The following is a 228,860-nucleotide window of genomic DNA, read 5'->3' as shown; positions in this document are numbered from 1 at the left end:
AGTCCTCCGCATGCGCACCCCCGCCGCCGTCGCCGTGGCCGTCCTCGGCCTGCTCGCCGCCGCCTGCTCCGGCACGGCCGACACGACCGCCTCCGGCAGCGCCGGCACGCCGGGGAAGATCACCGTGGCGGCCAGCGACACCGAGTGCAAGGTCGGCGCGACGGAGTTGCCCGCGGGCACCTCGACCTTCTCGATCACCAACAACGGCAGCAAGGTGACCGAGTTCTACATCTACGCGGGCGGCGACCGCGTGATGGGCGAGGTGGAGAACATCGTGCCCGGCCTCACCCGCGAGGTCATGGTCGAGCTGCCCGCCGGCACGTACGAGGCGGCGTGCAAGCCGGGCATGGTGGGCAAGGGCATCAGGAACCCGCTCAAGGTGACCGGCGACCACAAGCCGCTGAGCGACGACGCCAAGCTCTCCGAGGCCACCGCCAGCTACAAGCGCTACATCAAGACCCAGAGCGAGACGCTGCTCGCCAAGACCCAGGAGTTCGTGGACGCCGTCAAGGCCGGCGACATCGACAAGGCGAAGCAGCTCTACCCCGTCGCGCGTACGTACTGGGAGCGCATCGAGCCGGTGGCCGAGATCTTCGGCGACCTCGACCCGGCGATCGACGCCCGCGAGAACGACGTCGAGAAGGGCGAGGAGTGGACCGGCTTCCACCGCCTCGAGAAGGACCTGTGGGTGAAGAAGGACGTCAGCAAGGACGGCCCGATCGCCGACAAGCTGATGGCCGACATCAAGACCATCGTCGAGAAGGCCAACGAGGCGACGATCTCTCCGCTCCTGCTCGGCAACGGCGCCAAGGGCCTGCTCGACGAGGTCGCCACCGGCAAGATCACCGGCGAGGAGAACCGCTACGCGCACACCGACCTGTGGGACTTCGACGCCAACCTCGAGGGGTCCAAGGCCGCGGTGCAGGCGCTGCGCCCGGTGCTGGAGGAGCGCGACCCCGCGCTGGTGAAGACCCTCGACGAGAAGTTCGCCGCAGCCGAGGCCGCCCTGGAGGCGCACCGCTCCGGCGACGGCTGGAAGCTGCACACCGACCTGTCCAAGGACGACCTGAAGAAGCTGTCCGACGTGATCAACGCGCTCTCCGAGCCGATCAGCCGGATCGCCTCCACGGTGAGCAAGTGACCGCGGCGGCCGTACCGGGACGGAGCAGGTAATGAGCATCAGCCGCAGGAGGCTCTTCGGGCTCGGCGCGGCGGGCGTCGCCGCCGTCGGCGCGGGCGCGGTCGCGAGCCGCGCCCTGGTCACCGACTCGCCCACGCCCGCGTACGCGGCGACGACGTCCGCGCCGGTGTCGTTCTACGGCGCCCACCAGGCCGGGATCGTCACCCCGGCCCAGGACCGGCTGCACTTCGTCGCCTTCGACGTGACGACGGACAAGCGCGCCGAGCTGGTCGAGCTGCTCCAGGACTGGACGTCCGCCGCCGCGCGGATGACGCAGGGCAAGGAGGCCGGGACGTTCGGCGCGGTCGGCGGCGACCGTGAAGCGCCACCGGACGACACCGGCGAGGCCCTCGGGCTGCCCGCCTCCGGGCTGACCCTGACGATCGGCTTCGGCGCGTCGCTGTTCGACAAGCGGTTCGGCCTGACCGACCGGAAGCCGGCCGCCCTGGCCGGCCTGCCCGCGTTCCGCGGCGACGACCTCGTGCCGGAGATCTCCGGCGGCGACATCTGCGTGCAGGCGTGCGCGCACGACCCGCAGGTGGCGGTGCACGCGATCCGCAACCTGGCCAGGATCGGGTTCGGCAAGGTGTCGGTGCGCTACTCCCAGCTCGGCTTCGGCCGTACGTCCTCGACCTCGCGGGCCCAGGCGACCCCGCGCAACCTGATGGGCTTCAAGGACGGCACCGCCAACCTCAAGCTGGAGGACACCCAGCTCCTGCGCGAGCAGCTCTGGGCGGCGGCGGGCGACGGCCAGGCGTGGATGGACTCCGGCAGCTACCTCGTCACGCGCAAGATCCGGATGCACATCGAGACCTGGGACCGCGCGCCGCTGTCGGAGCAGGAGGTCATCTTCGGCCGCGACAAGGGCGAGGGGGCCCCGCTGACCGGCGCGAAGGAGTTCGACGAGCCCGACCTCGCCAAGAACGGCCCCGACGGGGCGCCGGTGATCGCCGACAACGCCCACGTGCGGCTGGCCCACCCCTCCGTCCACGGCGGCGCCCACCTGCTGCGGCGCGGCTACAACTACGTGGACGGCTCCGACGGCCTGGGCCGTCTCGACGCCGGGCTGTTCTTCATGGCGTACCAGCGGGACCCGCACAAGCAGTTCGTCCCGATCCAGCGGGAGCTGGCCGCCAAGGACGCGCTGAACGAGTACATCAAGCACGTCTCCAGCGGGCTGTTCGCCTGCCCGCCCGGCGTGACGGACGCCGGTGACTACTGGGGGCGCGCCCTCTTCACCTAAAGCTGTCAGACGCGTTGCGGCCGCCGCCGGCAGGCGCTGAGATTGGGGCATGGCGAACGCGGCCTGCCGCCGGGCGTGGCGATGCCGGCCGAGCACGCTCGCCGTTCGGGCGCGACGATGTCCACCGCGCTCGTCCTGGACCCGAACCGGGTGGCGGCGACACGCCTGTCCTTCTTCCTCGGCATTCCCACGCTGACCGGCGCGGGCCTGTACGAGCTCAGGGACGCCCTCGGCTCCGAGGCCGGCGGCGCCGGTCCCATGCCGCCGATCGTGGGCACGGCCGTCTCCTTCGTCATCGCCTATGCCTCCATCGCCTGGCTGCTGAGGTGCGTCGCCAGGCGCTCCTTCAACGTCTTTGTCATCTACCGGATCACCGTCGGAGCGCTGCTCCTCGCACTGCTCGGCACTGGAGTTCTCGCCGCCTGACAAAGGGCGGTTGAGCTCGTTGCGTCCCCGCCTCCGCTGTCACCTTTGTCGCATCTACCCGCCTACCTGTTCACCGGCGCAATGTAACTCGGGTTACATTATTTGATGTGACAGCGGATTCAGGGGTTGGCTGGTTGATCCTGGTGATCAAACTGCCCACGCAGCCATCGCGGCACCGAGTGGCAGCCTGGCGGGAACTGCGCAAGATCGGCGCGCTGCCGCTCGGCCAGGGCGTATGGGCCGTACCGGACGTGCCCGTCTTCGCGCACGGCCTGGCACGCGCGCTGGAGCTGACCGAACAGGCCAAAGGCCAGGCCATCACCATGCGCGCATCCGGCCACGGGCCGGAAGACGCCACCCGCCTGCAGGCACTGTTCACCGCCGCACGGTCCGCAGATTGGGCCGAGTTCCTGGCCGACTGCGGCAAGTTCGACCAGGAACTGGCCAAGGAGATCCGCCACGCCAAGTTCACAATGGCCGAGCTCGAGGAAGAGGAGCAGAGCCTGGATCGGCTGCGGCGCTGGCACCGGGACCTGACGGCCCGGGACGTGTTCGGGGCACCCGAGGCGGCCGAGGCCGCCGAGCGGCTCAAGCAGTGCGCCGCGGCCTGCGAGGACTATGCCGAGAAGGTGTTCCGCGCCCTCCACCAGACATCGCCGGAGGGCCTGTGAGCTCACCCCCGGCGCCGCGCCGCCAGATGTGGCCGCTGTACGCAGCCGGGTTCACCACCGCTTTCGGCGCTCACGGCATCGCCGCCAACCTCGGCGGTTTCTCCGAGGACGCGGTTACCTCGCTGATGGTGCTGGGCGGCCTGCTGGCCCTGTACGACGGGGCCGAGGTCCTGCTCAAGCCAGCGTTCGGCACGCTCGCCGACCGCATCGGCGCCCGCCCGGTCCTGGTGGGCGGGCTCATCGCCTTCGCTGCCGCCTCGGTGGCCTACGCCATCGCCGACAGCCCCGGCTGGCTCTGGGCGGCCCGCCTGGGCCAGGGGGCCGCAGCCTCCGCCTTCTCCCCGTCGGCCTCCGCCCTGGTCGCGCGCCTCAACCCGGCGGCCAAGCACGGCCGCGCCTTCGGCTCCTACGGCTTTTACAAGTCCATCGGCTACACCCTGGGCCCGCTGCTCGGAGGCGTGCTGGTATGGGCCGCAGGCATGCGACTGCTGTTCGCGGTACTGGCGGTACTCGGCATGGCGGTCGCCGCCTGGGCCGCGCTCGCCGTCCCGGCCGTACCCCCGCTACCCAAGAACCGGCAGACGGTGCTCGATCTGGTAAGGCGCCTCGCTGAACCGGCCTTCCTCGGCCCGACCGCGGCGCTGGCCGCAGCGACCGCTGCTCTGTCGGTCGGCGTGGGCTTCCTGCCCGTCACCGGCGCCGCGGCCGGCCTTGGCACGATCGCCACCGGGGCCGCGGTGTCAGTGCTCGCCGCCTGCGCCGCCCTTGTCCAGCCCAAAGCCGGACGCGCTCTCGACGACGGACGCATCACCGCACGCGGTGGCATCATCGCAGGACTGCTGCTCACCGCCGCAGGCCTGGCCTGCCCCATGGTGGCGGGTCTGCCCGGCCTCCTGTCCGGCGCCGCCCTGATCGGCGCCGGAACCGGCCTGATCACTCCCCTCGGGTTCGCCGCCCTCGCAGCCTCCACCCCCACTGCACGCCTCGGCCAGACGATGGGCGCGGCCGAGCTGGGACGCGAACTTGGCGATGCGGGCGGCCCGCTCCTGGTCGCCGCCATCGCCACAATGACGAGCCTCACCTACGGTTACGCCGCCCTCGCCCTCCTGCTCGCCATCGGGCCAGTGCTCGTCATCACGGTGCTCCACCGCCGCAACACAGCGCTCAACAACGCCCCAGCCACGGCCGCCCCCTACCAGCCACCGCCCACCGACACGGAAACGACGACCTGAGCGGTACCGGCCGCGCCGAGCAACTCGCCCGACCGAAGCGGACCCCACGCTTCCGTGGATAGGCGGCCCGTTCCGGATCATCGGCCACGCTTTGCCGAGCGGATCCGCCATGCGCCGGAGCAGCACGTGCCGTTCATCAAGCGACCCGCACTGCCCCGAGCGACGAGTCACGTGAGGCCCTCCGGGTGTCCCGCGACCATGCCGAAGCGGGCTGACATTTGCGCTTCGACGGCGAGACCATCAGGCAGAGAGATCTTGATCTTCTTGGTCACACCTGGGCCCTCTCGGGCCATCGCCCGCGAGGGTCCCCGGCGGCGGGATGATGGCAGGACTCGCCGGTCCTGTGCTGCCCAGCAGTTCGCCTTGGGATCCGCCTAGGATTCACCGCCGTCCGCCGCCGTGCCCGTGGAAGCCGCCCCCATGGAAGGCGTGCCCGTGGAAGCCACCCCCGTGGAAGCCGTGCTCATGGAAGCCGTGCTCATGGAAGCCGTGCTCATGGAAGCGGAAGTGCCTGTGGAAGAAATGCTCGTGACGGAAGTGCCTGTGGAAGAAATGCCTGTGGTGGAAGTGCCTGTGGAAGAAGAAGTGCCTGTGGTGGTGGCGGCAGAAGACCGGCTCTCCCCTGCAGAACTTGCAACCGTGCTCCCACCAGCACGGGGCGGTGGTGTTAGTGACCTTAAAGGGGGCACTAACCGTATTCGTGATGTACGTGGAGGCGCTGACTGTGTAGGGCGCCACGGCACTCACGGGCTGGGTCGATATGGTCGCCGGGGCAACCAGGGCAGAAGTCACCAGTGCGCCGGTAGCGAAAACTTGTCTGAGCATGAGGATCACTCCGTGGCAATCCACACCCCATGCATGGGGCTGGATCTCATGTGGCACCGAACCCGTTGGGGCTGGTGCGGCCTGTTTTCAGGCGCTTACGAACTGACGGAGTGTCGAATCGGTCTCCCAAGAGGACGCCGAAACGGCTTATTGACCTAATTTTCACAGTAAGCGGCCCGCAGCGAGCGAGCACCCACACAAAGGGCTTGGTCTGGGCGAATTACCGTAAAGACCAGCGACGTCGTTCCTGCTCCGAGCGGTATCAGTGATCATCGACTGCCAGGGGCGGCACGCTGTTCACAGGCTGCTCACTTCCGCCTCCGACGGGCGGGCGAAGCGACCTGGCCGTAGGCATTGCGTCTGCGTGAGAAGTTCCCTAGTTGGCAGTGCTCCGCTCGAACAATGCGGTGACCGGGGCTAAGGGTCGGCTCTCCTCGCACGCCTTGTGCTTCTTCATCCGCAGCTGCCGCCAGGCTGCACCGCGGCGCGAAACGGTGAGGTCGGCATCCGGCCACACAGCCTGCGCGCTGGGGGCGCGACCGGCGCCTACCTCGGCGCCCAGCGGTCGATGTCGCGGATGTAGCCCAACACGGTGCGGGACCTGTCGCGCCAACGACCGTGACGGCCGATCAGCATCGGGTCTGCGCCCCACAACCCCATGAGCGGCACCGGCCTGTAGCACCTCCCTTTTGGGACGCAGGTTTCTGGACGGTGTCGGTGCTGGTCGCTGAGGCGGGGCTTGAGCAGCACCCGAACGGCCAGTGGCGTTAACGAGCCCGCGGGGGACGCGCTATCGCCGCTGGCCGTTCCGATGGAGGCGGCCTGATTACTGGTCCGGCTGGGCCTGGTGAGGTAGCAGGTCGGCGAGCGCGGTCCGTACGGCGGCGCGGCTGACTCCGTGGGTGCGTGCGAGGGCCGCGATCGACGTGCCCTGATCCTGGAACGAAGCCGGGTCCTCGAACAGCAGCACGCCCTCGGCGGGGCGGAATCCTTCGGCGACGCCTTCGGTCCGGACGAGGAGGCCGGCCTCGGTGAGGATGTGGCGCTGCCGCAGCAGTGACTGGGTCGCGGTGGACACGCGGGAGTAGACGATCCGCACCAGGTGCTCCTCGAGAAGGTCGGAGCCCCTTTTACCTGTCGGGAAATCCTGTCGTCAATTCGGACGCGAATTCGACCGCCTGGGGCGGTGTTTCGTCACCCGGTGTCCGGTCTTCCGGGTGGTCGCGGACCGGCTCGGTGGGGTGTCGGGAAACCTTCTAATCCCGACACCCATCACGCGAATCCAATGGCGCCGTCAGACCTACCTGGCGGCCGGGGACACGTTCGGGAGCGGAGGGCCGGCTCCGCGAGGCCGCCCCTGGGGCCACCAGGGTCAGCCGCCTTCCCTCGCCGCGAACCACCGTGATCGGATTAGGCTCTCCGGATGATCACTCCGATTGAACTCGTCATTTTCGACTGCGACGGCGTGCTCGTCGACAGCGAACGCATTGCCGCGCGCCTCCACGTCGCCGTGGGCGCCGAGCTGGGCTGGCCGCTGACCGAAGCCGAGGTAATCGAAAAGTTCATCGGCCGGTCGCCCCTCTCCAACGGAGAACAAATCACCGCCCGAGTTGGGCCGAGCCGGGCCGCACTCTGGCAGGAGAGATTCGAGCAACTGCACCGCACGGCCGTCGATGCCGAACTCACCCCGGTCGATGGCATCCTCGAAGTCCTCGACACCCTCACACTTCCCAGCTGCGTCGCCTCTGGCGGCAGCCACGACACGATGCGCCACACCCTGGGCCACACCGGGATCTACCCATACTTCGAAGGCCGCATCTTCAGCGCCAGCGAGGTCGCCCACGGCAAACCGGCCCCCGACCTGTTCCTGCACGCCGCCAAGCAGATGGGCGTCCACCCCTCGGTCTGCATCGTCGTCGAGGACAGCAAATACGGGATCCAGGCAGCCCGCACAGCCGGCATGCGCGCTCTTGGCTACGCCGGCGGACTCACACCCGCGAAATGGCTTGAAGGACCAAACACCACAGTCTTCGACGACATGCGCGAACTCCCGGCACTCCTCGTACAAACCGACCGACCATGACTCCGCTGCCCCGCTGGTAGGTGTGGGCCCAGTCGCCCACGGCGACGGCCAGCGCGGCGAGTAGGCCCGCGCGCCAGTCGAGCAGGACGCCGGGTGTGAGTAGTTGAGGTACAGGAAATCCCGGTGAGATTGATCTTGGTCGGCTAGCGCACCGGGTGCGGGCACGGCCGGGGTTCGCGGAAAGCTCGCCGGACGGGCGTCGGTGCTGGTTACGGCCCGCCTCGTGCCGGTGGAGTTTCTGACTGATGAGCAGGCCGAGGCGTACGGGACGTTCACCGAGGTGCCCACGCGCCCGGAGCTGGAGCGGTGCCGAGCTGGCGACGTTGCGCCGCCTCGTCGACGAAGGCGTCAGCGTCACGGAGGCCGCCCGCATCCTGAAGCTTTCCCGCAGCACGGCCTACGCCGCACTTGCCGCCAGCCAGTAACCAGGCAACTTGTGAAAAACGCGCCCCCCATTCTCGCAAGTGACCCTGTGCCCTTGTGAACCGCCTTCCGGGGATCTGCCGGGGACCGGGAACACGATCTGCCAACGGCTTCCCGATCTCCTTCTCGGCCACCGCACCAGCCCGGCATCGTGGCAGGCATGCCGCGCCTCCCCCGCCGACTTCCGCGTCTGAGCGGATATAGGCCTGAGCTGCGGTTATGAGTTCTCGCGGCGACGCCGGATACGCCGGTCGTACAACCAGTCCGCGATGGAGTACCACAGCCAGCTCGAAGCAACGGCCCCCAGGAAGAGACCGACCGGCACGAGCACAGCCAGCCACCACGAGGCGCCAGCGAGGAAGAGCACGATGGCGATCACCAGGCCGACCAAAACAACCACGAGGGGGCCGAAGGAGGCCGAGCGCGAGGCAGCCATCACTTCGGGGCTAGCGCTGATGGCATGAGTGCCACGGAAGACGTGAACGCCGGCAGTGGACACCGAGCAGTCGAGGAAGGCAGCGATATCGGTGTTGGGCCACCCCTGGACGCGGCTGAGGTAGGTGGCGATCTGCTGGTTGCCGGACAGGTCGGCGATCGCGTCGACAACGGTGCGGGCCGCGCGGATGTCTTCGATGTCGGCTTGGCGCGCCAAGGAGGACCAGCAGGCTGTTCCGGCCTCCAGGTGCAAGGCGGGGTCGCCCTCGGTGAAGGGACGGCGCCGCTGGGCGGCCTTGGCGATCTGGTTGCGGACCACCACGCACAACCACGCCCCGGGCTTGTGAATCGTCTCGATCCCGTCCTGGAGTATCAGCTGCACGAACGCGTCTTGGACGACGTCCTCAGGGTCCAGCTCGCTCATCGGGATCCCCCAGCCGGAGGCCAACCGGCGGGCGTAGCCCAAGAGCGGATCATGCTGCTCGCCGTAGACGGCCCCGGCCAGCGCACGCTTCCGGCACCTGTGGAGTTCGTATGCCTCCTCGGGGGTCATCGCCGGACCCGCCTGGCCCGCCAGCCGGCCCGCTCCTGCTCCACCTCGGTGCCGGGCGGGAGCGAGATCGCGCTGCGGATCAGCTCCCGGCGGGCCCGCAGCACGATCCGCTCGGCCAACGCGTCCACCAAGACGACCAGACCACGCGCACACACCGCGGCCATCGCTATCAGGACCGGATCGGTCACCGCCGCCTCCTTCGGGAGCCGATGCGGCCTCCCTCATGGTGACCGCCTCTACTCCCTTCGAGGGCAGAACCGCCGAATCTCTTTACAGCCGATTCCCAACGGAGAAGGCCCCGCTCGCGGAGTGCGCTTCTCGCAAGTGGCCCCGGACCCCTCAACCCCAACTCGCTCGGGCGTCGCGGCCGCCGCACCGTGGAGGTGCGACGGCCGCGGGCTCACACGCCGCTGCGAGAGGGGGTTCAGGTCCCCTGCACGGCCCTCCGCTCCCGAACGTGTCCCCAGCCGCCAGGTCTCGTGACGCATGACCCCTTTGAGTGGGGCCGAGGCTGTGGTGGAGGAGTTCGAGGTCGGCGAATGGGAACCGGCATAGCCGGCCGGGCTCTTCGCTCCTGCCTGCCACTCAGGCGAGGCAGAACTCGTTGCCCTCAACGTCCTGCATGACCACGACCGACTCGTTTACTTCATCGGCAGGCAGGAGCCGTACGCGTACCGCGCCGAGCTGGATCAGCCGCGAGCATTCGGCCTCAAGGGCCGCCAGGCGCTCCTCGCCCACCAGCCCGATCCCCACCCGCACGTCAAGGTGCAGCCGATTCTTGACGACCTTGCCTTCGGGAACACGCTGGAAGTACAACCGCGGGCCCGCGCCCGAGGGATCACTGCATGCGAACCATGAATCCCGCTGCTCAGGCGGCAGCGTGCGATTGAAATCGTCCCAACTGGCAAACCCCTCCGGTGGCCGCGGCGCGACGTACCCCAACACCTCACACCAGAAACGAGCAACGCGCTCAGGTTCTGCACAGTCGAAAGTGACTTGAATCTGCCTCACTGATGCTTCCACGAACCAATCCTCCCATAAGCGGCCATACGTCCCGCGATCACAACTCAGAACGTCGGACGGACCATCCGATCGCCGGAGCCGATCAGAGCGACTGTCCTTGATCGCGTGCAAATTTTCGCTACGACTTCAAGCCTGACGACCGAGGCAGCCTTACGCTTCGCCCTCACCCTGGCCACCCTGTACGCGGCGCACTCCGTCGCGGACCACTGGGTACAGACGCACGGCCAGGCGTGCGGCAAGGCCGCGCCCGGCCGGGCCGGGTGGACCGCCAACCTCGCCCACGTCACCACCTACACCGCGACCCTGGCCCTGGCCTGGCCGTGGTCGGATGGCGGTTCGGCCTCGGCTACGCGCCCGGTTGGGTCGTGGCCGGCCTCGCCGTCGAAGACGCCTGGATCGCCGGGCAGCAACGCGCCGCTCGGCGCTGGGAGGGCCTGAGCCGATGAAGTGGAACCTGCGAATGGCCGCCGCGCAGCGCGGTATCTGGAAGGCCAGCGAGATGCAACGCCTGCTCGCGGAACGCGGCCTGGTAATCAGCGCGGGCAAGATGTCGGGTCTGTGGTCCGGACATCCGGCCAGCATCAAGCTGGATGAGCTGGAAGTGATCTGTGCGACGCTCGGTTGCGAGGTCGGCGAACTGCTGATCCGCGAGCCCGAGTTGGTGCCGCAGCCCGTCCAGCACGACCAGGACCAGGCGGCCAACGCCGATGGTCGACTGGCCGCCGGCCCGCCTGCCGTTACTCCACGGTCGCGCGCTGGCCGCTCGCTGCCGCCTCGGTGAGCGTCGCCGACGCGCCGTGATATGCGGCTGGCCTGTCGCCTACACAGGCGTCGGCCGCCGCCCGGTCTATTGCGGCTCGGCATGCCGCAAGCGCGCCCACCGCGACCGCGTCTCCTCCGGGCAGAGCACGCCCCGGCAACCGACTGCTCAAAGGTCCCTGGCTCCCGACAATCCCATGCTCGTCCAGGCGCGTCAGCGAGCCGTTCAGATGCGCGAGGAACGCGGCTGGTCGCGCAACGTCTTCGCCGCCGTCGAACGGACCCTGGTCCTGCTGCTGGCCGAACATCCCGCCGACGAACCGGTCGCCTACGCCCAGCTTGACCGCCTGCGCGGCCGGGGTCGCAGCATCAAGCGGACCGCGGAGGTCCTCACCGAGCTCGGTTTACTCGACGAGCAGCGACCCAAAGCGATCCTGGCCTGGACCGACCGGCGCACCAGCACGCTGCCCGCAAACTTCAAGACCGACGTCCGCGACTGGCTGACCTGGCTGCACACCGGAGACGCCCGCACCCGCCCGCGCTCCGACACCACCTTGTACGTCTACCTGGGAACCGTCCAGCCGATCCTGGAGAGCTGGGCGACCACCCGCAAGCACCTACGCGAGGTTACGCGCGAGGAGGCCCACGCCGCCGTCGAGGCGCTGCGCGGGCGCCGCCTCAGCAACACCGTCACCGCGCTGAAGTCGTTGTTCCGTTTCGCCACCAAGCATCGGCGGATCTTCGCCAACCCCACCACTCAGCTTCACCCGGGAGCCCATCCCTACCCTGAGCGCCTGCCGCTCGACGAGTTTGCGCTCAAGAGCGCCGTCAGTGCCGCCGTCACGCCGGCGCTGCGTCTGGTTGTCGCCTTGGCCGCTATCCACGCCGCTCGCCCTCGGACGATCCGCCAGCTCGCCCTCGACGACATCGACCTTCCCGGCGGATCATCCTCGACGGCCTCGCCCGCCCTCTCGACGAGCTGACCCACGACGCCCTGCGCGACTACCTCGCCGAGCGCCGCCAATTCTGGCCGCACACCGGCAACCCGCACGTCCTAATCTCCCGGCTCACCGCCGCCGGAGTCGAGCCCGTCAGCACCTACTACCTCAAGCAACACCTACTCGTCCGACACCGGGTCCGGCTCGACGATCTACGTGTCGACCGCGTCCTGGAGGAGGCGCTCAATCGGGGCCCAGACGCGCTCCATCTCGCCGTGGTCTTCGGCATCGATGAGAGCACCGCTATCCGCTACGCCGACCAGGCACGCCGACTCATCAACGAAGATCAGGACGAGACCGACAACGAGATCAGCTAACTAATGACTGGGCGCGTCCTCACGTGCCCAGGCGAGGATCCGCACCGCCAACTCGTCGGCCCCGTCCCCGGCGAAGACCTTGGGAGCGAGGGCGCGGCCTTGCGCGGCATCGGCCATCGCCTCCTCGATCCACTCCTGCGGTACCCCGCGCTCCTTCAGCCGGTGAAGGCGCACCTCGTCCGGGCAGTCGAGCAGAGCCCAGCGAACCGGCGCGGCCCAGCGACCGCCTGGGGCGAACTCCTCGGGATCAGGCACCGGGCACAGCAGGAGCACCGGGTGACCCGCCCGGCGGACCATGGTCACGATGCGTTCCCACATGCGGTCGTAGGCAGGCCACACCGGGGCAGCCGCGGGATCGGCGATGGGGACGCCGAGCAGCGCGCCATCCTCCAGCAGCTCGTCCATGTCCATCACGACCAGGCCGTCCGCCGCTGCCAGCAGGTGTGGGAGCAACGTGGTCTTGCCTGCAGCCGGCGCGCCCGCAAGAAGGTGGAGGGATGCGTGCATCTACTTGATCGTAGTGGTTCGCTGCGAGCCCGACGGTCAGCTCGGTCAGCAGCAGACCTGAGCGCTGGCCGGCGCGGCCGAGATGTTTCCGCGCTCAACATCATCAATGAAGATCAGCACGAGACCGACAACGAGATCAGCTAAGCAAGAACTCAAGCTAGATACACGTCACGAACGAACGAACACCCGACAGTTCAATCTGAAAAGCCTTCAGAAGCAATGAACTTTCGAACCTGACAGTGCTAAGGTATCGCCACTTCGCGACGCTACGGGATCAATCGTGAGCGCTGCGTAGGCCAAACGAACGACCCCGGGCCACCACCACGGCACCGGGGTCTCCCCGTTCTAGGGCCGTGTTGCCGGCGAGAAAGCAACACGAGGCAACGCGGGACCTCTTGCCGAATTGCCCTCATAGGGATCAAGCCCGTTCTCGTACCACAGAGCCGTCGGCCGCTCATCAGGTACGGCGAGGGCTTAGCGCCAGTTTCCGTTCCGATGTTCCTCAACCCCCGTTTCTCGCTTGCCAGCCCCTGTCCAGACCTGGCGGGTGTCCGGTCGTTGTCCGCATGCGCTGTCCACGGGTGGTGGACACGGCACCGGCCTGCCGAAAGTGATCTCACGCCATCACGGCACACCATCTCGCCCCGACAGGAGTCATGCAGTGAGAACTTTTCAGCGCATCGCCGCCCGGGCCATCGCAGCAGCGGCCCTTGCCCTCCCCGCGCTCACCTTGATCGGCTCGCCCGCCGTCGCCGATCCTGCCGAGGAGACGTTCACCCCTCACGTCACCACACTGGAGAGCAACACCTCCGCATGCCCAGGCAACGACCAGTACTTCAGCGGCTGGGACACGCAGCAGCCCATCGAGTGGACCTACACCAACGGTGAGCACGTCTGCATCGAGGTCGAGTACAAGGTGGCGTTCACCACCGCGAACTGCGCCTACCAGTTCTACGTGCCCAACAGGCAGGCCACGGGCTACATCGACTTCTGGGTGTCGGGGCTCAGCGCAAATAGCAACATGCGCTGGGGTATCAACAGGGGGATCAACGAGTACGACAAGGAGGGCTGGTACACCATCCACAGCGGCACCGGCGTCACCTCCATCAAGTTCTGGGACAAGGGGCCCAAGGGATACACGCTCGGCTGGGGCAAGTACGCCAGCTTGAAGCGCGTCTGCTCCTAATCGCTGGGGTGCTCTGCGCCCCTGAGCAGTGACTTGCGGAGCCGGCGCCGGGATCAAAGGGACCTGCGCCCGCATCGGCTCCGCAACACACCTTCGGGTCGTGGTCAAGAAGGGCCCAGAACGCCTCTATAAGAGGATCGGTGCCGTGGGCCCGACGAAGGAGGGGCCGCGGCGTCGTCGGCGAGTCCGAGCCGCAGGTGCTCGACGTGGTAGAGGGCCTGATCCAGGAGCTCGGCGACGTGGTCGCCATACAGCGCGCGCTCGCCTGGGCGGGCACCGCCTCGTCGTGCTCAGCGGCCACCGCTGACCACGCATCGGAGATAACAGGATCCCTTCAGTCACTGCTACCCCAGCGTCCACGTAGGCTCGATCCACTATCCTCCCGATATGCCCGAGTCCTCTGGGGGACGACTCGCCTCTCGTTACCTCCTGCGCCGTCAACTTGGCAGTGGCGGGATGGGCACGGTCTGGCTGGCCTGGGACGAGATGCTCCAACGCGAGGTCGCGATCAAGGAGCTCCGCCTGCCGGACGGCCTCGATGAGGCGGAGCGCGCCCACACCGTCGAACGCGCCGTACGTGAGGCGCGGGCCGCCGCACGGGTCCGGCACCCCGGCATCGTCAGCCTGCACGACGTGCTGGTCGAAGACCGGCGGCCATGGATCATCATGGAGCTGCTGCGCGGCCGTACGCTCGCCGACGAGGTCAAGGAACGGGGACCGCTGCCCCCGGAGCGGGCCGCCCGCGTGGGCGCGGAGGTGCTCGGCGCCCTCCGGGAGGCGCACGCGCACGGCATCCAGCACCGGGACGTCAAACCGGCGAACGTCTTCCTCAACGAGGACGGGCGTACGATACTGACCGATTTCGGCATCGCCCGGCTGGAGGGTCAGGTCACGCTGACCGCGGCCGACACCACGATCGGGTCACCCGGCTTCATCTCTCCCGAGCGGCTCGACGGCGCCACCGGCGGGCCTGCCTCCGATCTGTGGTCCCTCGGCTCGACCCTGTATCTCGCGACCGAGGGCGTCCCCGCGTACGACGGCGGCCCCGTCGAGCGGATCCATGCCACGCTGGTCAGCAGGACTCCCCCGCCGCCGCGCCGCGCGGGCGCCCTGGGGCCGCTGCTGATGTGGATGATGGACCGCGACCCCGCGGCACGGCCAGACACCGCGACCGCGCTCCGGCTGCTCGTCGACATCTCCGAGGGCCGCTCCCCCACGCTGTCGCCCGTCCCGGCCGCTCCGGCGCCGATCCCGCCCGCGTCCTCCGGGCCTTACAACGAGCCGATCCCGCCGGGGCCGGTCGCCCCCGGGCCCGGCTATCCGGGGCCGCAGAGCGGCCAGGGCGGCGCGCCGTTCGCGGGCGTCACCGGCTACCCCGTCTGGCAGGGCGCGGGAGGGCCGGGCCATCCGGTGGGCGTCGCCGACCCCTCCAACCCGCACAACGTCGTCCACCAGCCCGGCCCGCACGACCCGTGGGCCGCCGCTCCGGGCATGCCGAACGCGCCGGGAACCGCCGATCCCCCGGCCACGAGACGGCGCATGCTCCTGGGGGGCGCGGTCGTGGCCCTGGTCGCGGCGGTGGCCGCGACCGTGGCGTTCGTCGTGCTTCCGGACGGCAGCGCGCAGAAGGCGCCGTCGTTCACGCGTCCCGTCGACTTCTGCGCGCTCCTCACCTCCGAGCAGGTCCACGAGGTCGTCCGTACGGCGCCGGCGCCGAAAGGCGCGGTCTCCGGGGCGGGCTGCGAGTGGGCGGTCAGGGGCGAGGGGATCAGCCTCATCCCGAAGAAGGACTCCGACACGCCCGACCCCTGGGCCATGACCGAGGAGTCCTCCGGCCTGCTGTACGAGAGCCTCGCCAAGAAGTACGCCAAGGGGCTCAAGGGCGACTGGACGTGGAAGGAGATCGGGCAGACCCGCCCGATCGCGTTCGTACAGACCGCTCCCCGGCCCGTCAAGGGCGTGGGAGACGAGGCGCTCGCCTACGAGTTCACGACGGCGCAGGGCCACACGTTCGGCGGCGTGGTGCTCTTCCGGCTGGGCGACCTCGTGGTCGAGGCCGCCTACTCGACGCTCTCGACCACCCCCACCGACGACGACATCCGCAGCGCGGCGCTCTCCGTCGCCCGCATGGGCGACGCCGCGCTGCGCACGAAGGGATGAGCGGCGTGCTGCTGGCCGGTCGATACCGCCTGCTCGAAACCCTCGGCGAAGGCGGTGCGGGCACCGTCTGGCGCGCCAGGGACGAGATGCTGCACCGCGACGTCGCGGTCAAGGACATCCGCGTGCCACCCGAGCTCACCGGCGAGGCCAGGCGCGCCTTCGGGGGGCGGGCGATCCAGGAGGCCCGTTCCGCCGCCAGGCTCAACCATCCGGCCATCGTGGTCATCCACGACGTCGTCGTCGACCGGGACCGGCCGTGGATCGTGATGGATCTGATCCGCGGCCGCTCGCTGGACCATGTGATCAAGAACGGCGGGCCGCTGCCCGCGCGCCGGGTCGCCGAGATCGGGCTCCGCCTCCTCGGCGCCCTTTCGGCTGCGCACGCCCAGGGGCTCCTGCACCAAGACGTCAAGCCCGCCAACGTCCTGCTCGACGAGCACGGCCAGGCCCTGCTCGCCGACTTCGGCATCGCCCTACCGGCCGCCACCGGCGACACGTCCGGATCCGCCCCCGACGCCGACCGGGAGACGGCCGCCTGGCTCACCACGGCGGGTTCTCCCGGGTACGCGGCGCCGGAGCGGCTTTCCGGCGGCGCCGCGACACCCGCGTCCGACCTGTGGTCGCTGGGCGCCACGCTCTATACGGCGGTCGAGGGGCGCGCTCCATTCGCGCGTGAACTGGCCGCCGCCGTGACCGCCGCGATCCTGCTGCGTCAGGCACCGGCGCCCGAGCGGGCGGGGCCCGTGCTCGGCCCGCTCCTGCTCGCCATGCTGGCCAAGGACCCGGCGGCCCGTCCCTCCCCGGACGCGATCCGGGAGGCCTTGCGCGCGGTCGCCGCGTACGACGCCGCCCCCGCACCTGCCGCGCATCCCACGGCCGGTGCGCTCGCCGCGCAGGCCGACCCGTCGTCACCGGTGTCGGGCACCCTGCCCACCGCGCCCTCGCGGCGCGGTAGGGCGCGTCCCGCCAAGCGGAGGCCGCTGCTGATCGCGTCCATTGTGCTCGTCGCCCTGGCCGCCACCGGCACGGCGGGCTGGCTCGCCCTGCGGCCGGACGCCTCTTCAGCAGGGAGCACGAGCGGCGCGGCTCCTTTCGCCACGGTGCCCGACCCGTGCGCTCTGCTCACGGACGCCCAGGCGACCGAGCTTCTCGGCGGCGCCACCGAGACCTCGGCGGCGGACGGCGAGTGCGCGTGGCGGTTCCGCCACGACGGGATCGTCTGGCGCAGCGTCACCCTGCTGCTCCGGGCCGAGCGCAGCGGGGAGGCCGCCCGGCTCTCCCTCGCCTCCCGCCGTTCCGTTCAGGCGTCCTTGAAGGGGACCGCGTCCCACGAGACGACGTACGGGGTCCGGGACGTGCCCGGCACCGGCGTCGAGGGCTTCGCGCAGGACGTGTCGAACTCCTTCCAGAAATCCACCACCAGCACGGTCTGGTTCCGCGTCGGCAACATGATCGGCGAAGTCCGGTACCACCAGCTGGACGGCCCCGCCGTCACCCCCGCCGCCCGGCGTACGGCGGAGCGCGCCGCGAAACTCACCGCGGAAGCGATCGGTCGCGCCTGAGCCCCCGAGGAGAGCACATGGACAGCCAGGAAAACGGCCCCCGCGATCCGAACGAGGCCGAGGACGGCCGTCCCATGACGCCCTGGCCCGGCCACCCGAGCCCGCCGCCGGACGGCCCGCCTCCGGGAGCCGTGCCGTCCTGGCCCAATGGCCCGGTCCCGGGCTCCGCGCCGCCCTGGCCGAACGGAGCGGCTCCGGGCCCCATGGCACCCGGCACGCCCGGCGGCCCCCTGTCCCCGCCTTCGTGGCCGTACGCGGCGAACGGGCAGAACGGCCAGAACGGCCAGAACGGACCGGGCGGACCGGCGGGCCCCGGCCTGCCCGGCGCGCCGACGGGGCCGACGGGGCTGGGCGCGCTGGTCGCGCCGATCCCCCCGCGCCGCCGTAGCAAGCTGGTCCCGGCGGTGGCCGCCGGGACCGCGCTGGCCGCCGCCGCTGCCGCGACCGCCTTCTTCGTGTTCCGTGAAAGGGACGACGACGCCGCCGCGCGCCCGGCGGGCTCCACGTCTTCGCCGCGTGCCACGCTCGCCGCGCCGGACGCGTGCGCCATGCCGCGCCACGCCACCGTGGAACGGCTGGTCCCCCAGGCGAAGAGCACCAAGGACACCCGCGACCACCGGGATGACACCGGCTACATCAGCTGGGTCTGCACCCTGCGCAACGACAACTTCTCCTTCGGCGAGTACGTCCGCTCCCGGAGCATCGAGATCGAGCTGACCCGCTACGAGGCGGACGGCGAGCTCACCGCCGTCCGCGTCGCCCGCAACTCCTACGACGCCGAACTGACGGGGGGCAAGTACGCCGAGACCCACTCGACCAAGGAGAACTACAGCTCCAAGGTGCGCACCCTGTCCGGCGTCGGCGAGGAGGCGTTCGCCCGCTACACGTGGGCGCGGGACGCCAAGAGCAGCAACAACATGTACTCCTACGGGCAGGCGATCGGCCGCGTCGGCGACGTGGTGATCGAGGTGAAATACCAGGCGAGCCAGCAGCGCAAGGACGCGCCGATCTTCTCCACGGACGGCGTTCAGGGGGTGACCGAGGAGAACGCGCTGCGCGAGGCCGCCACGCTCTTGGGCGAGGTCGCGGCGTCGGTGACGACGTGGCGAAACGGCCGCGGCCCGGTGAGCACGACAGGCGATCCGGGCGGGACGGACGCCGCCGGCTCGACCCCCGAGGCGTCGCCGTCGGCCACCGCCTCCCCGTCGCCCACCCCGATCGCGATGCCCGCCTTCTGTGAGCAGGTGTCGGCGGTCGCGCAGCGTTACGTGCCGCAGGCCACCCAGAAGGCGACCCAGATCCAGGACGCCTCGTCCACCAGCACCGACTGCGTCTGGATGAACCGCGAGTTCCCCGCGGGGGCGAAGACGCGGCTGCGCAGCGTGATGATCACCGTCCAGCGCTTCACGAACCGGGTCGGCACCGAGGACCCCGACGGCGCGAAGAACCGGTTCATCGACCAGCGGGCCGAGGGCCGGAGGATGGCCAAGAGCGGCTTCGGCGGCATGTTCTGGTACACGTCGACCGACATCAAGGGCCTGGGCGACGCGGCTTTCCGCCAATACCGGACCAACCGGACGCCCACCGTGCACGCTGGGATCGGCCAGGTGGCCGTGCGGTACGGCTCGGCGGTCGTCACGGTCGACTTCTTCGGCGCCGACCGGCCGGAGGGTACGCCGCTGAACTCTCCCAAGTCCACCCTGATGGGCGCCAAAGAGAGCCTGGCCGGCGCCCTCACCGTGGCGCGGGCGATAGCGCAGGCCCTCGCCGCGGGCTGACCTCACCGGGAAGGGCCCGCGGCGAGGGCGGTCAGAGGCGGGCCCGGTAGACCGCGCGTGCCTTCTCGATGAGGTCAAGGTGGTCGCGGAGCTGCCCCTCGCCCTCCAGCCGGGCCTGCCCGCGCACCAGTTCCTCCAGCAGGACCAGCCAGCGCAGGCACCAGCGGACGTCCTCGCCCCTGGCGACGTGCCGTCCGCCCACGTCCAGATAGATCGGGCTGGTGTGCGCGTACACCTGCCGGTGCAGGGAGCGGCGGTGGCCGCCGCCGGAGGCGACCGCGACGAGGTACGTCGGCTCGGTCACGGTGAGCACGGCGGTCAGCTCGCCTCCGCCGCCTTCGGCGAGCACGCCGTCCGCGGTGCGGATCTCGACCCGCTCCACCTCGGGTCCGATCGCCCCGGCCCGCACCGTCACCCGGTCCCCCGGGGACAGATTCAGGATGTCGCCGATCTGGTGGCCGTCCACCGACAGCTCCAGCCACGGCCCGGTGGTCGCGAAGGTACGGCCGCGCCGCACCGCCGTGGCGTACGCCTCCGCGGTGAGCGGGCCATCGAGCCGGGCGTAGACGCGCTCCCAGCCGGGCGGGCTGGACACGGTCTCCTGCCGGGTGAACGAGAGCATGGAGTCGGTGCCGGCCAGCGCGGTGAGCCGGTTGCCCGCACCGATCAGCCGCCGGTAGACCTCGACCGTGCCCTCGATGTCGGAGAAGTGCAGCAGCTCCATGCCGTCCACCAGGCCGAGCGCGGCGTCGACCACGACCGCCCTGGCCGAACAGTTCCTGCGGCCTTCGGCGATGATGTCCTCCGGCGTGGCGATGGAGCGGTGAAAGGGGTGGGCGTAGCCCAGCACCGCACCCGTCTCCCGCATCTCACCGCAGGCGGCGCCGTTCGGCGGCCAGTCGGCCTCGCTGCCGAAGCCGGTGTGGTACCGCATGGGCGGGGCGGTCACCCCGAACGCGTGCACGTGCCCGAACAGGTCGTTGCGGTACTCCACGCCCATCCGGGCGATGTGCCCGGCGTCCGACCAGGGCAGGTCGCGTCCGGCCCAGTGCTGGAGCGCCTCCCGGTCGTAGACGCGCTCGCCGGAGACGTTGCCCGCGACGAGGTTGAGCACGTGCAGGTCCTCGCCGTGCTGCATCAGCGCGGCCGCGGCGGGCGGGGCGACCAGGTCGCCGGCCCAGTTGAGGTGCACGTGCAGGTCGGCGCCGTACCAGCCGCGGGCGGCGGCGTCGTAGATCCGCTCGGGGGTCAGCTCGACGCGCGTCTCCCCCCACGGCTCGGGCAGGACGGTCGTCTCGGCCCAGTCGTACTCCATGCCCCGGGTGACCTGGACGGTGAGGGGCTCGGCCGGGACGTCGAGCACGAGGTCGTCGCCGTGGAAGAACGGCCGGCCGTGGTAGTCGAGACGGCGCGGCACGCCTTCGGGGTACCAGCCCTGGCCGCCCTTCGATGTCACGCTCCACCGGCAGGGGAAGCCGGCGCGCAGGCGCAGCCGCGACGGCACGGCATGGCGGCGGAGCGGGGACAGGTCCACCGGAACGCCGTCCACGGTCACGTGGGAGTCGCTGCGGACGTCCACCAGCAGCGCGCCGCGGGCCGCGATCTCATGCGGCCTGCCGTCCACGGTGACGGCGGTCGCGGCGTCGCGCGAGGAGTCGACGACGAGGGTGACCTCGACCGGGCGGGCGGCCACCACCGCGTGAACCGTCCCGGGGTCGAAGTGGTGGCCGTGCGGGGTGACCCGGAGGGCGACGAGCCCGTCCGGCAGGGTCTCGCCGAGCACATCCCGGAAGGCGGCGTCGAGGTCGGCTCCGGGGGCCACGGACATCCGCTCGGCCTCCTTCGGAAACCGAAGGAAGGTCATCATCCGGACGTAGTCGAGCGGCGGTTCACCCCAGGTGAGACCGTGCTCGGCCAGCAGCGCGCCGTACTCCTCGAGCGCGCGTGCCACCGCCGGCGGCAGCAGCGGGTCGTGATGCATGGTGCCTCCCCGTTCGTCGACAACGGGGCCATGGTGGCATCACAACCTGCGCGGAAATCCGCGCGCCGGCGGCGCTCCTCACCTGGGGGTAGCGGTCTATAACACCTGGGAGGAAATCATGCGTCCCGCTTGTCACAAATCCCCGGCCGGACCCGAAAATACGGCGAGGATCCGGTCCGCGGCCTGGCCGGGCGTGAGGCTCCCGTCGAGCACCTGCCGCTCGATCTCCGGGGCGATCGAGGCGGTCTTCTCGTGCAGCCGGGCGAGCAGCCGGTCACGCACCAGCGCCCACGTCCACTCGACCTGCTGGCGACGCCGTTTGCCCGCCAGGTCGATGCTCTCCTGGTGGCGTACGACGTGCTTCCACAGCTCCTCCAGCCCGGCGCCGGTCAGCCCGCTGCAGGTCAGGACCGGGGCCGTCTCCCCGGATCGCAGGAACCGCAGCGCCCCGGCGAGCTCGCGCGCGGCCTGGCGCGCGGCCACCTCGTGCTCGCCGTCGGCCTTGTTGACCGCGATCACGTCGGCCAGCTCCAGGACGCCCTTCTTGATGCCCTGGAGCTGGTCGCCCGTACGGGCGAGCGTGAGCAGGAGGAACGTGTCGACCATGTCGGCGACGGCGGTCTCGGACTGCCCGACGCCGACGGTCTCCACGAGCACGATGTCGTAGCCGGCCGCCTCGACGACGACCATCGCCTCCCGGGTGGCCGCGGCGACGCCGCCGAGGGTGCCCGCGGTGGGGGACGGCCGGATGAAGGCGTTCGGATCGGTGGCCAGCCGCGCCATCCGTGTCTTGTCGCCCAGGATGCTGCCCCCCGAGCGCCGCGACGACGGGTCGACGGCGAGCACCGCCACGCGGTGCCCGCGCCCGGTGAGGTGGGTGCCGAGAGCCTCGATGAACGTGGACTTCCCGGCCCCCGGCACCCCGCTGACGCCCACCCGCCGAGCCTTCCCCGCGTGCGGGGTCAGTTCGGCGAGCAGGCGTTGCGCGAGGTCGCGGTGGTCGGCGCGAGTGGACTCCACCAGCGTGATGGAGCGGGCGATCCACCGCCGGTCGCCCGCCAGCACTCCGGTGACGTAGTCGTTGAGCGCGTTCCCCATGGTCACGTGCGGGAGAGGGCGCGCAGCAGGTCGAGGGCGGCGTCCGCGATCACGGTGCCGGGCGGGAAGATCGCCGCCGCTCCGGCCTCGCGGAGCGCGTCGAAGTCGCCCGGCGGGATCACACCGCCGACCACGATCATGACGTCGTCCGCTCCGAGGTCGTGCAGCGCCCGCTTCAGCGACGGGACGAGGGTCAGGTGCCCGGCGGCGAGCGACGAGACGCCGACGATGTGCACGTCGGCCTCCACCGCCTGGCGCGCGACCTCCTCCGGCGTCTGGAACAGCGGGCCGACGTCGACGTCGAAGCCGAGGTCGGCGAAGCCGGTCGCGATCACCTTCTGGCCCCGGTCGTGCCCGTCCTGGCCCATCTTGGCGACCAGGATCCTCGGGCGGCGGCCCTCGGCCTTCTCGAACTCGGCGCAGGCGGCGCGGACCTCGTCCACTCCCTGGCCCACCTCCTCGCGGTACACGCCGGAGATGGTACGGATCTCCGCGGCGTGCCGTCCGAACACCTTCTCCAGCGCGGCCGAGATCTCACCTACGGTGGCCTTGGCGCGCGCCGCGTCCACGGCCAGCTCCAGCAGGTTCCCGCCCTCGGCCGCCGCCCTGGTGAGCGCGTCGAGCGCGGCGTCCACGTCGGCCTGGGAGCGCTCCTCGCGCAGTCTGCGGAGCTTCTCCAGCTGCTGCTCGCGCACCGCCGTGTTGTCGACCTTGAGCACCTCGATCGGCTCGTCGGCCTGCGGGCGGTACTTGTTGACCCCGATGACCGGCTGGTGGCCGGAGTCGATGCGCGCCTGGGTGCGGGCCGCCGCCTCCTCGATGCGGAGCTTGGGCAGCCCCTGGTCGATGGCGCGGGCCATGCCTCCGGCCCGCTCGACCTCCTGGATGTGCCCCCACGCCCGCGCGGCGAGATCGTTGGTGAGCCGCTCGACGTAGTACGAGCCGCCCCACGGGTCGATCACCCGGCAGGTGCCCGACTCCTGCTGGAGCAGGAGCTGCGTGTTGCGGGCGATCCGGGCGGAGAAGTCCGTCGGCAGGGCGAGCGCCTCGTCCAGCGCGTTGGTGTGCAGCGACTGCGTGTGCCCCTGGGTGGCGGCCATCGCCTCCACGCAGGTCCGTACGACGTTGTTGAACACGTCCTGGGCGGTCAGGGACCAGCCGGAGGTCTGGCTGTGCGTGCGCAGGGACAGCGACTTGGGGTTCTTCGCCCCGAAGCCGCGGACCAGCTCGGCCCAGAGCAGCCGGGCCGCGCGGAGCTTGGCGACCTCCATGAAGAAGTTCATGCCGATGCACCAGAAGAACGACAGGCGCGGCGCGAACGCGTCGATGTCCAGACCCGCGGCCACCCCGGCCCGCAGGTATTCGACGCCGTCGGCGAGGGTGTAGGCCAGCTCCAGGTCGCAGGTCGCCCCGGCTTCCTGGATGTGGTAGCCGGAGATCGAGATGGAGTTGAACTTCGGCATCCGCCGCGAAGTGTACGCGAAGATGTCGGAGATGATCCGCATCGACGGGCCCGGCGGGTAGATGTAGGTGTTCCGGACCATGAACTCCTTGAGGATGTCGTTCTGGATGGTCCCGGCGAGCTGCTCCGGGGCCACCCCCTGCTCCTCGGCCGCCACGATGTAGAGCGCGAGGATCGGCAGGACCGCGCCGTTCATGGTCATCGACACGCTCATCCGGTCGAGGGGGATCCCGTCGAAGAGCTGCCGCATGTCGTAGATCGAGTCGATCGCGACGCCGGCCATGCCGACGTCGCCCGCGACCCGGGGATGGTCGGAGTCGTAGCCCCGGTGCGTGGCCAGGTCGAACGCGACCGAGAGGCCCTTCTGCCCGGCGGCGAGGTTGCGCCGGTAGAACGCGTTCGACTCCTCGGCCGTGGAGAAGCCGGCGTACTGGCGGATCGTCCACGGCTGGTTGACGTACATGGTGGGGTACGGCCCGCGCAGGTACGGCGGCATGCCGGGGTAGGTCTCCAGGAAGTCGATCCCCTTGAGGTCCCCGGCCGTGTAGAACGGCTTGACCTCGATGCCCTCCGGCGTCTCCCAGACCACGCCGTCGACGTCCGGCACGGTCCCCGCCCCGGAGCCCAGGTCGATTCCCGAGAAGTCAGGGATGGTCATCGGGTCACTCCCAGATCGTCGAAGGTCGTGCGGAGCACGCCGAGCGCGTCACAGCCGGCGTACACACGGTCGTCCACTCCCTCATACTCGCCCTTCCCGGCCAGCCACACGCGCCGAGCCCCCGCCTCGCGGAGCGCCGCCGCCACCGCCTCGGCGTGCTCGCCGTACATGCGGTCGCTGGAGCACAGGCAGGCGACCGGCGTGCCGGCGTCGCGGAACGCGGCGGCGATGGCGGCGGCGTCGGTGCCCGGCCCGCTGGTCACGGTGGCGACGCCGCCGGCCGCGAAGAGGTTGGCCGCGAACGACGCGCGCGCCGTGTGCACGGCGACCGGCCCGATCGTGGCGAGGAACACGGTGGGCCGCTCGTCCTGGGCGTCGGCGAGGTCGCGCAGCGCCTCGAACTCCTCGGCGTACCGGACGCGGGGCAGCCCCGCGCCGGAGGGGGCGCCGGCGAGGCCGTGGCCCGGCTCGCGCTCCGGCAGCCGCTCCGTCAGGTTGGGGAACTCGCTGACCCCGGTGATCGGGTCGCGGCGGTGGGCGACGCAGTCCGCGCGCCTGGCGCGGGTGGCGGCCAGCCGCTCAGGGACGAGCCGCTCGAGAGCGACGGCCATCCCGCCCGCGCGCTCGATCTCCTGGAACCACGCCCAGGCGCTCTCGGCCAGGTCGGCGGTGAGCCGCTCCACGTACCAGGAGCCGCCCGCCGGGTCGAGGACGCGCGCCACGCCCGCCTCCTCAAGGAGAAGCGACTGCGTGTTGCGGGCGATGCGCCGGGCGAACGCGTCCGGCAGGCCGAGGACGGCGTCGAACGGCTGCACGGTCACCGCGTCCGCGCCGCCGACCCCCGCCCCGAAGCAGGCCAGCGTGGTGCGGAGCATGTTCACCCACGGGTCCCTCTCGGTCATCATCGCCGAGGAGGTCACCGCGTGCTGGAGCTGCTCGCCGGGGCCGCCGACGACCTCCGCCACCCGGGCCCACAGCCGCCGCGCGGCGCGGAGCTTGGCGATCGTGAGGAACTGGTCGGCGGTGGCCGCGTAGCGGAACTCGAGCTGCCCGAGCGCCTGCACGGCGGAGAGCCCCGCGGCGGTCATCGTCCGCAGGTAGGCGACGCCCGTGGCGATCGAGCAGCCCAGCTCCTCGGCGTCGCCCGCGCCCGCGTCGTGGTACGGCAGGGCGTCGACGACGAACGTCCGCAACGCCGGGAAGTCGCGCGCGCAACGCCGCAGAAGATCACTGGCCGCATCGGTCGCGCGGGGGAAGGCGTCCTCGCGTCCGAGGTCGAATCCGGGCGCGGCGCTCGCCCGGGCGCGGGCGCCGAGCGGGTCGAGGCCGAGGTTGCCGCCGGGAGGGGTCACGCCGCGCTCGGCGAGCAGGTCGAGGAACGCGGGCGCCGCCTCATGCGCCCGGTCGCCCGCCTCCAGAACCACCGGGGCGAGGTCGAGGTAGACCCCGTCGAGCACCCGCGGCAGCGCTTCGGGGCCGATGGAGGTCAGGTCCAGCCAGATGGAGGTGACGCCGTTCTCCAGGTCGGCCAGGACCGCCTCCCTGGTGACCGCCGGGTCCGGGTGCGCGTGGCGCTGCCGTACGTCCCAGGGACGGGCGGGCCGTACGACGCGCGGGGCGCCGGGCAGGTCCGAGGCGTCGTGGAGGGGGGCGATCGTCACGCCGTCGTACGTCGTGGAGGACAGCGCCTCCTCCGCGGCGGCGGGGACGGCGTCCTCGGGGAGGACGCCGGACTTCCTGAGGACTCCGAGCGCGAGCGTGCGCCACTGCTCCCGCGTGCCGGGCGGGAATCCTGCGGCGAATTCAAGAGGCGGCACCGTCATGCGAGGGATGCTAGGCGCATCGTCCCCAGAACATATATCCGGGTCCCGGTCTACGAGAAGGTGGGGGCGGGCCGGTCAGGCTCCGGGCGCGGCGGACTCGGAGTGCCCCGCCGGGTCGAAGGCGGCGTTCCAGGTCAGCGGACCGACGATGCCGTCGGGGTCGAGGTGCCGCCCCTTCTGGAAGGTGACGCACACGGCCGTGGACTTGGGACCGTAGGCGCCGTCGACCTCGATCACGTATCCGAGGCCGGCCATCTGCCGCTGCCAGGCGCGGACGTCCTCACCTCGCATGATGGGCGGATATTTCAGCAGCCGTCCGGGCCACTGCGGGGTGGATCCGGGGTCAGGCTGCTGCCCCCCGCCTCCCGGGCGTGGCGCGCCCTCGCGCACCCAGGCGTAGAGGGCGTCGCCGGGGCAGTCGGTGGGGTAGCCGTCGCGGTGCCCCTTGATCTCGTTGCCCGCGCCGCCCTTGGCACGGAGGTACTCGATCGCGTCGAGGATCGCGTTCAGGAGCCCGTCGGGTGGTGTGACCAGGCCGGAGTTCCCGACCAGGCCGAGCACGGCGTAGTGCCCGGAGTTGAGGCCGGCCCCGTTGGCCGCGGGCAGGTTGTGCGGCCCCCGCCCGACGAACACCTTCTGGTGCGGGCAAGCAATCATGGAGTAGCCGATGTCCATCCATCCGTTGCCGTCCATGTGGAAGTCCTGGATGGACTTCACCATGGCCACGCACTTGGCGTGGTCGGTCACGATGGCGGGATCGACCCTCCCTCCGGTGTAGTGGACCTTCACTCCCCTGGTGGAGGTCAGCCGCGAGTAGGAACCCCTGGGCGCGCGAGCGCCCCACGCGGCGCGAGAGACGAGATCGATGGCCACGGACGTACTCCCGAATGGGCAAGGCGGACGGGGGGCCGCCGGACGCCCCGGCATGGAAGGTCCGGAATCGGCGGTTCATCCACGCGCTCGACCAGGGAATCCAGCAAAACGACCCTAACCGCATTACCAATTAAATAGCACCCTTATCCGCAATTTTTGCTGGTACACCAGGTCACGCGACCGCCGGCCCCGAGACCCGGAGGCAGCGCGCCTTGCAGAGTCCTTACAAGGCGGCGCGCATGCCGCGCTCAAGGGACCTGTAACCGGGCGGGCTTTCACTCGGTACACGAGCCCGGAAGGCAAGGGGTCACGCCGGGAAGCACCCGCTCTCAGGAGATCACCATGAAGCGCACCGCACTTGGTCTCGCCACCGCCGCGATCACCGGCCTCGGCGTCCTGCCCGCCGTCGTCGCCGCCGCGCCCGCGTCGGCCGCCGACTACGGTTCCGACACCTGCGCCCAGGGCTACGTCTGGCGCGAGGCCCGCCCCTCCGACCACGTCTGCGTCACCCCCGCCGTACGCACGCAGACCGCCCAGGACAACGCCGTCAAGGCCTCCCGCTGGACCAACGGCGCGTACGGCCCGCACACCTGCGTCGCCGGCTACGTCTGGCGCGAGGCGTTCTCCGGCGACGACGTCTGCGTCACCCCCGCCGTACGCACCCAGGTGCGGGCCGACAACGCCGCCGCGGCCGGCCGCCTCGCCTCGTCGTCCAAGCTGCCCTCGCCGATCGCCGTCAACCGCAAGGTCACCTTCAGCGGAGGGGTCCCGGTGGGCGGCTGGACGTCGCTGACCGTGTACGACAACGGGACGTACCAGTGGTCCGGGCACATGCACGACTCCGGCGGCACCAGCTACAACTACACCGGCGTCTGCGTCGTCCGTATGTCGTCGGGCTCCGCCTTCGTGTTCGAGACCTTCGGACGGCTCCACGGAACGTTCGACTCCGGCTCCCGTGACCACAACTGGAGCAAGTCGGGCACCATCTCCTCCCTTCCCACGGCCTGGCGCGCGTCGTCGAGCTACCAGGTGAGCTGCAAGAACAGCGTCAAGCTCAACCTCGACGGCACGGTGAAGTCGGCGCTCGAGGCCGTCGGCTACGCCTCCGCGGTCATCGCGATCGTCGCCTGACGAGCCGCTCGCGGCCTCCGGGGCGGGAACGTGTCAGGACCGCCGGACCACGGTGACGTCGAACTCCAGCGTCACCTTCGGGCCGACCATGATCGTGGTCGCGGCGTTCCAGTTCACGCCCCAGTCGTTGCGGTTGATCGTGGTGCTGCCCGTGAGGCGGATCCGGAGATCGCCCCGCGAGTCGTTCTCGGCGCCGGTCAGCTCGAAGTCCACGGTCACCGGCCTGGTCACGCCGCGCATGGTCAGGTCACCGGTGACCGTGAAGCTGGTTGTCCCGGCCGGCCGCACCGTGGTGGAGATGAAGGTGAGAGCCGGGTGGGCGGCCACGTCCAGGAACGTGCCGCGCAGCTGGTCGTCGCGCTGCCGGTTGTGGGTCTGGATGCTTTCGGCCTGGATGGTGAGCCGGGCGCTGGACTTCGACGGGTCGTCGCCGTCCAGGTGCGCGCCGCCCTCGAACTCCTCGAACCGGCCGCGCACCCGGGTGGCCATCGTGTGCCGCGCGACGAAGCCGATCCGCGTACGGGCGGTGTCGAGGACGTAGTCGCCGGTCAGCTCGGTGAGTGTGGTCATGGTCGACATGCGTGGTCGCTCCTGAAGGGGGAGAACAGGTGGGTGATCGTTCAGGTCCGGGCCGGTCACGGTTCGCGCGCGTGAGCAGCACGCGTCAGCACGTCGTCCACGGCCGGAGCTTCTCGGGGTTGCGTACCGCCCAGATGTGCTTGATCCGGTCGCCGGCGATGTCGAACGCCATCACCACCACGGTGACGCCGTCCTGCTGGGCCACCAGACCGGGCTGGCCGTTGACCGTGCGCTCCAGAATCGCCAGGCCGGGTGCTTTGCCGGCGATGTCGACCAGGGCGCGCGCGATCTGCTCGTCGCCCTCGACCGGGCGGAGCACGGCGGCGACGAGGCCGCCGCCGTCGCCGACCCCCGTGGCGTCGGGGGCGAGGAGGCCGATGAGGGCCTCGATGTCCTTGGCCTCCCATGCCTCCTTGAAGTCCCTGACGATGCCGGCGCGCCGGGCCGCCGGGGTCGCGGGAGGCTGCGACTCGCGGACGCGACGGCGGGCCGAGGAGGCCAGCTGGCGGCAGGCCGCCGGAGTACGGCCGACGATCTCGGCCACTTCGGCGAAGGGGTAGCGGAAGACGTCGTGCAGGATGAACGCGACGCGTTCGGCCGGGGTCATCGATTCGAGCACGACGAGGAAGGCCATGTTGACCGACTCGTCGAGCGTGATCCGGTCGGCCGGGTCGGCCGTGGCGCCGTCCGGCCGCCCGCTGATCCACTCCGTACGGTCGGGCAGCGGCTCCGGGATCCATTCGCCCACGTAGCGTTCGCGCCGGGCCCGGGCCGAGCCGAGCACGTCGAGGCAGATGCGGCCGGCGACCTTCGTCAACCAGGCGCCGGGGGATTCGATGGCCTCCTGCCGCTCCCGGGACATGGCGTACCAGCGGGCGTAGGTCTCCTGGACGACGTCCTCGGCGTCGGCCAGGGAGCCGAGGAGCCGGTACGCGAGATTGATCAGCTGGCGCCGCTCGCTCATGATCGCGTTCAGGCCCGGATCGAGCCGGCTGTCTCCCGGCTCGGACGAAGTGGTCATGATGTCCCCGGCTTTCCTTTTTCCTTGTCACATCCGCTCTCACCAAGTAGGACGAGACACCACCTCGGAATGTGAGGCCGGCGAGCGGCGGTTCACGCCGGCGACGGCCGGCCAGGCTCCGCGCGCTCAGCGGAACAGGGCGGTCTCCCGCTCCATACGCGACAGCTTCCCGGGGTTGCGCACGGCGTATGGAGGCCGGAGCATTGGCCCGCATTTCGGTGGACGAACCCCGGCCCGGCCCGGGATCATTCGCCCCGGGCCGGGCCGGGCCCGCGCCCGTCCGAGCGCGTCAAGACCGGCCCTCCGGCGACGAGGAGAAGGAGAAGCGATGCCCGAAGAGACGATCTCCAGCAGGGGGTACGGCCCGGACCACGTGTCGGGTCTCGGCTACGGCCTGCACCATGTCCAGCTCGCGATCGGGCAGGGAGACGAGGAGGCCTGCCGCGCCTTCTACGTCGGGATCCTCGGCATGATCGAGATCCCCAAGCCGCCGGCGCTCGCCGCGCGTGGCGGCCTGTGGGTGCGGGCCGACTCCCTGGAGATCCATCTGGGTGTCGAGCAGGGCTTCCGCCCGGCCCGCAAGGCTCACCCCGGCATCCTCGTCGCCGACCTGGACGGCCTGGCCGCCCGGCTGGAGCGGCACGGCGTCGAGGTGACCTGGGACGGCGACTTCCCCGGCCACCGGCGTTTCTACGCCCACGACGCCGTCGGCAACCGGCTGGAGTTCCTCCAGCGGATCCCGTCCGCCTGACGCGGCACCCGTCGTCCCGCCGCCTCTCGCTCACCCTCCGAACGCGATTGACGACGAATCGGAGCGAAGTCGTGGGCCTGCCGTACGGGAAACGCGCATTTCATTGACGGACAGTGCTAAATCCGTCGACACGCCGACATGGCACCGGAATCATGGCAGGCATGTCCATCGTGAAGGAGGTCGACTTCCCCTCCCGACCAGAACCCCGCGAGCCACTTCCGATGAACGTGTGGCTCGACGACGGCGACAGCCCCGCCGACGTGATCGACGCGCTCGCCCTGTCGCCGTTCGCCACGGGGACGCAGCCGTGGTCGCGCAGCACCACCGTGGACCGGGTCCGGCTGGAGCCCCCGACGGTCCCCCAGGGCGGGCGGGTGCTCCGGGTCGCCCAGGACAGCGACGGCCATGAGTCACGCCTGATCTCCGGCGAGGGGTGGACCCTGCGCGTGGTCCGCTACATCAGCAGGTCGGCCACCTTCACTGTGACGGCCACGAGCGAGGAGCTGGCCCGCTCGGTCCTCGACGAGGCGACCAAGGGCGCGGAGGAGGAGGTCGCCAAGGACGAGGACCACGTCGCGATGGGCTTCGTGTGGCTGTCCGATCACGGCATGCGCCGCTCCGCCAAGCCGATCACCACCGCTCCCTGGGACGGGATCAGGCACAACTATCCGCGCGCGGCCAAGGACCGGCTCGACCGGCTCATGGCGATCCGGCCGCCGGACGTGAACGGCCGGCTGCTCCTGCTGCACGGCCCGCCGGGCACCGGCAAGACCACCCTGCTGCGCACACTCGCCCGCGAGTGGGCGAGCTGGTGCCAGGTGGACTGCGTCCTCGACCCGGAGCGGCTGTTCAACAGCCCGGGATACCTCATGGATGTGGCGGTCGGCTTCGACTGCCCCGACGACGACGAGGAGCCCCGCTGGCGGATGCTCGTCCTGGAGGACTGCGACGAGTTGATCCGCGCGGAGGCGAAGCAGTCCACCGGCCAGGGGCTGTCCCGGCTGCTGAACCTCACCGACGGCCTGCTGGGGCAGGGGCGGGACGTCCTCGTCGCGATCACCACGAACGAGGACCTCAACCAGCTTCACCCCGCCGTGGTGCGGCCCGGCCGCTGCCTGGCCCAGATCGAGATCGGACGGCTGGCCCCGGACGAGGCCGTGGCCTGGCTCAACACGTCGGCGGACCGCTCCCGCGGCTCGGCCGCGCCGAACGGCGGGGCCGCGGGCGTCGGCCCCGACGGCGCCACGCTCGCGGAGCTGTTCGCGCTGCGCGAGGGGCACGGGCTCACCGCGCCCGAGACGACCGCCTCGACCGGCCTGTATCTCTGAGGGCGGCCGAATCCGGGCCCCGGAGCCCCCGCCGCCACCCGCGGCGCGGGCTCGCGGGCTCGGGGGCCCGGGGCGGAGGCGGAGCGCCCGGTGGGTCAGTTCCAGAAGACGGCGACCGCGGTGGCGAGGGCGGCCAGGGCGCCGACGCCGTAGAACGCCCACGGTGGCCTGACGCGTGTGCCCGCGACCGCCACCAGGACGATGGCCAGGGCGAGGCCCGCTTTGACGGCCATCTTCGGGCCGGAGACGGACATGTCCATCGTCGTACGGATCCAGATGAGCAGGGCGCCCGTGACGAACTGGGCGACGGCGGCGATCACGACGGGGGCCCCGACAAGCATCGTCCGGAGCCGCATCTCACGGAGGAAGCCCCCGAGGAGGGCGGAGAAACCGACGAAGTGGAGAAAGACCAGGACGAGTCGCAACGTTTCCATGCAGACACCCCCCGTTGACGGCCTCACCTCAGGTGTCCGCATGAGCGGTGCCATACGCGTCCGCCTGTGAAAGGCCCTCGACGTACAGTGATGAGGGTACTACGCCCCGTTTTTGTGATGTTCGCCGGTTTTCGCCGCTCGGTGTCGTGCCGCACCGCAGAGCCGCTGTTACGTACTGGTAAACCAATACGTAAACCATCCGATGTGCCGCTTACGGTCGGAAACCACAATCGGCAAGGTGGTCACCCCGTCTCCGGCACACGTGAGCAGCGTCGTCCTCCATCGGTGGTCCTTCGAGGGCCAGGAGAGCGGCGTGGCCTCCTACCTTGATGTGTTCGGCCCCTCCGGGATCCCCAACGACGACGCCGACGGCGGCACGAGCTGGCCGTACATCCGGTGGACCTCCGAGGAGCGGGAGATCGGCTTCCCGGCGACCCAGCTGGTGCCGTCCTGGACGGCGAACACCCCGCCCGGCTCCTGGCTGCAGGTGGAGCTCCGGGCGCGCACCGCGACCGGCGCCCACACCAAGTGGTACTGCATGGGCCGCTGGGCCGAGGGCGACGCCGACATCCACCGCACCTCGCTCCCCGGGCAGGGCGACCAGGACGGGGACGTCGCGGTGGACACGTTCGTCGCGGCCCGGCCGGTCGTCGCGTACCAGGTCCGCGTCACCCTCTACGGCGCGGGCGGCCGGGTGCGGTCGGTCAACGTGATGGCCTCGGCGGTGCCGCGCGGAGGCCCGGCGAGCGCGGGCCGCGGCCCGGCCCCGGCTCCGGCGAACGGGGCGCACCCGGACACGGTCTCCCCGCCGAGGACGGCGAGCGTCGAGCTGAACGTGCCGCGCCACTCGCAGATGACGCACCCGGGGCACCACCCGGAGTGGGACGGCGGCGGCGAGTCGTGGTGCAGCCCCGCCTCCTTCACCATGGTGCTCGGCTACTGGGAGCGCGGCCCCGCGCCGGACGAGCTCGCCTGGGTCTCCTCCGACGACCCGTGCCCGTCCGTGGACCACGCCGCGCGCGACATGTACGACCACAGCTACCAGGGCACGGGCAACTGGCCCTTCGGGGTGGCCTACGCGGGCCGCTACGGTCTCGAGGGCTTCGTGACGCGGCTACGCTCGGTGTCAGAGCTGGAGCTGTTCGTCCGCGCGGGCATCCCCGTGATCACGTCACAGTCGTTCAAGGAGCACGAGCTGCCCGGTTCCGGGTACTCGACCAGCGGCCACATCATGGTCGTCGTCGGCGTCACGCCGACGGGCGACGTGATAGCCAACGATCCGGCGGCGCCCTCGGACGAGGCCGTACGCCGGGTCTATCCGCGCGAGGCGTTCGAGAACGTCTGGCTGCGCGGCTCCAGCAGCGGGGGGATCGTGCATGTGGTCCACCCGCCGGACGTCCCACTCCCTCTCTCCGAAGGAAACTGGTGAGCCGAACCGAACCGGTGAGCATCAGCGCCGTCGACGTGGCGCGGGTGGACGATCGACCGCTGTGGGTGGAGATCTGCGGCGATGAGGTCTGGTGGGACGAGCCGCGCCCGCAGGAGGGCGGGCGCCGCTGTGTCGTGCGCCGCCGCGCCGACGGGAGCGTGGAGGACGTGCTCCCGCCGGGATGGAACGCCCGCAACCGGGTGATCGAGTACGGCGGGCGGTCCTGGCGGTCCCACCAGGGGGCGCTGGTGTTCACGAACTGGGCCGACCAGCGGCTCTACCGCTGCGCTCCCGGCGGCGAACCCGTCCCGCTCACCCCCGAGGGCCCGGCGCGGTATGGCGACCTCGTGATCCACGGCGACGAGGTGCTGTGCGTACGGGAGATCGGCCGCGAGCGGGCGATCGTGGCGGTGCCCCTCGACGGCGGCCCCCTGCGCGTCCTCGTCGAGGCCCACCACTTCGTGATGAACCCGCGCGTCTCCCCGGACGGCCGGCACATCGCCTGGATCGGCTGGAACCATCCGGACATGCCGTGGGACGCCACCGAGCTGTGCGTCGCTCCGCTCGACGGGGCGGAGCCGTACCGGGTGGTCGCGGGCGGCGCGGTCGCCCAGGCCGAGTGGCGGGACGCCGGCAGCCTGTACGCCGTCACCGACACGACCGGCTGGTGGAACATCCACCTCGTCCCGCTCGACGGCGACCCGGCGACCGCACGGAACCTCACGCCGCTGCCCATGGAGTTCGGCGACGCCGTGTGGAAGCTCGGCCAGACGTTCTTCGCGGTCTCCGGCGACTCCATCGTCACCATGTACGGCACCGCCGACCTGCGGCGGCTGGGCGTGATCGACGAGAGCGGCGCCCCGCCGCGGGAGATCGGCGGCGACGCCACCTACTGGTCGCCGACCCTGGCCGCCGACGCCACCCACGTCGTCGGCGTCGCCGCCTCGCCGTACCGGCCGTACGAGGTGGTGCGGATCGAACTGGCCACCGGGAAGCGGGAGACGCTGTCCCCGCCCAAGCGACTCCCCCCGGCCGAGCTGCTGCCGACGCCCGAGCCGGTCATGATCGACGGCGTCCACGCCCACCTGTACGCGCCGCTGCGCCCGCCGTCGGCGGAGGGGGCGCCGCCGTACGTGGTGTTCGTGCACGGCGGGCCGACGAGCGCCGCCGCGCCGATCCTGGACCTGGAGGTCGCCTACTTCACCAGCCGGGGCATCGGCGTGGCCGAGGTCAACTACGGCGGCTCCACCGGGTACGGCCGGGCCTACCGCGAACGGCTGCGGCACAACTGGGGCGTCGTGGACGTCCAGGACAGCGAGACCGTGGCGCGCCGGCTGCTGGCCGACGGCACGGCGGGCAAGGTCGCGATCAGGGGCGGCAGCGCGGGCGGCTGGACCTCGCTCGCGGCGCTGGTCCACAGCGACGTCTTCTGCGGGGCGGCCGCCCACTACGCGATCGGCGACCCGGAGAGCTGGGCGGCGGAGACGCACGACTTCGAGTCGCGCTACCTCGACGGGCTGATCGGCCCCCTTCCCGAGACCCGGCAGCGCTACCTCGACCGCTCCCCCGCCCTGCACGCCGAGCGGGCGTCCGGCCCGGCGCTGCTCATGCACGGCCTGGAGGACGCCATCGTCGATCCGTCCCAGGCGGAGCGGTTCGCCGCCGAACTGGAGCGGCACGGCGGGACCTGGGCGTACCTCGCCTTCCCGGGGGAACAACACGGATGGCGACGCGAGGAGACGATCGTCGCGGTTCTGGAAGCCGAGCTCGCCTTCTACGGCCTGATCTTCGGCTTCCCGACGCCCGAGGTCCCGCCGCTCGTGCTGCGGGGCCCATCCGTGACGTTCACTCCAGGAGACTCCGCATGACCGTGACGACCGAGGTCGCCGACATCTGCTCCACCCTGATCAGGATCGACACCACCAACCCCGGCTCCGGCGAGCGCAAGGCCGCCGAATACGTCGCGGGCCTGCTGGACGAGGTCGGCATCGAGCCGACCGTGGTGGAGTCCGCGCCGCAACGCACCAACGTGCTGGCCCGCATCCCCGGCGACGGCACCGATCCGGACGCCCTGCTGATCCACGGCCATCTCGACGTCGTCCCGGCCGACCCGTCGGAGTGGCGGCTGCACCCGTTCTCGGGCGAGGTGGAGGACGGGTGCGTCCACGGCCGCGGCGCGGTCGACATGAAGGGCACCCTGTCCATGACCCTCACCGCGGTGCGCGAGTGGGCCCGGCGCGGGGTGCGGCCCCGGCGCGACATCGTGCTCGCGTTCGTCGCCGACGAGGAGGCCACCGGCGAGTACGGCGCGGGCTACGTCGTGGACAACCACCGGGACTGGTTCGCCGGCTGCACGGAGGCGATCAGCGAGTCGGGCGGCTTCAGCTGGCACGAGGGCGACACCCGGATCTACCCGGTGGCGGTGGGCGAGCGCGGCACCGCCTGGATGCGCCTCACCGCCAAGGGTGTCGCCGGGCACGGGTCCAAGCCCGCGGCCGACAACCCGGTCGTGGAGCTGTCCCGGGCGCTGGTGCGGATCGCCGACCACCGCTGGCCTGTACGGGTCACGCCCGCGGTGGCGGCGCTCGTCGAGGGGCTCTCCCGCGCGCTCGGCACGACGATCGACCTCGACCGGCTGGACGAGGAGATCGAGCGGCTGCCGCAGGCGTCCATGCTGTTCAAGGGCGTGCTGCGCAACTCGGCCAACCCGACCATGCTCGACGCGGGGTACAAGGTCAACGTCATCCCGGGCACGGCGCAGGCCCACGTGGACGGGCGCTTCCTCCCCGGGTACCGCGACGAGTTCCTGGAGACCATCGACCGGCTGCTCGGCCCGAAGGTCACCCGCGAGTTCGTCAGCATGGGCGAGGCGGTCTCCGCGCCGGCCGAGGGCCTGTTCGACCAGCTCCGCGGCGCCCTGCTGGCCGAGGACCCGACCGGCCACCCGGTGCCGTACGTGATGACCGGCGGCACGGACGCGAAGGCGTTCGCCCAGCTCGGGATCCGCGGGTACGGCTTCGCGCCGCTGCTCCTTCCCCCTGACCTGAACTACTTCGGCATGTTCCACGGGGTTGACGAGCGGGTCCCGGTGGAGGGGCTGGAGTTCGGCGTCCGCGTCCTTGACCGGCTGCTGCTCGCGGAGACGGAGCCCCCGGCGACCACCGAGCGCTGATCGAATACGAGCGCTCCGCGGGGGTGAAACATTCCTCCGCGGAAGTGGCCTGCTCCACGCGAACAGCTTCGTGGCATCTCGAGGCCTTCCAATCGAAGAGCCCTTGTCACTCGCTGCTTTCCTGTCCGGCCGCGGCGCTCTCCTGGATTCCCCTTCGAGCCACGGCCACCAATGGATGCTGATCCCCGGCTACCCGCTCGGCCAGGGCAAGGGACTCCTTGTACAGCTCAAGCGCGAACTCGCGGTCACCTTGGAGGCGCGCGACCCGGGCCAGATTGTTCATGGAGACGACAACATCCGGATGCTTTCCTCCCAGTACCTTGCGCCGCAGTCCCAGCGCCTTTTCATGCAATTGACGAGATTCTTCGATGTTCCCCTGAACCCGAAGAACCTCCGCCAGGTTGTTCATCCGTAGCAAGGTGCCCGGATCCTCCTCTCCTTCGACCTCGACACCGATGCGCAGTGCTCGACTCGATATTTCGTATGCCGCATCCAGGTCACCGAGACGGCGATAGACCTTTCCCAGGTTGTTCACCGCTATCATCGTTTCGGGGGCACGTTCGCCCACCGTCCGCGTTCGCACCGCTATCAAATATTCGTAGAGGCTCCGGGCGCGAACCAGTTGATCTTCCCTCTCCGCGAGAGCCCCGCCAAGATTGTTCATAATCATCAGAGTGTCGGAATGCTCCCTGCCAAGCTTTTCCTCGTACACTCCGAGAACCTTTTCAAATATCCTGACGGCCTCATCGACCTCGCCTTTTCGATGCTTCACCTGCGCCAGATAGTTCAGCCAGTAGAGTACGCCGAGGTCATCTTCCGGCAGTTTTGCTCGCGCGATGTCCAAGGCCCTGCGACACAACTCCTCCGCGATCTTGTAGTCTCCCCTTCGATACATTCTTACGCCGAGCTCGGCGAACAGCCGCGCAACCAGCGCAGTCTCTTTAGTGTTGAAGGAGACTCGATAATCTTCAGCGAACGACCAGAGAGCGTCCACGTGAGGGAGCAGGGTGGACGCACGATTCCAGCTCTCCGGGTTCCAATCATCGGTGGCCATGCCTTGCCCGAGCGACAGGAGCGTCGCGCGGATCCACCGAGAGGCCGGCCACCAGTCCGAAGGACTCCTCCCAGGCCGGCGAATGAAGGTGAGAATACGTCTGGTACGCGACCATGGACGGGATCCCGTACGCGGCCGCATCGTGTCGCGCAACATGGCGGAGATCAACGGGTGAACGCGCACGTGGTCAGCCGTGGCCGACGTGAGAAGCGACGTCTGAATGAGCGCTCCTACCGTCCGATCCATGCTGAGGACGTCCCCTGCCGAACGAGCGAGAGCCCGTGGCAGAAACTTCGCTCCAGATGAGAACAGGTCGCGCGGTATGTCTGTGGGTGCCATGAACGCCAGCACACGCAATAGTTGCGCGGCGGCGCGTTCTACCTGCGCCACGCGGGCAAGAGACAAATCCAGCGTCGCTTCCAGGCCGATCCGGCCGGATCCCGTCCCTTGACGCAGCAGCCGCGAGCAACTGACTTCGAAGCGCTTCAGGTAATCCGATAGCCCTATACCGGAGTCTCGGCAGTAGGCGGCCGCCTGCTCCAAGGCAAGGGGAAGTCCTCCGAGCTTCTCCGCCAACGCGGATGAGGGCGCCTGGTCCGTATCACCGACTCGCTGCCGCAAGAATCTCGCGGCCTCCTCCGCCGGAAATACCTGCAGCAGCATCGGCTCCGCGAGACGATCGAATCGCGGATTCCTGGACGTGATCAGAACCTGCCCTCCGGCGGTTACCGGGACCAGTCCGACCAAATCATCGACTCTCTTCGCATCGTCAAAAATGAGCAGCCACCCGGCACGCTCGCTCAGCTGTTGCACCACCTCTTCCGCCAGCGCCCGAGCATTGGGCGCCGAGATTCCCATCTCGCGTCCCAGCTTCGCAAGCGAAAACACGACGGAGGCGCGACTGGATGCCTGGACCCACCAGCCGATGCTCAACTGGTCCCGCTGTCGGGCCGCGTAGGCCAGGGCCAGTTGAGTCTTTCCTATTCCCCCCATCCCGCACAACAGGAGGGGCCGCCCCGAGGCGCGCATCAAGAACGAGCCGATGGCCCGGAATTCTGATTTTCTGTTACTGAACCCGATGACAAGGGGCGGAATGTTCCAGATGCGCGAATCGGCGTCACGCAGGGCGGCAGCCTTCAGAATCGACCCTTCGTGGGAAGAGTTTCGCCGTGCCCGAAATTCAACCACGAGAACCGGGATCGCCAGCAGCAGCGACAGGGGCCAAGCCAGCCACAATTTCGATTGCCATGCGTCCGGAAGGGCATTGGTCGCAATGTTCGTCACGGCAGGCAGAAGCACCACAGCGATAACGGAGGTGACAAGGATCCATGAGGTGCGACGAGCCAAGGCGACCTACCTCGAGCGTAACCCACGACGACTGTCTTCCATACTTATCACCCAAGGTTGGCACATGCGATACGTTGCGGACTTCCCATCCCCCCCACGGGGTTGACGAATCGATCCGGCCTTGACAGATCAAGACTTGAAGAAGATCGGTCGCGATGGGCCTCCGCGCCGCACACGAACACGCAATCCAACCAGCGCCCCTCGCCGTGTCGCTGTTTTCGACGGCGAGACGAGCGGAGCGACGCGCACCTGGAGACGCCACCCCACCTCGACAATACGGGCCTCATCGCAGCTAATTTTGACAAGACCGAAATATGACATTTTAGGCCACCGAGTCAGGTGTGCGCGCCTCTACTTCCCAAGAAGGCAGGGATGTAACTCTGCGGCCTGATACTCCGCTCAAATCCAGAAACTCAGAGACAAGATGATCCCAAGGGCCGCTTTAACTTAGGATGAATTGACTGGCGAATGCGGGAGAAAAAGGAGGTGGATATTCCCTCACCTGCTCCTGGCGTTCTCGGCACTGTTCCTTCCTGAGCCACGCCCACTCGCGCCCCGCCCCATAGGGCCCAAGACCCCGGGAAGCCTTGATGACCGAGAGGAGCCCGGCCCCCGAGGAAGGCGTTGGTGGACCCCTGGAGCGACGACGGGTGCCGACCGCCGCACCTTCTGAGGTGGCCGCGACCAAGAAAGCTCGTCTTTTGGAATCGGAGGAGCCCAGACGACCGACATCCAGCAGGACGAGGGCCGGATCGTCACGTTCTACTCCTACAGGTCCTACATGGCGGGACGGGGCGGACCATGGCCCTTGCGAACACGGCGTTTCTTCCCTCCCTTTCTCGACGGCAGCGCTATCAGCGCGACGCCCAGCGTGATCGACATCATTAGCAACTACATGTGGGCGGCGGTGCGCGACCAGCAGCGGGCCGCCGATTGGCATCTGGACTACGCCAGGGTGACGCCGCACGCCGTGTCGCTGGAGCGGGAGTTCCCCGGCCGCGGGACGCTGGACTTCATCTCGGCGGGTCAGCAGAACCGCGACTAGTCGCTGGAGCGGCGGGCGCTGGCGGAGCTGCGCGACACCCTGGGGGTCGAGCAACCGGACATGCTCGCCGGCCAGGCGAATCCGTCGATCGCACTCGCCGCGATGGGCAGGACCGCCCAGTCGGGCCAGATACGCGAGCCCACCCTGGCCTCCATAGCCGCGGTGCTTGGAGAGAGCCACCCCAACATCGTGGCGCTGCAGGCGTGGCGGCGAATCAACCGGGATCTGGAGCCGCAGCCGATCCGGAACAGGTGAGCCGCAGCAGGGCGGCCCGTCCAGGGTTCCGACGTGGGCCGAGCCACGCCGGAACCGACGCCCGTGGCCCCACTCCTTGTCAAGAAATCAGCTATCGCAACTTGGGGTCGAGGGCGTCTCGTACGACGTCGCCGAGCATCAGGAAGCTCAGCACGGTGGCGGTCAGGAACAGCGCCGGGAAGACCAGCAGGTGCGGATGGTCGGCGAAGAACGTCTGGGCGACGTTGAGCTGCAGGCCCCACGACACGTCGGGGTACTGCAGGCCGACACCGAGGTAGTCGAGCGTCGCCTCACCGGCGATCACGTTGCCGACGTTCAGCATGGCGACGACGAACACCGGCGCGATGGAGTTCGGGAGGATGTGCCGGAACATGATCCGCCGGTCACCGGCGCCGAGCATGCGGGCGGCGGCCACGAAGTCCGTGTCCTTCACCGCGATCACCTGGCCGCGCATCAGGCGGGTCATCGTCGTCCAGCCGAGCAGGACGAGGACCAGCGTCATGGCCCACATCCCGTGGCCGGGGAAGGCCACCAGGACGACGGTCGCGCCGAGGACGAACGGGATGCCGAAGAAGACGTCGGTGATCCGGGCGATCAGCGCGTCGAGCAGGCCTCCGTAGTAGCCGCCGACCAGCCCGAGGAGGATCGCGATGATCAGCGCGAACGCGGTCACGGCGACGCCGATCACGATGGACGCCCGCGTGCCGTGGACGATCTGCGACCAGTAGTCGCAGCCCTGCAGGTCGTAGCCGAAGACCGCGCCGCTGCCGGGTCCCTTCTTGGACATCCGGAGGTTGCAGTTCTCGTTCGGGCCCATCGCGGCGAACACGTCCGGGAAGGCGGCCATCACCCCGGCCAGCGCGAGGACGGCCGCCGAGAACCAGAAGACGACCCGCCCGCGCAGTTCCAGCCAGGCGTCGTGCCACAACGACCGCCCGGAAGGACCGGTCTCGGGTACGGCGTCCGCGAGAACGGCCGAGCCGGAAGAGGTCCCGGTGTCCGGCGACTCCGCCGGGAGGACGGGCTTCGGGCGGCCTTTCGGCTGCCCGGGATGCAGGTCAGGCACGGCGGATCCTCGGGTCGAGCACACCGTAGAGGAGGTCCACGACCAGGTTGGCGACGATGAAGATCATGACGAGGAGGGTGACGACGCCGACGACGACGGGCCCCTCCTGGAGCTGGATGGACTGGAACACCTGCTGGCCGATGCCGGGCAGGTTGAAGATGCCCTCGGTGACCACCGCGCCGGCCATCAGGTTGCCGAAGTCGATGCCGAGGTAGGTGACCACCGGGATCAGCGAGTTGCGCAGGGCGTGCAGCCCGACGATCCGGTGCCGCCGCAGGCCCTTGGCCGTGGCCGTGCGGACATAGTCGGCGCGCAGGTTCTCCACCAGCGAGGTCCGGGTGAGCCGGGCGACGTAGGCGAGCCCGAACGAGCCGAGGACCATGCCGGGCAGCAGGTAGCTGCCCGGCCACCCCTCGTCGGTGCCCGCCGTCGGGAACAGCCCGAGGTTGAGGCCGAGCAGGATCTGCGCGGTGTACCCGAACACGAAGACCGGGACCGCGATGATGAACGTGGTTCCGGCGAGGACGGCCGTGTCGGCGATGCCGCCGCGCCGCAGGCCCGCGACGATGCCGAGGCCGATGCCCACGACCAGTTCGAAGATCCAGGCGGTGACCGCGAGCTGCGCGGTCACCGCCCACCGGTCCCCGAGCAGCTCACTCACCGATTGCCCGGTGAAGGTCTCGCCGAGATTCCCCTGGAACACCCCGAGCATGTAGTAGCCGTACTGCACGAGCAGCGGGTCGTTCAGGTGGTAGTGCTCGCGCATGACGTTGAGCACCTGCTCGGGCACCGGCTTGTCGCCGGCCAGCGCGAGTATCGGGTCTCCTGGCAGCGCGAACACCATCGTGTAGATGAGGAAGGTGGTGATCACGAAGACCGGGATGGCCTGGATCAGGCGCTGGACGGCGTATCTCACTTGTTCTTGACCGTGATCGTCTGGAGGTTGTTGCTGTACGGCGTGAGCTGGACGTCACCGAGCCGGCTGGAGTAGCCCGACTGGTCCTGCCAGTTCCACAGCGGGATCAGCGGCATCTCGGCGAGCGCGATGTCCTCGGCCTTCTGGTAGAGCGGGAGGCTCGCCTCGATGCTCGGCGCCTCGTTCGCCTGCTTGATGAGGTCGTTGAACTCCTTGTTCTCCCAGCCCATCTTGTTGTTGTTGCCCCACATGAACTCGAGGTAGTTCTGCGGGCTCGGGTAGTCCATGACCCAGTTCTGCCGGTACGGCCCGTCTTCCTTGTGCTCCCGCAGGGTCGTCAGGTAGTCGGATGCCGGGATCTTGCGGAACTTGATGTCCTGGATGCCGAGGTTCTGCTTGAGCTGGTTGGCGACCGCGGTCATCCACTGCTCGTAGCTGGGGTCGGCGTTGGAGAAGTACAGGTTGAGCGTGCCGCTGAACCCGCCGGCCTGGTCGAAGAGCTGCTTGGCCTTCGCCGGGTCGTACGTGCAGGTCTCGCCGCAGGCGTTCTCCCGGTAGCCGGGCACGAGCGGAGCGACCAGCGACGCCATCGGCTTGAAGGTGCCGTTGTAGACGGCCTCGACGATCGCCTGCCGGTCGATCGCCATCGAGATCGCCTTGTGCAGGTCGGCGTTGGCGAACCGCTTGTCGAACATCGGGAAGCCGAGGTAGTCCATCGTGCCGCCGGCCGTCGCCACGTAGCGGTCGCCGAGCAGCCTCTGCGCCTCCGGCGCGCTGGCCGGGGGGATCGTCGTCAGCAGGTCCACCTTGCCGGCCCGCAGGTCGGTGTACGCGGTGTCCCGGCTGGCGTAGATCTTGAACTCGACGCCGTCCGACTGGGCCTTACGGTCGCCCGCGTATTCGGCCGACTTCTTGACCGCGATCTTCTGGTTGTGCTCCCAGGCCCCGTCGAGCATGAACGGGCCGTTGCCGATCGGCGCCTGGTCGTACGCCTTGAGGTCGTTGAACGCGGCCTTCGGCATCGGCACGAACGCGACGTAGGCCAGCGTGATCGGGAACTGGCTGAACGGGCCGGTGAGCGTGACCTCGAGAGTGTTCGGGTCGACGACCTTCAGCCCGGACATCTTGTCCGTGGTCGGCTCACCCTTCTCCGGGTTCAGCGCGTCGTAGCCCTCGACGTTCTCGAAGTAGTAGTTGTTGGTCCAGCCGTTCGGGCCGTAGGCGGTCGCGTTCCACGCGTCCGCGAAGCTCTCGGCGGTGACCGGCTCGCCGTTGCTGAACTTCTGGCCCTGCTTGATCTTGATGGTCCAGACCTTCTGGTCATCACTGGTCACCGACTCGGCGGCACGCATCTGCGGCTTGCCGTCGGCGTCGATATATACCGGGGTGTCGAAGATGGCGTCGAGCACCGCAATGGAATAGCTGCTCGACGTGTTGCCCGGCGTCAGGTGGTCGGGCTCGGTGAGCGCGACCGAGAACACGCTCGGTCCCTGCGCGTCCCCGCCCTGCTTGTCCTGCCCTCCGCCGGAGCCGCCGCATCCGCTGACCCCGCCGAGGATGACCGCCGCCACCGCGAGGGCGGCGGTTCGTCTTCTGCTGAGCGTCACGTGATCCTCCGCCTCTACTGTTGCGGTGAGGGTAAAGAGCGGTTCAAGTGCTTACATCGGATGGTTTACGTATTCCTTGCCAAAAGGATCTCGGGCAGGCTTACCCTGGAGGACCCCATGGATCTGATCAGCCTGAGCGCGCGCCACCTCCACGCGATCGCCGAACTGGGCTTTCGAGTGGCCCAGGACGGGGCGCACGGCGCGATGGCGGCGCTGCGTCAGGTGATCCCGGTGGAGGCCTACGAGTTCGTCGCCTTCGACCCGGCGACCGGACGACACCGGTCGCTGGTGTCCGCCGGGTACGCCCGCGTGGACGCCGACGCCGCCGAGGAGTACACCAGCCTCGCCCCCTATCGGCAGGCCATGTCGCTGAAGGAGCCGCTGGTCATGGGCTCCCCCGGCACCGAGCGGTACTTCCGCCGCCATCTGGAGCCGTACGGCTGGCGGGCCGGCATCACCACGCCGCTGTTCCTGTCCGAGGGCCGCTACACCGGGCTGCTGCACCTCCACTCGCGGGACGACTTCCCGCCGGAGGCGGCGCCGGTGATCTCCGCGGTCTCCCCCGCGCTGGCCCACGTCACCGACCTCACCCGCTGTGTCATCGACCCGCTCGGGCTGCCGTCCGGCTACCAGGCGCTGGCGTACGAGCGCGGCGGGCGGTGCCGTACGGTGGCGGGCTGGCCGCCGTCGGAGGCGCTGCGCGCCGAGCCCGCGATGGCCGGGCTCGCCCGCGAGTTCATCGACTCGCGCGAGCTGTCCCGGCGCGGACTGTGGCTGGACGGCGCCGGCCAGTGGCGCGAGATGCGCATCCACCGGGCCGGCGTCGGCTTCCACGGCTCCATCCAGGGGGCGGTGATCGCCGAGCGCCCCTGCACCCTGCCGTACGAGCTGACGGCGCGCGAGCTGGAGGTGCTCACCCGGGTGGCCCGGGGCGACTCCAACCCGCAGATCGCGGCCGCCCTCGTCCTCAGCGTCCGCACGGTCACCACCCACCTGGAGCACGTCTTCGCCAAGCTCGGGTGCGACAGCCGTACCCGCCTGACCACCAAGGCCCTCGCCGAGGGGCTCTGCCGCCTCGACCTCCCCTGACCGGGCGCCGGGGACGCCGGGGAGCCCGCGCGAAAACTCCGGCGAACTCCCCGGGTGCCTCCGACAGCGATTCTGAGATCCTGTGGGGGTGGCGATCAGAACGGACGACGGTGAACATTTGGGGCTGCTGTTCCCGGACGGCGGAGACGGGCGCGCGCTCCCGGACGACCTCCCTCCGGGGTCCCTGGTGTGGCCGGACCCCGAGTACGACCGGCTCCGGACCCACCGCCGCCCCTCGTTCTGGCTCAGCGACTCTCCCGTCCCCGCCTCGCTGTGGAGCCGGCTGCGGGCCGAGCATCCGCGATCCGGCCTCTGGCCGGTGCTCCTGGAGGACTCCGTACAGCCCTGGTCGGCCGGACAGATCGCGCCGGAGCCGGTGTCGGAGATCGACAACTACGGGGCGGGCGCCTTCATGGCGGAGGTGTGGCGGGACCTGCTGGCCGGAGGCGTGGCGGACCTCGCCCCTTATGGGGAGGAGTGTCCCGGCCTGGCGGAGCCCGGCGGCCTGGTCGCCGACCCCGACGTGGTGGCCGACTGGTACGCCCGGATCGTGGCGGGTCGCCGCACGCCGCTCGGGCTGGCCGCGGTCGACCGGGGCGCCGACGTCCTGGCGGTGATGGGCTGGCAGGGCGCCGTGCACCACAACGAGTGGAGCGTCCCCCTCGCCGCCGTGGTGCGGAGCTGGGAGGAGCGCTTCGGCGTACGGGTGATCGGCATGGGGTTCAACACGCTCGACCTCAGCGTCGCCGCGCCACCGGCCACGCCGGAGCACGCGCTCCACGTCGCGGCGGAGCACTGGACCTTCTGCCCGGACAGCATCCTGCAGGGGCCGGGCACGCTCGCCGACTACGCGGAGCAGATCCAGGGCAAGAACGCCTGGTCGTTCTGGTGGGACTGACCGCCGCCGCGCCCCCGGCGGGGGCGCGGCGCCGATCTCAGGTGATGTCGCGGCGTACGGTCGTCGCGTTGGCGACGACCGCGAAGACCACCGCGTAGCCGACCAGGACGGCGGCGCCGCCCCAGGCGGGCAGCAGGTCGCTGCTCCCCATGCCGGGGTTCACGTCGATGCTCATCAGCGACTGCGCCGCGCCGCCGGGGAACCACTTGCCCACGACCTGCAGGGCGGGAATGGCCAGGAAGAGGCTCTCGATGACGTACGCCCAGGCGACGGCTCCGACGATGCCGGCGATCTGGTTGCGCACGAGCGCACCCACGGCGATGCCCAGGATCGTGTAGAGGGCGAGCGAGGCCACGGTGCCGAGGGCGATCGCCGGGACGTGCGCCTCCGTCAGCGACAGCTCGCCCCCGGCGATCAGCACCGTGGGGATCACGACCAAGGCGGTGAAGAGCAGCACGGCCAGCGCGAACAGCACGCCCACGATCAGCCCGGCGATCAGCTTGGCGGTGATCACCCGCCCGCGCCGCGGCGTCGTGAGGAAGGTGCCGGTGATCGTCTGGTAGCGGTACTCGGACGTGAGCATCACAACGCCGAGGATCATGACGAAGATCCGGCCGCTCGCCCCGGACGACCAGGCGAGCTGCGCCCACTCCGGCGTGTCCAGCGCGGGCAGCCCGCCCTGGGCGTTCCCGGCGAAGCCGATGAAGAAGGCGAGGTTGACGCCGATCAGCAGGAGCGTGACGAGCAGCATGATCCACCACAGCCGCGTGGTGGACAGCTTCAGCAGCTCCGCGCGCACCAGGCCGATCATCGCTCCTCCGTCAGTTCCAGGAAGACCTTCTGCAGGTCGGACCGCTCGGCGATCATCTCGGTCAGCACGACGCGCTGGTCGAGCACGATCCGCCCGATCTCCTCGGGCTCCAGGCCGTGCACGCGCAGCGCGTCGTCGTCGAGCCGGTCGACCTTCGCGCCCGCCTTCTCCAGCGCGGGGGTCAGCTCGCCGTCCCCTACCGTCCGGAGCCGTACGGTCTTCTCGCCGTTGGTGGTGAGCTCGGCCAGGGTGCCCTGCCGTACGAGCCGGCCGCCGGCGATGATCACGATGTCGTCCACGGTCTGCTCGACCTCGGACAGCACGTGACTGGACACCAGGACGGCGGCGCCACGGTCGTGGGCCAGGTGCCGCAGGAAGCCGCGCAGCCACTGGATGCCGGCCGGGTCGAGGCCGTTGGCCGGCTCGTCCAGGATGTACACCTTGGGCTCGCCGAGCAGGGCGGAGGCGAGGGCGAGCCGCTGGCGCATGCCGAGCGAGAAGCCCCCGACGCGCTTGCCCGCCGCGTCGGCGAGGCCGACCTGGCCGAGGGCCTCGTCCGCCCGCGAGACCGGGAGTCCGGCGGCGACGCAGAGCAACCGCAGGTGGTTACGCGCGGTGCGGCCGGGATGGAAGTTGGTGGCTTCGAGCACGGCCCCGACCTCGTTGAGGGGCGTGGCCATGTCGCGGTAGCGCTTCCCGTTGACCAGCGCCTCGCCGGAGTCGGGCGTGACGAGGCCGAGCAGGGAGCGCAGTGTGGTGGTCTTACCGGCGCCGTTCGGTCCGAGATAACCGGTGACGGTGCCTGCCTTCACGGTGAAGGAGACGCCGTCGACCGCGCGGACCGCGCCGAAGGATTTCGACAGGTTTCGGATCTCGATCGCAGTCATCGCCCGCGATTATCGCGGCGAAATCGCGTAATTTCCTCATCCTTTGTGAGGATAAATCGAGTAAAGCGCGAGAAACGCGATCAACAACCGGGCACTGGGCCGGTCTCGCCGCCGCACGGACGGCGAGACCGGAGGGCGCCGCCGTCAGCGCGCGCAGCGGCGCAAAACGTTGGCGATGATCCGCGCCCCCGCGCCGCCCTGCGTGGTCAGGATCGACTCGGGGTGGAACTGCACGGCGAAACGCCGGTTCTCGGCGTCCTCGATCGCCATCGCCGCGCCGTCCGGCGTGGTGGCGGTGACGGCGAAGCCGCGCACACCCGGCTTCTTCGCGTGCAGCGAGTGGTAGCGGGCGGCCACGAACTCCTCGGGCAGGCCGTCGAGCAGCGCGCTCTCCCCCTCCCGGCGCACCTGGCCGCGCTTGCCGTGCTCGGGGTACGGCAGCAGCTCCAGGCTGCCGCCCGCCTGCTCGATCATGGCCTGCATGCCGAGGCAGACGCCGAACACCGGCAGCTCCCTGGCGTACAGCGCCTCGACGAGGGCGGAGCAGCCGAAGTCGGACGGCCAGCCGGGGCCGGGTGAGAGCACCACGAGCGTGGGCGCGATCTCGTCGAGCATCTCCAGCGGGAAGCCGTGCCGCAGCGTCACGACCGATGCGCCCTGCTGCCGGAAGTAGTCGGCCAGCGTGTTGACGAAGGAGTCCTCGTGGTCCACGAGCAGAACGGTGTGCCCGTCGCCGGGCAGCTCGGCGGCCGGGCGCCCCTCGTCCTCGGGCGTCTCCCGGCCGACGGCGGCGAGGGCGCCGAGCAGGGCGCTCGCCTTGAGCTCGGTCTCGCGCTCCTCGGCCTCCGGGTCGGAGTCGAACAGCAGCGTCGCCCCGGCCCTGACCGTGGCGACACCGCCCCGGATCTGCGCGGTGCGCAGGGTGAGCCCGGTGTTCATCGAGCCGTCGAAGCCGATGAAGCCGACGGCGCCGCCGTACCAGCGCCGGGTGGTGGCCTCGTTGTCCTCGATGAACTGCATGGCCCAGGTCTTGGGCGCCCCGGTGACGGTGACCGCCCACATGTGGGTGAGGAACGCGTCGAGGGCGTCGAACTCCGGACGGAGCCGCCCCTCGATGTGGTCCACGGTGTGGATCAGCCGCGAGTACATCTCGATCTGGCGGCGGCCGATGACCCGCACACTGCCGGGGACGCAGATCCGCGACTTGTCGTTGCGGTCGACGTCGGTGCACATGGTCAGCTCGGACTCCTCCTTCACGCTGGACAGGAGGGTGCGGATGGCCTCGGCGTCCTCGACCGGGTTGGCGCCGCGGGCGATGGTGCCGGAGATCGGGCAGGTCTCCACACGGTCGCCGCTGACCCGGACGTACATCTCGGGCGAGGCGCCGACCAGATGCTCGCCCTCGCCGAGGTTGAGCAGGAACTCGTACGGCGCCGGGTTGCTCGTGCGCAGGGAGCGGTAGAAGGCGGCGGGATCGGTGCAGGAGGAGTGGAAGACCTGGCCGGGGACGACCTCGAACAGGTCGCCGCGCTTGAACTTCTCCTTCGCCTTGGCGACGATCTCGGCGTACGCCCCCCTCTCGGGGTTCGGCGGGATCTCGGTGGGGGCGGCCATCGGGAACGTCTCACCCGTGCGGTCCAGGCCCCGGGTGGAGACGCCGTCCACGACGAAGTCGTACAGGTACTCCATGCTGGTCTCGCGTACGCGGTCGATCACGACCAGCCGGTCCGGCAGATGGAGCACCAGGTCGCGCTGGTCCGCCGGGCGGGGCAGCGAGTAGCGGATCGGCTCGAACTGGAAGGCCAGGTCGTATCCGAAGGCGCCGTACAGGCCGAGGTGCGGGTCGTCGCCGCGGAAGGCCGCCATCAGCTCGCGGATCGCGGTGAAGACGGTCGGACGGCGGCTGCGCATCTCCTCGGGGAGGATGTCCTCCGACTCGGCGATCGCCACCTCGACGTGCTCGGCGGTGGGGGCGGCGACCGGCTTGCCCGCGGCGAGCAGGCACGAGGTGACCGCGGGCAGGACGACGCGGCCGCGCTCGTTGAGCGCGCGGGCCGCGATCCGCCGTCCCCTGGCGACGATCTCCACGCAGGGATCGACGTAGCCGAAGGCCCACCGGCTGTACCGGCCGGGGTAGTCCATGCCGGAGGAGAACGCCCCACCGCGATGCTCGCCGAGCGAGGTCACGATCTCTTCGAGCGCGGCCTCGGGTACCTCGCGCACGATGCGCTCGACCTCGACGCCGCCGGCCGTGGTGTATCGGCTGGTATCCACCTGTCTCGCCCCTTGATTTTCGTAATGCCCCGGGGGCGGACACGAAAAAGGCCGCCTCTCGGGGCGGCCGTTTGCTCCTGCTCGCGTATGCGAAACCACGCCGCCTGCTAGCGGCGCCACCACTGATTTGGATTTCGCATGACGTACAGGTTAGTGGCCTCGCGCGTGATCATGCAACGACGTTGCTCCCCGGCCCCGGCCAATAATGTTACTAGTATGTAACAAACACGGCGAGGAGGGACGAATGGCACTCCAGCTCCCCCGGCACCGAGCTCACCGGGTGCTCGTCCACCGCGATGTGCCGGTGCCGATGCCGGACGGTGTCACGCTGCTCGCGGACCGGTACGTGCCGGTCGGCGCCGACCGGCCGCCGACCGTCCTCATCCGCTCCCCGTACGGCCGGGCCGGGGTGGTCGGCTGGATGTACGGCCGGATGTTCGCCCGGCACGGGTTCCACGTCGTGATCCAGAGCTGCCGCGGCGGATTCGGCTCGGGCGGGCTGCTCGACCCGCTCGGCGACGAGCGCGAGGACGGCCTGGCCACGGTCATGTGGATGCGGGCCCAGTCCTGGTACGGCGGGAGCTTCGCCATGCACGGCCCCTCCTATCTCGGCTACGCCCAGTGGGCCATCGCGGCGGAGGCGCCCGACCTCAGGGCGATGGCCACGCAGGTGACGGCGTCGTGCTTCCGCGACGCGGCCTACGTCGGCGGGTCGTTCGCCCTGGAGTCCACGCTCGTCTGGACGACGCTCACCGCCGGGATGGAGGGACGGCTGGGCGGCGCCGCCGCGACCTTCCTCGCCCCGCGCCGCACCCGCCGGGCCGTGCTGTCCGGCCTGTCCGGCCGTCCGCTGTCCGAGCTGGACCTCGTGTCGGCGGGCCGCCCGCTGCCGTTCTTCCGCGACCTGATCGCCCACCACGCCGACCCGTCGTCGGCGTATTGGCGCAAACGCGACTTCTCCGCGTCCGTCGGCGAGGTCACGGCCGAGGTGACCATGACCGGCGGCTGGTACGACGTGTTCCTGCCGTGGCAGCTCAAGGACTACAAGGCGATGCGGGCGGCCGGGCGGCAGCCGCACCTGACGATCGGGCCCTGGTACCACGCGGACCTGCGGCTCGGGCGGGTGGCGAGCGCGGACGCCCTGGCCTGGTTCCGCGCCCACCTGCTCGGCGACCCGTCCGGGCTGCGGACGTCGCCGGTGCGGCTCTACGTGACCGGCGCGGACGAGTGGCGGGACTACCCCGACTGGCCGGTGCCGGGGACGCGGACGGAGCGCTGGCACCTGCAGCCGGGTGGGGCGCTCTCCACGGACAACCCGGCCCCGTCCGGGCCGGACCGGTTCCGGTACGACCCGCGGCACCCCACCCCGGTGCTCGGCGGCCCGGTCCTCATCGGCAACTCGACGCCGCGGGACAACCGGCGGCTGGAGTCGCGGCGGGACGTGCTGGTGTATACCTCGCCCGTGCTGGCGGCGGACACGGACCTGATCGGGGAGGTGTCCGCCGATCTGTACATCCGGACGAGCACCGAGCACGCCGACGTCGTGGTCCGCGTCTGCGACGTTCATCCGAACGGAACCTCGATGAACGTGTGCGAGGGCGTCCGCAGGCTCACCCCGGCCGAACTGCCCGACCCGGACGGCGTGCGGCGGATCCGGGTGGACCTGTGGCCGATCGCGCACCGTTTCCGGCGCGGCCACCGGATCAGGGTCCACGTCGCGGGCGGGGCCTACCCCAGGATCTCCCGCAACCCCGGCACCGGCGATCCGCTCGGGCCGGGGGCGGCGCTGGTCTGCTGCGACCACGAGGTCCTGCACGACCCGGCCCGTCCCTCCGCGATCCTGCTCCCCGGAGCCGTCCGAAGCTGACCGCCCGAAGCTGACCGCGGGGCGTATCCCACGCGGCCCTTGACGCGGCGCGGATCGGACTCCCAGGTCACGCGGCTCCCGCCTTTGAGAGGCCGCGCGAGCCATGACGCTCGGCGCGCCAACCCGACCGTTCGGCGATCGGCGATCCGGATGTGATGTGCGTCACTTTACGCTGCGGAGCGACCCCCAGTCAGAAAGGAGGGCGCGTTGGCCGCCCCTCGCAGTGACCGAAGTCCCTGGAACTGGCTCCTTCTGATACCGATCGCGATCCCCCTCATCCCCGCCCTGTACAACGCCGTCGAGCCGCGGCTGTTCGGCATCCCGCTGTTCTACTGGCTGCAGCTCGCCTTCATCCTGCTCGGTGTCGCCACCACCACGGTGGTCTACCGGATGACCAGGAGCCGCCGGTGAGCACCGAGATCGTCGTCTTCGCGGTCCTTTTCCTGGTCGTGAGCGGCATGGGGTTCGTGGCGGCCCGCTGGCGGCGCGCGAACGACCTCGCCAGCCTGCACGAGTGGGGCCTCGGCGGCCGCAGCTTCGGGTCGTGGATCACCTGGTTCCTGGTCGGCGGGGACCTCTACACCGCCTACACCTTCGTGGCGGTGCCCGCGCTGCTCTTCGGCGCGGGGGCCACCGGGTTCTTCGCCCTGCCGTACACGGTGGTGACCTATCCGCTGGTCTTCCTCGTGATGATCCGGCTGTGGTCGGTCTCGCACGTGCACGGGCTGGTCACCCCGGCCGACTTCGTCCGGGCGAGGTTCGGCTCACCGACGCTGGCGCTGCTGGTCGCCATCACCGGCATCGTGGCGACCATGCCGTACATCGCGCTGCAGCTCGTCGGCATCGAGGCGGTGCTGAAGACGATGGGCGTGCGGGGCGACCTGCCGCTGATCATCGCGTTCGCGATCCTCGCGGCGTACACGTACCAGTCCGGGCTGCGCGCGCCGGCGCTGATCGCCTTCGTCAAGGACTCGCTGATCTACCTCGTGATCCTGGTCGCGGTGATCTACATCCCCTCCAAGCTCGGCGGCTGGGGAGCGATCTTCGACGCGGCGCAGGCGAAGTTCGACGCCACCCCGGCGCCGGGTGACGGCATCCTGCTCAACTCGAACAACCAGCTCCAGTACGTCACGCTGGCCCTCGGCTCGGCCATGGCGCTGTTCCTCTACCCGCACAGCGTCACGGGTGTGCTGGCGGCGAAGGGCCGCGACGTCATCAAGCGCAACATGTCCGCGCTGCCCGCCTACAGCCTGCTGCTCGGCCTGATCGCGCTGCTCGGCTACATGGCGATCGCGGCCGGGATCAAGCCCATCGGCACCGACGTGAACACCGTGGTGCCGCAGCTCTTCGACACCATGTTCCCCGACTGGTTCGCCGGCGTGGCGTTCGCCGCCATCGGCATCGGCGCGCTGGTGCCCGCGGCCATCATGTCGATCGCGGCGGCCAACCTGTTCACCCGCAACATCTACCGCGAGTACATCAGGCCCGACGCCACCGACGCCCAGGAAGCCTCGGTCAGCAAGATGGCCTCGCTGGTCGTGAAGGTCGGCGCGGTGCTGTGCATCCTGCTGATCGACCCCCAGTTCTCGATCGACCTGCAGCTCATCGGCGGCGTGATCATCTTGCAGACCCTGCCGTCCGTGGCCCTCGGGCTCTTCGGGCGCTGGTTCCACCGGGCCGGTCTCATCGCCGGGTGGATCGCCGGGATGGGCGCGGGACTGGTGATGCTGTACACCATCGCGAACCCGGCCACCAAGCACGCGCACTTCGGCGGCTCGGCGTTCCCGCTGGAGAAGCTGGGCCTGGACACCAAGATGACCGTCTACGCCGGGTTCCTCGCGCTCGCCGTCAACCTGATCGTCGCCGTGCTCGGCACGTTGCTGGCGCGGGCGGTCAAGATGGCGGAGGGCCCGGACGCGACCCGGCCCGAGGACTACGTGGCCGACCGGGAGGACCCCCGCGTCCACGATCTGGAGGTCGCCGGCTCCTCCTGATCCCGTACGGCTCCACGCGCCCGGTGCCTCCGCGACGGGGTCACCGGGCGTCGCCGTGTCCGGGGCCCTGCTCCGGCCCGTCTCCCACGTGATCCCGCTATGTCGATCGATGGCGTGATCTCTGCGGTAATGTTCCGGACGGTTGTCTGGAGGTGGCTGGGGTGGGCGAGACGGGCGCGCCGCTGGTGCCGGGATATGAGGTGCTGGGCGTCCTCGGGCAGGGCGGCTTCGGCGTCGTCTACCGGGCCAGGCAGCTCACGGTGGGCCGCGAGGTCGCGCTGAAGCTCGACAACCGCGTCCTGCTCTCCGACCGCGACCGCCGCCGGTTCCTGCGCGAGGTCACCGCGGCGGGCGCGCTGTCCGGCCACCCCCACGTGGCCGGCGTGTACGACGCGGGCGTGCTGCCGGACGGCCGGCCGTACATGGTCCTGGAGCTGTGCCCCGGCGGGTCGCTGGCGGACCGGCTCGCGGCGTACGGGCCGCTCGGCGCGGCCGAAGTCCGCGACATCGGGATCAAGATCGCGGATGCGCTGGCCGCCGCGCACGCGGCCGGGGTGCTGCACCGGGACGTCAAACCGGCGAACATCCTGGTCAACGCGTACGGGCTGGTCGTGCTGTCCGACTTCGGGCTCGCGACACGTCCGGGCGGCGTGGGAGGCGAGCACGCCTCGGTCACCCGCGAGTCGCTCACCCCGGCCTACGCGCCTCCCGAGGCGTTCGAGCTCACCGAGCCGACCGCCGCCGGGGACGTCTACGCGCTGTCCGCCACGCTGTACACGCTGCTGAACGGCAGGCCGCCCCGGTTCCCCGAAGGCGGCGTGGTGAACATCGCGGCGATCCTCGCGCTGCACCGGCTGCCCGTCCCCGGCATCCCCGGAGCGCCGCCCGCGCTGGTCGAGGTGCTGCGCCACGGCATGGCGAGCGACCCCCGGGAGCGGATCGCGAGCGTCGCCGAACTGCGCGACGCGCTCGCCGCGCTCGGCCCGGACGGCGCCGCCGATCGCGCCGCACCGGGTCGCGCCTCCCCCGGGTACGCCTCCGCAGGGCATATCTCCGCGACCCACGGCCCGTACGCGAGCGCGCACCCCGAGGCCGCCTCACCCGAGATGAGCGCGGCTCCCTCCGTTCCGCGCGCGATCTCGCATGCCCCGACCGGAGCGAGCGCGATCCCGAACCCGGCCGTCCCGGGGGCCGGGCCACCAGGCGCCCCCGGAGGCAACCCGGCCGCGGGCCCCTATGCGCGTACGGCGCCGCCGCGGGTGAGAGCGGGCGCGATGCCGGCCGCGCGGCCGCGGGCGGCCCGCCATCCGGCCGTCTTCGCCGCGACGGCCGCCGTGTTCGCCTGCCTGCTCGTCGTCGGGATCGTCCTGCTCACCCCCGGCGACGCGGACCAGGGCGGCACCGGCCCGAGCCCCGGAGCCGCGGCCTCCCACAGCCCGGAGGGGCCTCCCGCCGCGAGCGGGCAGGGCGGCTTCGACGTGGCGACCTACACGGCCGGCTGCCCCGCCGCCGAGGTGGCCTCCGCCGGGGCGGCGTGCGTCTCCACCGCCGAGTGCTGGGCCGGCCTGGTCGTGATGGGCGGCGACGCGACCGCGCGCTCCATCCCCTGCGCCAAGCCGCACGTGTGGGAGACGTTCGCGATCGCGCCGCTGCCGCCGGGGGTGGCCAGCGACCAGCCGACGGTGGAGAAGCATCCCACCGTCACGCGGGTCTGCTCGAAGTACGTCCTGCTGCTGTCCCGGCGCGGCGCCGCCACGACGATCAAGGCGGACCGGTGGGTCATTACCGTGCTGCCCCCGAGCGCCGCCACGTACGCGGCGGGCGCGCGCGGCTACCGGTGCCTGGCACGGGTGGACGGGTCCAACAGGTCGGGCAGCAGCTTCGGCCGCGCCACCTATCCGACCCCGTCCGGCAGCCCCGCCGCCGCCCCGGCCGCCGCTCCGGCACCTGTCACGGGTTCGTCCGGCTCAGCTCGTCCAGGGCGTCGCGCAGATAGTCGATGAAGTCCCACACGTCGGGCACCATGTCGCGATCGACGACGATGCCGACGTCCAGCGACCCGTCGTAGGAGAACACGGTGATGTTGATCCCGCCGCTGACGTCGGTGATCACCGAGACCGGATAGTGGGCGAGCAGCCGGGCCCCGCACATGTACAGCGGGAACTGCGGGCCGGGGACGTTCGACACCATGAGGTTCATGGCGGACGCGGTACGCGACGCGATCCGGAAGGCGGCGCGGTCGGCGAGGCCGCTCAGCGCGGCGGGCATGGCCTCGCTGAACTCCAGCAGCCAGGTGGCGGGCGCCGCCGCGTACCGGTCCTTGACGGTCTTCATGGAACGGCTCACGCCGCGCAGCCGCTCGCCGGGGTCGGCGACGTCCGTGGGGAGCGTCGCCATCGCGAGGACCACCTCGTTGGCGGGGATGTCGCCCTCCGTCAGGCCCCGACTGGAGATCGGGATGCCGGCGACCAGCGGCTCGCGGGGCAGCTCGTCCCGCTGGACCAGCCAGCGCCGCAGCGCGGTGGCGCACAGCGACAGGACCACGTCGTTGACGGTCACGCCGAAGGCGTTCTTGATCCGCTTGACGTCGGCGAGCGGCAGCGTCCCGAACGCGAACCGGCGATGGGGCGAGATCGGCCCGGAGAAGGGCGTGCGCGGCACGGTCATCCGCGGCAGCCCGGGCAGCGGCTCCGCGCCGATGCCGCGCACGACGCGCGAGACCAGGCCGGTGCCAGGGATCTGCGAGACGACCGGGATCTCGTCGAGCCGCGGCATCACGCCCGCGAGGAAGCGCACCGCCGCCCCCGGGTTCTCCAGGACGCGGCCGACCCCCCGGACGATCATCTCGACGGTCTCGGGCGGCGTGTCCGGCTCGGACTCGGGCGGCGGGGTCTCGCGCCGCGGCTCGGGGCCGAGGTCCATGAGCGCGGCGAGCACCTCCGCGCCGGTCACACCGTCGATGGCCGAGTGGTGCACCTTGGTGTAGACGGCGATCCGCCCGCCGGACAGCCCGTGGATGAGGTACAGCTCCCAGAGCGGACGGCGCCGGTCCAGGCGGCGGCTGTGGAGGCGGGCGACCTGCTCGCCGAGCTGGTGGTCGTCGCCGGGGCGCGGCAGGGCGATCTCGCGGACGTGGTAGTCGAAGTCGATCTCACGATCCTCCACCCAGTAGGGGTGGTCGAGCCGGAACGGCACCTGCACCAGCCGGCGCCGCAGCGGCGGGGCGAGGTGCGCCCGCTCCTTGATCAGTTCGATCAGCGCCGCGCGGGTGACCTCCCCGCCCGGCGCGGTGGACGGATCGAGGACGGCGAGCCCCGCGATGTGCGCGAGGTTGCTGCTCGTCTCGAAGTTGAGGAACTGCGCGTCGAGCGCGCTCAGTTGCCGCGCCATACCTGGTCACTGCCCCCGTCGTCCGGTGTCGTTGGTTCGGCTTCCACCAGTGATGGTGCACCGCGCGCGGGATGCCCGGATCGGCGGGGTGTCCCCAACGTCTCCACCCGGCCACTTTCCGACATAGCGGGAAAAGTAGGGATAGGCGGTTGACCATGGCTTGCATCCCGCTTGTCGGCGACTCAGAAACGCCGCACGCTCATGACCTGAAACCCCAGCGGGGCGGATCGTAAACGCGCGCACGTGCACGATCCGATCGCCGCCCGATGAGGGCCGCTGGGGGGATGGCCAGTGCGGCGATGCGCTGAAAAGATCTCACTGCATGACTCCTGTCGGGTCGAGACGGTGTGCCGTGATGGCGTGAGATCACTTTCGGAGGGCCGGTGCCGTGTCCACCACCCGTGGACAGCGCATGCGGACAACAACCGGACACCCGCCAGGTCTGTACAGAGGCTGACGAGCGAGAAATCGAGGGCGAAGGCGCATGTCTGATCGTGATGACCCGCTGTCCGAACAGGGACGTGGACACCAGCCGGGATCAGGGGAGGATCCGGTGGCCGCGTTCATCGCACAGTTACGGGCGCTGCATCAGCAGCAGGGGTCACCGTCGGTGCGGGAATTGGCGGACAGGACCCGGCGCGCCCAGGCGCCCTACTCGAAGTCGGTCATCGGCCAGGCCCTGCAGGGGCACCGTCTGCCGTCGGAGGGGGTGCTGCGAGCTCTGGTCAAAGCTCTCGGCGTCGACGACCCCCAACCCTGGGTGGACCGTCGCGCGCAGGCCCTCGCAGCCAGTAGAGCCACACCGGCGGCAGTGCGGGAAAGCCCTGCCGGGCAGACCACCGGCGAGGGCCGCGGCGCCACCGAACAGAGCACCGCAGTCGGGGAGAGCCCCGCCACGGGCCACGCCGCCCCTGGCCACAAGGCTCTGTCGCGGAAGGCCTCCCGGCGACGGACGATCACGATGGTGGCCGTGCCGGCGTTCGCCGTCCTCCTCGTGGCCGGGATACCGTCCCTTGGCGGCATGGACACATTCGCCGGGCCCCAGCCCACCGGGACACGGCCGTCGCCCTACACGCAGGCAGCTGTGCTCACCCAGACCACCAACCCCGCCACGCCCACTGCTCCCGCACGTATCCTCACCACGCCTGTCGGCAAGCGCACCGGCGCCTGGAGCGCGGTACACGGCCTCGGCTGCCAGGCGGCATGGTTCTACGCGGACCCCGGCTGGAGACCGACCGGCGGAGGCTGGGCGAAAGACGGCTGCACCGGTACCGCCCTGTTCCTGCAGGTGAGCTCCGAGCCGGGCCAGTTCACCCAAGAGGTGAACTGGTACTTCGACACCCGTCCCGAGGCCCGCTGCATCATCGAGGCCTTCATCGCCGACGACCGCCGTTCAGCCGGTACCGCTTCCTACTACCTCGACGACGACGACACCACCATGCCGCATCTGGCCGGGCCTATCACCATCGATCAGGCGGCCCACCGAGGTGCCTGGGTCACCCTGGGCACCTGGCCGGTGCCCGGGCCCGGACGGCTGACCCTCATCTTGGGCAACCAGCCTCATCAGGCCAACGACACCTACACCGTGACCGCATCCGCGGCCCGCGCCACATGCCGTTGGAGCGACGAATAGAACCGCTCGGCACCGCGCTGCTCACAGGCGGCAGGCTCCCCGTTTGGGTCACCGCCGCACCGGCGTCCTGGTGTCACGGCGTGCGCAGACCCTCGTTGTGCTTCATGGCGAGCCGCCAGACCATGAGGATCGCGACGACGCACAAGAGCGCGTCCAGGATGTAGGCGACGGACATCGCATTGGACACCGGGATGAAGTCCGTGCTGACCAGCTCGCGATCCCCGCCGGCCTCGCGGTCGGAGGCCATGTCGAGCATCTCCCAGTACCACCACCGTGAAGCCAGGGTGAGGAACAGTTCATCCAGGATGCCGACGACTCCCCACGCGATCACCAGCACGGAGGTGGGCCCCGGACGTAGGGGATGGCCCAGCCGCCAGATCTCGTTGACCACGATGATCAGCGCGATGCCTGACGCCAAGCTGACCAGCATGGCCGGCAGGAACAGGGCGGGCAGCACGGCACTGGCGAGTCCGAACACGACGGGCACGACGAACAACGCGACCAGCGTCTCCTTCTTCCACTGGATCATGCCGGGCGTGCGCAGCTCGATGTTGCCCCGCATCCTCAGCAACATGACGATCCAGATGACGGTGGTGCCCCAGACAAGCAGGGTGTCGACCCATCCCAGCGCGCTGAGCTGTGCCAGCCGGTCGGTCGCCTCGCCGATGGTGAGCTCCCGCACGTCACCGCGCAGAGCCTGCCACTGCGTGATGTTCACCATGTCCAGCAGGATCCCGACCGCAAGGGCGAGGATGATCGCAACGGCCAGGCCGCCGGCCGGCCTGGGTCGCGGCTGCGGCGCCGGCGGCTGCAGCTGGGGCGGTGGTCCGTACGGTTGCTGACTCATCACGTGGCTCCAGAGGTGTGGTGGGTGGAAGTGCCTTCCTGGGAGGCGCTCGATCCGTCAGAACAGCCGTATGCGGCGGCAGCGGTCGATCGGCCTCGGGGCGTGCGGGCGGCACTGATCAACAGCCCTTCGATGCCGCCCGCACGAGGTCGCGTACGAAAGATCAACGAGGTCGCACGACTAGGTCGTGTCAGACACTCCCTAGCGCCGATGCCCTCTACTGCCCGTCAATTTCCGGCCTTTCGCACTTCTTGATCTGCTTGCGGATGTCGTTGCCGGTGTAGACCCATGCGTCGGTCAGCACCGTCTGCGAGCCGGCACCGCTGGCGCTGTAGGCACCGGCCACGGAGATCCAGGCAGTGGTCGAGCCGTACGGGCCGGTGACCTTCGGGCCCTCTATCCAGCACACTGGATAAATCGGAGCCCCGTACGCGTACCACCTCACGGGGCGCTTGCTGAAGTCGATTCTGTACACGTCTCCATCAGCAGCGCTCCCGCCGATGGTGGTCGCCTCGAACGAGGCGAGCCCCGCCGTGTTGATCACCTTGCCGACGGGTGCCTGCTTGGCCGCGGCCGAACTCGGCAGGGCAGTCATCCCTACTGCGAGGAGCCCGCCCACCACCAGCGCGCCGACCTTTCTCATCGTTTGCTCCCTTCGTAACGAAACAACGTGAGATCACTGTCGGACGGCCAGCACGGTGTCCACCACCCGTGGACAGCACATGTGGACAACAACCGGACACCCTCATACGGGTCCGGCCGAGGACGACGGCAAAGCCGGCGGAGTCGAAGACCCCGATCAGCTCCGACACCGCGGGGGCTCTTCCATGTCTGGAGACACTCGGGCGACCGACCGCGACGACCCGGCACACGGCACTCGCCGGCGCGGTTCTCACAATCGACCTTGTGCGCGCGTGAATCAGGGAACTTTCCGGGCCGTGGCTGCGTCAGGGGCGCAGTCGCATCACGATCTCGGCCACGTCGACGACGGGGGCACCGAGGTCGTAGCGGCTGAACAGGTGGACCTGGTCCCCCGTGTCGATCTCCAGCAGCCGCGCCGTGACGCCGTAGCGGCGGCGGGTGTCCACCCGGATCCGGTCCACGTCGTTCCAGGAGTGCCGCTCTCTCCCGGCGAAGCCCGCGGGCACGGTGACCCCGCCCTCGTCCACCGCCAGCCGGACGGGCGCGAGCAGGTCGCGCAGGGCCAGCGCGGCGAACCCGGCCGCGGCGACGGAGGCGAGGAACGCCTGGGCGACGTCGCCCAGCAGGGCCAGGACGACGCAGACGGCGGCGGCGATCGCCTTGGCCGCGAGGATCCCCCGCGGCACCCGCCACTCGTGCCGCGTCTCAACATCCGCCATCGTCGGAGCGTAACGCGTCCAGCCGAAAGATCACCGATCTTGGCGGCCCGCTTCGCTCACAGCCGATCTCGGGGACCGTGTCCGCCGATGGCCGCGCAGGCACCCGGGAGGCGGGTCACCGGACGCCTGCGCGGGGTCACTCGGGTTCGATCCGCATCGCGCTCTCCTCGGGGCCGAAGCCGCCGGTGTCGGGTCCGACGTCCTCCCCGATCATCTCCTTGTCCACGTCGGGGCCGAGCCCCTCGTCGGGGTCCACGAGGCGCCCCGCCGGGCGGCGGACGTCCTCGTCCTCGTCCTCGTTCTCGGAGCGGCCGGTCTCCGCCTCCTCGTCGCGCCCGTACGGGACCCTCTCGTCGGCGATGTCGGGCTCGGCGTCCTCCGGCGAGCCGTAGAGCAGCGTCTTGTCGGGGACCTCCCGGCGCAGGCGCATGTCCAGCGACTCCCCCTGCGCCATCTCCGCGGGCGTGGTGCCGTACTCGTCGAGGCCGACCGGCCGGTCTCCGGGGAGCGGCTCCTCCTGGGGGTCGTTCGCCCACTGGCGCTGCGGGGTCCCCTCCCCGAGGTCGGGGATGCCCTCGTCCTCGGCCCGGGAGCGCGGGTCGGGCTCCGGTCTCGTGCGCTCGCTCATACGCGTCCCCTGCCCCTCTCCGCGTACGTATGCGTCCGGGCGGGGCGGCTTTCCGCTCGCGTGTTCAGGTCGCGTCGACCGCGCCCCGGGCGTCGCGGTCGTCGCCGACGGTCTCCGTGGCCAGCCGGGACAGCAGCGCGGTGAGCTCCGGGTTGCTGTCCGGGTTCCACCCGTCGAGGTGGCGGGCGAGCGCGGCCCGGCGGACCGCGACCATCCGCCGGACGGCCTCCCGGCCCGGACCGGTGATGACCAGGTCGTCGCCTGAACGCTCGACGAGACCGCGGTCCACCAGCGGCTGGGCGCAGCCCGTGCCCCGCTCCGGCGTGGTGCCGGCCCGCGCCGCCAGCGCCGTACGGCCGGCGCGGCCGGTCCTGGCCACCCGCGCGAGCATCCACACGGCCCCGGCCGGCAGGTCGTACCCGGCGCGCCGGGCCAGTTCGCGGTACAGCCGGGCGGCCTCGGGGTCCTTCCGCATGAGCACGGTGAGCGCCCGCTCGATCTCCTCCAGCGAGGAGCGGTCGCACGGCGCCCCGTAGCCCTCGCCGAGGTCGGCGGCCGCGGTCCCGACGGTCGTCCGCAGCGGCACCTGCCGCAGGAAACAGGCGAGGACGAGTCCGGCGAAGGCGACCGGCGCCGCGTACAGGAAGATCGTGGTCACCGATTCCGCGTAGGCGTGCACGACCCGGGCGGCGATGTCCGGGGGCAGCCGGGACAGCAGCGCGGGGCTGCCCTGCACCGCCGCCGGGTGGAACCCGGGCGGGAGCGTGGCGCCGCGCAGCGCCTCCGCGGCGCGTACGGCGACCTGCCCGGCGAAGACCGTGCCGAAGAGGGAGACGCCGAACGACCCGCCGATGGAGCGGAAGAACGTCACCGACGAGGTGGCGACCCCGAGATCGCGGTAGTCCACGACGTTCTGCACGGCGATCACGAGGACCTGCATGACCAGGCCGAGCCCGACGCCGAGGGCCAGGAACCGGAGGCTCAGGGAGAGCGTGGAGCTGTGCTCGCTCATGCCGTGGAGCAGCAGCAGCGCCCCCGTGGTGATCGCCATGCCGGCGATCGGGTAGATCCGGTAGTGCCCGGTGCGACTGATCGCCTGCCCGGACGCGATCGAGGTGCCGAGCATCCCCGCCATCATCGGCAGCAGATAGAGGCCGGACGTGGTCGCCGAGACGCCGTGCACCACCTGGAGGAACAGCGGCAGGTAGGCGAGCGTGCCCATCATGGTGAAGCCCACCACGAAGCCGAGCGCGGCGGCGACGGAGAACACGTCGACCCGGAACAGGTGGAGCGGCACGATCGGCTCCGCGGCGCGCCGCTCGACCCGCACCCACAGCACGAGCAGGAGCGCGGCCGCCGCGCCCAGGCCGAGGATCGGCGGGGAGTCCCAGGCGTACCGGCTGCCGCCCCAGGAGGTGGCGAGCACGACGCAGGTGACCGCCGCGCCGAGGAGGACGGCGCCCGGATAGTCGATGGCGTGCGGCCTGCGGTCCCGCCACCCGCGCAGGGTCGCGGCGATGACGAAGAGCGCGACAACGCCGATCGGCACGTTGATGTAGAAGACCCAGCGCCAGGAGAGCCGGTCGACGAACAGCCCGCCGAGCAGCGGCCCGACCACGCTGGCGAAGGCGAAGACACCGCCGAAGAACCCCTGGTAGCGGCCTCGGTCACGGGGGGCGACCACGTCCGCGACGATGGCCATGGCCAGCACCATCAGCCCGCCGCCGCCGAGGCCCTGCAGCGCCCGGAACGCGATGAGCTGGGTCATGCCCCCGGCCAGCCCGCACAGCGCCGACCCCACCAGGAAGATCACGATGGCGGCCTGGAAGAGGTGCCGGCGGCCGTACTGGTCGCCCAGCTTCCCCCACAGCGGGGTGGAGACCGTGGAGGCGAGCAGGTACGCGGTCACGACCCACGACAGGTGGTTGAGCCCGCCGAACTCGCCGACGATGGTCGGGAGCGCGGTGGACACGATCGTCTGGTCCAGAGCGGCGAGGAGCATCGCCAGCATCAGCGCGAGGATCACCGCCCATACGCCGCGCTCGCGGGCGGGCGCGGCGGCCGTCCCGCTCTCCCCCATGGGTCCCCCTGTCCCCCGAGAGCGGGCCCTCATGCACGCGCCCGCCGGGCGGCCCGGGGGATCCGGGTCACCCGGCGGGGATCTGGATCACGCGGCGGGCATCCGGGAGACCGGCTGGGGCTCACGCCGGGTGGAGGCGGCCATCCCCGCCAACCCCAGGAGCATGCACACCGAGATCAGCAGCAACGCGATCAGACCGAGCAGCGTCACGGCCGCCAGGGAGACCACCGCTCCCAGCAGCTCAACCATCTGTTCCTCCCCGAGTTCCGGCCGCGGAAGGGCTGAGGGCACCCTTCCAGCGGCGGGTCGCGCCTTATCTGCCTATAAATAGGCATACGCCATGACGCGGCCCGCGCGCATCAGGCGGCGGGGAGACAGCCCGGTCCCCCGCCGGGAAACGGCGGGAAGACGGGGCCGGTGGTCACTCGAAGGGGGATCCGACGTAGTTCTGCGCCAGCTCGGCCGCCGCGGCCTCGGAGTCGGCGACCCGATGCAGCTGCGAGAGCTGCAGCCGGGTGTCGAAGTCGCTCTGCGCGGGGTCGGGGTGCAGGGTCGTGGTCATGAAATAGGAGAAGTGCTCGGCCCGCCAGACCCGGCGCAGGCAGGTGTCGGAGTACGCGTCGAGAAGGTCGGCGGCGCCGGTCTCGTGCCACCGGGCGAGCGCCCGGGCCAGGACGACCACATCGGCGGCGGCGAGGTTCAGCCCCTTGGCCCCGGTCGGCGGCACGATGTGCGCGGCGTCCCCGGCCAGGAAGAGCGGGCCGTACCGCATGGGCTCGGTGACGAAGCTCCGCATCGGGGTGACCGACTTCGACGTGATGGGGCCGCGCTCCAGCTTCCAGTCGCCGTCCACGGCGAACCGGAGGTCCAGCTCGTCCCAGATGCGCTCGTCCGGCCAGTCGGCGGGGTCGGTGCCGTTCGGCACCTGGAGGTACAGCCGGCTGACCGTGGGCGTGCGCATGCTGAGCAGGGCGAAGCCGCGCTCGGAGTGCGCGTAGATCAGCTCGTCGGACGAGGGCGGGACGTCGGCCATGATGCCGAGCCAGGAGTAGGGGTACTCCCGATCGAAGGTGCGCAGCACGTCGGACGGGACGGCGGCGCGGGCGATGCCGTGGAAGCCGTCGCAGCCCACCACGAAGTCGCAGGCCAGGGTGTGCTCACGGCCCTCGTGGACGTAGCGGACCGACGGCTGCCCGGCCTCCAGCCCCTCGATGGCGACGGCGCGCGCCTCGAACAGCAGCGGGCCGCCCTCGGCGAGCTGGAGCGCCACCAGGTCCTTCACCATCTCGGTCTGGGCGTAGACCATGACGGCGCGGCCGCCGGTGAGCGACGGGAAGTCGATCCGGTGGCCCCGGCCGTCGAAGCGCAGCTCGACGCCGTTGTGCGGGAGGCCCTCGCGGTCCATCCGCTCACCGGCGCCGCACTCGCGCAGGACGTCGATCGTGCCCTGCTCAAGGATGCCGGCGCGCTGGCGCTGCTCGACGTACGCGCGGTCACGGTGTTCCAGCACGACGGAGTCGATGCCGGAGCGCCGGAGCAGCCGGGCCAGGAGCAGCCCGGCGGGGCCGGCCCCGATGATCGCGACGGTGGTGCGGGCGGGGACGCTCATGTGTTCCTCTCCTGGAGCTCGTTCAGGGTGCGCTGAGCCACGGCGAACGCGGCGTTGGCAGCGGGGACGCCGCAGTAGACGGCCGCCTGCAGCAGGACTTCCTTGATCTCGTCGGGGGTGAGACCGTTGCGCAGCGCGGCTCTGACGTGCATCGCCAGCTCCTCCAGGTGGCCGCCCGCGACGAGCGCGGTCAGCGTGACGCAACTGCGCGTACGGCGGTCCAGGCCGGGCCTGGTCCAGATCTCGCCCCAGGCGTAGCGGGTGATGAAGTCCTGGAAGTCGGCGGTGAAGGAGTCGGCGTTCGCGGTGGCCCGGTCCACGTGCGCGTCGCCGAGCACGGCGCGGCGCACGCCCATCCCGGCGGCATACCGGCGGGAGCCGTCCGCGCGGGCCGGACCGCCGCCTTCGAGGTGGGTGAGCAGGGCGGTCAGCACGGGGCCGGGCCGTTCCACGCCGGCCAGGTGGGCCGCTCCGGGGATCTCCACGAGCGTCGCGCCGGGGATGCCGTCGGCCAGCTCCCGCGCGTGCGCGGGCGTCGTGGCCACGTCGTCCCGGCCGCCGATCACCAGGGTCGGCGCGGCGATCCGGCCCAGCTCGGCGCGGATGTCGTAGGTCGCGAGCGCGTCGCAGCAGGCGGCGTACCCGTCGGCGTCGACCTCGCGCAGCTCGTCGAGGAAGGGGGCCGCCTCGGTGAAGGCTGGGGTGAACCAGCGTTGAGGGGCGGACTCGGCCACGACGCCGGTGCCCTTGGCCCGGACGATCGCGGCCCGCTCGCGCCACATCTCTTCCGGGCCGAACCGGGCCGACGAGCACACCATGGTGAGCGAGGCGACCCGGTCGGGGTGGTGGAGCGCCAGCCACGCGCCGACCGCGCCGCCGAGGGAGATCCCGGCGTAGTGGAACCGGTCCACGCCGAGGGCGTCGGCCAGGTCGAGGACGAGCCCGGCTAGGTCGGCGACCGTGGCCCCCTCGCCGAGCACGGACGGCGAGCCGCCGTGGCCGGGAAGGTCCCACCGCACGACGCGATGGTCCCGGGCGAGCGCGGGCACCTGGGGGTCCCACACGGCGAGGGTGGTGCCGAGCGAGGGGCCGAGCAGGAGCGCGGGAGCGTCCCGGCGGCCGTCGGCGCGGTGGTGCAGGCGCCCGGGGCTGCCGGGAGCGTGGGCAGGCTTCATCGTCACTCCTTGACCTGCGACTGGCGGCGAAGGGCCCGCTCGGTCAGCGCCGGGGCGGAACCCACGTAGGCGGCGGGGTCGAGCAGACGGCGCAGCTCGTCCTCCGTGATGGGGAGTCGTTCGTCGCGGAGCGCCTCGTCCAGGCCGACGCCGTCGGCGGCGGCCCGGCGCGCGGCGCGTTCCACCGCGGCCCTGGCGGCGGCGCGGCCGAGCGCCGGGGTGAGCGCCGCCGCGAGGCGTTCCGCGAGGAGGAGGCCGCCGGTGTGGCCGAGGTCGGCGCGCATCCGGCCGGGGTGGACGCGCAGCCCCTCCGCCAGCTCGGCGGCGTTCGCCGCGGCTCCGCCCGCGACACGCAGCAGCTCCCGCAGCGCGGGCCACTCGGCGTGCCACGCGCCCGCCGGGCGCTCGTCCTCCGCGGCGAGGGACGCCAGGAGGACGGCGGCGAGCGCGGGCGCCTGCCGCGCGGCCGCCGCCATGAGCGTGGCGCGGACCGGGTTGCTCTTGTGCGGCATGGCGGACGAGCCGCCGCCCGCGCCTTCGGAGAGCTCGCCGATCTCGGTGCGGGTCAGCACCAGCACGTCGGCGGCCATCTTGCCGAGCGCGCCGGCGGTGAACGCGAGGGCCGACCCGAGGTCGGCCACCGGAGTGCGCAGCACATGCCAGGGCAGCGGCGGCTCGGCCAGCCCGGTCTCGGCGGCGAACCGGCGCAGCAGCGCCACCCCCACGTCGAGGCCCTCGGCCGCGGCCGGGTTCCCCGCGTACTCGTGGAAGGCGGCCAGCGTCCCCGCCGCGCCGCCGAGCTGCGCGGGCAGCGTGAGGCGGGAGAGCCGGTCCGTCGCGTCCAGGACCAGGGCGCGCCACCCCGCCGCCTTGAGCCCGAAGGTGGTCGGTACGGCGTGCTGGGTGAGCGTGCGCGCGGGCAGGACGGTGTCGCGGTGCTCGGCGGCGAGCCGGGCCAGCGCCGCGGCGGCGCGGCCGAGGTCGGCGGCGATCAGCGGCAGCGCCCGGGAGGCCACCAGCATCAGCGCGGTGTCCACGATGTCCTGGCTGGTCGCCCCCAGGTGCACGTACGGCGCGGCCTCGGGGGCGCGGCGGGCCACGGCCGCGGTGAGGTCGGCGACCAGCGGGATCGCCGGGTTGCCGCCGGCCCCGGCCCGCAGGGCGATGTCGCGCACGTCGTAGAGCCGGGCGTCGGCGGCCGCGCCGATCGCCTCGGCGGCGGAGGCCGGGACCATGCCGAGCGCGGCCTGGGCCCGGGCGAGCGCCGCCTCTGCGTCGAGCATCGCTTGCAGGACGGCGACGTCGCCGGTGGCCTCCTCGACGGCGCTCCCGGTCCAGGCGGGGGTGAGCAGGCCCGGCTCGCCGGGCCGCCCCTCGTCCGGGCTCCGGGCCGGGATGTCAGCCGAAGTCAAGGAAGACCGTCTCCTCGCCGCCTTGAAGGCGGATGTCGAACCGGTAGGTCCCGTCCTGCTCGGGCCGGGCGATCAGCGTGGCGCGGCGGTCCGGGTCGAGGGAGTCGAGCAGCGGGTCGCCCGCCGTGTCCTCCAGGTAGACGCGCGTGTACAGGTGGTGCAGCAGCCCACGCGCGAAGACGCACACCGAGATGTACGGCAGGGCCCCGGGAGCGGCGGGCCCCGGAGGGAGCGTGCGGAGCGTCCAGTGGCCGTCGGCGTCGGCCGCTACCCGGCCGAACCCGGTGAAACCGACGCCGGAACGGCCGGCGAAGGAGCCGGTGACCGGGTCGCGGCGCATCGAGCCGGGCGCGCCCGTCAGCCCCCCTGCGGGGTCGGCCTGCCAGAACTCCAGCAGCGCGTCGGGGATCGGCTGCCCGGCGCCGTCGAGGACCGCGCCGTGCACGATGATCGCCCCCGGGTGGCCGGGCGGGACGAGGTCGCCCCCTCCCGCGAACGGCAGCGCGTAGCCGTAGAAGGGGCCGATGGTCTGGGACGGTGTGGGCGGTCTCAACGGCCTTCCTCCATGCAGGTCGCGGACGGCCCGTCGAGGACGATGTCCCAACGGTAGCCAAGCGACCACTCGGGGCTGGACAGGTCATGGTCGTACGTGGCGATCAGGCGCTGCCTGGCCCGCTCGTCCGTGATCGAGTTGAAGATCGGGTCGTACGGGAACAGCGGATCGTTCGGGAAGTACATCTGGGTGATGAGCCGCTGGGTGAAGGCGGTGCCGAACAGCGAGAAGTGGATGTGCGCCGGGCGCCAGGCGTTCAGATGGTTGCGCCAGGGGTAGGCCCCCGGCTTGATGCTGGTGAAGGTGTAGCGGCCCTCGTCGTCGGTGAGGCAGCGGCCGGTGCCGGTGAAGTTGGGGTCGAGCGGGGCCGGGTGCTGGTCGCGCTTGTGCGCGTACCGCCCGGACGCGTTGGCCTGCCAGATCTCCACGAGCTGGCCGCGCACCGGGCGGCCGTCCCGGTCGAGGACCCGGCCGGTCACGACGATCCGCTCGCCGAGCGGCTCGCCGTGGTGCTGCCGGGTGAGGTCGCTGTCCAGCTCGGTCACGTCGGTGACGCCGAACACCGGCCCGCGCAGCTCGGTGAACGCCTCGGGCGCGGCGACCAGGGGCCGCTCGGGGTGGCGCAGGACGGAGCTGCGGTAGGGCGGGTAGTCGCGCCGCGGCTGGAGCTCTTCGGGGGCGCCGTCCGCGGCGGCCTTCTCGGCCTCCGTCCGGATCCGCGCCATCTCGGCGTCGATGACGGCCTGGGGTTCGGGCGTCGGGGGGGTCGTGCTCATGCCTGCCTCCTCGCTGTCATGGGGCTCCTTCGTTTCGCCGGTCAGCGTTCCAGGACGACGGCGAGGCCTTGGCCCACGCCGATGCAGAGGGCGGCCACGCCGGTGCCGGAGCCGGCCGCCGCGAGCTGGTGGGCGACGGCGCCGGTGATCCGCGCGCCCGAGGCGCCCAGCGGGTGGCCGATCGCGATGGCGCCGCCGCGCGGGTTGACGACGGCGGGGTCGAGGTCGGGCCACCGGCCGAGGCAGGAGAGCGCCTGCGCGGCGAACGCCTCGTTCAGTTCGACGGTCAGCAGGTCGGCGAAGGTCCGGGAGGCCCGCTGAAGCGCCCGGTTGACCGCCTCGACCGGGCCGATGCCGAAGTACTGCGGCTCGACCGCGGTGACCGCGCAGGCCCGGACGCGGGCGAGCGGCTCACGCCCGGTGGCGGCGAGCCCGGCCTCGTCGGTGAGCAGCAGCGCCGCCGCACCGTCGTTCAGCGGGGAGGAGTTGCCCGCGGTGACCGTGCCGCCCTTCCTGAACGCGGGCTTCAGCCTGGCCAGCGCCTCCGGCGAGGTGTCCTCGCGGATGCTCTCGTCCCGGGCGAGCCCGTCGAGCGGGACGACCTCGGCGGCGTACGCGCCGTCCTTCCAGGCGCGGGCCGCCTTCTCGTGGCTGGCCAGCGCGAAGGCGTCCTGCTCCTCGCGGGTGACGCCGTACCGGTCGGCGAGCAGCTCGGCGCTCTCGCCCAGCGCGATGGTCCACTCCTCGGGCATCCGCGGGTTGACCAGCCGCCAGCCGAGCGTGGTGGACACCATCTGCTGGTGCCCGGCGGGGAACGCCCGCTCGGGCTTGGGCACCACCCAGGGGGCGCGGCTCATCGACTCGACGCCGCCCGCGATCGCGACGGAGGCGTCGCCCACCGCGATGGCGCGGTACGCCTGGATCACGGCCTCCATCCCGGAGCCGCAGAGCCGGTTGACGGTGCTGCCCGGGACGGTGACCGGGAACCCGGCGAGCAGCGCGGCCATGCGGGCGACGTTGCGGTTCTCCTCGCCGGCGCCGTTGGCGTTGCCGAACACCACGTCGTCCACCCGCGCGAGGTCGAGCGCCGGGGTGCGCTCGGCGAGCGCGCGCAGCGCGTGGGCGGCCAGGTCGTCCGGCCGCACGCCGGCCAGCGCTCCGCCGTACCTGCCGACGGGAGTACGGACGGCGTCGACGATGTACACGTCACGCACGGGGGTCACCTCCGGATTTGAGCGCGCGGAGCGCGGCCAGCTCGGCCTGGGTGGGGGGTTCGGTGACGCCGACGGAGTCGGCGACGCGCAGCTTCCAGCCGGTCGCCTCGGTCACCTGCTCGACGGTGACCCCGGGGTGGATCTCGGTGAGGACGAGCTCGGCCGTCTCGGGGTCGGGACGGAGCACGCCGAGGTCGGTGATGACCGCCACGGGGCCCTGGCCCAGCAGGCCGAGCCCGGCCCGGTCGCCGGGGCCGGAACCGTGCCCGACGGTGGTGACGAAGTCGAGCCGCTCCACGAAGTTGCGCCGCGAGTGGCGCAGCACCATCAGCACCTTGCGGCAGCTCGCCGCGATCTCGGGGGCGCCGCCCGCGCCGGGGAGCCGTCCCTCGGGCCGGTCCGGCCCCCGGTCGATCACGGTCGTGTTGATGTTCGCGTACCGGTCCACCTGGGCGGCGCCGAGGAAGCCGACGTCGATCCGCCCGGCCTGCAGCCAGTAGTTGAAGATCTCGGGGACCGACACGACCGCGTCGGCGGTGGCGGCCAGCTCGCCGTCGCCGATCGACAGCGGCAGCCGGGTCGGCTTGGACCCGAGCGTGCCGGACTCATAGATGAGCACGAGGTCCGGCTGGGAGGTGCGGCGGGCCAGGTTGGCCGCGGCGCTGGGGAGGCCGATGCCGACGAAGCAGGTGCGCGACCCGTGGAGCGCGCGCGCCGCGTTGACGGTCATCAGCTCGTCGGCCGTCCAGTCCGGCGCGGCGTTCGTCGTGTCGCTCACGATGCCTCCAGCACGTGCTCGCGCATCCAGGCCAGGAACGCCTCACGGTCCCGGGAGATGGGGTCCCATGCCTGGTAGAAATCGTTGTCGCGGACCGAGTAGCCCGCCGCGTACGAGGGGTGGGCGCCGTTCGGCACGTGGGCCACGGCGCTCACCGTCCAGCCCGGCAGGACCACGGCGTCCGGCATCGGCTCCAGCTCGTCGACGATCTCCTCCACGGTGACCAGGACCCGGTCGGCGGCGAGCGCGGCCTCCTTCTGCACGCCGACGAGCCCCCAGAGCTGGACGTTGCCCGCGCGGTCGGCGCGCTGCGCGTGGATGACCGTGACGTCGGGGTTCACCGCGGCGACGGCGGCCAGCTCCTCGCCGGTGAACGGGCAGGTGACGGTGGCGATGGTCGAGGAGCGCTTCGGCAGGTCGCTGCCCCGGTAGCCACGCAGCACCGCGAACGGCAGCCGGGACGCGCCCGCGACATAGCGGTTGGCCATGCCCGCGTGGCTGTGCTCGTCGAGCTCCAGCGGGCGCGGCCAGCCGTTCTCGACCGCGTCGCGGAACCGGTGCAGCGAGCCCACCCCGGGGTTGCCGCCCCAGGAGAAGACCAGGCGTCGCGCGACGCCCATGCCGATGAGCTGGTCGTAGATCACGTCGGGGGTCATGCGGACGAGGGTCAGGTCGGTGATGCCCTGGCGGATGATCTCGTGCGCGGCCGCGAACGGGATCAGATGGGTGAAGCCCTCCATGGCGACGGTGTCGCCGTCATGGATGAGGTCGGCCACGGCGTCACGCAGACTCCGGATCTCTGCCATCGCTCCTCGGGTTGTTCGCAGGGTTGTTCGCCCAGTGAACTTTCGTTCATAATTGACTTGCCAGGAGTTTCCTCCCGCCTACGAACGGATGTCAAGATGGATGTCGTCGGGCCGCTCGAACGAGGGCTGGCCGTGCTGCGCGTCATGTCGGCGCCCGGTGGGCACCGGATGCGTCCGAGCGAGCTCGCCCGAGCCACCGGACTCGCCCGCTCGACCGTGGACCGCGTGGTCGCCACCCTCGTCCACCTCGGCCATCTGCGCGAGATCGACCGCGAGGTCGAGCTGGCCCCGCCACTGATGGAGCCGGGCAACGCCTACCTGGCCGGCTGCGGCATCCCGGACGCGCTCGGACCGGTGGCCGAGCGGCTGGCCGACGAGTTCGACGAGTCCGTCTCCGTCGCGGTGCCCGACGGCGACGGCGTCAGGTTCGTCACCCAGATCACCCGCCGGCGCACCATGTCGCTGGCCTTCCGCATCGGCGACCTGCTGCCCGCCGAGCGATGCGCCCCCGGCCCGCTCTTCGCCACCGAGTGGGACGAGGCCGCCCGGGCGGCCTGGCTCGCCCGGCGCGCGTCACCGGAGCGCTTCCCCGAGCGCTTCCCCGCCGTGCCCGCGCGCCCGCCCGTCGAGGCGGAGGAGTTCGACCGCCGCGTCGCCCACGCCGCCGCCGACGGCTGGGCGGCCGACGACCAGCTCATCGAGCCCGGCCTGATCGCGGTGGCCGTGCCCGTGCGCGGCCCGTCCGGGCGTGCGGCCTGCGCGGTCAGCGTGGTGAGCCACACCAGCAGGCACACGGTCGCCTCGCTCGCCGAGGCGACGCTCCCCCGGCTACACGAGGAGGCCGGCGCCATGGAGGCGGCCCTCTCGCGCGTCCTGGCGGAGCGAGCCTCCGGCGGGCCGGGCGCGGCGGCCGCGCCCCCGGCCGGGGCGGACCCCGCGCGGACGGCCAAGCGCGAGCTGGGGCCCGAGTTCCTGCAGTCCCTGGCCAGGGGGCTCACGGTGCTCTGCGCCCTCGACGGCACGCGTTCGCTGTCGGAGGTCGCCGAGAGCACCGGCCTGGCCCGGGCGACCGCGCGACGCGCGCTGCTCACCCTGGAGCACCTCGGCTACGTCGAGCACGCCGGACGCGACTTCCGGCCGCTGCCCCGCGTGCTCGAACTCGGATACGCGCACCTGTCGTCGCTCGGCTTCGCCGAGATCGTGCAGCCGCACATGGCCGACCTGGTCCGGCGCACGCACGAGTCGGCGTCCATGGCGGTGCTCGACGGCGACGACATCCGCTACGTCGCGCGGGTGCCGGCCTACAAGATCATGAGTGTCGACATCACGGTCGGCACCCGGCTCCCCGCGTACGCGACCTCGATGGGGCGGGTGCTGCTGGCCGGCCTCCCGCACACGGAGCGGGCGGCGCGGCTGGCCGGCGCGGACCCGCGCCCCATCACCGGGCGGACCGTGACCGACCCGGCGGAGCTGGCGGCGATCGTCGAGGGGGCGGCCGAGCAGGGGCACGCCTTCGTGGACGAAGAGCTGGAGGAGGGGCTCCGCTCGCTGGCCGTCCCGGTCAGGGACCGCGCCGGCCAAGTGGTGGCCGCGCTCAACGTCGCGAGCCACGCGGCGCGTGGCCCCGTCGAGGAGACACTCGCGGCGCTGCTGCCCCCGCTCACCGAGACGGCCTCCCGGATCGAGGCGGATCTGCGCGCGGTGACCCGGGGCCGGCGGCTCCGCCTCCCCTGAGCGCCACGTGTCACTGACAGAAGGTAATTGAATCGATACTATTTGTAGCGATCCGTCGCCTTGCCGACACTGCGTGAGGGTACGGACACTGGGATCACCACGGCAAAAACGGTGCGCCTCCGGGGGTGGTCCTGGTGTACGAGCACGACGGATTCAGCGCGAACGAGAAATGGCCGTTCGAGTGCCTGCGCTGCTGGCTCGTCTGGGAGGAGGAGTACGTCGTCCGACGCCTCTCCGACGGGCACGGCAACGACGTCGTCGTGTGGCTGCGCGGCGACCTCCCCGTCCAGTCGCCGTGGGCCGGGACGATCTGCCCCAACTGCGGGTGCGGCAGCGTCACCACCTTCCCCGCCGGCTATCTGGCGCACCACGCGGAGATCGCCGCCGCGTCCGGCGTGCCGGCCGTGCCGGTGACCCCGCACCGGCCGGATCGGGACGAGCGGACCACGCGACCCGCCGAACGGCCCGCGCGACCGGCGTGGGCCCGGCCGCCGGCCCCCGCCCGGCAGGCCGGACCGGCCGGAGGCGGGCTCCGGCGGGCGGCGCGGGTGCGTCACCGGCCCGCGTACCTGCTCGGCACCCTGCTGGCGATCTCTCTCCTGGTCTTCATGACCCTGGAGTTCTACCGCAAGGTGCGCGTCCACTGAGCGGAGCGCGTCACCCGCGTCCGCGCTTGACCTCGAAGAAGATCGGGCTGCGCAGCAGCGGCTCGACGGCCTCCCACAGAGCCACGCCGTCCTTCTCTCCGGGGATCTCGGACAGGATCGGCCCGTGCAGGCCCCGCTCCGCCCCTTCCAGGATGATCACGGGTGAGCCGATGTCCGGCCCGGCCGAGGAGAACGCGCGGTCGTGGGCGGCGCGGACCGCCGCGTCCCACGCCGGGTCGTCCAGCGCGGACACCGCGTCCCCCACCCCCGCCGCCCGGGCCGCCTCAGCCACGACCTCGTCGGTCAGCGGGGCCCCGGCCTCGTGCACCCGGGCGCCGAGCTCGGCGTAGAAGGCGGCGGCCCCTTCGCCGCGGCCGCCCGCGTGCAGCGCCTCGACCAGCCGCAGCGCACGCGCGGAGGCGGCCATCGGCGCCCGGTACGCCTCCGGGATCTCCTTGCCCTCGTTCAGGACGGCGAGGCTGAACGACCGCCATTCGACGGCCAGCCCGCGCGCCTCGGCGACGTTCGCGAGCCAGCGCGACGCGCGCCAGGTCCATGGGCAGACCGGGTCGAAGTGGAAGGTCACGTCGGCCACAGGGTGGTCCTTTCGCTCATGTCTCCAGTGTCTCTCCGCGTGTCTCCGCGGTGACGCCGCCGGGATCGACGCCGGCGACCGAAGGATGGTCCCACGCCCCTGACCGCGGGTTCGCCCCGGGATATTGACGCGCGATCTCGCCGAGGGTAGTTTCACGAGAAATTAAAAGGAAAGCTTCCTAATAGTAATACGGAAACCCGCAGGCGGGAGCGCGCCCGTGCCGCGATCACCACCCGGCAACGCCGATCCGTACTCACCCCCACCAATCGACGAGAGCTCCCCGCCTCGTCACGCGTCCATCGCACCCCCAACCCCCATCAGCCCACCGGACGTGGAGCACGCATGAAACGCACCATCATCCCGGCACTTCTGGCGGCGGCGGGCTCGCTGCTGCTCCCCCTCGCGATCGCACCGCCCGGCGCCCAGGCGGCGGTCACCACCCCGATCCGGGTCAACGCGAACGGCCCGGCCTTCACCGACGGCTCCGGCAACGCCTGGTCGGCCGACAAGGCCTACTCCAGCGGAAGCTGGGGACACGAGACGCTGTACGGGTCCGGGTCCGCCTCCGGCACGATCGCGGGCACCTCCGACGGCTCCCTCTACCAGACGTACAACCTGTTCAACGGCTGGACGGGCTACAAGTTCGACGTCGCCAACGGCACGTACACCGTCAAGCTCCGGATGGTCGAGGACTGGGCCAACGCCGCGGGTCAGCGCAAGTTCGACGTGCGCGCCGAGGGCGTCAACGTGCTCACCGGCTTCGACATCTTCGCCTCCTGCGGGCGGCTCACGGCCTGCGACCGGACCTTCACCACGACGGTGACGGACGGCCAGCTCAACGTGCAGTTCAACATGAACGGCGGCGGCAACTACGCCACGGTGTCGGCCATCGAGGTCACCGGCGGCACCGGCGGCGGCGACGACACGACACCGCCCACCGCGCCGGCCAACCTGAAGGTCACCGGCACCACGACCACGACAGCCGCACTGTCCTGGACCGCCTCCACCGACGACGTCGGCGTCACCGGCTACGACATCTACCGGGGCGCCACCCTCGCCGGCACCTCGACCACCACCACCTTCACCGACACCGGCCTCACCCCGAACACGACGTACACGTACACGGTGAAGGCGCGGGACGCGGCCCAGAACGTCTCGCCGGCCAGCAGCCCGGTCACCGCGACCACGAAGAAGGACACCGGCGGCGGCGATGACACGACGCCCCCGACCGCGCCGGCCAACCTGAAGGTCACCGGCACCACGACCACGACAGCCGCACTGTCCTGGACCGCCTCCACCGACGACGTCGGCGTCACCGGCTACAACGTCTACCGGGGCGCCACCCTCGCCGGCACCTCGACCACCACCACCTTCACCGACACCGGCCTCACCCCGAACACGACGTACACGTACACGGTGAAGGCCTTCGACGCCGCGCAGAACCTGTCCCCCGCGAGCAACCAGGTGTCGGCCACCACGCAGAAGGACGGCGGCGGCACCGGCGGCAACAAGCTGATGGGCTACTTCATCCAGTGGGGCGTCTACGGCCGCAACTACCACGTGAAGAACGTCGAGACCAGCGGCTCCGCGTCGAAGCTCACCCACATCAACTACGCGTTCGGCAACGTCACCGGCGGCCGGTGCGCCATCGGCGACAGCTACGCGGACTACGACAAGGCCTACGACGCGGCCGGCAGTGTGGACGGCGTGGCCGACACGTGGGACCAGCCGCTGCGCGGCAACTTCAACCAGCTCCGCAAGCTGAAGGCCAAGCACCCCGGCCTGAAGATCCTGTGGTCGTTCGGCGGCTGGACCTGGTCCGGCGGCTTCGGACAGGCCGCGGCCAACCCGGCCGCGTTCGCCGACTCCTGCTACAACCTCGTCAACGACCCCCGCTGGGCCGGCGTCTTCGACGGCATCGACATCGACTGGGAGTACCCGAACGCCTGCGGCCTGACCTGCGACAGCAGCGGACCGGCGGCGTTCAAGAACCTGATGGCCGCGCTGCGCACCAAGTTCGGCCCGAACGCCCTGGTCACCGCGGCCATCACCGCGGACGCGTCCGACGGCGGCAAGATCGACCTGGCCGACTACGCGGGCGCCGCGCAGTCCGTCGACTGGTACAACGTCATGACGTACGACTTCTTCGGCGCCTGGGACGCGAAGGGCCCGACCGCGCCGCACTCGCCACTGACCACCTACCAAGGCATCCCGAAGGAGAAGTTCGACACCGCCTCGGCGATCAAGAAGCTGCTGGACAAGGGCGTTCCGGCGGGCAAGCTGCTGCCCGGCATCGGCTTCTACGGCCGCGGCTGGACCGGCGTGACCCAGGCCGAGCCCGGCGGCACCGCCACCGGCCCGGCCCAGGGCACCTACGAGCAGGGCATCGAGGACTACAAGATCCTCAAGACCAGCTGCCCGTCGAACGGCACGATCGCCGGCACGGCGTACGCCAAGTGCGGCAGCAACTGGTGGAGCTACGACACCCCGAGCACGATCGCGGGCAAGATGAGCTGGGCCAAGGACCAGCGCCTCGGCGGCTCGTTCTTCTGGGAGCTCAGTGGTGACACCGCGGGCGGCGAGCTGATCACGGCCATGAAGAACGGCCTCGGCTGACCCGGCGCCGGGGGCGCGGCCTACCTGACCCCGCGCTCCCGGCGTCCTTCTCCGTCCGCGTCGTACGGCCCTGCCTGGCCGTACGACGCGGACTGTCGGAGGCGTCGGGCAGAATAGGCGACCGTGACGACCTCTATTCAGCAGCGGATCGCCGACGAGCTCGGCGTGCGCGAGGCCCAGGTAACAGCGGCCGTCGACCTGCTCGACGGTGGCGCGACGGTGCCGTTCATCGCCCGCTACCGCAAGGAAGCGACCGGCATGCTCGACGACGCGCAGCTGCGCACCCTCGAGGAGCGGTTGCGCTACCTGCGCGAGATGGAGGAGCGCCGGGCGGCGATCCTGGAGTCGATCCGCTCCCAGGGCAAGCTCGACGAGGCCCTCGAGGCGCAGATCATGGCCGCCGACTCCAAGTCACGGCTCGAGGACATCTACCTCCCCTACAAACCCAAGCGGCGCACCAAGGCGCAGATCGCCCGCGAGGCGGGACTGGAGCCGCTGGCCGACCAGCTGCTGGCCGACCCGACGCTCGACCCGCACGCGAGCGCCGAGGCCTTCGTCGGCGAGTCCGTCGCCGACGCGGCGGCGGCGCTCGAAGGCGCCAGGGCGATCCTGGTCGAGCGGTTCGCCGAGGACGCCGACCTCATCGGCGAGCTGCGCGAGCGCATGTGGTCGCGGGGCCGGGTGGCCGCCGCCGTCCGCGAGGGCAAGGAGGAGGCCGGCGCCAAGTTCGCCGACTACTTCGACTTCTCCGAGCCCTTCACCAAGCTCCCCTCCCACCGCATCCTCGCCATGTTCCGCGGCGAGAAGGAGGAGGTCCTGACCCTCACGCTCGACCCCGAGGCCGAGGAGCCCAACGGGTACGAGCTGCGCATCGCGCAGCGCTTCGGCATCCGTGACCAGGGGCGGCCGGCCGACCGCTGGCTGTCCGACACCGTCCGCTGGGCGTGGCGCACCCGCGTCCTCGTTCACCTCGGCATCGACCTGCGCACCCGCCTGTGGCAGGCGGCCGAGGAGGAGGCGGTCCGCGTGTTCGCGGCCAACCTGCGCGACCTGCTGCTCGCGGCGCCGGCCGGCACCCGGACGACCATGGGTCTCGACCCCGGCCTGCGCACCGGCGTGAAGGTGGCGGTGGTCGACGCGACCGGCAAGGCGGTCGCCACCGAGACGATCTATCCGCACGAGCCGAAGCGGCAGTGGGACCAGTCGCTCGCCGCCCTCGGGCGGCTCGTCCAGCAGCACGGCGTCGAGCTGATCGCCATCGGGAACGGCACCGCCTCGCGGGAGACCGACAAGCTCGCCGGCGAGCTGGTCAAGCTGATGCCGGGGCTGACCAAGATCGTGGTCTCCGAGGCCGGGGCGTCGGTCTACTCCGCCTCCGCCTACGCCTCGCAGGAGCTGCCCGGCCTCGACGTGTCGCTGCGCGGCGCGGTCTCGATCGCCCGCCGCCTGCAGGACCCGCTGGCCGAGCTGGTCAAGATCGATCCGAAGTCGATCGGCGTCGGGCAGTACCAGCACGACCTGTCCGAGGTGAAGCTGTCGCGCTCGCTCGACGCGGTGGTGGAAGACTGCGTCAACGGGGTCGGCGTCGACGTCAACACCGCCTCGGCCCCGCTGCTGACCCGCGTCTCGGGCATCGGCTCCGGGCTGGCCGAGAACATCGTGGCCCACCGCGACGCCAACGGCCCGTTCCGCTCCCGGCGGGCGCTGAAGGATGTGCCGCGGCTCGGTCCGAAGGCGTTCGAGCAGTGCGCGGGCTTCCTGCGCATCCCCGGCGGCGACGACCCGCTCGACGCGTCGAGCGTGCACCCGGAGGCCTACCCCGTCGTCCGGCGCATCCTCGACTCCGCCGGGAGCGACATCAAGAACCTGATCGGCAACACCGCCGCGTTGCGGGCCGTCGATCCGGCCCGGTTCGTGGACGACACCTTCGGCCTGCCGACCGTGACCGACATCCTCAAGGAGCTGGAGAAGCCGGGTCGCGACCCGCGTCCGGCCTTCAAGACGGCCACCTTCAAGGAGGGCGTCGAGAAGATCTCCGACCTCAAGCCGGGCATGGTGCTGGAGGGCGTGGTCACCAACGTCGCGGCCTTCGGCGCGTTCGTCGACGTCGGCGTCCACCAGGACGGCCTGGTGCACGTCTCGGCCATGTCCAGCAACTTCGTGAAGGACCCGCGCGACGTGGTGAAGCCCGGCGACATCGTCCGGGTGAAGGTGCTCGACGTCGACATCCCGCGCAAGCGCATCGGTCTCACCCTCCGGCTCGAGGACGAGACCCCGGCGCGCGGCGACCAGCGCCAGGGCGACCGCGGCGGCCGTCGGGACGGCGGCCAGCGGGACGGCGGCCAGCGGGACGGCGGCCAGCGGGACCAGGGCGGCCGGTCCCGCCAGGACCGCGGCCGGTCGGGCCGCGGCTCGTCGGGCGGGTCCGGCGGCCGGGGCTCCGCCGCCCCCGGCGGCGCGATGGCCGAGGCGCTGCGCCGCGCCGGTCTCACCGACCGCTGACGGAAGCCACCGGGCCGGCTGATCGAGCCGGCCCGGTGCCGTGCGGGTCAGACACCGGCCGGATCAGTTGAGGGTGTCGGGGTCCGGGCCGGTGCGCAGACCCCGGTCGAGGCCCGTGAGGGCGGCCATGTCGGCGTCGGTGAGCGCGAAGCCGAAGACATCGAGGTTCTGCCGGATGCGGTCGGGGGTGACGGATTTGGGGATCACGATGTTGCCCGTCTGCAGGTGCCAGCGCAGCACGACCTGCGCCGGGGTGACGCCATACGCCTCGGCCACTCTCACGATCGCCTCGTCCCCGAGGACCGCGCCCTGAGCCAGGGGGCTCCAGGCCTCGGTGGCGATACCGTGCCCGGCGTGGAAGGCGCGCAGCGCGGTCTGCTGAAGGCCGGGGTGCAGCTCCACCTGGTTGACCGCCGGGGTGATGCCGGTGCGCTCCAGGAGCCGCCGCAGGTGGGGGATCTGGAAGTTCGAGACGCCGATGGCGCGGGCACGACCGTCGGCGAGGATCTTCTCCAGCGCCTTGTAGGTCTCCACGTACAGGTCGCGGGCCGGGGTGGGCCAGTGGATGAGGTAGAGGTCGACGTGGTCGAGGCCGAGCCTGTCCAGGGAGGTGTCGAACGCGGCCAGGGTCTGGTCGTGGCCCTGGTCCTCGTTCCACAGCTTGGTCGTGACGAACAGCTCCTCGCGGTGGAGGCCGGAGGCGGCGATGGCCTTGCCGACACCGCGCTCGTTGCCGTAGATCGCGGCGGTGTCGATGCTGCGGTAGCCGGCCTCCAAAGCGCTGGTGACCGCGGCGGTGGTCTCCTCGTCGGGAACCTGGAAGACGCCGAAGCCCAACTGGGGCATGGTCACACCGTTGTTGAGCGTCACGTTCGGCACGGAAGTCATCAGGGATCCTTTCTTTGGTGCTGCCTTGACAGGGCGGGTACGGGGATCAGGAGCGGACGGCTCCCGCCGTGGCGGGATCGAGGTTCGCCGGGGCGGACGCCGCAGTGGTGCGGATGGGCCGCAGCTCGAGCCGGCGTGAGATGACGGCCAGCACCAGGGCGGCGGCGGCCAGGATGGCCCCGACGGCGTTGGGCGCGCTGTAGCCGAGGCCGGCGGAGATCACCAGGCCGCCGAGCCAGGCGGACAGGGCGTTGCCCAGGTTGAAGGCGCCGATGTTGGCCGCCGAGGCCAGCGTCGGCGCGCCGTGGGCGTGGTCCAGGACGCGCTTCTGCAGGGGCGGGACGGTGGCGAAACCGAGAGCGCCGATGAGGAAGACGGCCACGACGGACGCGGCCTTGCCGGAGGCCAGGAAGGTGAACAGCAGCAGGACCAGCGCCAGGCCGCCCAGGGCGGTGTAGAGCATCGGCATGAGCTTGCGGTCCGCGAAACGGCCGCCGATGAGGTTGCCGGCCACCATGCCCAGCCCGAAAACCACCATCAGCCAGGTGACGGAGGATTCCGCGAAGCCACTGACCTCGGTCATCATCGGCGCGATGTAGGTGATCGCGGCGAACACGCCTCCGAAGCCGAGGACCGTCATGGCCATCGCCAAAATGACCTGGGTGTTCTTGAAGGCGGCGACCTCGTGCCGCAGCCGTACTCCATCCGGCTTGGGTACGTCGGGTACGAGCTTGGCGACGCCGGCCAGGCCGAGTACGCCGAGGGCGGCGACGATCAGGAAGGTCACGCGCCAGCCGGCGTTCTGGCCCACGAACGTACCCAGGGGCACGCCGACGACGTTGGCCACGGTCAGGCCGGTGAACATCATCGAGATGGCGCCGGCCTTCTTCTCCGGCGCCACCAGTTCGGCGGCGACGACGGAGCCGATGCCGAAGAAGGCGCCGTGGGCCAGTGAGGCCACCACTCGGCCGATCAGCATGACGGCGAAGACCGGGGCGACGGCAGAGATGAGGTTGCCGAGGATGAACAGGCCCATGAGCAGCATGAGCATGTTCTTGCGAGAAATCCTGGTGCCGAGGACGGTCATGATCGGTGCGCCGATCATGACGCCGAGGGCGTAGCCGGTGACCAGGAAGCCGGCCGTCGGCACGGACACGCCGAGGTCCGCGCCGACCTGGGGCAGCAGCCCCATGATCACGAATTCCGTGGTGCCGATTCCGAAGGCCCCTATGGCCAGGGCCAGCAGTGCGAGCGGCATGACGAGGGTCCTTTGACATGCAAGGTGAAGTTGCGCGAGCTCTTTACAAGCGTCGACAATAATTGCACACGCCGACTAATGGCAAACGCGGGTATAGTGAAGTCCGTGATGCGGCGGCAGGTCTCGCGGCAGGTCGCCGCCTACGCCTCCGCTCGCACGACCCGACCGAGGGAGCCGCTCATGACCGCCACCGACCCGGCGATGACCGCACTGGCGCACGGTTGGTCGGCGCTCTCGCTGCTGCACGGACGCATCGAGAGCAGGGTCGAACGCGCGCTCCAGGCCGAACACCGGCTGAGCGCACGCGAGTACTCGCTGCTGGACGTGCTGAGCCGCCAGCACGACGGCGAGGGCGGACACCTGCAGATGCGGCAGGTCGCCGACTCCGTCGTCCTCAGCCAGAGCGCCACCACGCGGCTGGTGACCCGGCTGGAGGACCGCGGGCTGCTCTCGCGCTACCTGTGCCCCACCGACCGCCGCGGCATCTACACCGACGTCTCCGGCGACGGCCTGCGCCTGCTGGAGGAGGCACGTCCCACCCACAACGCCGCCCTGCGCGAGGCCCTCGACCAGGCAGCCACCGATCCCGTGCTCGCGCCCCTGGTCGATGCCGTCCGGCAATTGCAAGGCGGCGCCCAGCCGGCATGACCCGCCGCCGCGCTCGGCCTGCGCCCGCCGGCCCGGCTGCACAGCTTCGCGGTCACCGGCTCCGACCCGCTGCCGATACTGACCGGGTCATCCCCGCCACCGAGAGTGCTGCGCCGGGCCGGCCCGCGGCTCGACGACATCGACCTGTTCGAGGTCAACGAGGCCTTCGCGTCCGTCGTCCTCGCCTGGCTGCGTGACACCGGCGCGGACCCGGCCAAGGTCGACGTCAACGGCGGCGCCATCGCCCTGGGTCACCCGCTCGGCGCCAGCGGCGCCCGCATCATGACCACGCTCGTCAACGCGATGCGACAGCGCGGCGCGCGGTACGCCCTGCAGACCATGTGCGAAGCGGGCGGCCTCGCCAACGCCACCGTCCTGGAGAGCTGCCGGTAGAACCGGCGGCTCAGGCGGCGCGGTCCTGGGCGCAGACCTCGGCGAGCACGTCCAGGGAGACGTTCAGGACGGCGGCGAGCGCCGCGATGGTGAAGAAGGCCGGCGTCGGCACCCGACCGGTCTCGATCTTGCGCAGTGTCTCCGGAGACAGGCCGGCGGCGGCGGCCACCTCCACCATGCTCCGCTCGCCCCGCGCCTGCCGCAGCAGGACGCCCAGGCGGTTGCCTCGTTCGTGATCAAGCTCGGTCAGCGGCGGTCGCACCATGTCGCAGATCCTAGCAAGCGTGATAACAATACCGGTATTGTTATTCGAAAACCGGGAGGGTCGCATGGTCGAGATCAAGACCGAGGGAGAACTGACCGTGATGCGCGAGGCGGGCAGGGTGGTCGCCCGCGCGCTGGCCGCGGCACGGGAGCTGGCGGTGCCCGGAGCGGCGCTGAAGGATCTGGACGAGGCCGCCACCACGGTCATCCACGAGTCGGGCGCCACATCCGCCTTCCTCAACTACAAGCCGCACTTCGCGCCGACCCCGTTCCCGGCGATGATCTGCACGTCGGTGAACGACAGCGTCGTGCACGGCATCCCGGACGGCTACCGCCTGCGCGAGGGCGACCTGCTGAGCGTGGACTGCGGCGCCTACCTGGACGGCTGGGCCGGGGACGCGGCCGTCAGCATCGTCGTCGGACGGTCCGATCCCACCGCCTCCGCCGCCGATCTGGCTCTCATCCGGACGACCCAGGCCGCGCTGGACGCGGCGATCGCGGCCGCCGTGCCGGGCGCGCGGCTGGGCGACATCGGCCACGCCGTCGCCACCGTGGGACGGGCCGCCGGATACGGCATCCTCTCCGACTTCGGCGGCCACGGCGTCGGCCGGCACATGCACGAGGACCCGCATGTCCCCAACGAGGCCCGGCCGGGACGCGGCATGGTGCTGCGGCCGGGCATGGTGCTGGCCATCGAGCCGATGTTCATCTCCGGCGGCCGGGACCAGTACCGCACCGCCCCGGACGGGTGGACGCTGCAGAGCGTGGACCGCAGCCGGGCCGCCCATGTGGAACACACCGTGGCCGTCACCGAGGACGGCCCCAGGGTGCTCACCCTGCTGTGACGGCCGCCGCCGACCCCCGGGCGGGTACGGACGGGTCAGCCGACCGCCTGCCACCAGGCGTCGACCGCGGGCGGGCGGTCCGCGCTGATCCGCTCCCCCGGCCGGGGGACGGCGATCCGCAGGCCGCGGTCCTTCGCCTCACGCCACAGCCGGTCGACCGGCTCCGCCCAGCCGTGGAAGGCGAGGACGAAGGTGGCCCAGTGGACCGGCACGAGCAGGTCCCCGCCGAGGGCGAGGTGGGCCTCGACCGCCTCCTCCGGCGTCATGTGGATGTCGGGCCAGCTCGGGCTGTACGCGCCGATCTGCATGAGCGTCACGTCGAACGGCCCGTACTGCGCGCCGAGCCGGGCGTAGCCGTCGAAGTAGCCGCTGTCGCCGGTGTAGAAGACCTTGCGGCGCTCCCCGGCCAGCACCCACGAGCCCCAGAGGGTCGGGTTGCGGGAGAAGGCGCGGCCGGAGAAGTGGCGGGCCTCGGTGAGGGTGACGCCCAGCCCGGCGATCGTGAAGGTCTCGTCCCAGTCGAGCTCGACGATCCGGTTCGCGGGCACGCCCCACCGGTCGAGGTGCGCGCCCACTCCGAGCGGCACGAGGAAGGGCGCCACCTGGGTCCTGGTCAGCGTACGGACCGTTGCCATGTCGAGGTGGTCGTAGTGGTCATGCGAGATCACGATGGCGTCCAGCGGCGGGAGCTCCTCGGCCGGCACGGGCGGCTGGTGCAACCGCTTCGGGCCGGCCAGGGGCGCCGGCGAGCACCGGTCGCTCCACACGGGGTCGAACAGCACGCGACGCCCCTCGATCTCGACGAGGGTCGTGGCGTGGCCGTACCAGACGATGTCCAGATCGGACTCGGCGGCGGCGGACGGGACGAGCACCGGCACCGGCCCGGCCGGTTTGCGCCGCGGCCCGCTCGCCATCATGTCGCGCAGCAGCCGGCCGCCCTGCCCCGGCGTGGCGACCACGACGGGCGAGGAGTTGGCGAAGGCGGCGCCGGTGAAGTGCGGCGAGCGGCGCATCCGCGCGGCCCGCTGGCCCGAGGGTCTGCCGCCGAGCGCCGCCGGGACCTCTCTCAGCGCCCATCCGGCCGCGGCGACGGCCGCCGCCCCGGCCAGGATCGCCCCCATACGCAACGCTCGATTGCCCGCCATCTACGCCCCTCCCGTCGCCCTGCGCCGGGACCGCCCGGCCCCTTGATCAGAGTAGCCAAGCCGTTCCACCGGTGATGAGCGTGGCGTTTCTGACCGAGTCCTACTCGATCGGGTGATGTGACGGCCCCGAGGCGGTGATCAGCATGAAGTGAGGCGAGCCGAAGGAGCCAGGACATGACCCAGCAGCAGGCCGAGCTCCCCCGCGCGGAGTGGCACAACTTCTTCGAGAAGCTGACCAAGGACTACGAGGGCGCCTCGGTCACCGTCGAGGTGCTGGACCGCACCTTCGGCGACCAGACGGAGGCGGCGAAACTCCCACTCGCCTACCTGGAGTACGACGAGAAGGACGACTGCTTCTCCGTCGGGCTCGGCGGGCGTGACGGCAAGTACCCGGTGGTGTTGCGGCACGCGATCAACCACCCCCGGAGGATCCAGACGACCTCGTCGATCCCGGGGACGCCGTGGGCGCTGGACATCGAGGACGGGGAGGGGAACCAGACACTGGTGACCCTGCACAACCGCCCCTCCATCAGCGGATGACCGCGCCGACGGGGCCGCGCGCCCCGTGATCGCGCGAAGCGATCAGTCGCCGCATCGGTCGCCGCATCAGTCGCGGCCGCTCGTCGCGAGGGAGAAGTACGCCTCCTCCTCCTGCGCGAAGTGCAGGGTCAGCACGGCGTACAGCCCGTACAGGCAGGCCCGCAGGTCGTCGAGCTGCTCCGGGTGCGGGCCGCCGGGCTCGGCGAGCTCGATGTGCCGGCCGAGCCGCGTGACCAGCCGGTCGATCTCGGCGTGCGCCCTGCTCATCGTCACCGTCGCCTCCGAATCGCCGAGCAGCTCGCCCATCGCCGGGTAGAGCCGCTCCTCCTCGTCGTGCTCGTGCGGAAGCAGGTCCTCGGTGAGGAAGTCGTGGACCCTGCGGAGCTCGGCGAGGGTGCCCGGAGCGGGCGGCGAGGCGAGCGCGTCGGCGACGTCCCTGATGCTCTCCAGCGGCGGGCGCAGCTCGGCATGCTCGCTCTCGAACCGCCGCAGCAGGGCGTCCGTCCGGCCGCTCACCCGCTGCCGCGCCCCCAGGCCGGGCGCGAGCGCCCGCAGCGCGTTCAGGATGACCGCGACGTCGATGCCCTCCTGCAGCAGGGCACCGCCCGCCGGAGGCAGGAAGCCGAACGCCGCCACGATCATGGCCACCAGCGAGAGCCCGATGCCCACGCCCGCGCTCTGCACGGCGATCCGCCGCGAGCGCCGGGCGACCTCCATCGCGTCGGCCAGCCGGTCGATCCGGTCGGTGGTGAGCACCACGTCGGCGGCCTGGGCCGAGGCGCCGGAGCCGCGGGCGCCCATCGCCACGCCCACGTCGGCGGCGGCGAGCGCCGGCGCGTCGTTGACGCCGTCGCCGACCATCGCGGTCGTGGCCCGCCGCACCTCCTCCCGGACCCCCTCCACCTTGTCCGCCGGGGAGCGCTCGGCGAACACCTGGTCGATGCCGAGCACGGTCGCGACGCTCTCCGCGACCTCGGCCCGGTCGCCGGTGAGCATCACCACCCGGTCGATCCCGGCCGAGCGCAGCCGCCGCAACGTGCGTCCGGCGTCCCCGCGCACCTCGTCCCGCAGCAGGATCACGCCGGCGACCGCGTCGTCCACGCTCACCCACACCGTCATCGCACCGTCGAGCGCCGCCCTGGCCCGCTGCGTCTCCTCCCACTCCGACCGCGACGCCGTACGGGCCTTGCCGACCCGGACCTTGGCGCCCTCGACCAGCGCGCTGGTCCCGCTGCCCGGCTCCTCCCGCACGTCGCCGGGCACGGGGAGCTCCAGCCCCCGCTCGCGGGCGGTGCGGACGATCGCCGAGGCCAGCACGTGCGACGACATCTGGTCCACCGCCGCCGCCAGCCGCAGGACCTCGTCGCGGGTCCGGCCGGGCGCGGGCACGACGTCCACCACCTGCGGCCGGCCGACGGTGAGCGTCCCGGTCTTGTCCAGCACCAGCGTCCGTGCCCTCCCGAGGGTCTCCAGCGCCCCGCCGCCCTTCACCACCACGCCGTGCCGTGCCGTACGGGACAGGCCGGACGCGATGGCGGCGGGCGCGGCGAGCAGCAGCGGGCAGGGGGTGGCCACGACGAGCACCGCGACCGCGCGGACCGGGTCGCGGGAGACCAGCCAGGCCAGCCCGGCGACCAGGAGGGTCGCGGGCACGAACCAGGCCGCGAACCGGTCGGCGAGGCGCACGATCGGGGCGCTGTCCGCCTCGGTCTCGCGGGCCAGCCGGACGACGCCGGTGTACGTGCTCTCGGCCGCGGTCACGGTCGCGCGCATCTCGAACGCCCCGCCCGCGTTGACCACGCCGCTGGGCACGCTCTCCCCCTCGGGGTGCTCCACCGGCAGGGACTCGCCCGTCAGCGCCGACTCGTCGAGCAGCGCCACCCCGCGCCGCACGACGCCGTCCACCGGGACCGTCTCGCCGGTCGGGACGAGCAGCAGGTCGCCGAGCCGCACCTCGTCCACGGGGATGACGTGCGGTGTGCCGTCCTCGTAGCGGCGGGCGGTGCGCGGCGCGCGCTCGTACAGGGCCGTCAGGTCCCGGCGGGCCCGGCGCAGCGCGTAGTCGTCCAGGATCTGGCCGGTCGAGAGCATCACGCCGATCAGCGCGCCGGCCAGGTACTCCTGTACGGCGAGCGCCCCACCGAGGGCGAGCACGGCGATGGCGTCGACGCCCAGCCTGCCCCGCCACAGCGCCGAGACCAGCCACCAGGCGGCGGGGAGCAGCGCGGCGAGCGTCCCCACGGCCCACGCGATGTCCGCCGCGGCGACGGCGCCGAGCAGCCACAGGGCGCCGCCCCCGAGCAGCGCGCCGATCGTGACGACGAGCAGTGCGACGAGACCGTACCGTCTCACGTCCGTTCCCCTCCCCGCGAAAAGACCGCTTCCTCCCACTCTGACCCTTCGCGTTCGGACGCACCACGGCGACCCGGCCCATGGATGGCGGGACATTCGGTCCGACGATCACGGACTTTCGGCCTTTCCGGGGCGAGGGCAGGAGATGGTGGGGTGGGTCATGGCCGCCATGGAGCCGTCCCCCATGATGGAACGGTCCGGTGGGTGCCCATCCGATCCGGACGGGAGAGGTCCGTGTTCACTCCACGATCCAGCACGGAAGGGACGACGTCATGGCGGCCATCGACCTGACCTCGATCAGCGCGGCGATCTTCGACACCGACGGCGTCGTCACCGACACCGCCCGTGCGCACGCGGCGGCCTGGAAGCACGTGTTCGACCGGTTCCTGCACGGCCGCTCCGAGCCGTTCGACATCCGCGACGACTACTTCCGCCATGTGGACGGACGGCCCCGGTTCGACGGCATCCGCACGTTCCTGGCCTCCCGCGGCCTGAGCCTGCCCGAGGAGGGCCCGCCCGGCATGCCGAGCGTTCGCTCCCTCGCCGCCGAGAAGGACGACCTGTTCCTCGCGCATCTGCGGCGGCACGGGGTGGCGGCCCATCCGGGCGGCGTGGCGCTGCTGCTCGAACTGCGGCGGCGCGGCGCGCGGATCGCCGCCGTCTCCGCGAGCCGGCACTGCCGCGGCGTCCTCACCGCCGCCGCGATCCGTCACCTGTTCGACGAGGTGGTGGACGGCGAGGACGCCGCCCGGATCGGCCTCCCCGGACGCCCCGACCCGGCGCTGTTCGTCGAGGCCGCCCGCCGCCTCGGCGTCCCCCTGGAGCGGACCGCCGTGCTGGAGAGCACGCTGCCCGGCCTGGAAGCGGCCCGGCGGGGCGGTTTCGGCCTGGTGATCGACGTGGACCGGGACGGGAGGCGGGTGGACCTCCCGGAGGGCCCCTCGGCGGACATCGTCGTCTCCGGCCTCGACGAGTTGTCGGTGACCGGCCGGGTCCCCGTGACCGCCCGCTGACCGGCCCTATCTGCTCAGCTGATTGCCCGGCGGGGGGTTCTCTCGACGGTCGTCGCCGCAATAGTCTTCGCACGGACAAGCGAAGGCAAAGGAATCTCCCGCATGGCAGATGCAGAGTCGTTCGTCGTCGGCCTCGACAACGGCGGCACCAGCAACAACGCGACCGTGCTCGACGCGTCGGGTCGTTTCCTGGTGGACCAGCTGGTGGAGACCCCGAGCATGGTGCGCGAGGGGCCCGAGGTGGCAGTGGAGCGCCTCGCCGACGCGATGGAGAACGTGCTCCGGCTGGCCGGAGTCGCCCGCTCCCGCGTCCGCGCCGTCGGGCTGGACACCCCGGGCCCGGCCAGCGCGGACGGCGTCATCTCGTCCAAGGGGGCGACGAACTTCTCCGAGCCCCCCTGGCACGGCTTCGACTTCCGCGGAGCGCTGGAGGCGCGGCTGGAGCTCCCGGTCGTCTACAACAACGACGGGAACGCCGCCGCCCTGTACGCGCATCACATGCGCTTCGGGGCCGCGGCGCACAAGCACTCGTCGATCTCGGCGATCGTCGGCACCGGCCTCGGCGGCGGCGTCATCGAGAACGGCCGCGTGGTCAAGGGAGCCGCCGGGATGGCGGGCGAGCTGGGGCACGTCCACATCCCGCTGCACGGCCTCCTGGAGGACGGTCAACCGTTCCCGGAGTGCAACTGCGGCTTCACCGGCGACGCGGAGAGTGTGGCGTCCCTGACCGGCATCGAGAAGAACCTGCTGCCCTTCTGGCTGACCCGGTTCCCGGACCACGAACTGGCCTCCGTCGATCCGCCCGGGAAGGCCGCCAAGCTGCTGCGCGGCTACGGCGAGAACGGCGACCCGCTGGCACTGAAGGTCTTCGAGCAGCAGGCGAAGGCGATCGGCCGGCTCTTCACGATCGCCGCCAACTTCACCGACCCCAGCGCGTACTTCCTGGGCGGCGGGGTCGTGGAGGCGGCGCCGCACTTCCGGGAGTGGTTCCTGGAGAAGGTGCGCGAGAACACCCTGCTGCGCGAGGAGCAGCGGCGGGTGGCCGTCGTGTCGCTGGTGGACGACCTCGACATGGCGGGCGCCCGGGGCGCCGCCCTCGCCGCGCTGGACGCCGTCGCCCGCGACTGACCGCCCCGGGGCTCAGGCGCGGAGCAGTTCCGTCGTGGTGACCGCCCGCAGGCCCCGGGCCCGCAGCCCGTCCAGGACGCGGGGCAACGCCGCGACCGTCCCCTGATGCCCGAGGTGCATGCTCACCACCGAGCCGGGCCGTACGGCGCGCAGCACGTTGTCCACGACGGCGCGCGGGCCCGGATCGGTGTGGTCGAGCGAGTCGACGTCGTAGGACAGGCAGGTGGGATAGCCCGCGCGAGCGCTGAGCCGGCGCACCAGCGGCGTGGCGGTGCGGGACGCGGAGGGCCGGAACCAGGAGCCGATCGAGCCGGTCAGGGCGCGCAGGCGGGCCGCGCACTCCTCGATCTCCCGGCGTGCGGACGCCGCGTCGAGCGAGGAGATGTCGAGGTGGTTCTGGGTGTGGTTGCCGAGGTCGTGGCCGCCGTCGAGCACCCGCCGGGCCATCGCCGGGTACTGGTCGAGCCAGGTGCCGACGGCGAGCACGGTGGCGTGCCCTCCCGCCTTCTCGATCGCCCGGAGCGCCGCCTCGGCCAGCTCGGGCGGACCCGAGCCGTGGAAGGTCAGCGCGACCATCCTGCGCTGGCGCGGCCCGTGCGCCACCTCGGCGGGCAGCCGGGACAGGGTGGGCGCCGCGGACGGGCTGGGCGCCACGGGGCTCTTCCCCACGGGCGGCCTCGACCGCGTCCTGGCCGCCGGGGAGCCGGCGGCGGGTTCCACGGCGCTCCCGGCCCCGCTCGCACCCTCGCCGCCGCGGGAACAGGCGGAGGCGAGGGCCATCGTCGCGGCCAGGAGGAGCAGCCGGCGATCCGGCCGCCCGAGAGGAGAAGGCGGGGTCCCGCCGGACGTCATCGGAAGATCCCGGTGTGGCCGAGCGAGTAACGGCCCGGCTGGGGGTAGACGCACAGCCCGTGCGGCCCCGCGCCAACTTTGATCGTGTGCGTGAGCTTCCCGGCCACCGTGTCGAAGACGTAGACGACGCCGTGGTAGCGGCCGGCCAGCCACAGCTCGCGGCCGTCGGCGGACAGCCCGCCCATGTCGGGTGAGCCGCCGCCCGGGATGGGCCAGGTGGCGATCGGCTTCTGCTCCTTGAAGGACACGACCGACACCGATCCCGCGCCCCTGTTGGACACGTAGAGGACGCGTGAGTCCCGGCTGACGTACAGGCCGTGCGCCCCGGCGCCGGTCGGCATGAACCTGATGACCTTGAAGGTGGCCGCGTCGACCAGCCAGACGCCGCCCCTGTCCATGTCGGCCACGTAGAAGGTCGTGCCGTCAGGGGAGAGCTTGACGTCCTGCGGCATGCTCGCCGGGCCGAGGGCGATGGTCTTGGTCACCTTGCGCCGCCGCCAGTCGATGACCACCAGGTCGCCGGAGAACTCGCAGCTCGCGAGGAAGAGCGACCCGTCGGCGGTGAAGTCGGCGTGGTTGATCCCCCGGCAGGGCACCGGCATCGAGTGCAGGAGCCGCATCGAACGCGGATCACGGAAGTCGAGCTCGTTGTTCCGTTCGGCCATCACCAGCGCCTCCCGGCCGTCCGGGGAGAAGTACAGGTTGTACGGGTCCTCCACCGGTACCGGACGGCCGGGCTTGCCGGTCTTCGGGTCGATCGGGGTGAGCGTGTTCCCCCGGTTGTTGTTGACCCACAGCCGCTTCATGTCCCACGACGGCACGACGTGCTGTGGCAGCCGGCCGGTCCGGAAGTGTTCGATGACCTTGTACGTCTTGGGATCGATGACGTCGACGCTGTCGCTCTCGCTGTTGGGCACGTACACGCGGGACGGGAACCCGGCCACGACGGGGCTGAGCATCCCCGGCCGGTCGGCCGCGTAGATGTCGCGCTTGGAGGCGGCCCGTTTGGAGTCTCTCGGCCCGGAGGCGGCGTCGGCCGCCGAACCGGACGGTGACGCGGGTGCGGGCGACGGGGAGACGACGCCGCGTCCCGCCGCCGGGCTGGTCGTGACATCCGTGGGGGCCGTGCCGCACCCGCTCAGGGTGGTGCCGGTCAGTGTCGCTCCGGTCAGAGCCAGGGCGACCGTACGGATGGTGCGGGCCGTTCGGGCCCGTCGGGAACCGGGGAGGGTGTCGGGCCCGGTTCGCTCGCCTGCTCGCCACAAGGGGCCGGCCGCCGTCATAGCGGCCTGGGGAGTCGCTGCGCCATTCGGCCAGGCTAGGGAGGCGTTTCCCATCCGACGGTCAACTCCGGTTCGGGGAGTGTCCATCCGCTACGGGACATCGTTCGCATACGACCCGAGGTGCGGACCCCGTGGGGTCGGTCCTACCGCTCGGTCCTACCGCTCGGTCCTACTGGGGGTCGCGCCGCCGTACGACGACCCGGCCCTCGACGACCTCCTGCTCGTCGTCGTGGATCACCTCGCCGTGGACGACCCGGCCCTGCTGCCCGGGACCGCCCGGCGCCCCGGGACCGCCCATGCGGTCGAACAACGGGCCGTACGGCGAGCGGGCGGCGATGTCGCCCACCCTGCGGGCGAAGAACCAGGCCAGGCCGCGGCGGGCGATCGGCCGGGTGACCGGCAGGATGAGGAAGATGCCGACGAGGTCGCTGAGGAAGCCGGGGATCGCCAGCAGCGCGCCCCCGGCCATCACGATGGCCGAGTCCCCCAGCTCGCGGTCGGGCATGCGGCCCGACTGCGCGGCCTCCTGAAGGGCGGACCAGGCCCGTCGCCCTTCCTTGCGCATCAGCCACATCCCGGCCACGGCGCCGACCAGCAGCACCATGAGCGTCAGCCCACCGCCGATCGCCCGACCGGCCAGGATGAGCAGCACGATCTCCACGACCGGGAAGAGCAACAGGCCGGGGAGCAGCCACCTACGTGTCATCAGGACCTCCGCTAGGAGGAACGCCCCCGTCGGCCCATGCGGTTCCGATATCGCTCAGAGCGAAAGGCGGAGCGGGGAGCACCTCCTCGGGCCCGTCCCCGGACAGGCGGCCGGGCGCGCGCTCCCGGGCTCAGCTCTTCCGGCGGAGCCGGCCGGGCAGGCCGTTGACGCCCCAGACGGCGATCCGCCAGAACGCCTCGGTCATGATGCCCCGGTTCATCTTGCTGGCGCCGGCCGTGCGCTCGACGAACGTGATCGGCACCTCGGCCACGCGCAGCCCCCGGCGCACGGTGCGGAGGGTGAGATCCACCTGGAAGCAGTACCCCTGGGACTCGACGTCCTCCAGGCCCACCTTCTCCAGTGTGGCGGCCCGGTAGGCGCGGAAGCCGGCGGTGGCGTCCCGTACCGGCATGCCGAGCATGAGACGGCTGTAGGTGTTGGCGCCCCGGGACAGGAACTCGCGGGAGGCGGGCCAGTTGACCACCTTGCCGCCCGGCACCCAGCGGGAGCCGATCGCCAGGTCGGCGCCCTCGGCGACCGCGTCGAGCAGCTTGTGCAGTTCCTCGGGCTGGTGGGAGCCGTCGGCGTCCATCTCGACCAGGATGTCGTAGCCCTCGGCCAGGCCCCACTGGAAGCCCGCGACGTAGGCCGCGCCCAGCCCCTGCTTGCCCGGGCGGTGCATCACGTGGATGTGGTCGTCCTTCTCGGCGAGCTCGTCGGCGATCTTCCCGGTGCCGTCGGGGCTGTTGTCGTCGGCGATGAGCAGATGCACGTCGGGCAGCGCCGCGCGCAGACGCCCGACGATCATCGGGAGATTCTCGCACTCGTTGTATGTGGGGATGATGACGAGCACCCGCCCGGAAGTCCGCTCCACCAGCTCTTCCTCCATGCCCAAGGGGTCGCTCACCGCTCCTCGCTCGCGTAACCGTGATCTTCCGGCCGTGCCGGGGCCGCCGGCGGGACGTCCGTGTCGATCGCGTTTGAGGTTCGCTTTCGTGAGACGAGCGCCACCGCCGTCGCGCCGGCTCCCATCAGTATCAGGATCCACTCAGGAACGGCGCCCACTTCGGTGGCAATCGTGCCGCGTGTTCTTACGGGGACGGTCACGACGTTCATCGCGGGTTCGAGCTCGCGCGTGCGCCACTCGACCGTACCGTCCGGGTCCACATATGCGGATATACCCGTTGTAGCGGTAGTGATCACACTTCTGTTGTGTTCGACCGCGCGCAGTTTGGACATGGCGAGCTGCTGCGGCGGCAGGTTGGTCAGCGCGTAGCTGGCGTTGTTGGTCTGGACGATCAGCGGGCTGCCTCCGGCGGCCACCGTGTCGCGTACCGTGCCGTCGAAGGCGACCTCATAGCAGCTCACCGCGCCGACCGTGACGGGGCCCATCCGCAGCGCGCCGGGGCGGTCGCCCGGGATCGACTGGCGGCCGACGAGGTTGGCCCGGTCCGACAGCGCCAGGATGAGGTCCTTGAACGGCGTGAACTCGCCGAAGGGCACCAGGTTCCGCTTGTCGTAGTAGGCGCCGGGGCCCGTCACCGGGTCCCAGATCAGGCTCCGGGTCGCGCGGTGCTCGTCGCCGATCAGGGCGATGATCCCGGTCAGGATCGGCACGCCGACGTCCTTGGCCGCGGAGTCGATCACGTCGCGCGCGAACGCGGTGCGGTTGGGATCGATGTCGCTGGAGTTCTCCGGCCAGACGACGATGTCGGGCTTGGGCAGCTTTCCGGCGCGTACGGCCTCGGCCAGCCGGTGGGTCTCGTCGGCGTGGTTGCGCAGCACGACGGCCGGCTCGCCACCCAGGAAATCCATCCCGCGGCCGGGGACGTTGCCCTGGATGACGCCGATCTTCACTGTCCCGCCCTCGTCGCCCGGCCGGGGCACCGCGAGCCCCAGCAGGGGTAGGGCTATCGCGGCGAGCAGCGTCCCCGCAACGACGCGGGGGCGGCGCAGCGCACCGGGAAGCCCGGCGAGCAGCAGGGACAGCAGGGCGCCGGTCAGGGCGACCGTGAAAGTTACAAGCGGCGCGCCCCCCAGGGCCGCGAGCCCCGTGTACGGCGACTCGCCCTGGCTGAACGCGAGCCTGGCCCACGGGAAGCCGCCGAAGGGCACCAGGCCCCTGGCCCACTCCTGGGCGACCCACAGGCAGGCCACCCAGAGCGGCCACAGGCGCACGCGCATCACGAGGGAGGCCAACACCCCCAGGGCGGCCCAGAAGAGGCTCTCGATGGCGACCAGCGCCAGCCAGGTGTCGTCACCGATCGGCCGCACCCACGCAAGCGTCGGCAGCAGGAACGCGAACGCGCCGACGTAGGCCAGCCAGGCCGCGCGGCGGGGGCGGGCGCCGTACAGGGCGAGGGTGAGCAGGGCGACGCCGAGGGGGGCGCAGAACCACCAGTCGAGGGGCGGGAAGGCGAGGAAGAGGAGCAGCGCGCCCGCGACGGAGCACCCCACCCGCGCCGCGAGGCGGGTGCGCGCCGGGCGCCGATCGCCGGGGGCGGCCCCCGGGGTCGCCTGAGGTTTCACTTCGGTTGCCACGGGGGCGGTGTTCTCCTCGCCTTCGACGTCCTGCCGCGGCCTGACCGCCAGGAGTTTCCAGCGCCCGGTTTCCCGCTTTCGCCGGCCGACCGGGCACGGCACGCCGCGCCGGATGTGGAGCGGAGAGCGGACCTTGCGCGTCCCACGTGGCCGTCGCGGAACACCCCGACTTTATCTGGTCGCGGCGGCGGGGCGGGAAAGGCGTGCTTTCGCCCGGCAGGGACGGGGCGCACGGGGGACGGGGGCTTCCGTGGGAACGTTCCCGGGGGGGTGTTCGCTGACGGAAGGGGGCCCGGACAGACCCTTCGGACCGGATCCGTCCCGTCGGCGGCGGGCGCGGAGCTCCGTTGTCTACTGGGTATCCGGACCCCTCCCGGGTCCAACCCCCCGGCCGGCTGAGGTGCCCCGACTCGACGGAACGCCAGCGCTGCGCCTGGCTTGCAGACGGAGTATGCCTCCGTCACGGACGCAGAATCGGGCGATGTCAGAAGACGGTCAACCGGTCAGTCCCGTGCTGGACTGCGCAGCAAACTACCGACCTCAGCTCAGATGTCAACCGTGCCCCCAACAGCGGAAACACCAAGTTTTCGCAGCTAGGACAGGCTGGATGTCCGGGATCGAGGCAGGACGTGTGTGCGATCTCGCTCATATTCGCACAGATCCCGGCACTCTCGCATCAGTCGGCACGTGGAACGAGGCTCTCCAGGGCGTGGGGCAGCGGCTCGGAGTGGATCACGCCGAGTCGTCGCGTCGCCCGGGTCAGCGCCACATAAAGATCGCTTGGTCCTCGCGGGGACTCCCTCAGGATCTCACCCGGCTCGACCACGATCACCGAGTCGAACTCCAGCCCCTTCGCCTCGGCGACGGTGAGCACGCACACCGGCGCGTCGAGCGCCCCCGGGCCGGGTCCGGCGACCGCGCCCGGCACCCCGGCCACCAGGGCCGCGCCCAGCTCCGCCTCGCGCGTGTGAGGCACGATCACGGCGAGCCGGCCGTCCGGGACGATCTCGCGGCGCACGAGCGGCGCGAGGCCGGTCACCGGGTCGGCGACCCTGGCCGACCAGGGCCGCTCGCCCGTCTCGCGTACCGAATCGGGGGCCTTCAGGCCGGGGCCGACCAGGCCGAGAACGTCGGCGGCCACGGCCATGATCTCGGCGGGGGTGCGGTAGTTGACCGACAACCCCGCCTCGCGCCAGCGGCCCTTGACGTACGGGTCGAGGACCCGGCCCCAGCTCGCCGCGCCGGCCGCCGACCCCGTCTGGGCGATGTCGCCCACCACGGTCATCGAGCGGGTCGGGCAGCGCCGCATCACGGCGCGCCAGGCCATCGGGGACAGCTCCTGCGCCTCGTCCACGATCACGTGCCCGAACGCCCAGGTGCGGTCCTTGGCGGCGCGTTCGGCCGTGGTCAGGTAGACGTCGTCGGCGCGTTGCCGGGCCGCGAACCGCTCCGCGTCCATGATGTCGGCCATGCCGGTCAGCTCCAGCACCTCGCGGGCGTACGCGAGCTGCTCCTCGCGCTCCTCCTCGGCGCGGCGGGCGGCGCGCAGCACGCCCTCGTCGATCTCGCCGAGCAGCTCGGCGGCCTCGTCGAGGAGCGGCGCGTCGGCCTCGCTCCACCAGTTCTCACCGGGACGCGGCGGCTCACGCAGCAGCAGGTCGCACTCGGCGGGCGCGAGACCGGCGTCGGCCATCCGCTCCTTGGAGGTGTAGAGGCCGATCAGGAGCTGCTGCGGCGTGAGGTACGGCCACAGCCGGTTGAGCGCGGTGCGCACGGGGGTCTCGGTCCGCAGGTCCTCGCGCAGGTCGGCGAAGTCGTCGTCGGCGAGCATCCCGCGGCCGAGCTGCCTGGCCGCCTGCCGGGTCAGCGTGTTGAGCAGGTGCCGGACGAACACGGCCCGCGCCTCGTTGTGCGGCCGGCGCGAGCGGACGGCGCGCGACCGGGCCGCCTCGAAGGCCTGCCGGTCGAGCTTGAGCGTGAACTTGTCCAGGCGGATCTCCACCGGCGCGGACGGCACGCGCTGCCGGTCCCGCACGGCCTTCCCGATCACGTCGGCCATCCGGATGCCGCCCTTGATCGCGGCGGCCTCCGGCGGCTCCCAGCGGGTGCCCGTGACGCCGGGGTACAGCTCGCCGACCGTGGACAGCAGCACGTCGGTCTCGCCCAGCGAGGGCAGCACGTGCTCGATGTAGCGCAGGAAGGTGAGGTTGGGGCCGAGGATGAGGACACCGCGCCGTTCCAGCCGCTCGCGGTAGGTGTAGAGGAGGTACGCGGCGCGGTGCAGGGCGACCACGGTCTTGCCGGTGCCCGGACCGCCCTGGACGACGAGGACGCCGTTCAGGTCGCCGCGGATGATCGCGTCCTGCTCCGACTGGATGGTCGCGACGATGTCGCGCATCCGGCCGGTGCGCTTCTCGCCGAGCGCGGCGAGCAGGGCCGCCTCGCCGTTGAGCGAGGCGCGGTCGGCGTCCGTCAGGCCGTCGAGGTCGAGGAGGTCGTCGTCGACGTTGGTGACGGTACGGCCCCGGGTCTGCAGGTGCCTGCGGCGGGTCACGCCCATCGGCGCGGCCGGGGTGGCGCGGTAGAACGGCTGGGCGACCGGCGCCCGCCAGTCGATCAGCATCCGCTCCTGGTCGTCGTCGGCCAGGCCGATCCGGCCGATGTACAGCCGGCCGCCGTCGGCGTTGTCGAGCCGGCCGAAGCACAGGCCGTGCTCGACCGCCCACAGCCGGGCGAGCCGCTGCGCGTACATGTCGGCGAAGGAATCGCGCTCGGAACGGTTCTGGTGGGTGCCCGACGCGCCCTGGGCGAGCACCTCGTCCAGTTGCTCGCGCGTCCGCACCCGCAGCACGTCGAGCCGCTCATAGAGAGTGGCGACGTACTTCTGTTCCCGGGCCAGCTCGCCCGCCGATGAATAAGGCATAGGCCGCCCGATTCTACGTGGCTGAGGACAGTCCCTCCATCCGGCCCCCCTCGCGGCCGTCCTGGCCGGATCCGGCCAGGTGAGAGGCAGGTTCCCGGCGTGCCGGCACGGGCCGGGACGGCGGCCGCGTCACGAGTCGGTTGCGGGGGACGCCGCCCCCTTGACGAGTTTGGAAAGTTTCCTTACTTTCTCTTCAAGTTAGTGACCTTTCCTAACTTCTTCGCTATTCCCGGAAGGACTCCCGTGAGCCAGCCGACCCCCGGCACACCCAGCCTGCTGCGCGCGATCAACGACCGCGCCGCGCTGATGGTCCTTCTCGACCGCGGCCCCCTGACCCGGCCCGAGCTCGGCGCGCTCACCGGCCTGTCCAAGCCCACGGCGTCCCAGCTCCTGGCCCGGCTCCAGGAGGCCGGCCTGGTCGTGCTCGACGGCATCCGCGAGGGCCTCCCCGGCCGTACGGCGGAGCTGTACCGGATCAACGCGGCCGCGGCCCACGTGGCGGCGCTCGACGTCACCCCGGCCCGGATCGCCGTCGCCGTCGCCGACATCACCGGGACGGTCGTGGCAGAGTACTGCCTGCCCACTCCGGGACGGGCGGGCGGCGACATCGTGGAGAAGGTGCGGGCGGCCCTGGAGGGCGCCTGCTCCGCCGTGAAGACCGACGGCGCGCCCGGGGACGGCCCCGGCGCCGACGTCGCGGTCACGGCGCTGCGGCGGGTGGTCATCGGCATCGGCGGCGCGGTGGACCCCTCGACCGGCCGCCTCGGGTACGCCGCGCACATCCCCGGCTGGCACATCCCCGACGTGGTCGGCACCCTCCGGGACGGCCTCGGCGTGCCCGTGGACGTGGAGAACGACGTCAACCTGGTCGCCCAGGCCGAGCAGGCCCGGGGCGCGGCCAGGGGGCACCAGGACTACGTCCTGCTGTGGGCGGACGAGGGCATCGGGTCGGCGCTCGTCCTCGGCGGCCGGCTGCACCGGGGGGCGACCGGCGGCGCGGGCGAGGTCGGCTACATGCCCGCCATCGGCGCGCCGACCCCCCGCGACGTCGGCAGGCGCGCCGACCACGGCTTCCAGGCCCTCGCCGGCGGCCCCGCCGTCCTGCGGATCATGCGCGCGCACGGGCTGCGCGGCGCGACGCCCGCCGCGGCCGTGCAGAACGCGGCCCGCGCGGTCGAGTCCGGCGGCCGGCTCGCCCCGGCGGCGGCGGAGGCGCTGCGCGAGCTGGCCTCGCGCCTCGCCGTCGGGCTCGCCGCCATCACGGCGGTCGTCGACCCCGAGATCGTCGTCCTCTCCGGCGGGGTGCTGCTCGCCGGAGGCGAGACGCTGCGCGACCTCATCGAGCGCGAGCTCCACACGCTCACCATCCCGCGTCCCCCGCTGCGTCTGTCCAGCGTCGAGGGCAACCCCGTCCTCGCCGGGGCGCTGGACCTCGCCCTCGACACCGCGCGGGACGAGCTCTTCGGATCGTCCGGGCGCCGGGAAGCGCCGGAGCGGGGCGGCAACCCGCTCATCCCCACCCCCCTTCGCCCATAGGAGGCGCATGTGAAACGACTGCTGGCGATCTCGGCCGTGGCCGGCCTCGCGCTGGTCACCGGCTGCACGGCGGGCACCGAGTCCCCCGGTCCCGCGCCCACGTCCGCGACGGCCGACGACCCGGTCACCATCGAGTTCTGGCACGGTTTCACTGCCGACAGCGAGCTCAAGGCGTTCGAGGACACGCTGGCCGGCTTCAAGCAGAAGTTCCCCTGGATCACGGTCAAGGCGACCAAGGCGATCCAGGACGACCAGATCCTGCAGGCGGTGCGCGGCGGCAACCCGCCGGACGTGGCCCTGTCGTTCACCACCGACAGCGTCGCCCAGTTCTGCAAGGCCGGGATCTTCCAGGACCTCAACCCGTATCTCACGGCCGGAAAGATCGACCCGGCGGCACTGTTCCCGAAGGTGATCGCCGAGTACACCCAGTACGAGGGCAAGCGGTGCGTGATGCCCATGCTCGCCGACACGTACGGGCTCTACTACAACAAGAAGCTGATGAAGGGGCAGCAACCCCCGAAGACGCTGTCCGAGCTGGCCGACCTCACCAAGAAGCTCACGGTCCGGGACGCGGACGGCACCATCAAGGTCGCCGGGTTCGTGCCGTCCAGCCAGATGTACGAGAACGCCCCGATCCACACCGGCGTCATGGTGGGCGCCACGTGGACGAACCCGGACGGCACCTCCGCGATCGGCTCCGACCCGGCGTGGAAGAGCCTCATGAAGTGGCAGAAGGACCTCACCGACTGGTTCGGCTACGACAAGCTCGAGAAGTTCCGCAAGAGCTTCGGCGACGAGTGGTCCGCCGACAACCCCTTCCAGAAGGGCAAGGTCGCCATGGCGATCGACGGCGAATGGCGCAACGCCATGATCGCCGCCGACACGCCCGACCTCGACTACGGCACCGCCCCGCTGCCGGTCGCCGACGACCAGGCCGCCCGGTACGGCGCGGGCTTCATCGCCGGCACCGTCATCGGCATCCCGCGCGGCGCCAAGCACCAGGAGGCCGCCTGGGAGCTGGTGAAGTACCTCACCACGGACACCGACGCCCTGGTCACGCTCTCCAACGCGATCAGGAACGTGCCGAGCACGCTGCCGGCGTTGCGGTCGCCGGACCTGAAGAAGGACCCGAACTTCCAGACGTTCCTCGACGTCTTCGCCAACCCGAACAGCTCCACGCTGCCCGCGCACATCAACTCGGTCTTCAACCAGCAGACCTTGCAGGAGGCCCAGATCGCCTGGGAGTCGGGCCGGAAAACCGACCTGGACGCGCTCCTCGCGGACGTGGACAAGAAGATCAACGAGAAGCTCAAGCTGACCGCGGGCGGCTGACGCCATGGCCGCCATCACCCTCGGCAACCGGCTCCGCCCGCTGGCCTACCTCTCCCCCTGGCTGATCGGGTTCGCGCTCTTCTTCGTCTATCCGCTGATCTCCACGGTGTACTTCTCGTTCCAGCGGTACGACCTGTTCACGCTGGAACCGGTCGGGCTGCTGAACTACCGGTACTTCCTGCAGGACGAGGCCGCCTGGACCTCCATCAGGAACACGCTGTGGCTCGTCGTGGTGATGGTCCCGCTGCGCGTCGTCTTCGGCCTGGGCGTCGCGCAGCTCATCACCCGGCTGAAGGCGGGCGCCGGGATCTTCCGGACGATCTTCTACCTGCCGTCGCTGGTGCCGCTCGTCGCCGGGACGCTCGGCTTCGTCTACCTGCTCAACCCGGCCACCGGCCCGGTGCAGGCGATCCTCGGCACGATCGGGGTCAGGTCCCCGGACTGGTTCGGCGACCCCGCCTGGTCGAAGTGGGGGCTCACCATGCTGGCCCTCTGGTCGGTGGGCGACCTGATGGTCATCTTCATGGCCGCGTTGCTCGACGTGCCCAAGCAGCTCTACGAGGCCGCCGCGCTCGACGGCGCGACCGGCTGGCGGCAGTTCGTCCACATCACGCTCCCGGTGATCCGTCCGGTGCTCATGTTCGCCGCCGTCACCGGGGTCATCCAGACCCTGCAGTACTTCACCCAGGCGATGGTGGCCGCGCGGGTCGCCTCCGGTGCGACCGACTCCGCCGGGTCGGTGTTCGTCCCCGGCTATCCCGACCAGTCCACCCTGACCTTCCCGGAATGGCTGTTCCATCAGGGGTTCCGCGACTTCGCGATGGGCTACGCCTGCGTCCTGGCGCTCGTCCTGTTCGCGGTGTCCATGGTGTTCACCCTGATCCTGCTGCGCCAGTTCCGCGGCTTCGGTGAGGAGGACGCATGACCGCCGCCCCCGCCGCCACCGTCCGGGAGCGGGCCGGCGCCACGCCGCCCGCGCCCGCCCGGCCCCGCCGCGGCCGGGCCGCGCTGTACTGGATCGCCAAGCACGCCATCGCCATCGCGCTGGCGATCATGTTCCTCGGTCCGCTGGTCTTCATCGCGCTCACCGCCGTGATGAGCGACCAGCAGGCGCTCACCTCGCGGTTGTGGCCGGACGCCTGGAACTGGTCCAACTTCGCGGAGATCTTCGAGAAGACGCCGCTGCTCACCTGGATCGGCAACACGATCATGTACTCGGTGCTCGCCACCGTGTTCATGCTGCTGTCGTCGATCCCCGTGGCGTACGCGCTGGCCCGGTTCAGGTTCCGGGGGCGCAGGCTGGCGTTCCTGCTGGTCATCACCACGATGATGCTGCCGCCGCAGGTCGTCGCCGTGCCCGTCTACCTCGTGTGGGCCCGGTTCCACCTCACCGGCACCCTGTGGCCGCTGATCATCCCGATGCTGCTCGGCGACGCCTTCTCGATCTTCCTGCTGCGGCAGTTCCTCGTGACGATCCCACGCGAGTACTCCGACGCGGCCCGGGTCGACGGCTGCGGCGAGTTCCGCACCCTCGTCCGGGTGATCCTGCCCATGGCGAAGCCGGCCATCGCGGCCGTCGCCCTGTTCCAGTTCTTCTACTGCTGGAACGACTACTACGGCCCCCTGCTGTACGCGGGGACCGACCTGGACAACTGGACGCTGTCGCTCGGGCTGGCCGCGTTCCGGTCGGTGCACCGCGTCCAGTGGAACCTCACCATGGCCGCGACCGTGCTGGCCATGGCACCCGTGATCGTCATCTTCTTCTTCGCCCAGAAGGTCTTCATCGAGGGCGTCAAACTGACAGGAGTGAAATGAAACTGGCCGTTGTCGGGGGCGGCTCGACGTACACGCCGGAGCTGATCGACGGGTTCGCCCGGCTACGCGACGAACTCCCGCTGTCTGAGATCGCCTTGATCGACCCGGACGAGCACCGTCTGGGGCTGGTGTCCGGGATGGCCCGGCGGATGCTGGCCCGGGCCGGCCATCCCGCCGTGGTCCGCACCGCCACGACCGTCGAGGACGGCGTCGCCGGGGCCGGGGCCGTGCTGTTCCAGCTCCGGGTCGGCGGGCAGGCCGCGCGGAACGTGGACGAGACGCTGCCGCTGCGCTGCGGCTGCGTCGGCCAGGAGACGACGGGGGCGGGCGGCCTGGCGAAGGCGCTGCGCACCGTCCCCGTGGTGCTGGACCTCGCCGAGCGGGTGCGCCGGCTCGCGCCGGACGCGTGGATCGTGGACTTCACCAACCCCGTCGGCATCGTCACCCGGGCGCTGCTCGACGCGGGCCACCGCGCGATCGGGCTGTGCAACGTGGCGATCGGGTTCCAGCGCCGCTTCGCCGCCGGCCTCGGGGTGCCCCCCGAGCGGATCTCGCTCGGCCACGTCGGGCTCAACCACCTGACCTGGGTGCGCTCCGTCCACCTCGACGGGCGCGACGTCCTCCCCCGGATTCTGGCCGAGCACGGCGACGAGATCGCCGCCGACCTCGGGCTGCCGGCCGGGCTGCTCCGCGACCTCGGCGTCGTCCCCTCCTACTATCTGCGCTACTTCTACGCCCACGACGAGGTGGTGGAGGAGCAGCGGAGCAAGCCGTCCCGGGCGGCCGAGGTCGCGGCCATGGAGTCCGCCCTGCTCGACCTGTACGCCGACCCCTCCGTGGACACCAAGCCGGAGCTGCTGGAGAAGCGGGGCGGCGCCTTCTACTCGGAGGCGGCCGTGGCGCTCATCGCGTCCCTCGTGAACGACCGGGGCGACGTCCAGGTGGTCAACACCCGCAACGGCGGCACGCTGCCGTTCCTGGACGCCGACGCGGTCGTCGAGGTGCCCGCGCGGATCACCGCCGCCGGGGCCGTGCCGCTCCCGGTCGAACCGCTCGAACCGCTGTACCGGGGGCTGGTCGCGCACGTCTCCGCGTACGAGTCGCTGGCGCTGGACGCGGCGCTGCGCGGCGGCGAACGGCGGGTGCGGGACGCCCTGCTCGCGCACCCGCTGGTCGGGCAGGCCTCCCTGTCCGACGAGCTGGCCCGGCTGCTCGTCGAGGCGGGCCGGGCGCATCTGCCGTGGGCGGTGTCCCGGTGACCGACCGCCGTCCGCGCACCGTGCTGGCGGTCGACGGGGGGAACAGCAAGACCGCCGTAGCCCTCGTCTCCGAGGACGGGTCCGTGCTCGCCACCGGCAGAGGCGCGGCGTTCCTGCCGCAGAGCGCGGGGGTGGCGGCGGCGATCGACGTGATCGGCGAGATCGTCGCCCGCACGGTCCCCGCGTACCGTCCCGGAGTTCCCGTGGCGGACCATGTCGCCGCCTACGTGGCCGGGGCCGACCTGCCGATCGAGGAGGAGCGCCTGCGCGACGAACTGCTCACGCGCGGCCACGCCCCCGACGTCGTCGTCGGCAACGACACGTTCGCCCTGCTGCGCGCCGGGGCCTCCGGCCCGTGGGGCGTGGCGGTGGTCTGCGGGGCCGGGATCAACGCCGTCGGCGTCGCCCCCTCCGGCGAGGTGGCCAGGTTCCCCGCGCTCGGCCGGCTCAGCGGCGACTGGGGCGGCGGGTACGGCCTCGGCGAGGAGGTGCTCTGGCACGCCGCGCGCGCCGAGGACGGCAGGGGGCCGGGCACCGCCCTGGTGGACGTGGTCCGCGCCGGGTTCGGCACGGCCACGGTCGAGGAGGCGGTCATCGGGCTGCACTTCGGGGAGCTGCCCGCCGAGCGGCTGCACGAGCTGGTGCCCCCGCTGCTGGCGGCGGCGCGCGGCGACGCGATCGCCCGCGGCCTGGTCGAGCGGCTGGCCGAGGAGGTGACCGTCCTCGGCGAGGTGGCGATGCGCCGCCTCGGCCTGCTGAACGAGCCGTGCGAGGTCGTCCTCGGCGGCGGGGTGCTGACCGCGGGCGACGAGCTGCTCATGTCGCTCGTCGAACGGGGCTACGCCGCGCGCGCGCCGCACGCCGTGCTGGTCGTCGCCGACGTGCCGCCGATCGTCGGGGCCGCCCTGCTCGGCCTCGACCGGTTCGGCGCCGCGCCCGAAGCCTACGAACGGGTGCGCGGGCACTTCCTCCCGGCCCAGGTCTAGATCGCCCCGGCCGGCGACGGCCTCGGGCGGGCTGAGATCATGAGTCATCCCATGGCCGCCGCCCCGAGGGCTCGGCGGCGGCCCGGGCCGCCCGGTCAGCGCTCGGCGTCGCCGCCGGCCTGGCCGGGCTCGATCTCCGGGCTGCGGTAGTCGTACGGCGTGCTCAGGACGATCGTGGTGCGGGTGCTCACGTTGGCCGAGGCGCGGATCTGCTGCAGCAGCTCCTCCAGGGCGATCGGCGAGGCCACCCGGACCTTGAGGATGTAGCTCTCGTCGCCCGCCACGCTGTGGCACGCCTCGATCGCGGCGATGTGGCTCAGCCGGATCGGCGCGTCGTCGGGCGCGGCCGGGTCGATCGGCTTGATCGAGATGAACGCGGTCAGCGGGAGGCCGATCTCGTCGTAGTCGACCAGCGCCGCGTAGCCGCGGATCACACCGCGTTTCTCCAACCGGCGCACCCGCTGGTGCACGGCCGACACCGACAGCCCCGTCTCCTTGGCCAGATCGGTGAAGCTCATCCGGCCGTCACGGGCCAGTAACGACACGATGCGGCGATCGATCTCCTCCATCCCTGACACGGTAGCGCCGGATCAAAGCGCCGGGGGCCGCCGGAAGGTGTCAGTTTGTCCTCACTCTCACCGGCCCCTCACCTGACCTTCACCTGACGGCTCTTCGGGGTGGCCTTGAGGTCCCCGCTCTGTCCGCCGTAGCGCACCTGCCACTCCCCCGACCTCGACGCGGTGAGCTTCTTGGTGAAGGAGCCGTTGTTCGTGGTCGTCGCCCTGCCGACGGGGTTCGGCGACCACGAGCCGCCCGCGGGCCTGAACCAGAACGTCACCTCCCGCGACGCGGCGGCCACCCATTCGACGCCGGGCGGCGGGTCGAGCGGGGTCTCGTGGATGAGCCGCCCCGAGTGCTTCACCAGCTTCCCGGCGGATGTGGGCGAGGGCAGCGCCGTGTAGCCGGAGAACCGCGACCGCGTCTTGGGCCCGCTGCGCATCGCCATGAAGACGGCCTCACTGCGCGTGCCCCGCAGCGGGTGCCCGCCGTCGGACCAGCGTGGCGTCCCGTAGTAGACCGCGCGCCACCAGCCCGGCTCCCACGCGTCGAGCGTCACGGCGAAGTCGCCGTCCTCTCCGGTCCACGCCTCCGCGATCTCGCTCCAGGCGAGCGCGTCCTCGGGGCGGAAGGACAGCACGACCCGGCGATCCCGCAGCCGGGACCGCTCGGCCTTCAGGAAGCCCGCGAGCGTGATCGGGGCGTCCTCCTCCACCGGGTCGGCGACCACCCGGAAGTCCACGATGGTGGCCGGATCCCTCTCCTCCGCGTCCTCGACCGAGAACTCCAGCTCGTGGACGGCCGCGCCGTACTCGATGACCGCCCGCCAGGTCCCGAGGGCGATGCCCGGGAGGAAGACGTGCTCCGCCCGCCAGCCCTCCTCGTACGGCGCCTTGTCGGAGCGGTCGAAGCCCAGCTCGGCGCGGGAGCCGTCCGGCCCCTCCAGGACGCCGCGCGGCCGCTCACCGGCCGATCCGCTGGTGACGAGGTTGATCAGGATCGGCGTCCGCGCACCCCGTTCCAGCACCACCGGGTCCGGGACGACCTCGGCGTATTCGACGGCCGCCGGGTCCCGGTCCCGGCCGTCGCCCGGTCGCCGGCCGCCCCCGGAGAGGCGGGCGAGCGTGGACGTCCAGAGAAGAAGGAGAAGTCGCAGCACGGTCAACACACCTTTCGATAGGACGCCTCGGGAATGAGGCCTCGCCATTCGTCCTCCGACAACGTCGTCCCGGCACGCGCGCAGACCGCCGCCGCGGCCCGCTCGGGATCGACGGGATAACGCTGCAGCGTTCCGTCCCCGCCCAGGCTGTAGAGATCGCGCCCGCCCGGGCCGAACGCGAGGGCCGCCACCTGCCCCGAGTGCGCCGAGTACGGCCGGCCGAGCGGCAGCCGCGCCGCCACGTCCCACAGACGCACGTCGCCGCTCGCCCCTCCGGTGGCCAGCAGGCGGCCGTCCGGGGAGAACGCCAGCGCCACCACGTCGTCGAGGCGTCCCTGGGTCGGCGCGAGACGGCCGATCCGGCGGCGGGTCGAGGCGTCCCACAGGTCCACCCCGAGCTTGCTGAACCCGGTCGCGACAGTGCGGCTGTCCGGGCTGAACGCCACCGAGCGCACGCCGTCGTCGCTGGGCCCGAAGGGCCGGTCCCAGACCCGCCCGCTCGGGAGCGCGACGAGCGCGTTGCCGAGCCCGCCCACCGCCAGGGCCGCGCCGTCCGGCCGGAACGCCATGACGTCCCCGCCCTCGTGCGCGAGGACCGCCGACTTCCTGTGCGCGGCCACGTCCCAGAGCTGCACCCGCTCGAAGCTGCCGTTCGACGGGGACACCGCGAGCGTCCGCCCGTCGGGGCTGAAGGCCAGCCCGCCCACCCAGCTCACGTCCGCGAGCGGAAGGGCGGCCAGCCGTTCCCGCCGGGCCACGTCCCACAGGGTGAGCACCGGGGGATCCTCCGCGCCCACGGCCAGCAGCCGACCGTCGGGGCTGAACGCGAGCGCCGTGGCCGCCGGGGACTCCAGGGGATCGCCGAGCCTCCGGCCCGCGGCGACGTCCCACAGCTCAAGGGAGGTCGCGGTCTGCACGGCGGCCAGGCGCGCGTCGCCGCCGAAGGCGACCGTCCGGATCTCGGAGGCGAGCCGCGGCGGCCGATCGCCGGCGTCCACGTCCAGCACCGCGACCGCTCCCCCGCCGAGGAGGTAGCTGAGGGCGCGGCCGTCCGCGCCGATCGCGGCCGACGGCATCCCGGTGGTGTCGGCCAGCGGATAGCGCAGGAGCGACACGCCCTCGGACGTCCACAGGCCGACGCTCCGCTTGTCATAGGTGACCACGAGGCGGCCATCGGCGCCGAAGGCCAGCCAGACCGCCCCCGCGCCCTCCAAACGCGTCCCGGGCCGGGCGCGGCCGGTCAGGTCCCAGAAGACGACGTCGGGCCCCGCGCTCACGGCGAGGGTCCGGCCGTCGGGATCGAAGGCGACCCAGACCGCCCGCCCTCCACCTGGGGCGCGCAGCCGCCGCCCCGTGGTCAGGTCCCACAGCTCGAAGCGGTCGCCGTCCAGCATCGGCGCCGCCAGCCGGTCGTCGTACGACACCGCTACGGCCTCGGCCCCCGAGGCGGGACGGTCGATCAGCCGGGCGCCGCCGGCCACGCCCCAGACCTGCCACCGGCCGCCGTCGGTCACCAGGGCGAGCAGCCGCCCGCTCGGGCCGAACTCCAGCCACCGCGCCGCCCCGGCGATCTCCGGCCCGGCCGGACGCCGCGCCGACAGGTCCCAGACGCGCACCGATCGCTCTCCCGCGACCGCGAGCCACCTGCCGTCCCGGCTCAGCGCGACCTCCCGAACGGCGCGGCCCACGCCGGACACCGCGCCGCGTTCCCGGCCGGCCGCCACGTCCCACAGCACCGCGCGGTCCTGGTCCACGACGGCGAGGGTCAGGCCGTCGCCGCTGAGGGCGAAGCGCGCCTCGGCCGTGACCTTCGGCGGCGCGGACACGCGGCGCTCGCGCTGGGCGAGCGAGCCGTACAGCGCGGCCCGCGCCTCGGACACCGGGGCGAGCCGCCACGCGGCGACGCTCAGCAGCATCGCCGTGGCCGGGTCGGACGACCGCAGCGAGTCGGCGCGGGCGGCCGTCTGCCGCGCGGCGGCGACGTCGCGCTGCCGGGCGGCCGCGGCCCCCTGCACGACCGCGACCACGGCCGACGCGAGCGCGAGGACGAGCAGCGCGGCGAGCGCCGCGGTGAGCTGGCGCCTGCGCCGGCCGCGCACCCGGCCGAGCGCGAGCGAGGCGTCGAGGAAGGCGCTCTCCAGCAGGTTGAGCGTGACGTGCCGGCGGCCGGTGGCGGCCCACGCCACCGCCGTCTCCAGCGCCGTCCCCTGGTAGAGGTCGCCGGGGCGGCGGCCGTGGCCGTCCCACAGCGCGGCCGCCTCGCCGAGCCGCCGGTGAAAGCGCAGGCCGTCCCGCTCCGCGTCGATCCACTCCCGCAGCCGCGGCCAGGCCCGGGGCAGAGCCGCGTTCGCGACGGACACCTCGCCACCCTCCCGCGCCACCAGGTCCATCCGGGCGAACGCGGACAGCACGCGCTCGGCGGTCTCCGCCCCCACCACGCCGTCGAGGAGATCGTCCGGACGGACCCTCCTCGGCAGGTCGTCGCCGCCCTCCCCCGGCGTGATCATGCGGAGCAGCACCCGGGGCACCAGCGCCCGATCCCCGGGGACCAGCCCGGCGTAGACCTCCTCGGCCAGCGTCGCCAGCGACGGCGGGGAGGCGCCCGCCGGGGGCCGGACCAGCTCCGCCGTACGGGTGCCCGCCGCGAGCAGCGGCGCCAGCTCGTCGCCGCCGCCGACGAGGCCGAGCAGCAGCCTGCGGGAGGACGGCCGGTCGCGCGGGTCCTTCGCCATCGCCGCGGCGACCAGGCCGCGCAGCGGCTCCTTGAGCATGGAGAGATCCGGCTCCTCGGCCAGGATCCCGTGGAAGAGCGCGGCGACGCCGTCCCCGCCGAACGGCTCACGCCCGGTCGCGGCGAACACCGTGACCGCGCCCCACGCCCAAACATCCACCTCCGGGCCCGCGCGCCGCCCGAGGACGATCTCCGGCGCCATGAACGCCGGCGTGCCCGCCATGTGTCCCGTGGTCGTGAGCGACATCTCGCGGGTCCGGGCGATCCCGAAGTCGATCACCCTCGGCCCGTCCGGGCCGATGAGCACATTGTCCGGTTTGAGGTCGCGGTGGATGACCGACGCCTGATGGATGGCCGCCAGCGCGGTCGCCACGCCGGTGGCCAGCCGGTAGAGCCGGTCCTCCTCGTACGGCCCGTCCAGCTCGACCGCCCGGCGCAGACTCGGCCCGCCCACGTACTCGCTCACGATGTGCGGCAGGGGCGCGTCGAGGTCGGCCTCGATCACCCGCGCCGTGCAGAACGGGGCGACCCGGCGCGCGGCGGCGGCCTCCTTGGCGAACCTCGCGCGCGTGCCCACCCCGTCGCCGGCGCGCAGCACCTTGACGGCCACCCGGCGGCCCGCCGCGTCGTACGCCTCGTAGACGATCCCCTGGCCGCCCTCGCCCAGCCGACCGGCGAGCCAGTACTCACCGATCCGGCGCGGGTCGCCGGGAGCCAGGGCCGCCACGCACCGATGGTGCTACGTCGGCCGCCACCGGCCAAGAGGCCGTTTCACCGAGCGGAGCGCCTGCTCCCTCGATGCGGCTCGACAACCCGAAATGCGGTTGCCGGGCCGCGGACGGATTCGCGACGCTGAGCGGCATGAAAACGCCCTACCGGCAAATCCGCGCCGCCTACGACGAGGAGGCCGTCACCGTCTACCAGGCCTACGATCCGGCGATCGCCGGCCCCGCCGTCGCGGCGGGGCGGTTCGTCCCGCCGTTCAAGCGCGAGCGCATGACGTGGATCAAGCCCTCGTTCCTCTGGATGATGTACCGCTGCGGCTGGGCCGCGAAGCCGGGGCAGACCCGCGTCCTGGCGATCGACATCTCCCGATCCGGGTTCGAGTGGGCGCTCGGGCACGCCTGCCTCAGCCACCCGGACGGCGCCGACCGGGACGCATGGGCGGAGCGGCTCCGGCGCAGCCCCGTCCGGATCCAGTGGGACCCCGAGCGGGACCCGCACCACAACGCCCTGCCGTACCGCTCCATCCAGATCGGCCTGTCCGGGGAGTCGGTCGGCCGCTACGTGGACGAGTGGATCGTGGGCATCGCCGACGTCACCGGCCGGGTCCGGGACATCCACGCGGCGGTGCGGGAGGGGCGGGACGTGACCGAGTTGCTCCCCGTCGAGCGTCCCTACCCCCTGCCCGTGTCTCTGGCACACGCCATCGGCGCCACACCGGACGCCGCCGCCTGACCGCCCACCCGGTCGTCACACGTCGTGATCGGCGGCCGGGACGAGCAAGGCCTCGGCCCCGACCGGCGTGAACCCGGCGGACAGGAAGGTCCGGACGCTCGCCGCGTTTCCGGGAGCGATCTGGGCCCACACCACCCGCCCCTCACCGAGCAGGTGCCGTCCGGCGCGGGCCAGCAGCGCGCCGAGCCCCCGGCCGCGGTGGCCGGGATCGACCTCGACCGCGATCTCCCAGCGGCCCGCCACGCCCCGGCCGAGCAGGACGATCCCGCCGTCCGCCCGCCACACCCGCACACCGTCCCGGTGCCGTACGGCATAGCGCACCCGGGGGTGGCCGGGGTCGGTGATCTCGGTGAGGGCGAGCGGGGGCGGACCCGGCAGCGGTTCCGCCACCACCAGCATGTCGATGTTGTTCACCCTGCGCCCGGTCCGCTCCTCCAGAGCGCTGAGGAACGGCGGGTTCAGCGGCGCGGACAGGTCGTCCTCCGGCAGCAGCCCGCGCGCCCACGCCGGGTCCACGTCCGCGAAGACGACGCTGTGCGCGGTGAAGGCGATCACGCCGCAGTCCCGGGCGTTCGGCTGGCCCAGGAAGCGTACGGCGCCGTCCGGCTCGGGGAAGGCGCCCTTGCCGGCGGCGTCCAGCACCTCCGCCAGCGGATGCGCCGCGCCGCTCACCGGCGCACCGCGGAATACATCATCGCCACCAGGTGCCACCCCTCCCGCCGCTAGACGATGACGAGGTCGCGGGTGCTGTGGTTCAGCCGCTCGCCCGTGGTCTCCCCACAGATCATGATGTCCTCGATCCGCGCGCCGTGGCGGCCGGGCAGGTAGATCCCGGGCTCGACCGAGAACGCGAAGCCCGGCTCCATCAGCGTGGTGTTGCCGGACACCATGTACGGGTCCTCGTGGGTCTCCAGGCCGATGCCGTGCCCGGTCCGGTGGATGAAGTACTCGCCGTAACCGGCCTCCGTGATCACGTCACGGGCGGCGGCGTCGACGGACTCGCAGGTGACGCCGGGCCGCACGTGGGCGCAGGCCGCCTCCTGGGCCTCCTTGAGCACCTCGTAGTACTTCACGAACTCCGGCGACGGCTCGCCCACGCAGTAGACCCGGGTGGAGTCCGAGCAGTAGCCGCTCGGCATCGTGCCGCCGATGTCCACCACCACGGCGTCACCCGGCTGGATGACCCGGTCGGACACCTCGTGGTGCGGGCTGGCGCCGTTCGGGCCGGAGCCGACGATCACGAAGTCGACCGTGGCGTGCCCGGCGGCGAGGATCGCCTCGGCGATGTCCTTGCCCACGACACGCTCGGTGCGCCCGGCCTTGAGGAACTGCGGCACCTGGGCGTGGACCGCGTCGATCGCGGCGCCCGCGGCCCGCAGCGCGGCGACCTCGGCGGGGGACTTACGCGCCCGCAGCGGGCCGAGCACCGACCCGCCGAGCACCTGCTCGACGCCCGGCATCGCCGCACGGAAGCGCAGCGACTGCAGAGCCCACATCCGGTCCGCGAGCCCCACCTTGGCCACGGAGCCGATCCGGTGCGCGACGTGCGCGTACGGGTCGTCCGTCTCGTCCCAGGCGACGAACTCGACGCCGAGCCGCGAGGCGGGCGAGTGCTCGGCGGCCGGCAGTTCGAGCCGCGGGACCATCATGAACGGCTCCCCGGAGACCGGGACGACCAGGCAGGTGAGCCGCTCCAGCGGCAGCGCGTCGTACCCGCTGATGTAGCGGAGGTCGGGGCCGGGCGTGAGCAGCAGCGCGTCAAGACCGGCGGCGGCGGTCGCCTCCCGGACGGCGGCGAGTCGGGACACGGGATAGAGATCAGAGGACGTCGTTGTCACGCGATCCAATCTAACGACAGACACGCGGACGGCCCACATCAGGTGCCCTCCGGGAGTGGCTCGGGAGCCGCCGGGAGAGCAGGTGACGGGCCTGGTCGGGGACCCCCTCGGGGCCACCCCCGCGGTTCGGAGAACCTCCCCCACGGTGCTACGCTGCGCCTCTAGACAGTCACTCTCTGTCGCTCCCCATCCCTTCCTGCTCGAGGAGCTACTCAACCATGATCGCCGTAGCTGGCGGCGCCGGACCATGCCCTCCCCTCACCGGCGAACGCCCAGTGGTCCCCACGACGACCGCGGAGATCGTGGACAGGCTGCGAACGCAGCTGCTCGAAGTGCGCGAGCAGGCCGCCGAGGACCGCACGGTCACGCTGGCCCTGCGCGACGCGATCCTGCCCGAGCCGGGCGGCTCCATCGACCTCCCGCACGCGCGGGTCGCGGTCCGCTACGTCCCGGCGGAGAAGGCGGCCAGCCTCGGCGGCGACTGGTACGAGGCGGCCCAGCTCCCGGACGGGCGGATGCTCCTCGCCATCGGCGACGTCTCCGGCCACGGACTGCCCGCCATCGCGCAGATGGCCCAGCTCAGGCACGCGCTGGTGGGGCTGACCATGACCGGCGAGTCCCCGGACCGGCTCCTGGCCTGGCTCAACGAGCTCGTGCTCAGCCGCCTCGACGAGACCACCGCGACCGTGATCGTCGGCCGGTTCGACCCGGCCACCCGGGTCTTCACCTGGGCCCAGGCGGGCCACCTGTCGCCCATCCTGGTCCGGGACGGCATCGCCCGGCAGCTCCAGCCGCCGCAAGGCGTGGTCCTCGGCGCGGCTCCCGGCCCGAGATACAGCGTGGCCGAGATACCGCTCCGCCCGGACGACCTGCTGCTGATGTTCACCGACGGCCTGGTCGAGCGACGCTCGCGCGACATCGACGAGGGCCTCGCCCTGACCCTCGACGCGGCCGAGATGATCTCCGGGCACGACGACCTCGACCCCGGCCTCGACCGGCTGCTCGACGCGCTCGGCGGCCCGAACCCCGAGGACGACACCTGTCTCCTCGCGGTCGGCGTCCTCGACGGCTAGCACGCACACGCGGCGGCGGGAACCATACGTGCGCTCCGGCGCTGACGCGGCGCCGAACACGAGCCGCGCCGCCGCCGCTCCGGAGCGCGACAATGGACGGGTGCTGATGCTTCTCGACACCCCGTCGCTCTACTTCCGCGCTTTCTACGGCGTGCCTGATTCGATCACCGCGCCGGACGGCATGCCGGTCAACGCCGTACGCGGGTTGATCGACATGATCGCCACGCTGGTCCGCGACCACTCGCCCACCGGCCTGGCCGCCTGCATGGACGCCGACTGGCGCCCCGCCTTCCGGGTCGCCGCGATCCCCTCGTACAAGGCGCACCGCGTCGCGACCGGGAACGAGGAGGAGGTACCCGACGCCCTGGTCCCGCAGATCCCCGTCATCGAGGAGTTCCTCGACGCGGTCGGCATCGCACGGCTCGCCGCCGAGGGCTACGAGGCGGACGACGTCATCGGGACCCTGGCCCACCGAGAGGCCGGCGCGGTCGACATCGTCACCGGCGACCGCGATCTCTTCCAGCTCGTGGACGACGCGCGCCCGTGCCGGGTCCTGTACACAGTAAGGGGAATCCGGAATCTCCAGACGGTCGACGAGGCGTTCGTGACGCAGAAGTACGGCATCCCCGGCCGGACGTACGCCGACTTCGCCACGCTGCGCGGCGACCCGAGTGACGGCCTGCCCGGCGTCCCCGGCATCGGCGAGAAGTCGGCCGCCGCCCTGGTCAGCCGGTTCGGCTCCCTGGTGAAGCTGCTCGGCGCGCTCGACGAGGGCGTCCAGGAGGGCTTCCCCTCCGGGACGCGGGCCAAGCTGGCCGCCGCCCGCGCCTACCTCGACGTCGCGCCCGCCGTGGTGCGGGTGGCGCACGACGCGCCGATGCCCGCCGCCGACCTGGCCTGCCCGGCCGGGCCGCGCGACGCCGAGCGCCTGGTGGCCCTCGCCGACCGGTACGGTCTGGATGGCCCGGTGAACCGCCTGCTCTCCGCGCTCTCCTCGCGTACGGCGGCCTGAACGTCCGCACCGCACACCGCGGGCCCCGAGGACGGCCGTCCTCGGGGCCCGCGGTGTTTCCTGGTGCGTAGCCGCGGGAGGCTACTTCTTGAGGCTCCAGCTCGTGCCGTACCCGCCGAGGTGCAGCGCGAGGAAGAACAGGCCGGCGACGCCGAGGGTGGTCACCGTGAGGACGGCGCCGACGGCCCAGCCGCCGATGGCGAAGACCAGCGCGGCGAGGAAGAACAACGCGGCGAGGAGAGCGAACATCCCTACCTCCAGGGACCCAGGGGGCTTGTTATAGGGAAATTTCCGCCCAGATCACCCGAGAACCTTGCCGCGCGGTTACTGTCCGCGAACCAGCCGCTACACACGCCCGACCGGGCGGTCAGTTCGCCGTGCACGCCCGGACACGCCCGGGGTACGACCGGGCGTGCGGGCGTGCGACGTCAGCCGACGGAGGAGTACGCGACGACCCCGCGACGCAGCGCGTCGATGGCCTTGTCGGCGTTCTCCTTGACCTTGCTCCCGACCGGCGCGGCATCTCTGAGCTGGCCGAGCAGGTCGAGGAGCTGCTTCATCCAGCGGACCAGGTCGCCGGCCGCGAGATCGCCGTCGGTGAGCACGGCGTCGAGGCTGTGCCCCTTGGCCCAGCGGAACGCCGTCCAGACGAACCCGAGATCGGGCTCCTTGGTGAAGGAGAGCCCGTGGTCCTCCTCGATGGACTCCAGCTCGCCCCACAGCCGGATCATGGCCGCCAGCGCCTCCTGGGCCGGCCCGGCCGGGATGCGCGGGTTGCGAGCCTCGTCCGACTGCCGCGACTCGTAGATCAGCGACGACACGCAGGCGGCCAGCTCGGCCGGGTCCAGCCGGTCCCACAGCCCCGCGCGCAGGCACTCGGCGGTGAGCAGGTCCAGCTCGGTGTAGAGCTTGGCCAGCCGCCGCCCCTCCTGCGTGACGTTCTCCTCCTCCAGGTAGCCGAGCTGGTCGAGCACGCCGCAGACCCGGTCGAAGGTCCGGGCGATGACGTGCGAGCGCCCCTCCACCCGGCGGCGCAGCCCTTCGGTCTCGCGCAGCAGCTTGTGGTACCGCTCGGCCCAGCGGGCGTGGTCCTCGCGCTCGTCGCAGCCGTGGCAGGGGTGCTGCCGGAGCTGCCGGCGCAGCCGCAGGATCTCCTCGTCCTCGGTGACGTGGTCCCTGGCGCGCGGCGGCTTGCCCAGGTCGCGATCGCCGACCTTGGCGTGCATGGTGGAGACGAGGTTGGCCCGATCCTTGGGGGTGCGGGCGTTGAAGCCCTTGGGGATCCTGATGCGCTCGACCGGTTCCACCGGCACCGGGAAGTCGGCCGGGGACAGCCGCTTCACCTGCTTGCCCGCGGTGAGCACGAGCGGGGACGGTCCCTCTCCCCTGACCTTCACGCCAGGGTCGAGGATCACCGCCAGCCCGGCCCGCCGCCCACCGGGGACCCGGATGACGTCGCCGGGCTTCAGCTCCTCCAGGGACCGTGCGGCCTCGGCCCTGCGGGCGGCCCCGCGCTGGCGGGCCAGCTCGGACTCGCGGTCCGACAGCCGCCTGCGCAGCGCCGCGTACTCCGGGAAGTCGCCGAGGTGGCAGGTCATGGCCTCGGTGTAGCCCTCCAGGGCCTGCTCGGACTTGCGGAGCTGGCGGGCCAGTCCGACGACCGCCCGGTCGGCCTGGAACTGCGCGAAGGAGTCCTCCAACAGCGCGCGAGCCCGGACCCGGCCGACCTGCCCGACCAGGTTGACCGCCATGTTGTACGACGGACGGAAGCTGGAGCGCAGCGGGTACGTGCGGGTGCTGGCGAGCCCGGCCACGGAGACCGGGTCCATGCCCGGCTGCCACACCACGACCGCGTGGCCCTCGACGTCGATCCCCCGCCGCCCGGCCCGGCCGGTCAGCTGGGTGTACTCCCCCGGCGTGAGGTCGGCGTGGGTCTCACCGTTCCACTTGTCGAGCTTCTCGATCACCACCGAGCGGGCGGGCATGTTGATGCCCAGCGCCAGGGTCTCGGTGGCGAACACAGCCTTGACCAGCCCCTTGGTGAACAGCTCCTCGACGACCTCCTTGAACGCGGGCAGCATCCCCGCGTGGTGGGCGGCGAGCCCGCGTTCCAGGCACTCGCGCCACTCCAGGTAGCCCAGGACGGCCAGGTCCTCGTCCGGCAGGTGCGCGGTGCGCTCGTCGACGATCTGCCGGATCTCGTGCCGTTCCTTCTCCGTGGTCAGCCGCAGGCCCGCGTACAGGCACTGCATCACGGCGCTGTCGCACCCCGCGCGGGAGAAGATGAACGTGATCGCGGGCAGCAGCCCCTCCGTGTCGAGCTTCTCGATGACGCCGGGCCGGTTCGCGGCGGGACCGCGCCGCGGCCGGGAGTAGCCGCGCCGTCCCCGGGCCTGGGCCTCCCGCACCTCGTCGCGGGAGATCCGCATCAGGTTGGGGTTGATCCGCAGCACGCCGTCGCTCTCGTTGGCGAACAGGTCGTACAGGCGGTTGCCGACCAGCATGTGCTGCCACAGCGGCACCGGGCGGTGCTCGTCCACGATGACGGTGGTCTCGCCGCGGACCTCGCCGAGCCACTCGCCGAACTCCTCGGCGTTGCTGACCGTGGCGGAGAGCGCGGCCACCCGCACCGACTCGGGCAGGTGGATGATCACCTCTTCCCACACCGCGCCGCGGAACCGGTCAGCGAGGTAGTGCACCTCGTCCATCACGACGTAGCCGAGCCCGGCGAGCGTGCCGGACCCGGCGTACAGCATGTTGCGCAGGACCTCGGTGGTCATGACGACGATCGGGGCCTCGCCGTTGACGCTGTTGTCCCCGGTGAGCAGGCCCACCTTGGCCGCGCCGTACCGGCGGACGAGGTCGTTGTACTTCTGGTTCGACAGCGCCTTGATGGGGGTGGTGTAGAAACATTTGCGCCCCTGCTCAAGAGCGAGGTGGACGGCGAACTCCCCGACAACCGTCTTGCCCGACCCGGTGGGGGCGGCGACCAGGACGCCGTCTCCGGCCTCCAGCGCCTCGCAGGCGTCGATCTGGAACTCGTCGAGCGCGAAGTCGTACAGACCCCGGAACGAGGTGAGGGCGGGCCCGCTACCGGCCTGCTGCTCACGGAAGGCGGCGTAGCGTTCCGCCGGCGTGCTCATGGGTCCAACCCTACAGATCCCTGGAGGAAAGGCCGATTGACATCCTCCCCCTCGTAAACGAGGGGGATTCCCACCGTCACCGGTCAGGCTTCCCGCTTCACCGCCGGGCGCCCCGTCCGAGAGAACTCTCGTTGAGGTCCTACCCCAGCTCCACAGGCGTTTTACTTGTCCGCCGGCCCGGCGGACAAGGTGTTCTGCCCTCAGTTGTCCGGCAAGCCGGCCTGTCTCGCGTCCGGAGGAGCGTGGCGGGCCAGCTTGGCCGCTGAGATCAGCAGGATGACGGCGAGAGCGGGGATCAGCACCCTGTCAGGGATCACGCCAAGCAGCAGGCCGCCCAGCAGAGCCCCGGCGATGGAACCGGCGACCATGGTGACGGTGAAACGCAGGTTGGAGCGCAGGACGGCGAAGCTGCCGTCTCGGCTGTAACGGGCGAAGGCCACCAGCATGGTGGGCAGGGACACCAGCAGGGACAGGCTGCCGGCGACCTTGATGTCGATGGCGTACAGCAGCACGATCGTGGGGATCAGCAGTTCCCCGCCGGCGACTCCCATGATCGCCGCCACCACTCCGATGCCGAACCCGGCCGCCACTCCGGCGACGGCCCGCACGGGACCGGGCAGGGGCAGGGCACCCACGGTGGCGGTGTGGGTGAGCACCAGCGCGGCGGCCATGAGCACCATCAGGGCCGCCAGCACCTTGTACAAGGTCGCGCCGCGCATCCGCACCGCCCATGAGGCACCGGCCCAGGCCCCCAGCAGGCTGCCGGCCAGCAGGTTGACCACGACCGTCCAATGCGCGCCCAAATCGGCCGGCGGGACAGTGGCCAGGCGAGCGGGCAAGGCGGTGAGCACCACGATCAGGCTCATCGCTTTGTTCAAGATGACCGCGGCCAGCGCGGCGAATCCGAACAGGCCGATCAGCAGCGGCAGCCGGAACTCCGCACCGCCCAGGCCGATCATCCCGCCCAGCGCGCCCACCGCCGCCCCGGCGGTGAACGCCAGCGGGAGCGAGGTCACCACGCGGGCGGGAATAGCGCTGTCGTCCGGGGCCACGCCTGTCACGCTCCTTGTCGCGCTTGTGCCGCGAGCACCCTACGTGGCCCGCTCGCGTTGGGGCAGCCTTCAACAGCGCCGGCCATGAGCACATCTTCGACTCCCGCCGCTGCAGCGCCTGATTCGCGCTCCGGCGGTTCCGCCTCGACGAGGTCTTTACCGACCCGGCCGTCACCATCGTCCTCAGCCGGGTAGAGGGGCAGCCACACCGCGTGCGGACCCGAAAACGACGGATACCGCACAACGGGAACCCGAGAGGAGGAGGGGCGGTCTTCCCCACCTCGCGCACTGAGGCGGGGTTCTCCGCCCCAAGCCTTATGACCGATCTCGAGATCACCCGAACCCACCTCCCCACCACCAAACCGGCCCGAAGCGCGGCGCGTCGCGGACTCCTTCTCGGAGCCGCCACCGTGCTGCTCCTCGCCACGGGTACGGGCGTGGCCGCCGCGGCCAGCGGCGACTCCCCCTCCGCCCGGACGACGCTGTCTCCGAGCGAGGAGACGCCCGGCGGCCACTCGATCGGCTCCATCCGCGGCGAGCTGACCATCACGAAGGAGGGTGGCGGCCAGCAGACCCTCACCGTGCACAGCGGCACCGTGACATCGGTCGACCAGAACTCCATCGAGATCAAGGGCCTGGACGGCGTCGCACAGAAGTACGCCGTCACCGACTCCAGCCGCGTCTCCACGGGGCGCAATGGGCTGGCCGAGATCGCGACCGGTGACAAGGCGTTCGTTGTCGCCGTCGGAAAGGGCGAATCCGCCCCCGCCGCGTTTGTCGCGGACCTCAGCCGGCCGATGTGGCCGGGGCACGGCGGTGGCGGCACCGAGGAGTCGACACCCTGATCGTGATCGGCTCCGGCCGGTAGAACGGCCCGCGTGAGGCGGGCCGTCGGAGCGGCGACGGCGACACGCCGTCGCCGCTCTCCGCACGGCGGGGGACAGAGCACTCCGCCCCCGGTGACGAGCCGCCTCGGCGCCGGTGGGGTCGCGTGGCGCCTCAGGCGTCCCCGATGAGCGCGTAGGCGAAGGCGAGACGCCGATCCAGCCATTCCTTGCGGATCCTGACCTGGGCGCTCCCCTCCGAGGTCATCACGACCTCATCGCCCGCCCGCCATTCGAGTGAGCGGGGTTTCCCACCCTGATCAGACCCGTCTCCAGGAGAGAGCAGACCGTCGACAACCGTGGACAGCAACCGTACGGCCGCCAGCCCGGCGATCTCTGTGGCGCTGCCACTCGCCCACTCGTTGCGTCCCGTGATCTCCGGATGTCCCGGCTGCTCGATCCGCCAGGTGTGCCGGAACGGGCGCTTCGGCGGGATCCGCTTAATGGTGCCGATGACCTGGCCCTGCCCGTCGTGCACGACATGGTGGCGCTCCCCGTCCACCTCCTGGGGAGCCGCGACATAACAGAGCAGACGCTGCTGGGCGGCGTCCTCGAAGAGGGTCAGCCCCGGAGCCGCGGGCAACCCCTCGGACCGCCCGGAGGCGACGTACGCGCATGGGGCGAGGACCTTGTCGAACTTCCCTCCGCCGGGAACCCGCACCGCGTGCGCTCCCCAGCTCGCCTTCTTGCGCTTGGGCGTCTCCGGGCGCTCCACCTTGCCCACGACGAACTCCCAGGCCTCCGTCCACGCGACGGGCTCCACCGGCGGCTCATCGGCTTTCCGGTTCCTGCCGAACGCCACAACTGCCTCCTGATCGCTTGATCTTCCAGGAAGCGACGACTCTAGCCGCGGTTGGGCGCGGCCTCTCATCGGCGACCTTCGCGCCGTCACTCGGCGGCGGGCTCCTCCGATCGGGAGCCGGGCCGGAGCGGCACGATGCTCTGGGGCAGGTAGACGCGCTGATCGGGTACGGACGCACAGGCACCCGTGAGGCGCAGGAACTGCAGAACCCACACCTCGACGCCGATCGGATCCGATGGCGTGAGGGCGTCGTTGGCCATGTGATTCCCCCGACTGCTGTGTTGCGGAGCTCCCGCCGTAGGTGCGGGTCGCGCGATGTGTCCCGCAGTGGATGCCCGTTTGATCGGTGCCGGCATCGGAGCGACTGCGGACAGTAATTGCCCGTCCGACGAGCGGCGAAACGAAATGATCAGGACGGTCCTCGTCCCGGCGAACGGCTCGCGTCCGCTCTCAGGCGGGCACCAGCACACGCAGCGCGCCCGGCACCACCGCGCAGGTCACGGGGACCGGGCCCACCCGCTCCCCGTCGGCGTAGGCGACCACATCGGCCCCGGGCCCGACCGCCTCCAGCGTGACGCGGGCCGCCCTCCGGATGGTCACCGCCGGATGCCCCACGTGACCGCCCCGGTAGACCTTCGGGAACGTACGGAGGAACTCCCCCTTGGGCACCGCCCCCAGGACGAGCACGTCGAACAGGCCGTCGTCCGGCCGGGCGTCCGGGCAGACCCGCATTCCGGCGCCGTATGAGCGGGTGTTGGCCACGGCCACCAGCATCGCCTCCCGCTCGATGACCTCCGTCTCCTCCGCGCCGTCGCCGGAGCCGAGCGTGATCCGGAACGGGATCGGGGTGAAGGAACGCAGTTCCTGGACCAGCGCCACGAGGTACTTGGCCATCCCCGGGGGCCACGCGATGCCGTTGGCGCGCTCGTTCACCCGCGAGTCGAAGCCGCAGGCGACGACCCCGGCGAACCATCGTCGGTCCGCGCCGCCCGGGCCACCGACCTGGGCCGCGTCCACCGACCGGACCGCCGCGCCGTCGCCGCCCGCCGCCCCGGCCACGATGGCGGCCGCGGCCAGCGGATCGCGGGGGATGCCCAGCGCGGACGCGATGTCGTTGCCCGTCCCGGCCGGGACGATGCCGAGGGGGACGCCCGTGTCCGCCACGGCCTGCACCGCGAGATGCACCAGCCCGTCGCCGCCGAGCGCGACCAGCGCGTCCGGTCCCTGCGCGACCGCCGTACGCGCCCTGGCGAGGGCGTCCTCGGCGGACGCGCCGACGATCACGCGGACGTCGTGTCCGCCCTCCCGCAGCCGCTGTACGACAGGATCGACCACCCGGCGGGCCCTGCCGCCGCGGGCGGTGGGGTTCACCAGAACGACGAGATCACCGGACACACCCGGAACCTATCGGGACGAATCCCCGCAGTCGAGACCCGGGAGCGATCCCCTCGCAGCGGCCGGGCCCGCGCCCGGCCGGCTACCAGTCGTCGTCGGCGGCGACGGCCGTTCCGTCGAGCTCCTCTTCGAGCGCCTTCTCCCGGGCGGCCTCCTCCGCGTCGCGCTTGCGGTCGCGGAGGTACATGACGCCCTCGGCGGCGAAGAACAGCAGCACCATGGGGATGGCCAGCGCCAGCATGGTGAACGGGTCCTGGCTCGGCGTGGCCACCGCGGCGAACACGAAGAGCAGGAAGACGACCATCCGCTGGTGCTTGGCGACCGTCTTGAACCTCAGCACCCCGAGGAAGTTCAAGAACACCATCAGCAGCGGCATCAGGAACGAGATCCCGAAGATGACGAGCATCATGATCAGGAACCCGAGATAGTCGCTCACGTCGATCAGTGGGACGGCGTTCGCGGGGACGAACCCCAGGAGCAGCGCGAGCCCCTTGTCCAGGGTGAGGTACGCGAGGGCGGCGCCCGCGCCGAACAGCGGGACGGCCAGGCCAAGGAAGGTCAGCGAGTAACGCCGCTCGTTGTTGTAGAGGCCGGGGGTGACGAACGCCCAGATCTGGTAGAGCCAGATCGGCGCGCTGACGACGGCGCCGAAGATCGCCGCGACCTTCAGGTTGATGAAGAAACCGTCCAGCACGCCGTGCACGACCAGCGTGCAGCCCGCGCCGCCGTTGAGCTTGTACGCCTCGGGAAGCCGGCAGAACGGCCCCGTCATGAAGGTCCAGATGGGGTCGAAGAAGACGAACCCGATGATCGTGCCGGCGAGCACGGCGAGGATCATCTTGATCAAACGGTTGCGCAGCTCACGGACGTGCTCCATGAGTGTCATGCGACCGTCGTCGTCGGCGGGGGCAGCCGTGCTCGACCGCTTCAGCAGCGCCATCTGGGGATCCTTACCGCGGGGAGGGAGCTCAGCTCGACGACTGGTCCTTCTGCGTCTGCGAGAGCGGCGTGCCGTTGACCGTGGGCTCGGAGGTGGCGGCCTTCAGACGCCGGTTCTCCTCCTCCAGCGCGCGGAGCCGGTCCTCGACCGAGGAGGCGGTGGTCACCTGCTGCGGCGCCGCCGGCGCCGTGACGGTCTCGGCCTGCGCCTTGACCACGGTGGGCTCGGACGAGTCGTCGTCGCGGAGCTTCGCGGTCTCCTTCTTGAAGAGCCGCAGGGACTGGCCCAGCGCCTTCGCCGTGTCAGGCAACCGCTTGGCGCCGAACAGGAGCAGGACGACCACGCCAATGATGATCAGCTCAGTGGGGCCCAAGTTGCCCATAACGCATCCTTAGCAAACGCAGGGAAGTACCTCAGCCCGATGGTACGCGGTGTGATGGGCAGTCTTCACCCTTGCCCGTCCTGGTTGGTCCCTATCCGCACCCGAAATTCACCGGAATGTCGCTCCAGCCGCTGACGCGTCCGGTCGAGTTCCCGGCTCAGATCACGGGCCGCGACGAACACCCGGGCCGCGAGCACGCCGAGAACGGCGAGGCCCAGGACCGCCAGTCCGACCGCGGTAGAGATCCAGATCATGATGCGCCATCGTACCGATGCCGGGTCGCGGTCGCCGCCCCCGGTCGCAGCCGATCAGGCCATGTGCTCGTAGTTGGCCAGGGCCTGCCGGGCGGCGTCGGCGACCTGCTCGGTCAGCGACGGGGGCGCGATCACCGTGCCGTTCTCGCCCAGCCGGAGCGCGAGCCGTACGAGCCAGGACTGGTCGCGCACCCGGAGGGTGACCCGCAGGCGGCCCTCACCCAGCTCGGTGACCTCCTCGCAGGGGTAGTACTCCGCGACCCAGCGCCCCATGGCGGTGAGTTCCAGCTCCACCAGCTCGTCGCTTTCGGAGGGCCGGAACACGCCCTCGGTGACGTCCATCGGCTCGGCCTCGGCCGGGGGGTCGGCGGGCACGTCGAGGATCTCGACCTCGACGATCCGATCGACACGGAACATCCGCATGGCCTCGGCCCGGTAGCACCAGCCCTCGAGGTAGTGCCGCCCCTCCACGAGCACGACCCGGATCGGGTCCACCTCGCGGGGAGTGATCTCATCCCTGCCGGGCACGTAGTAGCGCAGCGAGAGCCGCCTGCGCCGCCGCGTCGCGTCCGTGATGGCCGCGTGCGCGCCCGGCGCCGCGCCGATCTCGACCTGGACCTGGGCGCTGACCGTGGCCGCGCCCTCGCCCGCCGCGCTCTCCAGCTTGGCGATCACGCGGCCGAGCACGTCCATGTCCTTGAACTCGGGCAGCTCGCCGAGCATCCGCAGCGCCACGAGCAGCGCGCTCGCCTCGTCCACGCCGAGCTTGAGCGGCCGGGCGATCGTGTCGGCGTTGTCGATGATGATCTCGCCGCCGTCCCAGGAGACGTCGATCAGGTCGCCGGGGGTGTGGCCGGGGAGCCCGCACATCCACACGAGCTGGAGGTCGTCGATGAGCTGCTTCTCCGACAGGCCGAACAGCTCGGCCACCTCGGGCACCTCCGCGCCCGGGTGCGACATCAGGTACGGCACCAGCGCGAGCAGGCGCGGCAGCCGGTCGGAACTCATCGCTCGATCCCCCTTCGTACGGCGCGGCGGTGCCGGGGCGGCGTGGCGGTCACTGGAGTGCGCCCTTCAACCGGCGGATCACGGCCTCGCGCGCGTCCGGCGGGCCGACGACGACGGCGTCGGAGCCGAGGCTGGCGATCCAGCCGGCCAGCCACTCGGGGTCGGAGAAGGTCAGCTCCGCCTCGTCCCAGCCGTCCCGGCCGGGCCGCAGTTCCTGTGCCGCGCGGCGCAGCCCGAGGCAGGTGCCCCGGCGGACCCGGACGAGGGCGGTCCGCTCGACGCCCATCTCCTGGAATCCGACCATGGCGCGCAGGTCCACGCCCTCCGGCACGATCACGCTGCCGGGCCTGCCGATCGGGGTGACCGTGCCGACGATGCGGCCGAGCCGGAACACCCGGGACGCACCCCGGTCGCGGTCGTGGCCGACGACGTACCACCGGCCGCGCCGGCTAACCACGCCCCACGGCTCGACGGTGCGGGTCAGCACCGACTCGCCCGCCGCCCGCCGGTAGCCGAAGGTCACCGCGCGGCGATCCCTGACCGCCTCCCACAGCGGGGGGAAGGCCGGGTCGCGGGTGTCCACCCGGAGTTCGAGCGGGCTCGGGGAGAGGTCCGCGCGCACGCCGCCCGCCCGCAGCTTGAGCAGGGCGCCACTGGCCGCCTCGGCGAGGCTGGCCCGCTGCCAGACCTGGGCGGCGAGCCCGATGACCGCCGCCTCATCGTGCTCAAGCGTGATCTCGGGCAGCTCGTACGACTCACGGACGATCCGATAGCCGGGATCGTCGTCCCAGGGGTCCTTGTGGACATCGATGGGGATGCCGATCTCGCGCAGCTCGTTCTTGTCGCGCTCGAACATGCGCTGAAACGCCTCGTCGTTGTCCGGGTCGTACCCGGGCACGGCCTGCCTGATCTGCTCGGCACTCAGCGGCCGATGGGTCGCGAGCAGGCAGATCACAAGATTGAGCAGGCGCTCGGTCTTCCGACGTGACATCGTGCCTCCCCTCCGGCCTCGTTCGGACGCGCCCCGTCATTCCGTGCTGAACGCTACCCTTTGCGACGTGATCAGATGGCGCAAGGGCGAGGTGCTCCGGGTCCGGCGGGAATGGCCGGGGGCCATGGAGCTGGACGTCACCGTCCCGGAGGGAGAGTGCCGGGCGCTGGCCTATCCCTCGCTGGTCGGTCGTCCTGAGCCCGGCGACACGGTGCTGCTGAACACGACCGCGCTCGCCATGGGTCTCGGTACGGGAGGTTACGCCATGGTGGTCGCCGTCCCGGACCGTTTGCCACAAGATCCTTCGGGACCGGGCCATCTGGTCAAGGCGCGGTACACCCCGCTGCAGGCGACGGTCCTCGGCGCGGACGAGCAGGACTCGCCCCACCACCCGCTCCTCAGGGACGCCGACTCGATCGACGGGATGCCCGTGATCGTCGCGGACCTGCACTCGGCCCTGCCCGCCGTCCTGTGCGGCCTGTTCGACGCGACCCACTCCGTCGCGGGGGACGGCGATCTCCCCTGGCCGGGGCCGCACCCCCGCGTCGCGTACGTGATGCCGGACGGCGGGGCGCTCCCCGCCTGGTTCTCCATGTCGGCCGCCCGCCTGCGCGAGCTGGACTGGCTGTGCGGCGTGGTCACGACCGGCCAGGCGTTCGGCGGCGATGTGGAGGCGGCGACCCTGCACACGGGTCTGCTCGCGGCCCGGCACGTCCTGGGCGCGGACGTCGCGATCGTCGCCCAGGGGCCGGGCAACCTCGGCACCGGCACGCGCTGGGGTTTCTCCGGCGTCTCGGCGGGCGAGGCCGTCAACGCGGTGGCCGCCCTGGGCGGACGCCCGGTGGCCGCGCTCCGGGTGAGCGAGGGCGACCTGCGCGAACGCCACCAGGGGGTGTCGCACCACTCACTCACCGCGTACGGGCGGGTCGCGCTCACCCGGGCGCAGGTCGTGGTCCCGGAGCTGCCGGGCGAGTTCGGCAGGCGGGTGGCGGAGCAGGCCGAGGCCCTCGCCGTACGGCATGAGCTGGTCCGGGTGCCCGTGGACGGCCTGTACGAGGCGCTGCGGCGCAGCCCGGTCCGGCTGTCCACGATGGGCCGGGGACTCGACGAGGACCTCGCCGGCTTCCTGGCCTCGGCCGCGGCCGGCCGCCACGCCGCCTCCCTCCTCGCCTGACGCTCTGAATCCGAGGCCGCGCCGGGGCGCGGTCGGTCAGTAGCTCGCGAAGGCGCCGTCGGGCTCGTAGAACTCCTTGAAGGTGAACGCCTCCGGGCCCGGCCCCTCGGCGCGCAGCAGGTCCAGCCGCGCCATCCCCTCCTCCAGTGACGGGATGTGGCCCTCGGGGATCCACCACATCACCGTGTACGGCACGGCCACCCGGTGGAACCACTCGCGGCGGCGCTTCAGCACCGGAAGGTGCGGGCTGCGGTAGACGAAGTTCCACAACGTCTCGCGCGACTCCCAGACCGAGAAGTTGATCAGTAGATCGTCCCCGTAGTCGTGCTTGACGGTGTCGGTCGGCTGGTCACCGCCCTTGAGCCGCCAGACGAAGCCGGGCGCGACGTCGGAGACGGCGTTGACGGGTTCGAGGTTGGCGACGAAGTCGGCGAGCTGGGGGCTGTCGAGGGACGCGATCAGATGCGCGACGTTCAGCTGGGCGAGATGCATGTCGCCCAGCCTTCCGCGCCCGTCGCTTCTATGTCAACTCTCATTGTTTTTAGAAATCGAGACACAGCACTCCCCCGGGCGCGGGTCCAGCTCCGCCGCCCCTTCGGACACGCCGAGCCCCGCGAGCACGCCCTGGCACAGCGCCAAGTTCATCGAGCACACCAGCAGCGGATGCCGTTCGGCCGACATCCGGAACGGGCAGTTGCGCAGCCGGATCCGGCCGCCTTCCTCGTACGGCTCGTAGCCGCGCTCCGCGAGCAGTGCGGCCACGTCGCCCCCCTTGTCCGCCGGGGACGCGGCGCGCGCCAGCCGCTCACCCGCCCGCCGGGCGACCCGCTCGGCCTCCTCCTCGGCCCCGAGGAGATCGACGACCTCGGCCATCATCAGCGCGAGGGCGCGGTAGTCACGCGGAGGCAGGCTCACCAGCCGCTCCGCCCCGGCCCGCCGGTACACCTTGGCCGGGCGGCCGCTTCCCGGCCCCGTCCGCTCGCCGAGGCGCCGGAAGTCCGTTTCGAGCAGGCCGGCGTCGGCCAGCTTGTCGAGATGGAAGGCCGCGAGAGTGCGCTGGACCCCGAGGGCCTCGGCCGCCTCGTTCCGGCCGACCTCGCGCCCGCGCTCGGCCACGAAGCGGTACAGCTTCCGCCGGAGAGGGTCGCTCAGCAGGCCAACGGCGTCGAGTTCGTCGCTTTCCACAGCCGGAGTCTAGGCGGGCCGCCCGGGGCGCGACGTTGACGGCGGAGATCAACCCCGCTCTCGGTAGGAAACCTTCTTAACTAGCGTCTTTCTGCCAGGATGTCCGCGGATCTTCCCCCTCACTCGACCGCCCTCGCTCCCCCGATACGCCGGCAGCGAGCGGCGGGAAACGGAGACGACCTCCATGCCCCACCCCGCCATCAGGCGAACCGCCCTCCTGCTCGCGGCGACCGCCGTCGCCGTCGCCACGGCCCAGCTCCCCGCGCGGCATCCGGTACGGGCCCAGCTCGCGGCCGCCCGGGTCTCCGCCGGAGCCGCCGACGGCCGTCACACCGACCTCAGCGACCCGCACAAGAAGGAGATCGCCATGCGGTTGGTCTCCAGCGCGGAGAACTCCTCCCTCAACTGGAAGGCGCAGTACAAGTACATCGAGGACATCGACGACGGCCGCGGTTACACGGCGGGGATCATCGGGTTCTGCTCGGGCACCGGCGACATGCTCGACCTGGTCAAGCGCTACACCCGGCGCAAGCCGGGGAACGTGCTCGCCCGGTACCTCCCGGCCCTGCGCAAGGTCAACGGCACCGACTCCCACAAGGGGCTCGGCCCCGCCTTCGAACGCGCCTGGCGCCGGGCCGCCAAGGACAGGAAGTTCCAGCGCGCGCAGAACGACGAGCGCGACCGGGTCTACTTCACCCCCGCCGTACGGCAGGCGAAGCGGGACGGGCTCCGCGCGCTCGGCCAGTTCGCCTACTACGACGCCATCGTGATGCACGGCGGAGGGGACGACGCGGCAAGCTTCGGCGCGATCCGGCGGAACGCCATGAAGAAGGCCAGGACGCCGGCGCAGGGAGGCGACGAGGTCGCCTACCTCAACGCCTTCCTCGACGCGCGCACGGCCGCGATGAAGACCGAGGAGGCGCACGGCGACACGAGCCGGGTGGACACCGCGCAGCGGGTCTTCCTCAGGGCGGGCAACCTCGACCTCGACCCGCCGCTCAGGTGGAAGGTGTACGGCGACAGCTATTCGATCAAGAGGTGATCGGGCCCGGGGGCTCCGGGCATGCGAGAGCGGCGCGCCGGAGACGGGTCCCGTCTCCGGCGCGCCGCCGCTTCACGACGCGGTCGCGGGCTCAGGCGGCCCCGAGGACGTCCACGACGAACACCAGGGTGTCGGTACCCTTGATGCCGCCCTGGGGGTTGCCCTCCTTGCCGTAGCCGAGCTCCGGCGGGATGGTGATCAGCACGCGGCTGCCGACCGGGACGCCGGTGAGGCCCTGGGACCAGCCCTTCACGACCTGGTTGAGGGCGAACGTCGACGGCTCACCGCGCTCCCAGCTCGAGTCGAACTGCTTGTCGGTGCCCCAGATCTTGCCGGTGTAATGCGCGAGGACCGTCTGGTCGGCGGTGACCTTGGGACCCTTGCCCTCGATCACCGTCTTGACGACCAGGTCCTTCGGCGGCTTGGCCTTCGTCTTGGTGGTCAGCGTGGGCGCCTTGTCGTCGCCCGGGTTGACGATCTTGACGCCCTCGACGCCCGGGTCGGTCGCGGGGCCCTGGGCCGCCTTCGGCGCCCTCGCCAGGACGTCCACCACGAGGACCTGCGAGCTGGTGGTGAAGTCGGTGCCCTGCTGCTTCGCGTTGGCGACCTGGTCCTCGGTCAGATTGTCCTTCGCGATCACCGCGAGCACCCGCGCGCCCGGCTTGGCCCCCTGAAGCGCCTGGTACAACGCCTTGGGCAGCTGCGGGCTCACGGTGACGAACTCGGACTTGCCCTGGTCGTAGTCAGAGCCGGGAGACTTGTTCTCCTTGCCGTCCCAGCTGTAGACGGTGACCTTGGCGGTGAGCACGTCACCTTCCTTGGCCGGATCGCCCTTCCCCTCAGTGATCGTCTTGGAGGAAGAGGTCAACGGCGGCTTCCCGGTCGGGAAGGTCAACGTCGGTTTCTGGTCGGCCTGGCCCGTCACCTTGATCTCCGAAGCCGCCGCCGAGCTCCCGCTGGAGTCGCTCTTCTGGGCGGTTCCGCAGGCTGCGGCGAATATCAAGGGCAGAGCGGCGAGTACTGCCGTACGGCGGCGCATGTGGATTTCCTCAGACAGACAGCTAGGTTCGCGTAACCCTACCCGAACCCGCTGTCCGCCCGAGGTAAAGAGATCACATGCCCGCGATCAGCTTATCGACCCTTTCGTCAACGCTACGGAAGGGATCCTTACAGAGCACCGTCCGCTGAGCCTGGTCGTTGAGCTTCAGATGCACCCAGTCGACCGTGAAGTCACGGCGCTTCTCCTGGGCCTTGCGGATGAACTCGCCGCGCAGCTTCGCCCGCGTGGTCTGCGGCGGAACCGACTTCGCCTCGAAGATCCGGACGTCCGAGGCGACCCGCTCGACCGAGCCGCGACGCTGCAGGAGGTAGTAGAGCCCCCGCTTCCGATGCACGTCGTGGTACGCCAGATCGAGCTGGGCGACCCTCGGCGACGACAGCGGCAGGTCGTACTTCCGTCTGTAACGTTCAATGAGCTGGTACTTGGTGACCCAGTCGATCTCGCGCGCGACGAGGTCGAGATCGCCGGTGTCGACCGCGCGGAGCGTGCGCTCCCACAGTTCCAGGACTCGCTTGCTCGTCTCGTCGCCGCCCCTGCGGTCGACGAAGTCCTTCGCCTTGACGAGGTACTCCTCCTGGATCTCCAGCGAGGAGGCCTCGCGGCCGTTCGCGAGCCGGACCCGGCGGCGCCCGGTCATGTCGTGGGACACCTCGCGGATCGCCCGGATCGGGTTCTCCAGCGACAGGTCCCGCATCACGACGCCGGCCTCGATCATGCGCAGCACCAGGTCGGTGGCGCCGACCTTGAGCAGCATCGTGGTCTCGCTCATGTTCGAGTCGCCGACGATGACGTGCAGGCGGCGGAACCGCTCGGCGTCGGCGTGCGGCTCGTCCCTCGTGTTGATGATCGGCCGGGATCGGGTGGTCGCGGACGACACGCCCTCCCAGATGTGCTCGGCCCGCTGCGACACGCAGTAGACCGCGCCGCGCGGCGTCTGCAGCACCTTGCCCGCCCCGCAGATGATCTGCCGGGTGACGAGGTACGGGATCAGCACGTCGGCCAGCCGGCCGAACTCGCCGTGCCGCCCGACGAGGTAGTTCTCGTGGCAGCCGTAGGAGTTTCCCGCGGAGTCGGTGTTGTTCTTGAAGAGGTAGATGTCCCCCGCGATGCCCTCCTCCCGGAGCCGCTTCTCGGCGTCCAGGAGGAGTCCTTCGAGGATGCGCTCCCCCGCCTTGTCGTGGGTGACCAGCTCCACGACGTTGTCGCATTCAGGGGTGGCGTACTCAGGATGGCTGCCCACGTCGAGATACAGACGTGCGCCGTTGCGGAGGAAGACGTTGCTCGATCGGCCCCAGGACACCACTCGACGGAACAGGTACCGCGCGACCTCGTCCGGCGACAGCCTCCGCTGTCCACGGAACGTGCAGGTGACGCCGTACTCGTTCTCGAGCCCGAAGATGCGACGATCCATCACATCACCCTATTCCCCGAAGGCGACAAGCGGATAGGGATCGGTCACAGGTGTGTCGACGTACGGCTACCGCGGCGTGCGCGTGGCGGTAGCCGTACCCGGTCACGACGCGTAAATCTCCACGACCTTCGCGATCTGGTGGTTCTTCACTGTCACCAGAGCGTACAGACCGCCCTTGACCGCGCGTGAGATGAGCGTGTCACGGGAGCAGCTCTGGGTGCCGACGTACTGGCCGTTGATCGTCTGGTCCTTGCCGTCGCAACCGACGGCGCTCAGGAAGACCACGTTCTTGGCGACCGGCGCGGCGAAGGCCATCGCGTCGCCCTCCGCCGGCCCCTCGAACCGGCCCTGGTTGGTGCTCGGGTCCTTGACGAACTTGATCGGGACGTACTCGGCCACGTTCGCGTCCTGCATGGTCCGCAGCTCGGCGCGGATGACGCCGTCCCGGCTGGGGCTGACGCCCTTGGTGAAGTCGTGGCCGGGGTCGGCCTGGAACTGCTCGCCGAAGACCGGCGGGTTCTTGCCCGTGATCGGCGGCCAGTCGTCGTCGGCCGGGTCGTCGAAAACGCCGCTCGCGGCGGACTCGGACGCCGACGGCGACGCGTCCGGGGCCGGCTCGGAGGACGGCTCCTCGGACGGGGAGGGGGGCGCCGTCACCGTCACCGTGGCGGCGGGTGCGGCGTCGGTGCCGGACCCCGAGCAGGCGGCCAGCGAAAGGGCGGAGACGGCGATGGCGACGGGGACACCCACCCGCCGGAACGCACCGAACGTCGTAAAGTCCGTGAATATGGTCATAACCGCATGAGACTAGCGAACCCTGGGTTGGGTTTGTCCGCGCTCCGTGATCTTCGCCACTGACGCGCCGCCGGCGCGGCGGACGCGGAAGGCCGCGCCCCCTGAGGGGCGCGGCGGGGGCGGAGAACGTCGGGGCTACTCGCCGGAGCCGGTGTCGATCTCGCCCTCGGGGCCGATCGGCGGCTGGGTCTCGGGGGCGGGAGCCGGGGACGGCTCGGCGGGCGGTGTGGGGAGCTCGGTCTCCTCGAGCAGCCGCTGCAGGCGGGGACCGGCCAGCCGGAGGAACTTGCGGTGCTCGCGGTTGCGGTCGAGCACCGCCACCTCGAGCTGGGCCGGGGCCGGGCGCTCGCCTCCCGGCTCGGTGAGCGCGAACAGCGCGGCCTCGAGCGCCTGGGCGAGCGGCAGGCCCTCCCGGTAGCGCTCCTTCAGCCGGCCGCTGACCGCCTCGGCCTGACCGCCGATGACGGCCATGCCCTGCTCGTCGAAGACCGAGCCGTCGAAGGTGAGCCGGTAGATCTGGTCGCGTTCCGGCTCCTCGCCGACCTCGGCGACCACGATCTCCACCTCCAGCGACTTGATCGACTCGGTGAAGATCATGCCGAGTTGCTGGGCGTACAGGTTGGCCAGCCCGCGGCCGGTCACGTCGCTGCGGTTGTAGGTGTAGCCGTTGATGTCGGCGTAGCGGATGCCGGCCAGGCGGAGCGACTCGAACTCGTTGTACCGCCCGACGGCCGCGAACCCGATGCGGTCGTAGATCTCGCTGATCTTGTGCAACGCCTTGGACGGGTTGGGCGCCACGAACAGGATGCCGTCGGCATACTGCATGACGACCACGCTGCGGCCTCGCGCGATGCCCTTCCGCGCGTATTCCGCGCGGTCCCGCATGATCTGCTCGGGTGAGGCATATCCAAAGGGCATGGACACCGGTGGTGATCCTCTCTTCGACTTATCGCAGCGGGGCGGTCGGGCCGTCGGGGTCGGTCATCCTGCCGTCGATCAATCGCTGGACGTACTCCGCGACCTCATCGTCGGACAGGCGGCGGTAACCGTCCGCGGTGATCACCGCGACCACGGGCCAGATCTTCCGCGTCACGTCCGGCCCGCCGGTGGCAGAGTCGTCGTCGGCGGCGTCGTAGAGCGCCTGCAGGCAGGTGAGCACGACGTCCTCGGCGGAGGAGTTCTCCCGGTACAGCTTCTTCAGCGAACCGCGCGCGAAGATCGACCCGGAGCCGATCGAGTGGTACTGCCGCTGCTCGTACGGCCCGCCGCCCACGTCGTATCCGAAGATGCGCCCGGCGTCGCGGTCGGGATCGTACGCGGCGAAGAGCGGGACGACCACGAGGCCCTGCATCGCCATGGCGAGATTGCCGCGGATCATGGTGGCCAGGCGGTTGGCCTTGCCCTCGGTGGAGAGCGAGCGGCCCTCCATCTTCTCGTAGTGTTCAAGCTCGACCCGGTAGAGCCGGGCCAGCTCGATGCCGGTGCTCGCGGTCCCGGCGATGCCGACGCACGAGTAGTCGTCGGTGCGGAAGACCTTCTCCATGTCCCGCTGGGAAATGATGTTCCCGGAGGTGGCGCGCCGGTCGCCGGCCATCACCACGCCTCCGGCGCAGGTGGCGGCGATGATGGTGGTGGCGTGCGGGATCTGGTCCTCGACCGGGACGGCCAGCGCCTGCGCGCGGGTCGGCAGCAGGTCCGGTGCGTACGCGCCGAGAAACTCGGTGAACGACGGCGATCCCGTGTTCGTGAAGAGGTTGTTCATCCAGGCCTGCTGAGATGCCACGCGACTCCCTCCAAGCGTGCGTTGTTACGAACCGACCCTACTCATGTCGCGGCGCTGGTTGCACTCTTCCCGATCAGCTAAGGGCGAACCACCCCAACGCGGAAGCCCTTACCGGACAGGCCGACTCGTTCTTTACCGTCACGTCATCACGTGCGACTGTCGATTTGTCTGTACGTCCTAACCTCTACGAGGAGGCCGTCCATGAGACCTGCGTTCGCGGTGGTGGCGGGAGCCGTACTGGCTCTGGCGGGGTGCGGGACCGGCGGTGGATCCGGTGGCGGGTCAGGCGGGTCAGGCGGTGAGGTCACGCTCGTCATCACGGCGAACGCCATCTCCGGCGGCAAGAACTCCGAGTCCGCCGAGTGGACCGAGAAGTGGGTGATCCCCCGGTTCGAGGCCGCGCAGAAGGCCGCAGGCCGTGCCGTCCGGGTGCGCTTCCAGCCGAGCGGCGTCGCCGACGAGCAGTACAAGACGAAGATCGCGCTGGACCTCAAGTCGCACTCGGGCGCGGACGTGATCGATCTGGACGGCATCTGGGTCGGCGAGTTCGCCCAGGCCGGCTACGTGAAACCGCTCGCCGACGTGGCCGGGCCCGAGGTGGACGCGTGGGAGGGCTGGGCGCGCATCCCGCCGGCCGTACAGGGACTCGGCGTCTTCGACGGGAAGCGGTACGCGCTGCCGCAGGGCACGGACGGGCGGGTCCTCTTCTACAACAAGAAGCTGTTCGCCGCGGCCGGCCTGCCCTCCGACTGGCGGCCGAAGAGCTGGCAGGAGATCCTCGACGCGGGCGCGGCGCTCAAGCGGGCCGGGGTGCCCGTGCCGATCCAGATCGACGCGGGCACGGCGATGGGCGAGGCCACGACCATGCAGGGGATGCTGCCGCTGCTCGCGGGCGCCGGGGCCGAGATCTACGCCGACGGCAGGTGGACGGGCGCCACCCAGGCGGTGAAGGACGTGCTGGGCTTCTACCGGCAGATCTACACGACCGGGCTCGGCGATCCGCGGCTGCAGCAGGAGGCGCAGGGCCGGGACAAGTCGTTCGCCCGTTTCGCCGAGGGCAAGGTCGGCATCCTCGCGGAGGGCGACTACTTCTGGCGTTCGGTGATCGACCCCAAGACCGGGGTCGCGCCGATGGCCACCCGCGACTCCGACGTCGGGTACGCGCTGATCCCGGCGGAGCGCCCCGGCGCGGGCATCCGCGGGCAGGACGCGGTCAGCATGTCGGGCGGCGCCGTACGCGTGGTGAACCCGTTCTCGAAGAACCCGAAGCTGGCGTGGGAGCTGCTGTCGTTCATGCACTCGGCGGAGGCGACGACGGCGCAGCTCGCGGGCGCGGTCCGGATCACCTCGCGCACGGACGTGAACGACAAGGTGCTGAGCGTCGACCCGATGCTCAAGTTCGTCTCGGACGAGGTGCTGCCGATCACCGCGTACCGGCCGCCGCTGGCCGTCTATCCGCAGGTCTCGGTCGCCCTGCAGGAGGCCACCGCCGAGGTGGTGTCCGGCCGGTCGGTCGATGAGGCGGCCGCCGCCTACCAGCGCAAACTCGAATCCATCGTCGGCGCCGCCAACGTCTCCCGATGAGCCGCCTCAAGGGCGCCCCGAGCCCGCCGGGCGAAGCGAGGCAAGTAAGCACGTTCGTGCTGCCGGCACTGGTGTTGATCGGGGTGTTCCTGGTCTTCCCCGCGTTGTGGACCATCTATCTGGGGCTGACGGACTACCGGCTCACGGGATTGGAGGCGGCCGAGCCGCAGGTGGTCGGGCTGGACAACTACACCTCGGCGCTGGGTGACGAGCGGTTCCGCGGGTCGCTGTGGCTGACGGTGCAGTTCGTGCTGGGATCGGCGGTGATCGGGCAGGCGGGGCTGGGGTTCGCGATCGCCTGGGTGCTGCGGGACCGCCGGGGGCCGGTGAAGCGGGTGGTGTTCGCCCTCGCCTACCTGCGGCTGCTCCGTTCCCGCCACGCGGAGGCCGCCCCATGAGGGAGCACTTTCGGCATGTAGTGGCGGTGATCGGGCGGGCGACGTTCCTGGCCGCGGTGCTGGGGTTCTTCGCGTTGCCGCTGCTGTGGCTGGCGACGGCCCCGTTCGACGCGCGGCCGGGGATCGCGGTGTCGGTTCCGGAGTTCACGCTGCGAAACTTCCAGGCGTTGCTCGACAATCCGTACGCGCTGACCTCGCTGCGGAACTCGCTGATCCAGGCCGGGGGAAGCGCGGTGCTGGTGGTGACGCTCGCGGCGCTGGCGGCGTACGCGCTGTCGCGGGCGCGGGTCCCGGGCCGGGACGCCCTGCTGTACGTGCTGTTGCTGCTGTCGTCGGTGGTGTCGGGCACGGCGGCGATGGTGCCGCTGTTCGAGCTGGCGACCAGGCTGGGCCTGATCGACACGCATCTGGGCGTGGTGCTGACGTTGTCCGGCGGCCTGCTGCCCGCGGCGATCTTCATCATGAAGGACTTCATGGACGGCACGCCGACCTCGTACGAGGAGTCGGCGCGGGTGTTCGGCGCGTCGTCGGGGCAGATCCTGCGGCACGTCGTGATCCCGCTGGTCCGGCCGGGTCTGGCGACGATCGCGGTGTGGGCGGTGGCCAACGTGTGGGGCAGCTTCCTGCAGCCGTTCATCCTGCTCCGGGATCCGGAGAAGGCGCCGGGGGCGGTCATCCTCTACACGCTGTACACCGAGGGCGGCGCGCCGCGGCTCGACCTGATTTCCGCGTTCTCCCTGCTCTACTCGCTGCCGGTGGTGGTCATGTACGTGTTCGTCAGTCGCCGGTACGGCTTCCGCTTCCACGGAGGGATCAAGAGTTGATCGCGTTGCGCGGGCTGACCAAGGAGTTCCCCGGCGGGGTGCGGGCGCTCGACGGGCTGGATCTGGAGATCGCCGACGGCGAGTTCTTCGCGCTGCTCGGCCCGTCCGGGTGCGGGAAGACGACGCTGCTGCGGACGATCGCCGGCCTGGAAACCCCGACGTCCGGAAATATCTGGATCGGCGGGACCGAGGTGACGTCCGTCCCGCCGGGCAAGCGGGACGTCGCCATGGTGTTCCAGGACTACGCGCTGTTCCCCCACATGGATGTCACGGCCAACGTCGCCTATCCCCTCCGGATCAGGAAGGTCCCCCGGGCCCGGCGCGAGGCCAGGGCGGCCGAGACCGCCTCCCGGCTCAGCCTCTCGGAGCTGCTCGCCCGCCGCCCCGCCCAGTTGTCCGGCGGGCAGCAGCAGCGGGTGGCCCTGGCCCGGGCCGTCGCCTGCCACCCGAGGGCGTTCCTCTTCGACGAGCCGCTGTCCAACCTCGACGCGCGGCTCCGTCTGGAGGCGCGCACCTTCCTCAAGCGGCTCCAGCGCGAGCTCGCGGTGACCACCGTCTTCGTCACGCACGACCAGGGCGAGGCGCTGGCGCTCACCGACCGGATCGCCGTCATGTCGGCGGGCCGTTTCACCCAGGTCGGCACGCCGACCGAGGTCTTCCAGCGGCCGGCGAACACGTTCACGGCCGCGTTCATCGGCTCGACCCCGATGAACCTGCTGCCCGGTACGGCGGGGGACGGCGCCCTGCGCGTGGCCGGGGCGGTCCTCCCCCTGCCGGGCGGTGTCCCGGACGGCCCGATCGTGTACGGCGTACGCCCGGAATACATGGATTTATCGCTCACGCCGCGAGCAGACGCGTTCGCGGGGAAGGTAGCGGTCGTGGAGAACCTCGGCACGGCGCATCTCGTCACTCTCGAATCCGGAGAACACCTGATCCAGACCGTCGTCCCCGAGGGCGCGGAGCCGTCCCCGGGCACGGCCGCGTGGGCGGTCCCCCGGCCCGGCCGCGCGCTCGTCTACCGCGATGACCGGCTGGTATCCCCCTGTCCCGCGAACGGTGCGAACCGATGACGGCGATCAGAGGTGTGTGGACGCTCGACGACCGGGTCCGCGGCCCGGTGCGGGAGGTGCCGGTCGAGCTGCCCCCGGGCACCGCCGCCGTGACCATGCGGCTCTCCTACGACCGGTCCGCGGGGACGCTGGACCTCGGCTGCTCCGGTCCGGGCGGCTTCCGAGGCTGGTCGGGCGGCGCGCGTTCGGAGTTCACCATCGGACCGGTGTGGGCCACGCCCGGATACCTGCCCGGCGAGATCGAGCCGGGTGTGTGGTCGGTCCTCCTCGGGCTCTACCGGATCCCGGCGGAGGGCCTGCCGTACGAGATCAGCGTGATCCCGCACCGGCGCCCTCCGGCGATGCCGCGCGACCATCCGGTCGCCGGCGTCCGGGTGCCGCGCGTTCAGCACCGGGAGCCGGCCGCCTCCCGTCGCGGGCTGCCCGCACTGGAGGGGCTGCGCTGGCTCGCCGGCGACCTGCACGCGCACACGACCCACTCCGACGGCTCGCTCGGCGTGCACGAGCTGGCCTGCCTCGCCGCCGACCGCGGTCTGGACTTCCTCGCCGTCACCGACCACAACACCGTCAGCCACCACGCCGAGCTGGCCGCCGCCTCGGCGCTGGCCGGGCTCCTTCTCGTCCCCGGACAGGAGGTGACCACCGATCTCGGGCACGCCAACGCGTACGGCGACATCGGCTGGGTGGACTTCCGTACCGGTCCGGACGAGTGGGCGAAGGCCGTGCGCGAGCGGGGCGGCGTCCTGTCGGTCAACCACCCGGTGGCGGCCGACTGCGCGTGGCGGCATCCGTGGGCCGCGGAGCGGCCGAGGGTGGCCGAGCTGTGGCACTGGAGCTGGTGGGACCGCACCTGGGGCGCGCCGCTCGCCTGGGGCCAGGCGTGGGCGGAGGATCTCGTGGTGGTCGGGGGCGGCGACTTCCACCGGCCGGAGGAGGGGCATCCGCCCGGAGCGCCGGCGACCTGGGTGCTCGCGGACCCGGCGGCGGGAGCCGAGGGGGTCGTCGCCGCCGTGGCGGAGGGCCGCACCGCCGTCTCCGCCGCGCCGGACGGGCCGCTGCTGCTGCGCCACGGCGACGAGTTCCTCGCGATCGACGCGGACGGCCTGGTCCTGTGGGGTCCCGAAACGCGCGCGGTGGTCCGGGGCGAGCGGGCCGCGTTCCCGGCGGGCCCCGGTACGCACCGGCTGGAGACCCCGGCGAACGAGGTCATGGCCCTGTGCACCTGACACCCGGGCCCGGTCCGCCGCATGCCGGGGCGCTTCCCAGGGAATCTGTACCTGGTCACAAATCCGACAAAGAGCTCATTCGCCCATTTCTTCCGGGCGATCGCGCCCACTGCGATTGGGGGAGCCATGAAGATCGCCGTCATGGGGCTGGGGGTCGCCGCGCAGGTGATGTACCTGCCGCTGCTGGCCCGCCGCAGGGACCTCTTCGAGCTCAGCGCCGTCTGCGACCTGGACGACGCCCACGCCGCCAGGATCGGCGGAGAGCTGGGCGTGACCGCGTACGGCGATCCCATGGTGCTGCTCGACAGAGGCGGCTTCGACGCGCTCATCGTGCTCACCAACGGAACGCACGCCCCGTTGGTCCGGGCCGCCCTCGACCGCGGCTACTGGGTGCTGTGCGAGAAGCCGCTCGCGTACAGCAGGGCCGAGCTGGACGCCATCCCGGCCGACGCGCGGCTGATGGTGGGCTACATGAAGCAGTACGACCCGGCCAGCCAGCGGATGGCCGAGGTCCTCCACGAGGCGGGCGGCCCGGAGTCGGTACGGCATCTGGACGTGACCGTGCTGCATCCGTCGAGCGAGTCCCAGCTCCTCTTCGCCAAGGCGCGCACCTCGCACCCCTCGCCGGACGCGCTCGCGCCGTACGTCGAGGTGGACGAGAAGGCGGTCACGACGGCGCTCGGCCCGCGGGCGCCGCAGCGGCTGAGACGGCTCTACTCCCAGGTCGTGCTGGGCAGCCTCTGCCACGACATGGCGCTGATGCGGATGTTCACCGGCCCGCCGACCGGGGTGGACCACGTGGCCGTCTGGCCGGACGACGTCTTCCCGCCCTCGGTGGAGGCGAACGGGGACCTGGCCGTCGGCAGGTACAGCCTGCGCTGGCACTACCTGCCGGGATACCCCTCCTACCAGGAGCACGTGATCATCCACCACGAGCACGGCTCGCTCGAACTCGACTTCGCGTCGCCGTACCTGATGAACACGCCCACGACGCTCACCTCGGTGACCCGGCTCGGGACCACCGAGCGGAGGATCGTGTTCCGGGACATCGCGGAGGCGTTCGAACGGCAGCTCGTCGCCTTCCACCGGTTCGCCACCCAGGACGAACCGCCACTCACCGGACGGGACGGCGCCCTGAGCGATATCGTCACGGCGCAGCGGATCGTCCGCCGCCTCGCCGAGTCCGCCGGACTGCCGATCGGAGGCGAGGCGGCCACACCGGAGGCCTCCCCGGACGTGGGCGCGCCGGCCACCACGTCCCCGGCGACCTCGCCGACCACGACCTGAACCGCGTCGCCCGGCTGTCACTACCCGCAGCGCCTCGTCCGCCGCCCGGCCGCGCGGACCAGCCCGTCAGGAGCACACGTGAACGCCCCCCACGAGATCGTCGTCGTCCCGCACACGCACTGGGACCGCGAGTGGTACCTGCCCTTCCAGCGGTTCCGCATGGGACTGGTCCGCATGCTGGACGAGGTCCTCGACATCATGGCGGCCGACCCGCTCTACCGCTTCACCGTGGACGGGCAGCTCGCCGCCGTCGAGGACTACCTGGAGATCCGCCCGGAGCGGCGCGACGACGTCAGGAGGTTCGTCGAGGAGGGCCGCCTCGCCGTCGGCCCCTGGATGATCCTCGCCGACGAGTTCCTCTGCTCCGGCGAGACCCTGATCCGCAACCTGGAGTACGGCATGCGCGGCGCGGCCGCCCTCGGCGGGGCCATGCGGGTGGGGTACCTGCCCGACCAGTTCGGGCACTGCGCGCAGATGCCGCAGATCCTCTCGCTCGCCGGACTGCGCCGGGCGTGCCTGTGGCGCGGCGTGCCCGCGTCGGTGCGCCGGGACGCCTTCGCGTGGACCGGCGCCGACGGCTCCACCGTTGAGACCCGCTACCTGCCCGGCGGGTACGGCAACGCCGTCGCCCTGTTCAGCGGCCCCGGCGAGGGGCTGCCCGACCGGCTCTCCGCGTTCGCCGCGTCCATGCGCCCGTGGCGTCCGGACGGCCCGCTGCTCGCCATGTACGGCGCCGACCACTCCGCCCCGGCCGCCGAGATCACCGGACACGGTCCGCGCGTCGCCACCCTCGAGGAGTTCCTCGACCTGGCCGGCGCCCCCGCGGACCTGCCGGAGGTGCGCGGCGAGCTGCGCTCCCACGCGCGGGCGAACATCCTGCCCGGAGTCGTCTCGGCCCGCGTCCCGATCAAGCAGGCGATGGCCCGCGCGGAACGCGTCCTCATCCGGTACGCCGAGCCGCTGTCCACCCTGTGGTCGGCCGACCACACCGCGTCCGCCCGGCTGCTCGACCTCGCCTGGCGGCGGCTGATCGCCTGCTCGGGGCACGACTCGGTGACGGGGTGCGGTGCCGACGCGACCGCGCAGCAGGTCGCCGCCCGGATCGCCGAGGCGGAGCAGATCGGCCAGGCCGTGGTGGACCTGGTGAGCGCCACGCTGGCCGCCGAGTCGCCGCGCGGCGCGCTGGTCGTGGTCAACCCGTCGCCGTTCGAACGAACCGCGCTGGTGCTGGCCGACCTGCCCGAGCACCGCTCGCGGCTGACGGACTCGGCAGGGGACGCCGTGCCGATCCAGCGGCTGGAGCACGCGCCCACGCTGCTCGACGAGACCGTCATGGACGATCTCTCCCAACTCCTCGGCCGGGTGCACGAGCGGGAGCTGTTCGGGCACGAGATCGTCTCGTGGGAGGCCGCGTACGGCGTCTTCACGATCACCGTGAGCCGGCACGCCTCCGGAGACTACGCGTACGAGGACCTGCGCCGGGCCATCGTCGAGGCGGGTCCCGGCCCGTGGACGGTACAGACGCTGGCCGAACCGGTCGTCACCGTCGCGGCGCAGGTCACCGTGCCGCCGCTGGGCCGCTCCGTCCTGACCGCGGAACCCGCTTCCTGGGGTTCCGTCCCGCTGACCCGCACACCCGAGGCGGCGGCCGCCCTCGCCGCCCCCGAGAACACCCTGGACAACGGACTGCTGCGGGTGACCGTCGCCGACGACGGCACGCTCTCGCTGTACGGCCGGGACGGGACCGAGGCGCACGGCGTCGGCCGGATCGCGCACGGCGGCGACGTCGGCGACACCTACAACTACGCGCCCCCGCCGGGAGACCGCGTCATCGACCGCCCCGCGTACGTGAAGGTCGAGGAGATCTGCCGAGGGCCGCTCGTGTCCGTGCTGGAGGTCTCCCGGTCCTACGAGTGGCCCGTGGGCGCCCTGTCCGCCGAATGGGGCGCGTCCCGCGACGAGAGCGTGAACACCGTCGTCACCACCCGGGTGGAGCTGCGGGCGGGCGAGCCGTTCGCCCGATGCGCGATCGATCTCGACGTCCGCTGTCGTGATCACCGCCTCCGGTGGCACGCGCCGCTCCCCCGCCCGGCCGCCGAGTCGTTCGCGGAGGGCCAGTTCGCGGTCGTACGGCGCGGCCTGACCCCGGTGGACGACGCGGCAGCAGGTGCGGACAAGGCCGGAGGCTCCGGTGAGCGGCCGATCCCGACCTTCCCCGCCGAGGGATTCGTGGCGGCCGGCGGCCTCGCGGTGCTGCTCGACCACGTCACGGAGTATGAGGTGCTTCCCGCCGGGCGAGAAGGCGGCACGGATGGTGCGTCCGGGCGTGCGGAGCTGGCCCTCACCCTGATGCGGTCGGTCGGATATCTGTCACGGAACCGGAACCCCTATCGGGACGAGCCCGCGGGACCGGAACTGGCGACACCCGCCGCCCAGTGCCAGGGGCCGTTCTCGGTGCGGTTCGCCGTCCTCCCCTATGCGGGCGGCTGGGCCGAGGCGGACCTGCCGCGCCTGGCCGAGGAGTACCGCCACGATCTGCTCGCCGTCCCCGGAGCGGGAAACGCCCCGAAGCCGGTCGCCACGGCTGCTCCTGAACGGAGGAACCGCGAGATCGCGGTGTCGGGCGAGGGCGTCGTGATGGCGGCGCTGCGGGGGCGGGACGGCCTCTTGGAGGTCCGCCTGGTCGCCGAGCATCCGACAGCGACAGAGGCCGTGATCCGCGGCGATTTCACGGCCGCGCGCCTGGCCGACGCCCTCGGCTCCCCCACCGCACCCCTTGCGGTCTCGGCGGGCGTCGTACGGCTCCCGCTGCGTCCCTTCGAGATCGCCACCGTTCACCTCTCGGCCTGACCGGCGACGTCAGGCGAACACCGGGTGCCGGCCCGGGCCCGGAGTCCGCGGATCACGTCCGCGATCTCCTCCGGACCCGGGCCTCCCCTTCGCGGCCGTTCCCGGCCTTACTGTCCGCCCTTCTGGACGTACGACCTCACGAACTCCTCCGCGTTCTCCTCAAGGACCTCGTCGATCTCGTCGAGGATGGAGTCGACATCGTCGCTGAGCTTCTCGTGGCGCTCCTGAACATCGGAAGTCGGCTGCGCCTCGGTCTCCTCGACCTCGCTCTCCTGACGACCCGTCTGCTTCTGGCCGCCGGTGTCCCTCGTCGCCATATGGATACCTCCGCTCGGGGGATGCCTCTCTCTCGTATCTTCCCCGAACCGGCGACAATTCGCGCGGATCGCCCGCGATCTTTCGCCCAGCTCGGGGAGCGGTCCAGACACTCAACCCTCCGCGCGGCCGGAAAGCAAGCCCGCGTCCCGCCCGCGGAGGCCGGGCGGGCATGCCAAGATCATCGCGGAGACCGGATCGTTACCCCCACCGGGGCCGTACCCCGGACAACCGTGATCCTTTTTACGACCACAATATGTATCCGGGAGACATTGGGGCCGTGTCGTGTCAGGGGGTGGCTCATGGGGACGGATCACGAACTGCTGGGGGATCGCTATCGGCTGCTCTCCGCCGTTCGCCGCGGGCGGGAGATGGTCATGTGGCACGCGCATGACCTGCGGCTGCGGCGCAACGTGGCGATCAAGGAGCTGCGGCCGTCCCACGAGGAGGACGAGACCGACCTGCAGACGGCGCGGCGGCGGGCGCTGCGCGAGGCCCGGTCGGCCGCCCGGCTGAGCCACCCCGGCGTGGTGACCGTGCACGACCTGCTGGAGGCCAACGGCCGGCTGTGGATCGTCACGGAGCTCCTCGAGGGCCTCACCCTGGAGGAGACGGTCCGCCACCTCGGCCAGTTGCCGGCCCATTGGGCCGCCTGGGTCGGGTTCCAGCTCCTCTCCGGCGTACGGCACGCCCACGAGACGGGCGTGGTCCACGGGGCGATCGAGCCGGCGAACGTCCTGCTGACCGAGGACCGCGTCGTGCTGACCGACTTCGGGATGGCGGCGATCGACGGCGCGGGTTCGACCACGCTCCCGATCGTCCGTACGGCGGCCTATCTGGCCCCAGAGCGGGTGACCGGCGCGGCGCCGACCGTGGCGGCGGACCTGTGGTCCTTCGGGGCGACGCTGTACCGCGCCGTGGAGGGCCGCCCCCCGTACGGCGAGACGAGGTCGCTGGCCGATCTGGTGCGCGCTCTGGGGAGTGAACCCGCGCCGTCACACCGTGCGGGTCCGCTCCGCCCCGTCCTCGAGGGCCTGCTGCGGCCGGACCCGGACGCCCGGCTGACCGCCAAGGAGGCGGTCTCGCTGCTGATCGGCGTGCTCCGGCGGCTGGGCATCTCGGCGGCGCCGCCCGGCCGACGGCCCGAAATTCCTCCGGCTCGCACCTTTACCAAGTAGATTTTCGCCGGGCCGGCGTCACTTGTCGCCGGTCAGGGCCGCCACGAGGGCGGCGGCGGTGCGGCAGCGGTCGAGCAGATCCCCGACGTGGGCCTTGGTCCCGCGCAGCGGCTCCAGGGTCGGCACCCGCTGGAGGGACTCCCTGCCGGGGATGTCGAAGATGACCGAGTCCCACGACGCGGCCGCCACGGAGTCGCTGTACTGGCGCAGGCAGCGGCCCCGGAAGTAGGCGCGGGTGTCGGTGGGCGGCAGCTCGATCGCGCGCTCCACGTCCGGCTCCTCGACGAGGCGCTGCATCCGGCCGCGCGCGACCAGGCGGTTGTAGAGCCCGCGGTCGGGCCGGATGTCGGTGTACTGCAGGTCCACGAGCTGGAGCCGCGGGTGCGACCAGGGCAGGCCGTCCCTGGTGCGGTAGCCCTCCAGCAGTTCGAGCTTGGCCACCCAGTCGAGCTCGCGCGAGAGCTGCATCGGGTCCTCGGCGAGCCGGGTGAGCACCGACTCCCACCGGTTGAGAACATCCTTGGTCATGTCGTCGACGCCCGCGCCGTAGCGGTCCTCGACGTACTTGCGGGCCTGCTCCAGGTACTCCATCTGGAGCTGGACGGCCGTCATCTTGCGGCCGTTGCGCAGGGCGATCTCGTAGCGGCAGGTCGGGTCGTGGGAGACCGCGCGAAGGGCCGCCACCGGCGACTCGACCGAGAGGTCCTGGGTGAGGAAGCCGTCTTCGATCATCGCGAGCACCAGCGACGTCGTCCCCAGCTTCAGATATGTCGAAATTTCCGACATATTGGCGTCGCCGATGATGACGTGCAGCCGGCGGTACTTCTCCGGGTCGGCGTGCGGCTCGTCCCGGGTGTTGATGATCGGCCGCTTGAGCGTCGTCTCCAGGCCGACCTCGACCTCGAAGAAGTCGGCGCGCTGGCTGATCTGGAAGCCCTCGCCGCGCGAGTCCTGCCCGATGCCGACCTTGCCCGCGCCGCAGACGACCTGGCGCGAGACGAAGAACGGCGTCAGGTGCCGCACGATGTCGGCGAACGGCGTCGCCCGCCGCATCAGGTAGTTCTCGTGGCAGCCGTAGGAGGCGCCCTTGGCGTCGGTGTTGTTCTTGTAGAGCTGGATGGGCGCGTTGCCGGGCATCGCCGAGGCGCGGACGGCGGCGTCGTACATGACCCGCTCCCCCGCCTTGTCCCAGATCACCACGGCACGCGGGTTGGTGCACTCGGGTGTGGAGTACTCCGGGTGGGCGTGGTCCACGTACAGGCGCGCGCCGTTGGTCAGGATCACGTTGGCGAGGCCCAGGTCCTCGTCGGTGAGCTGGCTCTGGTCTGCCACCTCCCTGGCGAGGTCGAACCCCCGGGCGTCGCGGAGCGGGTTCTCCTCCTCGAAGTCCCACCGAGCCCGGCGAGCTCTCGCGGCCGAGGCCGCAAGGTACGCGTTGACGACCTGTGAGGAGGTCACCATCGCGTTCGCCCCCGGCTGCCCGGGTACGGCAATGCCGTACTCGGTCTCGATGCCCATCACCCGCCGTACCGTCATGCGCACCCCGCCTGCTTTAGGCCGTCGTTCCGCCGTTATATCCCCGAGCCTAGCCTCTTCTCTATGCCCGGCTACCGGACAGTTACGGCACAGATGCTTCCTTTGTTTGCGTAGCGGCCCCCGCCACCGGTGCGGGAGGGGGCGTCGCGGAAACCCCGTCGCGCAGCCGGATCCGGTCCAGCGAGGCGCCCAGGGCGGCCCGCAGCCACCGCTGTCCCGGCCGGTCCACCAGCCGGTAGATGAGGTAGGCGACCGCGATCGAGGTCGCCATGGTGAGGCCCACCAGCGGCCAGCGGCCGATCGAGTCCTTCAGGCCGGGGATGAGCACGGCCGAGACGTTCTGGTGGATCAGGTAGAGCGGGTAGGTGAGCGCGCCGAGGGTGGTCAGCGCCCGCCACCGCAGCCAGCGGAGCCAGCCCAGCGCCACCGCCGCGATCAGCAGGAAAATCAGCGTGATCGCGATGATCGCGCCCTCCGGGGGAGCCGGATAGTGCGCGAACCCGATCATATCCACCCGGCCCTTGATCCGTTCGGTGGCCGCGAGCAGGCACAGCCCGTACGACACGCCCACGAAGGTCCACAGCACCAGCGTGGAGCCGAACCGGTAGATCAGGTAGAACGCCATTCCGGCGATGAAGTAGGGCGCCTGGCGGGGCATGAACAGGAAGGTCAGCACGTCGTTGTGGGTGCCCTCGGCGAGGACCACAAGGATGAGCCAGGCCGCCATGAAGCCGAGGCATCGCCGCAGCGTGATGCCGACCAGCGTGAACAGGCCAACCAGGATGTAGAACCTGAGCTCCACCCAGAGCGACCAGAAGACGGCGCCCGCGTGCCCGATGCCGGTTCCGCCCTGCAGCATGGTCATGTTGACCAGGTAGTCGCGGAGCGACAGCTTGGGGTCGAAGCCCTTCACGCCGACGAACGTGTACATCACGAAGAGCGCGATCACGACGAACCAGTACGCGGGGTACAGCCGGGAGACCCGGGAGACCACGAAGTCGCCGAGGCTGTGCCCCCACGCGCTCATCAGGATGACGAACCCGCTGATGAGGAAGAACAGCTCGACGCCGAGGATGCCGAGTGTCGTGACGCGGTTGACGCTCGAGAACAGTGCCGTGGGGTAGTCGTCCCAGAGCGACTTGCTGGCCGCCATGAAATGGAAGGACATGACGGCGAACGCGGCGATGAAACGCAGCACGTCGAGTTCGACGAGGCGTGGCCCCCTCGTCGTACGGCCCGCGGCCGGACCATGCGCAGGCACATACGTCACGGGCGCACACCTAGGTAGATCACGCCCCTTTGACGTAAATCCGATCTCCCCGGTTCCCCGAAATTTCCGGAATCCTCACGCCACTTTCCGGAAATTAGTACATTTCACCCTAAATGACGCGCTTCCGGATATACGGAAAGGCCGGGAGGGAGATCCCCTCCCGGCCTTCGGTGTACCGGAGCCGGCGACTAGAGGTACTGGCCGGTGTTGGCGACCGTGTCGATCGAACGGCCGGCCTCGGTGCCCTGCTTGCCCTGCACGAGGGTGCGGATGTAGACGATCCGCTCGCCCTTCTTGCCGGAGATGCGGGCCCAGTCGTCGGGGTTGGTGGTGTTGGGCAGGTCCTCGTTCTCGGAGAACTCGTCCACGCAGGCGGCCAGCAGGTGCGCGATCCGCAGGCCCTTCTGCTTGGTGTCGAGGAACTCCTTGATCGCCATCTTCTTCGCCCGGTCCACGATGTTCTGGATCATGGCGCCGGAGTTGAAGTCCTTGAAGTAGAGGACTTCCTTGTCGCCGTTGGCGTAGGTCACCTCGAGGAAGCGGTTCTCCTCGCTCTCGGTGTACATCCGCTCGACGACCCGCTGGATCATCTCCGCGATCGTGCTCTCCCGGCTGTCACCGTGCTCGGTGAGGTCCTCGGGGTGCAGCGGCAGGTCGCTGATGAGGTACTTGGAGAAGATGTCCCGCGCCGCCTCGGCGTCCGGCCGCTCGATCTTGATCTTGACGTCCAGGCGGCCGGGCCGCAGGATCGCCGGGTCGATCATGTCCTCGCGGTTGGACGCGCCGATGACGATGACGTTCTCCAGGCCCTCCACGCCGTCTATCTCCGACAGCAGCTGGGGGACGATGGTGTTCTCGACGTCGGAGGAGACGCCGGACCCCCGGGTGCGGAAGATCGAGTCCATCTCGTCGAAGAACACGATCACCGGGGTGCCCTCGGACGCCTTCTCCCTCGCCCGCTGGAAGACCAGGCGGATGTGCCGCTCGGTCTCGCCGACGTACTTGTTCAGCAGCTCGGGGCCCTTGATGTTGAGGAAGAAGCTCTTGCCGGACTGGCCGGTCTTCTCCGCGACCTGCTTGGCCAGGGAGTTGGCGACCGCCTTGGCGATGAGCGTCTTGCCGCACCCGGGCGGGCCGTACAGCAGCACGCCCTTGGGCGGACGGAGCTTGTGCTCACGGAACAGGTCGGCGTAGAGGTAGGGCAGCTCGATCGCGTCCCTGATCTGCTCGATCTGCCGGGAGAGGCCGCCGATCTCCTCGTAGGAGATGTCCGGCACCTCCTCGAGCACCAGCTCCTCGACCTCGGACTTGGGAATGCGTTCGTAGACATAGTTGGAACGAGGTTCGAGCAGGAGCGAGTCACCGGCGCGGACCGGCTGGTCCTTCAGCGAGTCAGCCAGCTTGACCACGCGCTCCTCGTCGGCGTGCGAGATCACCAGCGCGCGCTCGCCGTCCTCGAGGAGCTCCTTCAACATGACGATCTCGCCGACGTCTTCGAAGCCGAGTACCTCGACCACGTTGAGCGCCTCGTTCAGCATGACCTCCTGGCCACGCCGGAGCGAGTCCACGTCCACGGCCGGGCTGACGTTCACCCGGAGCTTGCGGCCCCCGGTGAACACCTCGATCGTGCCGTCCTCCCTCGTCTCCAGGAAGACGCCGAACCCGGACGGCGGTTGCGCCAGCCGGTCGACCTCTTCCTTCAATGCGACGATCTGGTCTCTGGCCTCCTTGAGTGTCGAGACCAACCGTTCGTTCTGCCCAGTGAGGGCGGCCACCTGGGCCTGTGCCTCATGGAGACGCTCTTCGATGACCCTGGCCTGGCGAGGGGACTCTGCCAGCTTCCGCCGCAGTGCGGTGATCTCCTCCTGCAGGAAGGAGACCTGCGTTGTGAGGTCGGCGACCTCCCGTTCGCGCTGCGCGGCCCGAGCCTCAGCGTCGTCGCGAGCTGCCACGCCCCGTCACCTCCTTCCCCGTCGAGAACGACTACTCAAGACCCTACCTATCTTGCCGCTGTACGTAACCTGGCCGGGCAGTGTTCGTGTAGTTACATCGGGTGTCCGGTGTTTAGCACCGAATGGACGGTTTATTCAGGTGAGCATTAGGGACACACCTAGTTGTTCCCAAATCACGCGGTTTTGCCGGTTTGTGGCTGAATCGTCATATCGAGTCGGTCCCCTCTCCGTACGCCCCCTTGGCGGGGCGCCTGCGCCTCGGCGGCGGCGTGACGCCGTCCGCCATGCGGCGAGCCGTGACAAGGAACCCGGTGTGCCCCACCATGCGGTGGTCGGGGCGTACCGCGAGCCCTTCCACATGCCAGTCGCGAACCAAGGTCTCCCACGCATGGGGCTCCGTGAAACTCCCGTGTTCCCTGAGGGTTTCAACGGTTCTTGAGAGCTGTGTGGTCGTCGCGACATAACAGCAGATCACGCCACCGGGGGTGAGCGCCTTGGCCGCGGCGTCGACGCACTCCCACGGGGCGAGCATGTCGAGGACGACGCGGTCGACGTCCTGCTCGTCGAGGGCGGAGACGAAGTCGCCGACCACCAGCCGCCACTGGTTCATCGGGCCGCCGTAGAACTTCTCCACGTTCTTGGTGGCGACCTCGGCGAAGTCGGCGCGCCGCTCGTAGGAGGTGACCGAGCCCTCCGCGCCGACGGCCCGCAGCAGGAAGCACGTCAGCGCGCCCGAGCCGACCCCCGCCTCGACCACACGGGCCCCGGGGAAGATGTCCGCCATGGCGACGATCTGCGCGGCGTCCTTCGGATAGACCACCGCCGCGCCGCGCGGCATCGACACCGCGTAGTCCTGCAACAGGTGACGGAAGGCGACATACGCGGTGCCTCCCGACGAGCGGACCACAGAGCCCTCGGGCTGCCCGATCAGGTCGTCATGCGGGATGGAGCCCTTGTGGGTGTGGAAGACGCCACCCTCTTTCAACGTCACCGTGTGCCGCTTGTCCTTCGGATCGGTGAGCTGAACCTGATCTCCGGCCTGGAACGGCCCGTGCCTGCGAAAACCCATGGCGCCAAGGCTATCCGTGTTCGACCTGTACCAATCGCGTCCCGGCCCCGCCCCGTCTCCTCCCCCGGTCTTCCGGGCCGCCGCGTCCGTAACCCTGTCGCGGCGAATCGGCTCACGCTGGTAGAACCACCGTATGTACCCCGAAAACATGGTTTCCGCCGGGCCGTACACGCTGCGCAGGGCCGTGGAGGCCGACGCCGACGCGGTCGCGCGGGCCTGCGACAACCCCGAGACCGCCCGGTTCCTCCCGGTAATGCCGTCGCCGTACACCCGCGAGGACGCACTGAACTGGATCAACGAAATCTCCCGCGCGACGTGGGAGGGCGGGGGCGCGGACTACGCGATCACCGATTCGGACACCGGCGAGTTCCTCGGCGCGGCCGGGCTCAAGCCCGCCGACCGGTTCGGCAACAGCGAGGTCGGATACTGGGTGGCCCCGTGGGCGCGCGGCCGCGGGGTCGCCACCGCCGTCACCCGGGCGCTGGCCGAGCTGGCCTTCGCCCAGGGCGTCCCCCGGGTCGCCCTGCAAGCCGACGTCGAGAACATCGCCAGCCAGCGGGTCGCATGCGCCGCGGGCTTCCGGCGCGAGGGGGTGCTGCGCGGCGCGTCGAACCGGCGCGACGGCTCGCGCGCCGACGTGGCGTACTTCGCCCGCCTGACGTCCGATCCCGGCGACGCGATCCGGCCGTACCTGCCCTTCTTCCCCGGCGACGAGCTGACCGACGGCGTCGTGCGGCTGACGCCCCTCACCGTCGCGGACGCCGGCGACTACAACGCCACGGTGTCCCTCCCCGACATCTACATGCGCCGCGTGCCCCCGGAGCCGCCGCAGTACGCCGAGTCCGAGGAGCGCTGCCGGTACGCCCGCCATCGGTGGCTGGCCGGCCTCGCGGCCGAGATGGCGATCCGGGACGCCGTCACCGGCGAGTACGCGGGCGACATCCAGCTCGCGAACGTCGTCCCGCCACTCGACCAGGCGATGATCGGCTACGGCCTGCGTCCCGAGTTCCGCGGGCGCGGCCTGGTCACGCGCGCCGTGGACCTGCTCGCGGACTGGGCGTTCACGCACACCCGGCTGCGCCGGCTCATCGCGGGCACCGCGCCCGACAACCCGGCCTCGCAGCGGGTGCTGGAGCGCGCGGGGTTCGTCCAGGAGGTGCTCGTCAAGGGCCTGCTGCCCGGCCCCGACGGCACCCGCGTGGACGACATCCAGTGGTCGCGCACCCGCTGAACCCCGACCGATACTGCGTCAGTCGGCGCCGAACGCCGCCCTGAGCTTGGCGAAGGCGGCGTCGGTGCCGAGCAGCGCGCGGTCGATCTCCTCGTCCGTGTGGGCGGTGGACAGGAACCAGTTGTGCCAGGGGTGGAGGTAGACGCCCTCGCTCAGGCAGGCGGCCGCCCACCGCATGCCCTTCTCCAGGGTGGCGTCGTCCGCGAAGGACAACCAGGGGATCGACACCGGGCCGGTCTGCTTGATCACGAACCCGTGGGAGGCCGCCTGCGCGGCCAGGCCCTCCCGCAGGCGGGTCCCCGCGCGCTCCATGAGGGCGGGGCCGTCGGTCTCGCGCAGGATCTCGATGGTCGCCTTGGCCGCCGCCATGGCGGTCGCCGAGAACCAGAAGGATCCGGTGGAGTACAGCGTCTGCGCCGGGCCGCGCAGGGCGTCCACACCGGTGACGGCGGCGATCGGGAAGCCGTTCGCCATCGCCTTGCTCCACGCGGTCAGGTCCGGGCGGACGCCGAAGGGCTCCCAGGAGCCGCGCAGGTCGAGCCGCCAGCCCGCGCGCACGTCGTCGATGACCAGGGCGGCGCCGATCCGGTCGGCGAGGGCGCGCAGCCCCCGGGCGAAGTCCGCCTCGGCGAACTCCTGGTCCTCGAACGAGTCGTGCTTGAACGGGGTCACCAGGATCGCGGCGACGTCCCCCGCCTCCTCCGCCGCGGCCTCCGCGCTCGCCAGGTCGTTGTACGTGAACTCGACGGTGTCGGCCCGCTGGTTCGGGGTGGTGCCGGACAGGCCGGGCGTGCACCAGGGGTCCGCGCCGTGGTAGGCGCCGTGCGCGACCAGCGCCTTGGTCCGCCCGGTCGCCGCGCGGGCCACCATGAGCGCCTGCGTGGTGGCATCGGTGCCGTTCTTGGAGAACATCGCCCAGTCCGCCGACGGGATCAGGTCGACCAGCAGCTCGGCCAGCTCGACCATGACCGGACCCGGGCCGTTCAGGCAGTCGCCGAGCGCCTGCTGGGCCGCGGCGGCGGCCTCGACCCTGGGGTTGCGGTGCCCGACGATCATCGGCCCCCAGCTGCACATCAGGTCGACGTACTCGCGGCCGTCGGCGTCCCACTGCCGGGCGCCTTCGCCGCGTACGAAGAACTGGGGGTAGGCGTCGCCGTGCAGGGCGGCGTTGAGGTGGCCGTACATGCCGCCGGGGACGACCTTGGCGGCGCGTTCGCGCAGCGACGCGTCCGAGAATCCGGTCACGGGAGAGCTCCTTCGTCCTGTCGGGGTGGTCACAGGGTGGCCGGGTCGAGCCCGGCGAGGCCCGCGTCGCTGCCCAGTCCTCCGGCGACCCTGGCGGCGAGCGCGGTGCCGAGCCGGGCGGCGCCGACGGCGTCGCGGCCCCCGAGGAGGCCGGCGATGTAGCCCGCGCAGTACGCGTCGCCGCAGCCGGTGGTGTCGACCACCGGGACGTCGAGCGCGGGGATCCGGACCCGGCCGCCGGCGGTGGCCACCAGGCTGCCCTCGCCACCGAGCGTGATCACCGCGCCGGACGGTCCCGCGGCGAGCAGGGCGCCGGCCGCCTCCTCGACGTCGCCCGCGCCGGTCAGCATGAGCGCCTGCTCCTCGTTGGGCAGGACGTGGTCGACGTGGGGAAGGAAGGTCCGCGCGCCGGCGACGAGGTCCGGCATGTTGGACAGCAGGTCCATCGTGACCACCGTGCCGCCCGCGCGGGCCTCGTCCAGCAGGGCGAAGAACGCGGGGTCGTGCAGGCCCCAGGTGACGTCCATGCCGCCGAGGTGGAGCACGGACGCCCCCAGGACGCGGTCCTTGTCGAGGTCGGCCGTGGCCAGCCCGAGGTTCGCCCCCGGCACGTGGAAGGACGGGCGGCCGCCGTCCGGCCGGATCGGCAGGATCGACGCGGCGGTCTGCTCGCCCGGCCTGCGGGCGATCCCGGAGACGTCCACCCCGCGCCGTCGCATGATCATGACGAGGAAGTCGCCGAGCTCGTCGTCGCCCACCACCCCCATGGAGGCGACCGGGAGCCCGATCGCGGCCAGGTCGACCGCGGTGCCCGCGGCGGCCCCGGCCGCCGTGATGCGGATCTGTTCGAGCAGATGTGTGTCCTGGCCCTGAGGGATGGATTCGACCGGGCGGGCCAGTACGTCCACGATGTGGACGCCGAGGGTGACGACCGTCATGCCCGGGATAATAGACGGACGTCCGACTAAAATGTCAACAGACGAAGGGGGAATCGGGATGCCGAAGATCGTGGACCACGCCGAGCGGCGGGACGAGGTGATGGCGGCGGCCCGGCGGGTCATCCTGCGCGACGGCGTCGAGGGCGCGACCACCCGCGCGATCGCCAAGGAGGCGGGCTACTCCAACGGCGTGCTCACGCACTACTTCGCCGACAAGGACGACATCCTCCTGTCGGCCCTGCGCGACTCGCACCGCCGCATCGCCAACCGGCTGAAGGACAAGCTGGCCGGGCTCACCGGCCTCGCCGCGCTGCGCGAGGTCCTGCTGGACAACCTGCCACTCGACGAGGAGCGGGCCGCCGAGACCGGCCTCGAGGTCGGCTTCTGGGGACGCGGCCTGAGCAGCCCGGCGCTCCTCGCCCTCCAGCGTGAGGACGCGGCCGAGCTGCGCTACCTCGTGCGCAGCCTGCTCTCCTCGGCGGCCGAGGCCGGAGAGATCCGCGCGGCCGCCGACCTCGGCGAGGACCTCGACGACGTGACCGAGCGGCTGCTCGCGCTGGTCGACGGGCTCAGCGCGCACCGGCTCCTCTACCCCGACCGGATGTCCCCGGAGCGGCTCGAACGCCTCATCCTCCGCGAGCTGGACCGGCTCGCCGGCCGCTGACGCCCGCGCGCCCCCGGGGCACGATGATCCCGGGAGCGCGACGCCGAGGGCCCGCGGAACGGGCCCTGCCGGCTCAGGCCGTACGGCGCGGCTCGTAGCGCATGGTGCGGGAGACCCCGATCCGCACGGTCGTGCCCGGAGCGATGGCGACGACCTCGTTCGGCGGGATGTCGTAGAAGTTCGGGTCGCCCGGCGGCTGGATCTGGGTGCCGTTGACCGAACCGAGATCGACGAGCGTGACGTCCCAGCCGTCGAGCGTGATCCGCAGGTGGCGCCGCGACACCGAACCGTCGGGGCTGGTCACCCTGGCCGGGCGCGCCTCACCCGACTGCGCCTCGGGCGCCCGCTCCGGGTCGCGCCCGAGCACGTAGTCCGAGTCGAGGCTCAGTGTGACGCCGTCGTCGAGCACCAGCACCCCGAGCGACGGCCGCGCCCCCTTGTACGGCACGAGCACGTGCCCGGGGACGGGAACGCCGCAGACCGCGCAGAACTGCGCCCGCGGGTCGTTGAAGTGGTCGTTCTTGCAGTCGACGCCGTAGACCATGGGCATCGGGTCCGACGACGGCGTGGAGTCGAGCTGGGTGGAGTCCCCCACCTCCTCCTCTGGCGGCGCCGACGACGAACCGGCCGGGGAAGAGCCCAGGAACGGCTCGAACCCTCCGCTGTCGTACAACGACCCCTCGTCCTCGTTGCCTCCCAAGGACCCCAGCTCCGGCTGCGGGCCGGTGGAGTGGCCCGGGAACGCCTCGCCGATCGGGCCGGGGCCGAGCCCCAGGATCGGACCGGACGGCGGGCCGGAGATCTCCGGGCCGGGCACGGGCGGCGCGGGGTACGGCGACGCCTCGGCGAACGGCGCCGGGTAGGGGCCGGAGTCGTTCGGCGCGATGGAGTACGGCAGCGGGTCGGGCGTCACCGGGGCGAACGGTCCCGAGTCGCGGTCGGGGTCGGTCCTGGGGAAGGGCGACGGCGGCGCCTGCGGCTCCCGGTGCGGCTCCCCGGGCGGGAACGGCGGCTCCATCGGCGCGAAGGGCGACGGCGGCGGAACGACCGGCTCGCGCGCGACGATCGGCTCGGGCGCCGGCGGCGCCACCGGAGCCGGCGTCGGCTGCCGCCTCGGCGGTGGCGGCGGGAAGGCGACCCCTCCGGTCTCGGTGAAATCCTGGACCAGGCCGGCGCCCGTCACCACGCCGCCGTCCAGCCGCGCGTACGGGCTGGAGGGGCCGGCGCCGGGGAGGCGCAGCTCGATCGACGTCACCGGGCCGCGCACCAGGCGGTCGGTCCAGGTGAGCGCGTCACGCCCGGCAAGATGGACGTCGCCGTCGGGCCCGCCGCGCACGCTGGCCTCGGCCGCGCCGCTGACCAGGACCGCGACGCCGCCGTCGGTCGGGCCGGCGATCGCGCAGGCGACCGGCTCGCCCGTGGTCCGGTCCATCGTCCCGGCCAGGACCTGGGCGACCCGGCGCGCCAGCGCCCGGCCGTCCCCGCCGGAGGTCGCGGTCTCGCGTAGCGCCGCGAGCAGCTCATCGACCGGCTGGTCCTCGGCTCCGCAGACCAGCAGCAGGCCGTTCACATGAGCGACGACGCCATCTCCCGGCAGCGGGCGGACCACTCCCACGCCCTGTTCCGTCACTGAACTCTCCCTTTCCGGAAACCCCACCAGTTGAACGGCACCGGCATCGGCGCGCTCACCGGGAATCCGTCCGCGGGGGGCGGGGCCCGGAACGTGACCGAAGGCGACACCAGGTCGATCACCCCAGAACGTAGCAAAAAGAACGGCATACAGCCTTCCTGAGGCCATCCGCTCCCGGACGCCCGCGCCCGGACATCCGATCGGCCCGCCGCCGTGCGGGGCGCGGGCACGACGCCGAATGGCTCGCGGGTCGGCGCGCCGACGCTTTGAGGGCTGGCCACTGCACGCTCCTGATCGGTTTGATCAGAACACTAGTCGCACCTGCCCCCACTAGACGAGTGGGGAGGTCGGATCGGCGTCCGCGGCCGGACGCGCCGTCAGACTCCGGAGAACACCCGGTTCACGTCGGAGGTGACGAGCACGCCGTAGATCTCGCCGCCGCGCTCGACCAGCAGGTACTCCCCCGACGGGCTGCCGCGCATGGCGTCGAGCAGCGGCTCGCCCTCCAGGTCGGCCCCGAGCACCAGCGACGGCTCCAGGCTGCGGGCCAGGGCTCCGACGTTCACCCAGGGCCGCCTGTGCTCCGGCGTCGCGTTCACCGCGGCGTCGTTGACGATGCCCACCGGGCGGGCCTCGTGGTCGACCACGACCATGGCTCCGGCGCCCGCGTCCTGCGCCCGGCGCAGCGCCTCCGACAGCGGCACCTCGGCGGTCACCGGCACCGCGCGGCGGGCGAGGGTGCGGGCGCGGAGGTGGGGAAGGCGGGCGCGCACCCGGGCCACCCGCAGCGACTGCGTGGCGCCCATCCAGATGAACGAGGCCAGGATGACCGACCAGAGCAAGAGCGGGATGTCCATCTCCTGCCCGGTCATGACGGACGTCAGGAGCGGCCAGGCGATCATGACGACGGCGAGGCCCCGGCCGACCCAGGCGGCGGCCACGGTGCCGCTGACGGGGTTGCGGGTGATCTTCCACACACCCGCCCGCAGGATGCGGCCGCCGTCGAGCGGGAGGCCGGGCACCAGGTTGAAGACCCCGACGATCAGGTTGGCCCCGGTGAGCTGGAAAACGAGTACGTAGAAGAGGCCCTCGGGCGGCATGGCGAAGGTGAGCAGCAGGTACCCAAGGCCGCCGAGGCCCAGCGAGAGCGCCGGGCCGGCCGCCGCGACGAGGAACTCACGCCCCGGGGTGTCCGGCTCGCGCTCGATCTCCGAGACGCCGCCGAGCATGTAGAGGACGATCCTGCGCACCGGGTAGCCGTAGTGCTTGGCGACCACGCAGTGGGCCAGCTCGTGCGCGAGCACCGACAGATAGAGCAGCACCGCGAACAGCAGCGCCACCGCGTACGTGGCGGGGCGGCCGTATCCGGGGAGGTAGGCCGCGAACCACGGTTCGGCGCTCCAGGTGATGAAGGCGGCCACGAGGAGCCAGGTCGGCGAGACGTAGACCGGGATGCCGAACGGCCGTCCCATCCGCAGGCCGGGGGAGCCATTCACAGGGGTACTCATGGTGGTCGTCTTCCCTCCTTGGCCTCGATGGTACGCGCCGCGGGGTGGCCGCAGGCCACGCCTGACACGGGCCGTACGGGCACCGGGACCGGTTTCTGTCAGCGTGGTGTCCTACAGTGCGGGACATGGCTCTCACCGAAGAGCGCGCGATCATCGGCGCCCTCTCCCCATCCCGTGCCGGCGATTTCATGACATGCCCGCTGCTCTACAGGTTCAGGGTGATCGACCGGCTCCCCGAGAAGCCCTCCCCCGCCGCGGTCCGCGGCACGCTGGTCCACGCCGTCCTGGAGCGGCTGTACGACCTGCCCTCGGGGGCCCGCACGGTGGCGGCCGCGCAGGATCTGCTCGAACCGCAGTGGCGGCGGCTGCTCGACGAGGCCCCGGAGTACGGCGGGCTGTTCGCCGACGACGAGGAGCGGGACCGCTGGCTCACCGAGGCCAGGGGGATGGTCGAGCGGTACTTCACGCTGGAGGACCCGCGCCGTCTCGAACCGGCCGAGCGCGAGATGTACGTCGAGACGGTGCTGGACAGCGGGCTGCTGCTGCGCGGCTACATCGACCGGCTGGACGTGGCGCCGACCGGCGAGGTGCGGGTCGTCGACTACAAGACGGGCAGCGCGCCGGGCCCGGAGTTCGAGGCCAAGGCGCTGTTCCAGATGCGGTTCTACGCCCTGGCGCTGTGGCGGCTGCGCGGCGCGGTGCCGCGCATGCTCCAGCTCATGTACCTCGGCAACGGTGAGATCATCCGGTACGTGCCGGACGAGGCCGACCTGCGGGCCACCGAGCGGAAGGTCCAGGCGCTCTGGGAGGCGATCGAGCGCTCACTGCAGTCGCGCGAGTGGCGGGCCAGGCGCTCGCGGCTGTGCGACTGGTGCGACCACCAGGAGCTGTGCCCCGAGTTCGGCGGCACTCCCCCGCCCGTCCCCGACCGTGACCCGGGGCTCAGCTCGCGCAGGAGCAGCCACCGGGCGGCCAGCGACGAGCTGTGACGCCCGCCGCCCGGCAGGCCTCGCGGGACTCATCCCTTCGGACGAGCCGAATATCCGCCCGGGGCAGGGTCGGTCGCTCAGGCGGGGTCCGTAAATTGGGAGCGTGCGCTCCACCCCCGGCAGTGCGAGATCCTCGATCCGATCGCACCCCCTGATCACCGACTCGGCTGTCGCGGCGGTTCTCACCGCGGCGTCGCTCGCGCTCATCCTGCTGCTGGGCGACGGGCTGATAGAGAGCTGGGCGGGTGTCCCAGCGGTGGAGCCGCGCGCCCCGGGCGCGCTCGGCCTCGTCCTGGCCGTGCTGTGCACGCTGCCGGTGGCGCTGCGCCGCCGCTACCCGCTGATCGCGCTGGCCTTCGCCACGCTGCCCGAGGTGGCCCTCCACGCGTTCGACCTCAACCCGGGGCTGGGCGGCGTCGCGACGCTGATCCTCCTCTACTCGGCCGCCGCACACCGGGGGTTCGCGGTCAGCCTGATCGCCCTCTCCGTCGCCGGCCTCGGCTACGCCGTGGGCGCGCTGCTGGGCGACGAGCCGCTCTCCTGGGCGGACCATGTCATCGCGGTGGTGGTCGCCATGCTCTGCTGGATCGGCGGGCGCAGCGTGCGGCTGCGCCGCGCCTATCTCGCCGAGCTGGTCGACCGTACCGACCGGCTGGAGCGGGCGCGGGAGGCCGACACCCGGGCCGCCAGGGCCGAGGAGCGGTCCCGGATCGCCCGGGAGCTGCACGACGTCGTGGCACACCACGTGAGCGTCATGACGGTCCAGGCCGCGGCCGCGCGCAAGATGCTGGCGGTCAAGCCGGACGTGGCGCGGGACGCGTTGAGCGCCATCGAGGAGATGGGGCGCACGGCGATGGCGGAGATGCGCAACATCGTGGGCGTGCTGCGCACCGACGGCCCGGCCGAGCTCGGGCCGCAGCCGGGCATGCAGGACGTGCCCACGCTGGTCGACCAGATGCGCGAGGCCGGCCTGCGCACCGAGCTGAGCGTCGAGGGCGGCGCGGGGGGCGACCTGCCGGCGCTCCCGCCCGGTGTGGACCTCGCCGCCTACCGCCTCATCCAGGAGGCGCTCACGAACAGCCTCAGGCACGCGGGACCGGCGGCCAGGGCGTGGGTGACCGTCCGCCGGGAGGGCGGCGAGCTGCGGGTTCACGTGGAGGACGACGGGCGCGGCCCGGCGCCGGAACCCGACCTTCCGGCCCGGACCGGTCACGGCCTTGTGGGCATCAAGGAGCGGGTCGCCCTTTATGGTGGAGTCCTGCGAATCGGTCCCCGCGACGGGGGCGGGTTCGAGGTCAGCGCCCGCTTCCCCCTCAAGGACAGATGATGCCGATCAGAGTGCTGCTGGTGGACGACCAGCCGCTGCTGCGTACCGGATTTCGCTTCATCCTTGAGGCCGAGCAGGACGTCACCGTCGTCGGCGAGGCGGGCGACGGCGCGATGGCCATGGAACAGTCCCGGGCGCTGCTGCCCGACGTCGTCCTCATGGACATCCGGATGCCGGGCATGGACGGCATCGAGGCGACCCGGCGCATCGTGCGGGAGGCGTCGGCCAGCGCGCACGTGCCCAAGGTCCTGGTGCTGACCACGTTCGACCTGGACGAGTACATCGTGGAGGCGCTGCGCGCCGGGGCGAGCGGCTTCCTGCTGAAGGACGTGCCGCCGGACGACCTCGTGCAGGCGATCCGGGTGGTGGCGGGGGGCGACGCGATCGTGGCGCCGAGCGTCACCCGGCGGCTGCTCGACCGGTTCGCCACCCGGCTGCCGTCCGCGCAGGAGCGCGCGGTCCCGGCCCGCCTCGACCGGCTGACCGAGCGCGAGCTGGAGGTGCTCCAGCTCATCGCCAAGGGCATGTCGAACGCCGAGATCGCGGCGAAGCTGGTGGTCAGCGAGACCACGGTGAAGACGCACGTCGGCAACGTGCTGACCAAACTGTCCCTGCGCGACCGGGTGCAGGCCGTCGTCCTCGCCTACGAGACCGGGCTGATCACGCCGGGCGCCCGCTCCTGAGGGGCCGCCCGGCGTGACCGCGCGTCACGAGGAGGTCGTCGCGCCCTCCCCCGGCGCGGCCTCTCCCTGCGTACCGTTCCCGTCCGCCGGCTCGGCGCCGGTCGCGCCCGCGGGGGCGTTCTCCGGGAAGTGGCAGGCCACCTGGTGGCCGGACGCGAGCGCCAGCAGCGGCGGCTCGACCTTAGAGCAGACCTCCTGCGCCTTCCAGCAGCGGGTGTGGAAGCGGCACGCGGGCGGCGGGTTGAGCGGCGAGGGCACGTCTCCCAGCAGCCGGATGCGGTCGCGCTCCTTGCGCCGCTTCACGTCCGGGAGCGGCACCGCCGACAGGAGCGCGTTCGTGTACGGGTGCATCGGCGCCTCGTACAGGCTCTTGCGGTCGGCCAGCTCGACGATCTTGCCGAGGTACATCACCGCGACCCGGTCGCTGATGTGCCGGACCACCGACAGGTCGTGCGCGATCACCACGTAGGTGAGGTCGAGCTCGTTCTGCAGGTCCTCCAGGAGGTTGACCACCTGCGCCTGGATCGACACGTCGAGCGCGGACACCGGCTCGTCGGCGATGATCAGCTTGGGCTTGAGCGCGAGCGTGCGCGCGATGCCGATGCGCTGGCGCTGGCCGCCGGAGAACTCGTGCGGGTAGCGGTTGTAGTGCTCGGGGTTGAGCCCGACCATCTCCAGGATCTCCTGGACCGCCTTCTTGGTGCCCTGCTCGGTCTTGATCCCCTGGATCCGGAACGGCGCGCCGACGATGGCGCCCACCGTGTGGCGGGGGTTCAGCGAGCTGTACGGGTCCTGGAAGATGATCTGGACGTCGCGGCGGAGCGGCCGCATCCGCCCCTGCGACATGTGGGTGATGTCGTGGCCCTCGAAGTGGATCTTGCCGCCGGTCGGCTCGATCAGCCGGGTGATCAGCCGTCCGGTGGTCGTCTTGCCGCAGCCCGACTCCCCGACCAGGCCGAGGGTCTCGCCCTTGAAGACGTCGAAGCTGATGCCGTCGACGGCCTTGACCGCACCCACCTGCCGCTTGAGCAGCCCCTTCGTGACCGGGAAGTGCTTCTGCAGGTCCTGCACGCTCAGCAGAGGATCCCGGGCCGCGCCGGCTCCGGCCGGCGTCCCACGCTCGCTCACGACGCCTCCAGATTGGGCTTGATCTCGTTCTCCCAGGCGGTGCGCCGGACGTCGCGGGACAGGTGGCAGCGCACCAGGTGACCGCCCTCGCTCTCCAGGAGCTCGGGGACCTCCGAGGTGGACCTGCCGCCGGTGCGGTCGGCGAACGTGCAGCGCGGGTGGAAGGCGCACCCCGGCGGCACGTTGATCAGCGAGGGCGGCGAGCCCTTGATCGGCAGGAGGCGCTCGGTGCGCTCCCGGTCGAGGCGGGGCATCGAGCCGAGGAGACCCCAGGTGTACGGATGCTCCGGCCGTTCGAAGATGTCCTCGGCCGTGCCGTACTCGATGGCCTTGCCCGCGTACATCACCAGGATGTCGTCGGACAGCTCGGCAACCACGCCCAGGTCGTGGGTGATGACGATCAGCGCGGCGTTGAAGTCGCGCTGCAGGTCGCGCATCAGGTCGAGGATCTGCGCCTGGACGGTCACGTCGAGGGCCGTCGTCGGCTCGTCCGCGATGAGCAGCTCGGGGTCGCAGCTCAGCGCCATGGCGATCATGGCGCGCTGCCGCATGCCACCGGAGAACTCGTGCGGGTAGCTGTCCACCCGCCGGTCAGGCTGCGGGATGCCGACCCGGTCGAGCATCTCGATCGCGTGCTTGCGCGCGACCTTCTTACTCACGTCGTGGTGGATCCGGTACGCCTCCATGATCTGCGCGCCGACCGTGTAGAACGGGTGCATCGCGGACAGCGGATCCTGGAAGATCATCGCCATCTTCTTGCCGCGCAGCGTACGCACGTGCTCGGCGCTCGCGCTCACCAGTTCCTCGCCGTCCAGCCAGATCTCACCGGAGATCTTGGCGCGGCCGCCCTTGTGCAGGCCGAGGATGCCGAGGCTGGTGACGCTCTTGCCCGAGCCGGACTCGCCGACGATGCCGAGGGTCTTGCCCCGCTCCAGCCGGAACGAGAGCCCGTCCACCGACTTGACGAGACCGTCGTCGCTCGGGAAGTGGATCCGCAGATCCTTCAGTTCCAGGAAGGTCACGCCAACCTCACCCTCGGGTCGACCACGGCGTACAGCAGGTCGACGATCAGATTCGCCACGACGACGAAGAACGCGGCGAACAGGACCACGCCCATGACCTTGGGCAGGTCCTGGTTCGTGATGGCGTCGATGGCGTACTTGCCCATGCCGGGCAAGGAGTAGGTGCTCTCGGTGAGCACCGCTCCGCCCAGAAGAAGGCCGACGTCGAGACCGAAGATGGTCACGAGGGGGGTGAGCGCGCCGCGCAGGCCGTGCTTGAGCACCACCGTACGCTCGGCCAGCCCCTTGGCCCGAGCAGTGCGGATATAGTCCTCGTTCATCGTCTCCAGCATCCCGGCCCGGGTGAGCCGCGCGTATCCGGCGGCGTACAGGAAGGCGAGGGTGACCCACGGCAGGACCAGGCTGTACGCCCAGGCCACGGGGTCGTCCAGGAGCGGGGTGTAACTGCCGCCCGGCGCGGTGATCGAGAACGGGTTGCCGTAGCTGAACACCACCATCGACACGATGCCCGTGAAGAAGATCGGGAGGGAGACGCCGCCGAGCGCGATCGTCATCGCCGCCCGGTCGAAGAAGCTGCCCCGCTTGAGGGCGGACACCACGCCGGTCGCCACACCCGCCAGCACCCAGATGATCGCCGCGCCGAACGCCAGCGACATCGTCACCGGGAGGCGGTCGAGCAGGTCCGGCCAGACGGGCAGCCGGGTGAGGAAGGAGTAGCCGAAGCACGGAGCGGGGCAGTGCTCCACGCCCGGACCGTAGTCATAGTCCGCGCCTGCGACGATGCCCTTGGCGAATCGTCCGTACTGCACGACCAGGGGATCGTTGAAGCCGAGCTTCTCGGCGGCGATCTGCACCTGTTCCGCGTTGGCGGTACGGCCGACGTAGCGAGCGGCGAGGCTCTCCGGCGTCGCGCCCGCCAGGCGCGGCACCAGGAAGAAGATGGCAAACGTGATGATGCTCACAATGGTGAGCATCACGGCCGCCCAGATCAGCCGCCTGATGATGTATGTGACCACAGTCCCCCCGGCTCCGAGGGCCGGCCCGAACGGGCCGGCCCCCTGCCGTGCTCAGGTGTGTCGGATCGGTTTCGCGATTACTTGACGCCGAGGCCCAGGTAGTCGTACATGCCGTACGCGTCGTTCACGAAGACGTTCGTCGCGTTCTTGCTACGGACAATGAGGGTCTTCGTCCAGATGCCGGGCAGGACGTAGGCGTCCTCCATGACCTTCTTGTCGATCGCGGTCCAGATCGCGTTGCGCTTGGCCTCGTCGGTCTCCGCCATCGCCTGGTCGAGCAGCTTGTCGACCTCGGGGTCCCGGACGCTGACATTCGAGGAACCGCCGGTGTCGCGGATGACGCGGCTGTCGACGATCTGGCCGAAGAAGCCGAAACCGTCAGGCCAGTCGGACTGCCAGCCGTTCTGGGCCAGGCCGATCTTGTTGTCCTTCGCGAAGCCCGGCTTGCCGGCGTACAGCGCGAAGTAGTCCGCCTGCGGGAACCCCTTGAGCGTCACCTTGATGCCGACCCGGCCCAGGGCCTGCTGCAGCGCCTCGGCCGCGGCCTTCTCGTTCGGACGCTCGACGCGGTAGGCGATGTTGGTCTCGAAGCCGTCCGGCTGACCGCAGGCCTTCAGGGACTCCTTCGCCTTCTCCAGGTCGCCCTTGTTGTCGGCACCCGGCGGGTAGAGGTTGAAGTCCTCGTGACCGGGGATCGCCGGCGGGAGCATGCTGGTCGCGATCTGACCGCCGGCGAACTCGCCGCCGAAGGCGGTCTGGTAGTCCACCTTGTTCGCGGCGTACTGAACGGCCTTACGGCAGTCGATGTTGTCCAGCGGCGGGACGTTGCCGTTGATCGAGGTGTACCAGAGGCGGGTGCTCGTCGGGTTGTCGGAGTTGGCCTTGACCGTCGGGTCGCCGAGGACACGACCGAGGGCCGCCTGCTTGATGCCGGTGCCGAGCACCGCGACGTCGAGGTCGCCGGAGAGGATCCGGTTGTCGATGTCGTCGGCGTTGACGTTGGTCGTGACCTCGTAGCCGTCCGGGAGCGCGCGGCGGTTCGGGTCGGTGGCCGGGTCCCAGTTGGGGTTGCGGGCCAGCGTGAAGCCCTTGCCGATCTCGTTCTTCTGGAACATGTACGGCCCAGAGGCGATCACGTGCTCGCGGTACTTCGCACCAGTGTCCTTGGCCTCCGGGACCGGGATGGTCGCGGGAAGCTGGGCGAAGTAGTCGAAGTTGCTCAGCGACTGCTTCAGGTGGAAGACGATCGTCTGGTCGTCCGGCGTCTCGATCGCCTGGTCGGTATTGACGCCCTTGGACTTGTACGGGCCCTTGTAGCCCTTCGGCAGGTCCAGGAAGTCGTTGAAGTAGGTGTACCCGTCGGGGAACACCTCCTTGTCGAGCGAGCGCAGCACGGCGTACTTGACGTCCTTGGACGTGATCGGCGTGCCGTCCTCGAACTTGACGCCCTGCTTGAGCTTGTACGTCCAGGTCTTGGCGTCGTCGCTCGGCTGGCCCATGCCCTCAGCCAGGTCAGGCGCGAGCTCGTTGCCCTCCTTGCCCACCGCCGACTTGAACATCAGCAGCGAGCGACCGTAGAGCCGGACGAAGTTCCAGGAGTAGCCGTAGTACGTGTCGCCCGGGTCGAGGGAGTCCCAGTCACCCTCGTTGGCGAACTTGAGGACCCCGCCCTTCTTGTCCGACGGGTTGACGATCCCCGTGAGGGCGGCGTTGAACTCTGCCTTGCCCCCCTGGTCGGCGGGCTGCGCCGAGTCCTTCGGCGTCGAGCCAGAGCCGCCGCCGCAGGCGGACAGCGCGAGGGCGAGCACCGCACCCAGCGCAGCCGCGCCCGTCGTGGTTCTTCTCTTCATCTACAAACCCCTTGGTTTCGTGGCGGGGAACAACAGGGAATCGGGAGAGGATCAGCGAGCCTTCGGGTCGAGGGCGTCCCTCAGGCCGTCACCGAACAGGTTGAAGGCCAGTACGGTGATGAAGATCGCCATGCCGGGGAAGAACATGAAGTGCGGGATCGTGTAGAACCGCACCGCGTCCGACAGCATGCCGCCCCAGGTGGGTGTCGGCGGGCGCACGCCCACCCCGAGGAAGGACAGTGCCGCCTCGAACAGCACATTGCTGGGGATCAGCAGTGTTGAGTAGATCAGGATCGGCGCGACCAGGTTGGGCAGCATCTCACGGAAGATGACGTACGGCCCGCGCGCACCGAGGCTGCGCGCGGCGTCGACGAACTCGCGCTCGCGCAGCGACAGCGTCTGGCCGCGGACGATCCGGCCGATGTACGGCCAGTTGAAGAAGCCGATGACGAAGACCAGCATCGCGACGCGCAAGGTGTCGCCGGACAGGCCGAACGCGCTGTCGGGGATGATGCCGGCCAGCGCCATGGCGAAGACCAGGAGCGGGAAGGCGAGGAAGACGTCCATCGCCTTGCTGATGATCGAGTCGACCAGGCCGCCGAAGTAGCCTGCTGTGACGCCCAGGAGCGTCCCGATCGCCACCGACAGCAGGGTGGCCAGGAAGGCGATGAGCAGGGAGATGCGCGCGCCGTAGACGACCCGGCTGAAGATGTCGCGGCCGTTGACCGGCTCAAGGCCGAACAGGTGGTCGGCGCTGATGCCCGTGCCACCCTTCGGCGCCATGGTCGACGCGTCGATGAGATCGGAGTTGAACTGGGTCGGGTCCTGTCCGAACGCCTTGACGAGGAGGGGCGCGAAGACGGCGACCAAGATCAGGAAGATGACGACCAGCGCGCCGGCGATGGCGATCTTGTCGCGCTTCAACCGCATCCAGGCGATCTGTCCCAGCGAGCGGCCCTGGATGGCGGCGACGCCGGCTCCGGCGATCGCGGGTGCCGATGCGGGGTCCACCGACGCGTCCGGCACGTCGAGCGGCGCCGTCATCGGCCCTCACCCGTCATGTGCGCCGGAAGCGCCGTCTCGCGCTTCACCGTGAGATGCGGCGTCGACTCCGCGACCGGGATGCGGTGCGTATAGATGACCTTGCTGCGCGCGGCCATGCGTGTCGGCCCCCTGGGATCCAGACGTTCTCCTGCGGTCCCGGCAGCCCCCGGGTCCCAGAAGGGAGGATCTACGTTCTGAGCTGCATAAACAAGCCCAAAGGGGGTCTATGTGGCCCAACTGTGATTGACGCGAAACTTATTCGTACTGATCTTGCAAGGAATGTCCGAGAGCCGTTTCAGTTCCGTCTCAGAATCATGACATTCCCGCCATACGGGATCTCGCGCACCGGAGTCGCCCGGCCGCGCGCTCCGCGCCGAAGCGGCCGCGCCGAAGCGGCCGGGCCGACTCAGTCGATGCCGCGCTTCCGGAGGAGGTCCTCGATGTCGGAGAAGTCGTCCGCGGCGGCGGGCTGGGCGGAACGCTCGACCGGCTTGGCCTTTCCGGCGGGCGCCGCGGCGGGGGCTCCGGTGGGGGCCGCCGTGGAGGCGTCCGCGGCGGCGGACCCCTTGCGGTCCCGCGTGACGGCACGCCCGCGCAGCGCGCCGGAGACGACGAAGAGCAGGACGGACAGGCCGGCCAGGACGATGCCCGTCCACACCATGGGCGACAGGACCAGACGGGTCACGAAGGACACCAGTGCGGAGACAACGTTCCACAGTGTCTCCAGGATCCCGGTCAGCAGCGCGGCGAGCGGCAGCAATGACCACGCCGTGGCGCGCAGCCCGGCGGCCAGCCCCCGGCGGCGGAACGCCAGGTAGCTCAGCACGAGCCCCACGACGGTGATTCCGACGCACAGCGGCGTCCAGGCGATGGCGGTGAAGGACATGACATGCTCCTTTTACGGCGTTCGTTCCATCCTGGCACGCGCCGCCGCCGGGCGAGTGCCCCGAGATCGCCGGGAGGACCCTGAGATCCCCCTGAGATCACGCGGACGGGGTCGGGGACGTGCCGCGAGGAGCCGCGTGGGAGCCGGTCAGCCGATGAGGCCGCGCAGAAGCGCGACGTCCACGTGGCACAGCGACGGAACGACGACCCGCCCGGGCGCGGGGTCGATGGCCACCAGGCTGGGCACCGCGACCACCCGGCATCCGGCCGCCGACGCGGAGGCCACGCCGTTCGGGGAGTCCTCCAGCACCGCGCAGCGCGCGGGATCGACGGAGAGCAGGCTGGTCGCGGTGAGGTACGGCTCGGGGTGCGGCTTGGTCCAGGTGACGTCGTCGGCGGTGACGATGACGTCGAAGTGCTCGCGGCCGACGGACTTCAGCACCGAGTCGGCGATCACCCGCAGCGACGAGGTGACCAGCGCGATGGGCACGCCCTCCTCCATGATCGCGCGGAGCAGGTCGAGGGCGCCCGGCATGGTCTCGACCCCGTCGGCGAGCCGCTGCTCCATGCCGTCGAGCAGCCACTCCCCCACGATGGACGGGGCCACCTCGGCCCCGGTCACCTTGAGCATGTAGGCGATGCTGCGCTCCCACGAGCCGCCCACGAGCTGCCCCTGGTGCTCGGGACCCCAGGTGCCGCCGAGGCGGGCCACCACCTCGGACTCCACCTCGAACCACACCTTCTCGGTGTCGACCAGCAGCCCGTCCATGTCGAAGAGAACCGCGTCCAAGCTTCCCCCTTGCCGCTTCGCCGTACCGGGTGAACCAGGCGCGTCGCCGCGTGCCGGGGGAGCCCCGAGAGGTCACGATCAACGGATGCGCAGGTCAGCCATGCTATACGGGCGCATCCGGTTGATCGCGCGCGGGGTCGCTCAGACGTTGAAGTACTTCGCCTCCGGGTGGTGGACCACGAGCGCGGACGTGGCCTGCTCGGGGTGGAGCTGGAACTCCTCCGACAGGGTCACCCCGATCCGCGACGGGTCGAGCAGCTCCATCAGCTGAACCTGATCCTCCAGGTTCGGGCAGGCCGGGTAGCCGAAGGAGTAGCGGCACCCGGCGATGTTGACCTTGAGCATGTCGGCCAGCGTCTCGTCGCCGCCGATGCCCAGCTCGGAGCGGACCCGGGCGTGCCAGTACTCGGCGAGCGCCTCGGTGAGCTGGACGGACAGGCCGTGAAGCTCCAGGTAGTCGCGGTAGGAGTCCTTCGCGAACAGCTCGGCGGCGGCCTCGCTGATGCGGCTGCCCATCGTGGCCACCTGGAAGGCGACCACGTCCACCTCGCCGGAGTCGCGCGACCGGAAGAAGTCCGACAGGCACAGGTGCCGGTCCCGGCGCTGGCGCGGGAAGGTGAAGCGGGTGCGCTCGTTGCCGGCCTCGTCGAGGATGACCAGGTCGTCGCCCTCGCTGACGCACGGGAAGTAGCCGTAGGCGACGGCCGCCTCGAGCAGCCCCTCGGTCTGCAGCCGGTCCAGCCACATGCGCAACCGCGGGCGGCCCTCCAGCTCGACGAGCTCCTCGTAGGACGGCCCCTCGCCGCCGCGCGCCGCCTTGAGGCCCCACTGGCCCATGAAGGTGGCCCGCTCGTCGAGGAAGGACGCGTACTCGGCGAGCGGGATGCCCTTGACCACCCGGTCGCCGAGGAAGGGCGCGCGCGGGACGGGGTTGTCCGCGGCGACGTCGGACCTGGCGGGCAGCTGCTCGACCGGGGTGCGGGTGAGGACCGCGCCGGTCTTCACCCGGCGGGCGCGCAGCGCGGGCAGCTCCGCGCCCTGCTCGCCGCGCTTGACCGCCATGAAGGCGTCCATCAGCCGCAGGCCCTCGAAGGCGTCCCTGGCGTAGCGGACCTCGCCCTGGAACAGGTCGGCCAGGTCCTGCTCGACGTACGCCCGGGTCAGCGCGGCGCCGCCGAGGAGCACGGGGAATCTCTCGGCCATGCCCCTGGAGTTCATCTCCTCCAGGTTCTCCTTCATGATGACCGTCGACTTCACCAGGAGACCGGACATGCCGATCACGTCGGCCTTCTTGTCCTCGGCGGCCTCCAGGATCGCCGAAACCGGCTGCTTGATGCCGAGGTTGACCACCTCGTAGCCGTTGTTGGACAGGATGATGTCCACGAGGTTCTTGCCGATGTCGTGCACGTCACCCTTGACCGTGGCGAGGACGATGCGCCCCTTGCCGCCTCCATCGACCCGGTCCATGTAGGGCTCCAGGTAGGCGACCGCGCTCTTCATCACCTCGGCCGACTGGAGCACGAACGGGAGCTGCATCTCGCCGGAGCCGAACAGCTCGCCGACCGTCTTCATGCCGTCGAGCAGCACGTCGTTGATGATCTCCAGGGCGGGCCGCTGCGCGAGCGCCTCGTCCAGGTCGGCCTCCAGGCCCTTCTTCTCGCCGTCGATGATGCGGCGCTTGAGCCGCTCCCACAGCGGGAGCCCCGCCAGCTCGGCGGCCTTGGTCGCCTTCAGCTCGGCGGCGTCCACGCCCTCGAACAGCTCCATGAACCGCTGCAGCGGGTCGTAGCCCTCGCGGCGTCGGTCGTACACCATGTCGAGCGCGACCTGGCGCTGCTCGTCGGGGATCCGCGACATCGGCAGGATCTTGGACGCGTGGACGATCGCCGAGTCGAGCCCGGCGTTGACGCACTCGTTGAGGAAGACCGAGTTCAGCACCATGCGGGCGGCCGGGTTCAGGCCGAACGATATGTTGGACAGGCCCAGCGTCGTCTGCACGGTGGGGTGGCGCCGCTTGAGCTCGCGGATCGCCTCCAGGGTCTCCAGACCGTCGCGCCTGGTCTCCTCCTGGCCGGTGGCGATGGGGAACGTGAGGCAGTCGACGATGATGTCCTCGACCCGCATGCCCCAGTTGTGGACCAGGTCCTCGATGAGGCGGTCGGCGATCCTGACCTTGCTCTCGGTCGTACGGGCCTGGCCCTCCTCGTCGATGGTCAGCGCCACGACGGCCGCGCCGTGCTCCCTGACCACCCGCATGATCCGGGTGAACCGCGAGTCGGGCCCGTCACCGTCCTCGTAGTTGACCGAGTTGACGACGGCCCGGCCGCCGAGCATCTCCAGGCCGGCCTCGATGACGGCGGGCTCGGTGGAGTCGATCACGATCGGCAGTGTGGAGGCGGTGGCGAACCGGAACGCCAGCTCGCGCATGTCGTTCACGCCGTCGCGACCGACGTAGTCGATGCACAGGTCCAGCATGTGGGCGCCGTCCCGGGCCTGCGCCCGGGCGATCTCGACGCACTCCTCATGGTTCCCGGCGAGCATCGCCTCGCGGAACGCCTTGGACCCGTTGGCGTTGGTGCGCTCGCCGATGGCGAGGAAGGAGGTGTCCTGCCGGAACGGCACGTGCTGGTAGAGCGAGGACGCGCCCGCCTCGGGACGGGGACGCCGGGCCTCGCGCCGCCGGCCGCGAATGCGCTCGACGACGTGGCGCAGGTGCTCGGGGGTGGTGCCGCAGCAGCCGCCGACCAGGGCGAGGCCGTAGTCGCGGGTGAACGCCTCGTGCGCGTCGGCGAGTTCCGCGGGCGTGAGCGGATAGTGGGCGCCGTCGGCGGTGAGCTCCGGCAGGCCGGCGTTGGGCATGCACGACAGCGGCAGCCGGCTGTGCCGGGCCAGGTAGCGCAGGTGCTCGCTCATCTCGGTCGGCCCGGTCGCGCAGTTGAGGCCGATCATGTCGACGCCGAGCGGCTCGACCGCGGTCAGCGCGGCCCCGATCTCCGAGCCGAGCAGCATGGCGCCGTTGGTCTCGATCGTCACCTGGGCGATGACCGGAACGTCGCGGCCGGCCGCCTCGACGGCCCGCTTGGCGCCCACCACGGCGGCCTTCACCTGGAGCAGGTCCTGGCACGTCTCGATGATGATGGCGTCGGCGCCGCCGGCGATCAGGCCCGCCGCGTTGTCACGGTACGCGTCACGGAGCGTGGCGTACGGCAGGTGGCCGAGTGTGGGGAGCTTGGTGCCGGGGCCCATCGAGCCGAGCACGAAGCGGGGGTGCTCCGGAGTGGACCAGCGGTCGGCCTCCTCGCGGGCGAGGCCGGCGCCGGCCTCGGACAGCTCGAAGATGCGGTCGGAGATGCCGTATTCACCGAGCGCGGCGTGGTTGGCGTTGAAGGTGTTGGTCTCGACACAGTCGACGCCCACCGCGAGGTAGGCGTCGTGCACGGCCCGCACGATGTCGGGTCTGCTGACGTTGAGGACGTCGTTGCAGCCCTCGTGCCCCTGGAAGTCGTCGATCGTGGGGTCGTAGGACTGCAGCATCGTGCCCATCGCCCCGTCCGCCACAAGCACGCGCTCGGACAGGGCTCTACGGAAGGACAGTCCACTCGTCATGGGCCAAGCCTATCCGGCCCCGCGCCAGGCCTATTGGACAATACGGCCAATAAGAACGCGCGGGGTCCGCGCCCGGTTCCGTCCCGCGCCGGAGCGGACGATCATGTTGGGCGCGTGGGTGACGCCGGAGGCTCCCCACCGAATAGTCTTATGAAAAGGTCACATCCCTGTGGGCCAGTGAAGGAGGCGGCGCGTGATCGAGCTCGAAGGGCTCCCTGAGCTCGTCGACCCGGTGCTGATCGCCGCGTTCGAAGGGTGGAACGACGCGGGGGAAGCGTCCAGCGGAGTGCTCGCGCACCTTGAGTCGGAGTGGAAGGCCACCCCGCTGGTCGAGCTGGACCCGGAGGACTACTACGACTTCCAGGTGACCCGGCCACTGGTGGAGATGGGCGACGACGGCCTGACCCGGTCCATCGTCTGGCCGACCACCCGGCTGCTGCTCGCCCGGCCGCCGGGCGCGCAGCGCGACGTCCTGCTGCTGCGCGGCATCGAGCCGAACATGCGCTGGCGTTCGTACTGCGCGGAGATCGTGGGCCTGTGCCATGAGCTCGGCGTGGAGCTGGCGGTGCTGCTGGGCGCGCTGCTCAACGACTCGCCGCACACGCGGCCGGTGCCGATCACCGGCTCGGTGAGCGACCCCGGGATGGCGCGCGCGCTCAACCTGGAGCTGACCAAGTACGAGGGCCCGACGGGCATCGTCGGCGTACTCCAGCACTCCCTCGGCTCGGCCGGGCTGCGCACCGTCTCGTTGTGGGCGTCGGTGCCGCACTACGTCGCCCAGCCGCCGAACCCCAAGGCCACCCTCGCGCTGCTGCGCCGGATCGAGGACATGCTCGACCTGCCGATGCCGTACGGCGACCTGGCCGAGGAGGCCAGGGCGTGGGAGCACGGCGTGGACGAACTGGCCGCGCAGGACACCGAGGTCGCCGAGTACGTCCGCGAGCTGGAGGAGCGCAAGGACGCCACCGAGCTGCCCGAGGCGAGCGGCGACGCCATCGCGGCCGAGTTCGAGCGCTACCTGAGGCGCAGGGACCGCGGCACCGACGGCTGACCGGCCGGAAGCGAACAACCCGAGGCGTCGCCCAAGGCCGGGCGGCGATCCGCGCACGATTACTCTCCGCAACCACACGAAGATCGCACATGGCGCGCGGCGCGTCATCGGTTCCGCGGCGGCAACGGTGTAATGGGGATCTACCCGAGATTGGACCGCGCCCGGTGTGGGCATTTCGTTGTGGTGTCGTCGTAGCCGCGGGGAGCGTGCATGATTGTCCGGCAGATCCGCATGTTCGGTGATTCTTCGCTACGCGACGTAGCCGAACCGGTCACCGCCTTCGACCGGTCCGTACGCGACCTCGTCCGGGCGCTCACCGCGACCATGCGGGCCGGGGCGGGACGGGCGGGGCTCGCCGCGCCCCAGATCGGCGTCCCGCTCCGGGTGATCGCCTTCGAGGTGGAGGGGCGGGCCGGCCACATCGTCAACCCGCGCCTGGAGGCCTCCGGCCGGCTGATCCGGGCCGACGAGGCGTGCCTGTCGGCTCCCGGGATGTGGTGGCCGCTGGAACGCTCCTTCTCCGCCGTCGCCCGCGGCCGCGACATGTACGGCAAGCCGATCACGGTGCGCGCCATCGGCACGCTGGCGCGGGTGCTCCAGCACGAGGCCGACCACCTGGACGGTGTCCTCTTCATCGACCACCTGCCCGCAGAGGAGCGGGAGCGCTTCCTCGCCGCCATCCCGTGACGGCCGCCGCGGCCGGTTCCGCCCGCCAGACCGGGTGGAAATGGCGCCAAACAGGGCGCAGGACAGGACAGCGGACATATCTGTCACTATCCGACCGCGAGGAGTAGCCGTCTCCGACCTTGGGGACGATGGCTTCGACCTCCCCAGCGGATGTGGAAACCCCGAGAATCCACGCTCAACTCGGGGAGGGTCAACATGTCCGTGTTCCACCGCGGTCTCACGCCGACTGGTGAGCCCGCACGTCCCGGCGACCTCGGGCCGGCTCCCGAGGTCGTACGCACACGCGGTCTCACACCGGCTGCGGCGAACGACTCGCCCGCGCTCAGCAGGCGGGCGTTCCTGGCGCTCGGAGGCGGCATCGCGGGCGGAGCGTTGCTCCGGCCGCCCGCTCCCCCGGGCGCGCCGGGGAGCACGCGGACGCCGGGCGCACCAGGCACGCCGGGCGCGCCGACCGGCGGGGCCGCGACGACCGGGGCGCCCGCGGGCACTGCGGCGGCCGCGCAACCGGCCGGTGCCGCAGGCGCCGCCAGCGCCGCTTCGGGCGGCGCGGCGACCGGCACTGCCGCGGGCGCGGCGGTGGGGACGGCCGGCACAGAGATGGCCGGTACCGAGATGGCCGACACGGCGATGGCCGGCATGGAGATGACGGGCACCGAGATGGCCCGCGCAGAGATGGCCGGCACAGTGGCGACGGGCGCGACCAGCGCGGGCACAGGCATGACGGGCATGACGGGTAAGACGGGCACGACGCGCACGGGCCTGCGGGGGGCCGCGCCGATCGCCCGGCTCACCACGGGAACCGCGTTAGCCCTCCCGCCGCACATCTATACCCGGCAGGAGTGGCGGGCCCGCGCGCCGCGGCGGCGCGCCCAGGTGGTGCACCACGGGCCCGACCGGATCGTCATCCACCACACCGCGACCGCCAACGTCTCCGACACCGGGATCGACGCCGCCTTCCGGCTCTCGCAGGCGATCCAGCGTTACCACATGTACCGCAACGGCTGGAACGACATCGGCCAGCAGTTCACGGTCAGCCGCGGCGGCTACGTCATGGAGGGGAGGAACGGCACGCTCGCCGCCATCGCGCGCGGGGAGCACGTGGTCGGCGCGCACACGGCCAACCACAACAACCACACGCTCGGCATCGAGACCGAGGGCACGTACATGAAGGAGCTGCCTCCGCAGCGGCAGATCGACGCGCTGACCCGCCTCGCCGCCTGGCTCTGCGGGGTCTACGGGCTCGACCCGACCGTGGCGATCGTCGGCCACCGCGACCTCAACACCACGTCGTGTCCCGGCGACCGTTTCTACGCATACCTGCCGGAGCTGCGCCGCCAGGTGGTCCGGCGGATGGCGCAGTTCCAGGACCCCGGGCAGGCGGCTGCCCTGGCGGCCCGGGCGGCGCGGGCCGCGCCGCCGGTGCCGTTCGAGCGCCGGCCGCCGCGACGGCTCGCGCTTCCGGGCAGGGGGGACTTCCTCGGGAGCGGCGTGCCCTTCGAGCACGGCCCGTCCTTGGGACGGCGCGACATTACGGACTGACGAATTGACGGGCTCGGCGCGGGCGTGGGATCGGACCGTTTCCACGCCCGCGCGGCCGCATCGGGGGCCGGCCAGGCGGCGCACGACGGTTGGATCACGTTTTGGGAACGCGGTAAACGGGACGAGGAATCCGGACGTCAGCGTTGACACCCTACCGCGCGCTTGGTCAGATGAGTTTAACGATCAGCCGCCGCCGGGGGTCACGCGGTTTATCCCTCCTCCGATTCCGTGCCCCGCGTCGGCGCGAAGACCGAGTTCGGCGAGGGTGTGGGGGCATTGCGCGAGATCCGCTCGAAAATCGGGGCAAAAGGCGTACCACGCGATCGGCCGCCCGGGACATAGATCAGGAATGTAACGTAGCCCTCGTTTTTCGCCGGATTTTCGGTCGTCCTGCCAACCTGACCGGGCCGTCGCGAGACCTAACAGGTACGTTCCAACGTCCTCGCTGATAGCGACGGGCAATGTGCCCCCGCGCCGATGACGCCGTCAGCACCATGCCCCGAATGCCCCCGGAGGATCCTCATAACATGAACCCCGAGAGCACCAAATCTATCTCGCGTTCACATTTAACGACATTCACTCACAAGCCGTCCAGCGACGGATTTATCCGCTTAACGCCTGATATGGCGATATCCCCGCGCGTCAGCGTCGTGGTCCCCGCCCTCAACGAGGCCGAGAACCTCCCGCACGTCTTCGCCACGCTCCCCCGCTGGGTGAGCGAGGTCGTCCTGGTCGACGGCAACTCGACCGACGACACCGTCGCGGTGGCCCGGCGGCTGCGGCCCGGCCTGCGCGTGGTCCAGCAGAGCGGGAAGGGCAAGGGCGACGCGCTGGCCGCCGGGTTCGCGGCCTGCACGGGCGACATCATCGTGATGATCGACGCCGACGGCTCCACCGACGGCCGCGAGATCATCAGGTTCGTCGGCGCGCTGGTCGCCGGCGCCGACTACGCCAAGGGGTCGCGGTTCGCCAGCGGCGGCGGCAGCGACGACATCACCCTCTGCCGGCGCCTCGGCAACTTCGTGCTCAGCACGCTGGTCAACCGGCTCTACGGCACCCGCTACACCGACCTGTGCTACGGCTACAACGCCTTCTGGGCCCGCCACCTCGACGTGCTCGGCCTCGACTGCGACGGTTTCGAAGTCGAGACGCTGATGAACATCCGCGTCGCCAAGGCCGGGCTGCGGGTGCACGAGATCCCCAGCCACGAGCGCAACCGCATTCATGGGACGAGCAACCTGCGCGCGGTCCGGGACGGGTGGCGGGTGCTCAAGACGATCGTGCGCGAGCGCGCGAAGCGGACGGCGGCGCCCGTCCGGACCCCCGCCCAGGCCCCGCCCGCGGCGGCCGACCAGGGGGCCGCGTGACCGTCCGCACGGCTCCGCCGCTTCGCGATTCCCCTTGCGGCGCGGCGGTGTCCTGCCGGACAATCACGTCGATCTTGCCGTGCCGCCGCCCGCGGCGCGGCGTCGCCGTCCGGCCCGATGTGGGGGTACCCGCTGTGCCGCTGGAAGCAGCCCCGTGACTGAGATCCTCCCTCGCACGACGCCCGACGACGTGACGCGGGAGGATCAGGGGCGCGCGACTCGCGGCGCACGCTTCACCCTCGGCCTGCGCGACCCCCTGCTCAGGAACGCGTACGCGCTCATGGTCAGCGCGGTCGGCTCCGGCGGACTCGGCCTGATCTACTGGGTGCTCGCGGCCCGCCTGTACGACACGGCGAACGGCGGCCGCGCGATGGCCGCGATCGGGGCGATGCGCCTTCTCGCCGCGATCACGTCGTTCGGCTTCGTCGGCACCCTCACGCGGTTCATCCCGGACGCCGGCCGGGCGACGGGCCGGTTCATCCGCTCGGTCTACCTGGTCTCCCTCGCCGCGGCGGGCCTGGCGACCGTGGTCTTCCTGCTCACCCTGGACCGGTGGGGGGACAACTACCGCGACCTGGCCGGGCTCGGCCCGGGGACGCTGTTCGTCGGCGCGGTGCTCGTCTGGGTCGTCTTCACCCTCCAGGACGTGGCGCTGACCGGGCTGCGGAAGGCGACCTGGGTCCCGTTCAGCACCATCGGGTCGAGCCTCGTCAAGATCGTGCTGCTGGTCGCGCTGGCCCGGCTCCTGCCCGCGGCCGGGATCACCGTGTCGTGGGTGGTCGCGGTCGCGCTGTCCATGGTGCCGGTCAACCTGCTGATGTTCCGCAGGCTTGTCCCGCGCCACGCGCGCGACACCGCGGACCGCACGCCGCCCACCCTGCGCGCCGTCGGACGGTTCCTCGCGGGCGACTACCTGGGATCCACGTTCATCCTGGCGATCACGTATCTGCTGCCGGTGATCGTGGGCGTCCACGTGGACGCGACGACGTACAACTACTACTACAGCACCGGGATGCTGGGCGGCATCCTGGAGATGCTCGCCTTCACGATGGCCTCCTCGCTGACCGTGGAGGCCGTCTTCGACTCGGCCGGGCTCGCCCGGCACGCCCGCCGTGCGCTCGCCCGCTCGCTGGCGGTCCTCGCCCCGGCAGTGCTCGCCGTCGTCGTGCTCGCGCCGTACGTCATGGCGGTGTTCGGGCCGGGGCACGCCGCGCACGCGACCGCCCTGCTGCGGCTCATCGCCCTGGCCGCGCTGCCCCGCGCGGTGATCGAGATCTATCTGGGCGTGCTGCGGGCGCGCAGCCGCGCCAGGACGCTCGCCGTCGTCCAGGGCGCGATGTGCGCCCTCGCGTTCGGCGGCGCCTTCCTGCTGCTCCCCCGCCTCGGGATCAACGGCGTGGGCACGGCCCTCCTGGTCGCGCAGCTCGCGGTGGCGCTCGCGATCGCGCCCTCCCTGCTGCGCGCGTTGATCGTCCCGGGACACGCCCCGACCGGCCCGGTCTCACGCATGATGGTCTCCGTGGCCACCATCCCCCACCGTGCCGGCGCCCTCGTCTCCTCGCTCGGCCGGGCCGTGCCGACCCGCGCCGGCGGCCCCGGGCCGGGCTGGGCGGAACGGGCGCGACGCTGGGTGCTGCCGGTGCTCGCCACCGAGGGTTTCGCGATCTTCGTGATCGCGCTGGTCACCCCGCGCACCTCGCTGACCGGCGTCGACGCGGACCGGATGAACGGCCTCGGCCTGGTCTCCGTCCTCCCTCCGGTGGCGCTCGGCGGTCTGGCGCTGCTCATCGCGTCGTTCTTCGTGACGCTGACGCAGCGCCGCTACCGTCCGGTCCTGCTGCTCCTGCAGCTCTTCGCCGTCACCTTCTGCCTGCACGGCGCGTCGGCGCTCGTCTCCGGCGAGCCGCGGTTCCCGACGGCCTGGCTGCACGCGGGGTTCGTGGAGTTCATCGCGCGCAGCGGCGAGACGCTGCCCGGCCTGGACGCGCGCTTCAGCTGGCCCGGGTTCTTCTCGCTGTTCGCCTTCGTCGGCAGCGCGATGGGCATGGACGACCTGCGCCAGTTCATGAACTGGTACCCGGTCGCCGCGAACATCCTCTACCTGGTCCCCCTGCTGCTGATCCTGCGCCGGATGCGCGCCGACCGGCGGGCCAAGTGGCTGGCCGCGATCCTGTTCGTCACCCTCCAGTGGATCGGCCAGGACTACTTCTCGCCGCAGGGCACCACGTACTTCATGTACCTGCTGTTCCTGGCGATCATCGTCACCTGGTTCGGCAGGGAGGAGCGCGCCGGGCCGGGCCGGCCGCCGCGTACGGTGTTCGGCCGGATCGCCCGGCTGCTCGACGCGGCGGACCCCGGCGAGTTCGCCTCCCGCCCCGCGGACGGGATGACGCGGATCGTGCTGTTCGCCGTCCTGATCGTGCTCGGCGCCGCGGCCACCGCGAGCCACCAGATCACCCCGTTCATGATGACCTCGGCCGCCCTCGGCCTGGTGATCGTACGGCGCTGCTCGCTGAGCACGCTGCCGTGGCTGGTCGGCGGGCTGGCCGTCGCGTGGGTGAGCTACCTGGCCACGCCGTACTGGGCGGGTCACCTCGGGGACATGTTCGGCGCCTTCGGGTCGCTGGTGAACAACCTGACCACCAACACCACCGGCCGGATCGCCGCCTCGACCGGCGACCCGGTGCACGCGCTCGTGCTGAAGGTGCGGCTCGGCTTCGCCGTCGCGCTCGCGCTGCTGGCCGGGATCGGCCTGCTGCGCCGGCTGCGGCGCCGGGTGATCGACCGGGTCGCCCTGGTACTCACCGTGCTGCCGGTGTCCGCCATGGCCATGCAGAGCTACGGCGGCGAGATGGGGCTGCGCGTCTACTTCTTCATGCTGCCCGGGGCCTGCCTGCTCGCGGCGTACGCGTTCTTCCCCAGCTCGCCCGACAGCGTGCGGCTGCGCGAGGTCCGCCAGACCCGGCCGGCCCGCTCCGCCCTGGTGCGGCTGCGGGCCCGTCTCCCGATGGCGCTCGCCTTCGTGACCGTGCTCAGCCTCGCCGGCGGCTTCTACATCGCCAAGTACGGCAACGAGCAGTTCGAGCGGGTGACCTCCGGTGAGGCCGCGGCGCTCGACTACATCTACGCCCACGACAAGCCGAGCGCGCGCGTCCTGATGCTGACCCCGACCGAGGAGAAACCCGGCACGGTGACGGGCGACACGGCCTACAGCGTGATCCCGTGGCGGGAGAAGCACGTCGAGCGGATCGAGTGGCTGGGCGTCTCCCCGCCGGTCGATCCCACCGACGTCGCGCCGATCGTGGCGGCACTGCGTGAGACGGGGCCGGGCACCTTCCTGCTGGCCGCGCGCAGCCAGGAGACCATGATGGAGGTCACCGACCCGCTCGGCGACGGGTTCCCCCGCGACTGGGGCGTCCGGATGCGCGGGGCCATGGCCGCCTCCCCCGACCTCGTCACGCTGTACGCGAACCGGGACGCCGCGGTCTACGCGCTGCGCCGGCCCCCGGCGGGTTCGGTCCCCCCGGCGCCCGACCTCACGGTGACTCCGCCCGGCGGCACCCCCTGGACGCCTGTGGGCGTCGCCGCCGTCGTCCTGTACACCGGCGCGCTGATCTCCGCCGAGACGATGCGGCTGACCGGGTCGCCGCGGACGCGGACGCGCCGCCGCCTCATTCAGGCCGCCGCCGTCCTGGCGGTGATCGCGCTGGCCGTCGTGGTGGAGCGCTTTCTCACCCTCGGCCTCTGACGGTCAGCCGGTCAGCGGTCCGTCCAGCGCACCTCGTACGGCTTGAGCGTCAGCTCGCGGCCGTCCACCCGGGCGGTGAGACGGCGGTCGGTCGTGTTCACGACGATCGTCCGTCCGACACCGCCGAGAGCGCGCACCTGGGGCGTCGAGACGTCCACGGCGACCGGTTCGGTCCCTTCGGGGAACCGGTGGGCGAAGTCCCGCAGCAGCGCCAGCGCGGGCCGCGGGGTGCCGTCGTCTCCCGACCACAGGCAGAGCGGGCAGTCGCGGGTCTTCGGCCGGTGGGTGTCCCAGTAGAGCGCGGTGTCCGCGCCGCTCGCGGCCAGTTCGATCAGCGCCGCCGCCGTCACCGCCGTACGGCGCCGCTCGTCCCAGTCGAGCGCGGGACAGGCGCCGCCCGGCTCCAGTGAGGCGCAGGGCAGCGGGTAGAACTCGGCCCACCACACGGGCAGGCCGGAGCGCTCGCGCAGCCACGTGGTCATCGCGCCGAACTTGCCGAGCGCCCCGAACTCGTCCGGCCGGGACCGACCGTCCTCGCCGGTCACCCCTCCGTCGACGACCACGAAGTCCGCGCCCCGCTTGTGGCGCAGCCAGTAGTCCACCGCCTTGAGCACCTTGGGGTCCACCGCGCCCCAGGGACCGGCGACCTCGGAGCCGGCCGCGTCCCCGGCCCGGCTGGCCACCGGCACGTACGGCCCGCCCACCTTGATCGCCGGGTTCACCGCCTTGAGCGCGTCGTACACCTGGTTGTACAGCTCGGTGTAGGCGGCGGCGTTCCACTCCCGGCGCGGGCCGTCCCAGAAGCCCTTGAACTCGTTCCACACGATGAAGTGGCGGATGTTGGGATAGCGCCGGGCCACGGCCGCGGCCAGCCGGGCGAAGTCGGCGAAGTGCTCGCGCCGCGGGGCGACCTCCAGCAGACTCCAGTCGGTCGCGCCGGGGCGCCCGCCCTTCATCCAGTCGGGGGCGCAGCAGAGCGTGAGGACCGGGGCCGCCCCGGTCTCCGCCATGAGCCGCACCCGCTCGTCCAGGGAGGAGAAGTCGTACGCCCCCGGCTCGGGCTCCGGGTTGCCCGCCCCGAACCCCATGATGTGCTGGTTCTGCACGACGGGCCGGGCGCCCAGCTCCGCCCGCGCGCGCTCCGCGGCCGCCGGCTCGTCCTCGGTCACGCTGTACTGCGTGTGGGTCATGCCCCAGCGCGGCCACCGCTCAGGCGGGCCCGCCGCCCCCTCGAAGGAGAGCGGCGTCACCGCGGAGACCGGGCGCGGCGCCGTCGTCGCGCCACCCGCGCCTCCGGAGCGCCGGGCGGCGGCGCCCCCGAGGATCGCCGCCATCGCGGCGACCGTCACCACAAGGAGGCCGACCGCGAGCGGCCAACGAGGCGACCCCGTACCGGTCGAGTGCCGTCCCACGCGCGAAAGAATATCGAGGCGAGATAGACCTTGCGGGCGATTGGGGTCGCTTATCGGCTTTAAAGCGAGATTATGGCGTGGTGCAGATTTCTGTGATCCATCCCAGTGATCTCGGCGAACCGGAACTCGATCGGTGGCGAAAGTTCCAGGACGCGGATCCGGAACAGGACAATCCCTTTCTGTCCCCCGAGTTCGTCCAGAATGTCGGGATCCTCCGCCCGTACGTGCGTGTGGCCGTCATCGGCGACGGTTCGGGAATCGCGGGATTCTTTCCGTTCGAGAAACACCGCCTCGGCATCGGCCGCCCGGTCGCGGCGGGGCTCACCGACCTGCAGGGCATGGTGTACGCGCAGGGCCTGGAGCTCGACGCCGGACGGCTGCTGCGCGCCGCCGGCCTCGCCACGTGGGAGTTCGACCACCTCTCCGTGGCGCAGCCGATGTTCGCCCCCCACCACGCGGCCCGCTTCCCGTCCCCGGCCATCGACATCGCCGACGGGTTCGACGCGTACCTCACCGCGCTGCGGCGGCGCTCCCCGAAGACGCACAAGATGACGCGCTACCAGCGCGGACGGCTCGGCCGTGAGGTGGGCGAGGTCAGGCACGTCGCCGAGTCCGCCGACGGTGCCGCGCTGCGCGAGCTACTCGCCTGGAAGTCGGCGCAGTACCGCAGGACCGGCCGCACGGACAGGTTCGCGCATCCGTGGATCGTCGAGCTGGTGGAGCGGCTGCACGCGATCCGCACCGACCGCTTCGCCGGCGCCCTGTCGCTGCTGTACGCCGGGGACCGGCTGATCGCCGGGCACTTCGGCCTGCGCACCGGGACCCGGCTGTGCATGTGGTTCCCCACCTACGACGTCGAGTACGCCCGCTACTCCCCCGGCATGGTCATGCACCTGGACATCGCCCGGGACTTCGCCGCGATGGGCCTGACGCTGATCGACATGGGCCGGGGCGAGAAGGACTACAAGGAGAAGCTCAAGACCCGCGACCTGGAGGTGGCCGAGGGCCGGGTGGCCCGGCCGTCGCCGGGCGCGGCCGTACAGTGGCTGGCCCGCACGCCGGTGCGCGCGCTGCGCAACACCGTGCTGGCCAACCCCGTCCTGCGCGACCGCGCGGACCGGGTACTCAAGACCTACGCCCGGCTCAGGAGAACGTGACGGGCAGCCGCCGGATGGCGTGATTGAACGTGGACACCATGGGCTCGGGGGGCGCGGCGAGCCGGATGTCCGGCAGGCGGGTGAACAGCTCCTGGAAGAGTACGGTCAGCTCGCGCTTGGCCAGGTGGGCGCCCAGGCAGTAGTGGGCGCCCGGGCCGCCGAAGGCGACGTGCGGGTTGGGGCCGCGGGTGATGTCGAAGACGCCGGGGTCGGTGAAGACCCGCTCGTCCCGGTTGGCGGAGTTGTAGAACAGCACCACCTTGTCCCCGGGGGCGAGCCGCTGCCCGCGCAGCTCGTACTCCTTCGTCACGGTGCGCTGGAGCTGGGTGATGGGCGAGGCGTAGCGCACGATCTCGTCCACCGCGCCGGGCATGTGGCGGTCGTAGTCCGAGAGCAGCAGCTCGCGCTGCTCGGGGTGCTCGCTCAGCAGCGCGAGCGCGTGCGACATGGTGTGGCCGGGGGTGTCGATGCCGGCCACCACGAGGAGCAGGAAGAACGCGCCCAGCTCCATGCCGGTCAGCCGCTCGCCCTCGACGTCGGCGCCCGCCAGGGCGGAGATGACGTCGTCGCCGGGGTCCCGGCGCCGCTGCCTGCCCAACCGGATCACCAGGTTGCGCAGGCCGAAGGTGGCCCTGGTGTTCTTCAGCGCGTGCCGCAGCATCCCCTTGGGGTCACTGCGCACCGCCTGGTACTCCACGGTGTCGCGGACCCAGCGCATGACCTGCGGCCGGTCCTCGTCCGGGATGCCCAGCAGGTCGCAGACCACGTGCGTGGTGTAGTCCTGCGTGACCAGCTCGACGAAGTCGCCCGGACCGTGCGCGGCCAGGGCGCTCACGGCCTGCTCCGCGCGCCGCCGCATGGGCTCCTCCAGCCGCGCCATCATGCGGGGGGCGAACGCGCGGGAGACGATGCGCCGCAGCCGGGTGTGCTCGGGGGCGTCCTTGTTCTCCAGCGAGTCGCCGTAGATGTATTTCACCCATTTGGGGGGTTCTGGATTAGTAACCGCCGGGCTGTTGGCGAAAACCGCGCCGTTCCTGCTCGCCTCGGTCACGTCCGAGTGGCGGACTAGCGCGTAGAAACCCTTGCCCGCGCGCGCCAGGGGGACCTTGGGCTGGGCGAAGAACAAAGGACGCTCTTGCTCCCTGAGCCACGCGAAAGCCTCGTGTCGCTCGGAAACGGGCCGCTCCCAGAAGTCCAGCTTCGCAATGTCAAGATCAGCGGTGAGCTCCACTCCCAAAGGATCCCACATCGCGGCATTCCGTCACCCTAGAATGGGCATTCCCCCCGCCGCGAAAGGATCTCATGCAGATCTCGGTCATCCGCCCGAATGAACTCGGCCCCGGCGAACAGGCGGAATGGCGGTCGATGCAGGACTCCCAGCCGCATTTGGCCAGCCCGTTCCTCTCCCCGGAATTCACCATGGCCGTCGGCGAGGTGCGAGGCGACGCCTTCGTCGCGGTGCTCTCGGAGGGGAACCGCACCGTCGGATTCTTCCCGTTCGAACGCCATCCGATGGGGGTGGGAAAGCCGATCGCCGGCTGGGTCTCGCTGGCCCAGGGCGTCGTCCACCGGCCGGGGACCGAGATCGACGCCGCGCGTTTGCTGCGCGGCTGCGGGCTGGCCGTCTGGGAGTTCGAGTTCCTGGTCGGCGGCCAGCCGTGGTTCGCCCCGTACGCCGCGCTGGAGGCGGAGTCGGTGCTCATCGACGTGGGCGGCGGATACGACGACTACCTGGCCAAGGTGAAGGCCAACGCGCCGCGCACGCTCAAGATGGGCCTCTACCGTGAGCGCAAGCTCGGCCGCGACGTCGGGCCGCTGCGGGTGGAGTTGCACAGCGCCGACATCGCCGACCTGCGCACGCTGATGCGGTGGAAGTCGAGCCAGTACCGCCGCATCGGCCGCCCGGACCGGTTCGGGCAGCCGTGGGTGGTCGAACTGGTCGAGCGGCTGCACGCCGGCGACGCGCCCGGCTGCGCGGGCCTGCTGACCATGCTGTACGCCGGGGACACGCCGATCGCCGGGCACATCGGGCTGCGCTCGGGCCCGCTGCTGGCCGGCTGGTTCCCCGCCTACGACGCGGAGTATTCCAAGTACTCCCCCGGGCTGGTCCAGCACCTGCTGATGGCGAAGGCCGCCGCGCAGGACGGCATCACCCAGATGGACTGGAGCGTCAGCAAGGGCGACGACTACAAGCAGAACCTGCGCACGAGCGGCCACATGGTGTCCGAGGGGTGCGTACGCCGGCGCTCGGCCGGGGCGGCGCTGCACTGGGCCCGCCACTCCCCCGTCCGGGCCGCGAAGCAGTACGTGCTGGACCGGCCGCGCCTGTACGGCGTCGCCGACCGGGTGCTGCGGCGGTATGGGAACCTGCGCCGCGGGGCCGCGGCGGACTCGCGCGGCGACGGCGGCGCGGTCAGCTCGTAGCCCCGGCGGCCGCCAGCCGGGCGAGCACCCACGAGCGGCTCACCGCGTGCAGCGCCATCGCCGCGGCCACGTACGAGCGGATCTCCAGCGGGCTGGCGCGGAACGCCCGCGAGGCCCAGCGCAGCGCCTCGCGCCGCTGGCCGAGCATGCCCTTGGACAGGGCGATCTGCCCGGCGATGCGCGCGTGCCCGCGGCGCACCCCGGCGAAGTCGGGATACTCCCGCAGCAGCCACTCCAGCGCCTCGGCGATGACCGCCCAGTTCCCGGTGAAGTGGGAGGTGCGGCCGTGCACCCGGATCCGCACCCCCACCTGCCGCACGTACGCCACGGGAGCGTGCGCGGCCAGGCGCAGCAGCATCTCGTAGTCTTCGGCGAAGCCGCCGGGGATCTCCTCGGAGAACAGCCCGGCGGGACCGAGCAGCACATCTCTCCGCATCAGGAACGAGGACGGCGGCGCCTCCTTCACCCGGGAGCGCAGCAGGTCGGCGAAGGTGATCTCCGGCTTACCCCAGACGCACTCGCTGGTCCAGCCGTCGTGGAGGGACACGGCCCCGCAGGCGACGGAGCCCGCGTCGGGACGCCGCGCGAGCTCGGCGACCTGCGCGGACAGCTTGCCGGGCAGCCACGCGTCGTCGTCGTCGCAGAAGCCGACCAGGTCGGAGTCGGTGGCGAGGACGCCGGCGTTCCGGCTGGCGGGCAGCCCCGCCTGGCGGTCGCTGAGCATGACCCGCACCTCGCGCGCGGGGCCCGCGGCCAGCTCGGTGAGGCTCTCCTCGGGCGCCACCCGGTCGTGGACCACCATCACGGTGATCCGGCCCGGATAGTCCTGGCGAACGATCGACTCCACTGCCTCCCGCAGGAGCTCGGCACGGTCACCGCGGGTGCAGATGACGGCCGCCACCGAAGGCGGGCGCTCTTCGCTCATGACCGTGATCGTAGCAGCGCGGTCCGTTATTTATGGGGTTTGTGAGAAGGTGCGGCTTTCGCCGCGCACATGTACGTCACGATGCGATCACGAACCCGAAGGCGTGCTAATTGAATTCCTACACTTCTTAAGTGCCTGCGATCTGGATGTATCACTCAGTCGATCACTACACGTACGATCCCTACACGCTGACTGTCACTCCCGACAATTTTGAATCGCAGATCAGGTGGATCTACAAGCAGGACAAGCGCGGCGTGACGATGCGGGAGCTGCTCTCCGCCGATGACCGGAGCGGCATGATCGCGCTCACCTTCGACGACGGATACGCCGATTTCATGGAGCACGCGCTCCCCGTCCTGCGGCGCTACGACTTCACCGCGAGCCTGTACATCGTGTCGGGGCTGCTGAGCCAGTACAACAAGTGGGACGAGCCCGGTCCGCGCAAGGAGCTGATGAGCGCGGACGACCTGCGGCGCGCGTCCGACGCCGGCATGGAGATCGCCTCACACGGCCTGACCCACACCGCGCTGACCACGCTGGACGACAAGAGCCTGGCCAGGGAGCTGACCCGTAGCCGCGAGATCCTTCGTGAGATCACCGGCCAGCCCGCGGACGGCATCTGCTATCCGTACGGCTTCGCCGACGGGCGCGTGCTCGACGCGGTCCGCGCCGCCGGGTACGCCTACGGCTGCGTCACCGTCGATCCGTACCGGGAGCAGGGCCCCTTCGCCTACACCCGGTCCTGCATCGGCGACGGGTACGGCTCGCTGCGGCTGCGCGTCGCGCCGGCGGAGAAGTGGCTGCGCACCCAGCTCCGGCGGGCCCGGCCGGTCCGCGCGGCCGGGCACATCGCGGCGATCCCGCCACTGATCGACGGCATCGCCCGGCTCGCCGACAACCTCACCTGAGGGATGGCGGTCAGGAGGTCGCCCCGGCGGCGTTGAGGCGGCGCTGGACCCAGGAGCGGCTCACCGCGCGCATCGCCAGCGCGGTGACCACGTACGACCGGATCTCCAGCGGGTTGGCCAGGAACGCGCGCCACGCCCAGCGCAGCGCCGCGCCACGCCGGCCGAGCATGCCCCAGGCCAGGCTGATCTGCCCCGCCACGCGGGCGAACCCCCGGCGCTCCGCGCGGAACTCGGGATAGGTGGAAAGGAGCCACTCGTTGGCCTCGGCGATGGTCTCCCAGTCGCCGGTGAAGTGCGACGTGCGGCCGTGGCCGCGGACCCGGACCCCCACCTGGTGGGCGTACACGATGGGCGAGTGGCGCGCGGCGCGCAGCAGCATCTCGTAGTCCTCGGCGAAGCCGCCGGGGATCTCCTCGGAGAACAGTCCGATCGGGCCGAGGAGCGCGCCGCGGTAGACGAGGAAGGAGTCGGCGTTCGCCTCCTTCACCCGCGACATGAGCAGGTCGGCGTGCGCGATCTGCGGCTTGGGCCACATGCACTCGGCCGACCACCCGTCGTACATGGTCACCGCGCCGCAGGAGGCGAACAGCGCGCGGGGCCGCGCCCGCAGGGCCGTCACCTGGCCGGTGAGCTTGCCGGGCAACCAGGCGTCGTCGTCGTCGCAGAAGCCGACCAGCTCGGAGTCGGTGGCGAGGATGCCCGCGTTCCGGCTCGCCGGCAGCCCGGGACGGCGGTCGCTGAGCATGACGCGCACCTCGCGCGTGGGGCCGGCGCCCAGCTCGGTGAGGCTCTCGTCGGGCTCGGCGCGGTCGAACACCACCATCACGGTGATGCGACCCGGATAGTCCTGGGCGACGATCGACTCGACCGCCTCCCGCAGAAAGACGGCGCGGTCACCACGGGAGCAGATGACGGCCGCAACGGAAGGCCAGTTGTGGTCGCTCATGCCGAAAAATGCTACCTGAACGGATTATCGCCCGCGAGAAATCCAGCGGACCTCATATGGCGCAAGATCAATGACTTTTCGGTCAATTGTCGCTTTGACCGATTTATCCCGAGTGTTCACGACGACGATTCTGTCCGCCTGCCCGAGCGCGCGTACGGACGCGGGCGAGACGTTCACCGGCACGATCGGCGTGCCGCTGGGGAACGAGCGGGCGAACTCCTGGATGAGGCGGAGCATCGCGCTCGGCTGCCCGCCGTCCGACTCGCGCGGGTTCGTCCAGAGGCAGCCCTCGGGGCACTCCCCCCTCTCCTCCTGGCGGCTCCAGTAGAGGGCGGCGGTGGTCCTGCTCCGGGCGAACTCCATCATGGCCGCGGCGTGGACCGCGAGCCGCTTGTTCTCCGGCCAGCCGGAGCGGGCCGGCTCGGCGTACCACTCGGCCCACCAGATCGGCAGGTTCGTGTGCCGGCGCAGCCACGCGTTGACGGCGGAGAACTTCTTCAGCGCGCCGAACTCGTCGGGGACCATCCCCTTGTCGCTCTCGGACGTCCCGTCCACGACGATGAAGTCCGCGCCCTTGTTGTGCTTGATCCAGTATTTCAGCGCGTCGAGCACGCGCTGGTCCACGTTGCCCCAGTCGCCGTGCACCTCAGACGGCGCGTCGAACCCGCCCAGGGCCGGGTACGGCCCGCCGACCTCGATCTTGGGGTTGACGGCCTTGAGCGCCTGGTAGACCCGGTTGTACATGTCGGTGTAACCCTCGTAGTTCCACCGGTGCTTGTTCTCGTCGAAGAAGCCCTTGAGCTCGTTCCACACGATGAAGTGGGTGACGTCGGGATATCTGCGGGCGATCCGGGCGGCGAGGTCGGCGAAGTCCTGGTAGTGCTCGGGCAGCGGCGCCACCTCGATGCGGCTCCAGTTGGTACGGCCGGGGGTGCCGCCCTTCATCCAGTCGGGCGCGCAGCACAGGGTGATGACGGGGATGCCGTGGGTCTTGCGGATGAGGTCGATCCGCGCGTCCAGGCTGGCGAAGTCGTACACACCGGGGCGGGGCTCGGGGTTGAGCGCGCCGAAGCCCATGATGTGCTGGTTCTGCAGGACGCGCTTCTCGGCGATCGCGTTGCGGGCGACCCTGAGCGCCTGCCGCTGACCGTAGTCAACTGTGTACTGCGTATGCGTGAAGCCGAAGACGGGCCAGGTCGACGCGGTAGCGGCGGCCTCGGTGGCGGTGACCTCCACCCCGGAGACCGCCTGGCCGGACGCGCCGCCACCGAACGAGCAGGCGATCAGGATGAGCCCCAGAATCGTCGCACCGGCAACCATGCCGGCCCATCGGCGGAATCGAACACGCACCGTGTCTCCCCTTTGGGCCGGCCCACGCTCAGAGCCCCCGGCCTCGGCTCAAACGCTATAGCTTCCTTCACGCAAGCAGGCAAGGTTGAGGCGCGCCTGTGAGAACCTTGAGAGTCGGCTGACCGTCGGCGACGTCGGCGTGACGGTCAGAGCGCGACCCCGAGCAGCGCGTCGGCGACGTCCCGGACGAGCGCCGGGGCCTGCGCGTCGGTCCCTTCCTCCGCGGCCCATCGGTCGATCACGCGCAGCGCGCCCGGCGCGTCCAGGTCGGCGGCGATCAGCTCCCGAACCTCCTCGAGCACCGCCCGGCCGTCCGGGCCGGACGGACGCGCCATCGCCGCCCGCCAGCGGGCCAGCCTGGCCTCGGCCTCGTCGAGCTGGTCCGGCGTCCATTCCCAGTCCGTCCGGTAGTGCCGGTCCAGCAGCGCGAGCCGTACGGCCATGGGGTCGGTGCCCTGCCGCAGCCGGGAGACGAAGACGAGGTTGCCCCGGGACTTGGACATCTTCTCGCCGTCCAGGGCGACCATGCCGGCGTGCACGTACGCGCGGGCGAACGGCCACTCCCCGGTGGCGACGTGCCCCTCGCAGGCGCCCATCTCGTGGTGGGGGAAGATCAGGTCGGAGCCGCCGCCCGCGACGTCGAAGCCGGTGCCGAGGTTCGCCAGCGCGATCGCGGTGCACTCCACGTGCCAGCCGGGACGGCCCGGGCCGAACGGCGAGGGCCAGGACGGCTCACCTGGCCGGTGACCGCGCCACAGCAGCCAGTCGAGGGGGTGGCGCTTACCCTCGCGGTCGGGGTCGCCGCCGCGCTCGCCGAACAGTTCGAGCATCCGCTCCTCGGAGTAACCCGACACGGCGCCGAACTTCGGCGCCGCCGCCACCGAGAAGTAGACATCCTCGCCGATCCGGTACGTGGCGCCCCGGTCGCCGAGCCTCCCGATCAGCTCCGCGACCTGGTCGACGACCTCGGTCACACCGACGTACTCACGCGGCGGGATGATCCGCAGCGCCTCCATGTCGGTGCGGAAGAGCTCGATCTCACGCTCGGCCAGCTCCTGCCAGTCGACACCGGTCGCCTGGGCGCGCTCGAGGAGCGGATCGTCCACGTCCGTGGCGTTCTGGGTGTAGTGGACTTCATGGCCGGCGTCCCGCCACGCCCGGTTCACCAGATCAAACGCCAAGTAGGTGTTGGCATGCCCCAGGTGGGTCGCGTCGTAGGGGGTGATCCCGCAGACGTACAACCTGGCCTCGCCCTCCGGCCTGGTCTCACGGACCTCTCGCACGGCGGTGTCGTACAGGCGCAGGGGAAGACCCGGACCGGGCAGGGCGGGGATGTTAGGAGCAGACCACGATCGCATGAACCCGAGCCTATCCGCGCCGCGGAGAGCTCGGATCAGCTCCCCTCCCCGTCACACCGTCTCGACCTGGTGCCAGGACGAGACGTCTCCGGGGACGGGGCAGAAGTCGTAGCGCACACCCTCGTCCGCCAGGGCCACCAGGGTGACCGAGAGGGACGCGAAGATCCGGCCGTCCTCGGTGACCTGCCGGAAAACGAGGGCGCGGGGGTCCTCCAGGGGCAGGCCGTCTCCCGACGCGATCGGCAGCCACTCCCCCCAGAACCTGCGCGGGGAGCCGGAGCCCAGGCGCGCCGGACGTGGCGCCGCCGCGAACCTCGGCCGGAACCGGCTGACGCGCGGATTGTCGTCGCCGCGCTCCCACCCGCCGTTGACGATCATGTGGACGCCGGAGGGCAGCTTCTCCTCCGTCACCCGCTCGCCGTTCCAGCTCCACAGCCGTACGCCGTCGAGGCCGCCGACGACGAGGTGGAAGGGGTCGTAGGCGGCGAGGTCGATCCGGGGCAGTTCGCCGGTGTCCGCGGCGCGCAGCGGCAGGTCGCCCCGGGAACGCCGGATGTTCTCCGGCGCCGGCGTCCCCTGCCCGTTCAGCAGGGCGGCCACCCGCCGGTTGGCCGGGTCGACCGCCAGCCAGGTGCCGCCGGCCCGCAGGTCACGCCCGCCGATCAGCCCCGGATGGGCGGCCCAGTACCGCGCCGGGGACATCCACGGCCGCGACACGAACTCGTCCCTGACACCCGCGAGGAGCACCGGCACCCGAGCCTCGGGGTCGACACTCACGATTACCGTGCACAATGCTGGTTTCCCTCCAGAATCGGTAGAGACGCATGCAGAGTGCATGGTTTCGAACCATTTGCACAAGTCCGCCGATGTCTCAAATCGGTGGCCACGGAACCGCCGGCCAGTCATCGGAGGGGTAGGGGTGCACGCCGGCGTCGAGCAGCCGTCGTACGCGCTGCCAGGTGGCCTCCACCTCGGCCTGGGTGAGGAGCTCGCGCAGCCGTCGCCCCAGCCGGCCCCGGTCGATCTCTCGCTCGAGATGCGCCAGGACCGAGACGGCCTCACGGGAGAGCGGCTTGCCGCGCCACTGCCACAGCACGGTGCGCAGCTTGTCCTCCACGGAGAAGCAGACCCCGTGGTCGACGCCGTAGATGTGCCCGTCGCCCAGCGGGAGCAGGTGCCCGCCCTTGCGGTCGGCGTTGTTGACGACGGCGTCGAAGAGGGCCATGCGGCGCAGCCCGGGGGTCCGGCCGCGGATCAGGGCCAGCAGGTCGACGGCCGGGTCGGCGTCGATCCAGAGCTGGACCATGCCCGCCCCGAAGGGACCGTCGCGGTAGACCGTCGGGGGGACGATGCGCCAGCCAGTGGCGGCGGCCACCTCGTAGGCGGCGACTTCGCGGGCGGCCAGCGTGCCGTCGGGGAAGTCCCAGAGTGGCCGCTCGCCGCGCACCGGCTTGTAGACACAGGCGGCGACGAGCTCGTCCAGGCGCACCGAGCAGTAGAGCGTCATGTTCGTGGCCTCGACCAGACGGCCGGCCACATCGATGGTGCCGTCGCGCAGCAGGCGGAGCGCCGTGGCGTCGTCCAGCCCGGCGACGCCGTCCACGCCGACGGCCGGATCGCTCTCCGCGGTCATCCGGCCCCCCTGCCCGGCGCGCCGCCCGCGCCCCCGCCGGGCGGCTCGCCCGCCCCGCCGCTTCGCTCGCTCACGCCGACATTCCCCCGGGGTGGTGTCCGTTGAGACGTACGCAGATGTGCCCCTCCGGCTCCAGCGGCTGCCCGCACAGCGGGCACGGCGGACGGCCGGCGGCGACGAGGTCGAGTGCCCGCCGGCTGAACGCCCGTGCGGCGGCGGGGCTGATCCGCACCCGCAGGACCGCGGGCTCGAGCTCGAGCTCGAGCTCGTCGGGCTCGAACAGCTCGTCCTCCTCCTCGGCGGCCGTGGCCTCCTGCGCCTCGATGATCACCTGGGAGGTCTCGGGGTCCCAGGCGAGCGCCATCGTGCCCACCCGGAAGTCCTCGTCGATCGGCAGGTCGAGCGGGGCGTCGTCGGCGAGCTCGACGGGCGCGGAGGCGGGGACGGGGGCGCGGCCTCCGGTTCGGCGCAGCACCTCGTCGAGCAGCTCGTCGAGCCGGTCGGCGAGCACGGCGACCTGGAATTTCTCAAGCGCGACCGTGGTCATCCTGCCCTGGCCGCGGGCCTGCAGGAAGAAGGCCCGTGCTCCCGGTTGCCCGACGGCACCGGCCACGAACCTGTCAGGCGGATCGTAGTCGAAGACCGGCATAACCCGACCTTACGTGGTCCCGGCTCCGCCGCCGACGGCGGCATCGCTCCCGGTGATGTTTTCTCCCCCGCCGTGCTCCTCCGGAACCTCACTGGGAGGGATCAGATCCGCCACGTCGCCGCCGATGTCGTTGAGCCTGAGCAGGAAGGGGCGCAACGGGGTGTAGCGGATGACGGTGAGCGAGGCGGGATAGGCGGTGATCCGCTGGAACTGGTCCAGATGCAGCCCCAGCGCGTCGGCGACGATCGCCTTGATCACGTCACCGTGGGTGCAGACCGCGTAGGTCGCCTTCTCGCCCAGCCGGTCGTTCCACTCGCGCACGGCGCGCACGGCCCGGCTCTGGGTGTCGGCGAGCGCCTCACCTCCGGGGAACACCGCGGCGCTGGGGTGGGCCTGGACGACCTGCCAGAGCGGCTCGCGGGCCAGCTCCTCGATCGGCCGGCCGGTCCAGTCGCCGTAGCCGCACTCGCCGAAGCGGTCGTCGGTCTGGACCGTACGGCACCGCTCCTGACGCAGCGCCACCGCGCGCGCGGTCTCCTGGCAGCGGTCGAGCGGGCTGGACACGATGGCGTCGAGGTCGAGGGGCGCGAGCCTCGCGGCCAGCGCGTCGGCCTGCTCTCGCCCGCGCTCGTCGAGGTGGACGCCCGGCGTCCAGCCCGCGAGCACCGGCCCCGTCATCGCGGTGAGGCCGTGCCGCAGGAGCAGGAGGGTGGTCATGAGGAGATCACGCCCAGCGAGAGGAGCGTGAGCAGGAAGGCGCCCGCGAAGACCCGGTAGACCACGAACACGATGGTCGAATGCTTGGCGACGTAGCGCAACAGCCAGGCGATCGAGGCGTACCCGACGACGAACGAGACGATGGTCGCGACCGCGGTCGGCACCGGGGGCACGCCTCCCCCGTCGCCGATGTGGCGCAGCTCGAACAGTCCGGACAGGACCACCGCCGGGATCGACAGCAGGAACGAGTACCGCGCGGCGGCCTCCCGGGTGTACCCGAGGAACATCGCGCCGGTCATCGTGGAGCCGGACCGGGAGGCGCCGGGGATCAGCGGCAGCATCTGCCAGGCGCCGATGATCAGGCCGTCGCGCAGGCCGAGGTCGGCGACCTCTTTCTTCTTCCGCCCCATCTGGTCGGCGGCGAGCAGCAGCAGGCCGAAGAGGATGAGCATGCCGGCGTTGAGCCACAGGTTGCGCGCCGGGCCCTCGATCGCGTCCTTGAACAGCAGGCCGGCGACGCCGATGGGAACGGTCCCGAGGCCGATGTACCAGCCCATGCGGGCGTCGAGGTGGCCGCGCAGGTCCGGGGTCCACAGGCTGCGCAGCCAGGTCCACAGGATCCGGACGATGTCGCGCCAGAAGTAGATGAGCACCGCCAGCATCGTGCCGAGCTGGATCACCGCGGTGAAGGCGGCGCCGGGATCGGACCACCCCAGCAGCTTCGGCACGATCAGCAGGTGCGCGGAACTTGAGATGGGCAGGAATTCGGTGAGTCCCTGCACGATGCCGAGCACGATGGCCTGGAGAGAGTCCACGATGGGCCAGCCTAAACGCTCTGACGCGCTAATCTGGCCTGACAATGGATCAGCGACTTGTCGGGCGCAGCGGTCTGTCGGTGTCCCGGTTGGGGCTCGGCACGATGACCTGGGCCCGCGACACCGGCGCCGAGGAGGCGACCGCCCAGATCACCGAGTTCGTCGAGGCCGGGGGCACGCTGATCGACACGGCCGACGTCTACGGCGGCGGCGACGCCGAGCTGCTGATCGGCCGCCTGCTCCGCGACGTGGTGCGGCGCGACGAGCTGGTGATCTCCACCAAAGCGGTGCTGACCCCCGGCGGACGGCCCGACGCCTCGCGCCGGCATCTCATCCGCGCCCTCGACGCCTCCCTGTCGCGGCTGGGGCTGGACGACGTGGACCTGTGGCAGCTCCACGCCTTCGACCCCGACGTCCCCCTGGAGGAGACGCTCGCCGCCGTCGATCTCGCCGTCTCCACGGGGCGTACGGCCTACGCCGGCGTGTGCGACTACGCCGGCTGGCAGCTCGCCGCGGCGGCGGTGTGGCAGCGCGCGGCCGACTCCCGCGCCCCCATCGTCTGCGCCCAGGGGGAGTACTCCCTGCTCGCCCGGGACGCGGAGCAGGAGGTGCTCCCGGCCGCCGCGCACGTCGGCGCCGGCTTCCTGGCCTGGTCGCCGCTCGGCCGGGGCGTGCTGACCGGCAAGTACCGCACCGGCATCCCCGCGGACTCCCGCGCGGCGACGCCGCATTTCGCCGAGTTCGTCCGGCCATACCTGGATGAACGGTGCCGCAGGATCGTGGAATCGGTCGCGACGGCGGCCGACGGCCTCGGCGTGTCGCCGCTCTCGGTGGCTCTCGCGTGGATCCGGGACCGCCCGGGCGTGTCGGCCGCCGTGGTCGGCACGCGCACGCATGCCCAGCTTCTCGGGGTTCTCCAGGCCGAGGAGCTCACCCTCCCGCAGGCGATCCGCGAAGCCCTGGACGACGTCTCCGACTCCTGAGCCGCCCCGACGTCGGTCTCCGGCACCCCTGACGTAAAAACGAGAGTTCTTCTCGCGTATCACGCGTCCATACCGAATCGCAACTTTCGGCGAAAAATCGGGGCGCATGGGAAAAGAGTGGGAGTCGTAGGGTTCGTCCGGCACATGCCGCCCATCACGTTCACGCGACATTCCACGACATTCACCGTACGGCGACGGCGAGGTGTGGCCGGGTCGGGAGCGGCGGGGCGCCGGACGCGTCCGACGAGCGGGGAAACGACGAATCCGCATTTCGGGAAGGGGAGCATATGGAGATCGGACGTCACACGTCCGCGATCTCTGCGGGTGCGCTGGCGGTTGCCCTCAGCGTGGGAGTCCCCCTGCTGGCGGCCGAGCCGGCGCAGGCGGCCGACTGCACGGGCAGCGGGATCCTGTCCGGCGTGACCAACGGACTTTGCTCGGTGGTCCACGGCGTGACCGGCACGCTGGACGCGGCGACCGGCGGCGCGACGTCAGGGCTCAGCGGCGTGGTCGACACGGCGGTCGGTGGTGTGACGGGCACGGTGAACGGCACGGTCAACGGCGTGACCGGCACGTTGAGCACGACCGTGGGCGGAGTGGCCGACACGGTGGGCGGCCTCGGCGGCGGTGGCGGGCTCGGCGATACGGTCGGCGGCCTGACCAACACCCTCGGTGGCACCGTCGGCGGCGTGACCGACACCCTCGGGGACACCGTCGGCGGGGTCACGGACACGCTGAACGGCACGGTCAAGGGACTCGGTGACGCGCTGGGCGCCAAGGGCGGCACGGGCGGCACGGGTGCTTCGGACGGCTCAGGATCGTCCGGAGGCGGTGTCGGCGGCGCGGTCGGCGGAGTCGTAGGGGGCGCGGTGGGCGCCGTGGACGACGTCGTGCGGGGCGCGGTGGACCTGACCGGCGGGCTGACCCAGACGGAGACGGAGAAGGACGGCTGCCTCCCAGGGGCCTCCGGCGGCGCCTGCGGCGACACGGGGGGCGGTACGGCCAAGCCGTCCGGCGAGGACGCGGCGGACAAGACCAAGGCGGGCATGGTGCGCGGCGAGGCCGGGAACGACATCCTCCCGACCGAACCCATCCGCCCCCCGGAGAGCCGGCCGAACCTGATCGACGAGGGGCGGACCATCCGCCCGGTCGACCTCTCGGTGGACCCGGACGACGTCGGCATCCCGCTGCTGTGGCCGGGGCAGTACGTCCCGGGGCTGTCCACCCACATGAAGGGCGCGGCGATCCCGGCGCGACGGTCGCAGAACGGCATGGAGACGGCGCTGACCGCGGCACTGCTGCTGTCGGCGGTGCTCGCCACCCGCGTGGTGTCGGCGCGCCGCGCCCGCGCGAACATGCCCGAGTCGATGCCCCTCGAGGGCATCCGGCTCAGCGGATCGCCGGGCCGCCACCGCATGGCCTGAGCGCCGGTCATCGGCGACCGACGGCGCCGCCGCACGATGAGTGCGGCGGCGGCCGGGTCAGGCTCCGATCGCGTGGACGCCGCCGTCGACGTGCACGATCTCCCCGGTGGTGGCGGGGAACCAGTCGGAGAGCAGGGCGAGGCAGGCCCGAGCCGCGGGCTCGGTGTCGGTCAGGTCCCAGCCGAGGGGCGCCTTGTCCGGCCAGCTCTCCTCGAACTCCCGGAAGCCGGGGATGCTCTTGGCGGCCATGGTGCGCAGCGGCCCGGCGGCGACCAGGTTGACCCGGATGCCGTGCTTGCCGAGGTCGCGCGCGAGATAACGGGAGCAGGACTCCAGCCCCGCCTTGGCCACACCCATCCAGTCGTAGACCGGCCACGCCTTGGTGGCGTCGAAGTCGAGGCCGACGACCGCGCCGCCGTCCTTCATCAACGGCAGGCACGCGACGGCGAGCGACTTGAACGAGTAGGTGGAGACGTGGAGGGCGGTCGCCACGTCCTCCCAGCTCGTGTTGAGGAAGTTCCCGCCCAGGCACGTCTGCGGGGCGAAGCCGATGGAGTGGACGACGCCGTCCAGGCCGTCCAGGTGCTCGCCCACGCGGTCGGCGAGCGTGTCGAGGTGCTCGGTGTTCTGCACGTCCAGCTCGATCACCGGCGGCGGCTCAGGCAGCCGCTTGGCGATGCGCTCGACCAGGCTGAGGCGGCCGAAGCCGGTCAGCACGACGCTCGCGCCCTCCTCCTGCGCGAGCTTCGCCACGCTGAAGGCGATCGAGGAGTCGGTGAGGACGCCGGTGACCAGCAGCCTCTTGCCGTCCAGCAGACCCATGTGTCAGCTCCAGTTCCCGGTGGCCTTCGGCCACCCGTTCTCGTCCGTGCCGGAATGCCTTCCGGGGTGCTTCCAGGAAGTCAGTGACCCATTCCGAGGCCACCGTCCACGGGGATGACCGCGCCGGTCACGTAGGAGGCGTCGTCGCTCGCCAGGAACCTGACAACCTTCGCGATCTCGTCCGCGCTCGCCTGGCGGCCGAGCGGGATGCTCTTGCGGATCGCCTCCTGCTGGGCCTCGTCGAGCACGGCGGTCATGTCGGTCTCGACGAAGCCGGGCGCGACGACGTTGACCGTGATGCCGCGCGAGGCCAGCTCCCTGGCCAGCGACCGGCCGAACCCGATCAGCCCGGCCTTGGAGGCGGCGTAGTTGGTCTGGCCGGCCGACCCGAGCATGGCGACGACCGAGGAGATCAGCACGATCCTGCCGCGCTTGAGCCTCAGCATCGGCCGCACCGCCCGCTTGGCGACGCGGTACGCGCCGGTGAGGTTGGTGTCGATGACGTCGGTGAAGGCCTCTTCCTTCATCAACGGCAGCAGCGTGTCCTTGGTGATGCCGGCGTTGGCGACCACGACCTCCACCGGGCCGTGCTCGGCCTCGGCCTTCTCGAAGGCGGCGTCCACGTCCGCCGTGTTGGTCACGTCGCAGCGGACGCCGAAGAGACCCTGCGGGGGCTCACCGGAGCGGTAGGTGACGGCGACGGCGTCGCCGGCGGCGGCGAGTTCGCGGGCGATGGCGAGACCGATGCCGCGGTTGCCGCCGGTGACGAGAACAGAACGAGCCATGCACGGGACGCTACCGCTTACCGCCGGGTAACCCACTTGTCCGCAGGGCACAAGATCACACGGTTAGGATCGTGGACATGCGCCAGATCGATCCCGATTTCCTCGCCCTGCCGCTCAGGCGGCTGGCGGACGCGGCCCTGCAGCGCGCCCGTGACCTGGGCGCCGAGCACGCGGCGTTCCGCCTGGAGCGGGTGCGCTCGGAGACCCTCCGCCTGTTCGACGCCCGGCTCGAGGGTTCCATGGACGCCGACGACCTCGGCTTCGCCGTACGAGTGATCAAGGATGGCACCTGGGGCTTCGCCTCCGGCGTCGAGTTGACGCCCGAGGCCGCCGTCCGCGCCGCCGAGCAGGCGGTGCGGGTCGCCGAGGTCAGCGCGCCCATCAACCGCGAGCCGATCGAGCTCGCGCCCGAGCCCGTCCACGCCGACGTCACCTGGGTCTCCGCGTACGACGTGGACCCGTTCGACGTGCCGTTGCGCGACAAGGTCGAGCTGCTCGGCGGCTGGTCGGCCGGTCTGCTGGGCCGGGTCGACCACGTCTCCGCCTCGCTGATGCAGGTCAAGGAGCAGAAGTTCTACGCCGACACGGCGGGGACGGTGACCACGCAGCAGCGGGTGCGGCTGCATCCGGTGCTGACCGCGATGCGCACCGACGGCGACCGGTTCGACGACATGCGCACCCTGGCGCCCCCGGTCGGCCGCGGCTTCGAATACCTGACCGGCACCGGCTGGGACTTCCCGGCCGAGCTGGCCGAGATCCCCGACCTGCTGACCGAGAAGCTCAAGGCGCCCTCGGTCGAGGCGGGCTCATACGATCTGGTGATCGACCCGTCCAACCTGTGGCTGACCATCCACGAGTCGATCGGCCACGCCACCGAGCTGGACCGCGCGCTCGGCTACGAGGCGGCGTACGCGGGCACCTCGTTCGCCACCTTCGACCAGCTGGGCACCCTGAAGTACGGCTCGCCGGTGATGAACGTGGTGGGCGACCGCACCGCCGAGCACGGCCTGTCCACGGTCGGCTGGGACGACGAGGGCGTCGAGGGGCAGTCGTTCGACATCGTGCGCGACGGCGTCCTGGTGGGCTACCAGCTCGACCGGCGGATGGCCCTGCTGAAGGGCTTCGGGCGCTCCAACGGGTGCGCGTTCGCCGACTCCCCCGGTCACGTGCCGATGCAGCGGATGGCCAACGTGTCCCTCCAGCCGGCCGAGGGCGGCCCCTCCACCGAGGAGCTGATCTCCCGGGTGGAGCGCGGGATCTACATCCTCGGTGACAAGAGCTGGTCGATCGACATGCAGCGGTACAACTTCCAGTTCACGGGCCAGCGCTTCTACAAGATCGAGAACGGCCGGCTGGCCGGGCAGCTCCGCGACGTGGCCTACCAGGCGACCACGACCGACTTCTGGCGCTCCATGGAGGCCGTCGGCGGCCCGGGGACGTACGTCCTCGGCGGCGCCTTCAACTGCGGCAAGGGCCAGCCGGGGCAGGTGGCGCCGGTCAGCCACGGCACGCCGTCGACGCTGTTCCGGGGCGTGCGGATCCTCAACACGGTGCAGGAGGGCGGCAAGTGAGCGAGCGCATGGGCACTCCCCAGGAGACGGTCGAGCGGGCCCTCGCGCTCAGCCGCGCCGACGACTGCGTGGTGATCGTGGAGGAGGGGTCCACGGCGAACCTGCGGTTCGCCGGCAACACCCTCACCACCAACGGGGTCGCGCGGTCCTCGCAGCTGACGGTGATCTCGATCGTGGGGCAGGGTGTGGGCGTGGTGTCCCGGGCCGCGGTGCGTCCCGACCAGCTCGCCGACGTGGTGGCCGCGGCCGACCAGGCCGCGCGGGACGCCCAGCCGTCGGAGGACGCCCGGTCGCTTCCCGGCGGCGACTCCCTCGGTGACTGGAACCGGGCGGTCGAGCCGACGACCATCGAGATCCTCCGCGACTTCGCGCCCGCGCTGGGCGAGTCGTTCGCGGCGGCCGAGGCCTCCGGCAGGAAGCTGTACGGCTTCGCCGAGCACATCCTGACCTCCACCTTCGTCGGGACGTCGTCCGGGCTGCGCGCCCGGCACGACCAGCCCACCGGGCGGCTGGAGCTCAACGCGAAGTCGGCGGACCTGTCCCGGTCGGCGTGGACCGGCGTGGCGACCCGCGACTTCTCCGACGTGGACGTCGCGGCGCTCGACGCCACGCTCGCCCGGCGGCTCGACTGGGCCAAGCGCCGGGTGGACGTCCCGGCCGGGCGGTACGAGACGATCCTGCCGCCGACCGCGGTCGCCGACCTGATGATCTACCTCTACTGGTCGTCCGGGGCGAGGGACGCGGCCGACGGCCGTACGGTCTTCTCGAAGCCGGGCGGCGGCACGCGGGTCGGGGAGCGCCTCTCGGACCTCCCCGTGCGGCTCTACAGTGATCCGGCGCACCCGGGCATCGAGTGCACGCCGTTCGTCCTCGCGCACGCCTCCGGCCGGGAGCAGTCGGTCTTCGACAACGGCCTGGGCCTCGGCGCCACGGACTGGATCTCCGGGGGACGGCTGGCCAACCTGGTGCAGACCCGGCACTCCGCCGAGCTGACCGGGCTCGCGGCCACCCCGTCGATCGACAACCTGATCATGACGGGGCCGGACGGCGGCCGCTCGCTGGAGGAGATGATCGCCGGTACGGAGCGCGGGCTGCTGCTCACCTGCCTGTGGTACATCCGCGAGGTGGACCCGCAGTCGCTGCTGCTCACCGGCCTGACCAGGGACGGCGTCTACCTCGTCGAGAACGGCGAGGTGGTCGGGGAGGTCAACAACTTCCGGTTCAACGAGTCACCGGTCGATCTGCTCGGCCGGCTGTCCGAGGTCGGGCGGAGCGAGCAGACGCTGCCGCGCGAGTGGAACGACTACTTCACCCGCACCGTCATGCCGGCGATCAGGGTGCCCGACTTCAACATGTCCACGGTCAGCCAGGCGAACTGACCCCGAGGTCTTGTCGAGGCGCGGCCGTCCCCGTGACGGCCGCGCCTCAGGCGTCTTCGAGGCGGAAACCGACCTTCAGCCCGACCTGGATGTGGGCCACCTCGCCGTCCTCGATGTAGCCGCGCACCTCGGTCACCTCGAACCAGTCGAGGTGACGCAGAGTCTCGGCGGCGCGCCGGATGCCGTTGCGGATGGCCCGATCGACGCTCTCCCCCGAAGTGCCCACTATTTCGGTCACCCGATAGGTTCGGTCCGACATGACGTCCTCCCTCTCGCTCGGACTCATGCTCATATCGCTGCGGCGCTTTCGCGCCCCCACCATGCGGGGTCTACCGTGGAGTTTGTGAAGCTTTTGGGCCGGAACCGGACAGTGCACAAGGTTACGGACGCCAGGCCCTCGCTGTCGGCGGACATCCGGCGCCGCGAGATCAGCTACGTGATCAAGATGTCCATTCGTCTCGTGTGCCTCGTGCTCGCCGTCGCCGTGCCGGCGCCGTGGCCGGTGCGGGCGCTACTCGTCGCGGGGGCCGTGGTTTTGCCATACGTTGCCGTGATCGGGGCCAATGAGCGAGGGAAAGGTCAACCGTCGCCCATGGAAACCGTGGAATCTAACCAAAACGAGATACCACGGCATCGACGCGAGATCGGGTCGTGACAAAGTCTTGACGCAACCCATGGGTTGTAGGTGTACAGTTTAGCCAAGCGCTCTGGTCCCCCGTCGGAGCGCTGGTGCCGGCGTTCCGGGCCCCCGTCGGAACGCCGATGAAGCGGCGCCGGGTGGTTTGCCCCCGTAACCACCCGGCGCTGCCCTTCTTTTTTCTCGAATTTCGCCTTAATTCGAACAAATTACCGCTTTTATGCGAACGCCATCGTTTTCACAGCGTGTCGCGATATATCCGCAACCTTCGGACAGGCACTACGGGATCACGGATCCGCGGTCAGGCGTCCTTGCGGGTTTCGGTCGTCGTCTGCTCCCAGTTACGGGCCATGGCGGAGAGGCGCTCCAGCGCGTCTTCGGGGGCGGTGCCCGCTCCCTGGGCGAGCCCGAGCAGGTAGGCGGTGAGCGGCGCGGCGGGCCGGGCCACGCCGTGGGCCACATCACGGGTCAGGTCGAGCACCGCCTCGCGGGCCACCCTCGCGGGATCGACGCCCAGTTCGCGGCAGACCAGGGCGGTCCACTCCTCCAGCACGTTCACACGGTCTCCTCGTTCGTCCCTCGAGTCGTTCGTCCCTCGAGTCCGGCGCGCCCGGTCGAGATCGTCCATAGTGTCGCAGTCGAACCAGGGGGCCCGCCCGCCCGCCTCCGCGGCGAGGCGGACGGTCACCGGTTCGAGCGGGCCGAGCACCCCGCGCAGCGAGCGGCCGCCGTACCGGGCGAGGGCATCGCGGAGCGCCCGCGTCCGCCACACGCCGGTCAGCCACTGCTCGGCGCCCTCGTCGTCGACCAGCACGGCGCCCGCGGCGCCCGCCTCCCGCGCCGCGGCGCGCAGCGCCGTCACGTGATCCGCGGTCAGGAAGGGCAGATCGGCGGCGAGCAGCGCGATCTCATCGGCCGTGACGAGGGCGAGCCCGGCCCGCAGCGCCGGCACCGGCCCGGACCCGGGCGGCTCCTCCCGGGTGTGCACGGCCCGCTCCAGCCCGCGCCCGGGACGCGGGGGGCCGACGACGACGAGGGTCCGCGCGCCGGGAACGGCCGCGGCGACCCGCTCGATCAGGGACCGTCCCGCGACCGGCTCCGCCGGCTTGTCCCGCCCCCCCAGCCGCCGCGCGTGCCCGCCGGCCAGGATCACCGCGTCGTACGGCACAACCTAGCCTCCGATGGCCGACATGGGCCGGGCCGGCTGGAGGAAGGACGGGTCGTCGATGCCGTGGCCGGCCTTCTTCCGGCCAACGGCGCTGATCCAGCGGGCGGCGAGGTCGTCGTCGGACGCCCCGGAGCGCAGGGCCGTACGGAGATCGGACTCCTCCGTGGCGAACAGGCAGTTGCGGATCTGGCCGTCGGCGGTGAGCCGGACGCGGTCGCACGCTCCGCAGAACGGACGGGTGACCGAGCCGATCACGCCCACCCGCGCCGGGCCGCCGTTCACGAGGAAGAGCTCCGCGGGCGCGCTGCCGCGATCGCGCGGATCGTCCCCCACCAGGTCGAAGGAGGCCTTGAGCAGGCCGAGGATCTCGTCGGCGGTGATCATGTTCTCGCGGCGCCAGCCGTGCTGGGCGTCGAGCGGCATCTGCTCGATGAAGCGCAGCTCGTACCCGTGGTCGAGGCTGAAGCGCAGCAGCGGGACCGCCTCGTGCTCGTTGACGCCCCGCATCAGCACCGCGTTGATCTTTACGGGAGTGAGCCCGACCCGGTGGGCCGCGGCCAGCCCGTCGAGGACGTCGGGCAGGCGGTCGCGGTGTGCGAGACGGAGGAACACGGCCGGGTCCAGGGTGTCGAGTGACACGTTGATCCGGTCCAGCCCGGCCTCCGCCAGCGGGGCGGCGAGCCTGGCGAGGCCGATGCCGTTCGTGGTCAGCATGATCTGGGGGCGCGGGCGCAGCCGTGCGGTCGCCGCGACGATCTCCACCAGCTCCCGGCGCAGCAGCGGCTCACCCCCGGTGTAGCGCACCTCGGTGATGCCGAGCCGCTCCACGCCGATCGTGACGAGGCGGACGATCTCCTCGGCGGTGAGCAGGTCGGGCTTGGGGAGCCAGTCCAGCCCTTCGGGCGGCATGCAGTACGAGCACCGCAGGTTGCATCGGTCGGTCAGTGAGACGCGCAAGTCGGTCGCGACCCGGCCGAATGAGTCAACCAGCAAGGGGGACCTCCCGGACGTTCGGAGACCTCAAGCCTATGGCCTGTCGCCTCTCCGCCCGCACCTCTCCGCCCGCACCGTCGGCCCCGCGTCAGGCGAGGGCGGGTGAGGGAACGCTGCGGCGCGGGTCGAGGAGGCCGGGGTCGGTGGCCATGAAGACGTCCATGGAGTCGCTGTGCCATCCCGCGGCGAGCAGGGGGCGGGTCGCCACGTGGGGCGCGGGCAGGCAGACCGTGGCCCGGCCTCCGGGCGGGTCCAGCGTCGCGAGCACGGCGACGACCGCGTCCCTGACCGCGTTGGCGCCCGCCGCGGGGTCCGCGGCCAGGTGGGTGACGCCGTACTCGGGCTCGGCGCCGCCCACGGCGGCGGCGGCGACCACCGCGCCGTCACGGGAGACGAGGAGCGCCCGTCCGCCGGGACGGGCCACCCAGGCGGCGTGGTCGGCGGCCCGGTCCACGCCGGTCCACTCCAGTTCCAGCGCGGCGACCTCGCCGGGACCGGTCTCCGAGACGGTCCAGCCGCGCGGGAGGCGAAGGGCGCGCACGTCGCCGCCCAGGTAGAGGAGCGGCCACCAGGCGTCCAGGCCGGACCTCGTGTACAGCGGCAGCGCGTGCGCGTGCAGGCTGCTGAACGTCATGCGCCGGGGGGTGTCCTGCCAGAGGGCCCTGAGCATCGCGTTCCCCGCTCCGCGGCCGTGGGATCGGGGGTCGACGAACAGGTCGCAGAGCATCGTCACCGCGTCCGGCCCGTCGCCGATCCTGCGGGTCGCGCCGAACCCGGTCACCGTGCCGTTCTGCTCGGCGACGACCACCCGGCCGTGGGCCAGCAGGTGACCGACGTACGCCGGATCGGCTCCGGTCCACTCCTCTCCCTGGCCGGTGGCCACGGCCACCGCCGCGATGGCGTCGAGGTCCTCGAGGGTTGCGCCCCTTATGTACGTGTTTGTCACGGCCATACTGTGCCACAGCTCTCAGCCTGGAAGCCCTCCCCCGGAAGGACGCGAAATAGTGACGCGATCTCTCCCGGAGCGGCTCCGCCCCCTCTTTCCGCGCCCCGCGGGCCTTGGGCCCGGTCCGGTGCGGGCGGATCCCAGGCATAACTCCCATCAAACCGGGCAAATAGTGATAAATGGCACACATCTCCCGTCTTAGGGGGTTTCGATGCCGCGAATCACCGCCGTCGAGTGCGTCCTCCCCCCGAACCGGTACGCCCAGGAGGAGATCACCGACCGGCTGGCGGAGCTGTGCCCGATCCCGGAGGACGTCCGCCCCCTCCTCGACCGGCTGCACACGAGCACCCGCGTCCGTGAGCGCCACCTCGTGCTGCCGATCGAGAAGTACGCCAAACTCGACGGATTCGGCGCGGCGAACGAGGTCTACGTCGACGCCGCGGTCGATCTGGGGGCGGAGGCGGTCGCCGCCGCGCTCGAGGCGGCCGGCCTGGAGGGCTCCGACGTGGACCTGATCATCGTCGCCTCCACCACCGGCGTGGCCGCGCCCTCGCTGGACGCCAGGATGGCCGGGCGGCTCGGGCTGCGCCCCGACGTCAAGCGGCTCCCGGTCTTCGGCCTCGGCTGCGTCGCCGGAGCGGCCGGGATCGCGCGGCTGCACGACTACCTGCGCGGCGCGCCCGGCGAGGTCGCCGTACTGCTCACGGTGGAGCTCTGCTCCCTCACCCTGCAACGCGAGGACAGCTCGATCGCGAACCTGATCGCGAGCGGCCTCTTCGGGGACGGCGCCGCCGCCGTCGTGGCGTGCGGCGACGAGCGGGCCGGCTCCGGCCCCGCCGTGGTGGCCACGCGCAGCCGCCTCTATCCCGACTCCGAAGGGGTGATGGGCTGGGACGTGCGCGACAGCGGCTTCCAGGTGGTGCTGGACGTGCGCATCCCCGAGCTGGTCCGCGAGCACCTGGCCGACGACATGCGCGAGTTCCTGGCCGACCAGGGGCTGACGACGAAGGACGTGACGGCCTGGGTCTGCCACCCCGGCGGCCCGAAGGTGCTCCAGGCCGTCGCCGCCGCCCTCGACCTGCCCGAGGGCGCGCTGGACATGACCTGGCGCTCGCTCGCCCAGGCGGGGAACCTCTCCTCCGCCTCGGTGCTGTTCGTGCTGCGGGACACTATGGCGTCACCGCAGCCGCCGCCTCCGGGCACGCCGGGCGTCCTGCTCGCGATGGGCCCCGGCTTCTGCTCCGAACTCGTCCTGCTCCGCTGGTAGGCGACGCCGTGAGCTGGTACGCCCTGCTCGTTCTCGCGGTGGCGGCGGAACGCGTCGCCGAGCTGGTCGTGGCCCGGCGCAACACCCGGTGGAGCCTGGCCCGGGGCGGTGTGGTCAGCGGACGCGGCCACTACCCGGCGCTGGTGGCGCTGCACACCGGGCTGCTCGTCTCCTGCCTGGTCGAGGTACGCCTGGCCGGTCGGCCGTTCGTCCCGGCGCTCGGCCTGCCCATGCTCGCCCTGGTCCTGGCCGCGCAGGGACTGCGCTGGTGGTGCGTCGCCACGCTCGGCTCCCGATGGAACACCCGCGTGATCGTGGTGCCGGGGATGCCGCCGGTGCGGCGCGGGCCGTACCGGCTGGGCCGGTTACGCCATCCCAACTATGTGGCCGTGGCGGTGGAGGGCGTGGCGCTGCCGCTGGTGCACTCCGCGTGGCTGACGGCGATCGGGTTCACCGTACTCAACGCGGCCCTGATGGCGGTCCGGATCAGGTGCGAGGACGCCGCCCTCGCGGCCGCGGCCCGGTGAAGAACGGCTCCGGAGAAGAGAAGACGGAAGGCCCGGCTCCCATGAGGGAGCCGGGCCGAGTCGTGGCGGCGCCGGTACGCGCCGTCATGTCCTCCGTTTAGCGGTGGCCCCATCCGTGGCCGGTGGCCTTGACGTAGGCGGACGCCTCGGAGCCCTTCAGCCGGCGGTCGCCGTCGAAGCGCACGGCCCAGGTGCCGGACTGGGTGGCCCGGACCTTGGTCGCGAAGCGGCCGGAGCCGTCGGTCTTGGCGGTCTGGACGTACTTCCAGCGCCGGGAGCCCTGAGGCTGGAAGTAGACCGTGATGTCCTTGCCGCCGAGCCAGTGCCAGTCGTGCCAGTAGCCCTGGCCCTCGCGGCAGTCCTTACCCCGGCCCCAGCTGCCGCTGTAGCCGTTCCAGTCGTAGTACCAGTCGCTGTAGCACTGCGCGACCTCGAGCTTGCCCCGCAGGTCAAGCCGGCTCCCCTTCCGAACCGACTTGGGGGAGGCGGTGAAGCTGTCGATGCGGGTGGCCTTCGGCCCCTTCGGCTCGGACGGACGCTGCCGGTCGTCGTGCTTCACGGAGAAGGTCCGGTCGGCGGTGATGACCTTGCCGTCGTAGCCGAACGCCTCGACGTGGACGGTCCAGGTGCCCGTCCTGTGGCTCCAGTCGAAGTTCCAGGACTGCGACTTCGTGTCCCACTTGGCCCCGCGCAGCCGCTCCGGGTTGTCGTCCTTGCGCGCCACCCCGTGGCCGTGGCCGCCGCCGTGGCCGCCGCCCCGGGGCTCCACGACCTCGATCTTGACGTCCTTGACGTCCTTGGTCCGGACGGTCGCGGTGACGCTGACCGAGCCGCGCCGGCCGACGACGACCGTGCCGGGGCTGACGTCGACCGACACGATCCGGGAGTCGGCCCGGTAGAAGGAGGCGTCGGGCGTCTGGGAGACCTGCGGGCTCGGGCCGCGGGTGGCGTTCGGCGCGTTCGCGAAGGCCGGCGTGGCCGTCGCGAGCGCCGTGGCGCCCATGACAGCCACCGCCAGAGTGGCGGTGATGCGTTTCACCATGAGGGTTCTTTCCTCTCCCCGTTTGTGAACGCGCCCCGGCACGGGGCGCGCTTACGTCAAGAGACGTGTAAAGGAAGAGAAAAGTTGCCCCTAAAACATCACAAATTCGCAACTAGCCTTCTAAATAGGGTGATATCACCCTGAGGCGACACCGGTGTCCGAACCGTAGTGCGCGGTCCCCCCGAACTCGACCTGCCAGGTGCCCCCGGTCTTGACCGGCGCCCGGCTCTCGAACCAGCCGTCCTTGTTCGTGACGGCGGTCCCCATGTTCCTCCAGTCGGCCGCGCCCGACTCGCGGAATCGGATCGTGACCTCCTGCCCGGCGAACGGCCGGTAGTCGACCTGGCCCTTCGGGTCGACCCGCATGAGGGTCCCGGTGACGCGCGTGCCGTCGCCGCCGCGGTTCACGTTGATGCCTTCGAACCGCGTCGACCGGCGGAGGTAGAAGGTCGTGTAGCTGTTGACGGTGGCGCCGTTCGCGCCCTTGGCGGTGGCGACCACGGTCCACTGGCCGCTCGGGTACCAGCGGGACAGCCCCACCTCAGGTTGGAACCGCCACTTCTCCCACCCGGTGGACCGTCCCACGCCCTGGCCGCCCTGGGTGGACCGCGTGCCCGAGACGGAGACGGAGCCGGTGCTCCCGTCGATGAGCGGGCGCATCGGGGCGGCCCCGGGCCGGGGCGGGACGACGGCCGGGGCGGCGCCCGGGGACTGTCCGTTGGAGGCGGCCGGCGGCGGGCCGGGCTCGACCTTGACGGTGACCGCGCGGTCGCCGCGCGCCCCGCGCGCGACCACGTCGACCACCAGCTTCACTGATCCCGACGGGCCGACGACCGGGTCGCCCGGCTGCACGGTGACGGATCGGATGGCCAGCTCGTCGTCGGCCAACGCCGGTGTCTGCGCCGCCCCGAGGGCGGCCAGCGGGACGGCGGCCGCGACGGCCGCCCTGGCGATTAGACGTCTGCTCATGGCCGAAGACCGTAGGCAGGCCCGGGTAATGCCCCCGGGGTGGAAACCCACCCCGGATGGCAAAACGTCACCCGATCCGGCTCGTCCGGCTCACTCGTACAGCGTGGCGATCAGGTCGGCGTACTTCGCGTGGATGACCCGCCGTTTGAGCTTCAGGCTTGGCGTGAGCTCCTCGGTCTCCGGCGTCCACTCGACGGGCAGCAGCCGCCACCTCTTCACCTGCTGCACCCGGGCCAGTTTGGCGTTCGCCGCGTCGACGGCGGTCTCGACCGCCTTCAGCACGTCGGGGTGCCCGGCCAGCTCGGCGAAGTCGTCGAACTCGATGCCGCGCGCCCGCGCCCACCCCGGGGCCACCTCGGCGTCCAGGGTCAGGATCGCCACCGGGTACGGCCGGCGGTCGCCGTACGCGAGGGCCTGCCCGATCAGGGGGTGCGCCTTGAGCGTGTTCTCGATGTTGGCCGGCGAGATGTTCTCGCCGCCCGCGGTGATGATCAGCTCCTTCTTGCGGTCCACGATCCGGACGAAGCCGTCCGCGTCGATGGAGCCGACGTCGCCGGTGCGCAGCCAGCCGTCCGCGTCGAAGAGCCCCTCGTCCGGCCGGTTGAGGTAGCCGCCGGTGTTGAGCGGGCCGCGGGTGAGGATCTCGCCGTCCCCGGCGATCCGCACCTCGACGCCCGGCTCGGCCCGGCCGACCGAACCCAGCTTGTACGCCGCGGGGGTGTTGGCGGTGAACGCGCCGGTCGTCTCGGTCATGCCGTACACGTCGATGACCTTCATGCCGAGGCCGGCGAAGAAGCGCTGTACCTCGGCCGGCAGGGGCGCGGCGGCGGTGGCGAGCCAGCTCGCCCGGTCGAAGCCGATCAGCGACCTGATGGACGACAGCAGCGCGGCGTCCGCCCGGTCGTAGGCGGCCTGGATCTCCGGCGTGACGGACGAGCCGTACTGGCCGGCCTCGACGTAGGCGAGCCCGGCGGTCATGGCCGCGCGGACCTGCTCCTGCCGCTCTTCCGGCTGGGTGGCGAGCAGCGCCTGGAGCCGGGCGGCCATCTTCTCCCAGACGCGCGGCACGCCGAAGAACATCACCGGCCTGACCTGGGCGAGCGTCGGGGCCAGGTTCGCCAGGTCGGTGCAGAAGTGGACGTGGGAGACCTTGAAGAGCGGCAGGTAGAGGCTGAGCACACGCTCGGCGATGTGGGCGTAGGTCAGGTAGGAGATCTGTGCGCCCAAGGACGGCAGGTTCGTCATCCTGTCGGTGGCTACGGCCTCGTAGGCCAGGTTCGCGTGGGTGAGGGGGACGCCCTTCGGGTCACCGGTGGTGCCGGAGGTGTACAGGACGGTCGCCACGTCGCCGGGGCCGACCGCCCGCCAGCGCGCCTCGACGGCCTCCGGGTCGGCCGCCAGCCGCTCCGCCCCGAGGGCGAGGAAGTCGTCCCAACTCAGGAAGCGGTCGTCGCGGGGAGGCGTCCCGTCGAGCACGACGACCTTCTCCAGCAGGGGCAGCCGCGGCAGGATCGGCTCCCACCGGGCCAGCTCGGCGGAGCCGACGACGGCCACCCTGGCCCCGACGTCATGGGCGATGTACGCCACCTGGTCGGCGGTGAAGGTGCTGTAGACCGAGCAGGCGAACGCGCCCGCGTGGACCGCCCCGAGGTCGGCCAGGACGTGCTCGCTGCGGTTGACCATCATCAGGGCGACCGCGTCGCCGGGGTCGACGCCCAGCGCGGCGTACGCGGCGGCGATCTCCAGGACCCGCCGCCGTGCCTCGGCGTAGCTCAGCGTGCGCCAGCCGCCTTCCACGGGATCGGAGTAGGCGGGGGCGTCGGGATGTTCGGCGGCGGTCCGCCTCAGCTGTGCACAGATCGTCAGGCCCGCGATCTCGCTTTCGATCGCGGCGCGCTCCTCAAGGACCCCGGGCATCGCGCCTCCAAGTGCGTGGAGTCTTGGACGAGTGGCATGCATCGCACCACATCGGACGCGCAGCGACAAGACCCACTTCTCTCGACGTTTCGCGCTTGCTCGCAGCACGACGGGGCAGACATCGGTAATACCCGCCGGGGGCGGTTCGGGGGTGGTCCTGGGCGTGTGGGAACAGGGCATGGAGTCGCAGACGGGAGCGCGTGAGCGGACGTTCTTCGGGCATCCGCGCGGCCTGGCGACGTTGTTCGGCACCGAGATGTGGGAGCGCTTCAGCTATTACGGGATGCGCGCGATCCTCGTGCTCTTCCTCACCGCTTCCCCGGCCCGCGGCGGGATGGGACTGCCCGGGGTGACCGCGATCGGCGTCTACGGCGTCTACATCGCCTCGGTCTACCTGCTCGCCCTGGCCGGCGGCTGGCTCTCCGATCGGGTCTTCGGCGCGCGCCGGGCCGTGCTGTACGGCGGGAGCGTCATCATGGCCGGGCACGTGAGCATGGCCGTACCGTCCGGCGGCGGGTTCGTGTGGCTCGGCCTCATCCTGATCGCGCTGGGCAGTGGCATGATGAAACCGAACATCTCGGCGATGGTCGGCGACCTCTACCGGCACGAGGACGACGCCCGGCGCGACTCGGGCTACTCGGTGTTCTACATGGGCGTCAACGTCGGGGCGTTCGCCGGGATCCAGGTGGTGCCGTGGCTCCAGCGGGGCGACCGCTGGCACCTCGCGTTCGGCGCGGCGGCGGTCGGCATGGCCTTCGGGCTCCTGCAGTACGTGCTGGGCAAGCGGCATCTGAAGGGCGCGGGCGAGCACGCGGAGCACCGGCTGACCCCGGAGGAACGCGCCCGGTTCGTCCGGGTCGCGCTGCCCTCGGGAGGCGCGGCGGTCGCGGCGATGGTCCTGTGGGCGGTCACCGGCACCCTCAACCTCGACCGGTTCACCATCGTGCTGACCGTGGTGTCCGCCGCGGTGCCCGCGGCGTACTTCGCCTTCCTGTTCCTGGGCTCGCACGAGATCACGCCGCGGGAGCGGACCCGGCTGGTCGCGTACTTGTGGCTGTTCATCGCGGCCGCGATCTTCTGGATGATCTACGACCAGGCGGGCGGGGCGCTCACGCTCTTCGCCCAGCATCAGACCGACCTGAACGTCCTCGGCTTCGAGATCCCGGCCGGGTGGGTGTCCAACGTCAACTCGCTCGCGATCATCATCCTGGCGCCGGTGTTCGCGGAGATCTGGATCAAGGCGGGCGACCGGTTCGGCACGCCGCTCAAGTTCGCGGCCGCGCTCGTGCTGGTCGGCCTCAGCTTCGTGGTGATGGCCCTGGCGGCGGACGCGGCGTCCGGCGGGACCAAGGTGTCGATCATGTGGCTGATCTCGGTGTACCTCGTGCAGACGCTCGGCGAGCTGTTCATCAGCCCGGTCGGGCTGTCGGTCACCAACAAGCTCGCCCCGCAAGCGTTCGTCAACCAGATGATGGGCGTCTGGTTCCTCGCGGTCGCCCTGGGCGACTCCATCGGCGGCCAGGCGTACCGGCTCACCCGCGTGGTGCCGATGCCGTGGTATTTCCTGATCCTCGCCATCTTCGCGGTGATCGCGGGTCTCGTCATGCTGGCCTGCGCTCGGAGACTCTCCCGGCTTATGGGAGACTGAACAGACGTGAACCACGTGCTCGACCTCGCCGGAATCTTTGTCTTCGCCCTGTCCGGCGCGCTGGAAGGCGTCCGCAAACGGCTCGACGTTGTCGGCATGGCGGTCCTGGCCTTCTTCACCGCCGTCGGCGGCGGCATCATGCGCGACCTGTTCATCGGCGTGCCGCCCGCCGCGTTCCGCGACACCGGATATCTCCTGGTGCCGATCGCGGCCACCGTCGTCGCGTTCTTCTGGCATTCACGGGTCGAGCGGGTCATGCCGGGCGTACTGGTGTTCGACGCGGCGGGCCTCGGCCTGTTCTGCGCGGTCGGGACGACCAAGGCGCTGCACTCCGGCATGGCCCCCTTGCACGCCGTGCTCCTCGGCGTCTGCACGGCGGTCGGCGGCGGCGTCATCCGCGACGTCCTGTCCGGCGAGATGCCGACCCTGCTCTACGACCGCCAGCTCTACGCCCTGCCCGCGATGCTCGGCGCGACCGCGATGGCCGTGCTGTACACGGCTGGCGTGCGCGGGTTCGTCGCCACCCTGTCCTCGGCCGTGCTCGCCTTCACGTTCCGCATCCTCGCCATGCGGTACGGCTGGCGCGCGCCCCTGGCGTGGGGCCTCAGAGGGTCGGTGTGAGCGGCTCGGCCGGACGGTAGCCGTACGAGCCGGTGCCGGCGGCGATGCGGTGGACCGCGTCGGTGAGCACGTCGGGCGGCTGGGTGAACGGGATCCTGACGTAGTGTTCGAGCGTCCCGTCCACGCCGAACCACGGGCCGGGCGCGATCCGCACGCCCCGCGCCGCGGCCGCGTCGGCGAGCGGGGTGGCGACCGGCGCGTCCAGCCTGATCCACAGTGAGCCGCCTCCGGGCGGCGGCGTGAACGTCCACGAGGGCAGCTCCGCGTGCAACGCCGCGGCGAGCGCCGCTCGTGAGGCGCGCAGCGAGCGGCACCGGTCGGCGCGGGTCTCCTCCAGGCGGTCGAACAGGTGGGTCACCGCGAGCTGCTCGACGATCGCGCCCGAGATGTCCACGGACGCCCGGAAGAGGGCGAGCCTGCGGACCAGCGCGGCGGTGGTGCGGATCCAGCCGACGCGCAGGCCACCCCACCAGAGCTTGGACGCGGAGCCGATGCTGATCACCCGGCCGTCGGTGTCGAAGGAGGCGAGCGGCCTGCGGGGGCCGACGTCGTCGAGCGCCAGCTCGGCCCAGGTCTCGTCGGCCAGCAGGATGGCATCGTTACGGCGTGCGGCGGCCACCAGCGCGGCCCGGTCCTCGTCCCCCATCAGGTGGCCGGTGGGGTTGTGGAAGTCCGGGATGACGTACGCGAGCCGGGCGGCCGACTGCCGGAGCGCGCACTCCAGCAGGTCGAGGTGCCAGCCGTCCTCCTGGATGCCGACCGGGACGAGCCGGGCGCCGCGCAGCCGCGCGACGTCGATGGCGTGCGAGAAGGTGGGCGACTCCACCAGCACCGGGTCCTGCGGGCCGACGAGCAGCGACATGACGAGGTGGATGGCGTGCTGGGCGCCCGCGGTGATCATGATCTGCTCGGGGCGGGTGGCGACGCCGCGCTCGCGGTACCTGCGGGCGACGGCCTCCCGCAGCGGCGCGACCCCGATCGGGTCGTACCCCATGCCCAGCGCGTACCGGTGGTAGGCCTCGGCCGCCGCCGCGATGGCGTCCCCGAGGTACGGCGTGGCGGGCGGCGCGGCGCAGTGCAGCGGCAGCCGTCCCTCGTCGTCGGACACGACCCAGGGGCCCTCGACGCCGAGCGCGGCGGGGTCGGGCAGCGCGGTCCAGCTTCCGGCCCCCTGGCGGCTCTCCAGGTAGCCCTGCTCCCGCAGCCGGTCGTAGGCGGTGGTGACCGTGGTGCGGCTGACGCCCAGCTCCTCGGCGAGGTGCCGCTCGGCGGGCAGCCGCACGCGTACGGCGAGGCGGCCGTCGAGGATCAGTGACCGCACCGACTCGGCGAGTGCCTTGTAGTAGGGCCGCGTCTCGGCCGGGACCTGGACAAGGCGGGCCAGTTGCCGCGCACTAAGATATCGGTCCATAAAGCCAATTGTCCTGATTGGCCCTTTATTTACAAGTCAATGGCCCGGACCATGGGACCACTATGAGCGAACTCTCACTGCCCCGTGCCGGCTCGCTGCCCACCCGGCTCCTGCGGCTGTACGTCGGGCTGGCCGGCTACGGCGCCGGGATCGGCCTGCTGGTCCACTCCGGGCTCGGCCTCGATCCCTGGGAGGTGTTCCACCAGGGGATGTCCATCCGCACCGGCTGGTCGATGGGCCTGTGCATCAACCTCGTCGGCGCCCTCGTGCTGCTGCTGTGGATCCCGCTGCGCCAGCGCCCCGGCCTCGGCACGATCAGCAACGTGCTGGTGGTCGGGACCTGCGCCGACGCCACCATGGCGCTGGTGCCCGCGCCGTCCTTCTGGGTGGTGAAGTGGGCGTTCCTGCTCGGCGGCATCGTCTGCATCGCCGCCGCGTCCGGTCTCTACATCGGCGCCGGCTTCGGGCCGGGGCCGCGCGACGGGCTGATGACCGGGCTGCACCGCCTCGGCCTGTCCATCCGCGTGGCCAGAACCCTGGTGGAGCTGACCGTGCTCGCCGTGGGCTGGCTCCTGGGCGGCACCGTCGGCGTCGGGACGATCATCTTCGCCCTCACGATCGGGCCCACGACCCAGTTCTTCATGAAAGCTCTGCGCGCCGATCCTTCCCGTACGTATTAGCGTGATCCGCATGCGGATCGAGGACTACGCGCTCATCGGCGACATGCAGTCCGCCGCCCTCGTGGGGCGGAACGGCTCGATCGACTGGCTCTGCCTCCCCAGGTTCGACTCCCCCGCCTGCTTCGCCGCCCTCCTCGGCGACGCGTCCAACGGCCGCTGGAAGCTCGCCCCCGCGAGCGCCTTCGGCGCGAACGGCCCGGGCGGCCGAGGCGGCGGGGGCGAACCGGAGCCCATGGCCACCCGGCGGTCCTACCGGGACGAGACATTGATCCTGGAGACCGTGTGGGAGACGCCGACCGGCGCGGTCAAAGTGATCGACTTCATGCCGCCCCGGCAGTCCAACCCCGACCTGGTCCGGATCGTCGAGGGCCTGTCGGGCAGCGTCGAAATGGCCACCGATATCCGCATCCGCTTCGACTACGGCCGGATCGTGCCCTGGGTCCGCCGCGTGGACGGCCATCTGCTGGCCGTCGGCGGACCCGACTCGGTGTGGCTGCACTCCGCCGTCCCGCTGAAGGGCGGCGACTACCGCCACACCGGGACCTTCACCGTCTCGGCCGGGGACCGGGTGCCGTTCGTGTTCACCTGGCACCCCTCCCACCTGGACGGCCCCGAGCGCATCGACGCGTTCGAGCAGTTGACGGAGACCGAGCAGCTCTGGAAGGAGTGGGTCTCCACCTGCGACTACAAGGGCCGCTGGCGCGAGGCGGTGGTCCGCTCGCTGATCACCCTCAAGGCGCTGACCTACTCTCCGACCGGCGGCATCGTCGCCGCCCCCACGACCTCGCTGCCGGAGGACTTCGGCGGCGTGCGCAACTGGGACTACCGCTACTGCTGGCTGCGCGACGCCACGATGACCCTCGACGCCCTCGTCGGCACCGGCTACCTCGACGAGGCCCGCGCCTGGCGCGAGTGGCTGCTGCGCGCCATCGCCGGCCGCGCCGAGGACCTGCAGATCATGTACGGCGTGGCCGGCGAGCGGCGGCTGCCCGAGATGACGCTCGACTGGCTCGCGGGCTACGAGGAGTCCCGCCCGGTCCGCATCGGCAACGGTGCGGCGAGCCAGCTCCAGCTCGACGTCTACGGCGAGGTGGTCAACTCCCTGTACGTCGCCCGCCGCGGGGGGCTGCCGCCCAACGGCCACGCCTGGTCGCTGGTGCGCAAGCTGATGGACTTCCTGGAGAGCGGATGGGAGAAGCCGGACGAGGGTCTGTGGGAGGTCCGTGGCCCCCGGCGGCACTTCGTCCACTCCAAGGTCATGGCGTGGGTGGCCGCCGACCGCGCCGTCCGCCTGGTCCGCGAGCTGGAGCGCACCGGCCCGATCGAGCGCTGGACGGCGCTGCGCGACCGCATCCACGCCGAGGTGTGCCACAAGGGCTACGACTCCGAGCGCGGCACCTTCACCCAGTCGTACGGCTCACGCGAGCTGGACGCGGCGCTGCTGATGATCCCGATCGTCGGCTTCCTCCCGCCGCAGGACCCGCGGGTGCGCTCCACGATCGAGGCGATCGAGCGCGAGCTGATGGCGGACGGCTTCGTGCTGCGCTATCCGACCGCCGAGGACAACCCGGTGGACGGCCTGCCGGGCGGCGAGGGCGCGTTCCTCGCCTGCAGCTTCTGGCTGGCCGAGGCCCGGGCGATGGTGGGCCGCAGGAGGGAGGCGGTCGAGCTGTTCGAGCGGCTGCTGTCGCTGCGCAACGACGTCGGCCTGCTCGCCGAGGAGTACGACCCGCGCCGGGGCCGGCTGGCGGGCAACTTCCCGCAGGCGTTCAGCCACGTGCCGCTGATCCACACCGCGCAGGCCCTCAGCCTCTGACCCCGACCCAGGCCCCGGGCTCAGGGCCGGGCCTGGCCGGCGATCCTGGCCAGCAGCCGGGCGAACTCCGGCGGCGGCGCGATGACGAGGCGGGTCTGGCCGTCCTGCGCGATCACGTCCGCCTGGATGCGGGTGAGCCGCCACCCGTGCCCGGCGTCGATGTGCCACCAGTAGACGTGGGGGCTGAGCCCGTCGCGCCGCTCGTCGTACTCCCGCTGGGCGAAGATCCGCAGCCGCTCGATCGCGCGCACCACGCCGATGCCGTCCACGGGGTGGAGGGCCAGCACGCCGGGGTGGGGCAGCGCGACCAGCATGCCGTCGTCGGGGACCGGCACGTAGCGTTCCAGGCTGCGCAGGTGCGCCGCCGCGCTGGGCGCGGCGAGCAGCCCCGCCCGCACCCCGCCGAGGTCGATCCGCGACACCGCGGGCCGCTCGTCGGCCAGCGCGTTGGCCACGGCGACGTCGAGCGCCTCGGCCGGGGGGATGGGCCAGCAGAACGCCTCCTCGGGGCGTACCGGCCGGGCTCCGATGGTGAGCACCTCGATCAGGTCGGCGCTGAGATGGCGGCCGATGATCCGGGACGGGTCGGGGATCGCCGGGTCGTCGGCGGCGCGCACCCGGGTGCGCAGCAGCGGCCGGATCGGCGCCAGGTTGCACGCGTCGAACGGCTCGCCCGACACGGCGTGGGCGAGGTGCTCGGAGACGAGCATCGGCCAGTCCTCGCGGGACCGGCGGGCGGCCTCGCGCCGCAGCCCGACCAGGTTGACCACCCGCATCTGGCCCGGCCGGTCGTCCCGGCCGTCGCCGAGCGGCGGGGAGCCCATCGTCAGGGACGTCCCGTTCGGGGCGAACGAGCAGGTGAAGCCCATGGTCTCGGCGACCAGGGCGAGCAGGGAGTCGAGGTCGACGTCCTCGACGGATCTCGGTGCGGGAAGGTCAGGCCGCTTCCGGCCGCGCAGTCGCCGCAAGAGTCCCAAAGCACCATCCCTCCGCCGCGCCAGGATTTTTCCGGGCGCGTTTCAGGGTGCCCGCTCCGGATAGCGGAAGAGACCAGTCAGAGAACACGATTGCGTATCAATAACCCCATCCGCCTCCATCCACACACTGAACTGTGGTGAGCCGTGGCCGATGGGGAGGCCGGCGACGATCGGGACGCCGAGCGGGGCCAGCCGCCCGGCCACCACGTCGAGCACCTCGTCCGGGTCCCCGCAGCGCGTCCACGACCCGAGCGCGAACCCCGCCGCGCCGTCCAGGACGCCCGCCTGCAGGAGCTGCGTCAGCATCCGATCGATCCGGTACGGCACCTCCCCCACGTCCTCCAGGAGGACGATGTGGCCGTCCGCGCGGAAGCTGTACGGCGTGCCGCAGAGAGCGGCGAGCAGGCTGAGGTTGCCGCCGCCCAGCGGGCCCTCGGCCCGGCCCTGGAGGAGGACCCGGTCCCCGTGGACGGGCTCGGGCCGCTCGCCCGCGAACAGCGCCGCGCGGAGCCGGGCCAGCGTCTCCGGCTCGGGGCCCTCCGGGACGCCGAGGAGGAAGCAGGCGGGCATCGGGCCGAAGAGCGTCGCGACGCCGAGTTCCGCGGCGAACGCCCGGTGGAGCGCGGTGACGTCGCTCGACCCGAGAAGGATCTTCGGCCCGGCGGCGCGCATCGCGTCCCAGTCCAGCGCCCCGAACAGCCGGGTGGCGCCGTAGCCGCCTCTGGCGCAGATCACCGCGGACACCTGCGGATCGCACCAGGCGGCCTGGAGGTCGGCGGCCCGGGCGGAGTCGGGGCCGGCGAGGAACCCCTGCCTGCCGAGCGCCCGCGAGCCGACGATCACGTTGAGGCCGAGCCCGCGAAGAACGCCGGTGCCGCGTTCCAGCCGCTCGGGATCCACCGGACCGCAGGGGGCGACGACGGCGACGGTGTCGCCGGGACGCAGCCGGCGCGGACGTTCAACCACGACACGACCCGGTGTCGCTGCGTTCGTTCACCTCGCAAAGGGTGTCAGACTAGCCGTACCTATGCGACCTCCGACACACATCCTGGTTGTCAACGGCGTCAAGGTCCATCGTCCGGTGTTCGTGCTCGGCGCCCCCCATTCCGGCGCTGACCTGCTGGCCCGCGTACTGAAACGTTCCGCCGGCTTCCACGTGACGATGGGCCGCCCCGCCGTCGCCCGCGTCGTCTACGCGTTCGCGCGCCGGCCGTCGATCGCGCGCAGCGGCGGCGCGCCGAGCGTGATCAGGGACGCGCTGGCGGAGGCGTGGCGGATCGGCCCGGACGCCTGTACCGGGTGCCCCGCCGCCTGCCGGGAGGCGAGCGGCGTCGTCGAGGACGGCCCGTGCGTGCGAAGCCCGGCGCCCGCCGTGTTCGGCGACGCCGGGCCCGATCTGCTCTACAGCGCCCCGGTGCTGCTGCGGGCGTTCCCCGACGCCAGGTTCGTCCAGATCGTCAGGGACGGCCGGGACGTGGTCGCCGACATGCTGGCCGACCCCGCGTGCATGACCTGGTTCCGCCCCCACATGCTCAGCGAGGACGCCGAATTTCCCAGCCCATTCCTCGGGGTGCGATCGGCCGAGCACCGGGAGCGCTGGCTGAAGATGCCCGCCGCGGGCAAGTGCGCCCTGCGCTGGCGGGCCGCCGTACGGCTCAGCGCGACCCTGCGCAGGGAGCTGCCCCGCGAGCAGCTGCTGACGCTCCGTTACGAGGACGTGCTCGCCGAACCGGGCGAGGCCGTGGCGGCGACGGCGGAGTTCCTCTCGGCCCCGCTCTCCACGGCCGCCCTGTACGGCACGGCGCCCTCGCCGGCCGGGGCGTGGCGGGCGCGGCTGTCCGCCACCGATCTCGCGCTGGCCGAGAAGGTGGCGCGCGAGGAGCTCACGCGTCTGGGCTACCTGTGAACTGGGTCCGGTAGAGCTCGGCGTAGGCGCCGTCGCGGGCGAGCAGCTCGTCGTGGCCGCCCCGCTCGACGACCTGGCCGTCCTGGATCACCAGGATCGTGTCGGCCTCCCTGATCGTGGAGAGCCGGTGCGCGATCACCAGGGAGGTACGGCCGGCCAGCGCGATCTTCAGCGCCTTCTGCACCGCCGCCTCGGACTCGGAGTCGAGGTGGGCGGTGGCCTCGTCCAGCACGACGACGCTGGGGGCCTTGAGCAGCAGCCTGGCCAGCGCGACCCGTTGCTTCTCCCCGCCGGAGAGCCGGTACCCGCGGTCGCCGACGACCGTGTCCAGCCCCTCGGGGAGCGCGCTGACGAGGTCGACGATCTGTGCCGCCCGCAGCGCCTCCCAGATCTCCTCGTCGGTCGCCTCCGGCCGGGCGTAGCGCAGGTTGTTGCCGATCGTGTCGTGGAACAGGTGCGAGTCCTGCATGACGACGCCGACCGTGTCCCTGATGCTGTCCATGGTGGCGTCCTTGACGTCGCGTCCGTTGAGCCGGACGGCGCCCTCGTTCACGTCGTAGAGGCGGGAGACCAGCGACGTGATCGTGGTCTTGCCCGCGCCGGAGTGGCCGACCAGGGCGACCAGCTCTCCGGGCCGCGCCGTGAACGACACCCCCTGCAGCACCGGCTGCGACGGGCCGGTGTCCGGCCGGGCGACGGACTCGAGCGAGGCCAGCGACACCTCGGACGCCGCGGGGTAGCGGAAGTGGACGTCGTCGAACTCGATCGTCACCGGCCCGGCGGGGACGGGGCGGGCGTCGGGCGCCTGCGCGACCATGGGCTTCAGGTCGAGTACCTCGAAGACCCGGTCGAAGCTGACCAGCGCGGTCATCACGTCGACGTGGACGTTCGACAGGCTGGTGAGCGGGCCGTACAGGCGCATCAGCAGGGCGGCGAGGGCGACCAGCGTGCCCAGTTCGAAGGCGCCTCCGATGGCGAAGGCGCCGCCGAGGCCGTAGACGAGCGCGGTGGCGAGCGCGGCGACCAGGCCGAGCGCGATCCGGAAGACCGCGCCGTACATCGCGACGATCACGCCGATGTCGCGCACCCGTCCGGCCCGCCCGGCGAAGTGGACCGCCTCGTCCTCGGGCCGGCCGTACAGCTTGGCCACCATGGCGCCGGCGACGTTGAACCGTTCGGTCATCAGCGAGCTCATCTCGGCGTCGAGCTGCATCTGCTCGCGGGTGAGGGCCGACATGCGGCGCCCGACCCATTTCGCCGGGAAGATGAAGATCGGCAGCAGGATGAGGGCGACCAGGGTGATCTGCCAGGACAGCGCCAGCATGGCGCCGAGCACCACGACCAGGCTGACGACGTTGGACACCACGGACGACAGGGTGCTGGTGAGCGCCCGCTGCGCGCCGATGACGTCGCTGTTGAGCCGGGACACGAGCGCGCCGGTCTGCGCCCGCATGAAGAACGCCACGGGCATGCGCTGCACGTGGTCGAAGACCTCGGTGCGGAGGTTGTAGATCAAGCCCTCGCCGATGCGGGCGGAGAACCACCGCTGGGCCAGGCCGATCAGCGCGTCGACCACGGCGAGCCCCGCGATGCCGACGGCCAGCCAGACCACGACGTCGACCCGGCGCGGCACGATGCCGTCGTCGATGACCGACTTCATCAGCAGCGGATTGGCGACCACGATCAACGCGCCGACCACCACCAGCGCGAGGAAGCCGCCGATCTGCCGCTTGAACGGCCGGGCATACCCCGCGATGCGCCGGACGGTGCCGGGCGCGAGCCGTTCCTTGGTCACCGAGCTGTCACGCCGGAGAGACCGCATCACCTGGGGGCCGTAGCCCCCGCCCATCATCGCCACGCTCATCCTCCCGCTTGTGAAGCACCGGGGAGGATACCGCCCATTCCCGGAGTCAGCTGGAGGCGAACAAGGCTCGGATGCGGAGCGCCTGCTCGGCGCGTTCGGCCGCGGCCTGCTCCTCCAGGGTCCGGCCGGGGGCACCCTGAAGCAGCCGTTTGGTCGCGGCCGCGGCGTCCCGGTTCGTGCCGAGCAGCGCCGCGGCGAGGTCCCGTACGGCCGCCGGCAGCTCCTCACCCGGGACCACCAGCTCGGCCAGGCCGAGCCGGTGCGCCTCGTCAGCGCCGACGGTGCGCGCGGTCAGGCAGATCTCGATCGCCCGGGAGACGCCGACGATGTCGACGAGCGGCTTGGTGCCGGTGAGATCGGGGACCAGCCCGAGCGCCGGCTCCTTCATGCAGAACTTGACGTCCTCCGCGACGACCCGCAGGTCACAGGAGAGCGCGAGCTGGAACCCGGCGCCGATCGCGTGACCCTGGACGGCGGCGATGGAGACGATGTCAGGCCGGCGAAGCCACAGGAAACCGCGCTGGGCCTCGGCGACCGCCTGCTCGAAGGCTGCGTCGTCGAGCGTGGCGACCGTACCGAATGATCCCTGCCCGGGCACCCCCTCGGGCGTGAACATGCGCAGATCGATGCCCGCTGAGAAGGACGGCCCCTCACCACGGATCACGACCACCCGTACCTGGCCGGGGAGGCTCTCCCCGATCCTGGCCAGCGCCGACCAGGTGGCGAACGTCTGAGCGTTACGCCGTTCCGGCCGATCAAGGGTGATGGTCGCGATCTCGCCGTCCACCTCACAGCGCAGTCCGATCTCCGCGAGCTCAGCCGCCGAGATCGCCTCCGTGCTCCCCCCAAGTGTCGCGTCCGCCATCCACAGCTCCTGCGTCCGTCGTTTTCCGCGGTCCCGCCCGAGCCTACCGAATATCGTTCTGATGGCTCTTGGCGGGACCGTACGACGTCTGGAACGTGCGGCTGCGGTCGCGCGCCCGCGAGGCGGATCTCTAGCGCTTGGACTTCCCTCGGGTCGCCCCGCCGCGCCCGCGCAGAGCCACGCCGGACTCGCTCAGGATGCGGTGGATGAACCCGTAGGACCGGCCGGTCGAAGCGGCCAGCGCGCGGATGCTCTCACCCGCGGCGTACCGCTTCTTGAGATCGCTGGCCAGCTTTTCACGGTCGGCCCCGGTCACCCGGGTGCCCTTCTTAAGAGTCTCGGCCACGAGTACCTCCTGTAGTGCCAGACTTCCGCAGCGTTACTCAGGCCATGATCAGTCATTTCCGCGGGATCGGCTACCTACTCAGCCGGAAAAGATCCCTACCCGCTCAAATTAAGATCAGGCGAGGGCCACAAGATCGGAAAATTCGTCACTCCACGCGTCCTCTACCCCGTCCGGCAAGAGGATCACCCGATCGGGCTGGAGCGCGTCGACGGCGCCCTCGTCGTGCGTGACGAGTACGATCGCGCCGGCATACGAGCGCAGCGCCGACAGGACCTGCTCCCGCGAGGCCGGATCGAGGTTGTTGGTGGGCTCGTCGAGCAGCAGCACGTTGGCGCTCGACAGCACCAGCGTCGCCAGGGCGAGCCGCGTCTTCTCCCCGCCGGACAGGACGCCCGCGGGCTTGTCCACGTCGTCGCCGGTGAACAGGAACGAGCCGAGCACCTTGCGCAGGTCCACGTCGGCCAGGTCGGGGCCGGCCGAGCGCATGTTCTCCAGGACCGTGCGGTCGGGGTCGAGCGTCTCGTGCTCCTGGGCGTAGTAGCCGAGCTTGAGGCCGTGGCCGGGCCGCACCTCGCCGGTGTCGGGCTGCTCCAGACCGCCGAAAATGCGCAGCAGTGTGGTCTTGCCCGCGCCGTTGAGGCCCAGGATGACCACCCGGGAGCCGCGGTCCACGGCGGCGTCCACGTCGGTGAAGACCTCCAGCGAGCCGTACGACTTCGACAGCCCGGCCGCGGTGAGCGGGGTCTTGCCGCAGGGGGCGGGCTCGGGGAAGCGCAGCTTGGCGACCCGGTCGCTGCGCCGCTCACCCTCGACGCCGGACAGCATCCGGCGGGCGCGGCGCTCCATGTCCTGCGCGGCCTTGGCCTTGGTGGCCTTGGCCCGCATCCGGTCGGCCTGGGCGAGCAGCACCGACGCCTGCTTCTCGGCGTTGGCCCGCTCGCGCTTGCGGCGCTTCTCGTCGGTCTCGCGCTGGGTGAGGTAGGCCGTCCAGCCAACGTTGTAGGTGTCGATCACGCAGCGGTTGGCGTCCAGGTGCAGAACCCGGTTTACCGTCGCTTCAAGTAGGTTGACATCGTGGCTGATGATCACCAAGCCGCCCTGGTGAGATCGCAAAAAATCACGAAGCCACCCGATCGAGTCGGCATCGAGGTGGTTTGTCGGCTCGTCAAGCAGGAGAGTCTCCGCTCCGCTGAAGAGAATCCGGGCCAGCTCGACCCGGCGGCGCTGCCCTCCTGAGAGGGTCTCCAGGGGCTGGGTGAGCACCCGGTCCGGCAGGCCGAGGCTGGAGGCGATGGAGGCGGCCTCCGACTCGGCCGCGTACCCGCCGAGGACATGCAGCCGGTCCTCCAGCCGCCCGTACGCGCGGACGGCCCGGTCGCGGGTGCGCGTGTCGTCGGCGGCCATGCCCTGCTCGGCGGCGCGCAGCTCACGCAGCACATCGTCCAGCCCGCGGGCGGACAGAATGCGGTCGCGAGCGAGGATGCTCAGGTCGCCCGAGCGGGGGTCCTGCGGAAGGTAGCCGACGCTGCCGGTGGCGGTGACGGAGCCGACGGCGGGGATGCCCTCGCCCGCGAGTACCTTGGTCAGCGTGGTCTTTCCGGCGCCGTTGCGGCCGACCAGGCCGATCTTGTCGCCCGGGTTCACCCGGAACGAGGCGCCCTCGATGAGCAGCCGGGACCCGGCGCGCAGCTCGATATCAGTTGCAATGATCATGATCAGGGGAACATCCCGTGTGGTGGGGTCAGGACCGGCGCGTGGTCGCACGAACGCCCGGAGGGGTGCCAGAGCGGGTCCGTGCGATCTCGGGGAGATGATCTAGTCGGGAGCGCGCATAGCGCCCAGTGTACGGCCTGCGCACCGCTCCTCCCGGGACCATAAGATCCACGGCGGCTCCTCAGGGTCGCCGGGCTGTACCGGTTCAGCCGACGACGCGGACCCGGACCGCGCGGAACGTCGCCGGCGTCTCCCTGAGAACGGCCAGCCGAGGATCGGGCACCGTGAGGAACGGCGGCTGCTCCAGGGCGAGCAGCGGGGCCAGCCGCCGGTCACGGCGCACACTGTCGATCGCCCGCCGATCCCCGCCGAGCACGACCGCCTCCAACTCACCGGCGTACGGCAGCAGCACGCGCGCGGCGACGTCGGCCGCCGCCTCCAGCGCCTCGGCCGACTGCTTCTCCCTGCGCCGGGCGAACCGCTGCTGCGACCACCCTCCCGCCGCGCTACGGCCGTGGACCTGCCGGGAGCCGACCTTCGACGCCACCAGCCGCTCCCCGTCGAACACGCCCGCCGCGTGACCGCCGAGCCGTACGAGCAGGACACCGACCAAGCGGTCGCGGCGCGCGTGCACGGCGAGCGCCGCCACCGGGTCGCCAAGCGCGGCCTCGGAGTGCTCGGTGTCCGCTCCCACTCCGTGCCCCGCCCCCTGGTCGGCGACGCGCGCCAGGTCCCGTCGGGCGCCGCCCTCGGGCTCAACCGCCCGGATGGCGGCCTGTTCCAGGGCTTCTGCCAGCATCAGGGGCGGGAACGGGACGTGCAATTCGGCCACCGCCCCGTCGGCGGCGGTCAGCCGTACGAGATCGGGGGTCACGATCGCCTCGGCGCCGCCGTGCCGGGCCGCGAAGCCGTCCGCCCAGCGCTCAACGCGCTCCGGGGCCACCGTGACCCATCTGCCCCCACCCGCGGCCGGTCGTGCCGTCATGGGACCCGAGGTTATCCCCTACTGGCCGGGCTGCTCCGGCGCGCCGCGAACCTCTGGTGATGCCGCCGGCGCGGCCATCGCGCGCTTTCCCGCCACACCCGCTTCCCACGGTTACGCCCCTGCACCATGTGGCACACGGCCCAACCCGGCGTGCCGGCAGCCGTCGGCAAGGCAAAGGCAGGCGTGGGCCTGCCGGACGTGGCTGCGCCCTGTGTTTCAGAAGGGCGGGATGTCCTCGGCCGGGTCAACCGGCGGACCGGGCCGAACAGTGACCTCCTGTGCCGTGTCCGGTTTGGAGAGGGGCTCTTCCCACCAGGCGGGTTCATACCGATAGGCCGGCACGTAGGGCAGCTCGTCGACGGCGGGGTCGGTGATGTTGCCCGCGCCGTGCCCGGAATCGGCGGGCCTGAGGTGGGCCCAGCCTGCCGGGGCGAACGGCTCGGGCAGCGGTTCGATGACCGGCGGCGGCTGGGCCGGGTACCGGTGGCCCGTCCGGCTGATCCACGTCACATGACCAGGCGCCGTCTGCACGACCTGCCAGCCGTTGTCACGCAGGTCATGGTCATGCGCGCACGCGGCGGCCAGGTTGCCCTCGCTCGTGGAGCCGCCCGCAGCGTAGGGGCGGGTGTGGTCCAGCTCCGACCGGATCGCCGGGGCACGGCAGCCGGGATGCGTACACGCCCTGTCCCTGACCTGGATGTGCCGCCGCAATCCAGCTCTGGGGAACCGCCGCCGCCCATCCCCGCCGTCCCTGTCACTGGCACCGTCATCAACCCCGCCCGCACCGGGACCTCGACCGGAATCAGCGCCGTTGCCCTCGCCCTCGTCGGGGGCGTGGTCCGGGTCGGCGGCCTCGTACTGGCCGAGGACGTCGGCGACCACGCCGGCCCAGCCGCCCAAGGCGTGCAGGTCGGCATGCAACGCGCGCAGCAGGGACAGCGGGAACTGCAGCTCGACGATCCCGCGACCGCGTACCGGCACCACCCGCGTATCTCGCTCCGATGCCCCGGCGACCCCCATCTCTTGGGCATGGTTGATCGCCGCACCGGCACGATGATCCGCTTCCGAGGGCCCGGGATGGCGGGGCCAGCCTCCGGGGCGACGCCGAGTAACCCCGGCGAACAACAGGTGCCCGTCCTCATCGCACACGGCGAACCGCCACTCGCCGCCGATCTGCCGCTTGGCGACGATACGAGCGAGATGAGCGTGAATGGGCCCCCATCCGGCCAGTTCGGCGGGCAGGTCGTCCAGATGCATCAGCGTGGACGCCCGCACCCGCAATTCGCCGGCCGCATACCCGAGGAACGCGCCATGACCGCCACCAGACGCTGCCCACACCTTCCCACCCCCTCGGGCACCCGCCCTCCTGTCAGTTTCGGCATCTGAACGCGCC

The 228,860-nt window shown here is 71.4% G+C and carries 200 protein-coding genes and 1 pseudogene; 85 read left to right on the top strand and 116 right to left on the bottom strand.

What is annotated here, in order from left to right; all coding sequences use genetic code 11:
* The first annotated feature begins 10 nt into the window (after positions 1-10).
* The 6 genes from efeO to AWQ71_RS41570 all read left to right on the top strand — a co-directional run bounded on the left by efeO (position 11) and on the right by AWQ71_RS41570 (position 5,736).
* Positions 11-1,141 carry an iron uptake system protein EfeO gene (gene efeO, locus AWQ71_RS13185; protein ID WP_067132139.1) on the top strand — a complete coding sequence of 377 codons (1,131 nt, stop codon included), beginning with the start codon at positions 11-13 and terminating at the stop codon, positions 1,139-1,141.
* A gap of 31 nt (positions 1,142-1,172) precedes the next feature.
* The gene (efeB, locus tag AWQ71_RS13180) at positions 1,173-2,423 is read left to right on the top strand and encodes an iron uptake transporter deferrochelatase/peroxidase subunit (protein ID WP_067132137.1); all 1,251 of its coding nucleotides are present in this window, start codon (positions 1,173-1,175) and stop codon (positions 2,421-2,423) included.
* A 42-nt stretch (positions 2,424-2,465) separates the two neighbouring features.
* Positions 2,466-2,849 (top strand): undecaprenyl-diphosphate phosphatase, encoded by a 384-nt coding sequence (locus AWQ71_RS13175; protein ID WP_218001765.1) that lies wholly within the window; start codon positions 2,466-2,468, stop codon positions 2,847-2,849.
* A 143-nt stretch (positions 2,850-2,992) separates the two neighbouring features.
* Positions 2,993-3,520, top strand: coding sequence for a Chromate resistance protein ChrB (locus AWQ71_RS13170; protein WP_245658269.1), 528 nt, complete (start codon positions 2,993-2,995; stop codon positions 3,518-3,520).
* Positions 3,517-4,752, top strand: a complete 1,236-nt coding sequence (locus tag AWQ71_RS13165) for an MFS transporter (RefSeq protein WP_218001764.1) — start codon at positions 3,517-3,519, stop codon at positions 4,750-4,752. The genes AWQ71_RS13170 and AWQ71_RS13165 overlap by 4 nt, the downstream gene beginning before the upstream one ends.
* Positions 4,753-5,187: 435 nt before the next feature.
* Positions 5,188-5,736: a hypothetical protein gene (locus tag AWQ71_RS41570; RefSeq protein ID WP_157570324.1), complete on the top strand. Its 549-nt coding sequence runs from the start codon at positions 5,188-5,190 to the stop codon at positions 5,734-5,736.
* Between the two features lie 667 nt (positions 5,737-6,403).
* Here the strand turns inward: AWQ71_RS41570 and AWQ71_RS13155 are convergent.
* The gene (locus AWQ71_RS13155; protein WP_067132128.1) at positions 6,404-6,676 is read right to left on the bottom strand and encodes a hypothetical protein; all 273 of its coding nucleotides are present in this window, start codon (positions 6,674-6,676) and stop codon (positions 6,404-6,406) included.
* Positions 6,677-7,000: 324 nt separating this feature from the next.
* On the opposite strand from AWQ71_RS13155, the gene AWQ71_RS13150 reads away from it, so the two are divergent.
* Together AWQ71_RS13150 and AWQ71_RS44625 are read left to right on the top strand one after the other, a co-directional pair.
* Positions 7,001-7,660 (top strand): HAD family hydrolase, encoded by a 660-nt coding sequence (locus tag AWQ71_RS13150; protein ID WP_067132125.1) that lies wholly within the window; start codon positions 7,001-7,003, stop codon positions 7,658-7,660.
* Positions 7,661-7,905: 245 nt separating this feature from the next.
* Entirely contained in the window at positions 7,906-8,085 is a 180-nt protein-coding gene (locus AWQ71_RS44625; RefSeq protein WP_157570323.1) for a helix-turn-helix domain-containing protein, read from the top strand.
* 215 nt (positions 8,086-8,300) lie between these two features.
* On the opposite strand, the gene AWQ71_RS13145 is transcribed toward AWQ71_RS44625, so the two are convergent.
* The 3 genes from AWQ71_RS13145 to AWQ71_RS13135 form a co-directional block, all read right to left on the bottom strand.
* A complete protein-coding gene (locus AWQ71_RS13145) occupies positions 8,301-9,071 on the bottom strand; it encodes an RNA polymerase sigma factor (RefSeq protein WP_067132122.1) in 771 nt (256 codons plus the stop codon).
* Positions 9,068-9,259, bottom strand: coding sequence for a hypothetical protein (locus tag AWQ71_RS42630; protein WP_067132119.1), 192 nt, complete (start codon positions 9,257-9,259; stop codon positions 9,068-9,070). Before AWQ71_RS42630 ends, AWQ71_RS13145 begins: the two co-directional genes overlap by 4 nt.
* A gap of 397 nt (positions 9,260-9,656) precedes the next feature.
* Positions 9,657-10,094: a VOC family protein gene (locus tag AWQ71_RS13135; RefSeq protein WP_067132116.1), complete on the bottom strand. Its 438-nt coding sequence runs from the start codon at positions 10,092-10,094 to the stop codon at positions 9,657-9,659.
* Positions 10,095-10,199: 105 nt separating this feature from the next.
* On the opposite strand from AWQ71_RS13135, the gene AWQ71_RS13130 reads away from it, so the two are divergent.
* The 3 genes from AWQ71_RS13130 to AWQ71_RS13120 all read left to right on the top strand — a co-directional run bounded on the left by AWQ71_RS13130 (position 10,200) and on the right by AWQ71_RS13120 (position 11,836).
* Entirely contained in the window at positions 10,200-10,532 is a 333-nt protein-coding gene (locus tag AWQ71_RS13130) for a hypothetical protein (protein ID WP_067132113.1), read from the top strand.
* A gap of 4 nt (positions 10,533-10,536) precedes the next feature.
* Complete coding sequence (locus AWQ71_RS13125; RefSeq protein WP_067132110.1) at positions 10,537-10,875, top strand: helix-turn-helix domain-containing protein; 339 nt, start codon at positions 10,537-10,539, stop codon at positions 10,873-10,875.
* Positions 10,876-11,083: 208 nt separating this feature from the next.
* Entirely contained in the window at positions 11,084-11,836 is a 753-nt protein-coding gene (locus AWQ71_RS13120) for a site-specific integrase (protein ID WP_067132106.1), read from the top strand.
* Positions 11,837-12,168: 332 nt separating this feature from the next.
* Here the strand turns inward: AWQ71_RS13120 and AWQ71_RS13115 are convergent, their stop codons facing one another.
* Entirely contained in the window at positions 12,169-12,675 is a 507-nt protein-coding gene (locus tag AWQ71_RS13115) for a P-loop nucleotide/nucleoside kinase family protein (protein WP_067132104.1), read from the bottom strand.
* Between the two features lie 661 nt (positions 12,676-13,336).
* Between AWQ71_RS13115 and AWQ71_RS13110 the strand changes: the two genes are divergently transcribed.
* The 4 genes from AWQ71_RS13110 to AWQ71_RS13095 all read left to right on the top strand — a co-directional run bounded on the left by AWQ71_RS13110 (position 13,337) and on the right by AWQ71_RS13095 (position 19,361).
* On the top strand, positions 13,337-13,861 hold the full coding sequence (locus AWQ71_RS13110) for a hypothetical protein (protein WP_067132101.1): 525 nt from the start codon (positions 13,337-13,339) through the stop codon (positions 13,859-13,861).
* Positions 13,862-14,248: 387 nt separating this feature from the next.
* Positions 14,249-16,021, top strand: coding sequence for a serine/threonine-protein kinase (locus AWQ71_RS13105; protein ID WP_084258828.1), 1,773 nt, complete (start codon positions 14,249-14,251; stop codon positions 16,019-16,021).
* Positions 16,018-17,583 carry a serine/threonine-protein kinase gene (locus AWQ71_RS13100; RefSeq protein ID WP_067132095.1) on the top strand — a complete coding sequence of 522 codons (1,566 nt, stop codon included), beginning with the start codon at positions 16,018-16,020 and terminating at the stop codon, positions 17,581-17,583. Before AWQ71_RS13105 ends, AWQ71_RS13100 begins: the two co-directional genes overlap by 4 nt.
* A gap of 17 nt (positions 17,584-17,600) precedes the next feature.
* Positions 17,601-19,361, top strand: a complete 1,761-nt coding sequence (locus tag AWQ71_RS13095; protein WP_067132092.1) for a hypothetical protein — start codon at positions 17,601-17,603, stop codon at positions 19,359-19,361.
* A 31-nt stretch (positions 19,362-19,392) separates the two neighbouring features.
* Here the strand turns inward: AWQ71_RS13095 and AWQ71_RS13090 are convergent, their stop codons facing one another.
* The 5 genes from AWQ71_RS13090 to AWQ71_RS13070 form a co-directional block, all read right to left on the bottom strand.
* Entirely contained in the window at positions 19,393-21,342 is a 1,950-nt protein-coding gene (locus AWQ71_RS13090) for a CehA/McbA family metallohydrolase (protein WP_067132089.1), read from the bottom strand.
* 132 nt (positions 21,343-21,474) lie between these two features.
* Positions 21,475-22,440, bottom strand: coding sequence for a methylmalonyl Co-A mutase-associated GTPase MeaB (gene meaB, locus AWQ71_RS13085; RefSeq protein WP_067132086.1), 966 nt, complete (start codon positions 22,438-22,440; stop codon positions 21,475-21,477).
* Between the two features lie 2 nt (positions 22,441-22,442).
* Positions 22,443-24,560, bottom strand: coding sequence for a methylmalonyl-CoA mutase (gene scpA, locus AWQ71_RS13080; protein WP_067132083.1), 2,118 nt, complete (start codon positions 24,558-24,560; stop codon positions 22,443-22,445).
* Positions 24,557-26,383, bottom strand: coding sequence for a methylmalonyl-CoA mutase family protein (locus AWQ71_RS13075; protein ID WP_067132080.1), 1,827 nt, complete (start codon positions 26,381-26,383; stop codon positions 24,557-24,559). Before AWQ71_RS13075 ends, scpA begins: the two co-directional genes overlap by 4 nt.
* Positions 26,384-26,458: 75 nt before the next feature.
* Positions 26,459-27,256: a peptidoglycan recognition protein family protein gene (locus tag AWQ71_RS13070; protein WP_067132077.1), complete on the bottom strand. Its 798-nt coding sequence runs from the start codon at positions 27,254-27,256 to the stop codon at positions 26,459-26,461.
* 342 nt (positions 27,257-27,598) lie between these two features.
* On the opposite strand from AWQ71_RS13070, the gene AWQ71_RS43005 reads away from it, so the two are divergent.
* Positions 27,599-28,387: a hypothetical protein gene (locus AWQ71_RS43005; protein ID WP_067132074.1), complete on the top strand. Its 789-nt coding sequence runs from the start codon at positions 27,599-27,601 to the stop codon at positions 28,385-28,387.
* 33 nt (positions 28,388-28,420) lie between these two features.
* Here AWQ71_RS43005 and AWQ71_RS13060 read toward each other — a convergent pair whose 3' ends face one another.
* Positions 28,421-28,966: a YceI family protein gene (locus tag AWQ71_RS13060; protein WP_067132071.1), complete on the bottom strand. Its 546-nt coding sequence runs from the start codon at positions 28,964-28,966 to the stop codon at positions 28,421-28,423.
* A gap of 85 nt (positions 28,967-29,051) precedes the next feature.
* Positions 29,052-29,987 carry an RNA polymerase sigma factor SigJ gene (gene sigJ / locus AWQ71_RS13055; protein WP_067132068.1) on the bottom strand — a complete coding sequence of 312 codons (936 nt, stop codon included), beginning with the start codon at positions 29,985-29,987 and terminating at the stop codon, positions 29,052-29,054.
* Positions 29,988-30,315: 328 nt separating this feature from the next.
* On the opposite strand from sigJ, the gene AWQ71_RS13050 reads away from it, so the two are divergent.
* The gene (locus AWQ71_RS13050; protein ID WP_067132065.1) at positions 30,316-30,738 is read left to right on the top strand and encodes a VOC family protein; all 423 of its coding nucleotides are present in this window, start codon (positions 30,316-30,318) and stop codon (positions 30,736-30,738) included.
* A 161-nt stretch (positions 30,739-30,899) separates the two neighbouring features.
* Positions 30,900-32,066 carry a DUF5925 domain-containing protein gene (locus AWQ71_RS13045; protein ID WP_067132062.1) on the top strand — a complete coding sequence of 389 codons (1,167 nt, stop codon included), beginning with the start codon at positions 30,900-30,902 and terminating at the stop codon, positions 32,064-32,066.
* A gap of 95 nt (positions 32,067-32,161) precedes the next feature.
* Here AWQ71_RS13045 and AWQ71_RS13040 read toward each other — a convergent pair whose 3' ends face one another.
* Positions 32,162-32,500 (bottom strand): hypothetical protein, encoded by a 339-nt coding sequence (locus tag AWQ71_RS13040; RefSeq protein ID WP_067132060.1) that lies wholly within the window; start codon positions 32,498-32,500, stop codon positions 32,162-32,164.
* Positions 32,501-32,738: 238 nt separating this feature from the next.
* Between AWQ71_RS13040 and AWQ71_RS13035 the strand changes: the two genes are divergently transcribed.
* Genes AWQ71_RS13035 through AWQ71_RS13025 form a run of 3 tightly spaced genes read left to right on the top strand, consistent with a single transcriptional unit; the run spans position 32,739 to position 37,101 of the window.
* The gene (locus tag AWQ71_RS13035; protein ID WP_245658253.1) at positions 32,739-33,929 is read left to right on the top strand and encodes a C39 family peptidase; all 1,191 of its coding nucleotides are present in this window, start codon (positions 32,739-32,741) and stop codon (positions 33,927-33,929) included.
* Positions 33,926-35,797, top strand: coding sequence for a prolyl oligopeptidase family serine peptidase (locus AWQ71_RS13030; RefSeq protein ID WP_245658252.1), 1,872 nt, complete (start codon positions 33,926-33,928; stop codon positions 35,795-35,797). Before AWQ71_RS13035 ends, AWQ71_RS13030 begins: the two co-directional genes overlap by 4 nt.
* On the top strand, positions 35,794-37,101 hold the full coding sequence (locus tag AWQ71_RS13025; protein ID WP_067132054.1) for a M20/M25/M40 family metallo-hydrolase: 1,308 nt from the start codon (positions 35,794-35,796) through the stop codon (positions 37,099-37,101). The genes AWQ71_RS13030 and AWQ71_RS13025 overlap by 4 nt, the downstream gene beginning before the upstream one ends.
* 106 nt (positions 37,102-37,207) lie before the next feature.
* Here AWQ71_RS13025 and fxsT read toward each other — a convergent pair whose 3' ends face one another.
* Positions 37,208-39,457: an FxSxx-COOH system tetratricopeptide repeat protein gene (gene fxsT / locus AWQ71_RS13020; protein ID WP_067132050.1), complete on the bottom strand. Its 2,250-nt coding sequence runs from the start codon at positions 39,455-39,457 to the stop codon at positions 37,208-37,210.
* Positions 39,458-40,373: 916 nt separating this feature from the next.
* On the opposite strand from fxsT, the gene AWQ71_RS43245 reads away from it, so the two are divergent.
* Together AWQ71_RS43245 and AWQ71_RS13015 are read left to right on the top strand one after the other, a co-directional pair.
* Positions 40,374-40,547 carry a hypothetical protein gene (locus AWQ71_RS43245; RefSeq protein ID WP_218001762.1) on the top strand — a complete coding sequence of 58 codons (174 nt, stop codon included), beginning with the start codon at positions 40,374-40,376 and terminating at the stop codon, positions 40,545-40,547.
* A gap of 60 nt (positions 40,548-40,607) precedes the next feature.
* The gene (locus tag AWQ71_RS13015; RefSeq protein WP_067132047.1) at positions 40,608-40,802 is read left to right on the top strand and encodes a hypothetical protein; all 195 of its coding nucleotides are present in this window, start codon (positions 40,608-40,610) and stop codon (positions 40,800-40,802) included.
* Between the two features lie 91 nt (positions 40,803-40,893).
* On the opposite strand, the gene AWQ71_RS13010 is transcribed toward AWQ71_RS13015, so the two are convergent.
* Genes AWQ71_RS13010 through AWQ71_RS13000 form a run of 3 tightly spaced genes read right to left on the bottom strand, consistent with a single transcriptional unit; the run spans position 40,894 to position 44,391 of the window.
* A complete protein-coding gene (locus AWQ71_RS13010) occupies positions 40,894-41,868 on the bottom strand; it encodes an ABC transporter permease (protein WP_245658251.1) in 975 nt (324 codons plus the stop codon).
* Entirely contained in the window at positions 41,861-42,784 is a 924-nt protein-coding gene (locus AWQ71_RS13005; protein WP_067132044.1) for an ABC transporter permease, read from the bottom strand. The genes AWQ71_RS13010 and AWQ71_RS13005 overlap by 8 nt, the downstream gene beginning before the upstream one ends.
* Positions 42,781-44,391: a peptide ABC transporter substrate-binding protein gene (locus AWQ71_RS13000; protein WP_067132041.1), complete on the bottom strand. Its 1,611-nt coding sequence runs from the start codon at positions 44,389-44,391 to the stop codon at positions 42,781-42,783. Before AWQ71_RS13000 ends, AWQ71_RS13005 begins: the two co-directional genes overlap by 4 nt.
* Before the next feature lie 117 nt (positions 44,392-44,508).
* Between AWQ71_RS13000 and AWQ71_RS12995 the strand changes: the two genes are divergently transcribed.
* Positions 44,509-45,480 (top strand): helix-turn-helix transcriptional regulator, encoded by a 972-nt coding sequence (locus AWQ71_RS12995; RefSeq protein ID WP_067132037.1) that lies wholly within the window; start codon positions 44,509-44,511, stop codon positions 45,478-45,480.
* Between the two features lie 88 nt (positions 45,481-45,568).
* A complete protein-coding gene (locus tag AWQ71_RS12990; protein WP_245658250.1) occupies positions 45,569-46,378 on the top strand; it encodes a DUF4253 domain-containing protein in 810 nt (269 codons plus the stop codon).
* Positions 46,379-46,415: 37 nt separating this feature from the next.
* Here AWQ71_RS12990 and AWQ71_RS12985 read toward each other — a convergent pair whose 3' ends face one another.
* The 3 genes from AWQ71_RS12985 to AWQ71_RS12975 all read right to left on the bottom strand — a co-directional run bounded on the left by AWQ71_RS12985 (position 46,416) and on the right by AWQ71_RS12975 (position 50,350).
* Positions 46,416-47,189, bottom strand: a complete 774-nt coding sequence (locus AWQ71_RS12985; protein ID WP_067132030.1) for an ABC transporter permease — start codon at positions 47,187-47,189, stop codon at positions 46,416-46,418.
* Complete coding sequence (locus tag AWQ71_RS12980; RefSeq protein WP_067132027.1) at positions 47,186-48,076, bottom strand: ABC transporter ATP-binding protein; 891 nt, start codon at positions 48,074-48,076, stop codon at positions 47,186-47,188. Before AWQ71_RS12980 ends, AWQ71_RS12985 begins: the two co-directional genes overlap by 4 nt.
* A gap of 144 nt (positions 48,077-48,220) precedes the next feature.
* The gene (locus AWQ71_RS12975; protein WP_067132024.1) at positions 48,221-50,350 is read right to left on the bottom strand and encodes an anthranilate synthase component I; all 2,130 of its coding nucleotides are present in this window, start codon (positions 50,348-50,350) and stop codon (positions 48,221-48,223) included.
* Positions 50,351-50,594: 244 nt separating this feature from the next.
* Here AWQ71_RS12975 and AWQ71_RS12970 point away from each other — a divergent pair, with 244 nt between their 5' ends.
* The 4 genes from AWQ71_RS12970 (at position 50,595) to AWQ71_RS12955 (ending at position 56,214) form a co-directional block, all read left to right on the top strand.
* Positions 50,595-52,217: a CocE/NonD family hydrolase gene (locus AWQ71_RS12970; protein WP_067132021.1), complete on the top strand. Its 1,623-nt coding sequence runs from the start codon at positions 50,595-50,597 to the stop codon at positions 52,215-52,217.
* Between the two features lie 207 nt (positions 52,218-52,424).
* Positions 52,425-52,628: a DUF3311 domain-containing protein gene (locus AWQ71_RS12965; RefSeq protein ID WP_067132018.1), complete on the top strand. Its 204-nt coding sequence runs from the start codon at positions 52,425-52,427 to the stop codon at positions 52,626-52,628.
* The gene (mctP, locus tag AWQ71_RS12960; protein ID WP_067132015.1) at positions 52,625-54,211 is read left to right on the top strand and encodes a monocarboxylate uptake permease MctP; all 1,587 of its coding nucleotides are present in this window, start codon (positions 52,625-52,627) and stop codon (positions 54,209-54,211) included. Before AWQ71_RS12965 ends, mctP begins: the two co-directional genes overlap by 4 nt.
* A gap of 161 nt (positions 54,212-54,372) precedes the next feature.
* The gene (locus AWQ71_RS12955) at positions 54,373-56,214 is read left to right on the top strand and encodes a serine/threonine-protein kinase (protein WP_067132012.1); all 1,842 of its coding nucleotides are present in this window, start codon (positions 54,373-54,375) and stop codon (positions 56,212-56,214) included.
* Here AWQ71_RS12955 and AWQ71_RS12950 read toward each other — a convergent pair.
* Positions 56,162-57,601, bottom strand: coding sequence for a WS/DGAT/MGAT family O-acyltransferase (locus AWQ71_RS12950; RefSeq protein ID WP_067132008.1), 1,440 nt, complete (start codon positions 57,599-57,601; stop codon positions 56,162-56,164). The two genes, AWQ71_RS12955 and AWQ71_RS12950, sit on opposite strands and share 53 nt — an antisense overlap.
* A 553-nt stretch (positions 57,602-58,154) precedes the next feature.
* On the opposite strand from AWQ71_RS12950, the gene AWQ71_RS12945 reads away from it, so the two are divergent.
* Positions 58,155-59,234 (top strand): helix-turn-helix domain-containing protein, encoded by a 1,080-nt coding sequence (locus AWQ71_RS12945; protein WP_067132005.1) that lies wholly within the window; start codon positions 58,155-58,157, stop codon positions 59,232-59,234.
* 73 nt (positions 59,235-59,307) lie between these two features.
* On the opposite strand, the gene AWQ71_RS12940 is transcribed toward AWQ71_RS12945, so the two are convergent.
* The 14 genes from AWQ71_RS12940 to AWQ71_RS12880 form a co-directional block, all read right to left on the bottom strand.
* A complete protein-coding gene (locus AWQ71_RS12940; protein ID WP_067132001.1) occupies positions 59,308-60,081 on the bottom strand; it encodes a hypothetical protein in 774 nt (257 codons plus the stop codon).
* A 217-nt stretch (positions 60,082-60,298) separates the two neighbouring features.
* On the bottom strand, positions 60,299-60,724 hold the full coding sequence (locus tag AWQ71_RS12935) for a hypothetical protein (protein ID WP_067131998.1): 426 nt from the start codon (positions 60,722-60,724) through the stop codon (positions 60,299-60,301).
* 304 nt (positions 60,725-61,028) lie between these two features.
* Complete coding sequence (locus AWQ71_RS12930) at positions 61,029-61,442, bottom strand: PH domain-containing protein (protein WP_067131994.1); 414 nt, start codon at positions 61,440-61,442, stop codon at positions 61,029-61,031.
* 136 nt (positions 61,443-61,578) lie between these two features.
* The gene (locus AWQ71_RS12925; protein ID WP_067131991.1) at positions 61,579-62,070 is read right to left on the bottom strand and encodes a DUF5709 domain-containing protein; all 492 of its coding nucleotides are present in this window, start codon (positions 62,068-62,070) and stop codon (positions 61,579-61,581) included.
* A gap of 64 nt (positions 62,071-62,134) precedes the next feature.
* Positions 62,135-64,150: an MFS transporter gene (locus AWQ71_RS12920; protein ID WP_067131988.1), complete on the bottom strand. Its 2,016-nt coding sequence runs from the start codon at positions 64,148-64,150 to the stop codon at positions 62,135-62,137.
* A gap of 87 nt (positions 64,151-64,237) precedes the next feature.
* On the bottom strand, positions 64,238-64,399 hold the full coding sequence (locus AWQ71_RS41560) for a hypothetical protein (RefSeq protein ID WP_157570321.1): 162 nt from the start codon (positions 64,397-64,399) through the stop codon (positions 64,238-64,240).
* Between the two features lie 172 nt (positions 64,400-64,571).
* Complete coding sequence (locus AWQ71_RS12915; protein ID WP_067131985.1) at positions 64,572-65,759, bottom strand: 4-hydroxybenzoate 3-monooxygenase; 1,188 nt, start codon at positions 65,757-65,759, stop codon at positions 64,572-64,574.
* On the bottom strand, positions 65,756-66,934 hold the full coding sequence (gene pcaDC / locus AWQ71_RS12910) for a bifunctional 3-oxoadipate enol-lactonase/4-carboxymuconolactone decarboxylase PcaDC (protein WP_067131983.1): 1,179 nt from the start codon (positions 66,932-66,934) through the stop codon (positions 65,756-65,758). Before pcaDC ends, AWQ71_RS12915 begins: the two co-directional genes overlap by 4 nt.
* Before the next feature lie 2 nt (positions 66,935-66,936).
* Positions 66,937-68,346, bottom strand: a complete 1,410-nt coding sequence (pcaB, locus tag AWQ71_RS12905) for a 3-carboxy-cis,cis-muconate cycloisomerase (RefSeq protein ID WP_067131980.1) — start codon at positions 68,344-68,346, stop codon at positions 66,937-66,939.
* Positions 68,333-68,899, bottom strand: coding sequence for a protocatechuate 3,4-dioxygenase subunit alpha (pcaG, locus tag AWQ71_RS12900; RefSeq protein WP_067131978.1), 567 nt, complete (start codon positions 68,897-68,899; stop codon positions 68,333-68,335). The genes pcaB and pcaG overlap by 14 nt, the downstream gene beginning before the upstream one ends.
* Positions 68,896-69,624 (bottom strand): protocatechuate 3,4-dioxygenase subunit beta, encoded by a 729-nt coding sequence (pcaH, locus tag AWQ71_RS12895; RefSeq protein ID WP_439650370.1) that lies wholly within the window; start codon positions 69,622-69,624, stop codon positions 68,896-68,898. The genes pcaG and pcaH overlap by 4 nt, the downstream gene beginning before the upstream one ends.
* A gap of 92 nt (positions 69,625-69,716) precedes the next feature.
* A complete protein-coding gene (locus AWQ71_RS12890) occupies positions 69,717-70,889 on the bottom strand; it encodes a thiolase family protein (RefSeq protein WP_218001760.1) in 1,173 nt (390 codons plus the stop codon).
* Positions 70,882-71,619 carry a CoA-transferase subunit beta gene (locus AWQ71_RS12885; RefSeq protein ID WP_067132348.1) on the bottom strand — a complete coding sequence of 246 codons (738 nt, stop codon included), beginning with the start codon at positions 71,617-71,619 and terminating at the stop codon, positions 70,882-70,884. Before AWQ71_RS12885 ends, AWQ71_RS12890 begins: the two co-directional genes overlap by 8 nt.
* A 44-nt stretch (positions 71,620-71,663) precedes the next feature.
* Positions 71,664-72,473: a CoA transferase subunit A gene (locus tag AWQ71_RS12880; RefSeq protein ID WP_067131968.1), complete on the bottom strand. Its 810-nt coding sequence runs from the start codon at positions 72,471-72,473 to the stop codon at positions 71,664-71,666.
* 96 nt (positions 72,474-72,569) lie between these two features.
* Between AWQ71_RS12880 and AWQ71_RS44620 the strand changes: the two genes are divergently transcribed.
* Together AWQ71_RS44620 and AWQ71_RS12870 are read left to right on the top strand one after the other, a co-directional pair.
* Positions 72,570-74,207: an IclR family transcriptional regulator domain-containing protein gene (locus AWQ71_RS44620; RefSeq protein WP_067131965.1), complete on the top strand. Its 1,638-nt coding sequence runs from the start codon at positions 72,570-72,572 to the stop codon at positions 74,205-74,207.
* Positions 74,208-74,341: 134 nt separating this feature from the next.
* The gene (locus AWQ71_RS12870) at positions 74,342-74,854 is read left to right on the top strand and encodes a hypothetical protein (protein WP_157570320.1); all 513 of its coding nucleotides are present in this window, start codon (positions 74,342-74,344) and stop codon (positions 74,852-74,854) included.
* A gap of 10 nt (positions 74,855-74,864) precedes the next feature.
* Here AWQ71_RS12870 and AWQ71_RS12865 read toward each other — a convergent pair whose 3' ends face one another.
* Positions 74,865-75,449 carry a mycothiol-dependent nitroreductase Rv2466c family protein gene (locus tag AWQ71_RS12865; RefSeq protein WP_067131960.1) on the bottom strand — a complete coding sequence of 195 codons (585 nt, stop codon included), beginning with the start codon at positions 75,447-75,449 and terminating at the stop codon, positions 74,865-74,867.
* 342 nt (positions 75,450-75,791) lie between these two features.
* Between AWQ71_RS12865 and AWQ71_RS44360 the strand changes: the two genes are divergently transcribed.
* Both AWQ71_RS44360 and AWQ71_RS12855 read left to right on the top strand, forming a co-directional pair.
* Entirely contained in the window at positions 75,792-78,065 is a 2,274-nt protein-coding gene (locus tag AWQ71_RS44360; RefSeq protein WP_084258824.1) for a glycosyl hydrolase family 18 protein, read from the top strand.
* Between the two features lie 123 nt (positions 78,066-78,188).
* Positions 78,189-80,567, top strand: coding sequence for a Tex family protein (locus tag AWQ71_RS12855; protein ID WP_067131957.1), 2,379 nt, complete (start codon positions 78,189-78,191; stop codon positions 80,565-80,567).
* A 63-nt stretch (positions 80,568-80,630) separates the two neighbouring features.
* On the opposite strand, the gene AWQ71_RS12850 is transcribed toward AWQ71_RS12855, so the two are convergent.
* On the bottom strand, positions 80,631-81,455 hold the full coding sequence (locus tag AWQ71_RS12850) for an aldo/keto reductase (RefSeq protein ID WP_067131954.1): 825 nt from the start codon (positions 81,453-81,455) through the stop codon (positions 80,631-80,633).
* 46 nt (positions 81,456-81,501) lie between these two features.
* Positions 81,502-82,713, bottom strand: coding sequence for an MFS transporter (locus tag AWQ71_RS12845; RefSeq protein ID WP_067131951.1), 1,212 nt, complete (start codon positions 82,711-82,713; stop codon positions 81,502-81,504).
* A 180-nt stretch (positions 82,714-82,893) separates the two neighbouring features.
* Here AWQ71_RS12845 and AWQ71_RS12840 point away from each other — a divergent pair, with 180 nt between their 5' ends.
* Positions 82,894-83,361 (top strand): MarR family winged helix-turn-helix transcriptional regulator, encoded by a 468-nt coding sequence (locus tag AWQ71_RS12840; RefSeq protein WP_067132347.1) that lies wholly within the window; start codon positions 82,894-82,896, stop codon positions 83,359-83,361.
* 3 nt (positions 83,362-83,364) lie between these two features.
* Positions 83,365-83,754 (top strand): annotated as a pseudogene (locus AWQ71_RS12835) (steroid 3-ketoacyl-CoA thiolase); the annotation flags it as partial.
* Positions 83,755-83,764: 10 nt separating this feature from the next.
* Here the strand turns inward: AWQ71_RS12835 and AWQ71_RS12830 are convergent.
* Complete coding sequence (locus AWQ71_RS12830; protein WP_067131948.1) at positions 83,765-84,019, bottom strand: helix-turn-helix domain-containing protein; 255 nt, start codon at positions 84,017-84,019, stop codon at positions 83,765-83,767.
* 64 nt (positions 84,020-84,083) lie between these two features.
* On the opposite strand from AWQ71_RS12830, the gene map reads away from it, so the two are divergent.
* Positions 84,084-84,863 carry a type I methionyl aminopeptidase gene (gene map, locus AWQ71_RS12825; RefSeq protein WP_067131945.1) on the top strand — a complete coding sequence of 260 codons (780 nt, stop codon included), beginning with the start codon at positions 84,084-84,086 and terminating at the stop codon, positions 84,861-84,863.
* Positions 84,864-84,898: 35 nt separating this feature from the next.
* Here the strand turns inward: map and AWQ71_RS12820 are convergent, their stop codons facing one another.
* Positions 84,899-86,008: an MBL fold metallo-hydrolase gene (locus AWQ71_RS12820; RefSeq protein ID WP_067131942.1), complete on the bottom strand. Its 1,110-nt coding sequence runs from the start codon at positions 86,006-86,008 to the stop codon at positions 84,899-84,901.
* A gap of 174 nt (positions 86,009-86,182) precedes the next feature.
* Between AWQ71_RS12820 and AWQ71_RS12815 the strand changes: the two genes are divergently transcribed.
* Positions 86,183-86,548, top strand: a complete 366-nt coding sequence (locus tag AWQ71_RS12815) for a DUF5335 family protein (RefSeq protein WP_067131939.1) — start codon at positions 86,183-86,185, stop codon at positions 86,546-86,548.
* A gap of 66 nt (positions 86,549-86,614) precedes the next feature.
* Here the strand turns inward: AWQ71_RS12815 and AWQ71_RS12810 are convergent, their stop codons facing one another.
* Positions 86,615-88,900 carry a heavy metal translocating P-type ATPase gene (locus AWQ71_RS12810; protein ID WP_067131936.1) on the bottom strand — a complete coding sequence of 762 codons (2,286 nt, stop codon included), beginning with the start codon at positions 88,898-88,900 and terminating at the stop codon, positions 86,615-86,617.
* Between the two features lie 272 nt (positions 88,901-89,172).
* Between AWQ71_RS12810 and AWQ71_RS12805 the strand changes: the two genes are divergently transcribed.
* Both AWQ71_RS12805 and AWQ71_RS12800 read left to right on the top strand, forming a co-directional pair.
* Complete coding sequence (locus tag AWQ71_RS12805; protein WP_067132345.1) at positions 89,173-89,913, top strand: HAD family hydrolase; 741 nt, start codon at positions 89,173-89,175, stop codon at positions 89,911-89,913.
* Between the two features lie 102 nt (positions 89,914-90,015).
* Positions 90,016-91,041: an ROK family protein gene (locus AWQ71_RS12800; RefSeq protein ID WP_067131933.1), complete on the top strand. Its 1,026-nt coding sequence runs from the start codon at positions 90,016-90,018 to the stop codon at positions 91,039-91,041.
* Positions 91,042-91,053: 12 nt separating this feature from the next.
* Here the strand turns inward: AWQ71_RS12800 and AWQ71_RS12795 are convergent, their stop codons facing one another.
* The 6 genes from AWQ71_RS12795 to AWQ71_RS12770 all read right to left on the bottom strand — a co-directional run bounded on the left by AWQ71_RS12795 (position 91,054) and on the right by AWQ71_RS12770 (position 99,346).
* A complete protein-coding gene (locus AWQ71_RS12795) occupies positions 91,054-91,893 on the bottom strand; it encodes a polysaccharide deacetylase family protein (RefSeq protein WP_084258822.1) in 840 nt (279 codons plus the stop codon).
* The gene (locus AWQ71_RS12790) at positions 91,890-93,176 is read right to left on the bottom strand and encodes a YncE family protein (protein WP_067131929.1); all 1,287 of its coding nucleotides are present in this window, start codon (positions 93,174-93,176) and stop codon (positions 91,890-91,892) included. Before AWQ71_RS12790 ends, AWQ71_RS12795 begins: the two co-directional genes overlap by 4 nt.
* A gap of 169 nt (positions 93,177-93,345) precedes the next feature.
* Entirely contained in the window at positions 93,346-93,882 is a 537-nt protein-coding gene (locus AWQ71_RS12785; protein WP_067131926.1) for an FxsA family protein, read from the bottom strand.
* Positions 93,883-94,012: 130 nt separating this feature from the next.
* Entirely contained in the window at positions 94,013-94,789 is a 777-nt protein-coding gene (locus AWQ71_RS12780) for a polyprenol monophosphomannose synthase (protein ID WP_439650368.1), read from the bottom strand.
* Entirely contained in the window at positions 94,786-96,423 is a 1,638-nt protein-coding gene (gene lnt, locus AWQ71_RS12775) for an apolipoprotein N-acyltransferase (protein ID WP_245658249.1), read from the bottom strand. The genes AWQ71_RS12780 and lnt overlap by 4 nt, the downstream gene beginning before the upstream one ends.
* A 676-nt stretch (positions 96,424-97,099) precedes the next feature.
* On the bottom strand, positions 97,100-99,346 hold the full coding sequence (locus AWQ71_RS12770; protein ID WP_067131921.1) for an ATP-binding domain-containing protein: 2,247 nt from the start codon (positions 99,344-99,346) through the stop codon (positions 97,100-97,102).
* 243 nt (positions 99,347-99,589) lie between these two features.
* Here AWQ71_RS12770 and AWQ71_RS12765 point away from each other — a divergent pair, with 243 nt between their 5' ends.
* The 6 genes from AWQ71_RS12765 to AWQ71_RS12740 are packed head-to-tail and all read left to right on the top strand — an operon-like array spanning position 99,590 to position 106,274.
* A complete protein-coding gene (locus AWQ71_RS12765; protein ID WP_067131919.1) occupies positions 99,590-100,882 on the top strand; it encodes an ROK family transcriptional regulator in 1,293 nt (430 codons plus the stop codon).
* Between the two features lie 9 nt (positions 100,883-100,891).
* On the top strand, positions 100,892-102,214 hold the full coding sequence (locus tag AWQ71_RS12760) for an extracellular solute-binding protein (protein WP_067131916.1): 1,323 nt from the start codon (positions 100,892-100,894) through the stop codon (positions 102,212-102,214).
* A 4-nt stretch (positions 102,215-102,218) separates the two neighbouring features.
* The gene (locus AWQ71_RS12755) at positions 102,219-103,139 is read left to right on the top strand and encodes a carbohydrate ABC transporter permease (RefSeq protein ID WP_067131913.1); all 921 of its coding nucleotides are present in this window, start codon (positions 102,219-102,221) and stop codon (positions 103,137-103,139) included.
* Positions 103,136-104,029 carry a carbohydrate ABC transporter permease gene (locus AWQ71_RS12750; RefSeq protein ID WP_067131910.1) on the top strand — a complete coding sequence of 298 codons (894 nt, stop codon included), beginning with the start codon at positions 103,136-103,138 and terminating at the stop codon, positions 104,027-104,029. Before AWQ71_RS12755 ends, AWQ71_RS12750 begins: the two co-directional genes overlap by 4 nt.
* Positions 104,026-105,288, top strand: a complete 1,263-nt coding sequence (locus AWQ71_RS12745; protein ID WP_067131907.1) for a 6-phospho-beta-glucosidase — start codon at positions 104,026-104,028, stop codon at positions 105,286-105,288. Before AWQ71_RS12750 ends, AWQ71_RS12745 begins: the two co-directional genes overlap by 4 nt.
* Complete coding sequence (locus AWQ71_RS12740; RefSeq protein WP_157570319.1) at positions 105,285-106,274, top strand: N-acetylglucosamine kinase; 990 nt, start codon at positions 105,285-105,287, stop codon at positions 106,272-106,274. Before AWQ71_RS12745 ends, AWQ71_RS12740 begins: the two co-directional genes overlap by 4 nt.
* Positions 106,275-106,369: 95 nt before the next feature.
* On the opposite strand, the gene AWQ71_RS12735 is transcribed toward AWQ71_RS12740, so the two are convergent.
* From AWQ71_RS12735 to AWQ71_RS12725, 3 genes are all read right to left on the bottom strand, one after another.
* Positions 106,370-106,843, bottom strand: a complete 474-nt coding sequence (locus AWQ71_RS12735; protein ID WP_067131901.1) for an Lrp/AsnC family transcriptional regulator — start codon at positions 106,841-106,843, stop codon at positions 106,370-106,372.
* 77 nt (positions 106,844-106,920) lie between these two features.
* Positions 106,921-107,991 carry a hypothetical protein gene (locus AWQ71_RS12730; protein WP_067131898.1) on the bottom strand — a complete coding sequence of 357 codons (1,071 nt, stop codon included), beginning with the start codon at positions 107,989-107,991 and terminating at the stop codon, positions 106,921-106,923.
* A 2-nt stretch (positions 107,992-107,993) separates the two neighbouring features.
* Entirely contained in the window at positions 107,994-111,449 is a 3,456-nt protein-coding gene (locus tag AWQ71_RS12725) for a serine/threonine-protein kinase (RefSeq protein ID WP_067131896.1), read from the bottom strand.
* Positions 111,450-111,583: 134 nt separating this feature from the next.
* On the opposite strand from AWQ71_RS12725, the gene AWQ71_RS12720 reads away from it, so the two are divergent.
* A complete protein-coding gene (locus tag AWQ71_RS12720) occupies positions 111,584-112,180 on the top strand; it encodes a DUF4291 domain-containing protein (RefSeq protein WP_067132340.1) in 597 nt (198 codons plus the stop codon).
* Between the two features lie 15 nt (positions 112,181-112,195).
* Here AWQ71_RS12720 and AWQ71_RS12715 read toward each other — a convergent pair whose 3' ends face one another.
* A complete protein-coding gene (locus AWQ71_RS12715) occupies positions 112,196-112,852 on the bottom strand; it encodes a GNAT family N-acetyltransferase (RefSeq protein ID WP_067131893.1) in 657 nt (218 codons plus the stop codon).
* Between the two features lie 50 nt (positions 112,853-112,902).
* Entirely contained in the window at positions 112,903-114,018 is a 1,116-nt protein-coding gene (locus AWQ71_RS12710; protein ID WP_245658248.1) for a M24 family metallopeptidase, read from the bottom strand.
* A 218-nt stretch (positions 114,019-114,236) separates the two neighbouring features.
* Between AWQ71_RS12710 and AWQ71_RS12705 the strand changes: the two genes are divergently transcribed.
* Both AWQ71_RS12705 and AWQ71_RS12700 read left to right on the top strand, forming a co-directional pair.
* Entirely contained in the window at positions 114,237-115,091 is an 855-nt protein-coding gene (locus tag AWQ71_RS12705) for a PP2C family protein-serine/threonine phosphatase (RefSeq protein WP_084258821.1), read from the top strand.
* A gap of 106 nt (positions 115,092-115,197) precedes the next feature.
* Entirely contained in the window at positions 115,198-116,103 is a 906-nt protein-coding gene (locus tag AWQ71_RS12700) for a 5'-3' exonuclease (RefSeq protein WP_067132337.1), read from the top strand.
* 81 nt (positions 116,104-116,184) lie between these two features.
* Here the strand turns inward: AWQ71_RS12700 and AWQ71_RS42625 are convergent, their stop codons facing one another.
* The 3 genes from AWQ71_RS42625 to AWQ71_RS12690 form a co-directional block, all read right to left on the bottom strand.
* Positions 116,185-116,352: a hypothetical protein gene (locus AWQ71_RS42625; protein ID WP_169806557.1), complete on the bottom strand. Its 168-nt coding sequence runs from the start codon at positions 116,350-116,352 to the stop codon at positions 116,185-116,187.
* Between the two features lie 179 nt (positions 116,353-116,531).
* Positions 116,532-119,246, bottom strand: a complete 2,715-nt coding sequence (locus AWQ71_RS12695; protein ID WP_067131883.1) for a DEAD/DEAH box helicase — start codon at positions 119,244-119,246, stop codon at positions 116,532-116,534.
* A 200-nt stretch (positions 119,247-119,446) separates the two neighbouring features.
* Entirely contained in the window at positions 119,447-120,298 is an 852-nt protein-coding gene (locus tag AWQ71_RS12690) for a sulfite exporter TauE/SafE family protein (RefSeq protein WP_245658247.1), read from the bottom strand.
* A gap of 317 nt (positions 120,299-120,615) precedes the next feature.
* On the opposite strand from AWQ71_RS12690, the gene AWQ71_RS12685 reads away from it, so the two are divergent.
* Positions 120,616-121,143 (top strand): hypothetical protein, encoded by a 528-nt coding sequence (locus AWQ71_RS12685; RefSeq protein ID WP_067131880.1) that lies wholly within the window; start codon positions 120,616-120,618, stop codon positions 121,141-121,143.
* A gap of 154 nt (positions 121,144-121,297) precedes the next feature.
* Here AWQ71_RS12685 and AWQ71_RS12680 read toward each other — a convergent pair whose 3' ends face one another.
* The 8 genes from AWQ71_RS12680 to AWQ71_RS12650 all read right to left on the bottom strand — a co-directional run bounded on the left by AWQ71_RS12680 (position 121,298) and on the right by AWQ71_RS12650 (position 126,954).
* The gene (locus tag AWQ71_RS12680) at positions 121,298-121,945 is read right to left on the bottom strand and encodes a hypothetical protein (protein WP_157570318.1); all 648 of its coding nucleotides are present in this window, start codon (positions 121,943-121,945) and stop codon (positions 121,298-121,300) included.
* Between the two features lie 125 nt (positions 121,946-122,070).
* Positions 122,071-122,244 carry a hypothetical protein gene (locus tag AWQ71_RS41555; RefSeq protein WP_157570317.1) on the bottom strand — a complete coding sequence of 58 codons (174 nt, stop codon included), beginning with the start codon at positions 122,242-122,244 and terminating at the stop codon, positions 122,071-122,073.
* 190 nt (positions 122,245-122,434) lie between these two features.
* A complete protein-coding gene (locus AWQ71_RS12675; protein WP_067131874.1) occupies positions 122,435-123,379 on the bottom strand; it encodes a diacylglycerol/lipid kinase family protein in 945 nt (314 codons plus the stop codon).
* An 82-nt stretch (positions 123,380-123,461) separates the two neighbouring features.
* Positions 123,462-124,319 (bottom strand): twin-arginine translocase subunit TatC, encoded by an 858-nt coding sequence (gene tatC, locus AWQ71_RS12670; protein ID WP_067131871.1) that lies wholly within the window; start codon positions 124,317-124,319, stop codon positions 123,462-123,464.
* Between the two features lie 28 nt (positions 124,320-124,347).
* Positions 124,348-124,701, bottom strand: coding sequence for a Sec-independent protein translocase subunit TatA (gene tatA, locus AWQ71_RS12665; RefSeq protein ID WP_067131868.1), 354 nt, complete (start codon positions 124,699-124,701; stop codon positions 124,348-124,350).
* A 65-nt stretch (positions 124,702-124,766) separates the two neighbouring features.
* Complete coding sequence (locus AWQ71_RS12660; RefSeq protein WP_067131865.1) at positions 124,767-124,955, bottom strand: hypothetical protein; 189 nt, start codon at positions 124,953-124,955, stop codon at positions 124,767-124,769.
* A gap of 54 nt (positions 124,956-125,009) precedes the next feature.
* Complete coding sequence (locus tag AWQ71_RS12655) at positions 125,010-125,963, bottom strand: helix-turn-helix transcriptional regulator (protein ID WP_067131862.1); 954 nt, start codon at positions 125,961-125,963, stop codon at positions 125,010-125,012.
* A 49-nt stretch (positions 125,964-126,012) separates the two neighbouring features.
* A complete protein-coding gene (locus AWQ71_RS12650) occupies positions 126,013-126,954 on the bottom strand; it encodes a helix-turn-helix transcriptional regulator (RefSeq protein ID WP_067131859.1) in 942 nt (313 codons plus the stop codon).
* 67 nt (positions 126,955-127,021) lie between these two features.
* Here AWQ71_RS12650 and AWQ71_RS12645 point away from each other — a divergent pair, with 67 nt between their 5' ends.
* Positions 127,022-128,128: a DUF3866 family protein gene (locus AWQ71_RS12645; RefSeq protein WP_067131856.1), complete on the top strand. Its 1,107-nt coding sequence runs from the start codon at positions 127,022-127,024 to the stop codon at positions 128,126-128,128.
* Between the two features lie 36 nt (positions 128,129-128,164).
* Here AWQ71_RS12645 and AWQ71_RS12640 read toward each other — a convergent pair whose 3' ends face one another.
* Together AWQ71_RS12640 and AWQ71_RS12635 are read right to left on the bottom strand one after the other, a co-directional pair.
* Positions 128,165-128,620, bottom strand: a complete 456-nt coding sequence (locus tag AWQ71_RS12640; protein ID WP_067131853.1) for a DUF3291 domain-containing protein — start codon at positions 128,618-128,620, stop codon at positions 128,165-128,167.
* A 33-nt stretch (positions 128,621-128,653) separates the two neighbouring features.
* Complete coding sequence (locus AWQ71_RS12635; RefSeq protein WP_067131850.1) at positions 128,654-129,313, bottom strand: helix-turn-helix transcriptional regulator; 660 nt, start codon at positions 129,311-129,313, stop codon at positions 128,654-128,656.
* A gap of 184 nt (positions 129,314-129,497) precedes the next feature.
* On the opposite strand from AWQ71_RS12635, the gene AWQ71_RS12630 reads away from it, so the two are divergent.
* Positions 129,498-130,355 carry a chitosanase gene (locus AWQ71_RS12630; RefSeq protein ID WP_067131847.1) on the top strand — a complete coding sequence of 286 codons (858 nt, stop codon included), beginning with the start codon at positions 129,498-129,500 and terminating at the stop codon, positions 130,353-130,355.
* 91 nt (positions 130,356-130,446) lie between these two features.
* Here AWQ71_RS12630 and AWQ71_RS12625 read toward each other — a convergent pair whose 3' ends face one another.
* The 5 genes from AWQ71_RS12625 to prcB all read right to left on the bottom strand — a co-directional run bounded on the left by AWQ71_RS12625 (position 130,447) and on the right by prcB (position 135,383).
* The gene (locus AWQ71_RS12625) at positions 130,447-131,394 is read right to left on the bottom strand and encodes an FKBP-type peptidyl-prolyl cis-trans isomerase (RefSeq protein WP_067131844.1); all 948 of its coding nucleotides are present in this window, start codon (positions 131,392-131,394) and stop codon (positions 130,447-130,449) included.
* Between the two features lie 73 nt (positions 131,395-131,467).
* Complete coding sequence (pafA, locus tag AWQ71_RS12620) at positions 131,468-132,826, bottom strand: Pup--protein ligase (RefSeq protein WP_067131841.1); 1,359 nt, start codon at positions 132,824-132,826, stop codon at positions 131,468-131,470.
* 102 nt (positions 132,827-132,928) lie between these two features.
* Positions 132,929-133,621, bottom strand: a complete 693-nt coding sequence (locus tag AWQ71_RS12615; protein WP_157570316.1) for a hypothetical protein — start codon at positions 133,619-133,621, stop codon at positions 132,929-132,931.
* Positions 133,622-133,756: 135 nt separating this feature from the next.
* Positions 133,757-134,539 carry a proteasome subunit alpha gene (prcA, locus tag AWQ71_RS12610; RefSeq protein ID WP_084258851.1) on the bottom strand — a complete coding sequence of 261 codons (783 nt, stop codon included), beginning with the start codon at positions 134,537-134,539 and terminating at the stop codon, positions 133,757-133,759.
* Positions 134,540-134,567: 28 nt separating this feature from the next.
* A complete protein-coding gene (gene prcB, locus AWQ71_RS12605; protein ID WP_067131832.1) occupies positions 134,568-135,383 on the bottom strand; it encodes a proteasome subunit beta in 816 nt (271 codons plus the stop codon).
* Between the two features lie 222 nt (positions 135,384-135,605).
* Here prcB and AWQ71_RS12600 point away from each other — a divergent pair, with 222 nt between their 5' ends.
* The 7 genes from AWQ71_RS12600 (at position 135,606) to AWQ71_RS12570 (ending at position 144,643) form a co-directional block, all read left to right on the top strand.
* Positions 135,606-136,988: an extracellular solute-binding protein gene (locus tag AWQ71_RS12600; RefSeq protein WP_067131829.1), complete on the top strand. Its 1,383-nt coding sequence runs from the start codon at positions 135,606-135,608 to the stop codon at positions 136,986-136,988.
* Positions 136,985-137,386: a carbohydrate ABC transporter permease gene (locus tag AWQ71_RS12595; RefSeq protein ID WP_245658246.1), complete on the top strand. Its 402-nt coding sequence runs from the start codon at positions 136,985-136,987 to the stop codon at positions 137,384-137,386. The genes AWQ71_RS12600 and AWQ71_RS12595 overlap by 4 nt, the downstream gene beginning before the upstream one ends.
* Positions 137,383-138,210, top strand: a complete 828-nt coding sequence (locus tag AWQ71_RS12590; RefSeq protein ID WP_067131825.1) for a carbohydrate ABC transporter permease — start codon at positions 137,383-137,385, stop codon at positions 138,208-138,210. Before AWQ71_RS12595 ends, AWQ71_RS12590 begins: the two co-directional genes overlap by 4 nt.
* Entirely contained in the window at positions 138,207-139,280 is a 1,074-nt protein-coding gene (locus AWQ71_RS12585) for an ABC transporter ATP-binding protein (RefSeq protein WP_067131822.1), read from the top strand. The genes AWQ71_RS12590 and AWQ71_RS12585 overlap by 4 nt, the downstream gene beginning before the upstream one ends.
* Positions 139,277-140,506: a CehA/McbA family metallohydrolase gene (locus AWQ71_RS12580; RefSeq protein ID WP_067131819.1), complete on the top strand. Its 1,230-nt coding sequence runs from the start codon at positions 139,277-139,279 to the stop codon at positions 140,504-140,506. The genes AWQ71_RS12585 and AWQ71_RS12580 overlap by 4 nt, the downstream gene beginning before the upstream one ends.
* A gap of 126 nt (positions 140,507-140,632) precedes the next feature.
* The gene (locus AWQ71_RS12575; RefSeq protein ID WP_067131816.1) at positions 140,633-141,793 is read left to right on the top strand and encodes a Gfo/Idh/MocA family protein; all 1,161 of its coding nucleotides are present in this window, start codon (positions 140,633-140,635) and stop codon (positions 141,791-141,793) included.
* 78 nt (positions 141,794-141,871) lie between these two features.
* On the top strand, positions 141,872-144,643 hold the full coding sequence (locus AWQ71_RS12570) for a glycoside hydrolase family 38 N-terminal domain-containing protein (protein ID WP_084258820.1): 2,772 nt from the start codon (positions 141,872-141,874) through the stop codon (positions 144,641-144,643).
* A 107-nt stretch (positions 144,644-144,750) separates the two neighbouring features.
* On the opposite strand, the gene AWQ71_RS12565 is transcribed toward AWQ71_RS12570, so the two are convergent.
* A complete protein-coding gene (locus tag AWQ71_RS12565; RefSeq protein ID WP_067131813.1) occupies positions 144,751-144,960 on the bottom strand; it encodes a ubiquitin-like protein Pup in 210 nt (69 codons plus the stop codon).
* Positions 144,961-145,260: 300 nt separating this feature from the next.
* Here AWQ71_RS12565 and AWQ71_RS12560 point away from each other — a divergent pair, with 300 nt between their 5' ends.
* On the top strand, positions 145,261-146,136 hold the full coding sequence (locus AWQ71_RS12560) for a serine/threonine-protein kinase (protein ID WP_067131811.1): 876 nt from the start codon (positions 145,261-145,263) through the stop codon (positions 146,134-146,136).
* A gap of 18 nt (positions 146,137-146,154) precedes the next feature.
* Here the strand turns inward: AWQ71_RS12560 and dop are convergent, their stop codons facing one another.
* From dop to AWQ71_RS12540, 4 genes are all read right to left on the bottom strand, one after another.
* Positions 146,155-147,672: a depupylase/deamidase Dop gene (gene dop / locus AWQ71_RS12555; protein ID WP_067131808.1), complete on the bottom strand. Its 1,518-nt coding sequence runs from the start codon at positions 147,670-147,672 to the stop codon at positions 146,155-146,157.
* An 82-nt stretch (positions 147,673-147,754) separates the two neighbouring features.
* Positions 147,755-148,942 carry an acyltransferase family protein gene (locus AWQ71_RS12550; RefSeq protein ID WP_245658245.1) on the bottom strand — a complete coding sequence of 396 codons (1,188 nt, stop codon included), beginning with the start codon at positions 148,940-148,942 and terminating at the stop codon, positions 147,755-147,757.
* Between the two features lie 188 nt (positions 148,943-149,130).
* Positions 149,131-150,894: a proteasome ATPase gene (arc, locus tag AWQ71_RS12545; protein ID WP_067131803.1), complete on the bottom strand. Its 1,764-nt coding sequence runs from the start codon at positions 150,892-150,894 to the stop codon at positions 149,131-149,133.
* Between the two features lie 205 nt (positions 150,895-151,099).
* Positions 151,100-151,963, bottom strand: coding sequence for a tRNA (adenine-N1)-methyltransferase (locus AWQ71_RS12540; protein ID WP_067131800.1), 864 nt, complete (start codon positions 151,961-151,963; stop codon positions 151,100-151,102).
* 133 nt (positions 151,964-152,096) lie between these two features.
* Between AWQ71_RS12540 and AWQ71_RS12535 the strand changes: the two genes are divergently transcribed.
* Positions 152,097-153,194, top strand: coding sequence for a GNAT family N-acetyltransferase (locus tag AWQ71_RS12535; protein WP_067131797.1), 1,098 nt, complete (start codon positions 152,097-152,099; stop codon positions 153,192-153,194).
* Positions 153,195-153,212: 18 nt separating this feature from the next.
* On the opposite strand, the gene AWQ71_RS12530 is transcribed toward AWQ71_RS12535, so the two are convergent.
* Complete coding sequence (locus AWQ71_RS12530; RefSeq protein WP_067131794.1) at positions 153,213-154,439, bottom strand: aminotransferase class III-fold pyridoxal phosphate-dependent enzyme; 1,227 nt, start codon at positions 154,437-154,439, stop codon at positions 153,213-153,215.
* A gap of 29 nt (positions 154,440-154,468) precedes the next feature.
* On the bottom strand, positions 154,469-155,377 hold the full coding sequence (locus tag AWQ71_RS12525; RefSeq protein WP_067131791.1) for a carbohydrate kinase family protein: 909 nt from the start codon (positions 155,375-155,377) through the stop codon (positions 154,469-154,471).
* A gap of 58 nt (positions 155,378-155,435) precedes the next feature.
* Here AWQ71_RS12525 and AWQ71_RS12520 point away from each other — a divergent pair, with 58 nt between their 5' ends.
* Entirely contained in the window at positions 155,436-156,041 is a 606-nt protein-coding gene (locus tag AWQ71_RS12520; RefSeq protein WP_067131788.1) for a TetR/AcrR family transcriptional regulator, read from the top strand.
* 73 nt (positions 156,042-156,114) lie between these two features.
* On the opposite strand, the gene AWQ71_RS12515 is transcribed toward AWQ71_RS12520, so the two are convergent.
* Positions 156,115-157,671: an FHA domain-containing protein gene (locus AWQ71_RS12515; RefSeq protein ID WP_067131785.1), complete on the bottom strand. Its 1,557-nt coding sequence runs from the start codon at positions 157,669-157,671 to the stop codon at positions 156,115-156,117.
* A gap of 377 nt (positions 157,672-158,048) precedes the next feature.
* Positions 158,049-159,179: a site-2 protease family protein gene (locus AWQ71_RS12510; RefSeq protein ID WP_067131783.1), complete on the bottom strand. Its 1,131-nt coding sequence runs from the start codon at positions 159,177-159,179 to the stop codon at positions 158,049-158,051.
* A gap of 125 nt (positions 159,180-159,304) precedes the next feature.
* On the opposite strand from AWQ71_RS12510, the gene AWQ71_RS12505 reads away from it, so the two are divergent.
* The 3 genes from AWQ71_RS12505 to AWQ71_RS12495 all read left to right on the top strand — a co-directional run bounded on the left by AWQ71_RS12505 (position 159,305) and on the right by AWQ71_RS12495 (position 162,178).
* Positions 159,305-160,168: a RecB family exonuclease gene (locus tag AWQ71_RS12505; protein WP_067132331.1), complete on the top strand. Its 864-nt coding sequence runs from the start codon at positions 159,305-159,307 to the stop codon at positions 160,166-160,168.
* Between the two features lie 103 nt (positions 160,169-160,271).
* Positions 160,272-161,495, top strand: a complete 1,224-nt coding sequence (locus tag AWQ71_RS12500; RefSeq protein WP_084258819.1) for a sensor histidine kinase — start codon at positions 160,272-160,274, stop codon at positions 161,493-161,495.
* On the top strand, positions 161,495-162,178 hold the full coding sequence (locus AWQ71_RS12495) for a response regulator (RefSeq protein WP_067131779.1): 684 nt from the start codon (positions 161,495-161,497) through the stop codon (positions 162,176-162,178). The genes AWQ71_RS12500 and AWQ71_RS12495 overlap by 1 nt, the downstream gene beginning before the upstream one ends.
* A 24-nt stretch (positions 162,179-162,202) precedes the next feature.
* Here the strand turns inward: AWQ71_RS12495 and AWQ71_RS12490 are convergent, their stop codons facing one another.
* From AWQ71_RS12490 to metH, 8 genes are all read right to left on the bottom strand, one after another.
* Entirely contained in the window at positions 162,203-163,306 is a 1,104-nt protein-coding gene (locus AWQ71_RS12490) for an ABC transporter ATP-binding protein (RefSeq protein ID WP_067131776.1), read from the bottom strand.
* Positions 163,303-164,328, bottom strand: a complete 1,026-nt coding sequence (locus AWQ71_RS12485; protein WP_067131773.1) for an ABC transporter ATP-binding protein — start codon at positions 164,326-164,328, stop codon at positions 163,303-163,305. The genes AWQ71_RS12490 and AWQ71_RS12485 overlap by 4 nt, the downstream gene beginning before the upstream one ends.
* A complete protein-coding gene (locus AWQ71_RS12480; protein WP_067131770.1) occupies positions 164,325-165,344 on the bottom strand; it encodes an ABC transporter permease in 1,020 nt (339 codons plus the stop codon). The genes AWQ71_RS12485 and AWQ71_RS12480 overlap by 4 nt, the downstream gene beginning before the upstream one ends.
* Positions 165,345-165,421: 77 nt before the next feature.
* Positions 165,422-167,194, bottom strand: coding sequence for an ABC transporter substrate-binding protein (locus AWQ71_RS12475; RefSeq protein WP_067131768.1), 1,773 nt, complete (start codon positions 167,192-167,194; stop codon positions 165,422-165,424).
* A gap of 51 nt (positions 167,195-167,245) precedes the next feature.
* Positions 167,246-168,238: an ABC transporter permease gene (locus AWQ71_RS12470; protein ID WP_067131765.1), complete on the bottom strand. Its 993-nt coding sequence runs from the start codon at positions 168,236-168,238 to the stop codon at positions 167,246-167,248.
* A 406-nt stretch (positions 168,239-168,644) separates the two neighbouring features.
* Entirely contained in the window at positions 168,645-169,124 is a 480-nt protein-coding gene (locus AWQ71_RS12465; protein ID WP_067131762.1) for a cellulose synthase, read from the bottom strand.
* A 147-nt stretch (positions 169,125-169,271) separates the two neighbouring features.
* The gene (locus AWQ71_RS12460) at positions 169,272-169,913 is read right to left on the bottom strand and encodes an HAD family hydrolase (RefSeq protein ID WP_067131760.1); all 642 of its coding nucleotides are present in this window, start codon (positions 169,911-169,913) and stop codon (positions 169,272-169,274) included.
* A 141-nt stretch (positions 169,914-170,054) separates the two neighbouring features.
* Complete coding sequence (gene metH / locus AWQ71_RS12455) at positions 170,055-173,519, bottom strand: methionine synthase (RefSeq protein WP_067131756.1); 3,465 nt, start codon at positions 173,517-173,519, stop codon at positions 170,055-170,057.
* Positions 173,520-173,712: 193 nt separating this feature from the next.
* Between metH and AWQ71_RS12450 the strand changes: the two genes are divergently transcribed.
* From AWQ71_RS12450 to AWQ71_RS12430, 5 genes are all read left to right on the top strand, one after another.
* Positions 173,713-174,570, top strand: a complete 858-nt coding sequence (locus tag AWQ71_RS12450; protein ID WP_067131753.1) for a PAC2 family protein — start codon at positions 173,713-173,715, stop codon at positions 174,568-174,570.
* A 210-nt stretch (positions 174,571-174,780) separates the two neighbouring features.
* Positions 174,781-175,257, top strand: a complete 477-nt coding sequence (locus AWQ71_RS12445; RefSeq protein WP_067131750.1) for a peptide deformylase — start codon at positions 174,781-174,783, stop codon at positions 175,255-175,257.
* Positions 175,258-175,452: 195 nt separating this feature from the next.
* Positions 175,453-176,796 carry a peptidoglycan recognition protein family protein gene (locus AWQ71_RS43740; protein WP_067131747.1) on the top strand — a complete coding sequence of 448 codons (1,344 nt, stop codon included), beginning with the start codon at positions 175,453-175,455 and terminating at the stop codon, positions 176,794-176,796.
* Positions 176,797-177,419: 623 nt separating this feature from the next.
* Positions 177,420-178,163: a glycosyltransferase family 2 protein gene (locus AWQ71_RS12435; protein ID WP_245658244.1), complete on the top strand. Its 744-nt coding sequence runs from the start codon at positions 177,420-177,422 to the stop codon at positions 178,161-178,163.
* Positions 178,164-178,317: 154 nt separating this feature from the next.
* Positions 178,318-181,911 carry a lipopolysaccharide biosynthesis protein gene (locus tag AWQ71_RS12430; RefSeq protein ID WP_067131742.1) on the top strand — a complete coding sequence of 1,198 codons (3,594 nt, stop codon included), beginning with the start codon at positions 178,318-178,320 and terminating at the stop codon, positions 181,909-181,911.
* Between the two features lie 11 nt (positions 181,912-181,922).
* On the opposite strand, the gene AWQ71_RS12425 is transcribed toward AWQ71_RS12430, so the two are convergent.
* On the bottom strand, positions 181,923-183,323 hold the full coding sequence (locus AWQ71_RS12425) for a GH39 family glycosyl hydrolase (RefSeq protein ID WP_067131739.1): 1,401 nt from the start codon (positions 183,321-183,323) through the stop codon (positions 181,923-181,925).
* 80 nt (positions 183,324-183,403) lie between these two features.
* Between AWQ71_RS12425 and AWQ71_RS12420 the strand changes: the two genes are divergently transcribed.
* A complete protein-coding gene (locus tag AWQ71_RS12420) occupies positions 183,404-184,480 on the top strand; it encodes a GNAT family N-acetyltransferase (RefSeq protein ID WP_067132327.1) in 1,077 nt (358 codons plus the stop codon).
* Here AWQ71_RS12420 and AWQ71_RS12415 read toward each other — a convergent pair.
* Positions 184,467-185,606 (bottom strand): cytochrome P450, encoded by a 1,140-nt coding sequence (locus AWQ71_RS12415; protein WP_245658243.1) that lies wholly within the window; start codon positions 185,604-185,606, stop codon positions 184,467-184,469. The two genes, AWQ71_RS12420 and AWQ71_RS12415, sit on opposite strands and share 14 nt — an antisense overlap.
* A 176-nt stretch (positions 185,607-185,782) precedes the next feature.
* Between AWQ71_RS12415 and AWQ71_RS12410 the strand changes: the two genes are divergently transcribed.
* Positions 185,783-186,904: a GNAT family N-acetyltransferase gene (locus AWQ71_RS12410; protein WP_067131733.1), complete on the top strand. Its 1,122-nt coding sequence runs from the start codon at positions 185,783-185,785 to the stop codon at positions 186,902-186,904.
* Here the strand turns inward: AWQ71_RS12410 and AWQ71_RS12405 are convergent.
* Entirely contained in the window at positions 186,894-187,829 is a 936-nt protein-coding gene (locus AWQ71_RS12405) for a glycosyltransferase family 2 protein (protein WP_067131730.1), read from the bottom strand. The genes AWQ71_RS12410 and AWQ71_RS12405 overlap by 11 nt on opposite strands.
* A gap of 131 nt (positions 187,830-187,960) precedes the next feature.
* Here AWQ71_RS12405 and AWQ71_RS12400 point away from each other — a divergent pair, with 131 nt between their 5' ends.
* Entirely contained in the window at positions 187,961-188,737 is a 777-nt protein-coding gene (locus tag AWQ71_RS12400; protein WP_218001759.1) for a polysaccharide deacetylase family protein, read from the top strand.
* A 10-nt stretch (positions 188,738-188,747) separates the two neighbouring features.
* Here AWQ71_RS12400 and AWQ71_RS12395 read toward each other — a convergent pair whose 3' ends face one another.
* The 8 genes from AWQ71_RS12395 to AWQ71_RS12360 form a co-directional block, all read right to left on the bottom strand.
* The gene (locus tag AWQ71_RS12395) at positions 188,748-189,683 is read right to left on the bottom strand and encodes a glycosyltransferase family 2 protein (protein ID WP_067131724.1); all 936 of its coding nucleotides are present in this window, start codon (positions 189,681-189,683) and stop codon (positions 188,748-188,750) included.
* Between the two features lie 24 nt (positions 189,684-189,707).
* On the bottom strand, positions 189,708-191,033 hold the full coding sequence (locus AWQ71_RS12390; protein WP_245658242.1) for a GH39 family glycosyl hydrolase: 1,326 nt from the start codon (positions 191,031-191,033) through the stop codon (positions 189,708-189,710).
* 146 nt (positions 191,034-191,179) lie between these two features.
* Positions 191,180-192,391, bottom strand: a complete 1,212-nt coding sequence (mshC, locus tag AWQ71_RS12385) for a cysteine--1-D-myo-inosityl 2-amino-2-deoxy-alpha-D-glucopyranoside ligase (RefSeq protein WP_084258818.1) — start codon at positions 192,389-192,391, stop codon at positions 191,180-191,182.
* A 51-nt stretch (positions 192,392-192,442) separates the two neighbouring features.
* Positions 192,443-193,168 (bottom strand): NRDE family protein, encoded by a 726-nt coding sequence (locus tag AWQ71_RS12380; RefSeq protein WP_369407198.1) that lies wholly within the window; start codon positions 193,166-193,168, stop codon positions 192,443-192,445.
* A 94-nt stretch (positions 193,169-193,262) separates the two neighbouring features.
* A complete protein-coding gene (locus tag AWQ71_RS12375; protein ID WP_067131715.1) occupies positions 193,263-194,024 on the bottom strand; it encodes an SCO1664 family protein in 762 nt (253 codons plus the stop codon).
* A gap of 70 nt (positions 194,025-194,094) precedes the next feature.
* A complete protein-coding gene (locus AWQ71_RS12370; protein ID WP_067131712.1) occupies positions 194,095-194,673 on the bottom strand; it encodes a DUF3090 domain-containing protein in 579 nt (192 codons plus the stop codon).
* A 9-nt stretch (positions 194,674-194,682) separates the two neighbouring features.
* On the bottom strand, positions 194,683-195,390 hold the full coding sequence (locus AWQ71_RS12365) for a histidine phosphatase family protein (protein WP_067131708.1): 708 nt from the start codon (positions 195,388-195,390) through the stop codon (positions 194,683-194,685).
* Positions 195,387-196,205: an undecaprenyl-diphosphate phosphatase gene (locus AWQ71_RS12360; RefSeq protein WP_067131705.1), complete on the bottom strand. Its 819-nt coding sequence runs from the start codon at positions 196,203-196,205 to the stop codon at positions 195,387-195,389. Before AWQ71_RS12360 ends, AWQ71_RS12365 begins: the two co-directional genes overlap by 4 nt.
* A gap of 44 nt (positions 196,206-196,249) precedes the next feature.
* Here AWQ71_RS12360 and AWQ71_RS12355 point away from each other — a divergent pair, with 44 nt between their 5' ends.
* Together AWQ71_RS12355 and AWQ71_RS12350 are read left to right on the top strand one after the other, a co-directional pair.
* Positions 196,250-197,188 (top strand): aldo/keto reductase, encoded by a 939-nt coding sequence (locus AWQ71_RS12355; RefSeq protein ID WP_067131703.1) that lies wholly within the window; start codon positions 196,250-196,252, stop codon positions 197,186-197,188.
* Between the two features lie 287 nt (positions 197,189-197,475).
* Positions 197,476-198,612, top strand: a complete 1,137-nt coding sequence (locus AWQ71_RS12350; protein WP_067131700.1) for a hypothetical protein — start codon at positions 197,476-197,478, stop codon at positions 198,610-198,612.
* Between the two features lie 57 nt (positions 198,613-198,669).
* Here AWQ71_RS12350 and fabI read toward each other — a convergent pair whose 3' ends face one another.
* Together fabI and AWQ71_RS12340 are read right to left on the bottom strand one after the other, a co-directional pair.
* Positions 198,670-199,434, bottom strand: coding sequence for an enoyl-ACP reductase FabI (gene fabI, locus AWQ71_RS12345; RefSeq protein ID WP_067131697.1), 765 nt, complete (start codon positions 199,432-199,434; stop codon positions 198,670-198,672).
* Positions 199,435-199,514: 80 nt separating this feature from the next.
* On the bottom strand, positions 199,515-200,219 hold the full coding sequence (locus tag AWQ71_RS12340; protein ID WP_067131694.1) for a beta-ketoacyl-ACP reductase: 705 nt from the start codon (positions 200,217-200,219) through the stop codon (positions 199,515-199,517).
* A gap of 77 nt (positions 200,220-200,296) precedes the next feature.
* Here AWQ71_RS12340 and AWQ71_RS12335 point away from each other — a divergent pair, with 77 nt between their 5' ends.
* Together AWQ71_RS12335 and AWQ71_RS12330 are read left to right on the top strand one after the other, a co-directional pair.
* A complete protein-coding gene (locus AWQ71_RS12335; protein WP_067131691.1) occupies positions 200,297-201,790 on the top strand; it encodes a TldD/PmbA family protein in 1,494 nt (497 codons plus the stop codon).
* A gap of 8 nt (positions 201,791-201,798) precedes the next feature.
* Positions 201,799-203,169, top strand: coding sequence for a metallopeptidase TldD-related protein (locus AWQ71_RS12330; protein ID WP_157570330.1), 1,371 nt, complete (start codon positions 201,799-201,801; stop codon positions 203,167-203,169).
* Between the two features lie 46 nt (positions 203,170-203,215).
* Here AWQ71_RS12330 and AWQ71_RS12325 read toward each other — a convergent pair whose 3' ends face one another.
* Positions 203,216-203,428, bottom strand: coding sequence for a dodecin (locus AWQ71_RS12325; protein ID WP_067131683.1), 213 nt, complete (start codon positions 203,426-203,428; stop codon positions 203,216-203,218).
* Between the two features lie 75 nt (positions 203,429-203,503).
* Here AWQ71_RS12325 and AWQ71_RS12320 point away from each other — a divergent pair, with 75 nt between their 5' ends.
* Positions 203,504-203,824, top strand: a complete 321-nt coding sequence (locus AWQ71_RS12320) for a DUF3099 domain-containing protein (protein WP_245658241.1) — start codon at positions 203,504-203,506, stop codon at positions 203,822-203,824.
* Between the two features lie 283 nt (positions 203,825-204,107).
* Here AWQ71_RS12320 and AWQ71_RS12315 read toward each other — a convergent pair whose 3' ends face one another.
* From AWQ71_RS12315 to AWQ71_RS12305, 3 genes are all read right to left on the bottom strand, one after another.
* Complete coding sequence (locus AWQ71_RS12315) at positions 204,108-204,974, bottom strand: NTP transferase domain-containing protein (protein WP_067131677.1); 867 nt, start codon at positions 204,972-204,974, stop codon at positions 204,108-204,110.
* Positions 204,975-204,977: 3 nt separating this feature from the next.
* Positions 204,978-205,967, bottom strand: a complete 990-nt coding sequence (gene moaA, locus AWQ71_RS12310) for a GTP 3',8-cyclase MoaA (RefSeq protein ID WP_067131675.1) — start codon at positions 205,965-205,967, stop codon at positions 204,978-204,980.
* Positions 205,968-206,055: 88 nt separating this feature from the next.
* The gene (locus tag AWQ71_RS12305) at positions 206,056-206,913 is read right to left on the bottom strand and encodes a GNAT family N-acetyltransferase (protein ID WP_169806556.1); all 858 of its coding nucleotides are present in this window, start codon (positions 206,911-206,913) and stop codon (positions 206,056-206,058) included.
* Positions 206,914-207,124: 211 nt separating this feature from the next.
* On the opposite strand from AWQ71_RS12305, the gene AWQ71_RS12300 reads away from it, so the two are divergent.
* Together AWQ71_RS12300 and AWQ71_RS12295 are read left to right on the top strand one after the other, a co-directional pair.
* Positions 207,125-208,180: a type III polyketide synthase gene (locus AWQ71_RS12300; protein ID WP_067131669.1), complete on the top strand. Its 1,056-nt coding sequence runs from the start codon at positions 207,125-207,127 to the stop codon at positions 208,178-208,180.
* Between the two features lie 8 nt (positions 208,181-208,188).
* On the top strand, positions 208,189-208,707 hold the full coding sequence (locus AWQ71_RS12295) for an isoprenylcysteine carboxyl methyltransferase family protein (RefSeq protein ID WP_067131666.1): 519 nt from the start codon (positions 208,189-208,191) through the stop codon (positions 208,705-208,707).
* A 97-nt stretch (positions 208,708-208,804) separates the two neighbouring features.
* On the opposite strand, the gene AWQ71_RS12290 is transcribed toward AWQ71_RS12295, so the two are convergent.
* From AWQ71_RS12290 to AWQ71_RS12280, 3 genes are all read right to left on the bottom strand, one after another.
* Entirely contained in the window at positions 208,805-209,749 is a 945-nt protein-coding gene (locus tag AWQ71_RS12290) for a hypothetical protein (RefSeq protein WP_067131662.1), read from the bottom strand.
* 135 nt (positions 209,750-209,884) lie between these two features.
* Positions 209,885-210,718, bottom strand: coding sequence for a hypothetical protein (locus tag AWQ71_RS12285; protein WP_067131659.1), 834 nt, complete (start codon positions 210,716-210,718; stop codon positions 209,885-209,887).
* A gap of 90 nt (positions 210,719-210,808) precedes the next feature.
* Complete coding sequence (locus AWQ71_RS12280) at positions 210,809-212,635, bottom strand: AMP-dependent synthetase/ligase (RefSeq protein ID WP_067131656.1); 1,827 nt, start codon at positions 212,633-212,635, stop codon at positions 210,809-210,811.
* A gap of 178 nt (positions 212,636-212,813) precedes the next feature.
* On the opposite strand from AWQ71_RS12280, the gene AWQ71_RS12275 reads away from it, so the two are divergent.
* Positions 212,814-214,283, top strand: coding sequence for a peptide MFS transporter (locus AWQ71_RS12275; RefSeq protein ID WP_084258817.1), 1,470 nt, complete (start codon positions 212,814-212,816; stop codon positions 214,281-214,283).
* 6 nt (positions 214,284-214,289) lie between these two features.
* Positions 214,290-214,904: a trimeric intracellular cation channel family protein gene (locus AWQ71_RS12270; protein WP_067131653.1), complete on the top strand. Its 615-nt coding sequence runs from the start codon at positions 214,290-214,292 to the stop codon at positions 214,902-214,904.
* Here AWQ71_RS12270 and yczR read toward each other — a convergent pair.
* Complete coding sequence (gene yczR, locus AWQ71_RS12265) at positions 214,888-216,315, bottom strand: MocR-like transcription factor YczR (RefSeq protein WP_067131650.1); 1,428 nt, start codon at positions 216,313-216,315, stop codon at positions 214,888-214,890. The genes AWQ71_RS12270 and yczR overlap by 17 nt on opposite strands.
* A 62-nt stretch (positions 216,316-216,377) precedes the next feature.
* On the opposite strand from yczR, the gene yczE reads away from it, so the two are divergent.
* Both yczE and AWQ71_RS12255 read left to right on the top strand, forming a co-directional pair.
* Positions 216,378-216,995: a membrane protein YczE gene (gene yczE / locus AWQ71_RS12260; RefSeq protein ID WP_067131647.1), complete on the top strand. Its 618-nt coding sequence runs from the start codon at positions 216,378-216,380 to the stop codon at positions 216,993-216,995.
* A 10-nt stretch (positions 216,996-217,005) separates the two neighbouring features.
* Positions 217,006-218,811 (top strand): glycoside hydrolase family 15 protein, encoded by a 1,806-nt coding sequence (locus AWQ71_RS12255; RefSeq protein ID WP_067132319.1) that lies wholly within the window; start codon positions 217,006-217,008, stop codon positions 218,809-218,811.
* Between the two features lie 20 nt (positions 218,812-218,831).
* Here the strand turns inward: AWQ71_RS12255 and AWQ71_RS12250 are convergent, their stop codons facing one another.
* Positions 218,832-219,788 (bottom strand): hypothetical protein, encoded by a 957-nt coding sequence (locus AWQ71_RS12250; protein ID WP_245658240.1) that lies wholly within the window; start codon positions 219,786-219,788, stop codon positions 218,832-218,834.
* Positions 219,789-219,830: 42 nt separating this feature from the next.
* Positions 219,831-220,754: a S66 peptidase family protein gene (locus tag AWQ71_RS12245; RefSeq protein WP_067131643.1), complete on the bottom strand. Its 924-nt coding sequence runs from the start codon at positions 220,752-220,754 to the stop codon at positions 219,831-219,833.
* Between the two features lie 61 nt (positions 220,755-220,815).
* Here AWQ71_RS12245 and AWQ71_RS12240 point away from each other — a divergent pair, with 61 nt between their 5' ends.
* Positions 220,816-221,694, top strand: a complete 879-nt coding sequence (locus AWQ71_RS12240; RefSeq protein ID WP_067131640.1) for a sulfotransferase family protein — start codon at positions 220,816-220,818, stop codon at positions 221,692-221,694.
* Here the strand turns inward: AWQ71_RS12240 and AWQ71_RS12235 are convergent.
* The 6 genes from AWQ71_RS12235 to AWQ71_RS42620 form a co-directional block, all read right to left on the bottom strand.
* Entirely contained in the window at positions 221,672-223,552 is a 1,881-nt protein-coding gene (locus AWQ71_RS12235) for an ABC transporter ATP-binding protein (RefSeq protein ID WP_084258816.1), read from the bottom strand. The two genes, AWQ71_RS12240 and AWQ71_RS12235, sit on opposite strands and share 23 nt — an antisense overlap.
* A 52-nt stretch (positions 223,553-223,604) precedes the next feature.
* A complete protein-coding gene (locus AWQ71_RS12230) occupies positions 223,605-224,423 on the bottom strand; it encodes an enoyl-CoA hydratase/isomerase family protein (RefSeq protein ID WP_067131634.1) in 819 nt (272 codons plus the stop codon).
* 130 nt (positions 224,424-224,553) lie between these two features.
* Positions 224,554-224,769: a helix-turn-helix domain-containing protein gene (locus AWQ71_RS12225; protein ID WP_061255603.1), complete on the bottom strand. Its 216-nt coding sequence runs from the start codon at positions 224,767-224,769 to the stop codon at positions 224,554-224,556.
* A gap of 114 nt (positions 224,770-224,883) precedes the next feature.
* Positions 224,884-226,482, bottom strand: a complete 1,599-nt coding sequence (locus AWQ71_RS12220; protein ID WP_067131631.1) for an ABC-F family ATP-binding cassette domain-containing protein — start codon at positions 226,480-226,482, stop codon at positions 224,884-224,886.
* Positions 226,483-226,687: 205 nt separating this feature from the next.
* The gene (locus tag AWQ71_RS40075; RefSeq protein ID WP_084258815.1) at positions 226,688-227,467 is read right to left on the bottom strand and encodes an acVLRF1 family peptidyl-tRNA hydrolase; all 780 of its coding nucleotides are present in this window, start codon (positions 227,465-227,467) and stop codon (positions 226,688-226,690) included.
* 216 nt (positions 227,468-227,683) lie between these two features.
* A complete protein-coding gene (locus AWQ71_RS42620; RefSeq protein ID WP_169806555.1) occupies positions 227,684-228,805 on the bottom strand; it encodes an HNH endonuclease in 1,122 nt (373 codons plus the stop codon).
* Positions 228,806-228,860: the final 55 nt, after the last annotated feature.

Source organism: Microtetraspora malaysiensis, assembly GCF_001528665.1.
Classification (GTDB): domain Bacteria; phylum Actinomycetota; class Actinomycetes; order Streptosporangiales; family Streptosporangiaceae; genus Microtetraspora_A; species Microtetraspora_A malaysiensis.
Note: the sequence above shows the minus strand (reverse complement) of the source record. Positions and strands in the feature narration are given on the sequence as shown.

Excerpts from the sequence above, each read along its gene's own strand:
- efeO (WP_067132139.1), top strand. The coding sequence starts at position 11 with ATGCGCACCCCCGCCGCCGTCGCCGTGGCCGTCCTCGGCCTGCTCGCC.
- efeB (WP_067132137.1), top strand. The coding sequence starts at position 1,173 with ATGAGCATCAGCCGCAGGAGGCTCTTCGGGCTCGGCGCGGCGGGCGTC.
- AWQ71_RS13150 (WP_067132125.1), top strand. The coding sequence starts at position 7,001 with ATGATCACTCCGATTGAACTCGTCATTTTCGACTGCGACGGCGTGCTC.
- AWQ71_RS44625 (WP_157570323.1), top strand. The coding sequence starts at position 7,906 with ATGAGCAGGCCGAGGCGTACGGGACGTTCACCGAGGTGCCCACGCGCC.
- AWQ71_RS13145 (WP_067132122.1), bottom strand. The coding sequence starts at position 9,071 with ATGACCCCCGAGGAGGCATACGAACTCCACAGGTGCCGGAAGCGTGCG.
- AWQ71_RS13125 (WP_067132110.1), top strand. The coding sequence starts at position 10,537 with ATGAAGTGGAACCTGCGAATGGCCGCCGCGCAGCGCGGTATCTGGAAG.
- AWQ71_RS13120 (WP_067132106.1), top strand. The coding sequence starts at position 11,084 with ATGCGCGAGGAACGCGGCTGGTCGCGCAACGTCTTCGCCGCCGTCGAA.
- AWQ71_RS13115 (WP_067132104.1), bottom strand. The coding sequence starts at position 12,675 with ATGCACGCATCCCTCCACCTTCTTGCGGGCGCGCCGGCTGCAGGCAAG.
- AWQ71_RS13105 (WP_084258828.1), top strand. The coding sequence starts at position 14,249 with ATGCCCGAGTCCTCTGGGGGACGACTCGCCTCTCGTTACCTCCTGCGC.
- AWQ71_RS13100 (WP_067132095.1), top strand. The coding sequence starts at position 16,018 with ATGAGCGGCGTGCTGCTGGCCGGTCGATACCGCCTGCTCGAAACCCTC.
- AWQ71_RS13095 (WP_067132092.1), top strand. The coding sequence starts at position 17,601 with ATGGACAGCCAGGAAAACGGCCCCCGCGATCCGAACGAGGCCGAGGAC.
- AWQ71_RS13090 (WP_067132089.1), bottom strand. The coding sequence starts at position 21,342 with ATGCATCACGACCCGCTGCTGCCGCCGGCGGTGGCACGCGCGCTCGAG.
- meaB (WP_067132086.1), bottom strand. The coding sequence starts at position 22,440 with ATGGGGAACGCGCTCAACGACTACGTCACCGGAGTGCTGGCGGGCGAC.
- scpA (WP_067132083.1), bottom strand. The coding sequence starts at position 24,560 with ATGACCATCCCTGACTTCTCGGGAATCGACCTGGGCTCCGGGGCGGGG.
- AWQ71_RS13075 (WP_067132080.1), bottom strand. The coding sequence starts at position 26,383 with ATGACGGTGCCGCCTCTTGAATTCGCCGCAGGATTCCCGCCCGGCACG.
- AWQ71_RS43005 (WP_067132074.1), top strand. The coding sequence starts at position 27,599 with ATGAAGCGCACCGCACTTGGTCTCGCCACCGCCGCGATCACCGGCCTC.
- AWQ71_RS13060 (WP_067132071.1), bottom strand. The coding sequence starts at position 28,966 with ATGTCGACCATGACCACACTCACCGAGCTGACCGGCGACTACGTCCTC.
- sigJ (WP_067132068.1), bottom strand. The coding sequence starts at position 29,987 with ATGACCACTTCGTCCGAGCCGGGAGACAGCCGGCTCGATCCGGGCCTG.
- AWQ71_RS13050 (WP_067132065.1), top strand. The coding sequence starts at position 30,316 with ATGCCCGAAGAGACGATCTCCAGCAGGGGGTACGGCCCGGACCACGTG.
- AWQ71_RS13045 (WP_067132062.1), top strand. The coding sequence starts at position 30,900 with ATGTCCATCGTGAAGGAGGTCGACTTCCCCTCCCGACCAGAACCCCGC.
- AWQ71_RS13040 (WP_067132060.1), bottom strand. The coding sequence starts at position 32,500 with ATGGAAACGTTGCGACTCGTCCTGGTCTTTCTCCACTTCGTCGGTTTC.
- AWQ71_RS13025 (WP_067132054.1), top strand. The coding sequence starts at position 35,794 with ATGACCGTGACGACCGAGGTCGCCGACATCTGCTCCACCCTGATCAGG.
- AWQ71_RS13015 (WP_067132047.1), top strand. The coding sequence starts at position 40,608 with ATGCTCGCCGGCCAGGCGAATCCGTCGATCGCACTCGCCGCGATGGGC.
- AWQ71_RS12995 (WP_067132037.1), top strand. The coding sequence starts at position 44,509 with ATGGATCTGATCAGCCTGAGCGCGCGCCACCTCCACGCGATCGCCGAA.
- AWQ71_RS12985 (WP_067132030.1), bottom strand. The coding sequence starts at position 47,189 with ATGATCGGCCTGGTGCGCGCGGAGCTGCTGAAGCTGTCCACCACGCGG.
- AWQ71_RS12980 (WP_067132027.1), bottom strand. The coding sequence starts at position 48,076 with ATGACTGCGATCGAGATCCGAAACCTGTCGAAATCCTTCGGCGCGGTC.
- AWQ71_RS12970 (WP_067132021.1), top strand. The coding sequence starts at position 50,595 with ATGGCACTCCAGCTCCCCCGGCACCGAGCTCACCGGGTGCTCGTCCAC.
- AWQ71_RS12950 (WP_067132008.1), bottom strand. The coding sequence starts at position 57,601 with ATGGCGCGGCAACTGAGCGCGCTCGACGCGCAGTTCCTCAACTTCGAG.
- AWQ71_RS12940 (WP_067132001.1), bottom strand. The coding sequence starts at position 60,081 with ATGAGTCAGCAACCGTACGGACCACCGCCCCAGCTGCAGCCGCCGGCG.
- AWQ71_RS12935 (WP_067131998.1), bottom strand. The coding sequence starts at position 60,724 with ATGAGAAAGGTCGGCGCGCTGGTGGTGGGCGGGCTCCTCGCAGTAGGG.
- AWQ71_RS12930 (WP_067131994.1), bottom strand. The coding sequence starts at position 61,442 with ATGGCGGATGTTGAGACGCGGCACGAGTGGCGGGTGCCGCGGGGGATC.
- AWQ71_RS12925 (WP_067131991.1), bottom strand. The coding sequence starts at position 62,070 with ATGAGCGAGCGCACGAGACCGGAGCCCGACCCGCGCTCCCGGGCCGAG.
- AWQ71_RS12920 (WP_067131988.1), bottom strand. The coding sequence starts at position 64,150 with ATGGGGGAGAGCGGGACGGCCGCCGCGCCCGCCCGCGAGCGCGGCGTA.
- AWQ71_RS41560 (WP_157570321.1), bottom strand. The coding sequence starts at position 64,399 with ATGGTTGAGCTGCTGGGAGCGGTGGTCTCCCTGGCGGCCGTGACGCTG.
- AWQ71_RS12915 (WP_067131985.1), bottom strand. The coding sequence starts at position 65,759 with ATGAGCGTCCCCGCCCGCACCACCGTCGCGATCATCGGGGCCGGCCCC.
- pcaDC (WP_067131983.1), bottom strand. The coding sequence starts at position 66,934 with ATGAAGCCTGCCCACGCTCCCGGCAGCCCCGGGCGCCTGCACCACCGC.
- pcaH (WP_439650370.1), bottom strand. The coding sequence starts at position 69,624 with ATGGCGCGGATCCGGACGGAGGCCGAGAAGGCCGCCGCGGACGGCGCC.
- AWQ71_RS12885 (WP_067132348.1), bottom strand. The coding sequence starts at position 71,619 with ATGACCGTCAACGCGGCGCGCGCGCTCCACGGGTCGCGCACCTGCTTC.
- AWQ71_RS12880 (WP_067131968.1), bottom strand. The coding sequence starts at position 72,473 with ATGGCAGAGATCCGGAGTCTGCGTGACGCCGTGGCCGACCTCATCCAT.
- AWQ71_RS44620 (WP_067131965.1), top strand. The coding sequence starts at position 72,570 with ATGGATGTCGTCGGGCCGCTCGAACGAGGGCTGGCCGTGCTGCGCGTC.
- AWQ71_RS44360 (WP_084258824.1), top strand. The coding sequence starts at position 75,792 with ATGAAACGCACCATCATCCCGGCACTTCTGGCGGCGGCGGGCTCGCTG.
- AWQ71_RS12850 (WP_067131954.1), bottom strand. The coding sequence starts at position 81,455 with ATGACTTCCGTGCCGAACGTGACGCTCAACAACGGTGTGACCATGCCC.
- AWQ71_RS12845 (WP_067131951.1), bottom strand. The coding sequence starts at position 82,713 with ATGCCGCTCGCACTGCTGGCCCTGGCCATAGGGGCCTTCGGAATCGGC.
- AWQ71_RS12840 (WP_067132347.1), top strand. The coding sequence starts at position 82,894 with ATGACCGCCACCGACCCGGCGATGACCGCACTGGCGCACGGTTGGTCG.
- AWQ71_RS12830 (WP_067131948.1), bottom strand. The coding sequence starts at position 84,019 with ATGGTGCGACCGCCGCTGACCGAGCTTGATCACGAACGAGGCAACCGC.
- map (WP_067131945.1), top strand. The coding sequence starts at position 84,084 with ATGGTCGAGATCAAGACCGAGGGAGAACTGACCGTGATGCGCGAGGCG.
- AWQ71_RS12820 (WP_067131942.1), bottom strand. The coding sequence starts at position 86,008 with ATGGCGGGCAATCGAGCGTTGCGTATGGGGGCGATCCTGGCCGGGGCG.
- AWQ71_RS12815 (WP_067131939.1), top strand. The coding sequence starts at position 86,183 with ATGACCCAGCAGCAGGCCGAGCTCCCCCGCGCGGAGTGGCACAACTTC.
- AWQ71_RS12805 (WP_067132345.1), top strand. The coding sequence starts at position 89,173 with ATGGCGGCCATCGACCTGACCTCGATCAGCGCGGCGATCTTCGACACC.
- AWQ71_RS12800 (WP_067131933.1), top strand. The coding sequence starts at position 90,016 with ATGGCAGATGCAGAGTCGTTCGTCGTCGGCCTCGACAACGGCGGCACC.
- AWQ71_RS12795 (WP_084258822.1), bottom strand. The coding sequence starts at position 91,893 with ATGACGTCCGGCGGGACCCCGCCTTCTCCTCTCGGGCGGCCGGATCGC.
- AWQ71_RS12790 (WP_067131929.1), bottom strand. The coding sequence starts at position 93,176 with ATGACGGCGGCCGGCCCCTTGTGGCGAGCAGGCGAGCGAACCGGGCCC.
- AWQ71_RS12785 (WP_067131926.1), bottom strand. The coding sequence starts at position 93,882 with ATGACACGTAGGTGGCTGCTCCCCGGCCTGTTGCTCTTCCCGGTCGTG.
- AWQ71_RS12770 (WP_067131921.1), bottom strand. The coding sequence starts at position 99,346 with ATGCCTTATTCATCGGCGGGCGAGCTGGCCCGGGAACAGAAGTACGTC.
- AWQ71_RS12755 (WP_067131913.1), top strand. The coding sequence starts at position 102,219 with ATGGCCGCCATCACCCTCGGCAACCGGCTCCGCCCGCTGGCCTACCTC.
- AWQ71_RS12750 (WP_067131910.1), top strand. The coding sequence starts at position 103,136 with ATGACCGCCGCCCCCGCCGCCACCGTCCGGGAGCGGGCCGGCGCCACG.
- AWQ71_RS12745 (WP_067131907.1), top strand. The coding sequence starts at position 104,026 with ATGAAACTGGCCGTTGTCGGGGGCGGCTCGACGTACACGCCGGAGCTG.
- AWQ71_RS12735 (WP_067131901.1), bottom strand. The coding sequence starts at position 106,843 with ATGGAGGAGATCGATCGCCGCATCGTGTCGTTACTGGCCCGTGACGGC.
- AWQ71_RS12720 (WP_067132340.1), top strand. The coding sequence starts at position 111,584 with ATGAAAACGCCCTACCGGCAAATCCGCGCCGCCTACGACGAGGAGGCC.
- AWQ71_RS12705 (WP_084258821.1), top strand. The coding sequence starts at position 114,237 with ATGATCGCCGTAGCTGGCGGCGCCGGACCATGCCCTCCCCTCACCGGC.
- AWQ71_RS12700 (WP_067132337.1), top strand. The coding sequence starts at position 115,198 with ATGCTTCTCGACACCCCGTCGCTCTACTTCCGCGCTTTCTACGGCGTG.
- AWQ71_RS42625 (WP_169806557.1), bottom strand. The coding sequence starts at position 116,352 with ATGTTCGCTCTCCTCGCCGCGTTGTTCTTCCTCGCCGCGCTGGTCTTC.
- AWQ71_RS12695 (WP_067131883.1), bottom strand. The coding sequence starts at position 119,246 with ATGAGCACGCCGGCGGAACGCTACGCCGCCTTCCGTGAGCAGCAGGCC.
- AWQ71_RS12685 (WP_067131880.1), top strand. The coding sequence starts at position 120,616 with ATGACCGATCTCGAGATCACCCGAACCCACCTCCCCACCACCAAACCG.
- AWQ71_RS41555 (WP_157570317.1), bottom strand. The coding sequence starts at position 122,244 with ATGGCCAACGACGCCCTCACGCCATCGGATCCGATCGGCGTCGAGGTG.
- tatC (WP_067131871.1), bottom strand. The coding sequence starts at position 124,319 with ATGGCGCTGCTGAAGCGGTCGAGCACGGCTGCCCCCGCCGACGACGAC.
- tatA (WP_067131868.1), bottom strand. The coding sequence starts at position 124,701 with ATGGGCAACTTGGGCCCCACTGAGCTGATCATCATTGGCGTGGTCGTC.
- AWQ71_RS12660 (WP_067131865.1), bottom strand. The coding sequence starts at position 124,955 with ATGATCTGGATCTCTACCGCGGTCGGACTGGCGGTCCTGGGCCTCGCC.
- AWQ71_RS12655 (WP_067131862.1), bottom strand. The coding sequence starts at position 125,963 with ATGAGTTCCGACCGGCTGCCGCGCCTGCTCGCGCTGGTGCCGTACCTG.
- AWQ71_RS12650 (WP_067131859.1), bottom strand. The coding sequence starts at position 126,954 with ATGTCACGTCGGAAGACCGAGCGCCTGCTCAATCTTGTGATCTGCCTG.
- AWQ71_RS12640 (WP_067131853.1), bottom strand. The coding sequence starts at position 128,620 with ATGCATCTCGCCCAGCTGAACGTCGCGCATCTGATCGCGTCCCTCGAC.
- AWQ71_RS12630 (WP_067131847.1), top strand. The coding sequence starts at position 129,498 with ATGCCCCACCCCGCCATCAGGCGAACCGCCCTCCTGCTCGCGGCGACC.
- AWQ71_RS12625 (WP_067131844.1), bottom strand. The coding sequence starts at position 131,394 with ATGCGCCGCCGTACGGCAGTACTCGCCGCTCTGCCCTTGATATTCGCC.
- pafA (WP_067131841.1), bottom strand. The coding sequence starts at position 132,826 with ATGGATCGTCGCATCTTCGGGCTCGAGAACGAGTACGGCGTCACCTGC.
- AWQ71_RS12615 (WP_157570316.1), bottom strand. The coding sequence starts at position 133,621 with ATGACCATATTCACGGACTTTACGACGTTCGGTGCGTTCCGGCGGGTG.
- prcA (WP_084258851.1), bottom strand. The coding sequence starts at position 134,539 with ATGCCCTTTGGATATGCCTCACCCGAGCAGATCATGCGGGACCGCGCG.
- prcB (WP_067131832.1), bottom strand. The coding sequence starts at position 135,383 with ATGAACAACCTCTTCACGAACACGGGATCGCCGTCGTTCACCGAGTTT.
- AWQ71_RS12600 (WP_067131829.1), top strand. The coding sequence starts at position 135,606 with ATGAGACCTGCGTTCGCGGTGGTGGCGGGAGCCGTACTGGCTCTGGCG.
- AWQ71_RS12595 (WP_245658246.1), top strand. The coding sequence starts at position 136,985 with ATGAGCCGCCTCAAGGGCGCCCCGAGCCCGCCGGGCGAAGCGAGGCAA.
- AWQ71_RS12590 (WP_067131825.1), top strand. The coding sequence starts at position 137,383 with ATGAGGGAGCACTTTCGGCATGTAGTGGCGGTGATCGGGCGGGCGACG.
- AWQ71_RS12580 (WP_067131819.1), top strand. The coding sequence starts at position 139,277 with ATGACGGCGATCAGAGGTGTGTGGACGCTCGACGACCGGGTCCGCGGC.
- AWQ71_RS12575 (WP_067131816.1), top strand. The coding sequence starts at position 140,633 with ATGAAGATCGCCGTCATGGGGCTGGGGGTCGCCGCGCAGGTGATGTAC.
- AWQ71_RS12565 (WP_067131813.1), bottom strand. The coding sequence starts at position 144,960 with ATGGCGACGAGGGACACCGGCGGCCAGAAGCAGACGGGTCGTCAGGAG.
- AWQ71_RS12560 (WP_067131811.1), top strand. The coding sequence starts at position 145,261 with ATGGGGACGGATCACGAACTGCTGGGGGATCGCTATCGGCTGCTCTCC.
- dop (WP_067131808.1), bottom strand. The coding sequence starts at position 147,672 with ATGACGGTACGGCGGGTGATGGGCATCGAGACCGAGTACGGCATTGCC.
- AWQ71_RS12540 (WP_067131800.1), bottom strand. The coding sequence starts at position 151,963 with ATGGGTTTTCGCAGGCACGGGCCGTTCCAGGCCGGAGATCAGGTTCAG.
- AWQ71_RS12535 (WP_067131797.1), top strand. The coding sequence starts at position 152,097 with ATGTACCCCGAAAACATGGTTTCCGCCGGGCCGTACACGCTGCGCAGG.
- AWQ71_RS12525 (WP_067131791.1), bottom strand. The coding sequence starts at position 155,377 with ATGACGGTCGTCACCCTCGGCGTCCACATCGTGGACGTACTGGCCCGC.
- AWQ71_RS12520 (WP_067131788.1), top strand. The coding sequence starts at position 155,436 with ATGCCGAAGATCGTGGACCACGCCGAGCGGCGGGACGAGGTGATGGCG.
- AWQ71_RS12510 (WP_067131783.1), bottom strand. The coding sequence starts at position 159,179 with ATGAGTACCCCTGTGAATGGCTCCCCCGGCCTGCGGATGGGACGGCCG.
- AWQ71_RS12505 (WP_067132331.1), top strand. The coding sequence starts at position 159,305 with ATGGCTCTCACCGAAGAGCGCGCGATCATCGGCGCCCTCTCCCCATCC.
- AWQ71_RS12495 (WP_067131779.1), top strand. The coding sequence starts at position 161,495 with ATGCCGATCAGAGTGCTGCTGGTGGACGACCAGCCGCTGCTGCGTACC.
- AWQ71_RS12475 (WP_067131768.1), bottom strand. The coding sequence starts at position 167,194 with ATGAAGAGAAGAACCACGACGGGCGCGGCTGCGCTGGGTGCGGTGCTC.
- AWQ71_RS12470 (WP_067131765.1), bottom strand. The coding sequence starts at position 168,238 with ATGACGGCGCCGCTCGACGTGCCGGACGCGTCGGTGGACCCCGCATCG.
- AWQ71_RS12465 (WP_067131762.1), bottom strand. The coding sequence starts at position 169,124 with ATGTCCTTCACCGCCATCGCCTGGACGCCGCTGTGCGTCGGAATCACC.
- metH (WP_067131756.1), bottom strand. The coding sequence starts at position 173,519 with ATGACGAGTGGACTGTCCTTCCGTAGAGCCCTGTCCGAGCGCGTGCTT.
- AWQ71_RS12445 (WP_067131750.1), top strand. The coding sequence starts at position 174,781 with ATGATTGTCCGGCAGATCCGCATGTTCGGTGATTCTTCGCTACGCGAC.
- AWQ71_RS43740 (WP_067131747.1), top strand. The coding sequence starts at position 175,453 with ATGTCCGTGTTCCACCGCGGTCTCACGCCGACTGGTGAGCCCGCACGT.
- AWQ71_RS12435 (WP_245658244.1), top strand. The coding sequence starts at position 177,420 with ATGGCGATATCCCCGCGCGTCAGCGTCGTGGTCCCCGCCCTCAACGAG.
- AWQ71_RS12410 (WP_067131733.1), top strand. The coding sequence starts at position 185,783 with ATGCAGATCTCGGTCATCCGCCCGAATGAACTCGGCCCCGGCGAACAG.
- AWQ71_RS12405 (WP_067131730.1), bottom strand. The coding sequence starts at position 187,829 with ATGAGCGAAGAGCGCCCGCCTTCGGTGGCGGCCGTCATCTGCACCCGC.
- AWQ71_RS12395 (WP_067131724.1), bottom strand. The coding sequence starts at position 189,683 with ATGAGCGACCACAACTGGCCTTCCGTTGCGGCCGTCATCTGCTCCCGT.
- mshC (WP_084258818.1), bottom strand. The coding sequence starts at position 192,391 with ATGCGATCGTGGTCTGCTCCTAACATCCCCGCCCTGCCCGGTCCGGGT.
- AWQ71_RS12375 (WP_067131715.1), bottom strand. The coding sequence starts at position 194,024 with ATGACCGCGGAGAGCGATCCGGCCGTCGGCGTGGACGGCGTCGCCGGG.
- AWQ71_RS12370 (WP_067131712.1), bottom strand. The coding sequence starts at position 194,673 with ATGCCGGTCTTCGACTACGATCCGCCTGACAGGTTCGTGGCCGGTGCC.
- AWQ71_RS12365 (WP_067131708.1), bottom strand. The coding sequence starts at position 195,390 with ATGACCACCCTCCTGCTCCTGCGGCACGGCCTCACCGCGATGACGGGG.
- AWQ71_RS12355 (WP_067131703.1), top strand. The coding sequence starts at position 196,250 with ATGGATCAGCGACTTGTCGGGCGCAGCGGTCTGTCGGTGTCCCGGTTG.
- AWQ71_RS12350 (WP_067131700.1), top strand. The coding sequence starts at position 197,476 with ATGGAGATCGGACGTCACACGTCCGCGATCTCTGCGGGTGCGCTGGCG.
- fabI (WP_067131697.1), bottom strand. The coding sequence starts at position 199,434 with ATGGGTCTGCTGGACGGCAAGAGGCTGCTGGTCACCGGCGTCCTCACC.
- AWQ71_RS12340 (WP_067131694.1), bottom strand. The coding sequence starts at position 200,219 with ATGGCTCGTTCTGTTCTCGTCACCGGCGGCAACCGCGGCATCGGTCTC.
- AWQ71_RS12335 (WP_067131691.1), top strand. The coding sequence starts at position 200,297 with ATGCGCCAGATCGATCCCGATTTCCTCGCCCTGCCGCTCAGGCGGCTG.
- AWQ71_RS12330 (WP_157570330.1), top strand. The coding sequence starts at position 201,799 with ATGGGCACTCCCCAGGAGACGGTCGAGCGGGCCCTCGCGCTCAGCCGC.
- AWQ71_RS12325 (WP_067131683.1), bottom strand. The coding sequence starts at position 203,428 with ATGTCGGACCGAACCTATCGGGTGACCGAAATAGTGGGCACTTCGGGG.
- AWQ71_RS12300 (WP_067131669.1), top strand. The coding sequence starts at position 207,125 with ATGCCGCGAATCACCGCCGTCGAGTGCGTCCTCCCCCCGAACCGGTAC.
- AWQ71_RS12290 (WP_067131662.1), bottom strand. The coding sequence starts at position 209,749 with ATGGTGAAACGCATCACCGCCACTCTGGCGGTGGCTGTCATGGGCGCC.
- AWQ71_RS12285 (WP_067131659.1), bottom strand. The coding sequence starts at position 210,718 with ATGAGCAGACGTCTAATCGCCAGGGCGGCCGTCGCGGCCGCCGTCCCG.
- AWQ71_RS12280 (WP_067131656.1), bottom strand. The coding sequence starts at position 212,635 with ATGCCCGGGGTCCTTGAGGAGCGCGCCGCGATCGAAAGCGAGATCGCG.
- AWQ71_RS12275 (WP_084258817.1), top strand. The coding sequence starts at position 212,814 with ATGGAGTCGCAGACGGGAGCGCGTGAGCGGACGTTCTTCGGGCATCCG.
- yczR (WP_067131650.1), bottom strand. The coding sequence starts at position 216,315 with ATGGACCGATATCTTAGTGCGCGGCAACTGGCCCGCCTTGTCCAGGTC.
- yczE (WP_067131647.1), top strand. The coding sequence starts at position 216,378 with ATGAGCGAACTCTCACTGCCCCGTGCCGGCTCGCTGCCCACCCGGCTC.
- AWQ71_RS12255 (WP_067132319.1), top strand. The coding sequence starts at position 217,006 with ATGCGGATCGAGGACTACGCGCTCATCGGCGACATGCAGTCCGCCGCC.
- AWQ71_RS12240 (WP_067131640.1), top strand. The coding sequence starts at position 220,816 with ATGCGACCTCCGACACACATCCTGGTTGTCAACGGCGTCAAGGTCCAT.
- AWQ71_RS12230 (WP_067131634.1), bottom strand. The coding sequence starts at position 224,423 with ATGGCGGACGCGACACTTGGGGGGAGCACGGAGGCGATCTCGGCGGCT.
- AWQ71_RS12220 (WP_067131631.1), bottom strand. The coding sequence starts at position 226,482 with ATGATCATTGCAACTGATATCGAGCTGCGCGCCGGGTCCCGGCTGCTC.
- AWQ71_RS40075 (WP_084258815.1), bottom strand. The coding sequence starts at position 227,467 with ATGACGGCACGACCGGCCGCGGGTGGGGGCAGATGGGTCACGGTGGCC.